200 protein-coding genes, 1 tRNA gene and 4 pseudogenes (2 of these 205 only partly in view) are annotated in these 230,686 nt (G+C 39.3%); 127 read left to right on the top strand and 78 right to left on the bottom strand.

Annotated features, from left to right (window positions below; all coding sequences use genetic code 11):
• The 3 genes from EJ994_RS13405 to EJ994_RS13395 all read left to right on the top strand — a co-directional run.
• On the top strand, nucleotides 1–404 hold the 3' end of the coding sequence (locus tag EJ994_RS13405) for an MBL fold metallo-hydrolase (protein WP_126592948.1). It extends 577 nt beyond the left edge of the window; the window shows 404 of its 981 coding nt (coding positions 578–981); its start codon lies beyond the left edge, outside the window; it ends in the stop codon at nucleotides 402–404.
• Between the two features lie 92 nt (nucleotides 405–496).
• A complete protein-coding gene (locus EJ994_RS13400; protein WP_241240786.1) occupies nucleotides 497–2,632 on the top strand; it encodes a PQQ-binding-like beta-propeller repeat protein in 2,136 nt (711 codons plus the stop codon).
• Nucleotides 2,632–3,843, top strand: coding sequence for a hypothetical protein (locus EJ994_RS13395; RefSeq protein WP_126592946.1), 1,212 nt, complete (start codon nucleotides 2,632–2,634; stop codon nucleotides 3,841–3,843). The genes EJ994_RS13400 and EJ994_RS13395 overlap by 1 nt, the downstream gene beginning before the upstream one ends.
• A gap of 31 nt (nucleotides 3,844–3,874) precedes the next feature.
• Here EJ994_RS13395 and EJ994_RS13390 read toward each other — a convergent pair whose 3' ends face one another.
• On the bottom strand, nucleotides 3,875–5,059 hold the full coding sequence (locus EJ994_RS13390; RefSeq protein WP_126592945.1) for a C40 family peptidase: 1,185 nt from the start codon (nucleotides 5,057–5,059) through the stop codon (nucleotides 3,875–3,877).
• A gap of 129 nt (nucleotides 5,060–5,188) precedes the next feature.
• Here EJ994_RS13390 and dcm point away from each other — a divergent pair, with 129 nt between their 5' ends.
• Both dcm and EJ994_RS13380 read left to right on the top strand, forming a co-directional pair.
• Entirely contained in the window at nucleotides 5,189–6,415 is a 1,227-nt protein-coding gene (gene dcm, locus EJ994_RS13385) for a DNA (cytosine-5-)-methyltransferase (RefSeq protein WP_126592944.1), read from the top strand.
• 39 nt (nucleotides 6,416–6,454) lie between these two features.
• Nucleotides 6,455–7,069: a hypothetical protein gene (locus EJ994_RS13380; RefSeq protein ID WP_126592943.1), complete on the top strand. Its 615-nt coding sequence runs from the start codon at nucleotides 6,455–6,457 to the stop codon at nucleotides 7,067–7,069.
• A gap of 15 nt (nucleotides 7,070–7,084) precedes the next feature.
• On the opposite strand, the gene EJ994_RS13375 is transcribed toward EJ994_RS13380, so the two are convergent.
• A complete protein-coding gene (locus tag EJ994_RS13375) occupies nucleotides 7,085–8,152 on the bottom strand; it encodes a tyrosine-type recombinase/integrase (RefSeq protein WP_126592942.1) in 1,068 nt (355 codons plus the stop codon).
• A 172-nt stretch (nucleotides 8,153–8,324) separates the two neighbouring features.
• On the opposite strand from EJ994_RS13375, the gene EJ994_RS13370 reads away from it, so the two are divergent.
• From EJ994_RS13370 to EJ994_RS13360, 3 genes are all read left to right on the top strand, one after another.
• Nucleotides 8,325–8,852: a hypothetical protein gene (locus EJ994_RS13370; RefSeq protein ID WP_126592941.1), complete on the top strand. Its 528-nt coding sequence runs from the start codon at nucleotides 8,325–8,327 to the stop codon at nucleotides 8,850–8,852.
• 292 nt (nucleotides 8,853–9,144) lie between these two features.
• Nucleotides 9,145–9,687 carry a DUF4304 domain-containing protein gene (locus EJ994_RS13365; RefSeq protein ID WP_126592940.1) on the top strand — a complete coding sequence of 181 codons (543 nt, stop codon included), beginning with the start codon at nucleotides 9,145–9,147 and terminating at the stop codon, nucleotides 9,685–9,687.
• Nucleotides 9,688–9,806: 119 nt separating this feature from the next.
• A complete protein-coding gene (locus EJ994_RS13360; protein WP_126592939.1) occupies nucleotides 9,807–10,676 on the top strand; it encodes a hypothetical protein in 870 nt (289 codons plus the stop codon).
• A 92-nt stretch (nucleotides 10,677–10,768) separates the two neighbouring features.
• Here the strand turns inward: EJ994_RS13360 and EJ994_RS17545 are convergent, their stop codons facing one another.
• From EJ994_RS17545 to EJ994_RS17635, 3 genes and pseudogenes are all read right to left on the bottom strand, one after another.
• On the bottom strand, nucleotides 10,769–11,542 hold the full coding sequence (locus EJ994_RS17545) for a transposase (protein ID WP_241240903.1): 774 nt from the start codon (nucleotides 11,540–11,542) through the stop codon (nucleotides 10,769–10,771).
• 34 nt (nucleotides 11,543–11,576) lie between these two features.
• Complete coding sequence (locus EJ994_RS17640) at nucleotides 11,577–11,984, bottom strand: hypothetical protein (RefSeq protein ID WP_241240912.1); 408 nt, start codon at nucleotides 11,982–11,984, stop codon at nucleotides 11,577–11,579.
• Nucleotides 11,985–12,053: 69 nt separating this feature from the next.
• A pseudogene (locus EJ994_RS17635) lies at nucleotides 12,054–12,365 on the bottom strand (transposase); the annotation flags it as partial.
• Nucleotides 12,366–12,577: 212 nt separating this feature from the next.
• Here EJ994_RS17635 and EJ994_RS13350 point away from each other — a divergent pair.
• The 3 genes from EJ994_RS13350 (at nucleotide 12,578) to EJ994_RS13340 (ending at nucleotide 15,133) form a co-directional block, all read left to right on the top strand.
• Nucleotides 12,578–13,009 (top strand): DUF5713 family protein, encoded by a 432-nt coding sequence (locus tag EJ994_RS13350; protein WP_206507136.1) that lies wholly within the window; start codon nucleotides 12,578–12,580, stop codon nucleotides 13,007–13,009.
• A gap of 222 nt (nucleotides 13,010–13,231) precedes the next feature.
• On the top strand, nucleotides 13,232–14,026 hold the full coding sequence (locus EJ994_RS13345; protein WP_126592938.1) for an abortive infection system antitoxin AbiGi family protein: 795 nt from the start codon (nucleotides 13,232–13,234) through the stop codon (nucleotides 14,024–14,026).
• A gap of 147 nt (nucleotides 14,027–14,173) precedes the next feature.
• Nucleotides 14,174–15,133, top strand: a complete 960-nt coding sequence (locus EJ994_RS13340; RefSeq protein ID WP_126592937.1) for a hypothetical protein — start codon at nucleotides 14,174–14,176, stop codon at nucleotides 15,131–15,133.
• Between the two features lie 92 nt (nucleotides 15,134–15,225).
• Here EJ994_RS13340 and EJ994_RS17535 read toward each other — a convergent pair whose 3' ends face one another.
• From EJ994_RS17535 to EJ994_RS17630, 4 genes and pseudogenes are all read right to left on the bottom strand, one after another.
• Complete coding sequence (locus tag EJ994_RS17535; protein WP_206507134.1) at nucleotides 15,226–16,113, bottom strand: transposase; 888 nt, start codon at nucleotides 16,111–16,113, stop codon at nucleotides 15,226–15,228.
• The gene (locus EJ994_RS17530; protein WP_206507133.1) at nucleotides 16,034–16,822 is read right to left on the bottom strand and encodes a transposase; all 789 of its coding nucleotides are present in this window, start codon (nucleotides 16,820–16,822) and stop codon (nucleotides 16,034–16,036) included. Before EJ994_RS17530 ends, EJ994_RS17535 begins: the two co-directional genes overlap by 80 nt.
• A gap of 332 nt (nucleotides 16,823–17,154) precedes the next feature.
• Nucleotides 17,155–18,174: an IS3 family transposase gene (locus tag EJ994_RS13330; RefSeq protein WP_241240784.1), complete on the bottom strand. Its 1,020-nt coding sequence runs from the start codon at nucleotides 18,172–18,174 to the stop codon at nucleotides 17,155–17,157.
• A pseudogene (locus EJ994_RS17630) lies at nucleotides 18,141–18,293 on the bottom strand (transposase); the annotation flags it as partial. The gene EJ994_RS13330 and the pseudogene EJ994_RS17630, both read right to left, overlap by 34 nt.
• Before the next feature lie 79 nt (nucleotides 18,294–18,372).
• Here EJ994_RS17630 and EJ994_RS13325 point away from each other — a divergent pair.
• The 4 genes from EJ994_RS13325 to EJ994_RS13310 all read left to right on the top strand — a co-directional run bounded on the left by EJ994_RS13325 (nucleotide 18,373) and on the right by EJ994_RS13310 (nucleotide 21,832).
• Nucleotides 18,373–18,963, top strand: coding sequence for a DUF4433 domain-containing protein (locus EJ994_RS13325; protein WP_126592936.1), 591 nt, complete (start codon nucleotides 18,373–18,375; stop codon nucleotides 18,961–18,963).
• Nucleotide 18,964: 1 nt separating this feature from the next.
• Entirely contained in the window at nucleotides 18,965–20,008 is a 1,044-nt protein-coding gene (locus EJ994_RS13320; protein ID WP_126592935.1) for a macro domain-containing protein, read from the top strand.
• A gap of 221 nt (nucleotides 20,009–20,229) precedes the next feature.
• Nucleotides 20,230–20,883 (top strand): hypothetical protein, encoded by a 654-nt coding sequence (locus EJ994_RS13315; protein ID WP_126590688.1) that lies wholly within the window; start codon nucleotides 20,230–20,232, stop codon nucleotides 20,881–20,883.
• Between the two features lie 223 nt (nucleotides 20,884–21,106).
• Nucleotides 21,107–21,832, top strand: coding sequence for a hypothetical protein (locus tag EJ994_RS13310; protein WP_126592934.1), 726 nt, complete (start codon nucleotides 21,107–21,109; stop codon nucleotides 21,830–21,832).
• A 93-nt stretch (nucleotides 21,833–21,925) separates the two neighbouring features.
• Here the strand turns inward: EJ994_RS13310 and EJ994_RS17525 are convergent, their stop codons facing one another.
• Nucleotides 21,926–22,705: a transposase gene (locus tag EJ994_RS17525; RefSeq protein ID WP_241240785.1), complete on the bottom strand. Its 780-nt coding sequence runs from the start codon at nucleotides 22,703–22,705 to the stop codon at nucleotides 21,926–21,928.
• Between the two features lie 28 nt (nucleotides 22,706–22,733).
• On the bottom strand, nucleotides 22,734–23,522 hold the full coding sequence (locus EJ994_RS17520; protein ID WP_206507131.1) for a transposase: 789 nt from the start codon (nucleotides 23,520–23,522) through the stop codon (nucleotides 22,734–22,736).
• Nucleotides 23,523–23,731: 209 nt separating this feature from the next.
• On the opposite strand from EJ994_RS17520, the gene EJ994_RS13300 reads away from it, so the two are divergent.
• The 5 genes and pseudogenes from EJ994_RS13300 to EJ994_RS13285 all read left to right on the top strand — a co-directional run bounded on the left by EJ994_RS13300 (nucleotide 23,732) and on the right by EJ994_RS13285 (nucleotide 27,151).
• Nucleotides 23,732–24,448, top strand: a complete 717-nt coding sequence (locus tag EJ994_RS13300; protein WP_126592933.1) for a hypothetical protein — start codon at nucleotides 23,732–23,734, stop codon at nucleotides 24,446–24,448.
• A gap of 15 nt (nucleotides 24,449–24,463) precedes the next feature.
• A complete protein-coding gene (locus EJ994_RS13295) occupies nucleotides 24,464–24,832 on the top strand; it encodes a hypothetical protein (protein ID WP_126592932.1) in 369 nt (122 codons plus the stop codon).
• Between the two features lie 418 nt (nucleotides 24,833–25,250).
• Nucleotides 25,251–25,403: pseudogene (locus tag EJ994_RS17625) on the top strand (transposase); the annotation flags it as partial.
• Nucleotides 25,370–26,389, top strand: coding sequence for an IS3 family transposase (locus tag EJ994_RS13290; RefSeq protein WP_241240784.1), 1,020 nt, complete (start codon nucleotides 25,370–25,372; stop codon nucleotides 26,387–26,389). The pseudogene EJ994_RS17625 and the gene EJ994_RS13290, both read left to right, overlap by 34 nt.
• 387 nt (nucleotides 26,390–26,776) lie before the next feature.
• Nucleotides 26,777–27,151: a hypothetical protein gene (locus tag EJ994_RS13285; RefSeq protein WP_099573816.1), complete on the top strand. Its 375-nt coding sequence runs from the start codon at nucleotides 26,777–26,779 to the stop codon at nucleotides 27,149–27,151.
• 66 nt (nucleotides 27,152–27,217) lie between these two features.
• On the opposite strand, the gene EJ994_RS13280 is transcribed toward EJ994_RS13285, so the two are convergent.
• The 3 genes from EJ994_RS13280 to EJ994_RS13270 are packed head-to-tail and all read right to left on the bottom strand — an operon-like array spanning nucleotide 27,218 to nucleotide 29,064.
• Nucleotides 27,218–27,661, bottom strand: a complete 444-nt coding sequence (locus EJ994_RS13280; RefSeq protein ID WP_126592931.1) for a GNAT family N-acetyltransferase — start codon at nucleotides 27,659–27,661, stop codon at nucleotides 27,218–27,220.
• Entirely contained in the window at nucleotides 27,661–28,587 is a 927-nt protein-coding gene (locus tag EJ994_RS13275) for a cation diffusion facilitator family transporter (protein WP_410504157.1), read from the bottom strand. Before EJ994_RS13275 ends, EJ994_RS13280 begins: the two co-directional genes overlap by 1 nt.
• Before the next feature lie 45 nt (nucleotides 28,588–28,632).
• The gene (locus EJ994_RS13270) at nucleotides 28,633–29,064 is read right to left on the bottom strand and encodes an RpiB/LacA/LacB family sugar-phosphate isomerase (protein WP_099573819.1); all 432 of its coding nucleotides are present in this window, start codon (nucleotides 29,062–29,064) and stop codon (nucleotides 28,633–28,635) included.
• 633 nt (nucleotides 29,065–29,697) lie between these two features.
• Between EJ994_RS13270 and rnr the strand changes: the two genes are divergently transcribed.
• The 3 genes from rnr (at nucleotide 29,698) to EJ994_RS13255 (ending at nucleotide 33,329) form a co-directional block, all read left to right on the top strand.
• On the top strand, nucleotides 29,698–31,887 hold the full coding sequence (gene rnr / locus EJ994_RS13265; protein WP_126592930.1) for a ribonuclease R: 2,190 nt from the start codon (nucleotides 29,698–29,700) through the stop codon (nucleotides 31,885–31,887).
• A gap of 74 nt (nucleotides 31,888–31,961) precedes the next feature.
• A complete protein-coding gene (locus tag EJ994_RS13260) occupies nucleotides 31,962–32,639 on the top strand; it encodes a head GIN domain-containing protein (RefSeq protein WP_126592929.1) in 678 nt (225 codons plus the stop codon).
• A gap of 6 nt (nucleotides 32,640–32,645) precedes the next feature.
• On the top strand, nucleotides 32,646–33,329 hold the full coding sequence (locus EJ994_RS13255; protein ID WP_126592928.1) for a LysE family translocator: 684 nt from the start codon (nucleotides 32,646–32,648) through the stop codon (nucleotides 33,327–33,329).
• A gap of 46 nt (nucleotides 33,330–33,375) precedes the next feature.
• Here the strand turns inward: EJ994_RS13255 and EJ994_RS13250 are convergent, their stop codons facing one another.
• The 5 genes from EJ994_RS13250 to EJ994_RS13230 form a co-directional block, all read right to left on the bottom strand.
• Nucleotides 33,376–33,885 (bottom strand): OmpH family outer membrane protein, encoded by a 510-nt coding sequence (locus tag EJ994_RS13250; protein WP_126592927.1) that lies wholly within the window; start codon nucleotides 33,883–33,885, stop codon nucleotides 33,376–33,378.
• Nucleotides 33,886–34,126: 241 nt separating this feature from the next.
• Nucleotides 34,127–34,951, bottom strand: coding sequence for a class I SAM-dependent methyltransferase (locus tag EJ994_RS13245; protein ID WP_126592926.1), 825 nt, complete (start codon nucleotides 34,949–34,951; stop codon nucleotides 34,127–34,129).
• 108 nt (nucleotides 34,952–35,059) lie between these two features.
• On the bottom strand, nucleotides 35,060–36,928 hold the full coding sequence (mnmG, locus tag EJ994_RS13240; protein ID WP_126592925.1) for a tRNA uridine-5-carboxymethylaminomethyl(34) synthesis enzyme MnmG: 1,869 nt from the start codon (nucleotides 36,926–36,928) through the stop codon (nucleotides 35,060–35,062).
• Nucleotides 36,929–36,931: 3 nt separating this feature from the next.
• Nucleotides 36,932–37,354, bottom strand: coding sequence for an rRNA maturation RNase YbeY (gene ybeY / locus EJ994_RS13235; protein ID WP_126592924.1), 423 nt, complete (start codon nucleotides 37,352–37,354; stop codon nucleotides 36,932–36,934).
• Complete coding sequence (locus EJ994_RS13230) at nucleotides 37,347–40,817, bottom strand: hypothetical protein (protein WP_126592923.1); 3,471 nt, start codon at nucleotides 40,815–40,817, stop codon at nucleotides 37,347–37,349. Before EJ994_RS13230 ends, ybeY begins: the two co-directional genes overlap by 8 nt.
• 202 nt (nucleotides 40,818–41,019) lie before the next feature.
• On the opposite strand from EJ994_RS13230, the gene gltX reads away from it, so the two are divergent.
• A complete protein-coding gene (gene gltX / locus EJ994_RS13225; protein ID WP_126592922.1) occupies nucleotides 41,020–42,531 on the top strand; it encodes a glutamate--tRNA ligase in 1,512 nt (503 codons plus the stop codon).
• Between the two features lie 25 nt (nucleotides 42,532–42,556).
• On the opposite strand, the gene EJ994_RS13220 is transcribed toward gltX, so the two are convergent.
• Nucleotides 42,557–42,964, bottom strand: a complete 408-nt coding sequence (locus EJ994_RS13220; RefSeq protein ID WP_126592921.1) for an ACT domain-containing protein — start codon at nucleotides 42,962–42,964, stop codon at nucleotides 42,557–42,559.
• Nucleotides 42,965–43,120: 156 nt separating this feature from the next.
• On the opposite strand from EJ994_RS13220, the gene EJ994_RS13215 reads away from it, so the two are divergent.
• Nucleotides 43,121–44,053, top strand: coding sequence for an SPFH domain-containing protein (locus EJ994_RS13215; protein WP_126592920.1), 933 nt, complete (start codon nucleotides 43,121–43,123; stop codon nucleotides 44,051–44,053).
• A gap of 79 nt (nucleotides 44,054–44,132) precedes the next feature.
• On the opposite strand, the gene EJ994_RS13210 is transcribed toward EJ994_RS13215, so the two are convergent.
• The gene (locus EJ994_RS13210) at nucleotides 44,133–45,413 is read right to left on the bottom strand and encodes a POTRA domain-containing protein (RefSeq protein WP_126592919.1); all 1,281 of its coding nucleotides are present in this window, start codon (nucleotides 45,411–45,413) and stop codon (nucleotides 44,133–44,135) included.
• A 192-nt stretch (nucleotides 45,414–45,605) separates the two neighbouring features.
• The gene (locus EJ994_RS13205) at nucleotides 45,606–47,291 is read right to left on the bottom strand and encodes a glutamine--tRNA ligase/YqeY domain fusion protein (protein WP_126592918.1); all 1,686 of its coding nucleotides are present in this window, start codon (nucleotides 47,289–47,291) and stop codon (nucleotides 45,606–45,608) included.
• A 224-nt stretch (nucleotides 47,292–47,515) separates the two neighbouring features.
• On the opposite strand from EJ994_RS13205, the gene EJ994_RS13200 reads away from it, so the two are divergent.
• The 6 genes from EJ994_RS13200 (at nucleotide 47,516) to EJ994_RS13175 (ending at nucleotide 68,753) form a co-directional block, all read left to right on the top strand.
• Nucleotides 47,516–49,762 carry a gliding motility-associated C-terminal domain-containing protein gene (locus EJ994_RS13200; RefSeq protein ID WP_241240783.1) on the top strand — a complete coding sequence of 749 codons (2,247 nt, stop codon included), beginning with the start codon at nucleotides 47,516–47,518 and terminating at the stop codon, nucleotides 49,760–49,762.
• A gap of 7 nt (nucleotides 49,763–49,769) precedes the next feature.
• On the top strand, nucleotides 49,770–52,055 hold the full coding sequence (locus EJ994_RS13195) for a PorP/SprF family type IX secretion system membrane protein (RefSeq protein WP_126592917.1): 2,286 nt from the start codon (nucleotides 49,770–49,772) through the stop codon (nucleotides 52,053–52,055).
• A gap of 428 nt (nucleotides 52,056–52,483) precedes the next feature.
• A complete protein-coding gene (locus EJ994_RS13190) occupies nucleotides 52,484–67,255 on the top strand; it encodes a T9SS type B sorting domain-containing protein (RefSeq protein ID WP_164721466.1) in 14,772 nt (4,923 codons plus the stop codon).
• 18 nt (nucleotides 67,256–67,273) lie between these two features.
• Nucleotides 67,274–68,218 carry a type IX secretion system membrane protein PorP/SprF gene (locus tag EJ994_RS13185; RefSeq protein ID WP_126592915.1) on the top strand — a complete coding sequence of 315 codons (945 nt, stop codon included), beginning with the start codon at nucleotides 67,274–67,276 and terminating at the stop codon, nucleotides 68,216–68,218.
• A 46-nt stretch (nucleotides 68,219–68,264) separates the two neighbouring features.
• Nucleotides 68,265–68,624: a dihydroneopterin aldolase gene (gene folB, locus EJ994_RS13180; protein ID WP_126592914.1), complete on the top strand. Its 360-nt coding sequence runs from the start codon at nucleotides 68,265–68,267 to the stop codon at nucleotides 68,622–68,624.
• A gap of 55 nt (nucleotides 68,625–68,679) precedes the next feature.
• Nucleotides 68,680–68,753 (top strand) — tRNA-Cys (locus tag EJ994_RS13175).
• A 208-nt stretch (nucleotides 68,754–68,961) separates the two neighbouring features.
• Here EJ994_RS13175 and EJ994_RS13170 read toward each other — a convergent pair.
• Together EJ994_RS13170 and holB are read right to left on the bottom strand one after the other, a co-directional pair.
• Entirely contained in the window at nucleotides 68,962–69,357 is a 396-nt protein-coding gene (locus EJ994_RS13170; RefSeq protein ID WP_126592913.1) for a DoxX family protein, read from the bottom strand.
• Nucleotides 69,354–70,517, bottom strand: a complete 1,164-nt coding sequence (gene holB / locus EJ994_RS13165; protein WP_126593726.1) for a DNA polymerase III subunit delta' — start codon at nucleotides 70,515–70,517, stop codon at nucleotides 69,354–69,356. The genes EJ994_RS13170 and holB overlap by 4 nt, the downstream gene beginning before the upstream one ends.
• Before the next feature lie 126 nt (nucleotides 70,518–70,643).
• Here holB and EJ994_RS13160 point away from each other — a divergent pair, with 126 nt between their 5' ends.
• From EJ994_RS13160 to EJ994_RS13150, 3 genes are all read left to right on the top strand, one after another.
• Nucleotides 70,644–71,834: a phosphoglycerate kinase gene (locus EJ994_RS13160; protein WP_126592912.1), complete on the top strand. Its 1,191-nt coding sequence runs from the start codon at nucleotides 70,644–70,646 to the stop codon at nucleotides 71,832–71,834.
• Between the two features lie 119 nt (nucleotides 71,835–71,953).
• Nucleotides 71,954–73,594: a LysM peptidoglycan-binding domain-containing protein gene (locus tag EJ994_RS13155; protein ID WP_241240782.1), complete on the top strand. Its 1,641-nt coding sequence runs from the start codon at nucleotides 71,954–71,956 to the stop codon at nucleotides 73,592–73,594.
• Nucleotides 73,595–73,607: 13 nt separating this feature from the next.
• Nucleotides 73,608–74,597, top strand: coding sequence for a DUF4837 family protein (locus EJ994_RS13150; RefSeq protein WP_126592911.1), 990 nt, complete (start codon nucleotides 73,608–73,610; stop codon nucleotides 74,595–74,597).
• A 68-nt stretch (nucleotides 74,598–74,665) separates the two neighbouring features.
• Here EJ994_RS13150 and EJ994_RS17450 read toward each other — a convergent pair whose 3' ends face one another.
• From EJ994_RS17450 to tatA, 3 genes are all read right to left on the bottom strand, one after another.
• Nucleotides 74,666–74,842 carry a DUF6747 family protein gene (locus EJ994_RS17450; RefSeq protein WP_164721465.1) on the bottom strand — a complete coding sequence of 59 codons (177 nt, stop codon included), beginning with the start codon at nucleotides 74,840–74,842 and terminating at the stop codon, nucleotides 74,666–74,668.
• Nucleotides 74,843–75,184: 342 nt separating this feature from the next.
• A complete protein-coding gene (locus tag EJ994_RS13145) occupies nucleotides 75,185–77,710 on the bottom strand; it encodes an OmpA family protein (protein ID WP_241240781.1) in 2,526 nt (841 codons plus the stop codon).
• A 274-nt stretch (nucleotides 77,711–77,984) separates the two neighbouring features.
• On the bottom strand, nucleotides 77,985–78,170 hold the full coding sequence (gene tatA, locus EJ994_RS13140) for a twin-arginine translocase TatA/TatE family subunit (RefSeq protein WP_126592910.1): 186 nt from the start codon (nucleotides 78,168–78,170) through the stop codon (nucleotides 77,985–77,987).
• Nucleotides 78,171–78,370: 200 nt separating this feature from the next.
• On the opposite strand from tatA, the gene EJ994_RS13135 reads away from it, so the two are divergent.
• The 21 genes from EJ994_RS13135 to purD all read left to right on the top strand — a co-directional run bounded on the left by EJ994_RS13135 (nucleotide 78,371) and on the right by purD (nucleotide 101,573).
• A complete protein-coding gene (locus tag EJ994_RS13135; protein WP_126592909.1) occupies nucleotides 78,371–79,240 on the top strand; it encodes a M23 family metallopeptidase in 870 nt (289 codons plus the stop codon).
• Between the two features lie 6 nt (nucleotides 79,241–79,246).
• A complete protein-coding gene (locus tag EJ994_RS13130; RefSeq protein ID WP_126592908.1) occupies nucleotides 79,247–80,746 on the top strand; it encodes a GH3 auxin-responsive promoter family protein in 1,500 nt (499 codons plus the stop codon).
• Between the two features lie 45 nt (nucleotides 80,747–80,791).
• A complete protein-coding gene (locus EJ994_RS13125) occupies nucleotides 80,792–82,474 on the top strand; it encodes a DUF6909 family protein (RefSeq protein WP_126592907.1) in 1,683 nt (560 codons plus the stop codon).
• A gap of 3 nt (nucleotides 82,475–82,477) precedes the next feature.
• Entirely contained in the window at nucleotides 82,478–83,482 is a 1,005-nt protein-coding gene (locus tag EJ994_RS13120; RefSeq protein ID WP_126592906.1) for a hypothetical protein, read from the top strand.
• 10 nt (nucleotides 83,483–83,492) lie between these two features.
• Nucleotides 83,493–84,539: a dTDP-glucose 4,6-dehydratase gene (gene rfbB, locus EJ994_RS13115; protein ID WP_126592905.1), complete on the top strand. Its 1,047-nt coding sequence runs from the start codon at nucleotides 83,493–83,495 to the stop codon at nucleotides 84,537–84,539.
• Nucleotides 84,540–84,547: 8 nt separating this feature from the next.
• Nucleotides 84,548–85,417: a glucose-1-phosphate thymidylyltransferase RfbA gene (gene rfbA / locus EJ994_RS13110; RefSeq protein ID WP_126592904.1), complete on the top strand. Its 870-nt coding sequence runs from the start codon at nucleotides 84,548–84,550 to the stop codon at nucleotides 85,415–85,417.
• Complete coding sequence (gene rfbC, locus EJ994_RS13105) at nucleotides 85,414–85,959, top strand: dTDP-4-dehydrorhamnose 3,5-epimerase (RefSeq protein ID WP_126592903.1); 546 nt, start codon at nucleotides 85,414–85,416, stop codon at nucleotides 85,957–85,959. The genes rfbA and rfbC overlap by 4 nt, the downstream gene beginning before the upstream one ends.
• The gene (gene rfbD, locus EJ994_RS13100; protein ID WP_126592902.1) at nucleotides 85,956–86,807 is read left to right on the top strand and encodes a dTDP-4-dehydrorhamnose reductase; all 852 of its coding nucleotides are present in this window, start codon (nucleotides 85,956–85,958) and stop codon (nucleotides 86,805–86,807) included. The genes rfbC and rfbD overlap by 4 nt, the downstream gene beginning before the upstream one ends.
• A gap of 89 nt (nucleotides 86,808–86,896) precedes the next feature.
• A complete protein-coding gene (locus EJ994_RS13095) occupies nucleotides 86,897–87,295 on the top strand; it encodes a hypothetical protein (protein ID WP_126592901.1) in 399 nt (132 codons plus the stop codon).
• Nucleotides 87,296–87,318: 23 nt separating this feature from the next.
• The gene (locus EJ994_RS13090) at nucleotides 87,319–88,032 is read left to right on the top strand and encodes a GNAT family N-acetyltransferase (protein ID WP_126592900.1); all 714 of its coding nucleotides are present in this window, start codon (nucleotides 87,319–87,321) and stop codon (nucleotides 88,030–88,032) included.
• Nucleotides 88,019–89,158, top strand: a complete 1,140-nt coding sequence (rffA, locus tag EJ994_RS13085; protein ID WP_126593723.1) for a dTDP-4-amino-4,6-dideoxygalactose transaminase — start codon at nucleotides 88,019–88,021, stop codon at nucleotides 89,156–89,158. The genes EJ994_RS13090 and rffA overlap by 14 nt, the downstream gene beginning before the upstream one ends.
• Complete coding sequence (locus EJ994_RS13080) at nucleotides 89,158–90,321, top strand: TDP-N-acetylfucosamine:lipid II N-acetylfucosaminyltransferase (RefSeq protein WP_126592899.1); 1,164 nt, start codon at nucleotides 89,158–89,160, stop codon at nucleotides 90,319–90,321. The genes rffA and EJ994_RS13080 overlap by 1 nt, the downstream gene beginning before the upstream one ends.
• Nucleotides 90,322–91,605: an MOP flippase family protein gene (locus tag EJ994_RS13075; protein ID WP_126592898.1), complete on the top strand. Its 1,284-nt coding sequence runs from the start codon at nucleotides 90,322–90,324 to the stop codon at nucleotides 91,603–91,605.
• Nucleotides 91,606–91,618: 13 nt separating this feature from the next.
• Complete coding sequence (locus EJ994_RS13070) at nucleotides 91,619–92,851, top strand: hypothetical protein (RefSeq protein WP_126592897.1); 1,233 nt, start codon at nucleotides 91,619–91,621, stop codon at nucleotides 92,849–92,851.
• Nucleotides 92,852–93,060: 209 nt separating this feature from the next.
• A protein-coding gene (locus EJ994_RS13065; protein WP_126592896.1) for an IS3 family transposase occupies nucleotides 93,061–94,190 on the top strand; the annotation gives its coding sequence in 2 pieces (ribosomal slippage) (nucleotides 93,061–93,322 and nucleotides 93,322–94,190; 1,131 coding nt in all).
• Between the two features lie 177 nt (nucleotides 94,191–94,367).
• Nucleotides 94,368–95,531, top strand: a complete 1,164-nt coding sequence (locus EJ994_RS13060) for a hypothetical protein (protein ID WP_126592895.1) — start codon at nucleotides 94,368–94,370, stop codon at nucleotides 95,529–95,531.
• Complete coding sequence (locus EJ994_RS13055; RefSeq protein ID WP_126592894.1) at nucleotides 95,513–96,835, top strand: O-antigen ligase family protein; 1,323 nt, start codon at nucleotides 95,513–95,515, stop codon at nucleotides 96,833–96,835. Before EJ994_RS13060 ends, EJ994_RS13055 begins: the two co-directional genes overlap by 19 nt.
• Nucleotides 96,795–97,787: a DUF1972 domain-containing protein gene (locus EJ994_RS13050; protein ID WP_241240780.1), complete on the top strand. Its 993-nt coding sequence runs from the start codon at nucleotides 96,795–96,797 to the stop codon at nucleotides 97,785–97,787. The genes EJ994_RS13055 and EJ994_RS13050 overlap by 41 nt, the downstream gene beginning before the upstream one ends.
• A 133-nt stretch (nucleotides 97,788–97,920) precedes the next feature.
• Nucleotides 97,921–99,273: an exopolysaccharide biosynthesis polyprenyl glycosylphosphotransferase gene (locus EJ994_RS13045; protein WP_126592893.1), complete on the top strand. Its 1,353-nt coding sequence runs from the start codon at nucleotides 97,921–97,923 to the stop codon at nucleotides 99,271–99,273.
• A gap of 6 nt (nucleotides 99,274–99,279) precedes the next feature.
• Complete coding sequence (locus tag EJ994_RS13040) at nucleotides 99,280–100,254, top strand: UDP-glucuronic acid decarboxylase family protein (RefSeq protein ID WP_126592892.1); 975 nt, start codon at nucleotides 99,280–99,282, stop codon at nucleotides 100,252–100,254.
• A 47-nt stretch (nucleotides 100,255–100,301) separates the two neighbouring features.
• A complete protein-coding gene (gene purD, locus EJ994_RS13035) occupies nucleotides 100,302–101,573 on the top strand; it encodes a phosphoribosylamine--glycine ligase (RefSeq protein ID WP_126592891.1) in 1,272 nt (423 codons plus the stop codon).
• A gap of 130 nt (nucleotides 101,574–101,703) precedes the next feature.
• Here the strand turns inward: purD and EJ994_RS13030 are convergent, their stop codons facing one another.
• Nucleotides 101,704–101,925, bottom strand: coding sequence for a DUF6341 family protein (locus EJ994_RS13030; protein ID WP_099573382.1), 222 nt, complete (start codon nucleotides 101,923–101,925; stop codon nucleotides 101,704–101,706).
• Between the two features lie 40 nt (nucleotides 101,926–101,965).
• Between EJ994_RS13030 and EJ994_RS13025 the strand changes: the two genes are divergently transcribed.
• Genes EJ994_RS13025 through EJ994_RS13015 form a run of 3 tightly spaced genes read left to right on the top strand, consistent with a single transcriptional unit; the run spans nucleotide 101,966 to nucleotide 104,572 of the window.
• Nucleotides 101,966–102,904 (top strand): DUF6427 family protein, encoded by a 939-nt coding sequence (locus tag EJ994_RS13025; RefSeq protein WP_126592890.1) that lies wholly within the window; start codon nucleotides 101,966–101,968, stop codon nucleotides 102,902–102,904.
• A gap of 29 nt (nucleotides 102,905–102,933) precedes the next feature.
• Nucleotides 102,934–103,536 (top strand): DUF4254 domain-containing protein, encoded by a 603-nt coding sequence (locus EJ994_RS13020; RefSeq protein WP_126592889.1) that lies wholly within the window; start codon nucleotides 102,934–102,936, stop codon nucleotides 103,534–103,536.
• The gene (locus tag EJ994_RS13015) at nucleotides 103,523–104,572 is read left to right on the top strand and encodes a glycosyltransferase family 9 protein (RefSeq protein WP_317128088.1); all 1,050 of its coding nucleotides are present in this window, start codon (nucleotides 103,523–103,525) and stop codon (nucleotides 104,570–104,572) included. The genes EJ994_RS13020 and EJ994_RS13015 overlap by 14 nt, the downstream gene beginning before the upstream one ends.
• A 4-nt stretch (nucleotides 104,573–104,576) precedes the next feature.
• Here the strand turns inward: EJ994_RS13015 and EJ994_RS13010 are convergent, their stop codons facing one another.
• A complete protein-coding gene (locus EJ994_RS13010) occupies nucleotides 104,577–105,194 on the bottom strand; it encodes a TetR/AcrR family transcriptional regulator (protein WP_126592888.1) in 618 nt (205 codons plus the stop codon).
• A 304-nt stretch (nucleotides 105,195–105,498) separates the two neighbouring features.
• On the opposite strand from EJ994_RS13010, the gene EJ994_RS13005 reads away from it, so the two are divergent.
• The 3 genes from EJ994_RS13005 (at nucleotide 105,499) to EJ994_RS12995 (ending at nucleotide 107,378) form a co-directional block, all read left to right on the top strand.
• Complete coding sequence (locus EJ994_RS13005; RefSeq protein WP_126592887.1) at nucleotides 105,499–105,927, top strand: hypothetical protein; 429 nt, start codon at nucleotides 105,499–105,501, stop codon at nucleotides 105,925–105,927.
• Nucleotides 105,928–106,383: 456 nt separating this feature from the next.
• Entirely contained in the window at nucleotides 106,384–107,004 is a 621-nt protein-coding gene (locus EJ994_RS13000; RefSeq protein WP_126592886.1) for a Crp/Fnr family transcriptional regulator, read from the top strand.
• 164 nt (nucleotides 107,005–107,168) lie between these two features.
• A complete protein-coding gene (locus EJ994_RS12995; protein ID WP_126592885.1) occupies nucleotides 107,169–107,378 on the top strand; it encodes a DUF2892 domain-containing protein in 210 nt (69 codons plus the stop codon).
• Between the two features lie 101 nt (nucleotides 107,379–107,479).
• Here EJ994_RS12995 and arsS read toward each other — a convergent pair whose 3' ends face one another.
• The 7 genes and pseudogenes from arsS to EJ994_RS12960 form a co-directional block, all read right to left on the bottom strand.
• Complete coding sequence (gene arsS / locus EJ994_RS12990) at nucleotides 107,480–108,535, bottom strand: arsenosugar biosynthesis radical SAM (seleno)protein ArsS (protein ID WP_099573389.1); 1,056 nt, start codon at nucleotides 108,533–108,535, stop codon at nucleotides 107,480–107,482.
• 71 nt (nucleotides 108,536–108,606) lie between these two features.
• Nucleotides 108,607–108,942, bottom strand: coding sequence for an arsenosugar biosynthesis-associated peroxidase-like protein (locus EJ994_RS12985; protein WP_099573502.1), 336 nt, complete (start codon nucleotides 108,940–108,942; stop codon nucleotides 108,607–108,609).
• A gap of 231 nt (nucleotides 108,943–109,173) precedes the next feature.
• Nucleotides 109,174–109,809: pseudogene (locus EJ994_RS12980) on the bottom strand (metallophosphoesterase family protein); the annotation flags it as partial.
• Entirely contained in the window at nucleotides 109,794–111,134 is a 1,341-nt protein-coding gene (locus tag EJ994_RS12975) for a sodium:solute symporter (protein WP_126592884.1), read from the bottom strand. The pseudogene EJ994_RS12980 and the gene EJ994_RS12975, both read right to left, overlap by 16 nt.
• Before the next feature lie 88 nt (nucleotides 111,135–111,222).
• On the bottom strand, nucleotides 111,223–112,659 hold the full coding sequence (locus EJ994_RS12970; RefSeq protein WP_126593721.1) for a SusD/RagB family nutrient-binding outer membrane lipoprotein: 1,437 nt from the start codon (nucleotides 112,657–112,659) through the stop codon (nucleotides 111,223–111,225).
• A gap of 214 nt (nucleotides 112,660–112,873) precedes the next feature.
• Nucleotides 112,874–116,077, bottom strand: a complete 3,204-nt coding sequence (locus tag EJ994_RS12965) for a SusC/RagA family TonB-linked outer membrane protein (RefSeq protein WP_126592883.1) — start codon at nucleotides 116,075–116,077, stop codon at nucleotides 112,874–112,876.
• 58 nt (nucleotides 116,078–116,135) lie between these two features.
• Entirely contained in the window at nucleotides 116,136–116,825 is a 690-nt protein-coding gene (locus EJ994_RS12960; RefSeq protein ID WP_126592882.1) for a DUF2064 domain-containing protein, read from the bottom strand.
• Between the two features lie 367 nt (nucleotides 116,826–117,192).
• Between EJ994_RS12960 and EJ994_RS12955 the strand changes: the two genes are divergently transcribed.
• Entirely contained in the window at nucleotides 117,193–118,707 is a 1,515-nt protein-coding gene (locus EJ994_RS12955) for a Do family serine endopeptidase (RefSeq protein WP_126592881.1), read from the top strand.
• Between the two features lie 68 nt (nucleotides 118,708–118,775).
• Nucleotides 118,776–119,558 (top strand): patatin-like phospholipase family protein, encoded by a 783-nt coding sequence (locus tag EJ994_RS12950; RefSeq protein ID WP_126592880.1) that lies wholly within the window; start codon nucleotides 118,776–118,778, stop codon nucleotides 119,556–119,558.
• 148 nt (nucleotides 119,559–119,706) lie between these two features.
• On the opposite strand, the gene EJ994_RS12945 is transcribed toward EJ994_RS12950, so the two are convergent.
• A complete protein-coding gene (locus tag EJ994_RS12945; protein WP_126592879.1) occupies nucleotides 119,707–120,753 on the bottom strand; it encodes a ferredoxin--NADP reductase in 1,047 nt (348 codons plus the stop codon).
• A gap of 139 nt (nucleotides 120,754–120,892) precedes the next feature.
• On the opposite strand from EJ994_RS12945, the gene EJ994_RS12940 reads away from it, so the two are divergent.
• The 12 genes from EJ994_RS12940 (at nucleotide 120,893) to atpG (ending at nucleotide 132,302) form a co-directional block, all read left to right on the top strand.
• Nucleotides 120,893–122,362 (top strand): DUF5687 family protein, encoded by a 1,470-nt coding sequence (locus tag EJ994_RS12940; RefSeq protein WP_126592878.1) that lies wholly within the window; start codon nucleotides 120,893–120,895, stop codon nucleotides 122,360–122,362.
• 156 nt (nucleotides 122,363–122,518) lie between these two features.
• Nucleotides 122,519–123,214: an ABC transporter ATP-binding protein gene (locus EJ994_RS12935; protein ID WP_126592877.1), complete on the top strand. Its 696-nt coding sequence runs from the start codon at nucleotides 122,519–122,521 to the stop codon at nucleotides 123,212–123,214.
• Between the two features lie 311 nt (nucleotides 123,215–123,525).
• Complete coding sequence (locus tag EJ994_RS12930; protein WP_126592876.1) at nucleotides 123,526–126,081, top strand: tetratricopeptide repeat protein; 2,556 nt, start codon at nucleotides 123,526–123,528, stop codon at nucleotides 126,079–126,081.
• Between the two features lie 4 nt (nucleotides 126,082–126,085).
• Nucleotides 126,086–126,532, top strand: coding sequence for a polymer-forming cytoskeletal protein (locus EJ994_RS12925; protein WP_126592875.1), 447 nt, complete (start codon nucleotides 126,086–126,088; stop codon nucleotides 126,530–126,532).
• Nucleotides 126,510–126,737 (top strand): AtpZ/AtpI family protein, encoded by a 228-nt coding sequence (locus tag EJ994_RS12920; protein WP_126592874.1) that lies wholly within the window; start codon nucleotides 126,510–126,512, stop codon nucleotides 126,735–126,737. The genes EJ994_RS12925 and EJ994_RS12920 overlap by 23 nt, the downstream gene beginning before the upstream one ends.
• The gene (locus EJ994_RS12915) at nucleotides 126,734–127,129 is read left to right on the top strand and encodes a DUF6168 family protein (RefSeq protein WP_126592873.1); all 396 of its coding nucleotides are present in this window, start codon (nucleotides 126,734–126,736) and stop codon (nucleotides 127,127–127,129) included. Before EJ994_RS12920 ends, EJ994_RS12915 begins: the two co-directional genes overlap by 4 nt.
• A gap of 106 nt (nucleotides 127,130–127,235) precedes the next feature.
• Nucleotides 127,236–128,369 carry a F0F1 ATP synthase subunit A gene (atpB, locus tag EJ994_RS12910; RefSeq protein WP_126592872.1) on the top strand — a complete coding sequence of 378 codons (1,134 nt, stop codon included), beginning with the start codon at nucleotides 127,236–127,238 and terminating at the stop codon, nucleotides 128,367–128,369.
• 33 nt (nucleotides 128,370–128,402) lie between these two features.
• Nucleotides 128,403–128,594, top strand: coding sequence for an ATP synthase F0 subunit C (gene atpE / locus EJ994_RS12905; protein WP_164721464.1), 192 nt, complete (start codon nucleotides 128,403–128,405; stop codon nucleotides 128,592–128,594).
• An 80-nt stretch (nucleotides 128,595–128,674) separates the two neighbouring features.
• Nucleotides 128,675–129,175 carry a F0F1 ATP synthase subunit B gene (locus EJ994_RS12900; protein WP_099573403.1) on the top strand — a complete coding sequence of 167 codons (501 nt, stop codon included), beginning with the start codon at nucleotides 128,675–128,677 and terminating at the stop codon, nucleotides 129,173–129,175.
• A 2-nt stretch (nucleotides 129,176–129,177) separates the two neighbouring features.
• Nucleotides 129,178–129,717: an ATP synthase F1 subunit delta gene (gene atpH / locus EJ994_RS12895; protein WP_126592871.1), complete on the top strand. Its 540-nt coding sequence runs from the start codon at nucleotides 129,178–129,180 to the stop codon at nucleotides 129,715–129,717.
• A 62-nt stretch (nucleotides 129,718–129,779) separates the two neighbouring features.
• Nucleotides 129,780–131,357 carry a F0F1 ATP synthase subunit alpha gene (gene atpA, locus EJ994_RS12890; RefSeq protein WP_126592870.1) on the top strand — a complete coding sequence of 526 codons (1,578 nt, stop codon included), beginning with the start codon at nucleotides 129,780–129,782 and terminating at the stop codon, nucleotides 131,355–131,357.
• Between the two features lie 84 nt (nucleotides 131,358–131,441).
• Nucleotides 131,442–132,302, top strand: coding sequence for an ATP synthase F1 subunit gamma (gene atpG / locus EJ994_RS12885; RefSeq protein ID WP_126592869.1), 861 nt, complete (start codon nucleotides 131,442–131,444; stop codon nucleotides 132,300–132,302).
• A gap of 119 nt (nucleotides 132,303–132,421) precedes the next feature.
• On the opposite strand, the gene EJ994_RS12880 is transcribed toward atpG, so the two are convergent.
• Entirely contained in the window at nucleotides 132,422–134,047 is a 1,626-nt protein-coding gene (locus EJ994_RS12880) for a sulfatase (protein ID WP_126592868.1), read from the bottom strand.
• Between the two features lie 110 nt (nucleotides 134,048–134,157).
• Between EJ994_RS12880 and EJ994_RS12875 the strand changes: the two genes are divergently transcribed.
• The 12 genes from EJ994_RS12875 (at nucleotide 134,158) to EJ994_RS12820 (ending at nucleotide 144,988) form a co-directional block, all read left to right on the top strand.
• Nucleotides 134,158–135,393: a TCR/Tet family MFS transporter gene (locus tag EJ994_RS12875; RefSeq protein WP_126592867.1), complete on the top strand. Its 1,236-nt coding sequence runs from the start codon at nucleotides 134,158–134,160 to the stop codon at nucleotides 135,391–135,393.
• Between the two features lie 227 nt (nucleotides 135,394–135,620).
• Nucleotides 135,621–136,466 (top strand): alpha/beta fold hydrolase, encoded by an 846-nt coding sequence (locus EJ994_RS12870; protein ID WP_126592866.1) that lies wholly within the window; start codon nucleotides 135,621–135,623, stop codon nucleotides 136,464–136,466.
• Nucleotides 136,466–136,960, top strand: a complete 495-nt coding sequence (locus EJ994_RS12865; protein ID WP_126592865.1) for an RNA polymerase sigma factor — start codon at nucleotides 136,466–136,468, stop codon at nucleotides 136,958–136,960. The genes EJ994_RS12870 and EJ994_RS12865 overlap by 1 nt, the downstream gene beginning before the upstream one ends.
• Entirely contained in the window at nucleotides 136,953–137,507 is a 555-nt protein-coding gene (locus EJ994_RS12860) for a hypothetical protein (protein WP_126592864.1), read from the top strand. Before EJ994_RS12865 ends, EJ994_RS12860 begins: the two co-directional genes overlap by 8 nt.
• 102 nt (nucleotides 137,508–137,609) lie before the next feature.
• Nucleotides 137,610–138,050: a hypothetical protein gene (locus EJ994_RS12855; RefSeq protein WP_126592863.1), complete on the top strand. Its 441-nt coding sequence runs from the start codon at nucleotides 137,610–137,612 to the stop codon at nucleotides 138,048–138,050.
• 51 nt (nucleotides 138,051–138,101) lie between these two features.
• Nucleotides 138,102–139,562, top strand: a complete 1,461-nt coding sequence (locus EJ994_RS12850; RefSeq protein WP_126592862.1) for a lipopolysaccharide biosynthesis protein — start codon at nucleotides 138,102–138,104, stop codon at nucleotides 139,560–139,562.
• Entirely contained in the window at nucleotides 139,559–139,993 is a 435-nt protein-coding gene (gene dut / locus EJ994_RS12845) for a dUTP diphosphatase (protein WP_099573413.1), read from the top strand. Before EJ994_RS12850 ends, dut begins: the two co-directional genes overlap by 4 nt.
• Before the next feature lie 38 nt (nucleotides 139,994–140,031).
• A complete protein-coding gene (locus EJ994_RS12840) occupies nucleotides 140,032–140,973 on the top strand; it encodes a tetratricopeptide repeat protein (RefSeq protein ID WP_164721463.1) in 942 nt (313 codons plus the stop codon).
• 3 nt (nucleotides 140,974–140,976) lie between these two features.
• Nucleotides 140,977–141,762, top strand: a complete 786-nt coding sequence (locus tag EJ994_RS12835) for a DUF4292 domain-containing protein (RefSeq protein ID WP_126592860.1) — start codon at nucleotides 140,977–140,979, stop codon at nucleotides 141,760–141,762.
• A 40-nt stretch (nucleotides 141,763–141,802) separates the two neighbouring features.
• Entirely contained in the window at nucleotides 141,803–142,993 is a 1,191-nt protein-coding gene (locus EJ994_RS12830) for a murein hydrolase activator EnvC family protein (protein WP_410504180.1), read from the top strand.
• A 191-nt stretch (nucleotides 142,994–143,184) separates the two neighbouring features.
• Complete coding sequence (locus EJ994_RS12825) at nucleotides 143,185–143,733, top strand: lipid-binding SYLF domain-containing protein (protein ID WP_126592858.1); 549 nt, start codon at nucleotides 143,185–143,187, stop codon at nucleotides 143,731–143,733.
• Nucleotides 143,734–144,145: 412 nt separating this feature from the next.
• Complete coding sequence (locus tag EJ994_RS12820) at nucleotides 144,146–144,988, top strand: aldo/keto reductase (RefSeq protein ID WP_126592857.1); 843 nt, start codon at nucleotides 144,146–144,148, stop codon at nucleotides 144,986–144,988.
• A gap of 129 nt (nucleotides 144,989–145,117) precedes the next feature.
• Here the strand turns inward: EJ994_RS12820 and EJ994_RS12815 are convergent, their stop codons facing one another.
• From EJ994_RS12815 to EJ994_RS12805, 3 genes are all read right to left on the bottom strand, one after another.
• A complete protein-coding gene (locus tag EJ994_RS12815; protein ID WP_126592856.1) occupies nucleotides 145,118–145,693 on the bottom strand; it encodes an outer membrane protein in 576 nt (191 codons plus the stop codon).
• 125 nt (nucleotides 145,694–145,818) lie between these two features.
• Nucleotides 145,819–146,334 carry an acyl-CoA thioesterase gene (locus EJ994_RS12810; protein WP_099573506.1) on the bottom strand — a complete coding sequence of 172 codons (516 nt, stop codon included), beginning with the start codon at nucleotides 146,332–146,334 and terminating at the stop codon, nucleotides 145,819–145,821.
• A 116-nt stretch (nucleotides 146,335–146,450) separates the two neighbouring features.
• Complete coding sequence (locus EJ994_RS12805; protein ID WP_126592855.1) at nucleotides 146,451–147,404, bottom strand: SPOR domain-containing protein; 954 nt, start codon at nucleotides 147,402–147,404, stop codon at nucleotides 146,451–146,453.
• A 91-nt stretch (nucleotides 147,405–147,495) separates the two neighbouring features.
• Here EJ994_RS12805 and dprA point away from each other — a divergent pair, with 91 nt between their 5' ends.
• Nucleotides 147,496–148,614 (top strand): DNA-processing protein DprA, encoded by a 1,119-nt coding sequence (gene dprA / locus EJ994_RS12800; protein WP_126592854.1) that lies wholly within the window; start codon nucleotides 147,496–147,498, stop codon nucleotides 148,612–148,614.
• Between the two features lie 214 nt (nucleotides 148,615–148,828).
• Here the strand turns inward: dprA and trpS are convergent, their stop codons facing one another.
• Complete coding sequence (gene trpS / locus EJ994_RS12795; protein ID WP_126592853.1) at nucleotides 148,829–149,797, bottom strand: tryptophan--tRNA ligase; 969 nt, start codon at nucleotides 149,795–149,797, stop codon at nucleotides 148,829–148,831.
• 72 nt (nucleotides 149,798–149,869) lie between these two features.
• On the opposite strand from trpS, the gene EJ994_RS12790 reads away from it, so the two are divergent.
• Nucleotides 149,870–150,622, top strand: a complete 753-nt coding sequence (locus EJ994_RS12790; protein ID WP_126592852.1) for a lysophospholipid acyltransferase family protein — start codon at nucleotides 149,870–149,872, stop codon at nucleotides 150,620–150,622.
• Here EJ994_RS12790 and EJ994_RS12785 read toward each other — a convergent pair.
• The 4 genes from EJ994_RS12785 to recA all read right to left on the bottom strand — a co-directional run bounded on the left by EJ994_RS12785 (nucleotide 150,619) and on the right by recA (nucleotide 154,298).
• Nucleotides 150,619–152,175: an outer membrane beta-barrel protein gene (locus EJ994_RS12785; protein WP_126592851.1), complete on the bottom strand. Its 1,557-nt coding sequence runs from the start codon at nucleotides 152,173–152,175 to the stop codon at nucleotides 150,619–150,621. The two genes, EJ994_RS12790 and EJ994_RS12785, sit on opposite strands and share 4 nt — an antisense overlap.
• 39 nt (nucleotides 152,176–152,214) lie before the next feature.
• Nucleotides 152,215–152,778, bottom strand: a complete 564-nt coding sequence (locus EJ994_RS12780; RefSeq protein ID WP_099573423.1) for an RNA polymerase sigma factor — start codon at nucleotides 152,776–152,778, stop codon at nucleotides 152,215–152,217.
• A 26-nt stretch (nucleotides 152,779–152,804) separates the two neighbouring features.
• Nucleotides 152,805–153,218, bottom strand: a complete 414-nt coding sequence (locus tag EJ994_RS12775; protein ID WP_241240779.1) for a hypothetical protein — start codon at nucleotides 153,216–153,218, stop codon at nucleotides 152,805–152,807.
• Between the two features lie 72 nt (nucleotides 153,219–153,290).
• Nucleotides 153,291–154,298, bottom strand: a complete 1,008-nt coding sequence (recA, locus tag EJ994_RS12770; protein ID WP_126592850.1) for a recombinase RecA — start codon at nucleotides 154,296–154,298, stop codon at nucleotides 153,291–153,293.
• Nucleotides 154,299–154,653: 355 nt separating this feature from the next.
• Here recA and EJ994_RS12765 point away from each other — a divergent pair, with 355 nt between their 5' ends.
• The 10 genes from EJ994_RS12765 (at nucleotide 154,654) to EJ994_RS12725 (ending at nucleotide 164,173) form a co-directional block, all read left to right on the top strand.
• Nucleotides 154,654–155,685, top strand: coding sequence for a rhodanese-related sulfurtransferase (locus EJ994_RS12765; protein WP_126592849.1), 1,032 nt, complete (start codon nucleotides 154,654–154,656; stop codon nucleotides 155,683–155,685).
• 221 nt (nucleotides 155,686–155,906) lie between these two features.
• Complete coding sequence (locus EJ994_RS12760) at nucleotides 155,907–157,091, top strand: stage 0 sporulation family protein (protein WP_126592848.1); 1,185 nt, start codon at nucleotides 155,907–155,909, stop codon at nucleotides 157,089–157,091.
• Nucleotides 157,078–157,563, top strand: coding sequence for a gliding motility lipoprotein GldH (locus EJ994_RS12755; RefSeq protein WP_126592847.1), 486 nt, complete (start codon nucleotides 157,078–157,080; stop codon nucleotides 157,561–157,563). The genes EJ994_RS12760 and EJ994_RS12755 overlap by 14 nt, the downstream gene beginning before the upstream one ends.
• Nucleotides 157,564–157,567: 4 nt before the next feature.
• Nucleotides 157,568–159,910, top strand: a complete 2,343-nt coding sequence (locus EJ994_RS12750; protein WP_126592846.1) for a penicillin-binding protein 1A — start codon at nucleotides 157,568–157,570, stop codon at nucleotides 159,908–159,910.
• Nucleotides 159,911–160,022: 112 nt separating this feature from the next.
• On the top strand, nucleotides 160,023–160,724 hold the full coding sequence (locus EJ994_RS12745) for a CoA transferase subunit A (RefSeq protein WP_126592845.1): 702 nt from the start codon (nucleotides 160,023–160,025) through the stop codon (nucleotides 160,722–160,724).
• Between the two features lie 3 nt (nucleotides 160,725–160,727).
• On the top strand, nucleotides 160,728–161,384 hold the full coding sequence (locus EJ994_RS12740; protein WP_126592844.1) for a CoA transferase subunit B: 657 nt from the start codon (nucleotides 160,728–160,730) through the stop codon (nucleotides 161,382–161,384).
• Between the two features lie 785 nt (nucleotides 161,385–162,169).
• Entirely contained in the window at nucleotides 162,170–162,373 is a 204-nt protein-coding gene (locus EJ994_RS12735) for a hypothetical protein (protein ID WP_126592843.1), read from the top strand.
• Nucleotides 162,374–162,375: 2 nt separating this feature from the next.
• Nucleotides 162,376–162,504: a hypothetical protein gene (locus tag EJ994_RS17730; RefSeq protein ID WP_262707413.1), complete on the top strand. Its 129-nt coding sequence runs from the start codon at nucleotides 162,376–162,378 to the stop codon at nucleotides 162,502–162,504.
• 121 nt (nucleotides 162,505–162,625) lie between these two features.
• Nucleotides 162,626–163,105: a GNAT family N-acetyltransferase gene (locus EJ994_RS12730; RefSeq protein ID WP_241240778.1), complete on the top strand. Its 480-nt coding sequence runs from the start codon at nucleotides 162,626–162,628 to the stop codon at nucleotides 163,103–163,105.
• A 9-nt stretch (nucleotides 163,106–163,114) separates the two neighbouring features.
• Nucleotides 163,115–164,173 (top strand): serine hydrolase domain-containing protein, encoded by a 1,059-nt coding sequence (locus tag EJ994_RS12725; protein WP_317128087.1) that lies wholly within the window; start codon nucleotides 163,115–163,117, stop codon nucleotides 164,171–164,173.
• An 88-nt stretch (nucleotides 164,174–164,261) separates the two neighbouring features.
• Here the strand turns inward: EJ994_RS12725 and EJ994_RS12720 are convergent, their stop codons facing one another.
• The 3 genes from EJ994_RS12720 to EJ994_RS12710 all read right to left on the bottom strand — a co-directional run bounded on the left by EJ994_RS12720 (nucleotide 164,262) and on the right by EJ994_RS12710 (nucleotide 166,665).
• Nucleotides 164,262–165,419 (bottom strand): methionine aminotransferase, encoded by a 1,158-nt coding sequence (locus tag EJ994_RS12720; RefSeq protein ID WP_126592842.1) that lies wholly within the window; start codon nucleotides 165,417–165,419, stop codon nucleotides 164,262–164,264.
• An 87-nt stretch (nucleotides 165,420–165,506) separates the two neighbouring features.
• Nucleotides 165,507–166,052 carry a type 1 glutamine amidotransferase domain-containing protein gene (locus EJ994_RS12715; RefSeq protein WP_126592841.1) on the bottom strand — a complete coding sequence of 182 codons (546 nt, stop codon included), beginning with the start codon at nucleotides 166,050–166,052 and terminating at the stop codon, nucleotides 165,507–165,509.
• 136 nt (nucleotides 166,053–166,188) lie between these two features.
• On the bottom strand, nucleotides 166,189–166,665 hold the full coding sequence (locus EJ994_RS12710; RefSeq protein ID WP_126592840.1) for a very short patch repair endonuclease: 477 nt from the start codon (nucleotides 166,663–166,665) through the stop codon (nucleotides 166,189–166,191).
• Nucleotides 166,666–166,756: 91 nt separating this feature from the next.
• Between EJ994_RS12710 and EJ994_RS12705 the strand changes: the two genes are divergently transcribed.
• A complete protein-coding gene (locus EJ994_RS12705) occupies nucleotides 166,757–168,880 on the top strand; it encodes a P-loop NTPase fold protein (RefSeq protein WP_126592839.1) in 2,124 nt (707 codons plus the stop codon).
• A 69-nt stretch (nucleotides 168,881–168,949) separates the two neighbouring features.
• Here EJ994_RS12705 and EJ994_RS12700 read toward each other — a convergent pair whose 3' ends face one another.
• Genes EJ994_RS12700 through EJ994_RS12690 form a run of 3 tightly spaced genes read right to left on the bottom strand, consistent with a single transcriptional unit; the run spans nucleotide 168,950 to nucleotide 172,377 of the window.
• Nucleotides 168,950–169,696, bottom strand: a complete 747-nt coding sequence (locus tag EJ994_RS12700; RefSeq protein ID WP_126592838.1) for a succinate dehydrogenase/fumarate reductase iron-sulfur subunit — start codon at nucleotides 169,694–169,696, stop codon at nucleotides 168,950–168,952.
• A 6-nt stretch (nucleotides 169,697–169,702) separates the two neighbouring features.
• On the bottom strand, nucleotides 169,703–171,706 hold the full coding sequence (locus tag EJ994_RS12695; RefSeq protein ID WP_126592837.1) for a fumarate reductase/succinate dehydrogenase flavoprotein subunit: 2,004 nt from the start codon (nucleotides 171,704–171,706) through the stop codon (nucleotides 169,703–169,705).
• A gap of 2 nt (nucleotides 171,707–171,708) precedes the next feature.
• Complete coding sequence (locus EJ994_RS12690) at nucleotides 171,709–172,377, bottom strand: succinate dehydrogenase cytochrome b subunit (protein WP_126592836.1); 669 nt, start codon at nucleotides 172,375–172,377, stop codon at nucleotides 171,709–171,711.
• A 208-nt stretch (nucleotides 172,378–172,585) separates the two neighbouring features.
• Here EJ994_RS12690 and EJ994_RS12685 point away from each other — a divergent pair, with 208 nt between their 5' ends.
• Together EJ994_RS12685 and EJ994_RS12680 are read left to right on the top strand one after the other, a co-directional pair.
• Nucleotides 172,586–173,476 carry a RimK family alpha-L-glutamate ligase gene (locus tag EJ994_RS12685; protein ID WP_126592835.1) on the top strand — a complete coding sequence of 297 codons (891 nt, stop codon included), beginning with the start codon at nucleotides 172,586–172,588 and terminating at the stop codon, nucleotides 173,474–173,476.
• Nucleotides 173,454–174,428: a succinylglutamate desuccinylase/aspartoacylase family protein gene (locus EJ994_RS12680; RefSeq protein ID WP_126592834.1), complete on the top strand. Its 975-nt coding sequence runs from the start codon at nucleotides 173,454–173,456 to the stop codon at nucleotides 174,426–174,428. The genes EJ994_RS12685 and EJ994_RS12680 overlap by 23 nt, the downstream gene beginning before the upstream one ends.
• A 31-nt stretch (nucleotides 174,429–174,459) precedes the next feature.
• Here EJ994_RS12680 and EJ994_RS12675 read toward each other — a convergent pair whose 3' ends face one another.
• The 4 genes from EJ994_RS12675 to EJ994_RS12660 all read right to left on the bottom strand — a co-directional run bounded on the left by EJ994_RS12675 (nucleotide 174,460) and on the right by EJ994_RS12660 (nucleotide 179,315).
• Complete coding sequence (locus EJ994_RS12675; protein WP_126592833.1) at nucleotides 174,460–174,885, bottom strand: hypothetical protein; 426 nt, start codon at nucleotides 174,883–174,885, stop codon at nucleotides 174,460–174,462.
• 139 nt (nucleotides 174,886–175,024) lie between these two features.
• On the bottom strand, nucleotides 175,025–175,414 hold the full coding sequence (locus EJ994_RS12670) for a DUF2721 domain-containing protein (protein ID WP_126592832.1): 390 nt from the start codon (nucleotides 175,412–175,414) through the stop codon (nucleotides 175,025–175,027).
• A 61-nt stretch (nucleotides 175,415–175,475) separates the two neighbouring features.
• The gene (locus tag EJ994_RS12665) at nucleotides 175,476–176,441 is read right to left on the bottom strand and encodes a ThuA domain-containing protein (protein WP_126592831.1); all 966 of its coding nucleotides are present in this window, start codon (nucleotides 176,439–176,441) and stop codon (nucleotides 175,476–175,478) included.
• Nucleotides 176,442–176,468: 27 nt separating this feature from the next.
• Nucleotides 176,469–179,315 carry a sialidase family protein gene (locus EJ994_RS12660; protein WP_126592830.1) on the bottom strand — a complete coding sequence of 949 codons (2,847 nt, stop codon included), beginning with the start codon at nucleotides 179,313–179,315 and terminating at the stop codon, nucleotides 176,469–176,471.
• A 179-nt stretch (nucleotides 179,316–179,494) separates the two neighbouring features.
• On the opposite strand from EJ994_RS12660, the gene EJ994_RS12655 reads away from it, so the two are divergent.
• Nucleotides 179,495–179,776 (top strand): hypothetical protein, encoded by a 282-nt coding sequence (locus EJ994_RS12655; RefSeq protein WP_126592829.1) that lies wholly within the window; start codon nucleotides 179,495–179,497, stop codon nucleotides 179,774–179,776.
• A 144-nt stretch (nucleotides 179,777–179,920) separates the two neighbouring features.
• Here EJ994_RS12655 and EJ994_RS12650 read toward each other — a convergent pair whose 3' ends face one another.
• Together EJ994_RS12650 and EJ994_RS12645 are read right to left on the bottom strand one after the other, a co-directional pair.
• Complete coding sequence (locus tag EJ994_RS12650) at nucleotides 179,921–181,630, bottom strand: M28 family peptidase (RefSeq protein ID WP_126592828.1); 1,710 nt, start codon at nucleotides 181,628–181,630, stop codon at nucleotides 179,921–179,923.
• 21 nt (nucleotides 181,631–181,651) lie between these two features.
• Nucleotides 181,652–183,103, bottom strand: a complete 1,452-nt coding sequence (locus tag EJ994_RS12645; protein ID WP_126592827.1) for a M20/M25/M40 family metallo-hydrolase — start codon at nucleotides 183,101–183,103, stop codon at nucleotides 181,652–181,654.
• Between the two features lie 169 nt (nucleotides 183,104–183,272).
• Between EJ994_RS12645 and EJ994_RS12640 the strand changes: the two genes are divergently transcribed.
• Nucleotides 183,273–184,565, top strand: a complete 1,293-nt coding sequence (locus EJ994_RS12640; RefSeq protein WP_126592826.1) for an aminopeptidase P family protein — start codon at nucleotides 183,273–183,275, stop codon at nucleotides 184,563–184,565.
• Between the two features lie 151 nt (nucleotides 184,566–184,716).
• On the opposite strand, the gene EJ994_RS12635 is transcribed toward EJ994_RS12640, so the two are convergent.
• On the bottom strand, nucleotides 184,717–185,070 hold the full coding sequence (locus tag EJ994_RS12635) for a hypothetical protein (RefSeq protein ID WP_126592825.1): 354 nt from the start codon (nucleotides 185,068–185,070) through the stop codon (nucleotides 184,717–184,719).
• A 221-nt stretch (nucleotides 185,071–185,291) separates the two neighbouring features.
• On the opposite strand from EJ994_RS12635, the gene EJ994_RS12630 reads away from it, so the two are divergent.
• Nucleotides 185,292–187,010, top strand: coding sequence for an amidohydrolase (locus EJ994_RS12630; protein ID WP_126592824.1), 1,719 nt, complete (start codon nucleotides 185,292–185,294; stop codon nucleotides 187,008–187,010).
• A gap of 4 nt (nucleotides 187,011–187,014) precedes the next feature.
• Here the strand turns inward: EJ994_RS12630 and brnQ are convergent, their stop codons facing one another.
• Nucleotides 187,015–188,310, bottom strand: a complete 1,296-nt coding sequence (gene brnQ, locus EJ994_RS12625; protein ID WP_126592823.1) for a branched-chain amino acid transport system II carrier protein — start codon at nucleotides 188,308–188,310, stop codon at nucleotides 187,015–187,017.
• 263 nt (nucleotides 188,311–188,573) lie between these two features.
• Between brnQ and EJ994_RS12620 the strand changes: the two genes are divergently transcribed.
• Nucleotides 188,574–188,789, top strand: a complete 216-nt coding sequence (locus tag EJ994_RS12620) for a hypothetical protein (RefSeq protein ID WP_099573510.1) — start codon at nucleotides 188,574–188,576, stop codon at nucleotides 188,787–188,789.
• A 249-nt stretch (nucleotides 188,790–189,038) separates the two neighbouring features.
• Here the strand turns inward: EJ994_RS12620 and thiL are convergent, their stop codons facing one another.
• Together thiL and EJ994_RS12610 are read right to left on the bottom strand one after the other, a co-directional pair.
• A complete protein-coding gene (gene thiL / locus EJ994_RS12615) occupies nucleotides 189,039–190,088 on the bottom strand; it encodes a thiamine-phosphate kinase (RefSeq protein WP_126592822.1) in 1,050 nt (349 codons plus the stop codon).
• 89 nt (nucleotides 190,089–190,177) lie between these two features.
• A complete protein-coding gene (locus EJ994_RS12610; protein ID WP_099573452.1) occupies nucleotides 190,178–191,635 on the bottom strand; it encodes a Gfo/Idh/MocA family protein in 1,458 nt (485 codons plus the stop codon).
• Nucleotides 191,636–191,833: 198 nt separating this feature from the next.
• Here EJ994_RS12610 and EJ994_RS12605 point away from each other — a divergent pair, with 198 nt between their 5' ends.
• The 14 genes from EJ994_RS12605 (at nucleotide 191,834) to EJ994_RS12540 (ending at nucleotide 204,136) form a co-directional block, all read left to right on the top strand.
• Nucleotides 191,834–193,078, top strand: coding sequence for a choice-of-anchor B family protein (locus tag EJ994_RS12605; RefSeq protein ID WP_126593718.1), 1,245 nt, complete (start codon nucleotides 191,834–191,836; stop codon nucleotides 193,076–193,078).
• A gap of 4 nt (nucleotides 193,079–193,082) precedes the next feature.
• A complete protein-coding gene (locus EJ994_RS12600) occupies nucleotides 193,083–194,426 on the top strand; it encodes a hypothetical protein (protein ID WP_126592821.1) in 1,344 nt (447 codons plus the stop codon).
• A 124-nt stretch (nucleotides 194,427–194,550) separates the two neighbouring features.
• Nucleotides 194,551–194,880 carry a HesB/IscA family protein gene (locus tag EJ994_RS12595; protein ID WP_126592820.1) on the top strand — a complete coding sequence of 110 codons (330 nt, stop codon included), beginning with the start codon at nucleotides 194,551–194,553 and terminating at the stop codon, nucleotides 194,878–194,880.
• Between the two features lie 42 nt (nucleotides 194,881–194,922).
• Entirely contained in the window at nucleotides 194,923–195,288 is a 366-nt protein-coding gene (locus EJ994_RS12590; protein WP_126592819.1) for a four helix bundle protein, read from the top strand.
• Between the two features lie 41 nt (nucleotides 195,289–195,329).
• Complete coding sequence (sufB, locus tag EJ994_RS12585; RefSeq protein WP_126592818.1) at nucleotides 195,330–196,775, top strand: Fe-S cluster assembly protein SufB; 1,446 nt, start codon at nucleotides 195,330–195,332, stop codon at nucleotides 196,773–196,775.
• Nucleotides 196,776–196,786: 11 nt separating this feature from the next.
• On the top strand, nucleotides 196,787–197,653 hold the full coding sequence (locus EJ994_RS12580; protein ID WP_126592817.1) for an N-acyl homoserine lactonase family protein: 867 nt from the start codon (nucleotides 196,787–196,789) through the stop codon (nucleotides 197,651–197,653).
• 6 nt (nucleotides 197,654–197,659) lie between these two features.
• Complete coding sequence (gene sufC, locus EJ994_RS12575) at nucleotides 197,660–198,412, top strand: Fe-S cluster assembly ATPase SufC (protein WP_126592816.1); 753 nt, start codon at nucleotides 197,660–197,662, stop codon at nucleotides 198,410–198,412.
• A gap of 40 nt (nucleotides 198,413–198,452) precedes the next feature.
• The gene (gene sufD / locus EJ994_RS12570) at nucleotides 198,453–199,769 is read left to right on the top strand and encodes a Fe-S cluster assembly protein SufD (protein ID WP_126592815.1); all 1,317 of its coding nucleotides are present in this window, start codon (nucleotides 198,453–198,455) and stop codon (nucleotides 199,767–199,769) included.
• Nucleotides 199,770–199,773: 4 nt separating this feature from the next.
• Complete coding sequence (locus tag EJ994_RS12565; RefSeq protein WP_126592814.1) at nucleotides 199,774–200,439, top strand: porin family protein; 666 nt, start codon at nucleotides 199,774–199,776, stop codon at nucleotides 200,437–200,439.
• Nucleotides 200,440–200,527: 88 nt separating this feature from the next.
• Entirely contained in the window at nucleotides 200,528–201,742 is a 1,215-nt protein-coding gene (locus EJ994_RS12560) for an aminotransferase class V-fold PLP-dependent enzyme (RefSeq protein ID WP_126592813.1), read from the top strand.
• 97 nt (nucleotides 201,743–201,839) lie between these two features.
• A complete protein-coding gene (locus EJ994_RS12555) occupies nucleotides 201,840–202,262 on the top strand; it encodes a SufE family protein (protein WP_126592812.1) in 423 nt (140 codons plus the stop codon).
• 2 nt (nucleotides 202,263–202,264) lie between these two features.
• Complete coding sequence (locus EJ994_RS12550) at nucleotides 202,265–202,597, top strand: iron-sulfur cluster assembly protein (protein ID WP_099573465.1); 333 nt, start codon at nucleotides 202,265–202,267, stop codon at nucleotides 202,595–202,597.
• Nucleotides 202,598–202,633: 36 nt separating this feature from the next.
• Complete coding sequence (locus tag EJ994_RS12545; RefSeq protein WP_126592811.1) at nucleotides 202,634–203,140, top strand: DUF2480 family protein; 507 nt, start codon at nucleotides 202,634–202,636, stop codon at nucleotides 203,138–203,140.
• A 69-nt stretch (nucleotides 203,141–203,209) separates the two neighbouring features.
• Complete coding sequence (locus EJ994_RS12540) at nucleotides 203,210–204,136, top strand: DUF3078 domain-containing protein (RefSeq protein WP_126592810.1); 927 nt, start codon at nucleotides 203,210–203,212, stop codon at nucleotides 204,134–204,136.
• A 273-nt stretch (nucleotides 204,137–204,409) separates the two neighbouring features.
• Here the strand turns inward: EJ994_RS12540 and hflX are convergent, their stop codons facing one another.
• Nucleotides 204,410–205,621: a GTPase HflX gene (hflX, locus tag EJ994_RS12535; protein ID WP_099573468.1), complete on the bottom strand. Its 1,212-nt coding sequence runs from the start codon at nucleotides 205,619–205,621 to the stop codon at nucleotides 204,410–204,412.
• Between the two features lie 75 nt (nucleotides 205,622–205,696).
• On the opposite strand from hflX, the gene EJ994_RS12530 reads away from it, so the two are divergent.
• Both EJ994_RS12530 and EJ994_RS12525 read left to right on the top strand, forming a co-directional pair.
• Nucleotides 205,697–206,674: an endonuclease gene (locus EJ994_RS12530; RefSeq protein ID WP_126592809.1), complete on the top strand. Its 978-nt coding sequence runs from the start codon at nucleotides 205,697–205,699 to the stop codon at nucleotides 206,672–206,674.
• Between the two features lie 180 nt (nucleotides 206,675–206,854).
• Nucleotides 206,855–209,065, top strand: a complete 2,211-nt coding sequence (locus tag EJ994_RS12525; protein ID WP_241240776.1) for a S8 family serine peptidase — start codon at nucleotides 206,855–206,857, stop codon at nucleotides 209,063–209,065.
• Nucleotides 209,066–209,142: 77 nt separating this feature from the next.
• Here EJ994_RS12525 and EJ994_RS12520 read toward each other — a convergent pair whose 3' ends face one another.
• Nucleotides 209,143–210,006 (bottom strand): SH3 domain-containing protein, encoded by an 864-nt coding sequence (locus EJ994_RS12520; RefSeq protein WP_164721462.1) that lies wholly within the window; start codon nucleotides 210,004–210,006, stop codon nucleotides 209,143–209,145.
• A 25-nt stretch (nucleotides 210,007–210,031) separates the two neighbouring features.
• A complete protein-coding gene (locus EJ994_RS12515) occupies nucleotides 210,032–210,745 on the bottom strand; it encodes a 3'-5' exonuclease (protein ID WP_126592807.1) in 714 nt (237 codons plus the stop codon).
• 256 nt (nucleotides 210,746–211,001) lie between these two features.
• Between EJ994_RS12515 and EJ994_RS12510 the strand changes: the two genes are divergently transcribed.
• Nucleotides 211,002–212,045 (top strand): hypothetical protein, encoded by a 1,044-nt coding sequence (locus EJ994_RS12510; RefSeq protein WP_126592806.1) that lies wholly within the window; start codon nucleotides 211,002–211,004, stop codon nucleotides 212,043–212,045.
• Between the two features lie 7 nt (nucleotides 212,046–212,052).
• Here the strand turns inward: EJ994_RS12510 and EJ994_RS12505 are convergent, their stop codons facing one another.
• The 6 genes from EJ994_RS12505 to hemB form a co-directional block, all read right to left on the bottom strand.
• The gene (locus EJ994_RS12505; RefSeq protein WP_126592805.1) at nucleotides 212,053–212,409 is read right to left on the bottom strand and encodes a hypothetical protein; all 357 of its coding nucleotides are present in this window, start codon (nucleotides 212,407–212,409) and stop codon (nucleotides 212,053–212,055) included.
• Nucleotides 212,410–214,821 carry a penicillin acylase family protein gene (locus EJ994_RS12500; protein WP_126592804.1) on the bottom strand — a complete coding sequence of 804 codons (2,412 nt, stop codon included), beginning with the start codon at nucleotides 214,819–214,821 and terminating at the stop codon, nucleotides 212,410–212,412.
• A gap of 233 nt (nucleotides 214,822–215,054) precedes the next feature.
• Nucleotides 215,055–215,528 carry a methylated-DNA--[protein]-cysteine S-methyltransferase gene (locus tag EJ994_RS12495; protein WP_126592803.1) on the bottom strand — a complete coding sequence of 158 codons (474 nt, stop codon included), beginning with the start codon at nucleotides 215,526–215,528 and terminating at the stop codon, nucleotides 215,055–215,057.
• Nucleotides 215,529–215,537: 9 nt separating this feature from the next.
• On the bottom strand, nucleotides 215,538–216,668 hold the full coding sequence (locus EJ994_RS12490) for a CNNM domain-containing protein (RefSeq protein WP_126592802.1): 1,131 nt from the start codon (nucleotides 216,666–216,668) through the stop codon (nucleotides 215,538–215,540).
• 50 nt (nucleotides 216,669–216,718) lie between these two features.
• Nucleotides 216,719–218,050 (bottom strand): serine hydrolase domain-containing protein, encoded by a 1,332-nt coding sequence (locus EJ994_RS12485; RefSeq protein WP_126592801.1) that lies wholly within the window; start codon nucleotides 218,048–218,050, stop codon nucleotides 216,719–216,721.
• A gap of 52 nt (nucleotides 218,051–218,102) precedes the next feature.
• Entirely contained in the window at nucleotides 218,103–219,089 is a 987-nt protein-coding gene (hemB, locus tag EJ994_RS12480; RefSeq protein WP_126592800.1) for a porphobilinogen synthase, read from the bottom strand.
• A gap of 197 nt (nucleotides 219,090–219,286) precedes the next feature.
• Between hemB and EJ994_RS12475 the strand changes: the two genes are divergently transcribed.
• The 4 genes from EJ994_RS12475 to EJ994_RS12460 all read left to right on the top strand — a co-directional run bounded on the left by EJ994_RS12475 (nucleotide 219,287) and on the right by EJ994_RS12460 (nucleotide 225,441).
• Nucleotides 219,287–220,162 carry an ABC transporter ATP-binding protein gene (locus EJ994_RS12475; RefSeq protein ID WP_126592799.1) on the top strand — a complete coding sequence of 292 codons (876 nt, stop codon included), beginning with the start codon at nucleotides 219,287–219,289 and terminating at the stop codon, nucleotides 220,160–220,162.
• A 2-nt stretch (nucleotides 220,163–220,164) separates the two neighbouring features.
• Nucleotides 220,165–223,767: an ABC transporter permease/M1 family aminopeptidase gene (locus EJ994_RS12470; protein ID WP_126592798.1), complete on the top strand. Its 3,603-nt coding sequence runs from the start codon at nucleotides 220,165–220,167 to the stop codon at nucleotides 223,765–223,767.
• A 330-nt stretch (nucleotides 223,768–224,097) separates the two neighbouring features.
• Complete coding sequence (locus EJ994_RS12465; protein ID WP_126592797.1) at nucleotides 224,098–224,961, top strand: hypothetical protein; 864 nt, start codon at nucleotides 224,098–224,100, stop codon at nucleotides 224,959–224,961.
• A 3-nt stretch (nucleotides 224,962–224,964) separates the two neighbouring features.
• A complete protein-coding gene (locus EJ994_RS12460; RefSeq protein ID WP_126592796.1) occupies nucleotides 224,965–225,441 on the top strand; it encodes a hypothetical protein in 477 nt (158 codons plus the stop codon).
• A gap of 213 nt (nucleotides 225,442–225,654) precedes the next feature.
• Here the strand turns inward: EJ994_RS12460 and EJ994_RS12455 are convergent, their stop codons facing one another.
• The 7 genes in view from EJ994_RS12455 to EJ994_RS12430 are tightly spaced (at most 23 nt apart) and all read right to left on the bottom strand, a layout consistent with a single transcriptional unit that may run on beyond the window.
• Nucleotides 225,655–226,443 (bottom strand): PhzF family phenazine biosynthesis protein, encoded by a 789-nt coding sequence (locus EJ994_RS12455; RefSeq protein ID WP_126592795.1) that lies wholly within the window; start codon nucleotides 226,441–226,443, stop codon nucleotides 225,655–225,657.
• Between the two features lie 21 nt (nucleotides 226,444–226,464).
• Nucleotides 226,465–226,614 carry a hypothetical protein gene (locus EJ994_RS17445; RefSeq protein ID WP_164721461.1) on the bottom strand — a complete coding sequence of 50 codons (150 nt, stop codon included), beginning with the start codon at nucleotides 226,612–226,614 and terminating at the stop codon, nucleotides 226,465–226,467.
• A 12-nt stretch (nucleotides 226,615–226,626) separates the two neighbouring features.
• A complete protein-coding gene (gene hemF / locus EJ994_RS12450) occupies nucleotides 226,627–227,529 on the bottom strand; it encodes an oxygen-dependent coproporphyrinogen oxidase (RefSeq protein WP_126592794.1) in 903 nt (300 codons plus the stop codon).
• Nucleotides 227,519–228,058, bottom strand: a complete 540-nt coding sequence (locus EJ994_RS12445) for a GNAT family N-acetyltransferase (RefSeq protein WP_126592793.1) — start codon at nucleotides 228,056–228,058, stop codon at nucleotides 227,519–227,521. The genes hemF and EJ994_RS12445 overlap by 11 nt, the downstream gene beginning before the upstream one ends.
• A gap of 2 nt (nucleotides 228,059–228,060) precedes the next feature.
• Nucleotides 228,061–229,410 carry a TrkH family potassium uptake protein gene (locus tag EJ994_RS12440; RefSeq protein WP_126592792.1) on the bottom strand — a complete coding sequence of 450 codons (1,350 nt, stop codon included), beginning with the start codon at nucleotides 229,408–229,410 and terminating at the stop codon, nucleotides 228,061–228,063.
• Between the two features lie 13 nt (nucleotides 229,411–229,423).
• Complete coding sequence (hemE, locus tag EJ994_RS12435) at nucleotides 229,424–230,449, bottom strand: uroporphyrinogen decarboxylase (RefSeq protein ID WP_126592791.1); 1,026 nt, start codon at nucleotides 230,447–230,449, stop codon at nucleotides 229,424–229,426.
• Nucleotides 230,450–230,472: 23 nt separating this feature from the next.
• Nucleotides 230,473–230,686 carry the 3' portion of a four helix bundle protein gene (locus EJ994_RS12430; protein WP_126592790.1) on the bottom strand. It continues 143 nt past the right edge of the window, so only the last 214 of its 357 coding nucleotides appear in the window; its start codon lies beyond the right edge, outside the window; the stop codon is at nucleotides 230,473–230,475.

Genomic DNA, 230,686 nt, shown 5'->3' with positions numbered 1-230,686 from the left:
TGATTCCCTTTACCGTGCCGCACAGAGATGAGTATTCGGAAACCGTGGGATATAGGATAGTTGGCCCTAACAAAACTGCGTTGTTCATCCCGGATATTAATAAATGGTCCGTATGGGAAACGCCAATAGAAAAACTTATCGCTGAGGTAGACTACGCTTTCTTGGATGCCACTTTTTATGATGGAGAAGAAATCAATACCCGTGACATCGCCGAGATTCCACATCCTTTTGTTATTGAAAGTATGGATTTGTTCCGGTCCCTAAGCCCTTCGGATAAAAAGAAAGTGTTCTTTATCCACTTTAACCACACCAATCCGCTGCTGCGAGAAGACAGTCCGCAAACCAAAGAGGTTTTGCAAAGCGGTTTCCAAGTAGCCCGAAAAGGTATGGTCCTGCCGCTATAGTTTATTCGATAATCAAAATGGCAAATGCTCCGACGCTCGTAACAGTCAAGGCAAGGGGAATTTTTCTTATTTTTAGGAAAACACATCCTATCTTGAAACCTTCGTTTAAAAACCTCATCGTTACAGTCTTTTGTTATTTAGGAGTACTGGTCTTGGTGCAAAGTTGTACAAACGAGAACCCGATTACCTCTGATACCGCACATAGCACATGGTCTTCCTATCTTGGCGATGCCGGTAGGAGCCATTATTCTACCTTATCCCAGATTAGCAAAGAAAACCTGGATCAACTTCATGTAGCATGGTCCTATGAAGCTGCCGACTGGGGTCAAATGCAAATGAACCCTATCGTTGTAGATTCTATACTTTATGGAGTTACGGCCGCCCTTAGAATCGTAGCACTCAACGCCACTACGGGCAAAGAAATTTGGCAGTTCGGGGATTCTTTAAAAGTTTGGCATTCTACCAGTAGAGGTGTTTCCTATTGGGAAAAGGATGATGACAAACGCATCTTTGGTACACGTGGATCTACCCTCTTTGCCCTGAACGCGCTTACCGGGGAACCCATTGCCTCCTTTGGGAACAACGGAAAAATAGATATGCGTTCCGGCATGCCCGAAAGTGCAAGGGATAAATTCGTTATCTCCAATACGCCAGGAACCGTTTTTAAGGATTTAATCGTTATGCCCTTGCGAATTTCCGAAGGAATCGCCGCCGCGCCCGGTGATGTAATGGCCTTTAATGTGGTAACGGGTAACTTGGAGTGGGTCTTTCATACCATTCCACATCCGGGAGAAAATGGTTTTGAAACTTGGCAGGATAGTACGGCATATAAAAGCCCGTTGGTCGGTGCGGCCAATAATTGGGCGGGGATGGCGGTCGATGAGGAAGCGGAAATCCTATATGTTCCCACAGGCTCAGCGGCTCCCGATTTTTACGGGGGTGTACGTTTAGGCAGTAATCTTTACGCAAACTCATTGGTAGCCTTGAATGCCAATACGGGAGAACGTTTGTGGCATTTTCAGTTTACGCATCATGATGTTTGGGACAGGGACCCGCCTGCGCCACCCAATCTTTTGATGGTAGAAAGGGATGGCAAAAAAATACCGGCGGTGGCCCAGGTTACTAAACAGGGCTACGTCTATGTGTTTCATAGGATTACGGGAGAACCTTTGTTCGATATTGAAGAAAGACCCATGCCTAAATCCGTTTTAGAAGGCGAGGAAACTTGGCCTACACAGCCCATTCCTGTGCAACCGAAGCCCTTTGCGCGAATGTCGCAGGATTTAACGGGGAACGACATAAGTCCATTTGCAGAGAACCAAGAAGAATTACGCGCTGTTTTAAATACTTCGGATAAGCGACAGTATGCTCCTCCAAGTACTACACCTACATTCTTATTGCCAGGTTATGACGGCGCCGCGGAATGGGGAGGTGCGGCAACAGACCCTGAGGACGGTATTCTATACGTAAATTCCAACGAAATGGCATGGAACTTACAGATGGCCCCTAACTCGGCGGTCACCAGTGGAACACCTCTTGGGGAAGCCACCTATCAAAGAAATTGTATGAGTTGTCATCAGGCGGATAGAAAAGGTGTTGCCGCAAGCGGATTTCCGTCACTCATCGATGTAAACCTCAACAAAAGCAAACGCGAGATTATGAACATCATCACCAACGGTAAAGGGATGATGACCGGTTTTCCTCAACTTACAAAAGAAGAGTTACAGGCTTTAACTCGGTTTTTATTCAATGAAGAAATTAAACATACCGTAGCATCGGAAACAACCGAAACAACGGAGGAAAAGGTATTGTACAAGCATACCGGCTATTCCAAATTCTTGGATAATAACGGGCTGCCTGGAATTAGTCCGCCTTGGGGTACTATGCACGCTATCGATTTAAACACAGGCGATTATTTATGGTCCATTCCCTTTGGAAATACGCCGGAACTAGGCGAGAAAGGTATCGGTACGGGGTCTGAAAATTATGGCGGAGCCGTGGTGACAGCGAACGGTTTATTGTTCATTGGAGCTACCAGGGACGGTTATTTTCGGATTTTCGACAAAGCAAACGGAGCGCTGTTATGGGAGTACAAACTGCCCGCTGCCGCTTTTGCCACTCCTGCCATGTATGAAGTTGATGGAAAACAATACATTGCCATTGCCTGTGGTGGTGAAAAGCTGGGCACTGAAAAAGGAAACCAAATCATTGCCTTTGCCCTAGAATAATGAAAAACATAATACGATCCATTTTCCTTTTGTTAGCTGCCGTAACTTATGGCCAAACTAGCTATACAAAGGGGGAGATTATAGATTCTATTGCCGTAATTGGTGCGGAGAAAGAAACTTTTGCGCTTTACCTGCCTACTATCTTTTCTGCGGAAAAACTAGCGCCTATCGTTATTATATTTGAACCTGCAGGACGGGGCAAGGTAGGACTCTCCCCTTTTATAAAAGCTGCTGAAAAATATGGGCACGTACTGGTATGCTCCAACGATTCCAGAAATGGCCCTTATAATCGTAATTTTGGTATAGCCAACCGACTCTTTACACACCTCTTCAGTCAGTTTACAATTAACCCCGAACAGGTTTTTCTAAGTGGTTTTTCCGGTGGGGCCAGGCTTGCTACCAGCATAGCCTCTCTAAGTAACGAAATTACCGGGGTTATCGGTTGCGGTGCAGGATTATCCATGCAGCCGGGAAACATGCCCTACGACACAAAATTTCTTTACGCAGGAATATGCGGTACCCGTGACATGAATTATATAGAAATGCTAGAACTAATGCCGCTTTTAGAGCGACTAAAGTTCAGCAAAACCTTATTTACTTTTGATGATGGTCATCGTTGGCCCCCAGAGGAAAAGATCGTGGAAGCTTTTGACTGGCTCTATGTTGCGCTTCACAAAAAAGGTACGGTTGCTTTGGATGGTGATACCCTTAAAAACCTATACCTGTCCAATTATGAAAATGCTATGGACAAATTAAAAGGTGAAGATATTCTAGGTGCTGTTGAGGATTTCAATAGAATACGGGAGAGTTTTGGGAGCAGCTATCATCTGGATAGTATTTCCCAAAAACTTATCAAGGTGCGGGGATTGCCGGCCTATAAAAAAGGTCTAAAAGAGAGAAATATGGCACTCGCCATGGAAAGAAAGCTGACCACTCTGTATTTTGAACGGATAAATAGCGAATTTAAAGCTCCTGAAACCGCAGCCATGGGTTGGTGGAGAAAGCAATTAGAAAAACTGAACAAGCAATTTGAGAAAGGAGGCCCTGAAATTAAAAGAATGATACAGCGACTCCGTTTTAAACTTTTCGCGAGCCTTTATGAGCGTACTTCTCCTAGTCTAAACCCTAACGAACAAGAAAAACAGAAAAACTATAGCTTAGCACTCCGGGAACTCATAAGAGAAACCACCCCCGAAGATTATTTGCGCTAGTTAAACCAAAGAACGACGAAAATGAACCGCATCAGTCTTTGAACAGAGGCGTCTGCGCCAAGCGAACCAAGGCGTCATCCTCTTCCCGTAACAGCCTCTTTGTCCTCAAATACCTGTTTCTGTTGTGTGCGTCAAAATTATCAGCCTCGGGGTCCATACTACTTACGCGTACCATATCCGACGCATGAATAAACTCATTGTTTCCAATCCACATTCCTACGTGTACCACTTTCTCTGCCGTAGTATCCGTAGCTCTCCGTCCAAAAAACAATAAATCTCCCCGTTGCAGTGCACTAAAATCCTGAACCGAATCTACGGGCTTTCCGGTATGTACTTGTTGGGAAGCATCTCGTGGAATAACCATGCCATTAAGAAAATACACGGTTTTGGTAAAGCCGCTGCAATCCATTCCTTTGGTAGAGGTACCGCCCCACAAATAGGGAACACCCATGAGCGTTTTAGAAGTAGCCACCAATTTATCGGCATCCGGCACCCTGTCCTTTATCCACCCGAAATAACTTTCGGCTTCATCTGACCGAATCAGGGCAATACGCCCATCAGGATAGGACGCTACAAAATAGTCATCCATTAACTTTACGAATTCAAGTATATTTCCTGCGACCAAATCCGAAATAATTTCCTTCTCGTCTACAGCATTATAGGCATGACCATAGGTTTTGGTATAGACCACCTTGTCCGTAGCTTTCCATTGTGCAAAACGTTCTGTGTTCATTAAGCGAATGCCACCCCTATCTACCCATGACAGATAATTGTCCGGCGTTTGTATGTAATACCAATCTCCCTGTTTTTTGAGCACTTTTACCGGCGTACCCAAGGTAGCCTGTGTAGCCAATTCCGCCGAATGCTTTGGGTTACTCCGTAAGTTTGCGACCGATATATTGATTACGGCCCTTGTGCTATCTCCCAATTCTTTTGACGGAAGTAGACGGATGCTATCCACGAAGGAAATATTCTTGTCCGTTAGGGTATTGGTAAGTGTTTTTACCGCTTCGGGCAAGTTACTTTCGCCTTTTAAAATATACTTATCGTTGTTCTTTATGGCCTCCACGGCGAACAGGGCGACTCTTTTATCTGGAGCTACCTCATTTTTGATAGCTTCTATATGTTCTTGCGCTACATTGTTCTTTTCTGGTTCCGGATTACATCCAAATAGAAAAATTACCGTTAAGAGCAGTGAGACCGATTTATAGTACATGCCGTAAATTTTTAGTAAAAATAAGTAATAGGCCGTTAGCTGCCATTGGTCATAATAATTAGTTTACGGTAGTGCTACCTTAAGATGCTATAGGGGATATGAAACCCAATTTAGCTAAATTAGCGTTCCATGAAAAAATTAAAGGTCATAGAGCTTTTTGCGGGTGTTGGTGGGTTTCGGTTGGGTCTGGAACAAACCGGCGGTTACGAGGTGGTATGGAGCAACCAGTGGGAACCCAGCACCAAAACACAGCATGCGTCCATGGTCTATGAAGCTAGGTTCGGGCCCAAAAACCACAGTAATACGTCTATCGAAGAAGTTCCCACGGACAAAATTCCGGATGCGGATGTTCTGGTAGGCGGTTTTCCCTGCCAAGACTATTCCGTGGCCACTACCTTGCAGAACTCCAAAGGGCTTTTGGGGAAAAAAGGGGTCTTGTGGTGGAGCATACACCGTATCCTGTCCGAGAAAAAACATATGCCTAAATACCTTTTTCTGGAAAATGTAGACCGCCTGCTAAAGTCGCCCTCTAGCCAGCGGGGCAGGGATTTTGCCGTAATGCTGCGGAGTTTGGATAGCTTGGGTTATGCAGTAGAGTGGCGCGTAATCAATGCGGCGGACTATGGTATGCCCCAACGTAGAAGACGTGTCTTTCTGCTGGGTTACTACAAGACCGGTGCGGTTTACGACCGCCTCCAAGAGACGGACCCCAAAGCATGGCTAAGCTCGGAGGGTACCGTTGCCAGCGCTTTTCCTGTTAGTGCAGTTATAGAAGACCAAAAAACCTTTACGCTAGAGCCGGACATGGTACAGCTTTCAGAGCAGTTCAATGCCGGTGAAAAACTATCCCCTTTCCAAAATTCGGGTATCTGCATCAACGGACAGGTCTTTACCGGTAAAACCTTTCCGGAATTTGATGGGGAACATACCGTACTGGCCGATATCTTAACATGTGACCAAGTGCCAACAGAATTTTATATTGCTCCAGAAGACATTGAAAAATGGGCCTATTTAAAAGGGTCCAAAAAAGAAGTGCGTACCGCAAAAAACGGATTCTCCTATAATTACAGCGAAGGGAGTATGCAGTTTCCGGACGCGTTAGACAGGCCATCACGGACCATTATAACGGGAGAGGGGGGTAAAAGCCCTTCACGGTTTAAACATGTGGTGCAAACGTCAAAGGGATTGCGAAGACTAACCCCTTTGGAACTGGAGCGCTCGAACATGTTTCCGGACCATCACACCTGTTTGGAAGGAATTAGTGATGCAAAGCGGGCTTTCTTTATGGGCAATGCCCTTGTGGTAGGGGTCGTGGAACGACTTGGAAAATCGCTCTACGAAAAAATCGTCCAATAGTCTTCATACGATAACAGTCTTTGGCAGGAAACTCAAAACATGGCGTTGAAAAGCACTTTTAAGGCAGATTTAAAAAAGGAACGGCAGTTGTTTCCGCTGCTAGACCGCATGTATACCTTACACCTAAAGCACTACCGCTTTGAGCGTATTTCCGCTTACGACCAGCAATTAAAGGGCATTGATGTTGTTTTTACCCATAAGACCACTGGCGAAAAGTATAGCATTGATGAGAAGGCACAGCTAGATTATATTAACGATGACCTACCCACTTTTGCCTTTGAAATCGAATATCAAAAAAAAGAACTGGTAAGGGAGGGTTGGCTTTTTGATACTGCCAAGAAAACCGATTTCTATGCGCTGGTCACCGCAATTTACGAGGATAGCCCCAATACCTTTACCTCTTGCAAAATTACTTTGGTGAACCGAAAAAAGTTACTTGCTTTCTTAGCATCCAAAGGCATTACAAGGCAGTCATTGGACCAAGTAATAAAAAAGCACCCGGGTAAGAGTGCCAAGCAAACACTAGCGCAACTACATGCTAAAAAGCAAGGCTATCTCTATTTTTCTAATCTGCAGAAAGCGGAAAAGCCCATAAACCTTATCTTAAAACTAGATTTTTTAACGGTCAACGGCATTGCCAAACGATTGGTCTAAACAACACCTTTAATGTTACATGGTATCTAGCGGACTTTGTACTTTAGATAGACTACGCGGAGATACCTTGGTATATACCTGTGTGGTCTTTATGCTATTATGCCCTAACAGCTCTTGAATAAAACGCATATCCGCGCCGGCCTCCAATAAATGTGTTGCATAACTGTGGCGTAGGCCATGAATACCGATTTTTTTACGAATGTTCGCTTTTTTCATGGCGAGCCTAAACATCTGCTGCAAGCTAGATTTTCCATACGGCCCACCATATTGACCTTCTAGAAGGTATGTTTTAGGTTTATAGGTTAAATAGTACTCCCGCAACTTGGGCAGAATAGATTTTGGCAAGGGCAGGTACCTGTCTTTTTTTCCTTTTGCCCCAACTACATGTACCACCATTCTTTTACTGTCTATATGCTCAATTTTTAAATTGACCACTTCAGAAACCCGAAGTCCCATACCGTAACATAGTTGAAGGGCTATTTTATGTTTTAGATTTTGGGTGACATTGAAAAGTTTTTTTACCTCGGTCTTACTCAGCATTTTTGGTAAACTAGCGGCCTTTTTAGGGCGGGGTATATCAAAGAACATCTTTGGTCTATGCAACACCTGTTCAAAATAGAACTTTACAGCGTTGATTTTACCGTTAAGCTTGCGTTCTCCCATTTTTTCTACACGGATACAGTATAAAAAATAATCCTTAAGCCGCTTAGGGTTCAAGTCCTGGACCGGATAATCGTCTAAAAGTTTGAGCAAATGGTAAAACTCCGCTAAATATATGGTAATGGTGCTCTTACTATAGTCTTTAAGTGTTAGCTGCTTATCTAGTGCACGGTAAGCATCCCGGTTTACCTCGTGTAGCCTTAACGCTTTACTTTCTAAGGTGTTCTTTTCCTCTAATTCTAATTCCCTTCTTACCGCTGGTAGATCGGGTAGGTACCATGATTTTTTACTAGCGCTCCATCTAGCGGAGGGAAACCGCTTTTTTAGAGCGAGTTTTAGCGCTGTGTTGAACGGAAATTGTACTAGGATAACATCTTTGCCCTTATGCTCATCGGGTTGTAAGGTATAGTCGGATAACCTCATACATTCATTTTATATAAATCGTGCATTAAATATACTTATAAACTTATATAAAATAACCGTACGTTTATCTTGTATTTGTATATTACTCAAGGGCTATTTGATATATTTTGTACCTTTTGGGAAATTATTAGATATACAGACTTATAAACGAGTTGACGTTAATTTTGAAAAAATGGAAAACAAGACAACAAAATTTATTTTAAAAACCATTTTACTATTCCCAATCGGGTTTGGATTTTGGACTCTTACAAACGGATTTGACCTGAATCAATGGATTATTCCGGTAATTGCAGGATTTGTAGGCTCGTTCGGTATCGTATTTTGGCAACTATTTGATTATGAAAAGTATGACGAAATTGAGTACGTGGACTTTTTGGAATCAAAACATTCTATAATCGTCGAGAACAGTAACGAAAACTGGAATGAAATAAATGAATTGATTAAAAATCCATTTACGAAATTAAAAATTCTTGAGAAAACAGAGAATACTTTGAAAGTTCAAATCGAGCGAAAATTTATGGATTCAATACTCACGGTAAACAAAACTCAAAATTATATAGTAATGGATATTGAGAAAAAATTTCTTGGTTTTTTACCAGATAATGCAGAAAATTATCGGACACTAAGAAAGCTTGCAAAGGAAGTAAAAGCATCTCAGAACCAAAGAAACAAAACGCTTTTGGATAGGAATCGAGCGTAACCGTTGCTCAGATGGACTTCTCATTCGAATGGAAAAGCAAAGCGAAATTCAAGAGAATCAGCTTACTCGAACGGAAAAAACTAACGCCAACAAAGCCTAAACGTAATGCGGACCTTAGAGATAAAACACCAAGGTCTGTGTATATTTATAATGTCGCTAAATCTTATGGATTTAGCTTTGGATAAGAAAAAATAAAACTAAACAATAAGCTTTAGCTTCGTGCACAGACGGAAACGAAAAGTTTCCTTGCCTCCGCACTACGCTTAGCCCAACCGTTGTAGTTAATGTAAAAATGACCAATCAGGAATTCAAAGAAGAGTTAGACCGACTTTTAAAACCTCATGGTTTTAAGAAAAAAGGAAACAAATGGACCGCGGAAACGGAGGAATTGGAAAAAGTAATTTACTTACAAAAATCTGATTATAGCAATCGCTACTATTTGAATTACGGTTATAATTTCAAGGACTTGGATTATAAGGAGGTTAGCATGCATATTTGGAATCGATTGGGTTCCAAAAAACGGAAAGAACGAAAGTTGATTTTCGATACATTGGATTTAACAAACTCAATGGACAAGACCGTTCGTAATCGAAATACTGAGTATTTTGTGAACGATTTATTGCTGCCTGTGATAAATTCTATAAATACAAAGACAGATATAGTAAAACATTTGGAATCACGCAGCCATTTAAATAATGTGTTTTTACCTGTAAAAAAACACTTAAATCTAGAAAACGCAGAAAACACTAACTACAACACAACCTATAAACAATACGGACTTAGGGCTTTATGCAAAGGTTTGTGTAATTTTATGAAGTCCGCAAAATCTTTTTGATTTTGCTTTAAACAAGGAAAAGAAAAAAAAACAAAAAGATTTTGCTATGTGCGTGACAGAAAGCAAACGCTAGTTTGCCCCCGTACTGTTCATAGCTCAACCGTTGTACTTAATTATAAATGAAACTTCAAGAAAAAATAGAAACCGTCGTAAAAACGGAGGAAATTCAAAGCGTATCCATCGATTTAGCCGAATCAGTCGTGGACCTTGCTCTTGATGATGGACTTTTAAGGGACATACCCCTAATAGGCTCCATTGTTGGACTATCAAAAGGGTATTTTACTATTAAAGACAGGTTATTAACTAAAAAACTTCTGTACTTTCTAACCGAACTGCAAACCATTCCATTAGAGGAAAGACAAAAACAAATTAAAAAGATAAACAGTTCGGAGAAATACGAATCAAGTGTTGGAGATAAGTTGCTCTTCGTGATTGACAAAGCCGAAGATTCAAGAATTGCATCGCTTATTGGAAAACTTTTTCGTTTAAACATCTTAAGTAAACTATCCTATAACACATTTATCAGTTGTACTCAAATAATCAATACTTCAAACATAGACCTAATTAGATTTCAATGCGTAACTAACCTTTTACATAAAGTTGAATTTAACGACGTTTCGGAAATCAATCTTCCCCATTACCTATCAGAACTGAATGGACTAAATACTAGTCAACTTCTTATATTGAGATGGGTGGTAATAAGAAATAACGAGACCTCAGATAATTTACGATTGAAGCCTTTCTACAATCTTTTAATGGAAGATTCTGAACTGGAGCAATCGGAAGAGGTTGTAATGTTTAAAAGCAACCTTTTTCAATTAGGTTTTAAGCACATTTTAGACCCAACTTCAGGTCTTAATACGATTCCTGATTTCCCCAAATCCGTAAGTCCTACAGAATATGCTTTTCAACTATTTAATGCTTATGGATTAGAGCAAATTGTTGAAATAGATATTGAGATAATAGATAAACTGTTGCGTAGAAAATAACTAAGTACAACAAAGGTAACCGTTGCACAAGCTTAAATTCTGAATGAAACAGCTCCGTTTAAGCCTTTTTAAGGGGCTTTTTTCATGTCGGCTCAGAAACGGAAGTCCAAATTCCGATGCGTCATGGAAGCTTGAAACAGGTTTTGGAGCACACTTTTGGCCAATGCCTTCAAAGCAAGCCGTCCCGCCCCGCTTTCTGCCAGTTTTCGTTCGAATTTCAGGTACTTCTTCAAATTGTAGGCGATGGCCGAGAGGTGCATCACCTTGTTGGCCTGTGCAAGGCCGATGGTGTTAATCTTGCGCATGCCCATGAACTGGGTCAGGGTACCGAAGACCGGTTCCACGGTACTCTGGCGTTTGCCCTTCATGTACCTCCCCTGTGGACTGTTGACCCTTTCGTTATTACGTTCGTATTCTTCCCGATAATAGGTCACCGAGAACTTCTTCTCCTGTGCACTCTTTCCCAGACACGTGCTACGTATAGGACAATCGGTACAGACATGCTTCCTTGCCCTGTATTCCTTCTTTTTCGTTCCCGTACGGTAGTCCTTGAACATCTTGGTGAAAGGGATCACCTTTCCTTGTGGACACAGATAATGGTCATGTTCCCCGATGTACTCGAACCCATCGGGGCCGCCCTTGTAGGTGCCGTGCGGTGGAATGAAACTCTTTAGCCCCTGCTGTTCCAGAAAGGCATAGTTCTCGCCCGAACTGTAGCCCGTGTCCGCTACGCAGTTTTCAAAAACCATACCCTGTTGCCATAACCTTCTTTGTAAGCGGTGTACGATATCCTGTAGCTGTTGATTGTCCTTTCCGTCCGCATGGTACGCCCTGATATCGGTGATCACGTGGTTCGCCGTGTCCACGCTCAATTGGGAGAGGTAGTTCAGCTTCCGCGCCTTACCGGGCTTTACGCTTATCCTGGCATCGGGATCCGTGGGACTGTCTTGCCTCCGACGAGCGAAGCGAGAGGAAGGCATTGTTGCTCGTGTATTTCGACCCCTTGTTCCCGGCACCGGGACGTTGATCTTGGTCTTTTGCCCATCTCTTGTTACGGCCCTTTATCGCGTCAAGTTCCCTCTTGCTCGCAGTAATACCCCGTTGACCTTCATCCGATTTATCGTTCTTGGATTTACGGTGGGGTCCTTCTCTGTCCATTGAACTGATCGCACGTATCTTTTTCAGATGCTCCTCCAAATCCTCTTCGGGCACCTTCAGCTCCAAGGTATCCATACTTGCGTTCGCCTTTACAGGGGCCGAATCGATCGCCTGCGTATGGCCGCTCACCATACCCCTCTCCACGCACATGGACAGAATATTGGTGAACGCCTCCTCGAAAACGGACTCCGGGAACAGTTGACGGGTCCTGCTTATGGTGCTGTGCCAGGGCAGCTCCTCATCGATGTCATAGCCAATGAAAAATAGGATGTCCAAGCGCATAGAACAATGGTCGATAAGCTTGCGGTCGCTGATGATGTTCTCCAGATAGCCCACCAAACACAGCTTGAAGAAAACCACCGGGTCGATGCTCTTCTGGCCGCTCTCCCCATAATATCCCTTGGTCAACCGATAGAGGAAATCCAGATCGATTGTACCTCTTAAGCGTCTATAAAAATTGTCCTTTGGTATACGTTCGCTGAGCTGGAAGCTCGCGAACAGCTTTTCCTGGTAGTCCTTCTTTCCCTGCATACCTAAAGTTACGATCCATCTCACGATCGGCAATGATTACGACCCGTTTTTTTCCTAACTTGTGCAACAGGCACACCGTGTATAATTCATTGCTAGTACTCGCCTACTTAAGAAAATCCTCGCGGATTTTCTATTCGGTTTGTATTTGCTAAATTAGTTGCTGAAACACGCAACGAAATCATACACAAACACGTTAGAGCAAATTTAAAAAAATGAAAAAAACACTTTACATATTATTAATTCTATTGATTACCGCCTGCAACTTTGGAAAATCACAAAATTCGAATAATGGAATGATTAAACAAACCGAATTGACTAATGTAAAACTAAAAGATTATGGATTTTTAGATTGTATGTATAGAGACTCCTATTTTCCAAAATTTCTCGTGGACAAGTGTAAAAATATACTAGTAAATATGTGTGGGACTATCGAAACGGAAACGCCTGAAAATTTAGAAGAACTCTATAAAATAACACAAAGTGCTACTGATAAATTAAATGATTTGGAAGACGAATTTTTTGAAAATAATAGCGAAATTGAAACTGGAGCAAGAGAATGTTTAGGAGCTAATTTTGCATATATTTCTGAAGCTTATGGATTTGACGCTGATGTAGAAGAGTTAATCGCCACAAGAAACTGGTAAGAAAACTTGCTCTAACACAGCCTAAACGTAATGCGGACTTTAGGTCTAAATCTAAAGGTCTGTGCATATTTATGAAGTCGCTAAATCTTATGGATTTAGCTTTGGACAAGAAAAAATAAAACTAAACAATAAGCTTTAGCTTCGTGCTAAGACGGAAACGAAAAGTTTACTTGTCTCCGCACTACGCTTAGCCCAACCGTTAGCTGTAATTTGAAAAACCATATGGATTATTGGGTAGATACTGATAGAATTTTTGAGCCTGGGGAAAGAGATAGTTTCCCACTTATACATATGACCCAAAATTGGGAAATCTTAGAATTGATTTTAACTGAAGGACTGAAACCAAGTTATTGTAAAGAGAATATAACCAATAACAAAGAAAACAAAGGAGCTTGTTTTCCTATGATTAGCACTTCGAATGTTGACTCTGATTTTGCAATTTCTTATCAAAAATCGTACGGTACTCTAGGTATAATTTTGAGCAAAAAATGGGGGGAAGAAAATGATTTCAATCCTGTTTTATACCTCGAACGAACATCAGATTTGACCAATGATATAATTGGTAATTTCAAAGACATTACCACAACATCTAAAGATGAATTAGAAAATGCCTTGAATGGTGTAAAGATTGACCACAAAAGTTTGCTAACTAAACAGCAAATAAAGATTTTCGCTCACTCAAAAAATTATGATGGAATTTTAGTTCGTAATAATACTTTGATGGCAGAAAAATATCCATATGGTATGGAAAGAGAGTGGCGAAAAATAATTCAACAGGAAAAAGTACCTTACTTTCTTGTTGGTGAGGATATGGACAAAAAAGCAGATTTTAACGAATTGATAAAAGACTTAAGAGTCGATTTTTCAATTGACCATCTACTCGGAGTAATTGTCGAAAGTGATTGGCAAGTCGAAAGGGTAAAAGAAATTATAAATAAAAAATTTAATTTAAAGGAGTTTCCTGAAAGCATAAAAATCAAAATTAATCCAGCTAGACACGTGCCAGATGAAGGATAAAAAACTACAGCTAACAGTGTATAACCGCAATTACGGCGGATTCGACTACGTCCGAATCCACTAGGAATTGCTAAAGTCTGTGCTAAACCGAAAATTAACGCATATTAACCCGTAACTGACTGTTATACGAGACCGTTGTGCACAATTATGACCAAGCCACAAAACATTATAGCCCAAATAAGAATTAACGTTAGAAAGAAACCATGGAAATGTTTAGTTGATGGTTGCGAAACAACTGCGATAAACTCACACTTAATCCAACAGAATGGACTTTTGAGCAATATTGCAACTAATGGTCACTTAATTGAATTAAAACTCATTGACGCCTATAAATGGACTAAAAATCAGCTACCAATTCAATTTAAAAAAGTTGGAATAAAACAAGCACTTTCTCACAAGGTTTTCTGCAATAAACATGATACTAGTATTTTCGAACCTATTGAAAATAATGAGACAGATTTTAAGTCTTATCAGTCATTTTTATTGTTTAGTTATAGAGCTGCCTGTGCAGAAATCAGAAAAAAATTAATAATAATTGAACAACATAATCGCCTAATTAATTCAAGTAATTTATCTGGCAAAATTGACAAAGAAACATTAGCGGGAATAATTCGGGGTAATGAACTTGGAATCAAAGATTTAAGATTTCTTAAAAACGAATTAGAGCAGGAAATAAAAAGTAATTCTGAAAAATTCACCTTTTTCTCATTTAGTTACCCGAAGATTGATTTATATGCTTCAGCACTCTTCAGTACTACGGACATTGGATTTGAAAGAGATGATGAAAATTTGGACGTTCAAAATATCTATGTACATATACTACCATTAGAATCGGAAACTCTAATTCTCATTGGTTATCATAATAGTTATTCTTCAAAAGCAATTGAAAACTATTGTAAATCATGGAAAGGTTTGGACGAAAAAAATTTAGAACAAAAACTAACGAGTTTAATAGTAACGAATATAGAAAACTGGGGGCTTTCTCCTGAATTATATTCCAATCTAAGTAAAAGGAATATTTCAAAATACATCGACACATTCAGAGATAATGCACACTACTTCGGAATCGATAAGCCCGTGGATTTTAATCTGTTTGAAAAAAAATAACTGTGCACAACAAAGGTAACCGTTGCACAAGCTTAAATTCTGAATGAAACAGCTCCGTTTAAGCCTTTTTAAGGGGCTTTTTTCATGTCGGCTCAGAAACGGAAGTCCAAATTCCGATGCGTCATGGAAGCTTGAAACAGGTTTTGGAGCACACTTTTGGCCAATGCCTTCAAAGCAAGCCGTCCCGCCCCGCTTTCTGCCCGTTTTCGTTCGAATTTCAGGTACTTCTTCAAATTATAGGCGATGGCCGAGAGGTGCATCACCTTGTTGGCCTGTGCAAGGCCGATGGTGTTAATCTTGCGCATGCCCATGAACTGGGTCAGGGTACCGAAGACCGGTTCCACGGTACTCTGGCGTTTGCCCTTCATGTACCTCCCCTGTGGACTGTTGACCCTTTCGTTATTACGTTCGTATTCTTCCCGATAATAGGTCACCGAGAACTTCTTCTCCTGTGCACTCTTTCCCAGACACGTGCTACGTATCGGACAATCGGTACAGACATGCTTCCTTGCCCTGTATTCCTTCTTTTTCGTTCCCGTACGGTAGTCCTTGAACATCTTGGTGAAAGGGATCACCTTTCCTTGTGGACACAGATAACGGTCGTGTTCCCCGATGTACTCGAACCCATCGGGACCGCCCTTGTAGGTGCCGTGGGGCGGAATGAAACTCTTCAGTCCCATGGTCTCCAGAAAAGCATAGTTCTCGCCCGAACTGTAGCCCGTGTCCGCTACGCAGTTTTCAAAAACCATACCCTGTTGCCATAACCTTCTTTGTAAGCGGTGTACGATATCCTGTAGCTGTTGATTGTCCTTTCCGTCCGCATGGTACGCCCTGATGTCGGTGATCACATGGTGCGCCGTGTCCACGCTCAATTGGGAGAGGTAGTTCAGCTTCCGCGCCTTACCGGGCTTTACGCTTATCCTGGCATCGGGGTCCGTGGGACTGTCTTGCCTCCGACGAGCGAAGCGAGAGGAAGGCATTGTTGCTCGTGTATTTCGACCCCTTGTTCCCGGCACCGGGACGTTGGTCCTGGTCTTTTGCCCATCTCTTGTTACGGCCCTTTATCGCGTCAAGTTCCCTCTTGCTCGCAGTAATACCCCGTTGACCTTCATCCGATCTATCGTTCTTGGATTTACGGTGGGGTCCTTCTCTGTCCATTGAACTGATCGCACGTATCTTTTTCAGATGCTCCTCCAAATCCTCTTCGGGCACCTTCAGCTCCAAGGTATCCATACTTGCGTTCGCCTTTACAGGGGCCGAATCGATCGCCTGCGTATGGCCGCTCACCATACCCCTCTCCACGCACATGGACAGAATATTGGTGAACGCCTCCTCGAAAACGGACTCCGGGAACAGTTGACGGGTCCTGCTTATGGTGCTGTGCCAGGGCAGCTCCTCATCGATGTCATAGCCAATGAAAAATAGGATGTCCAAGCGCATAGAACAATGGTCGATAAGCTTGCGGTCGCTGATGATGTTCTCCAGATAGCCCACCAAACACAGCTTGAAGAAAACCACCGGGTCGATGCTCTTCTGGCCGCTCTCCCCATAATATCCCTTGGTCAACCGATAGAGGAAATCCAGATCGATTGTACCTCTTAAGCGTCTATAAAAATTGTCCTTTGGTATACGTTCGCTGAGCTGGAAGCTCGCGAACAGCTTTTCCTGGTAGTCCTTCTTTCCCTGCATACCTAAAGTTACGATCCATCTCACGATCGGCAATGATTACGACCCGTTTTTTTCCTAACTTGTGCAACAGGCACAATGGCTATAAGTAATTGCTTGTTATCGCCTACTTCTGAATCCCGAAGCGTCGGGACTCGCTGATTTTCAGCTTAGTGTGTACTTGCTAAATTAGTTGCTGAAACAGGCAACGAAATCATACACAAAACCGTTGTCACACATACTGAAAAATATCCATCTAGCTAGAAAATATTTTTAAAATACTTACCTTGTTCAATAAAGAGAATTTGATTCTGATTAATGGATTTAAATAAGGTATATATGTAGCCTTACCCTTTTTAGGACATCGCTAAATTCATAAAAATATCTTTATCGTTGACCGTTTCGGGGAAGAATTCTTCCCCGAAACGGTCTTTATACTCTCTCGGTGGCATATCTCCCAATGATGAATGTGGGTGCCGCGTATTGTAATCCTTTTTCCATTTATCGGTCAATGTCCTGATCTGGTGCAGGTCGTTGAACCAGTAGGCATCAAGTACGTCCTCCCTGTAAAACCTGTTGAGCCTTTCCATGTAACCGTTCTGCATCGGCTTGCCCGGTTGTATGAACCTTAGTTCCACTCTTTTTCCCTTGCACCACGCCGCCAAGGTCTTCGAGATGAACTCGGGACCGTTGTCACAGCGTATCGTCTTTGGAAGCCCTACTTCCTCTTCCAGATACTCCAAGGTCTCCACGACCTTTCTTGCCGGATAGTTCAGACCTATATCCATGGCCAGTGCCTCACGGTTACAATCGTCCATGACGTTGAACACCCTTACTTTCCTTCCATCGGAGAGAACGTCCGACATGAAGTCCATACTCCATACCTCATTGAGCGCCGTAGGGGCCTCCAATGGGTTCTTTACCCTTGCGGGCAGTCTTTTCTTATGTTTTCTGCGCAGCTTCAGGTTCATCTTCCTGTAAACCCGAAGTACACGTTTCCTGTTCCATTTATGGCCTTCGCGACGAAGCCGTTTATAGTACACCTCGAAACCCCTTGTCGGCAGTTCTTCCGCCAACCTCGATAGCGCGTCGATCACTTCCGTATCGTTCTTTTTGGTATGGTAGTACCACATCGAACGGGCAAGCCCGATCACTTGGCAGGAACGCGATACACGGACCGAATAGGCATCCTGAAGGTACTTGGCACGGTGCTTCTTGTCGGAAGGCCCTAGAACTTTTTTGACAGTACGTCCTTGAGCATGCGCACGTCCAGGCTTACGTCGGCGTACATCTGTTTGAGCTTGCGGTTCTCCTCCTCGAGCTCTTTGAGACGTTTCATGTGCGTGACTTCCATTCCGCCATATTTCTTGCGCCAATAATAAAAGGTGCTCTTGTCGATGCCCAGTTCGCGGGATACATCCCCGACACTACGGCCCTGTTCGTTCTCTTTCAAGGCCTTGATGATCTGGCTCTCGGTAAACTTGCTTTTTTTCATGTGACAGTTAAAATTTAAAGTTAGAAAATTCTAATTTTAAGCTGTCCTATTTTTAGGGAAGGCTACATATATTTATAGAATGACTCACATTGAGAATATTCCGCATATTATTAAAAACGGAATAACTCATAAGAAATCAGAACATTCGAATAAGACTTATAAATCAATCGGAGACAATAGTTTGATTGGCACCAGAGATACATTTGAAATGCCGAATGGAGAACTACTTGGAGATTACATCCCATTTTATTTAGGATTGCGAACACCAATGCTTTATGTCATTCAAAATGGTTATAATGGAGTTACATCCTTACATCCGAGTAAAATTGTTTATTGTGTAAGCAGTATTCAAAGAATAATCGAAAAAGAAATTGACTTTGTTTATACAGATGGACACGCAACTGATAGCTTTACAAAATATTACACTCCTGCTGATATAGATGAAGTTGAAAATCAAGTTGATTTCAATGCCACAAAAGCAAAATTTTGGAAAGATGATAATGACCTTGATTTGAAAAGGAGAAAAGAAGCTGAATTTTTAATCAAACAAAATTTGGGATATAATGATATCTTAGGTTTTGCAGTTTATAATGATGAAGCAAAAAATCAACTCTTAGAATTTGGAATAAATACGAAAAAATTAGCCACCAAACCGTCTCTATACTTTTAATATGATAAAATACGTAACAGGAAATTTATTTGATAGTAAAGCAGAAGCACTTGTTAATACGGTTAATACTGTCGGTGTAATGGGAAAAGGTATCGCATTACAATTCAAGAAGCTATTTCCAAACAATTACAAAATATATAAGGATCTTTGTGATAATAAAGAATTTCACATAGGACAATTATTAGTAGTAAGTGACCAAAATGTAATAACAGGAGAAAAAACAATCATAAATTTTCCAACTAAAAAGCATTGGAAAAGTCCTTCCGAATATGAATTTATTGAAAAAGGATTAGAAGAACTTAAAAAAGTTATTAAAGAGAAGAAGATTCAATCTATTGCCTTACCGCCATTAGGTAGCGGCAATGGAGGACTACAATGGTTTAGGGTAAAGGAAATCATCTCTAACAAGCTTTCAGAGGTTGAGAACTGCCAAGTTATCGTATATGAACCAAATGCAAATGTCAAAGAAGTATTAAACAAAGAACGTGTCAAATTAACACCCGCAAGAGCAATGTTACTCTTTATGTTATTTGAACTAGTGAAAAATGGAGAATTTGTTTCAGAATTTGCTAGTGAAAAACTTTGTTATTTTCTGCAAAGATTCGGAGCACAAGAGCATTTCAAATTAAATTATTCGCCAAATTTCTATGGTCCATATTCTGGAAAGGTAAAACACGTATTGAATTACCTTAATGGAAGTTATGTAATGGGTTATGCGGGAAAAGACAAGAAACCATTTGAACAACTTAACTTACTTGTTGATTCTGAACAAGCAGTTGATGATTACATAAAAAAGAATAAAGAACTTCTGGAAATAGTAATCAATACAAGGGAATTTCTAACTGGCTTCTATTCATCTTTCGGATTAGAATTACTTTCTACAGTAGATTATATCGCTCGAACAAATAAGACTTTAGACAAAGATGAAATAAAGAAAGAACTTAGTAATTGGAGCGACAGAAAAAAAACTCTCTTTTCTGATGATAGATTTGTAGACATATCTATTAATCACTTGAAAAAATCTGACTTGTTAATGGAGGCGTAGAAAAGTACGTGTGACAACAATGGCTATAGCAAATAGGGTGGTAAGTGCTGAATTCATTGGCTCATACGTGTTTGCAAAGTCCGCAAAATCTTTGGGATTTTGCTTTGTCCGAAAAAAAAGAAAAAACAAAACCCAAAGGTTTTGCTAAGTGCTTGGGGGAAAGGTAATCGCTTGTCCCCTGCCCTACTTGCCATAGCCCAACCGTTGCCACCAATTATAAAATGACGAAAAAGGAAATCTACGAAAAAGCAAATAATGTTATTGGAATTGAAGGTATGTCAGGTAATGAACGCCTTTTTACCAGTGGATTAATGGACCTTTTTGATGCATCGAAAAAGAAGGATAAGTACACTGCAAGAATAATTTTAGAAGCACTAAAATTTGATGAACTTTCAATAGGTAGAATGGTTGGATACTCAACTGACTCTCTAAAATATCCAAACCCTTGGGACTTTCCAAATGAAAACTCAAACGGACAAGTGGACGAAAAAAAAGGGACATTAGAGTACACAAACCTTGTGGAAATTGGAATGGGGGCGCCGATTGGAGGAATCTGTAAACTTTCCTCCATTGAATTGGATAATGTTCTTATAGATAAATGGTGCGGAGGGCCAGCTATCTGGACTCGAAACGGATTGAAAGTGGCGATTCCGATTTGGGAAAAGAATTTCTTTCATGGGACATTTCAGAAAATCGTAATTGTAGATTTGAAAAAGCATACATTGACTAAATACAAAAAGAAATTTCGGGTATTAGATTTAAGGTCATTTAGTGGAGATTTTATTGTTGGATTTGATAGTCCGGTTCATAAAATGAAAAAGCTTGAATTTAACTATCTCACAGAGCCGGTTGAAAAGGTGAGGGGGATAAAATAACTGGTGGCAACAATACCTATAGCAAATAGGGCAAAAATGCTATATTTAAAGGCTTGGGCGTGTTTGCTAAGTCCGCCAAATCTTTTGGATTTGGCAATTAAAAAAGAAAAAATAATTACAAAACAAAAAGCTCTGGCTCGCAGACCAGACGGAAACGAAAAGTTTCCTTGCCTGCCCTACTTGCCATAGCCGAACCGTTAGGTGCAATTATAAAAAATAATCAATGTTCCCAGAAAAATTTGGTTTTAATTCTCATTTATACAACTTATGGGAGATTTACGAAGGAATAAAATCATTTTATCCCATCGGAGTTCCTCAAGGAGAAGGCGTGGGAATATTTTTCGAGTATGCTGGACTGAAAAAACTTGAAGAGATAATAGTGGAGAATATTCATGACGAAAAAAACTTTCAAAAACGTTGGACGAATTACACCGATGAGCTGAAAAAATTGATGAAAAAAAATATAATTGGAACTACATATGGGCAAGCACCGAGTTTTAGTTCTTCGATTATCATCGAACAAAATTTAATTGGAACTTGTACCCATTTAAAAGAGTTGCATTTTGCAATAAGCTTTGTAGGGAACTTTTTTACAATTTATGGTTTGGACTCAACGCGAATATTGGATGAAATAGGAGATTATAAAGGGTATCACGCAGCAAATGTTGTTACAGCTTCACCATTTAAGGAGTTTGAAAAAGACTTTATATTACTTGAAAGTAATATCAGAAAAAGATATCCAAATCATAAAATGGTTCCTTATGCGTTCGGACAGCAAGTAATGGACGGACTTCAAGTTAGGTATAGCGATGCAGATGTTTGTACTATTCAAATGGCTTTATTTAACGACATAATTCAACCGAGAAACAATTTCCGATTTACTCAAGGACACGTAGTTGACCATACTAGAGGAGATGTATATTATGGACTTGATGACTGGAAAAAATAACTGCACCTAACACAGGTAACCGTTGCACAAGCCTGTGATTTTCAAAATACAGATTGAATACAAGTCCCTTTAAGGGGCTTTTTTCTTGTCGGCTCAGAAACGGAAGTCCAAATTCCGATGCGTCATGGAAGCTTGAAACAGGTTTTGGAGCACACTTTTGGCCAATGCCTTCAAAGCAAGCTGTCCCGCCCCGCTTTCTGCCCGTTTTCGTTCGAATTTCAGGTACTTCTTCAAATTATAGGCGATGGCCGAAAGGTGCATCACCTTGTTGGCCTGTGCAAGGCCGATGGTATTTATCTTTCGTAGCCCCATGAACTGTGTGAGCGTGCCGAACACGGGCTCGACCGTACTTTGCCGCTTGCCCTTCATGTACCTGCCCTGCGGGCTTTCGACCCTTGCTATGTTCCTTTCGTACTCACCACGGTAATAGGTAACGCTGAACTTCTTCTCCTGTGCACTCTTTCCCAGGCACCGTTCCCGTACGGGGCAGCCCAGACAGACATGTTTCCGCGCACGGTACTCCTTCTTCTTTGTCCTGGTGCGACCGTCAAGGAAAACCTTGGTGAAGGGGATTACCTTTCCTTGTGGACACAGATAATGGTCATGTTCCCCGATATACTCGAACCCATCGGGGCCGCCCTTGTAGGTGCCGTGGGGTGGAATGAAACTCTTTAGCCCCTGCTGTTCCAGAAAGGCATAGTTCTCGCCCGAACTGTAGCCCGTGTCCGCTACGCAGTTTTCAAAAACCATACCCTGTTGCCATAACCTTCTTTGTAAGCGGTGTACGATATCCTGTAGCTGTTGATTGTCCTTTCCGTCCGCATGGTACGCCCTGATGTCGGTGATCACATGGTGCGCGGTATCGACGCTCAATTGGGAGAGGTAGTTCAGCTTCCGCGCCTTACCGGGCTTTACGCTTATCCTGGCATCGGGATCCGTGGGACTGTCTTGCCTCCGACGAGCGAAGCGAGAGGAAGGCATTGTTGCTCGTGTATTTCGACCCCTTGTTCCCGGCACCGGGACGTTGATCTTGGTCTTTTGCCCATCTCTTGTTACGGCCCTTTATCGCGTCAAGTTCCCTCTTGCTCGCAGTAATACCCCGTTGACCTTCATCCGATCTATCGTTCTTGGATTTACGGTGGGGTCCTTCTCTGTCCATTGAACTGATCGCACGTATCTTTTTCAGATGCTCCTCCAAATCCTCTTCGGGCACCTTCAGCTCCAAGGTATCCATACTTGCGTTCGCCTTTACAGGGGCCGAATCGATCGCCTGCGTATGGCCGCTCACCATACCCCTCTCCACGCACATGGACAGAATATTGGTGAACGCCTCCTCGAAAACGGACTCCGGGAACAGTTGACGGGTCCTGCTTATGGTGCTGTGCCAGGGCAGCTCCTCATCGATGTCATAGCCAATGAAAAATAGGATGTCCAAGCGCATAGAACAATGGTCGATAAGCTTGCGGTCGCTGACGATGTTCTCCAGATAGCCCACCAAACACAGCTTGAAGAAAACCACCGGGTCGATGCTCTTCTGGCCGCTCTCCCCATAATATCCCTTGGTCAACCGATAGAGGAAATCCAGATCGATTGTACCTCTTAAGCGTCTATAAAAATTGTCCTTTGGTATACGTTCGCTGAGCTGGAAGCTCGCAAACAGCTTTTCCTGGTAGTCCTTCTTTCCCTGCATACCTAAAGTTACGATCCATCTCACGATCGGCAATGATTACGACCCGTTTTTTTCCTAACTTGTGCAACAGGCACAATGGCTATAAGTAATTGCTTGTTATCGCCTACTTACGAAAGTCCTCGCGGACTTTCTATCTGTGATTTATTTGCTAAATTTAGTGCTTAAACACGCAACGAAATCATACACTAGACCGTTAGGCGCAATTATAAATGAACTACTACTCCTTAAAATTAAGACTTTGGGACACCTCTATTTTAGACGAGCACTCGGATGGGCCAAAAGTATATCCACAAGCCAATGGAGATAGAATATCAAATAACAACGGGTATTTATCAAAAGGAGGGAATTTCGGAAAGATTTTTTTTGAAAACGTGGTAGATAACGCTCCTGTCTTTGATTATTTTCATCTTTACAGTTTGTCTTATCAAAAAGAATATGATTGGATTCTGCTGGATGCGTATTCCTATATTGGACAGAATGTTCCTTCATGCAGAGGTTTTTTAATTTCAGAAAGATTGAAAAATATGCTAGAACAATTTGAAATATCAAAACCCTTCCGCTTTTACAAGAGTAAACTAATGTTCCATGGTAAAAAACTACCATACTATATTTTTCACCTCGCCCAAAATGAATGGAATAATTTAATATTTGAAAGTTCTAAGTATTTTGAATTAAACGAAAATGGAAATCTTACCCAATTATCAGTTTCTGTTAGAAATCGAAAAGAATTTAAATTTCTATTTAAAGAATCTAAAAACAAACAACTGATATGGAAATTAAAATTAAAACAACATTCAGATATATTTTATTTCCCCTTTATTGATAAAGGTGGCTATGTGATTTCTGAAAAATTAAAAAATAGAATTAACGAATTAGGTTTTAAAGGTTTTCAGATAACTAAATTGGATAAAGTTGAATTCTTATGATAAAGTATTCGAAATATGAATAATCGGACTGAAATAACAAAATCAAAGAAATTTACCTCTGGTCCATTCGCAATAACCGACATACATAACGGTGGTAACGTATTTGCAACAATATACTTAGTAGAACTTGAATTTGATAACCAAAATAACGTCGTTTTAAAGACTATCTTGGTTAAGGAGGGGCTCTCTGAATGGAATCAATCAGTTAAAAAACTTGATGTAAAAGGAAAGTGCTTTGAAAACAGCAAACATCTGGAGCTAAAAATGTTTGATATTGAGGGTAATAAGTGTGACGGTTATTTAGAAATAAAAAACGATTACTTATTTGGGGAATTTTATTATGAAAATGAAAAATCGCCAAAATCGTTTGCTTTTAGAGTTTAAAGACCATTTAGCCAGCTTTCTCAGAGTGTTAAATATACTGAGCAGACTATCGGAAAGAATTAGCATCCTAGAAAATAACTGCGCCTAACAAAACCTATAAACAATACGGGCTTAGGGCTTAATCGCAAGGTTTGTGTAGTTTTATGAAGTCCGCAAAATCTTTGGGATTTTGCTTTTTAGCGGGACAAAGAAAAAAAGAAAACCAAAAGATTTCGCTATGTGCGTGGCGGAAAGCAAACGCTAGTTTGTTCCCGTACTGTTCATAGCTCAACCGTTATGTGCAATAACTTCTCTTTACATGTAGCCTTCCCTAAAAATGTAGTCTTACCCGTTTTGTAGCCTTACCCGTTTTGTAGCCTTCCCTAAAAATAGGACAGCTTAAAATTAGAATTTTCTAACTTTAAATTTTAACTGTCACATGAAAAAAAGCAAGTTTACCGAGAGCCAGATCATCAAGGCCTTGAAAGAGAACGAACAGGGCCGTAGTGTCGGGGATGTATCCCGCGAACTGGGCATCGACAAGAGCACCTTTTATTATTGGCGCAAGAAATATGGCGGAATGGAAGTCACGCACATGAAACGTCTCAAAGAGCTCGAGGAGGAGAACCGCAAGCTCAAACAGATGTACGCCGACGTAAGCCTGGACGTGCGCATGCTCAAGGACGTACTGTCAAAAAAGTTCTAGGGCCTTCCGACAAGAAGCACCGTGCCAAGTACCTTCAGGATGCCTATTCGGTCCGTGTATCGCGTTCCTGCCAAGTGATCGGGCTTGCCCGTTCGATGTGGTACTACCATACCAAAAAGAACGATACGGAAGTGATCGACGCGCTATCGAGGTTGGCGGAAGAACTGCCGACAAGGGGTTTCGAGGTGTACTATAAACGGCTTCGTCGCGAAGGCCATAAATGGAACAGGAAACGTGTACTTCGGGTTTACAGGAAGATGAACCTGAAGCTGCGCAGAAAACATAAGAAAAGACTGCCCGCAAGGGTAAAGAACCCATTGGAGGCCCCTACGGCGCTCAATGAGGTATGGAGTATGGACTTCATGTCGGACGTTCTCTCCGATGGAAGGAAAGTAAGGGTGTTCAACGTCATGGACGATTGTAACCGTGAGGCACTGGCCATGGATATAGGTCTGAACTATCCGGCAAGAAAGGTCGTGGAGACCTTGGAGTATCTGGAAGAGGAAGTAGGGCTTCCAAAGACGATACGCTGTGACAACGGTCCCGAGTTCATCTCGAAGACCTTGGCGGCGTGGTGCAAGGGAAAAAGAGTGGAACTAAGGTTCATACAACCGGGCAAGCCGATGCAGAACGGTTACATGGAAAGGCTCAACAGGTTTTACAGGGAGGACGTACTTGATGCCTACTGGTTCAACGACCTGCACCAGATCAGGACATTGACCGATAAATGGAAAAAGGATTACAATACGCGGCACCCACATTCATCATTGGGAGATATGCCACCGAGAGAGTATAAAGACCGTTTCGGGGAAGAATTCTTCCCCGAAACGGTCAACGATAAAGATATTTTTATGAATTTAGCGATGTCCTAAAAAGGGTAAGGCTACAAAACGGGTAAGGCTACAAGTAAGAGAAACCGCTTTAACAAGTATCTGCTTTACGCTATTGACAAGATTGTACTTGTAGTTATCGGTATTATGATTACCCTTCAGATTACTAATCGGAATGGAAAACGAAAAAACTTGGCAGAAGAACAATTGATCTTAAGACAACCATACAACATTTTATTCAAACTCCCGACGCCTTTACCTGATAATCAAGAATGAAAATGCTTCCAAGCTTGGCTCCAAAACTTATGCTATTTTCTTGTCCAAAACCTTACGGCCTAGTCTTACGGTAATCTACATCTAAAAAGTTAAAGCATTGTTAATCAGCGCTTAAAATTTGTGATTGGATGAAATTCCATTATATTATAAGCTATGATAAAATTAGACAAGACAGCTAACGCAGATTTTTTAGAGAAATCCATCAACCATTTAGAAGCCACTGGTTTTGAAAATATCAAGGCAGATTTAGACGGCTATGAAACCCCAAAATCATACACCAGAAAAGGGGCGGACAATAAAATTACCCCAGATATCGTAGCCTTAAAGAATGGTAGAAAATACTTTTTTGATATTAGCCTTAAATCTCAAAAACCAAGATTGTTAAAAACGAAGTGGTTGTTTTTAGATACTTTAAGTAGAATGAAATCTAACAGGTTTAGAATAATTACCACTAGGGGGCACTATAAGTTTACCGATAACATGTTAGAGGATATTAACTTAAGTAATAAACAACTCATTAAGATATAAATCATAGCGCTTTAAAGCGCTATGATTTATAGACTTTATTATAAAATGGCGCTTTGAGCGCCATTTTTAGTTTCTAAGCATAACAATGTGTGGTATGCCATCTTCCAAATATCCCTCTCCATATGCTTTAAAGCCTAGCGAATTATAGAATTTCTTTAAATATGTCTGTGCGGATAGTTTAATGGTATTTTCCTTAAAGACCTCTTCCACGGCTTTAATGGACGCCTCCATGATTACTTTACCATAACCATGTGAACGTTCCTGGTCGCTTACCACTACCCTGCCTATACTTGCCTGTTCAAAGTAATCTCCTGCGGTAAACGCTCGCGTATACGCTACAATTCTGTTATCCTTTTTACCTATAATATGAATCGCCTTTTGGTCTTTACCGTCTAAATCTTGGTAAATACAAGCTTGCTCTACTACAAATACCCGACTTCTTAATTGAAGTAACTGATACAACTCGTCTGTATCTATTTCATTAAAACGCTTTACGGTAATATCTAACATTAGTCCTGTACTATTATTTGTTTACTGTCACATTTCCCAAACTCTGGTTGAATATTCACATGGTTGATTCCATACATATGAAACATTTGTTCCTCTATTAGCTCCAAAATTACATCAAACTCCGACAGTTTAATATCCGCTACAAAATCTATATGTGCTTCTAAATGCACCTCCTCCTCATTAAGTTGCCAAATATGAACATGATGAACATTTTTAACGGATTCTATTTCTTTAATGGTAGTAATGATTTCATCTACTTGTAAACTATTTGGGGTAAAAAGCATGAGAACCCTAGTAGACTGCTTTAATAAATCGTAGCCCATGTAAATTAAATAAAAGGCAATAACCAAAGTTAGTAGTGGGTCTACCCAATAGAACTGATAAAACTTCATTAACAAACCTCCTATGAGTACCGCAACGGAGGCCATCATGTCCGTGAGTAAATGTAGATAGGCAGATTTCATATTCATATTGGTATCCGCATCTCTCTTTAGCAATAAAACACTAATTCCGTTAGCGGCTATTCCCAGTATTGAAAGCCAAATGACCAAATCCGATGTTACTTCTTGCGGGGCAATAAAACGCTCCACCGCTTCTTTAATTAGCACAAGCGCCACTACGATCAGTGTAGCAGAGTTTACAAAAGCGGCTATTATTTCTGCCCTCTTATAACCAAAAGTCTTATTGGTAGAGGCCTTTCTTCTAGAAAGTACGGTAGCTATATAGCTTACGACCAAAGAAAGAACATCACTAAAATTATGCAAGGCATCGGAAAGCAAAGAAAGACTCCCGGAAATTAGGCCCCCTATAACCTGAGATACGGTAATTACCGTATTCAAAACTATGGAAATAATGAGGTTCTTAGCTTTTACCTTAGGATGGGAATGATTATGAGCATGTTTGTGCACCGGATTTAATTTTATCAAAAATAGGAGATTTCTCTGACCGGTCTACATACGTATTCTTTCAAATTAGACACAAGGTATTTTAAGTACCCTACGCTCATGCCTACCGCCCTCAAAATCAGTTTCTAAAAACGTTTTTACCATCTCCAAGGCCTGTGGTAACGAAATATACCTTGCTGGTAAGCTTAAGATATTTGCATCATTGTGTTCTCTCGCCAATTCCACTATTTCTTTTGTCCAACAAAGTGCGCACCTAACTTTTTGATGTTTGTTCGCGGTCATGGAAGCTCCGTTACCGCTACCACAAATAATAATTCCAAAATCCGATTTTTCCGATTCTATATCTTGGGCCACGGGATGAACAAAATCCGGATAATCAACACTATCCGTTCCATCAGTTCCATAATTAAACACTTCTATATTCTTTGATTTTAAGAGTCCAATAATTGCGAGCTTATACTCTGTGCCGGCATGATCGTTACCAATAGATATTTTCATAGTAGGCGAATTACTTGATTATAAAATTAGGTCGGGGAAACCGCTTTACGTATTACAAATGTACAACATACATGGAGTTCACCACAAAAAACATAGCTTACACAACATATTTTGGTTATTCATTTCTATTAGTTGTTCATTAGTGAGTTAAATAGTGGAACAACCGCTTTAAAAAATGTTTACAAAAAACAAGTAAAAAATTTGGTTGTGAAACTCCTTTTTCAATTAGTATCTATTTCATTAATAGCCTAAAAATGATGTTAGAAATAGTCATTAGGTTGTGAAGAAATTTAGACTCCTAGTTAACACTAATTTTTTATAAACTTATGAATAATTAGTTGTTCAAATTGGTTATCAACTTATAATGATAACTCATTCAAATTTCTGATAATCAATATACATTTGTGTTTTTAATATGTGAACAAGTTATGGTATCTCAAAAAGTCAAGAAATACCTGAATAAGTTATCACGTCTATTAACAAACCATTATAATCACCATTTATTTTTTAAAATTTATAAAAGAAATAGTTATTATATAATATATGTTGATAACCTTAGAAAATATGCAAGAGGTTTAAGAATAGAATAGGTAGTGGATTATAATTCGTAATTTTCAAAAAATTAAAATTTTAATGTCGAAGAGAAACAAGAAGGCGAGAAACCATAGAAGAAATGAAATCACAAAAGGCATTTTCACGGTACTGGAAAAAGAACCAAAGAAAAGCTTTAATTATAAGCAGATTGCTGCAAAGATAGGGGTTACAGAGGCCAACGATAGAAATAATCTTATTAAAAGATTAGTTCAGTTAAAGGAAAAGAAGCGCATCATAGAAGTAAGTAGAGGAAATTATCAGGTTCTTGAGGATACAAAAACCTATCACGAAGGAATAGTTGATATTACGGGAAAGGGGAATGCCTATATCGTAATCGAGGGTATGGAAGACGATGTCTTTGTGCCTCAGAATAAACTGAACAAGGCTTTTCATAAAGACCGCGTCGAGGTATATATTTATCCTAGAAGGGACAAGAAGAAATTAGAAGGGGACATTCACAAGGTATTAGAACGTAACAAAACTACATTTGTGGGGATTTTGGATATGCAGAAAACGTTTGCTTTTGTGCGTCCAACGGATTTTAGAATGTATACGGATATTTTTGTTTCCTTGGATAAGATAAAGGATGCTAACGATGGTGATAAAGTTGTGGTCGAAATTACCGACTGGCCGGAAGATGTAGATTCTCCTTATGGACAGGTTACCGAAGTTTTAGGAAAACCAGGAGAACATAATACGGAAATACATTCCATATTAGCGGAATATGGTTTGCCCTACGAATTTCCTACAGAGGTTCAACGTTTTGCGGATAGCTTGGATACGGCTATCAAACCATCGGAAATAAAGAAAAGAAGGGATATGCGAAATGCATTGACCTTTACTATTGATCCAAAGGATGCAAAGGATTTTGACGATGCGTTATCGTTTACTGTTTTGGAAAACGGTAATTATGAAATCGGTGTGCATATTGCAGACGTTTCCCATTATTTAAAGGAAGGCACCGTTTTGGATGATGAAGCCTATGAAAGGGCCACTTCGGTATATTTAGTAGATAGAGTGGTACCAATGTTACCGGAAGTATTATCCAATAATGCCTGTTCCTTAAGACCTAACGAAGAAAAATACACGTTCTCAGCAATTTTTGAATTGGATAAAAAGGCGAAGATTGTAGACCAGTGGTATGGTAGAACGGTAATTAATTCTAATGAGCGTTTCGCTTATGAAGAAGCACAGCATATCATAGAAACTGGTAATGGAAAGATTCCACAGGATATTTCTATACGCGATGGCGCTTATGAGGTAGACAAGGAAGTCGTAACGGCTACTTTAACAATGGATAGATTAGCCAAGATTATGCGTAGTAAACGTATGGATCAAGGAGCAATTTCCTTTGATAAGGTCGAAGTGCGTTTTAATCTGAATAAGGAAAACGAACCAGTGGGCGTATATTTTAAGGAATCTAAGGACGCTAATAAGCTTATAGAGGAGTTTATGTTGCTTGCCAATAGAAAAGTAGCGGAGTTCATTGGTAAACAGAAACCAAAAAAGACTTTTGTTTATCGTGTACATGACGATCCAAATGAAGATAAACTCATGGCTCTAAATGGTTTGATCAAGAGATTTGGTCATAAACTAGATTTTACGGATAAAAAATCCATAAGTTCTTCCTTAAATCAATTATTAGAGGATGTAAAAGGGCAAAAAGAACAGAATTTGGTAGATACTTTAGCCATACGTACCATGAGTAAGGCCATTTATACAGTAGATAATATTGGGCACTATGGTTTAGCCTTTGATTATTATTCGCATTTTACTTCGCCTATTAGAAGATACCCTGATGTTATGGTACATAGGCTGTTACAACATTATTTAGATAATGGAAAATCACCAAAGGCGGAAATTTACGAGCAAAAATGTCAGCATTCTTCCGACATGGAAGGATTGGCTGCCAGCGCAGAAAGAGACTCTATTAAGTACATGCAGATCAAGTTTATGCAAGACCATGATGACAAGGAGTTCGTTGGTGTTATTAGTGGGGTTACGGAATGGGGAATCTATGTTGAAATAATCGAGAATAAATGTGAGGGAATGGTTCGTATCAGGGACATAAAAGGAGATTATTATATCTTTGATGAAAAGGAGTATGCCGTTGTAGGAGAGCGAACTAAGAAGAGTTACCAGCTTGGTGATGAGGTTGTCGTAATGGTGAAGAATACCGATTTAGAAAAACGGCACTTGGATTTTTCGCTAATAGGTAAACATAATTAGGTTTCATAATGGTATGCTATTTGCTAATAGGGAGCTGTAAAATTATCCTTTTGTAGGATACAAATTAATTGATTATGAAGCATGTTGTTTTGTTATTGTGCTGCTTAAACTTACTTTTAGGAAACGGACAGGATAATAAGATTACCAAAAGCTTAAGTAAATTTTCGGAGGTTAAAGGTTTTGACGGATTGTCCATCAACCTTATACGGTCTTCTGAAAACAAGGCGATTATTACTGGTGAAAGTACAGATAAGGTAGCTATTGTAAATAATGATGGAGTACTTAAAATCCGAATGCAAATAGGTAAAATATTCAGTGGATATAAAACGTTTGTAGATTTATATTATACCGATGATATTATGGTCATAGATGTTAACGAAGACGCTAGGATTAATTCAGAGGGCACCATTAAACAAGATGTTATAGAATTGAAAGCCCAAGAAGGTGGTGAATTAACGGTATCAGCGGAGGTAGAACAGATGCTTATTAAGTCTGTTTCGGGTGGCGTTATTGAGACTAACGGATTTTCTGAGTTACAAGATGTTCAAATAAATACAGGTGGCGTATACGAAGGGAAGAATTTTAAAACGAAGTTTTCAACTGTAAATGTCAATGCCGGGTCTAAGGCGGAAATATATGCCAGTGAATATGTGAAGGCTGCCGTAAAGGCGGGTGGAGAGGTTTTGGTTCACGGTAATCCTCCTAAATTGGAAGAAAAAACGGTATTCGGAGGAGTGATAAAAAGAATGTAGTAAAGAATGTTAGAAGATATACAGGCTGCGATTCCTTTAGGCTTTTTATTAAGTTTCATGATCGGTCCTGTGTTTTTTATTCTTTTAGAAACTAGTGCAATCAAAGGTTTTAGAGCAGCATTGAGTTTCGATATTGGTGTTATTATAGCTGATATTATATTTATACTAGCGGCATACTTTAGTAGTTACCAACTGCTAGAAAATTTAAGTAATCAACCTGGTCTATACGTTTTTGGAGGCGTTATTCTTTTAGTATATGGTATCACTATCTTTTTTAAGCAAGGAACTAAGAGACCAATTGATAAACGGTTAAAGGTGAGGAGCAATGATTACTTCAGTTTGTTCTTCAAAGGTTTTTTCTTGAATTTTATTAATATAGGGGTACTTGTATTTTGGTTGGGTATTATCATTATTGTTGGACCAAGTTTAGATAATGAGCCGGTGCGCATACGAGTATTTTTCACCACAATGTTGCTTTCATATTTTATTACAGATATTTTTAAAATACTGTTAGCCAAGCAGTTAAAACGAAAACTTACGAATAATCGGATACATCTTATAAAGAAAGGAATAGGTTTAATTTTGGTAGTATGTGGTATGGTTTTAATAGTTAAAGGATTTCTTCCTAGGGATCGCTTCACAATAGAAAGTGGTCTAGAGAAAATAGAAGGTATCAGGAAGGATGATTAAAAAAGCCGGTCTCAGACCGGCTTGTAATTGATAAATGTAGTATAATCTACTTTTTGTATTTATCGTTGAGTGCTTTTACTATTTCTGAAGTAAGGTCATTGGCTTCGGTACCATAAAGGACACTACCACCATCACCACCGCCAAGTATATAGCTGTAACCATTGGATTTACCGTAGGCTTCGATTTCTCTTTTTACATTTTTTACAACGCTGTCCATTTCAACTTGACCTTCTGCTTGAAGTTGTTGATCTTCTTGCTGAAGTTGTTGACCCATGAATTGACCCTTTTGTTGAAAAACAGCATATTCTTCTTGCGCTTTTTGTTGAGACATGTTTTGTGCTTTAGCTTGAAAGGCTTGTGCTTCTATCTGAAAAGCTTGAGAAATACTATCCCTCTTTTTAGTAAGAGCGTCAGCTTTTACTTTAAATTTTGCTTCAACATCAATTTTCTCTTGGTAATCGTTCATCAACTTTACGTTGTCGACATATCCGATTTTTTCTTGTTTGCATGAGGCTAGAACGGCAAGGCAAGAAATTGTAAACATTAGTTTTTTCATCAGTGCTAAAATTTTAGTTGGGCAAAAATAGCAAAGCTTTTCTTATAGTGGGTATAACTTTGTCTTAAAGTAAGAGCAACAGAATAGTTGAAATAAGTATAATCTATGAAGTTAGAATATAGTATAAGTATTAATGATATTAAAGAACTTAAAAGAGGATAACAGAGAGCTTATCTGAACTTGTTGAAGTATTCTTATATAGGTATTTAATAAAGGGCCGTAGATGGGCTTAAAATAAGTTTTAGTCTTTTTTAAGGATATAAATGAGAGAAGAGTATTGGCCGTTGAATGTGGCTTTGATATTGGAATACAATCCTGTGAAAAAAGCATTCATATACTTCGCTTTACCATGTCTGTATTTTTCAGATAGTAAAGACACATAAAATGAATCGAAATACATGGGTAATGTGTTTTTCAAGGTATATCCTTTAGGTTCAAAAAGAAGAGAAATAGAGGTGCTAGAAAAATGCCAAAGATGTCTGGGAGTATCATATGCAGCCCAATGAGTCTTATATTTTTTTGCGTCATGCGATTTGTAATTGGGCACGGCGATGATGAGATATCCCCCACTCTCCAAGAGATTAGTAATATCAATAATTTGTTGTTCTAGTTTTGGTAGATGTTCTAGGACATGCCATAGCGTGATGACATGTTGCTTGTTTTGAATCTTGGTCAGGGAGGTTTCTAGAGGTATTTTTTTGGAATGTGCTTTGGTCCTTGCCTGTTCATTGGGTTCTACTCCATTCGTTAGCCAGTTTTGTTTGGACGCTTCTAGAAGAAAATCACCTGTGCCGGCACCAATATCTAAAATGGTTTTTTTAGGGACGTCTAGCGTATTTATTAATTGGATTTTTTTCCGAAGACTGTATTTTTTAATATAGTGGTATAGCTTATCGATTAACGTGTCGTTGTCGTCGGTATGAGATATGTAATTGGTGCTTTGGTAATATTTAGATAAATTATTGGGTTGTGGATGTGTAATGAGCATCTCAAATTCTGAATCGTATTTAAGTTCGAATTCTTCTTGAGTTAGAAAGTAATCTTTAGTCTTTAAGTAGGTATACATATTGTATGTCTAGAAGGACCGAAGATAGTAATATCGAAAGTTTTATAAACACAAAAAGCCGTCTTCCAAGAAGACGGCTTTTTAATGTTCCACGTGGAACGATCGTTATTATCTGCCTAGGAAAACGAGAAGCACACTAATATCGCTTGGTGTAACACCGCTAATTCTTGAAGCTTGTGATATGGTGACCGGCTGAATATGCGATAGTTTTTCTCTTGCCTCAAAGGATAAAGATTTTAGTTTGGAGTAATCGAAGTTGGTTGGAATTTTTACAGATTCCAAACGGTGAAGTTTGTCTGCATTTAGTTTCTCCTTAGCGATGTATCCTGCGTATTTGACTTGTACTTCCGTTTGCTCAAGGATTTCCCGGTCCAATTCATTCGTTTCAACAAAATTAGAGACGACATCAAGTTGCAGCATATGCTCCATAGTAACCTTAGGTCTTGAGAAGGCTTTGAACATTTTATCCGATTGTGTTACGGTGTTGGAGTCTACACTTTCTAGGATAGGATTTATATCCTTTGGTAGTACGCTGGTGTCTTTGAAGAATTTTACAAACTGGTTGGACTTATTCAATTTTTCTTCCATTCGAGTAAGACGTTCTTTGGATGCTAATCCTAAATCATACCCTTTGGGAGTAAGTCGTAAATCGGCATTGTCTTGTCGTAATAGGGTTCTGTATTCTGCCCTAGAGGTAAACATGCGGTAAGGTTCTTCTGTTCCTTTTGTGATAAGGTCGTCTATAAGTACACCGATATAAGCCTCGTCTCTTTGGAGAATAAAAGGTTCCTTTTTATTAATTTTTAGATGTGCATTGATACCTGCCATCAGTCCTTGAGATGCAGCCTCTTCATACCCGGTAGTTCCGTTTATCTGTCCGGCGAAGTATAAATTGTCAATCAACTTAGTTTCTAAGGTATGCTTTAATTGTGTTGGGGGAAAGTAGTCATATTCTATGGCGTAACCTGGTCTAAAGAATTTCACCTTTTCGAAACCTACCACGGAACGTAATGCTTTGAACTGAACATCCTCTGGCAGGGATGTTGAAAAACCATTTACGTAGACCTCTACTGTGTTCCATCCTTCTGGCTCAATAAACATTTGATGACTGTCCTTATCTGCAAACCTATTTATTTTGTCTTCAATAGAGGGGCAGTATCTGGGCCCAATACTTTGAATCCTACCATTGAACATAGGGGAACGGTCAAAGCCTTCGCGGAGAAGGTCATGAACCAGTTTGCTGGTATGGGTCATATGACAGTCCCGCTGAACTTTTAAAGTTTCAGTGGGTGTGTAGGAAAACTTTTCAGGAGTGGCATCACCTGGTTGTAGTATCATTTTAGAATAATCTAAGGAGCGTCCGTCTACACGTGGAGGAGTGCCGGTTTTCATACGTCCACTTTCAAAACCAAGGGAAGTGAGTTGTTCGGTAATGCCTGTCGCAGCTTTTTCTCCCGATCGTCCTCCGCCAAACTGTTTTTCGCCAATATGTATCAATCCGTTTAAGAAAGTGCCATTGGTAAGAACCACGGCTTTTCCTTTAATAGGAATTCCTAGAGACGTCTGTACCCCGACAATCTTACCTTTTTCAACTAAAAGACCAGAAACCATTTCCTGATAGAAATCTACGTTGGGGGTATTCTCAAGCGCTAGACGCCATTCCTCAGCGAAGCGCATGCGGTCGTTTTGTGCTCTAGGACTCCACATCGCGGGGCCTTTCGACTTGTTCAACATTTTAAATTGAATCGCGGATTTATCTGTAACAATACCACTGTACCCGCCAAGCGCATCTATCTCTCGTACTATTTGTCCTTTTGCGATGCCGCCCATGGCGGGATTGCAAGACATCTGACCAATAGTCTGTAGGTTCATCGTTACCAATAGGGTTTTTGAACCCATATTCGCAGCTGCGGCAGCTGCCTCTGCGCCAGCATGCCCACCTCCTACTACAATAACGTCGTAATTTTCTCCAAACATAATTTACCGCTGTTCCACGTGGAACAGATTTATTTTTTCTTCTTCCTTTTTTCGCATCATTGCGATATCACTCGCTCCTTTGTCCTTAAAACCCAAAAGATGTAGTATACCGTGTGCCATAACACGAAGCAACTCGTTTTCAAGTGAAACGGCATAGGTTAAACTATTCTCCGCAACACGTTCAATAGAAATGTAGATGTCCCCGGAAACAAATTCATTTTCTGTATAATCGAACGTGATGATGTCCGTATACGTATCATGCTTCAGATATTTCTGATTAATAGCTAGAAGGTAGTCGTCGTCACAAAAAATATAATTCAGTTCCTTTACTACAGTATCCTCAGAATCACAGATGCGATTTATCCAGGCAATATATTTATTTGGGTCTTTTAATGTGAAGTCTAGCTCGTAGTTAAAATTAATCATCGCCTTTAAAATACGCTTTTACCTTGTTCTGAAAATTTTGGCGCAAAGGTAAGGCTTGTCTATTTAAAATTTCTACTTCGTTACGATAATTATCTAATAATGAGGGCTTAGTAGTTATAGGGTTAGCGAAGTCTTTTAAATTAGTATTGCTCTCGCGTTGGGATTTTTGTCCTTGTTTTAGCGCAGCGTTCTCTAATTTCAATAATTCATACTGAATGGTATTTGCTTTGTTGATAGTGCGCTGGGTTATTCCGTTTTCAAGTAGATCATTCTCGAAATCTTCCATCTGACGCACTAACTTTTCGCCTAATTTGCGCTCTCCGGAATTGATCATGTTTTCCAATTGTTGTTCCAGTTCTTGGCGGATACGTTGCTGTTCTTGATAAATCTCATAGATTTCCTGCAACTCCCCTTCAGAAAGACCTTGGTTTCCAGAGCCAGTATTCCCTTGGCCGTTTCCTTGTTCGGGACTTCCCTCACCTTGTCCACCGGCACCTTCACCATCCTTGCCGTCTTGGCCTTTGCCTTGCTGACCGTCTTTACCTTGCTGTCCTTCACCTTTTTCCCCGTTAGCTCCCTCTTGCCCTTGCTCACCTTGTTGTCCTTCACCTTTTTGGCCGCTCTTGCCTTGTTCTCCTGATTTCCCCATTTTTTCTCCAAGCGACTCTTGCCCCTTGATGATATCGGGCAACTGGAAACCTCCCTGACTATCTCCCTGTCCTTTTCCCATTTGCATACTCTGATTCATGTTATCCATGACCTTCGCTAGGAAGTCAGCAAGGCTGTTGGAAGCTGTAAGTACGTATTTCTGGTAAGATACCCCTTGGTATATTTGGCCGTCCGCCATACTTTCCAACGACTTGTCAATGTTGTAGTAGACTTCCGTAATCTGCTCATTAACAAACTCTGACAGCTCTGCTTGACGAAGTGATAGTGCGAATAAACTGTCATCCACATGCTCGAATAACCCCCTCAGTTCGTTTTGATTACGTACGGTTTTAGCGTATTGAGACGCATCTTCTTCTTGCTGCTGACTCAATTGGTCAAATAGCGCTTCTTGCTTAAAGGAGAATATAATTAAGTTATCCAAAATTTGACGCAGCATTTCCGCATCCTCCGCAACGGAAGAACCCCCTCCTCCGCCACTTGAGGAAGAGTCGCTAAGCTCTTCGCTCATTTCTTTCATTTTATCTGACGCTGCCTTTTGGTTTTTTTTAGCCTCGGCCGCTGATTCCTTCTTTTCCTCTGTATTAGCTGAAGGATTTTCATCGTTTTTTTGAATTTCCTCTAAGGCTTTTTCTTGATTTTCCTGGACCCCCTGTTTTTTGTTTTGGTCTATCTGTAGATCAAGCGGTTTTTTTAGATTGGCGTTGTCTTTTTGTAATTCTTCGAGTTCCTGTGCGATTTTGTCAAATTCCTTGTTCAACTCCTCTTGTTCTCGTAGCGCAGTAGCTTCTGTGATGGCCTCTTCTGCTAATTCTTTTTGTTTTTCCGAAAGCTTTTGAAGATCCGTGGCCAATTGAGCGGCTTTTTCAGTTACATAATACCTTTTGGTCAGTTCTAGAAGTTGTTCTAGACTACGTTCGGAATTTTGTTGTTTTTTACCTAACTCTTCTAAACGTTTAACCAATTCTTCCTTGTTGATTTTTTCGGCGACTTTATTGAGTTCCTCAAGGAGCTTCTGATTCTTTTTAGCCTCTATTTCTTGGCGTTCTAGTCGCTCTTGGAGCAGTTGATTCAACTTGTCGTCCTTGTTTCCTTTATTCAAGTTTTCTTTTAATTCCTTGCTGAATTTCTGCATGAGCTCTTCTTGTCGCTCCTGCTTCTGCAAGAAATCCTTTACTTGATTTTGATCATTGAAGTTGAGACTGCTCTTCTCTTTTTGTTCTTTATTGAGTTCCTGAAGGGCATCCTTTTGTTCTTTAGCTTTTTCCAAAGACTTGTCTAAGTTGTTTATCAGTGCCTGTTGAGATTCTAAGTCTTTGTTTTTCAACTGGTTATCATCTAATAGCGTCTTACTAAAGACTTGGCTTTTGGTGGACTTACCGTTATGAATGGCATCATTATCCGTTGCTAAAAAGTAATAGTCGTAATTTTTGCCTGCCTCGATTTGCAATCCGGAAGGATAGGTATAGTAGAATTGGTCAAACCCATTGTTAGGTCTGGAAATGGTGATACTTTTTTGTTCTTTTTCCTTTCCGCGTTCGTAATAAACCAAGTCAACCCGCCTTAATCCGTAATCATCCGTGGCTTCGCCGGAATAATAGGCAATGTTCGGATTTAAGGAATCCAAAACCTGCGTCACTTTAATATTTGGATAGCCGTCCTTGATTATTTTAAAACTGTAATCCAATTTTTCATAATCTGTCCTATTCTCGTTCGATGTGGTTAGTTGATATGGAAAATCACCATATATTCTTTTAGAGAACGTAAAATCGTTGATTTCTCTGCTGAAAGACAAGACGGTGTCCGATGTTATTAAATCAATTTTTTTGGTATGCTGACCCACTATGTTCCAAGTAACCTTAGTGCCTTCTGGTAAAATGGCGTTCCCCGTGCTTTTTAAGGTCTCGCTGTTCTTCTTAAGATAGGAGGGGTAGTCTAGCACCAACTCAAAATCCATTATTGCTGGTGCTTTCAATGCTTCTATAAAATATTCCCTTGAATTCACTTCATTTCCTTTAAAATGGAACGAGCCGGATGCTATTGGGGGAGATAGGGTATATTGATGAATTCCTTTTTCTTCCTGCAGCAGTATTTCTTTTCCGTTGAGGACTAGATAAATGTTCTCCGGTTTAATGTCACCCCTGGTGGTTACCTGGAAAGTAAAGGGCTCATTTTCAATTACCCTTAAGTCGCTGGATAAGAGTTCAAAAGAAAAAGGAGCGGGTGGCTCGTATGCCAAGTCGTAATTAACTACACGTTCATAGGATCCAAAAAATGAGCTCCAATTCCCGGAAAAATAGACCAAACCTGCGATTAGTAAGGGAATTACCGCGTAATTTGCATACTTCAGGGCATCTTTATAGTGAATAGCGCTGGAAAAGGAAATGCTGCTCAATTGATGGGAACGTTGGTCTATACTGGCAAGCAACAACTCAGATTTTTCTTTATTCTCCGCTAAATCCAACAAATTATATAGCTTGTCCCCTACCGTAGTAAAATGTTTGCCAATCATTTCTGCAGCATCCTTTACGGAGATACCGCGTTTTATTTTGAACAGGTAAAAAAGAGGCTTAAGGATATAATTAAAAAGCAGAAAAGATTCTACGACCATAAAAATAAGCAGTAAAATAAAGCGCCCAGTGGAGCTAAGCCATAATAGGTATTCCACTCCCATTACGGCCATAAAGAATAGTAGTCCAAAAGCGCAGAAAAGCAGCACTCCTTTTATTAGTTTTTGGGTATAGTGCTTGCGAATAAATTCGTTCAGCTTAGTTAATATCTTGTTGTACGTCTGCAATTGTATGGATATTTAAAGCCAAGATAGGCGTAATCTAATTTTTTCAATTAGAAAAATTTGTTAAAAGCGATAAGATGAATGGTTTAGCAACCCTCACCCCGCTTTTGGTTATTTTAAAAGAGTATGGTCTTGGCGGTGTCGATTATATAATTTCTCTTGAGAAATGATTCTAGGGATACGCCGCTTTTTATACCTTTGCTCAATGACAAATAAAGTACGAGTGCGTTTTGCGCCAAGCCCTACAGGACCCTTGCATATTGGTGGTGTTCGCACTGCATTGTTCAATTATCTTTTTGCTAAAAAACATAAAGGCGATTTTATTCTCAGAATCGAGGATACGGATCAGAATAGATATGTAGAAGGCGCGGAAGAATATATCGTAGATGCTTTGAACTGGTGCGGAATTCCTTTTGATGAGGGCGTTGGTAAAGAGGGCAATTTTGGACCCTACAGACAAAGCGAAAGAAAGCATTTATATAAGGCCTATGCAGAGGAACTCATTGTAAAGGGCAAAGCGTATTATGCCTTTGATACCGCCGAGAACCTTAATTTTCATCGTAAAGACCATGAATCAAAGGGTAAAACTTTTATTTATAATTGGCATAACAGATTAAAATTGGACAATTCTTTATCAATGATGCCCGAGGCTGTTGAAAAAAGACTCAACTCCGGAGACGATTATGTCATACGATTTTTAACCCCTCCCGACGAAAAACTTCACCTTAAGGACACCATACGTGGAGCTATGGAAATAGACACCAATGTCTTGGATGATAAAGTATTATTTAAAAGTGACGGCATGCCCACGTATCATTTGGCCAATATTGTTGATGACCATTTAATGGAAATTACTCATGTTATACGGGGCGAAGAATGGTTGCCGTCTTTGGCCCTACACCAACAGTTATATGATGCTTTTGAATGGCAGGCCCCGGAATTTGCTCATTTACCCTTAATAATGAAACCTGTAGGAAAGGGAAAACTAAGCAAACGAGATGGTGAGAAAGGGGGCTTTCCGGTATTTCCCCTTTCTTGGAAGGATGCAGCGGGGTATAAAGAAGCGGGATATTTTCCTGAAGCCGTTATTAATTTTTTGGCCTTATTGGGATGGAATCCAGGAACGGAACAGGAACTGTTCAGCCTGGACGAGTTGGTCAAATCCTTCTCTTTAGACCGTGTAAACAAATCTGGAGCGCGGTTTGACCCAGATAAAACCAAATGGTATAATCAACAGTACATGCAGGTTATGCAAAATGCAGATCTCGCAATAGCATTTAAAGAGGAACTTGATACAAAATTAGCATCGGAGCAAGAGGAATATGGCTTGGATTACATAGAAGAAGTAATTTCCTTGATTAAGGAACGTGCCGTTTTCGTTTCGGATTTCTGGGATTTGAGCGACTATTTTTTTCTATCACCAAATGGCTACAACGAGAAAGCGGTCAAGAAGCAATGGAAGGAAGGAACAGGGGCTATAATGGAAGAGCTTGCATTGGTCTTGGAATCCATAGATGATTTCACCGCTCAAGACACCGAGACCATGGTAAAGGCATGGATAACTGAAAAAGAACTTTCATTCGGAAAAGTAATGCCGCCGTTGCGTTTAGTACTGGTCGGAGATATGAAAGGGCCGCATATTTTTGATATTATAGCAATGATTGGTAAGACTGAAACTATTTCTAGAATACGTAAAGCTATAAAATTACTCGGCTAGGAAGCTGGTTTTCGGACTCAAGCCATTACTGTTTATTTTTATTCTCTGCTAGGTTTGATAAAACAGTCATAGCCCTATCGGCATCCTTTTTTGCTACAAAAATGTGATCATGGTAGTAACCCGCGATAACATTACAACTTATCTCGTGTTTCGCCAATTCCGTAGAAAATAATGCCGTTAAACCAACAGCCTCCAAAGAAGAATGCACGGACAGCGTTATCCATGAGGCAATGTAGTCGTAGGATAAACCTAATTCTCGTGCTTTGCCTCTCTCGAGAATTAGCGTAAAACCTTCTTTTTCTTTAAATTGACCTATAGCCTCCCCATTATTGACAATTGAACTGTCCTTTGTCGTGACAAAAACGAACTCGCCCGGGTTAAGAATAGGGGTAAGTTCTTTTTGTAACAACGAGAGATCTTTTTTGCCAGCCATGTATAAAGTTCTTGTCTAAATTCTTCTGTTAATTACGTTAGGCAACATTTGGAAGTAGTATTGCCTGAAGAAACAATGTAACAAATCCCAAGTAAATACGACACATATACGATAGCGATTTCGTAAATTACCAATATTAACTAAAATCAAGATATTATGGGAAACTTCTTTATTATACCAATTGTTATTTTTGTAATCCTAGTGATTATTTCGGGTATTTTTATCGTAAAACAGCAAACAGCTGCTATTGTGGAAACCTTCGGTAAATTCAGTAGTATAAGACATTCTGGACTTCAATTTAAAATTCCCTTTGTACAGCGCATCGCGGGAAGGTTGAGTTTAAAAATTCAACAATTGGATGTCATCATTGAGACTAAAACGTTAGATGATGTTTTTGTACGACTAAAAGTTTCTGTGCAGTACAAGGTAATCAAGGATAAAGTTTACGATGCTTTCTACAAGTTAGACTATCCACACGACCAAATTACTTCATATGTTTTTGATGTCGTACGGGCAGAGGTCCCAAAAATGAAATTGGATGATGTTTTCGTTAAGAAAGATGATATTGCTTTGGCCGTAAAGGCAGAATTGAACGACGCCATGTCAGATTATGGGTTTGATATTATTAAAACCTTAGTTACCGATATTGACCCGGACGCTCAGGTAAAACAGGCCATGAACCGAATTAACGCATCCGAACGTGAAAAGATTGCCGCACAGTTCGAAGGGGATGCCGCAAGAATTCTAATCGTAGAAAAAGCAAAGGCCGAAGCAGAGAGTAAGCGCCTGCAGGGGCAGGGTATTGCAGACCAACGTAGAGAAATTGCCCGTGGCCTAGAGGAATCTGTAGAAGTGTTGAACAAAGTGGGCATTAATAGCCAAGAGGCTTCCGCGCTTATTGTAGTAACACAGCATTATGATACCCTACAAAGCATCGGTGAGGAAACGAACACTAATTTAATTCTATTACCAAATTCTCCACAAGCAGGGAGTGACATGCTAAATAATATGGTGGCTTCCTTCACCGCCAGTAATATGATCGGTGAGTCTATGAAAAAGACCAATGTCCCAAAGAAGAACAAAGAATAGGTAAGCGCATATCAAAAAGAAAGGCCCAATCCATACGGACTGGGCCTTTTTCTATTGGCTAAAAACCGCATTGCGAACCTTAAAAATATTGACCTATTCCAAAAACGAGTCCGTTAGTTGCGTTGTTTCCAATTCCAAAGCCATAATCTAATCGAAAGACCGCATTGAAAATACGCTTGTGAATGAAACGCAGACCTAGGCCAGGATATAATCTTGTAGAAGTACCGTCAAAAAGCTGAGAGAAGTCTTCACCTGCATTTCGCCAGGAGCCCACGTCAACAAAGGCGTTACTCTGTATGACGAACCAACCTTTTTCGTAAAGGGTGTGCCTATATTCCGTATTTAGAACTATTGCAGCCGTTCCACGGTCTACTGTATTCCCTACGCCACGTATATTCAGCTGATTATCCAACGTGAAAGGGGCAAACGGAGAATCCTCATTACCAATCGCTGCAGCCAAGCGTAATCTATTGGCCCAATTGCCGCCTTTGCCAATTTTTTTATAGTAGGTCAGATCATTTCTTAGGGAAATGAAGCTTTGTAAAAATTCTTCTCCTGGGGCATCACCCTGTAGCAGTTGTATGTACTGTCCCGTAAATTCACTTTGCAATCCATCCAGATATTGATATTCGATGTCCAGATCAACGTAGCGATAGGCGGCCCTATAAATAAGTTTATCTGCGTTTAGGTTTAAAGGCCTATTGGGAAGAGGAGGGTCGTTACCTTCAAAACTATAACTTTCCTTAACCAGAATGGCGCCCAGTTCGGCTTCATTGTTAAAATCGAAAGAAAAGAGAAGATTGGCCTCTAAGTTTCTAGAATTAAAGCGATAATTCTTATCTCCCTCTTCGAAAAAAACGGGTTCTTGGGTCGTTACGTCCTGATAGTTTAAGCCAACCCCAAGTTTATCACTAAATAGAAAGGGATGTTCCCAAAAAGCTCCATAAGAGTTAAAGACGTTCTTTTCATAAAAAGCACCTAGTAACTGGTTGTTGCCAAAAAGATTGAACTCAAAGGCCGAAACACGATAAGCGAAGCTGCCATCGTTCGCCGTAGCTATACGCAAGCCCGGAATTAAGGTAAAATTTTCTTCTATAGTATAGGTTAGGTCAGTGCCACTAGGCGTTTCTGCAAAGGTATAACTTGCATTGGCAATACCCGGAAGCCGCTTTAGCCGCTCTACATCCCCAATAATTTTTAAGGTGTCCAAAACCGCCCCTTCTTTGGTCTTGATTAGCCGTTTAAGAAAAGTTTCCTTTGTTCGTTTTAAACCTTCGAAGGTTATTTTGTTAATACTGTTTTCTTGGGCATTGATGATTAATCCAATAAACAAAAGCACAAGGGTCAGGGTCTTTTTCATCGCTTAATTTTGATGATAAGACGAAGGCTCTGCAATTTCCCTACGAAAAACGAGGCTTTTTTTCAATTATTTATGGCGAGCAGCGCAGTGAAGTGAGTTTGGTCGATTGGTAAACACGGTGTAGTCTTGCTCATCTGAAAATAGAACAAGCTAAAATTGAAAGTAATAAAACAATCAGTCTTTTTTGAAGTGCTATCTTTTTTGCTGAATCTTGGCCCAAGAATCACGGAGACCTACTGTTCTGTTGAACACCAATTTTTCAGCAGTGCTGTCAGGATCCACACAAAAATACCCAATACGCTGAAATTGAAAACGGTCCTCTACCTTGGCGTCTTTTAAACTAGGCTCTAAGAAACCGGTTATTACTTTCAAAGAATCCGGATTAACGAACTCCATAAAATCCTTGTCCTTGTGGGTATCGGGGCTTTCATCGGTAAATAAGCGGTCGTAAAGGCGAATTTCCGCCTCTATGGCGTGCTTTATGGATACCCAGTGCAACGTGCCCTTAACGCGTCTTAAACTCTCTTCAGTGCCACTACCGCTCTTACTTTTAGGGTCATAGGTACATTGAACTTCGGTAATATTTCCATCGGAATCTTTGGTGCAACTTTCCGCCTTTATGATGTATCCGTTTTTTAAACGCACTTCTCCCCCTAACTTTAACCGAAAGAATTTCTTGTTGGCCTGTTCTCTAAAATCTGCCTTTTCAATGTAAAGTTCTCCAGAAAAAGGAACCTGTCTTGTTCCTAAAGTTTCATCCTCGGGACTATTCTCTGCTTCCAGCCATTCTTCCCCAGCCTCAGGATAGTTGGTAATAACCAATTTCAATGGGTCTAGAACACCCATTACCCTTGGCGTAATTTTATTTAGATGTTCCCGAATATGAAACTCCAGCAAAGAAACGTCGATTAAATTGTCCCGCTTGGCAATACCTATAGTGTCCGCAAAATTTCTAATGGATTCGGGGGTATAGCCTCTTCTGCGTAAACCGGAGATTGTTGGCATTCTTGGGTCGTCCCAGCCATGTACCACATTTTGTTCTACCAATTGAGCAAGCTTACGCTTACTCACTACCGTATGACTTAGATTTCTACGGGCAAATTCGCGTTGTTTTGGGCGAACTTTATTTTCATCATAGACCTGATCTAAAAACCAATCGTACAACTCGCGATGCATGGCAAACTCTAGCGTACAAAAGGAATGTGATACCTGCTCTATGTAATCGCTCTCCCCGTGGGTCCAGTCGTACATCGGATAAATACACCAATCGGTATTTGTCCTATGATGGCTTTTGTGCAGAATACGGTACATGATAGGATCACGCATTAACATATTTGAGGAGGCCATATCAATTTTTGCGCGAAGCACGTGGGTACCTTCATCGAATTTTCCATCTTTCATCGCTTCGAAAAGCGCTAAATTTTCTTCTATGGGCCTATTTCTGTTCGGGCTATCTGTTCCCGGTTCCGTTGGCGTGCCTTTTTGCGCGGCCATTTCTTCTGAAGATTGGTCATCAACATAGGCCTTACCATCCTTAATGAGCTGTACGGCCCAATCATAGAGTTGTTGAAAGTAATCAGAGGCATACCGTTCGGTATCCCATTGATAGCCCAACCATTCTACGTCCCGTTTAATGGCGTCAACAAATTCTTGTTCCTCTTTTGCCGGGTTGGTATCGTCAAATCGAAGATTAACAGGGGCATCATAGCGAAGACCCAGACCAAAATTTAAACAAATTGAACTCGCATGGCCGATATGCAAATAGCCATTGGGCTCTGGTGGAAACCTAAAACGGAGCTCATTGTTTGAATGGGTTTTACCTAGATCCTCCTCAACGATTTGCTCTATAAAATTCAAAGACTTTGTTGTCTCGCTCATGTCATTATTTTTCAGGCTACAAAAGTAGCAAAAATGCCACAATAGCTAAGTTTAAAATGGATAGACCTTGCATACTTCGCATTTCACAACAGAAAAGCTCACCCCTACAACAATAAGTTCAAAATATCCGTTATAAAGACCATATTTGACGTTGAATGCTAGGGTACACAAGAAAATGACCTCGGAAATTCATAACAAGTAGGGGCCCAAAACTACAGATCATTATGAAAACTAATTTCAAAAAGAACGTTTTAAGCGCAATGGTTTTGCTCTTTAGTTGCCTACAACTAACAGCACAGGCCATTGTAATCAATGCACCTGAACCTGCGGACAATCCTAATCTTGCGGGTAACTCCCCATGGACGGCGATTTGTGCCGGTAACGGGGGATTCAATGAATATTTTGTCAACATTACTTGGGCAGGCACTGCCAACGCCGGTAATGAGTTTATTCTGGAGCTCTCGGATGCCAATGGCAGTTTTGATGCCCCAACCACCTTGAAAACCATAACCGATCAAAATTCCAATTCGGATTTCAATACAGATTTCGCAATTCCCGTTACTACTCGTGGTCAAGGCTACAAGATGAGAGTGCGGAGTACCGATCCCGTAAAACTTGGGGCTGAATCTAACGCCTACAACATGTACTACATGGACGTCACTTCAAATCTCAATATAAGTGAAGCAGGAGATGGAACACCTCCGGGAAGTATTTGTAGTACAAATGCGATTACCCTACAAGTTGATAATATAGCCAACCCTGAAACATATCAATACATATGGTTTAGAAGTGGAACTCAAATTTCTGGTGAAACGGGCCATACGATAAACATTTCCCAAAGCGGAATGTACAACGCGTTTATAGACTACGGACCCATTTGTACCGGGTCCGGTAATACAGATTCTAACATAGTTGATGTTACGATAGGTGCTGGCGGCGCAGGTATCGCGGTTGCACCTCCCTCTAAGACAGCTTTATGCTCAGGAGACACGGAAACTTTGGCTATCAATACTACAGACCCTTCATGGAGCTATCAATGGTATAAGGACGATGTTGCCATAGCTGGGGCCATAGGAACTACGTACACCGTTAATGCGGCAAACGCAGGTTTTGAGGGAGATTATGCTGTTGAGATTTCAGGTTCGGGAATTTGTACCGAACGTTCAGCCGCAATCACGATGACCAATGCGGACAATTTTACGGTAACAAGGGATAATCCGGCGAATGTGGTGGTATTACCGTCTCAAACACAAACGTTGAGCGTTAGCACCGATGCTAGCGGACCAACCTATAAGTGGTTTAGAAATGGTGTAGAACTTACAGGGGAAACAAATAACTCCCTCAATATTACCCAAGAGGGTACTTATTACGCAGAGGTTTCTCAATCAGGAGGCGCCTGTTCCACATCGGTTAGGAACTCAGAGAATACGGTAGCCGTTGCTCCGGATGCTTTTGAGGTAATTGTGGATTATGCGGATGCATACACGTCTTGTGTAAATACCAGTATAATTCTTGATGTAACCACTATTAACGCTGTCGCAGCTGACGGAACCACCACGGATGTGACGGCAGATTTAGAAGATGCCTTTACCTACCAGTGGCTAAGAAATGGGTCAGACCTTACGGGACAAAATGGAAAATCGATAAGCATAGCTTCCAATTCTGAAAATGGGGATTACAGTTTAAATGCCACCATAGATTCCTATAATGAAAACTCTAATGTACTGTCCGTTCAATTATTGACTAGTGAAACCATAGCCATTAGCGCTACAAGCAGTATTTATTGCTCGGCCAGTGATGTTGTGACGATTAGCACATCAACCGACCTTTCTTCGGAAAGCTTTGAATGGCAGTTAGAAGGAGCTACTGTAAATACTACAGACGCGCAATACGATATTAACGCACCCGGAACATACCGACTAGTATTGGATAGGGACGGTTGTCCTCTCATTTCAAATGAAGTAACTGTTTCTCCTTTGGATGAGAACTTAATAACCCTAAATCCCTCTGGAGATATTGTTATACCGGAAGGTACTTCAAGAACGGTTACCGCTAGTGGCGGTACAGCTTACCGATGGATGAATTCTGCAAACGCAGAAATGAGCAACTCCGACAGTGTAACTTTTACAGAACCAGGAACGTATACCTTGGTGGCGTCCATAGATAATTGTGACATCATAAGACAAGTAGAGGTTAGCATTTTAGATACCTTCAAAGTACCTAATGTCATTACGGTAAACGGCGATGGTATCAACGATCAATGGGTTATACCAAACTCCTATTCAAACAAGCCAGATGTGAATGTAATTATTTACAACGAACAGGGAGAGGAAGTTGTAAACGAGTTCGACTATAAGAACAATTGGCCGCAAACGTCCACCGCATTTACCAAACAGAACATGGTATTCTATTATAAGATAAGGAATGCCAGTGAAGTCCTTAAACAGGGAACTATCACAGTAATACGTTAATTTCACCATGCTAAAGAAAAGTGTTTTATATCTACTAGTATTATTGCTCGGCACCGTAAAAGTCGGAGCTCAGGAGGACAACCCTTTTGTGGCTTACGATGTGCCTGCACAAAACCTTTTAAAGTATAACAGGTTCTTAATAAATCCAACGTTCTCAACTGTTCGAGAAGATAAATCCTATGTAAACCTCTTACATAGAAACCAATCGGTACAATTTGATGATAACAACCAAAACTATTTTCTAAGTTACAGTGGTCGTATAAGCGACCGTACTGGTCTTGGACTTAGCTTGTATACGCAACGATTAGGAGCCTTGAGCAACTATGGTGTTTTGGCCAACTATGCATATGGTATAAAGTTGAGCGATAAAAGTAATTTTACCTTTGGAGCAAACCTTTCTTACTACAATAGCGGGTTTGATGAAGGAAGAGCTACTACAGTTGAGGAAGACCCTTTTCTTGCAGGATTACAGGATCAGAATTTATTATCCTTTCAGCCAGGTTTCAATTTATCTTATGGCAAGTTTGATGTGGGTGTATTCGCTGAGAACCTGTTCGATTACAATATAAAGACTAGCGAATCCTTAACGGAATTCAAGGATAAAACGTTTTCGGGACACTTACAATATACCCATCAGTTTGAAAACCAGTCCGGGGTATTACGACAAGGTAGACTAATGCCTTTAGCGAGAGTAAGGAAAGTAGGGGAAGAGGAACTCACCTTAGGAGGTAGTCTAATTTTGGACTTGCCCAAATTGGGTTGGGTACAAGGTGGTTATGATAGTTTTTACGGTGCTTCAGCCGGGGTCGGTTTCAACCTCAACCAAAGAATCTCTTTAGGATATACCATGGAGAAGGGATTGTCTAACAATTTTGACAATTTTGGACTTACACATGAGATATCATTTGCGTATTCTTTTACGCCTAATCTTACGGAAGACCGGGTAATGTTGGAGGATGACACGGACGACCTTGTCGAAAATTCGCTAGAACCCGAAAATTTGGCCTCGTCGGAAGAGATTGCTGAATTGAAAAGAAAATTAGCTGAGAACGATGCCATAATCGAAGAGCTGATGTTTAGACAGGATTCTTTAGAATCAACAAGGCAGCAAGATCTGGAAAGACGATTCAATATGGTCATGCGCATGGTTAGAAACGAAACTAGCGGCGAACGCCCCGATTTAGAAAGAAAGGCCGAAGCACTATTTAAAGGGAACGATGAAAGTAGTATTGCAGCTACAGGAAGAAATAATAGTAATGATGGAGGAGTGTCAAAGAATATCCGCAGGCAAACCCAGAACGATGCCATCGTAAACAATAGCGCAGCCAGAAAAGAGCCCGCTACCGCAGCACCGAAAATTATCCCGAACGTATCTGAGGAAAGTGTGGCTGCTATAGACAAAGTTAGTACATCGGAATCTGAAGAAAAAAATGGGGTGGCTAGGCCCAACAGAAGAACAACCGTTGCGCCAACAGAAATTGTTGCTACCAAAAAAACCGGTCAGGACAAATACAGGGAACCAGCTAGCACATACACCAAAGAAAAAGATGCGATCGCTGTTACTAAACCAAAGGGAAATACTAGTCAACGGTCTGGTACATCATCCATCGTACAAGACAAAGTAAAAAGCAGAAAGTTCAGGGACCTACCTAATGTTAAAGACGGCTATTATGTGGTAGCAAACGTTTATAAGGGAGGGAAATATATGGATAACTTTTTGAACACGCTTAACGACAAAGGTATTGATGCCAATTACATAGACAACCCAAACAACGGCTTAAAGTATGTTTACTTAGAGCGTTATGACACATGGGGCGAAGCCGTGGCGGCCCATGAAAGCCAGTTTAATGGCGCTTACAATGACGCTACGTGGATTATGAACGTAGCCAATAGATATACCAATAGGGAATATGCCGCCAACGTTGACAAACTCAAGGAGAAGTCTTCCAAATACGATACAAGCGTATTACAGAAGAATGTAGTAGCACAGGATAAAGTAGCCGCTAAGGAAATTGACCCTCAAACGTATAAAATAAATGGAATAGGTTCAGGGTATTACATCATTGCTAACGTATTTGCAAACCCGAAAAACGCTAATCGTTTTGTAAAACTCTTAAACTCTTACGGTTTAAATGCAAGTTATTTTATCAACCCGGAGAACAAGTACCGGTACGTTTACTTAAAGCGCCACGATTCTTGGAGCAATGCGCTGATTTCCTATTACTCTAGATTGAACGATGCCTATGATGATAAAATGTGGATTATGCGGGTAAATTCAAATCAAATCGCTTAAAATTCAGCTGAAATTTCACTGTAAATCCCGATGTTTTTCATTGGGATTTTTTCATTTTTATCATCAACATTCGGTCAAATCGTATTTTGAAACTACCCTATTCCAAGTAAAAATAGACCGTTATTTTTAGTTCAAGAAATAGCCCTTTTACCCTTTTTTTATGGTTATTGAAGTATTCATTCTCAGCAAAAATCGTTCATCTGCCTTAAGATGTTGCACATCGATGAATAGCAATAAACAGGGTTCTTGTAGACCGGTTACCTAAGGTAATGCCGCTTTCACAACAATATAGTCCCATACCACAACATTAAATTCTGCACATCGTCACTATAATTCATATTTGTTATTGGAGTACTCTTTTTTTGGCCAATGAACAAGATTGAGCTTTAAGGAGAATAAGTCTACTTGAATAACACCGGATGATTATTATGTTTAATTACCTTCTCAATACTAAAACTGTAGCTACGGTTAGTTCCCGACGAGCTTCCCGTATCTTTTTTTTGACGGCGCTGTTTTGCCTTCTCGCATTCACTGGTTTTGCTCAGGAATATCAATCCTTTACTAGAACCTATCCTTCTGGCGATACTTTTAGATATCAAGCCAATATGAAGGGCGACCTGACTTTTGTGGGCAACAGTATCATGAACAGGGACGGCGGTACCAGTGATACCGAGCCAAATGATGCTTACAACAACCTTAACGACGATAATAGTTTTAACCCTGCAAGTAATCGGGACACTGAAACCGGCGGGTATTACAATTACAATGATTTTAAGAATATGCGTTACATTGATGTAGACAATGATGTAACTACATTTAGTTCTAGTACTGCCAACCTTACCTTCGCAGATGCTTCCTGTAGCCGAATTAGATATGCGGCACTCTATTGGTCCGCAACCTACCCTAGAGACCACACTACTGATGCCTCCGGTACGGCTAGAACACATCCAATTGACCAAGTAAAGCTAATGGTTCCCGGTGGAACCTATGTAGACATTACAGCGGATGAAATCCTTTATGATGGACTTACCAATACGGCCTTGTCCAGTAATGCACCCTACGCTTGTTACGCAGATATTACCGCATTGATAACCGCACAGGCAAATCCAGAAGGCGATTATACCGTAGCAAATATACCGGCCGCTCAAGGTGTGGGATATGATTTAAGTACCGGAACTAGCCATATGCCTGGTGGTAGCGCAGGTGGCTGGACCTTGGTGGTTGCCTACGAAAACCCTAACTTAAGTGGAAAGCTCATAACAACATTTGATGGTTTTGCGCGTGTTACCGGTTCAAATTCTATTACGATCGATTATAACGGCTTTACGACCATTCCAACAGGTCCCGTGAACGCTAATATAGGAGCAGCGGCGTTGGAAGGTGATTTCGCTATTACGGGCGACAGAATGGAAATTAGGGCAGCATTGAATTCAGGTTCCGGTTTCTATAGAATGCGAAACACTGTTAACCCCCAAAATAATTTCTTTAATAGTAATATTACACTGAACGGGGTTGATCTTGTAGGCAGGGTACCCTCTAGTTTAAATACACTTGGTTTTGATGCTGATTTTTTAAACCTGCCTACCAATACCATTCCTAATAATGAAACTGCGGCAACATTTCGTTTTCGTACGAATGGTGATCAATTTTATCCCTTTTTCAACTCCTTTAACATTGAGATTATTGAACCCAACATTGTTCTAGAAAAAAGAGTTGAAGATATTGCGGGTAATGACATTACGGGATTAGGCGTTAACCTTGGTCAAACACTGGATTATGTCCTGTCTTTTGACAACATTGGAAACGATGACGCGGATAATTATACGATAAGAGATATTTTACCCATCAATGTAACCTTGGACGAAGCATATTTCACGACTCCAGGGTCACTGCCAACAGGAGTTACATACACGTATGACCCAGCAACAAGAATAGTTCTTTTTACGATTCCAAATAACTTGGTTACCGATACTAGTCCTGTTTCGTCCATTAGAATGAGGGTGCGAGTGGCAGAAAATTGTTTTGATTTTGTTGATGCTTGTACAGACTTAATACAGAATTTAGCATATTCTACCTATCAAGGTATTGAAAATGACAACCAGATTACAGATGACCCTAGTGTTACGGATTTTGATAATTGTGGCTTTACTACTCCCGGAGCGACCAACTTTCTTTTGGATGATTTATCGGCCTGTAATTTTAGAAGAACCACGCAATTATGTGGAGATAATGTAATACTTGACGCAGGGGATAATTTTGACAATTATGTATGGGTAAGAGATGATAACAACAATGGTGTAATAGATGCCACGGATACCCCTATAAACGATGGTGACCCGGATAATGACCCCAGCACAGTGGTTGTAAACCAAGTAGGAACATATCTGGTAGACAAACAAATAGCAGACCCTTGTAAAGGATTTATGGAAATAATTGATGTTGAGCTTTTTGGTTCAACTCAGACTAATCCTATTCTAGACTATTTCAACGATTTAAATAGCGATGCCAATGCCTCTAACGATATACAGGGGGAAATTGTCGTAGACTGTAATGATGGTACAACACAATTTCCCAAGATATTCTTGTGTGGAACAAACGACAGCCAGCTTTTACAGGTAAATATTAGCGATGCACAAGGCCTTTTTTGGGAACGTCTAGACGAATCTAGCTGTACCGTAGAACCGGAGAACTGTTTGAACAGAAACCTAAGTTGTACTTGGAACCAGGTAGAGACGGGAAGTGATTTTACGGTCGGGACTGAAGGCAAATACAGATTATCCATTACATACCTAAACGGATGCGTAAGCCGCTTTTATTTTGATGTTTTTCAGAACAACCTAGATATAGATTACACCAGTAGAGATGTAGTTTGTAATACCGATGGAAATATTACCATAACAAATCTGGGAAGTGGTTATGGCTATCAATTGGTTGATGTTGCCACGAACACCATAGCGATTCCTTTTAGCGCTAATAACGGACCTAGTTTTGATTTTACCACCAACGGAGCTTTTAGAGTAGAAGTAACGCAATTAGACCCATTTACGGGAGATCCAATTGTTGGCGCATGTGTGTTTAGTACTCCGGATATCGGTATTTTGAACAGGGACATGCAAGTAAACCTGACCACGACGGAAGCTAATTGTAACGCCCAAGGATCAATTCAAATAGACGCTTTAAATGTGTTCCCTAACTATTCTTACGAGCTAAGACTGGATGATGGTACCGCTGCGCCCGTTGCCCCTGCAAACGACCCTTATCAAGGATTACACCCAGGAGGCACTTTTATTGACGATGAAACCGCACAACCTAATAATTCACATACCTTCAATGTAAACGAGGGCGATTATTTTATCATTACAAGATCTGATGATGGATGTATAGATGTGCAATCCATAACCGTTAATCGTATTCCAGACCCAACGGTTTCAGCACTGACCACCGCCAACATAGGCTGTTCGGCAGGTACAATTGAACTTAGTAGAACCGGAGGTCAGGGTAATCCGGACTTCCAGTACGCCATTTGGAGCAAGGACGGAACAGTATTGCACAGCCCAGGAGGTTCGCCAACCGAACAACAAATAGTAGATAATATTGACCCTAATGCCTATCAAACAGAGACAACGTTTACTTTTGGTTGGAGAGATACCGACAACGATTTAATCGACGAATACTTCCTAGGAGAAGACGGAACGTATCAATTTATAGTTTTAGATGCGAATGGATGTTATGGAATTTCGGCTCCGGTTACGATAGCTGATAATGGCGGACTTACCATTGATTCTATTAGCGAAGTGCAGCCATCTTGTTCAGGTGATGCTGATGGAGAATTGACCATCAACATTACAGGCGGAGTAGCCCCTTTTCAATACAGTATCGATAACGGAGCTAATTACCAACCTACCCATAATTTTGTTGGGTTATCCGCTGGAAATTATGATATCCGAGTACTTGACAGTAGCGGGTGTGATATTACGCAACAGTACGTACTGAATCAGCCATTTCCGTTAAGTGCATCGGCAGGAGTATCTAGAGATGCCACTTGTGACCCTAACGGAGGGGAAGTACGTATTACGAATGTGGTTGGAGGTAATGCGCCCTATGAGTATAGTTTTGACGGTGGTAGCACATGGGGAACGTCTTCAATCGCTGTATTGCCTCCTGGAGACTATACAGTCCTGGTAAGGGACAGTGCATGTTCGTTCCCTATGAACGTTACTGTTGAGGATTTACCCACGCCTCCTAATGTGGTCTTGACCCCTGAGGTGAACTACAACTGTGATGGAACGGGTACTATTACGGCTTCGCCGAGTATAAGTGGGTACGATTACAGATATGAGTTAGACGGTGTCCCCAATGCCCCAGACCCTACTAGCAATGTTTTTAATAACGTAGCTCCTGGCACCTATACCGTTACCACTTATTATACCTCCCAGACTCCACCAACTCCTAGTTTGCTTTTATCAGAAGATTTTGGCGTTGGAAATGGCACCATACCAAGTCCGGACACAAGAGGATATGCGTATGAGGACCAGACGACAAGTACAGCTGGTGGCGGAGATACCAATAGAAATATTAACGATTTTCAGTACAGTGTTACCAATCGAATAGTAGCGCCTTTCGGAGCTTGGATAAGCCCTAATGACCACACAAATCCTTCAGATCCAGACGGAAGATTTTTAGTAATCAACGTAGGAACACCAAGTCCAGGACAAATTATTTATACCAAACCTATAAATGATATTATTCCCAATAGACCTTTAAGGATATCACTTCACATTTTTAACCTCGTTGTTTCTACGAGGACTATACTAGATCCGGATTTAACCATTGAAATAGTGGATACCGGAGGAACGGTAATCCAATCCATAAGAACTGGTGATATTGCTAAGAACACAGGCCCTGACGATTGGGTTCTGTTTACGGCGGATTTAGATCCAGGAGCAAACACGAATCTGGATTTCGTTATCAGAACCGAAAAAATAGGGAATAATGGAAACGATTTAGCTTTAGATGACATAGAAATTTTTCAAATACCGGAGGTTTGTGAACTATCTGTTGAAACGCCGGTAACCGTGGCTGCCGGTCAAGTTTTCGGAAGTACTTTGCAAAGTTCTACGAATGCATCCTGTAACGGGTTGAGTGATGGAACAATCACCTTTCAAGTAGCGAATTTTGATTCGGTTGCCGGGTTTGAATATTCTGAGGACGGAGGCACAAATTGGATTTTATCTACAAGTTCACCAGTAACTACAAATGCGGTTTTTGGAGCGGGTAACCAAACGGTTTTAATCAGAAAAGCGAACGAAATTACATGTACTACATCCGTATCCGCATTAATCACGGAGCCAACTGCCGTTGAGGTTAATGCAAATGTTACGACAGCACTAACATGTACGAATGGGGCAACGATTACGGCGAACGCCTCGGGTGGTACAGCTGTTTATAACTATCAACTTGAGAATGTTGGTGGTACACCTGTAGCCTCTTATGATTTTGCTACGAATGGTACTAACCGGGTATTTTCAGGTTTAGCCGATGGCACCTATGTTGTACGCGTTAGGGATGCAAATAATTGTGAGGATGTTATCGATACATCAATAATCATTAATCCATTGAACCCATTAGTGTTCAATGCCGTTCCGATGACTTGTTACGACGGAGGAAACAACGCCACTATTCAAGTAAACGTTACGGATGGTAATGGAGGATATCAATTTAGAATTGATGGAGGACCATGGTTAACGCCTACTCCGGCATCATCAACGACCTACACTTTCCAAAACTTATCAGATGGTTCTTTTGATATAGATGTACGAGACCAAAATGGATGCCCGTTGTCTTTGGCCACACAAACGGTTACAATAGAACCTAATTTAACAGTATCTGCTGTGGCTCCGAACATAGCTGCCTGTGATACATCAGCTGAGGTAACGATTACCGCCAATGGTGGTGACGGGAACTATACCTATGCCATTGTTGCTAGTGGCGCTACCCCTGTCAATGGAGATTTTAGCACAACAAACCCAGTGGCTGGTTTTGCAGCAGGGAATTACGATGTTTATGTAAGAGACAATAGTGGAAACACAGGTTATTGTTCAGAAAGTTTTGCTTTGACAATTACACAGGATGCGCCAATTAACTTTGCCCCAACACCAACTGACGTTACATGCTTTGGAGACAGTAATGGGTCAATAGCCATCTTGGTCAATTCTGGAGGACAAGCTCCGTTTACCTATAGTATTGATAATGGGGTAACGTATGGTACAGGCACCAATTTTCCGAATTTAAGCGCAGGTACGTATCAAGTAAGAGTAAGGGATGCAAACTTATGCGAATCAACGACCATACCTGTTACCGTTAATCAACCAGACCAATTAGTTGCAGAGGCAGTACAAACACAAGACTATACCTGTGCTCAACTTGGCCAAATCACTGTTGGAAGTATTACACCAACGGCGGGTGGCTCTGGGGACTATCAATATCGTTTAAATAGTGGTTCGTGGACAACCACTACTACAGGCGGTCATACGTTCACGGATTTATCCGATGGCACGTATACCATAAGCGTTAGAGACGCCAATGCGATAGGATGTGAAATTACGTTAAGCGATGTTACCATTGCTCCTTTACCAGTAGCGCCTACAGTAGATTATACTGTTGTGTATAATTGCGATGGGACCGGTAATGTAAGTGTTACACCTTTTGATAGTTCGTTCATTTACATTTTAGATGGTGCAGCCCAAGGGCCAGGAGTTTCAGCCAATATTTTCAATACTATTGCAGTAGGAACGCACACGTTAAGGGTTACTTATAGTCCAGATTGCCATGTAGATACCACGGTGATTATTGCAGATGGCAACGCTTTTGAAGCTACCGTCACGGCTTTTGAAAATTTAGATTGTAACGGTGATGCTTCTGGTAGCATTACCATTGATGCCGACAATTACGGAGCTGGTGGTTTTGAATATAGTATAAACGGAGGTGGTTTTGTAGGCCCATTTACAACGGCCCAAACAATCGCCGGACTTAATGCACAAACGCATAATATTGTAGTTCAAGATGTAAATGACCCAACCGGATGTACAGTTTCGCTAAGTCAAGTTTTAACCGAGCCAACGGCACTTGATGTCAGCGCTGCGATAACAACAGATTTTACCTGTAATAATTCGGGAGCAACGATAACAGCGAGTACTACAGGAGGTACACCGGCGTATCAATATCAATTGGAAATCAGTGATGACGCAGACCTTGCCGCGCCTTATGCATCTATTATTTCCGTAGAAAGACCTTATCAGAATTCACCTATCTTCAATAATGTTCCAGTAAGTAACCCAGGGGAGAGCTATGTAGTTCGGGTTAGGGATAGTAATAATTGTGAAGACGTCATAGATAACGCAATCACGGTAGCAGGTCCAGAACTCATTGTGTTTAATGCAGTACCTACCGCATGTTATACTGGTAATAACGACGGATCTATTGTAGTGAACGTTACGGGAGGCAACGGAGGATATCAATTTAGAATAGACGGAGGGCCATGGAGAACACCTGCCATTGCAACGGATGTTACCTATACATTTACAGGATTATCCAACGGTAGTTATGATGTAGAAGTTAGAGATCAGTTTGGATGCCCATTGGCTTCCAATACACAAACAGTTTCCTTAGACCCTAATCTTAACGCAACCATAGATGTCGTGGATATCAGCTCTTGTGCGGATGGTAGTATTACCGTGAACGCGACGGGAGGAGACGGCAATTTTGTATACGCATTCATGCCTACAGGAAACGTTCCTGTCCTTGCGGACTTCGGTGCTTCCAATACGTTTGCCGTTACTACGGGTAACGATGGGGATTACGATGTTTATGTGTGGGACAATAACGGAATAGACCCACATTGTGAATTTACAACCACGGAAACGGTAGCACCGGCGGTTACCTTAGCGTATACAGCCACCCCTACTGCTCCTGAATGTCATGATGGTACAGGTTCCATTGCAGTGAACATTACTGCGGGCGATAATCCTTATACCATTGAAATTATCGATTTGGACAACGGCGGGGCATCCGACCAGACCAATACGAACGTGGTTGCGACTACCCAGAACTATTTTAACCTTGGCACGGGGAACTATACGATTATCGTTACCGATGCAAATGGTTGTGACAGAACAGAAACACCGGTGACCATTACCAATCCCGATGAGCTTACAGCGGATATTATAGGTATTGCACCGGTAAATTGCGACCCTGACCCAAACATGTACGGTTTTGAATTCGACAATTATCCATTGACCTTAGGCACATTAGAATTTAGTGCCGACGGTGGTTCAAACTGGCAATCTAGCGATACGTTCGTCGGAGCTGCATATACATCAGGGACAGAAGTAGAACCATCTATTAGAGTTGTAGGTACTAACTGCCAGACCGATTTGCCAAGGTATACCATCCCTTATCCTTTGGATGACCTCGATATTAGCATCTCTGCTATCATTGTGGATTGTAACGATCTTCAGGTTACGGTTCAAGGTACCGAGGGACTAGCACCTTACGAATACACCTATTCGGAAAACCCTGTTAATTTTAATCCTGCATCTGCAACGTGGCAACCAGGGGGAACGGTCGATTCTGGTGGTAACACCGTGCCAGCAGGAGAAGGAAGCTTTGTGTTTACCGGACTTGTGCCTGGAAGAACTTATGTGTTTTATGTACGTGATTCTAGTCCGTGTGTGAGGCAGAGTTCACAAAACGTAAACACGCTTGCACCACCACCCGTACAGATATCAGCAGATGTAACACCCACTTGTGACGGAGTTACAAACGGACAAGTTACGTATACGGTTACAGAAACAACACTTGGAGAACTTGGCGGTTCTTTTGATTGGGATTTTTATCGCTTGGACGATACACTTCCAATTGGAGCACCAACATTGATAACCTCCGGCACAGAAGGAACCTTTGTTTCAGGGGATTCCTTTACGGTACCAACTCCAGCAAATTTAGGTACGGGGGACTACTTCGTAGAAATAAGAGGAGCCGCACCGAACAATTGTGTTATAGGAAGTGAGAACGTAGAAGTAGAACAACTAGACCCTATAACATTCACCCCTAACGTACTTTCACATATAACCTGTGCCAACCCGGGATTAGTGGAAATCCAGAATCCGCAAGGTGGTGGAGGAACATATACGTATACTCTAAGTAGCACTAATTTTATTTCAGATATCGTTACAACCGATAATCCAGTAGAAGTGCCTATTTCTAATTTAGTTGATGCAACGGCAACACCGTTCAATGTGCTTGTAGAGATTGCTGATCAATATAATTGTCCGGTGACCACGTTACCTTCTCATACCGTGTCCATGGATATTTCACAAAGTCCTACGATTACTAGCGTAACAACGACAAATTGTGCAACACCCTTTGGAATTACCGTGAACGCAAGCGGCGGTAGTGCACCATATCTATATTCCATCGATGGAGGAACAATATATGTTGACAATGGAGGTATGTTCAATAACGTAGCTGTAGGTTCCTACACTATTTCAATTATTGATGCTAATGGTTGTACGGCTTCGGATACTGCAGAAATATACCCTGTATTACAAGCAAGTGCAACAAATACAAAATTATTGGATTGTTCTGTCGTAACAGTGCCAAACCCCTATGGCCCGGATGCTGTAATTACCATTGAAGCTACAGATGGTTCAGGTTCTTATGACTATGAGATTACCGGACCTGAAAACGAAACGAGAACAACCCTGACCTCACCGGAAGAATGGACCACGTCTACACCGGGAACGTATACGGTGTCCGTGTATGATAACAATCGACCATCGTGTCCTGCGAGAACCTTTACCGTTGAAGTCCCAACGAGATTAGAGCCTGTAGTTGATACTATCGATACCACAGATGTAACCTGTAATGGAGATACCGATGGTACAATTACTATTTCTGCTGTTGATAATGCTATTGGGCCATATACTTTTGAGATTACTGACAGAGATGGTAGTAGTGTAAATATTACCCCATCAAGCACAACGAATACCAGCGCAACCTTTACTGGTCTTGCACCTACAACCGGAGCGGGATATATCGTAACCATTACGGCATCTTCTTCCAATAACTGTCCAACAAACAGTGTGGCAATACCTATTGGTGAACCAACTGCCATAGCGGTTACCATGAACATACCTGTAGAGTTCGTTTGTACTACCGGAAATAACGAGAACAATGCAAGTATTTCTGTTCAAAGTGCAACCGGAGGTTCCAATACATTCGTACGTTACCAATTCTTCAATAATTTGGATTTGGTGACACCTGTTCAAGATGGCACTAACGATACCTATATCGAAACCAATGTTCTTGGCGGAGATTACACCATTATTGTTTTTGATGACAACGGTTGCCAAGGGACGGCGTCGGCCAGTATCGCTCCATTCGATGAATTATTGCCGGCTACTATTACAGTAGACCAAACCATATCATGTATTGCAGGTGAGAATATTACCATAAACGCCTTTGGGTCGCTTACGGACTCAAGCACACCGGCAGGCTTGGCAAATTACGAATTTAGACAACTGCCAAGTGGTGTATTCGGAGCATCGAACACCTTTACGAATTTAAGTACGGGAACGCATAATTTTGAAGTGAGAAACGTAAATACCAACTGTATAGTCCCAGTTTCACATACGGTAGGTGAACCCAATAATTTTGAAATAACGTCTACAGTTGTTGATGTTGTTTGTGATGGAACAGATGGCTCGGTGAGTTTTACCATCAACGACCCAATTAACCCATATACCGGAGGATTCTCTTGGCAGATATATAATTCTCAAGGAACCGTTTCCTTAGGAGATGATGTTCTTATTGGCGGTGCCAATGGAGTGTCTGCCAATGTTGGCCCTACAACACCTTTTGCTTTAGGAGAGGGTGAATATAGGGTAGATATTGTCCAAGATAGCAACCCCAATTGTACTACAACAGATTTCTTCGCTATTGCTGGTCCTAACGGTCCCATAACAGGAAATACGCAAGTAGAACCTATTACTTGTGCCTTTAATGATGGCGTAATTGAAATTATCGATGCGCAAGGAGGTTGGGGAACGTACACCTATTTTGTTGCCTTAGCTACAGACCCATCACCGACAGTAGGAAGCTTTGTGAACAACCCAAGATTTACAGGTCTTGCAGGTTCAGCTACGCCCGGAACGGATTATCAGGTCTGGATTAAGGATCAGAACGATTGTATGCAACGATTAACCGATGTAACACTAATAAACCCTGAGCCTATCTCCGCGAACTTACAGGTTAACCAAGGAAATTGTACGGATTTCTCTGGAGAGATTGAGGTAGTAGGAGTTACAGGAGGTCAGGGAAGTAATTACACGTACCAATTATTGCGAAATGGAAGCTTGTTTGGAGCGCCACAGGCGACCACAACGTTTACTGGATTAGGTGCTGGATCTTATGAGGTACAGATAACCGACCAACTTACTTGTGCCGCGACAACATCGGCTGCGATTTTATATGAAGTTATTTCTCCAAGGGCCGATATTGATAAAACAATCGATTGTAATTCTGGAGGAGAAATTACGATAACGCAGACCGGAGGCTCTGGAACATTTAATTATACTGTTACTTTCCCCGATGCTTCTACACCACAACCCGCAGTTTTAGGAAGTGCAACGGCGACGTTCACAAACCTGACTATGGTAGGGGATTATGTATTTACGATTACCGATACAGCAACTGGCCATAACTGTAGTAGCACAATAACACAGCGATTGGAACCCGCTGTTGTACCGAACATTGTTATTGATGACTTTACAGATGTGACGTGTAACGGAGCTGACGATGGTACGATTAGCGTCAACGCTATTCCTGATAATGGAATAGGACCTTACACGTTTATTATTATAGCTGGCCCAGGCAGTAGCGCTACGTTCCCGATAAACGCTTCAAGTAATACGGATGCAACAGCGGTTTTCACTGGTTTGGAAGGTTCCATTGCGGGTATTACCTACACGATAAGAGTAGAATCTCCAAACGGATGTAGCAGAGACATTACACAGACCATTACACAACCTAACGTAGTTTCTAGCTTTACGGCAAACACACAGCAATTTGCATGTACCGTGAGCAATAATGCAAACACGGCAAGTATCTCTGTGGACACTTCAACACTGTCAGGAGGCTCTAACAATTTCGTGAGGTATAGATTTGTAAATACAACTACGGCAACCGTGGTTCAGGATGGTCCAAATGCTGTTTATGTAGAAACTAATTATGCGGGAGGCGATTATGAAATAACAGCTTTTGATGACAATGGATGTGCTAGCCCAGCAGTTAACGCAACTATAGACCAGTTTGTTGAGATTAGTGATCCGGTAATCACGGATATAGCTCCTGTTACTTGTAATCCAGGTAATGACGCTCAAATTCAGGTAAATCTTACGATTAACCCGCCCTTGTCGACACCAAACCTAAACTTTGTGATTAATGGTATCAACGTGACATACACGGACAGTAATAACACGGGTCTCTTCACAGGGCTAGGGGCCGGCAATTATAGCATAAGTATTACCAATTTGGACACAGGATGTACGATTGATACGGTACATACCATTGAAGAACCATTGGAGATGCAGGTGGTTGCCACGAAACTTACGGATGAGGAATGCTTAAATAATGGTATTGATGACGGAAGCTTCAGTGTAAATATCACAGATTACGTGGGGACTTATGATTATCAAGTATTCAATGCGAACAACAATCCTATTGCGGGGCAACTCGGCAGCGGAAATACGAGTACTGCATTACCTCCGATAACAGGTCTTCCAGGCGGCTCTTATTATGTGAGGATTACGCAAACCCAAGCGCCATTCTGTGTTGAAAATTCTAATGTTATTACCATTATAGCTCCTGAAGCTCCAATAAGTGCTGTAATCAGCATAGAATCTAGCGTAAGCTGTTCTAATGACCAAGGTAGTATTCTGGTGAACCCAGAGGGAGGAAACGGACCTTATACCATTACTTTGATAAATACTACGACAGGTCAAGCTCCGAACGTACAAACCAATGTTAGTGCTTTCTTGTTCACCAACTTGTCTGCAGGAGATTTTGATATAGTAGTGGAGGATACCTTTGGATGTATATATACCGACACTGGAAATATTACCCTGATTCGTCCGGATGATATCGTTCCGACCATTTCTGCCAGCACCTTGGTATGTTATGGTGATGATACGGCTTCCATTACAGCTTCGGTCGGGGCTAGGAACGTAACACCTATCTATCAATATCAGTTAAATGTGTATCCAGATATGACCAGCACAACTGCTCAGCCCATATCTGTTCCACAGGCATCTGCGACTTTTGACAATCTGGGCGCAGGATTCTACAGCGTTACGGTTATGGACGACAATAACTGCGCAGCAGAGTCAAATAGAATTCAAATTATTGATCCAACGGAGGTTTCCGCCCAATTGATTAGAACAAGTGCGTTAACCTGTGCCACACAGGCAGAATTGGAGTTGATAGCCACAGGTGGCACAGGCCCCTATACTTTTAGTGTGGACGGAATAACGTTCAGTGCGTTTAATGAAGTAAATGGTCCAAACACCCATGTGTTCTCTAATATAGGTGCAGGAACGTATAGTTATTATGTTCAAGACTCCTTTAATTGTGCCCCCATCGAGTCCAATGAAATCACGGAAGACCCTATTATGCCATTGATTTTGGATGTTGATAGTTCGGCGGCCGTAATTAATTGTACGGGAGAAAGTACGGCCATTATTTATGCAGATGCATCCGGTGGACTAGGAAATTACCAATACGAACTTTATACGGATGTTTCCTTAAGTACTGCTTCAAGAATTGCCGGACCTCAAATGTTTGGTGAATTTACAGGGTTGTCGGCAGGTGTTTATTTTGTGAATGTGACCAGTGAAGATTGTACAGTTTCTGCCGAGCGTGTAGAAATTATTGAACCGGTCCCTTTGAGCTACACTGAAAATATCATAAATGTTAGCTGTGCTGGGGAAGAAGATGGAAGCATTACGGTGACGCTTGCTGGCGGCGCAGGAGGATATCAATATGCAATTTCACCTAACCTAAACCAATTTGATAGTGAAAATACGTTTACGGACTTAGCACCGGGAGACTATACAGTCATTGCACAAGATCAGAACGGATGTTTTGAACAACTACAGTACACGATTACCGAGCCTACGGTACTGCAAATAGACGCCACTATACTTCCAGAGGTATGTGAAGGAAATAGCGATGGTTCAATTACATTGAATATTACAGGCGGAACAGCTCCTTATAGCACAAGTCTAAATTCTAATAGCGATGCGGACTATGTACAGGACAGAACGGTGTTCAATGGTCTGCCAGGGGATAATTATTTGGTTTTCGTAAGGGATGCCAATGGTTGTGAGGCAAATATTGTTGTAGATATTACCCCAGGGGTTAACTTAAACGCTTCCGTTGAACCTATATACGAATGCTCTAGTGACACACCGGACAATTATGTAAACATTACCCTAGAAGACCAAACAATAATAGGGGATGTGTTATATGCGTTAGATTCGACAGACCCCGCAGATATGCAACTCAATCCAGATTTTAGGAATTCCGCTCCGGGAATGCATTATATAGCAATAGCGCACGCCAACGGATGTGTTCAAACCTTTGATTTTGAGATAGAAAACTTTGAGCCACTTACCTTAACATTAGAGCAGAGTGGAATTAATGAAATTACGGCAACTGCAGAAGGAGGAAGAGAAGGATACACCTTCTATTTTGACGATAGGGATAATGGAGACGAAAATACCTTCATTATTAGAAGAACGGATACCTACGTTGTAACTGTGGTGGACGATAACGGATGTGAGGCTCAAGCCAATATTTTTATGGAGTTCATAGACATAGAGATACCAAATTTCTTTACCCCTGACGGTGATGGTCAAAACGACGCTTGGTTACCAAGAAATCAAGAAGCCTTTCCACAGATACTAACCATCATTTTTGATCGTTATGGTAGGGAGGTTTACCGAATGGGCTTAAATGATGCCGGATGGGATGGTCTGTACAACCAAAGCGAACTCCCCACAGGTGATTATTGGTATGTTATAAAGCTTAACGGAGACGAGGACAACAGAGAATTTGTTGGACATTTTACCTTATACAGATAGAACTTAACCTTGAAAATTATGCGAAATAAATTATTGACCTTGGCCTTTTTAATAAGTGCCTTCGCCCTTAAAGGTCAGGAGCTGACAATCCCCCAGTTGTCTCAGTATTTGGCAGATAATCCTTTTGTGATGTCCCCAACATATGCAGGTATTGGCGACCATGTAAAAATTCGTGTTAACGGATTAACGCAATGGGTTGGCATTAAAGATGCTCCGGACACACAGTCTTTGGCGGCTGATATGCGTGTTGGAGAAAAATCAGGGATAGGCGCTTTACTGTACAATGATAGCAATGGAGAAACCAAGCAAAGGGGAGCACGAGTTTCATTTGCACATCACTTAACGTTGGACAGGTATGATGATGAATTTCTATCCTTTGGTATCTCCTACAATTTTAACCAGTTTAGAATAGATATTGAGAATTTTGATGCTTTAGACCCTAGTGTTACAGATGATAGGGCTACTACCAACCATAATTTTGACGTAGGTCTTTTGTATAGGTATGATAAGTTTTACATCAGCGCCAACGCATCAAATTTAATAGATAAGGATTTGACCAAGTTCAACCCTATTTTTGAGCCCAATAGATTACGTAATTATTACCTCTACACGGGATATAGGTATAGCAAGAGCAAGAACAGCAACCTAGAAATAGAACCATCGGTATTTTTTCAACTTTTTGAGAGTGATGGCCGTTCGGTAACCGATTTGAACGTAAAGTTCAGATGGTACGATTTTGAAGATTACTACTATGCCGGTGTAACCTATCGTTTTCTTAATGATCAGATTGGTGACCCTTTATACATTGCCCCTATAGCAGGATTAAAGAAGAGCAATTTTTATTTTGGGTATTCTTATCAAATTATTCTTAACGAATTACTTGGCTATAGCACGGGTACTCACGTGCTAACATTAGGGGTAGATCTCTTCCAAGGAATTAGTAATTGTAGGTGTACGTATTAGGAAATTGTTTCTTTTATCATAAGTTTACGGCTTATAACATCAACAAATGGGAACAGTCCTTGTAGAAAACATAAGAGTTTACGCCTATCACGGTTGCCTACCTCAAGAAACGCGGTTAGGAAGCGATTATCTAGTGAATATCTCAGTGAAAGCGGACTTGTCCAAAGCCGCTGCTACGGATAGTCTTGAAGATACCGTGGATTATGTTCATATAAACCATATCGTAAAAGAGGAAATGGCCATACCTTCCAAACTTTTAGAACATGTAGCTCAAAGAATAAACGGGCGCATATTTAAAGAGCTACCAACTGTTAAAACTTCAAAAGTAGCGGTATCCAAAGTAAACCCTCCTATAAACGGTGATGTTGAAAAAGTTACGGTAACCTTAAAATCAAAAAGAACGTGATTATATATTTTTGAAACCTTGTAATAAGGTACTACCTTTGCAGTCCATAAATCATGGCATCGTGGCCGAGTGGCTAGGCACAGCTCTGCAAAAGCTTGTACAGCGGTTCGAATCCGCTCGATGCCTCCAAGACCTTCCGAAAAGGAAGGTCTTTTGTTTTGGGGTGTTTCGGTACAGCGGTTCCCCCTTGCGTTTGGGGCGCTCGATGCCTGCAAGACCTTCCTTTTTCAGAGGGTTTTCTTTTTACTCGATAATCGAGATTGATAATGTTTCAATATTAGCTTCAAAGAAATGTTTGCTTTCCTTCTAATGCCTCATGGGTTTGTTCCGAGGTCCTTTACTGTAACAGGAAGACCAGGAATATAGCGGGAATAAAATAGACGGCTATGGTTCTGGCACCTTCATAATCTTTAGCTATTCTTTGTCCAAAAAGGAGCATTAATAACGCAAGACAGGATAATATTGCCCCATAAAGCGCCATGACGGTGTTGCCCGTAGTAGCCATTTGGACCAGGCCGATTAAACAAAGAATCCCTGCGACCATTTCGGTAAGCAACACGGTACCAAGAAGTAGGGGGACCATATTTTTTAATGGAGTCTTTGAGAAATGACCCTTGAGCCAACCAAGATTTCCATTCCAATCTATAATTTTATCGATGCCACTTTGTAAAAAAGTAACGATCAAGAATATTAACAGTAAAATTTCAGCAGGATATTCTAAAAATGATTTCATGTCTTTAATTGGTTTGGTTTTTTGTGTAATAGTCGCGTAAGTTTTATGGACAGATCCGTAAAAACTATTTTGGCATTGCCATTTCTTTCAATATGATAAATGGCTTTTTCAAGCTCCTCGGTTATGATAATAATATTGTTCTCATGAACAAAAGGCGCGAATTTTTTTAATTGGAAACCAGCATCGTGAATTTTCATGTATGCGAGTTCTTCTGCCCCGTAGTTGATAAGCATTGCTTGGCGCATTACCGTAATACAATAGTGTAGGAATTTTTTTTGTACCTCTCTTCCAGTTTTTGCAAGTTCTTCACTCCAAAGAATAAGCTCATGTATAGCGCCTTTATTGCCTTTTGCCTTAAATGCAGTACGCACCCATTGAATAAACCATTTCTCGAATACCAAATCCTCCGAATCTTCATTCAGCAAATCAACGGCCTTGTTAAAGTTTCCATTGGCCTCGTGTGCAATGCGGATAGCTTCTTGCTTGTTCGCTCCTTTTTCAATTAGAGCCTTTGTAATGGCATCCTCTGACAAGGGTGGAAAGTGTAGTACTTGGCATCTTGATCGTATCGTTTGTATTATTTGTTCCTCGTCTTCACAAAGCAATAGAAATACCGTTTTTTCAGGAGGTTCTTCAATAAGTTTTAAGAGTTTGTTGGCCGCAGCGTTGTTCATGCGTTCCGCCATCCATATTAACATCACCTTATAACCGCCTTCATAAGACTTTAGGGATAATTTTTTTACAACGTCCAGCGCTTCATCCACCCCAATTTGCCCTTGCTTCTTTTCAATATCTATTAGACGGTACCAGTCAAAAAGATTACCATAAGGTTGTTCGCTTATAAACTGTCTCCATTCCTGCATGTAATGATTGCTCACTGCATGGCTTTTTACTTTGTCTGAATTTGCGACCGGAAAAGCAAAATGAACATCAGGGTGGGAAAGGGAATCGAACTTTAAATTGCAGTTCATGGAACCTTCCGAGTTTTCACCATTTTTATTTCCACAGACGATATACTGGGTGTAGGCCAATGCCATAGGCAGGGTGCCACAGCCTTCTGGACCAACGAATAATTGTGCATGCGGTATTCTTCCCGCATCTGCACTTTGCGCCAAGTGATTCTTTATATGGGATAACCCTAAAATATCTTTGAACAACATAAAGTCAAATATAGTCGTTTTTTGACCCATAAAGGAATTACATTTTTGCTCAAATAATCTTGTGCGGCACTTTATCTCATCCCTAATTAATCTTTACATTTGTGACTTACTAAAAGTAGAAATTTCATGAAACTATTGGACGATTATAATTTTGAAAATAAAAAAGCACTTATCCGAGTCGATTTTAATGTTCCATTAAACGAGGACTTTGAAGTCGCGGACACCAACCGAATCGAGGCTGCTAAACCAACAATTATAAAAGTTTTGGAAGACGGCGGTAGCGCTGTGCTTATGAGCCATTTGGGCAGGCCAAAAGGGGCGCGTAACCCGGACATGTCTTTAAAGCACATTTGCGCCAAGGTTTCTGATATTATCGGTGTTGCTGTGAAATTCGTGGAGGACTGTGTGGGCGATGAAGCCGAAAAAGCGGTTCAAGAATTACAGGATGGCGAAGTACTTTTATTAGAAAACCTTAGATATCATTCAGAAGAGGAAAACGGAGATGAGGCTTTTGCCGAAAAGCTCTCAAAACTGGGCGACATATACGTAAACGATGCTTTTGGAACGGCGCACAGGGCACATGCATCAACCACCATAGTGGCTAAATATTTTGAGGGAGCTAAGTGTTTTGGTTATTTGTTGGCCAAAGAAATAGATGCCATTGAAAAGGTGATGCAGACAGGCGAAAAACCTGTTCTTGCCATCCTGGGTGGTGCAAAGGTATCCTCTAAGATTACCATTATAGAAAATATTCTAGATAAAGTAGACGATTTAATTATTGGTGGTGGCATGACCTATACCTTCATTAAGGCCCAAGGAGGCGAGGTAGGAGATTCCATTTGCGAGGATGATAAGATGGACCTTGCCATGGATATTCTAAAACAGGCAAAAGAAAAAGGAGTTAACGTTCATATTCCGGTAGATGTTTTGGCTGCAGACGATTTTAGCAACGATGCCCAAACACAGGTGGTTGATGTAGATAAAATACCCAACGGCTGGCAAGGTCTTGACGCTGGCCCAAGAACATTAGAGATTTTTAAGAATGTAATCACAAACTCCAAGACTATTCTATGGAACGGTCCGGTCGGAGTTTTTGAAATGGAAAATTTTGCCAAGGGAACTATTTCCGTAGGTAATTTTATTGACCAAGCTACACAAAATGGTGCTTTTTCCCTTGTTGGAGGAGGTGATTCCGTTGCAGCGGTAAAACAATTTGGCTTTGAGGAAAAAGTGAGCTACGTATCTACTGGCGGTGGTGCAATGTTAGAGAGCCTAGAGGGTAAAACCTTACCTGGAATAGCTGCAATATTAGCGTAGTAAGGGCGTTATCGATAAACGGAACATATCGAAATTATCTGCATTTTAAGAGATTAAATTTTATTCTCACAAAAAAATGTACGATTTTCGTTGGTCCCGCTTAGAATATTTCGTCCAATATGAGCAAGTTAAAATTTAATTCTTTCATCTTATTAGGAATGTTATCTGTTGCCTTCTTTACCAATGGGCAAGAAGTAGATTCCGTTGTGCAGTTCAGTAAAACGGGGAATTTAGAAAAATCAATTTCTAAAGACGTGCCCGTCTTAGTTTCTGATTCCATAGTTCAAACACCAAGTTCAAGCGCCGCAAAAGCTGTTCCGGAAGGGAATCTTGTCCTCATGAAACCCAAGGATTCTACTACGTATAATTTGCGTGATATGGAATTGGCCAAAAAATTGGACAGTTTATGGATGAAAGAACTAATGGCCAGCGCTTCACTTTTTGATGAAATTTACGATGAAGTCACTACTTTAGATACCAGTGAAGGGGCGGTATTGGATTTAAATACGGACACTTTGAAACTTCGATTAGAACGGCTTAATCAAAAAACCCCTTTTAATGTTACATATAACCCTTCATTAGAGAGTGTTATAAAATCTTTTCTTACTAGAAAACGTGGACTAATGGAAAAGATGATGACGGTAAGTCAATTCTATTTCCCCCTCTTTGAGCAAGAATTGGACAACCATAATATTCCCCTGGAAATGAAATATTTGTCCATTGTGGAATCCGCATTGAACCCTAAAGCAAGATCACGAGTGGGCGCAACGGGTCTTTGGCAGTTCATGTACGGCACAGGCCGTGAAATGAAGCTAGAAATCAATAGTTACGTAGATGAACGCAGCGACCCTATAAAATCAACAGAAGCCGCCTGTAAGTATTTGAACAGGCTATATACTATTTATGAGGATTGGGATTTGGCATTGGCAGCCTACAATTCTGGACCCGGAAACATTAATAAGGCCATAAGAAGGTCTGGAGGGCATAGAAATTATTGGAACATAAGAAGAAACCTTCCTAGGGAAACGGCGGGGTATGTTCCTGCTTTTTTAGCAACAATGTATATTTTCGAGTATGCTGAAGAACATGGTATTAAAGGAAAGAAAGTAGACCGGCCTTATTTTGAGACGGATACCATTCATGTTAAAAGCTTGATTACGTTCGACCAGATTTCGGAACTCACAGGGATATCCAAGGAAGAACTGAAAATATTGAATCCTTCCTATAAGTTAGATGTTATTCCTTTTCAAAAAAACAAGGAACATGCACTGCGGCTTCCGTTAGCGGAAATGGGGAAGTTTGTAGCCAATGAAGAGGCCATTTATGCCCATGTTGCTAAAGAGCTTAAAAGTAAAGAAAGTCCATTACCGCAATTGGTAAAGCAAGCGGAGGAGAACAGGATCAGATACCGAGTGCGAGATGGTGATTATCTAGGTAAAATAGCCATGAGATACGGAGTAGGGGTAAGCCAGATAAAACGATGGAACGGTCTCAGGGGAAATAATTTAAGAATAGGACAACGGTTGACCATATACCCAAGAAAAAGTGTGGTAGCGGCAATAACACCGAAAAAGACCCCTTCTAGAACAGCTACTTCTAGCAATTCTCGCGTACACGAAGTGAGGAGTGGTGATTCGCTTTGGACCATTTCTAGAAAATATCCTGGAGTTAGTATTGACAATTTACGAGAATGGAACGGTATTAGTGGTAACAATTTAAAACCAGGCACAAAACTTAAATTGTGCGATTGTTCATCGTAAACAGAAATACAAAATGAAAAAATTATTTTTCTTGCCCATTTTCACCTTTTTGCTGTTATCCTCTTGTGAAGAAGGAGAAAAAAAGGATTACTTGCCCAATTCCATAGGCGCTTACAACACCTTAACGGTAGTTATAGACAACGAGTTATGGAATAGCGAGGTGGGGGATAGAATTCGAGAGAATTTTGCTGCTCCCGCACTAGGCCTTACCTGGGACGAAGCCTTATTTAGCATTACCCAAATACCACCGCAAGTATTTTCTGGAGCGGTAAGGAATACAAGGGCCGTTCTTTATGTTATGGAAGACTCCCTGAGCATAGCCCATATGAAAAAGAACATGTACGCTAAGCCACAAAAAGTAGGTGTAATCAAGGGTAGAACCAAGGATGAAATCATTACTAACCTCAACAAAAAGGCACCGGAATTTATCGAGGCTTTTAAGAAATTGGAATTGGATGAGGCTCAAAAGAGGTTCTTAAAATCGCTAAGTAAAGAAAAGGCCCTACAGAACAATTTTGGTGTTGAATTGAACGTACCATCAATTTATAAAGTAGGTCGTGAAGAAAAAGACTTTGTTTGGATAGACCGTCAGATTCAGAAGGGTAACATGAACATTATTGCGTACAGTGTGCCTTGGGATACCTTTAAGAACGATTCTACATTTGTGCAAGATATCGTAAGTATGAGAGATTCCATCGGGAGACTGTTCATACCTGGCGAAGACATTCCCGGAAAGGAAAATTATATGATAACGGAGAAGGCCTTTTCGCCCTATGTTTTCCCTGTAGAAATAGCTGGCAGAAAAGCAGCTGAGGTCAGAGGTATTTGGGAAATGTCCGGATATCCTATGGCAGGCCCTTTTTTAACCTATATCATTAATGATAAACCGAACAACAGAAAATTAGTGCTGGAAGGTTTTACCTTTGCCCCTGCAACGGAGAAGAGAGATTATATGTTTGAACTGGAAGCCATTATGAAAACGGTGCGTTTTACAGAAAAGTAATATTAAGGATATATAAAAAACGCCAGTGAAATTTCACTGGCGTTTTTTGTTCTTATTTGTTTTAACTTTTATAGGTTACTGAAGGAAAATCCGGTAGACACCCTAAAGACAAAAGCATAAATGGCTAGTGCTAAAAGCGCAAAACACAGCCAAGAAAAAACTTTGAAATAATTTTCTAGGATGTAGCTCTTCCAATTTTTAAAAGCCTCAAGATATATTTCTTTTACGAGTATAATTTTTTCCATACCTGAACATTTATAGCTTTCTAAGCTATAAATATCCGATATGTCTTTTGCAATAGCGAATAGACTAGACCAATGGATTATAAAAACTATGAAAGGGAAAAGCGTATTATAAATAATCTACAAGTGGTTGAATTATAGGTTTAACGGTTTTTTTATGGAATATTACAATATACTCAAGTATGTAATAATCTCATTGAGAGTCTAAATGACATAAGTGGAAATTGTTAGGCTTTATTGGATAATCGAGTTCAGAAATGCTCCTAGATAATTTACAAATTGAAACAAAAGCAAAAAGCCATAGACGTGAATCCATGGCTTTCTTCTAGTTTATCTTGGTACTATTTACATTTCTACGATGATAAATTCTGACCTACGGTTTAAGTAGTGGTTCTGTTCAGTACAGGCTACGCTTCCATCACAGCCATTTAAGAGTCTTTCCTCTCCATAACCAGTAGCACTTTGTATACGCTCTGGCGCAATTCCCTTAGAAATAATATAGTCTCTTGTAGACTCGGCTCTTTTACCGGACAGGTATTTGTTATAAACCGCACTACCCCTGGAATCTGTATGGGATTCTACCTTTATGACCATATCAGGATATTCGTTCATTACTTCTACTAACTTATCAAGTTCATTAGCGGCATCAGGCCTTATGTAAGACTTATCAAAATTAAAGTGAATCATTTCTGTCTTAAGCTTGCGTATACCATTCTCAACAGTTATCATTTCTTGAAGCTTTCTTAGCTTAACTTCTACATTTACCGTTGTATTATCCTCTGTAGCGGTTTCCCTTTCATCTTCAAAATAAGTGTCACCACCTGTAGTTCTTAAAGTGTACCTTGTGTTAGAATCTAAATCTTCGAATATGAAACTGCCATCCTCCGCGGTTTCTACCTCCTTGAGCTTAATATTGTTTTCATCCAGTAATTCTACCATGGCCTTAGGCATTAAATCACCCGTAATGAGCTCTGTAACAACCCCAGCAATAGCGTTTTTATTCTCAGGAATTTCTTCTAAAACAAGTCGTTTAAAGGAATAGATGTCATCATCTCCCTTTCCACCATCCCTATTGGAGGCGAAATAGCCTTTTTGAGTCTCCTCATCTACGATATAGGAGAAATCGTCTTTATTGCTATTTATAGGTTTGCCAAGGTTTCGTACTTCAGTAAATCCTTTTTCGGCATCAAAAGAAGCTTCAAAAACGTCCAGTCCTCCCAAACCTGTATGTCCGTCCGATGAGAAATAGAACTTTTTATCATTAATAAAGGGGAACATTTCTTTTTGCTCCGTATTAATTTCTGGACCTAAATTCCGTGGTTCTGAAAACGAGCCATCTTCATTGATATCAACGACAAAAATATCTGTTTCCCCAAGAGATCCAGGCATATCGGATACAAAATACATTTTCTTGCCATCCGAGCTTATAGCTGGGTGCCCAGTAGAATAGGCGTCACTATTAAAGGAAACTTCCGTTGCCTCTAACCATTCACCGTTAACCTTTTTAGAACGATAAATTTTAAGGTGGTTGATACCTTTCTTGTCTCGCTTTAGCTTCTTTCCGTAATTGTTACGCGTAAAATACATGGTCTCATTGTCTGGAGAAAAAGCTACGGAAGCTTCATGATATTTGGTATTGACTTTCTTTGAGAATTTAACGGCGTTCTTCAATTCTTGTGATTCTTCATTTAGCTTAGAAACGTAGAGGTCCAAATAGGGCTGATTATTCCATTTATACCGCCTGGTATTAAAAACGGAGGAGTCCATAGCAGAAGCAAAAACGACATCTTCTCCAAAGAACATAGGAGAAAATTCTGAGTTTTCTGAATTGATTTTTAGATTTTTGATATCAAATTTCTTCTCGGTATTCAGAATATTGTCAAGTTCTATTTCTCTTTGTTTGTTAAAGGCGCTAGCCGGCTCGCTTGAAGCTTTTAATCTTTTATTGTAGAGGCGCATCAATTTCTTTGATCTTGCGTAATTACCCGTTCCTTTTAGCGAATGAGCGTATTTAAAGATATTATCCGCGGACATCTCATCACTGTAGTTCTCATATAGTATATTGTACCATTTGTAAGCCTGCTCCATGTTCGTGTTGAAATAGTGCGCATCTCCAGCTTTTTGTAATACTTGGTATGAATAATTGTCTTGACTTTTATTCAAGGCCATTTCATATAATTTTGCCGCTTCAGCGTACCACATTTTATTGAAATATTCATCGGCACGCTTAACAAGCTTATCCTTATTGGCTGATTTTTCGGAAACTTCTTTTTCTAAAATTATATTTCCAGCAATTTCATTACTTATTTCGTTCTCCAAGACTGGTTGATTGGAACTGTTATTGACGGCCAATGCCCGGTTTGGCTCACTATCATCTATTTTAAGAATCCAGACATTGTCTTTGTAAGTATTATCGAATTTTGAATTAACGTCTTCAATTGCTGGTTGCCAATCGTTGTAACTCTTGAGGTAATAGTAGTAAAGACCCTTGTCTTGAATAAAGATATAACCTGGCTCAAACCCTTTTCTTTTATGTTTTTTTATAGCTCTTTTTAAATTCTTATCAGAACTAAGCACCATGGATATCACATAATATCCATCGGTAGCGTCCTTTAAATTGGAAAATGTGCGCTGCGGAATGTCGTTGGCGTCGGCAGCTCGCAGGAAGGAATCCTCATCTTGTGCTGATTGGTCGGCATCTTCGGTAAAATTATGGTCTATTGTACTAGGAGATTCTTCCTGTACGGATAAATCGTTAAGACCTTGTCCGTTGATGATCAAAGTGAACGCCACAAAGAGAAGCGTTAAAATATTTTTTATAGGGGTATACATCATCTTCATGTTTAGAAGTACATTAAAAGTTGTCTTCATTATGGAGCACCGGCCATTTGTTTGCGGTATCCAAAAACCGAAAATACAAGTTAGGCCTCGACCGATTTATTTTTTGTTGTGAAAGAGCTGGTTTTTGTCGTGTAAACAGCAATCTTGTTTACTTTAGGAAATGGGCAAGCGTTAAAACGTAGTATTGCACACCAGATATTTGGTAATTATTGATGGGTAAGTAAATAGATAGTGATAAAGAAAAAATGAAATAAAAAAAGCGCCAGTTTAATTGGCGCATGATAAATTTAAATTGGGAGAAGGACTACTCTTTCTTGGGTTCTTCTAAATTTTCATCTTCTTTTGAGGCATCTTTGAATTCTTTAATACCGCTTCCTAAACCGCGCATTAATTCGGGGATTTTCTTTCCTCCAAACAACAATAGCACTACGAGAACAACAATTGCTATTTGCCATGGGCCAATAGCCAGAATTATATTAGAAAATGTCATATCAATATCTTTTATAAGAGTAACAAAGGTACTAAAAACTAAAATAGCTTGCTAAGATATTAACGCATCCTGCCATGTATTAATTGTCCGCAAGAGTTTTTGTGCCTTTATTTGCTGATTTTAAGTCGATTACAAAGACAGGTATAGATTTTTGCTGACGAATCAATGCTATTTACCTTGGTAAGTTTATCTTTGTTGTAATGGCTAAAAAAGTAAAAAAGAGAAAGGAAATTAAGCGAAAACTACTTCATAAGTATCGCTTGGTTATTCTTAATGAAAATACTTTTGAGGAAAAGATATCCTTCAAACTAAGCCGGCTCAACGTTTTTGTTACCGGTTCTCTTTTTATGATAGGGCTTATAGGTTTCACCATTTTATTAATAGCCTTTACCCCGCTAAGGGAGTATATCCCTGGCTATTCTTCTACTAGACTTAAGAAACAGGCCACCGAACTTACCTATAAAACAGACTCTTTAGTACGGATTTTGAATTATACCAATAAGTATTTAGATAATATTAGAATGGTATTGAAGGGAGACATCGAAAATAATGAAATTAACAGGGATTCCTTATTCGATCAATTTAAAATAGACCCAACATCCATTGATTTGACACCTACCAAGGAAGATTCGCTCCTAAGGGCTGAGGTAGCTTTGGAGGATAAATACAATTTATTTGAGCGCACAACCGCAAAAAGCATTCTCGTGTTATTTCCGCCGATCACCGGCACTGTTACCATGAATTTTGACGCCCAGAAAAAACATTATGCCGTAGATATTGTTGCCCCTATAGACACGCCAGTAAAGGCTGTTGCTAATGGGACAGTGATTTTTGCGGAATGGACAGCAGATACGGGTTACGTAATTATCCTGGAACATAAAGGCGGTCTTTTAAGTGTGTATAAGCATAATGGGTCATTAGATAAGTTTCAAGGCGCAATAGTCCGCTCTGGTGAAGTTATAGCCTCTGTGGGTAATACGGGTGAACTGACCACCGGACCCCATTTACATTTTGAACTATGGGATAACGGTAACCCGGTGAATCCGTCCGATTTTATAGATTTTAATTAGCACCCCATGTCATTAAAAGGATTAGCCGCTAAGATTTTTGCTTACAAAATTGCACGTAAGACCGCATCATGGTCCAAACGTCCTTTTAAGACCCAGGATAAAGTTTTTGAAGATTTAATAAGAAAGGCGAAGGACACCACTTTTGGCATTGACCACCGTTTCAAGGAAATAAAGAACCATTCAGATTTTATTTCTCGTGTGCCTGTACGAGACTACGAGGAACTTAAACCATACGTAGGCCAAGTCATAGAGGGTAAGGAAAATGTGTTGTGGCCGGGGAAACCTGTATACTTTGCAAAAACTTCTGGCACTACTTCTGGGGCCAAGTACATACCCATTACGGCGTCCTCTATAAAGAATCAGGTAAATGCATCAAGAGACGCTATATTAGGTTATATTCATGAAACGGGTAATACGGGTTTTGTAGACGGTAAAATGATATTCTTGCAGGGCAGTCCTGTCCTACAGGAGAAAAATGGAATTAAGCTAGGGAGGCTTTCTGGAATTTCGGCACATTACGTGCCGAGTTACCTGCAAAAGAATAGACTGCCTTCTTGGGAAACGAATTGCATTGAAGACTGGGAGGAAAAGGTGAACGCGGTCGTGGAGGAAACGGTGGGGCAGAACATGACGGTAATTGCGGGGATTCCCTCATGGGTGCAAATGTACTTTGAAAGACTCAAAGAAAAAACCAATCGGAATATTGGAGATTTGTTCAAAAATTTTGAACTTTTTATTTATGGAGGAGTGAACTATGGTCCTTACAAGAAGAAGTTTGAGGAACTTATAGGAAGGAAAGTGGCGAGCATTGAGCTATTTCCGGCCAGTGAAGGTTTTTTTGCGTATCAGAATTCTCAAAAGGAAAACGGAATGCTTCTGCTTTTGGATTCCGGAATATTTTACGAATTTATAAAGGCAGATACTTTCTTTGAAGAAGACAGGAAACGAATTACGTTGCAAGAGGTGGAGTTGCATATAGATTACGTTATGATTATTTCCACCGATGCAGGTCTGTGGGGGTACAATTTAGGAGATACCATTCGGTTTATTTCTATCGAGCCCTTTAAAATAATAGTATCTGGAAGAATTAAACACTTTATTTCGGCATTTGGGGAACATGTTATAGCCAAAGAAGTGGAGCAGGCAATGCAAGAAGCCATGGATCAAACCGATGCTAAAGTCAATGAATTCACCGTTGCACCCCAAATTACTCCTGCTGAAAATGAGCTGCCCTATCATGAATGGCTCATTGAGTTCGAAAGAAAACCGTCTAACATGAAGGATTTCATTGAAACCTTAGATAAATCGCTTCAACAACAGAATAGTTACTACTATGATTTGATAGCAGGCAACATTCTGCAGACCCTGAAAATCTCCTCGATTAAAAAGAACGGTTTTCAGGAATATATGAGGTCCATTGGAAAACTTGGCGGACAAAATAAAGTACAGCGACTTTCTAACGATAGAAAGGTTGCAGATGTACTATTAGCGCAAAAAGAGAATTAAAGTAAGCGTAATAGATCTTTAATTGTAATTTTGTAGGAAATATTTATGGGAAAAGCAATCACTACCACTAGAGCGCAAGAATCTACAAATGCCATAGAACGTCTTTACGTTACCATGAGACATCTATTCAATAGAGGTTTCTACAAACCGAACGGTGTATCAGGAGAGGCCCTCAAAAACGCCCTGCTGTCCTTACGGCCAGAAATTTATGGCTCAGTAGCGGAGGACAAGGCAGAACTCAATGGTCTTATTTATGTCTTGGAAAGACTTCCAGAAGGAATAGAACAATGTAGGTTTATCAACCTTACATCGGACGAAGGTTTTGGCATATCGCACATAGCACCTATTATTCCACCAAAAAGAAGGCGAAATTGCTATCGAATAGACGATGAGCAAATGAATATCGAAATTACCCGTGGCCGATCGGATATTTATGATATTCTTACGCACTTAACGTTTTTATTCATTGAGTCCGATAAAATATGCAAGCGTGTTCTTATTCCCGAAACGGAAAAGACCATAAGAGATTGGTCAAAACTCGAGAAGACGGTGAGTAAAGATAAAATCACCCAAGAAGAGCGTGAAATAGCACTGATACATACTGCAAATATTTTGGGAAGGTCTTTTGAAGAAATCGTCGAGGTATATGGGAAATTTGCGACCAAGGACAATCCGGAACGTTTTCTTAAGATTGTTTATTGGCTCGGTAAATTGGCGTTAGAAGAAGAAGTTACAGGAGAAAAACGAGCGGTAACTTTTAGTTCGTTGTTACGGGAAAGGCTGGGTCATCATATTCATGGAGAGCGTTGGGCCAATAACATTAAAGAGGCCCTAAAAAAACATGGGTTATTGGGCAGACCGATTCATATAATTTCTGCCAATATGCATAGCGTAATGAATTCATTGTTCGCGAGAAAGGCGCTAGAGGCAGAATTTCCCAACTCCGACTCCTTAGAAATTTATGAAGCTTTAAGTAGTTCTGGCAACACCTCTTTAAGACAAAAAGTTCAAGATGTAGCCGAAAAAAACGGTATGATATCCCTAAAAGACACTTCAGGGACAAATATAGATGTGCAGATTTTTGACCTGGCCAAGTTAACGGAAGATGCATGTTGTTATGATTCTCCTGAGGCCACTGATGCTAAAAAACCTGTTATATTTGTAATGGACTATGCATTTGGTGAGCAAGCTTATGAAACTATTGATGAGTTTTTGAAACCCTTTGGAAACAAAAAGAAGAAGGCTATTTTTTTAAATGTAGATTCCATATCCATCATGGGTAAAGCAGGAATTTTAGAAGGAGGCAAAGGGGATTTAATGATTCCTTCTGCTCATATTTTTGAGGGTACTGCAGATAATTACCCGTTTAAGAACGAGCTTTGCGCAAAGGATTTTGAGGGGTATGATCTAAAGGTTTTTGAGGGTACTATGGTTACAGTATTGGGCACCTCGTTGCAGAACAAGGATATTTTGAAGTTTTTTCATAAGTCAACCTGGAACGTCATTGGACTGGAAATGGAGGGAGTTCACTATCAAAAAGCGATACAGTCGGCATCAAAGATTCGGAAAAGCATTAAAAGCGATGTTAAGGTTAGATATGCTTATTATGCATCGGATAATCCTTTAGAGACCGGAAGCACCTTGGCATCCGGGGGATTAGGAACTACAGGTGTAAAACCGACATACTTGATAACGGATAGAATATTAAAACAGATTTTTAATTCATAGGAAATGGAAGAAAAAAATTCATCAAATCCCTCCAAAAATTCTGATGAGATAGATTTAGGACAATTGTTCCAAATGATAGGGAACGGGTTTAATAAATTGTTCAAAGCGTTTCTTAGGCTTTTTGTGTACTTGAAAAAGAATGCACTTGTCCTTACAGGGCTAGTTGTGGTGGGAGCGGGAATAGGATATGGATTAAACCAAATTGTCTCAAAGAAACTTAAAACCGAGGTCATCGTAAAGCCTCAGACGGACAGTAAAAATTATTTATACGATGTCATCGATGAAATACAAGCCAATATAAAATCCAAAAACACTGCGTTTTTTGAGTCCATAGATATACAAAATATAGACTATAGTGGTTTAGAAGTAACTATCTCTAAGGTAGTCGGAGATTCTAAAAGTGAAAGTGACAAGCAGTATTTAGAACTCCTACAAAGTTTTGACGATACCGAAGCAATTGCAGACATTGTCAGAGCAGAACTTCAAAATAAGAGTTCTTATAATCATAGAATTACATTTTTTTACAAAGATGCTGGATTAGGTGAGGATTTTGCCAAAAAGGTAATGCGGTATATAAATAATAATACTTATTTCAAGGGTCTTCTTGTTATTTATAGAGCTAACGCCAGTTCGAGGATAGAACAGAATATGCGACTATTGAATCAGGTTGACGAAATCATTGCCAATTACTCTAATAAAATAAAACGAACTGATGATTCTCTAGGTAATGATAGAATTATCTTGGATAACCAAGAGACCGTTGATATTACGGGTTTATTCGACCTAAAGAATAGTTTAATCGAGGATATTGAGGCCAAGAAAATAGAGCTTGAGCAACGTACGGAAGCAGTTAAGATAATCAACTTCGGGAAAACACAACAAATTACGAAATCTTTTCTTGGAAAGAATATTGTTTTAGTGCCTCTATTGTTGGTAGGTCTTTACTTTTTGTTCTCGGTAGTAAAATATCTGGACAGAAAATCAAAGGAAATGCTAACGGTTAATTAAATTAAAATACATAATGAAAATACTAATTACGGGCGGTGCAGGTTTTATAGGCTCTCATGTTGTCAGAAAATTTGTGAAAACATATCCAAGTTACACTATATATAATTTAGATGCCTTGACCTATGCTGGTAATCTGGAGAATTTAAAGGATATTGATGCTCTCCCAAACTACGAATTTATTAAAGGGGACATCGCAAATGAGGAATTTATAACCAGACTCTTTAAAGATTATGTATTCGACGGCGTTGTGCATTTGGCCGCTGAATCTCATGTAGACAGGTCCATTAGCGACCCAATGGCCTTTGTTAAAACTAATGTTATAGGGACTGTTAATTTACTAAATGGCTTTAAGAATATTTGGCAAGGGAATTTTAACGATAAAAGATTCTACCATGTTAGCACTGATGAGGTATATGGTAGTCTTGGAGCCGATGGTTTATTTACCGAAACTACTCCTTATGACCCCAATTCCCCATACTCGGCCTCAAAAGCAAGTTCAGACCACTTTGTACGGGCCTATGGAGAGACTTATGGCATGCCATACGTAATTACCAACTGTTCAAATAATTATGGGCCGTATCATTTTCCAGAAAAACTAATTCCTTTATTTATTAATAATATTATTGAAAAAAAGCCGCTTCCGGTTTATGGAGATGGTAAATATACAAGAGATTGGTTATTTGTTGAAGACCATGCTAATGCAATAGATTTAGTTTTTCATAAAGGAAGCAATCATGAAACTTATAACATTGGTGGCTTTAACGAATGGCAAAACATAGATTTGGTAAAATTACTCTGCGATATAATGGATCAAAAATTATCTAGACCTGTTGGCAGTTCTCAAGCATTAATTTCTTATGTAAAGGATAGGCCAGGCCATGACCTTAGATACGCCATTGATGCTTCCAAAATAAACAAAGAATTAGGTTGGAAGCCCTCTGTAACCTTCGAAGAGGGTTTAGATAAGACCGTAGATTGGTATCTTTCTAATGAAGAATGGCTAAACAATGTCACTTCCGGAGATTACCAAGAATACTATAAGAACATGTATAAATAAAATTAAGAATGAAGGGAATAATACTCGCAGGGGGTTCCGGAACAAGATTGCATCCACTTACGCTTTCAGTCAGCAAACAGTTAATGCCGATATATGATAAGCCAATGATATATTACCCGTTATCAACCTTAATATATTCAGGAATAAGGGAAATTCTAATTATATCAACGCCAAAAGACCTTCCCCTTTTTGAAGATTTGTTAGGAGATGGTAAAAAATATGGATGTTCTTTCTCCTATGCGGCCCAAGATGCTCCGAACGGTCTTGCCGAAGCATTTATAATTGGAGAAGAATTTATAGGTGAGGATAAGGTTGCACTGATTTTGGGAGATAACATATTCTATGGCTCCGGATTGGCCAGTTTACTCCAATCCAACAACAATCCAGAAGGGGGCATTATATACGCTTATAGGGTCCATGATCCGGAAAGATATGGAGTTGTCGAGTTTAATGAACAAGGAAAAGCAATAAGCATAGAAGAAAAACCACTAGAACCAAAATCCAATTTTGCGGTTCCAGGGATTTATTTTTATGACAATGATGTGGTTGAAATAGCTAAAAATATACCTCCTAGTTCTAGGGGCGAGTTAGAAATTACAGATGTGAACAAGGTATATTTAGAAAAAGGAAAGTTAAGTGTTAGTATTTTGGATAGAGGCACAGCTTGGTTAGATACGGGAACTTTTCAATCCTTAATGCAAGCTTCTCAATTCGTTGAGGTCATTGAGGAGCGCCAAGGACTCAAAATTGGCGCTATTGAAGCGGCTGCCTATGAAATGGGTTATATTGATAAAAATCAATTCAAAGAATTAGCAAAACCTTTAATGAAAAGTGGATATGGGAAGAACTTATTAGGAATTTTAAACAACAAAACATGACTTTTACTGAAACTAAGCTAAAAGGTTGCTTTGTTTTGGAGCCTAATATTTTCGAAGATGACAGAGGCTATTTTTTCGAGTCTTTTAATAAGACAAGGTTCAATAAAGGAATAGGAACTACTATTGATTTTGTTCAAGACAATCAATCTTTCTCCGCTCAAGGTGTAATCAGAGCTATTCATTATCAAACAGGAGTACATGCCCAAGCAAAATTGGTGCGTGTATTAAGCGGTGCAGTGCTCGATGTAGCCGTAGATTTGAGAAAAGATTCACCAACTTTTGGAGAATATGTGGCTATTGAATTAAATAGCGAAAATAAAAAACAGCTTTTTATACCGAAAGGTTTTGGTCATGGCTTTGCCGTCTTATCAGAGACAGCAGAGTTTTATTATAAATGTGATAATTATTACAACAAGGAGGCGGAAGCAGGTATCTTATATAATGATAAGGAACTAGGTATAGATTGGAAAATCTCAGACAACGAGATTGTTCTGTCCAATAAAGACTTAGAACTTCCATTATTTAAAAATGCAAAACTTTGAAGAATATTTTAGTAACAGGTGCTAAAGGACAGCTAGGAAGTTCCATACAAGAATTAGTCAAAGGTTTAGGGCTTTACCAGTTTGTTTTTACAGATTCCGAGACATTGGATATTACAAATGAAAAGGATATTTCAAACTTTTTTAAAGAGACCAATTTTGATTACTGCATTAATTGTGCAGCCTATACTGCTGTTGACAGAGCAGAAATAGAAACAGAATTATGTTACAAAAGTAATGCAGAGGCAGTTCAAATATTGGCCAAAACCTGTGCTAAGCATAGTTGCATCCTAATACATATTTCAACAGACTTTATATTCGATGGAAAAAAAAACGAGCCCTATATAGAAACTGACCAACCAAACCCCTTGAATGTTTATGGATTGTCCAAATTGAAAGGTGAAAATTACGTTAAAGAATATTTAGATTCGTATTTCATAGTGCGTACCTCTTGGGTATATTCTGAATACGGAAACAACTTTGTAAAAACCATATTGAAATTAGGAGAGCAAATGGAACGGCTTAATGTTATTTCCGATCAATACGGATCCCCAACATACGCAAAGGATTTAGCCGAATTCATTATAGCACTCGTGCATAAAGATTCCAAGGATTTTGGTATTTACCATTTTAGCAACCGAGGAAATATAAGTTGGTATGATTTTGCAAAGGCAATTATAGAGCTTTCAAATATCAATACGACTATTTTGCCCATCGCTTCCAAGGATTATAAAGCAAAAGCATTGAGACCTAAAAATTCTGTAATAAACACAGACAAGGCTCAGAATTTTTTGGAAAAGCCTGTTAAAAACTGGAAACAAAGTTTAGCCAAATGCATAGAAAAACTATAATTGCGAAGGCGCATTTACTGCTATTCTTGAGTTATCTCCTTTTAGGGTGTTATGATAAGGGCTTAACTAATCAAGAAATATCTATAAAATTGACATTCAAAATGTTAGAGGATGATAGGATTAAATTCTATTACATACCTGAACATAAGAACACTTATGATGAAGATAATGTAATTGAAACCAAAATCACGGGATCTTCAAAAATACAAGGTATAAATATAGAGCTTAATCAAATTCCCAAAAAATTCAGGATTGATTTAGGAGAGAGTAAACATGAAACAACTATTTCTATTGCATCTATTATTATCGGTACTATGAATGATAGAATTGAGATTAATGAAAAAACGATTCACCGTTTTTTTTCGCCTAATATTTATGCAATAAAATCAGAGAACGGCTACAAAAGAATAAGTATAGACAATAGATACGACCCCTTCATAGAATCTACGGCACTATTGCATCAAAAAATCAAATTGGAATTCTTTTAATATAATAAAGCTATTTGTTGCTTATGGATGTTGAAATAAAAAAATTACCTTGGGATAGTCTTTTCTTTGGTTATTCGATTGGAAAAGTTTTTTTGGATGATTTTGACGAGCATCTTTTGGCTAAGGTTAAGGTTGACTCCGAACGTTTTAAATTATCATACGTTTTCTCCAATGAAAAAATAGACTATAAAGGTTTTAAACATGTAGACACTAAGATAATTTTCAAAAAGGAAAATTTTCAAATTCCGTTTGAGGTGTCAAAAAGTCTCAGTATAACATCATTTGACAAAGATGTACACGACTCTGTCGAGTTGAAAAATTTAGCTCTACAAAGCGGAAAACATTCAAGATTTTATGTAGACGAGGGCTTTAAAAATGATGAGTATGACAAGTTATATAGTGAATGGTTGTCAAAATCATTGAAAAAAAAACTTGCATTTCAGACCTTAGTTGCGCTGGAAGAAAAGAAAATTATTGGTTTTGTAACAATAGCTAAGGTTAACGATGAAACGGCGGAAATTGGATTATTAGCTGTCGATGCTATGACCAGAGGTAAAGGAGTAGGATCCCAACTGATAAACAAAGCTACTCAACTGATATTAGAACTAGGGTACAACAGTTTTTTAGTTGCAACACAGGAAATTAACATTCCAGCAGTTAAATTGTATAAAAAAGCAGGATTTAAAGAATTAAGTTTACAATATATATATCATATTTGGAATGATGATACCCTTTAATAAACCACACTTAACAGGTAAAGAAGTTGATTATATAGCAGATGCTGTGAGTACAGGTAAAATTTCTGGAAATGGAAAGTATACCTTAAAATGCCATGAATTTTTTGAGAGTAAATTTGGATTCTCGAAATGCCTATTGACAACTTCTTGCACGGACGCATTGGAAATGGCGGCTATTTTAATAGATATTGAGCCTGGTGACGAAGTGATTATGCCTTCCTACACTTTTGTATCCACGGCAAATGCATTTGTATTAAGAGGAGCCAAAATAATCTTCGTTGATAGCCGTAAGGACCATCCCGGAATGGACGAGGACAGTATTCCCGCATTAATTACCACAAAAACAAAGGCTATTGTACCAGTTCATTATGCAGGAGTATCCTGTGATATGGACAAAATAATGAGTATAGCGGAGAAACACGGACTGTATGTAATAGAAGATGCCGCACAAGCGATAGATAGTTACTATACGGGCAGTGATGGACTTAAACGGCCTTTAGGCTCCATTGGACATCTGGCGGCGTTTTCTTTTCACGAAACTAAAAATATTATATCAGGGGAAGGAGGAATGTTGGTGATTAATAATCAAAAATTTGAGCATAGAGCGGAGATAATATGGGAAAAAGGCACGAATAGGTCTTCCTTTTTTAGGGGTGAAGTAGATAAATACGGTTGGGTTGACGTTGGATCATCTTTTTTGCCGTCAGAAATAATCTCGGCCTTTCTGTTTTCTCAATTAGAGAATTTGGTTTCTATTCAAACCAGAAGAATAGAAATTTTTAATCGCTATCGATTGGCTTTGCAAAATTGGGCTAATGAAAATAATATAAGGCTTCCAAATATACCCTCGTATGCTACCAATAATGGTCATATGTTTTATATGGTGTTCCCAAATTTTGAACAACGATCCTTAGTAATAAAAGAACTTAAGGAAAAAGAAATTTTATCCGTGTTCCACTATCTAAGTCTGCATAAAAGTGAATTTTACAAACCTTTTTATAACGGGGAAGAACTCGTTATGAGCGACACATACTCTGAATGTTTATTACGTTTACCTCTGTATTACGACCTCGGCAACGATGAAATTGACTTTATTGTAGAGGCAATTAAAATGGCAGGTCTATAATGGTTCTACATTTTGTCAAAGATGAAAAAGTTACTGATCAGATTATAGAAAATTTTGAGCGGATTAATATTGAAAATTGCTTTCTCGTTTTTAGCGATGATAACTTTAAAGAATACAACTACATAAAATCAAAGTCTAAATCGGTATCTCTTTTTAATCAAGGAGATGACGACATAATGGATATTATTCGTAATAAGAGTCCTAAGGCAATTCTACTTCACTCCTTGCATTTAGAATTCGCAAAAGCCTTACTTTCTATTACAATGGATATTAACATTGCATGGTATACTTGGGGTTTTGACGTTTACGGTCTGCCAAAAATAAAACCATCAACATACGCTCCTTTAACTAATGAATTTTTGTTGCGTGCAGATGCTAAACTTTATTTTGGAAGAATAATTTTAAAGTACCAAACGCTACGAAGATTATATTCTGTATTCAATTCAAAAGAAGAAAGCAGATATGATGTTATTTTTAAGTCAATTGAGAAGATAACTTATTTTGTTACCTATATCGAAGAAGATTATCATTGTTTCTCAGATTCTTACCCCAACAAATTAAGTTATCTATATGCACCTTTCAGTACTATATCACAGTATTTAGCTGGGAGTGGAGACACAAAAGTAAAAGAGGATGCCAAGCATATATTGGTAGGCAACTCCAATACTCCAGAATGCAACCATTTGGACGTTTTTGAAAAGCTTAGTCCCTACATGGAGAGCAATGCTTTGGTTTATGTGCCCTTAAGCTATGGAGGCAATGAAACATATAGAGATATGGTGCTAACCAATGGCCGTCGAAGGTTAGGCCCCTCTTTTTGTGCATTATTGGACTTTATGAGTAGAGAAGATTATATTCAGATGCTTGCCTCATGCTCAACAGGCATATTTTATCACTATAGGCAGCAAGCTATGGGAAATATAATTGCCATGTTATATATGGGTGCTAGAATTTATATGTCCTCTAAAAACCCAGCTTTTTCATTTTTCACTAAAAATGATATTCGGGTATTTGATTTTGATTTGGAATTTCAACACTTTAGGAATACGACGTTAGAGGGACAAATTATTGTTAAAAATAGAACAAACCTTAATACTATTTTTAACGAGAAACAGGTTTTAAAAGACTTAGAAATTTTGGCGAAAACCATATCAAAGCAATAGATGTCGCTAAAAGGACAAGTCGTATTAGGTTTAAAGTGGACAACACTGTCCACACTTGTTGTTGCAGTTGTAGCTGTAATAAAAATCAGCGTTCTAGCAAGATTTCTCGAAAAATCGGATTTTGGTTTAATGGCACTAATTTCTTTTGTTATTGGTTTTACTAATTTATTTTCTGACATGGGACTGTCTACCGCCATACTTCATAAACAAAATATTAGCAAAAAAACATACGCTAGTTTATTTTGGTTTAATCTCGTGTTTTCTGTATTACTTTATTTAGTACTGTTTATATGTAGTCCCATTATTGGAGAATTTTATGAAAATCCTGAACTAGGACATCTAATATCTATATTAGGAATAAATCTGGTGCTATCAGGAATTGGAATTCAGTTTAAAACTATTGAAATTAAGAACCTCTTGTTTAAAAACATAGGTATAGTTGAAATTATAGCTGCTCTCATTTCGTTAGTGGTGGCAATCTATCTTGCAATTAAAAATTATGGAGTATTGTCATTGGTATATTCTGCATTAGTACAATATGTAATCTCTAATCTGCTCTACTTTTGTATTGGTATTAGAAAATATGGATTGCTTTTTCATTTTAATTTCTCGGAAACTATTCCTTTCTTAAAAATAGGGTCGTACCAAGTTGGTGGGCAGGTGGCCAATTATTTTAATAGGGATTTGGACATCTTACTAATAGGAAAATTTTTCAGTCCAGAAATATTAGGAGGGTATAGTTTGGCAAAACAATTAGTCTTTAGACCCGCTCAAGTTATTAATCCTATCTTGGTAAAAGTTGCTTCCCCTACATTAGCTAAATTTCAAGATAATATTCTTGAGCTAAAAAATAATTATTTAAAACTTATACGGATAGTTTCCATGATAAATATACCGGTCTATTTGACAATAATAATCTTTGCTCCAATTGTGGTCCAAATATTTTATGGGTCTGGGTTTGATAATATTGTAAGCATTGTAAGGATTTTATCCATATATATGATATTTAGAGCCTTAGGAAACCCAATAGGGAGTTTGGTCATTGCAACGGGAAGAACAGATTTGGAATTCAAATGGAATATATTGAACTTACTCATTATGCCTGTTTTTATTTATGTAGGTTCCAGTTTTGGAATCAATGGGGTGGCTTTTGCATTAACTACGGCAATGACTTTACTCTTTGTGCCTAATTGGAAATACTTGGTTAATAAAATGACAAATGCTAGTTTGATAGAGTACGTAAGGGCCATAGGCACTTTTAATTGGAAAGACTTAAAAAGATAGGATTTAATTAGCTATGAAAAACTTTAAACAGCTATATCTAATAAGTTTCTATATTATTACTCTAATAACTTTTGTTTTTGGAGGTAGTATTCAATTCTTACTAGGTGTTTCCAACACCATCCTCACTTTTTTTTTGACAGGCTTATTATTTTTTGTCTATATGCTTTATGCAGTTTTTAGGCAAAAAGTGGTATTCAATAGGATAGCAATTACGGCAATAATTTATATTGGGGTAGTGCTCGGCACCGCTGTTTTAAGGCAAAGTCCCATAGTGTTGACCTTAACGTATCTTATATTTCCTTTGTTGCCTTTAGGGGTTTATTTGTTTAGTTATATAAATTATAAGGAAAACTATATTTCCCATAAGAAGATACTAAAAATCTTTTATCAAATAGCTTTATTTCAGCTGCCTATTATGTTGGTGCAGAAGTATTTCTTCTCTTTTTTGATACAATTTAATAATAGCGGTCAAACCATAGAATGGTTTGATTTTATGTTCGGTAGTTTTTTTATTAAGTCAGACCATTCCCTTGGGGTATTCCTATTGCTAATAATCGCTATAATTTTATTTAGGGAAAATAGTGTAAAAGGCATTATTAGATTTCCTAAATTGGCTTTGCTATATCTCGTAGCGACGTTATTTCTAACGGAGTCTAATATTTCCAAGTTGTTTGTGGTGATTCTAATATCCACATTTGTAATTATACCAATTTATAAGAAATATAAGGGGACACTTATTTTTAAGATAAGCGTTCTAGCTTTAACCGGATCAATTATTTTAGCAGGTTATAGTTTAAGAGAAAAGCAGTTTATCCAAAACAAGCTTGGAGGTACTTTGGAAAGGCAATTCTCACTGGAAAGTGCACAGAAATTCTATGAATTGGGTACGGCAAAACGTTTTCAGATTATTCTGGTCGCCGCAAAGAAAATAGAAACTAAATACTTGGGAGATGGACCCTATTCCTATTTTGATATCCGTACAGGAAAGTTTACCCAGACGAGACACTTTACGCAACTCATTTGGACGTATTATGACCTAGGCTTGTTAGGCCTTTTAATAGTTTTGTCCTATATAGTATTTCTTACACGTTATTTGAAAATAGAGCGAGGGATTCCCTATATTTTTGGTTTGGGACTCTTTTTGATATATGCGGTTTACACAACTATATTGTCCGATATTGCAATTATGTTTACTTTGGTTACCCTATTTAATCGTAAGACTATTACAAATAAGACCACAACTTAATTTATTTAAAATTTCCTAACGTATTTAATATTACGCAGACATGGTTTTTAGTTCAACGGTTTTTCTTTTTGTTTTCTTTTTAATTCTGGGTAAATTTCTTGTTGAAGAAAACTGTTCGCAATCTTTTTTTTGAAGCACTTCCCATGTAAGCTTCCCTTAAAACCATACTGTTTAAAAGTAGAATAATAATCTTAATTTTAAACAGTATTATGAGAAAGAGTAAATTTTCACCCACGCAGATTGCAAAGATCTTAGAGGAGTTCGATAATGGTAAAAGTGTCGAACAGATAAGCCGTGAGCACGGCGTCAGTTCGGCCAGTTTTTATAAGTGGCGTTCGCGTTATGCGGGCATGAATTCCAAGGAATTTAAGCGACTTAAGGAACTCGAAGAGGAGAACCGCAAGCTAAAGCAGATGTACGCCAATCTGGCGTTGGACCATCAAATGGCCAAGGAGATCATCGAAAAAAAGCTCTGAAGCCTTGCCGTAAGCGCAGTATTGCCAAAGAACTTATTCATTGCGGTATCAGCAGGGCGTGCCGTGTTCTCAATATGAGTAAGAGCGTCTATTATTATAAACCTTTGTCGAAGGACGATAGTGAGATAGAGGAGGCCTTGCGACAAAAAGCGAAGCAACACTCGGAGGAGGGTTTTTGGAAGGCCTACGACCGTTTGCGCAACGAAGGGAGGCAATGGAACCATAAGCGGGTCCACCGCGTGTATAAGGCGCTTGGACTGTCTTTAAGAAGAAAGGCGAAGAAACGCCTGCCGGCAAGGGTCAAGGAGCCCTTGGAGGTCCCCGGCGAGCTCAACCACACCTGGAGTATGGATTTCGTGACCGATGTCCTTGAGAACAAGAGACGCTTCAGGTCGTTCAACGTTATCGATGATTTCAACCGGGAGGCACTTCATGTAGAAGTGAACTTTTCATTGCCAAGCAATCGTGTGGTCTGGGTGCTGAACTACCTTATCAACAAAAGAGGGAAGCCCAAAAGGATACGAATGGACAATGGGCCGGAGTTCATAGCACGCCTGACCAATGATTGGAGCCAAATGCATGATATCGAGTTCAAATATATCCAACCGGGCAAGCCGACACAGAATGCTTTCGTGGAAAGGTTCAACGGGACCTTTCGAAGAGGCGTTCTGGACAAATACATATTCGAGCACATTGACCAGGTAAGGGAACAAACGCACATCTGGATGAAGGATTACAACCATCACCGACCGCACGATGCACTTGGTAAAATGCCGCCCGTAAAATACGCGGAACTTAATTCTTCCGGGGCTAGCCCCGGAAGAATTAAAAACGATAACTTTAATGGAGTTTTAGAAAAATAAGCAGTTCTACTTGGGGGTAGCTTACACCCACACTTAATAGACATTTACAGAAAAAAGGTTGGGGCACAGAAAAATCTCATAGATTTGTATGAGTCCCATCTTGTGATTCCATGTAGTGTTAAGCGGTACATGCTTACGATGTGGGATTTAACATATATCTAACTTAAACAATTATCAATGGACATAATGGTGATTCCTTTTCATGATTGGAGAAAAAGTGAAAAAGAAGGATTTAGGACAAGAGACGTACATTTTATAAGAGCTTTGGCGAATCATAAGTTTTCTAATAGACTATTGGTCATAAATAGGCCAATTACAAAATTGGAGCTAGTTTATAAGGGCTTTAAAAAGCAACTTAGGGGTAACATAGTTTTAAAAGCGGGTAAATGTACTTTAACTCAAGTAGACACCAACATTTTTGTGGCAGACTATTATTCTCAGGATGTCATAGGTCAGGCTGCTCATAGATTTAAATGGTTTATTAACGCTTATAATGAAGATGGCTACAAAGATTTTATTTATAATGCTTGTAGCTACCTACAATTTGATAATGCCAAGTTACTTACACAAAATATTTTTGCTTATAAATTAGCACTGTCCCTATCTGCGACCAATAAAGTTTTCGATGCGTGGGACAACTTCTTGAAATTTCCTGGTTACTCACATTTAAAGAAGGACCTGCAATTAGGCTACGCAGAAATGTCAAGAGAAATAGCTAGTTGGACCACAAATTCTAACGAGAATATCAATTTTTATAAGCAAAATTTTAAGGTCAAGAATATAGATTTATTAAAGAATGGAGTTAAAACTGATTTTGCAGAAGGTCAATTCATTTTGCCACAGGACTTGCTATCTATTAAAAAACCATGGATAGGTTTTGGAGGCAAAATTTCCTATTTGATGGATTCCGAATTAATCAACTATATATCTGCAGACAATCCAGATTCTTCATTTATTTTCGTTGGCCAAATTTTGGATAAAAGAGTCTATCAAAAAATAATAAAACGCAAGAATGTCTTCTTTTTGGGTGATAAAAAATATGACATGTATGCGAACTATGTAAAAAGTTTCGATATCTGTATCGTGCCCTATAATGTAAAAAATAAACAACATGGTGGAGATTCCATGAAAGCATATGAATATCTTTTAGCCAAAAAAAAAGTCGTGGGTACCAATGGCAACGGTTTGGAAGATTTAAAGGACTATATTTATGTAGAGGACACTCCAGAAAATTTTTCAGCGCAATTAAAAACGTTAGATAATCAAAAGATAGAATTGCCAATAGAACAACATTCGTGGCTTTCAAAAGCGCAAACTTTACTATGTATTTTGGACAAATAAAACATACTATTTATAACAGCCTTAAAAAATACAATAAAAGCGAGCTAGTATTGGCAGCCATGATTTTTGGAATACCTTTCACTATAAATTTTGGTAATGCTTTATTAATTGTAGGAGTTATATTTTCGCTGTACGGGTTTAGGTCTAAATTCGGAGCGTGTCGAAATTCCAGAATCCCTTATTTTTTAATTTTTCCAACTTTACTTTTCCTAATGATCTTGTTAAGTGCAATGTTTAGTAAAGATGTACATGCGGGCTTAGTCCAAGTTGAAAAGAATATCTTGTTTATAATCATACCACTAGCTTTGTATTTGTTAAGTTATAATAGAAAGACAGACTATTCCTTATTGTTTAAGGTTTTTGTTATTGCCAATTTTACAATCACGCTAATATTGATTTTGGCAGGTGTTTTTAGAATCATAGACGGGGAAACGTATGAGGTGCTATTTTTTCATGAACTTGGTTCCATTCTAGACTTGCATCCAGTTTATATTGCTTTAAGCATAAGTATTTCCATGTTTTACATCACACAGTATCACATAGATGATACCATAATACAAAAAAAGAGAGGGCTGTTTGTAATTGCTTTGTTGAGTTACTTCTATATGGTATTGTTCTTGTGTGCTTCAAAATCTGTAATTATAATTTTCACACTTATATATGTGTTTCAGCTTTTCTCCGTCATTCGAAAGCAGAAAATAAAATTGTTTGCTCTTTTGGCGATAACTGCTTTAATGGTAAATTTTTTTAGTTTTTCAATGGTGTCAGATAGATTTATAGAAGGTCTTCATTTCAATATCTTAAAATTTGAACCAACTGAAAAAATTGAAAATGCAAAGGTTTTTACAAATAAGGAAAAGGAAGAAATTAGTGATTTAGAGCTAAGATATATTATGTTTAAAATTGGATTGTTTCACACTATAAAGGAAAATAAGTGGATATGGGGATACGGTATAGGAGATGTACAAGATCATATAGATTTTTATTATATGATATACGGTCTCGCACCTGGCTGGTTTGAAGGTTACAATCTGCACAATCAGTATGTCCAATATTTTGTTAGTTATGGCTTAATGGGGACTATCTTCTTTTTGGTTTATTTAGTATATAGTGTTATTCTTGCATTAAGAACCAATAATAAGCTAGCCCTATTGTTCTTATTTCTAGTTGTATTTATTTTTCTATTTGAATCTCTACTTTCAAGAAATAAGGGTATTGTAATTTTTCTTTTTTTCAACACACTTTTTATAATTCAGTCATTAAATGAAAATAGGGATATTGGGAACCAGAGGAATTCCAAATAATCATGGAGGTTTTGAACAATTTGCGGAGTATTTGTCTAGATATTTGGCAAAGATTGGGCATGAGGTATACGTTTATAATTCTCATTCACATCCTTATCAGGAAAAGATTTGGGAAGGAGTACATATTGTTCATGAACTTGACCCAGAAGATAAAATTGGAACCGCGGGGCAGTTTATTTATGATTTCAATTGTATTCTGGATAGTAGAAAAAGAGATTTTGACGTATTGCTACAACTAGGCTATACCAGTAGTTCAATATGGGCTTGGCTTTTGCCGAAGGAACCTGTGATTATAACAAATATGGACGGCTTAGAGTGGAAAAGAACGAAATATTCCAAATTGGTTAGACTATTTTTAAAAATAGCGGAAAAATTAGCTGTTAGAACCAGTGATTACCTGGTGGCTGACTCTATTGGCATAAAGAAGTACTTAAAAGAAAAGTATAATAGACAAGCAGAGTATATAGCTTATGGTGCAGAAGTTTTTGATGCGCCAAATAGTGAAATTCTGGAAGAATATAATGTCCAAGCGGGTACATATAATATGTTAATCGCCAGATTAGAGCCAGAGAATAATATAGAAATTATTTTAGATGGTGTTGCCAAATGTCAATTAAGACATAAGTTCCTTGTAGTCGGAAAGCATGAAACTAAATTTGGGGAATATCTCAAGGAAAAATTCAAGGATTGGAATCATATTGAATTTTTAGGAGGAATTTATAACTTAGACCATTTGAATAATTTAAGATATTATTCAAATCTATATTTTCACGGTCATTCGGTTGGAGGCACAAACCCTTCACTTCTAGAAGCAATGGCTTCCAGTTGTCTAATTGTTGCAAATGATAACTTATTCAATAAGGGCATACTTGGAGAAGATGCGCTATATTTTAATGATTCAAATGATGTATTAACCAGTCTAAGTAAAGAAAAAAAGACTATAATTATTTAATTGAAAATAATATTATTAAAATAAACAAGGAATTAAATTGGAAGTATATAAACGGTAAGTATGAAGAGTATTTGAGTAATTGTGTTAACCTTAAATAGCAGGTAAATTTTATCGAAGCTAGATATTCCAAACAATGATTTTCAAACAAGGTAGGTATTCCGGTTTTATCACTCCCTTATCCTATATATTGGATCTGCTGGTAATAAATCTATTTACACTTTTTCTACCCATTAATTTTCAGAATCCCGTACTCTTCCATAGCTATATTTCTATTGCATGGATCATACTGTCTTTCAAGAATGAATTTTACGAGGTTTACAGATATTCTAAGGTAGTTGCCATTCTTAGAAAATTGTTTACACAGTTCGTATTTTTCTTCTTGATTCTATACGCCTATATTGGCTTTTTTAAACAGCCTTTAATGAGTAGGCTGGCGTTAGGCAAGTATTTTCTTTTAGTATTTTTGCTCATTGCCGCGCTCAAATTCCTGAATTATATACTTCTTATGCAATACAGAAGTTTATGGAAAGGAAATACTAGAAACGTTGTCGTTATAGGAAAAAGTAAAAAGGCTAACCAGCTTATTGAGGTTTTTGAAGAGCGAAAGGAGTATGGATACATGTTCAAGAGACAATTTTCTCCTCGGGACCAAAACTTTGATTTGATAGCATGTTTCCGATATATAGTGAACAATAATATCGATGAAATATACTGTTCGGTTTCAGAACTTAAGAACGATGAATTATCCGCATTCATCAACTTTGCGGATAATAATTTAAAAACCTTGAAATTCCTGCCAGATAACAAAAACATCTTTTCGAAGAAACTAAAGTTTGAATACTACGATTATCTTCCAATACTCTCCTTAAGGGATATCCCCCTCCATAACTCATTAAACGCATTACTTAAGAGAGGTTTTGATATTCTGTTTTCTTTAGCAGTAATCTTTGGCCTGCTCATATGGTTAGGGCCAATTTTGGCATTGCTGATTAGGTTAGAATCAAAAGGCCCTGTATTTTTTATTCAAAAGCGAACGGGATTCGATAATCGAGAGTTTCAATGTTTCAAATTCCGTTCTATGGGTATGAACGATGCTGCGGATGCTAAACAGGCAGGAAAGAATGACATGCGTGTAACTAAAATTGGTAAATTTATCCGAAAGACAAGTATTGATGAACTCCCCCAGTTTTACAACGTTTTATTTGGCAATATGTCCGTTGTTGGACCCAGGCCTCATATGCTAAAACATACCGATGAGTATGCAAATAGGGTCGATAAGTATATGTTACGACATTTTGTAAAACCCGGAATCACCGGTTTGGCGCAGGTAAGAGGGTATAGGGGAGAAATCGAAAAAGAAAGTGATATACAAAATAGGATTAAGTTCGATATATTTTACGTGGAGAACTGGTCTTTTTTTATGGATTTAAAGATCATTGTGCAAACAGTTATAAATGCAATTTCTGGCGAGGAAAAGGCGTATTAAAGAAGTATGAAGAAAGTTTTAATTACTGGCGCGGCGGGATTCCTAGGTTCTCATTTGTGCGATCGTTTTATAAAAGAAGGTTTTCATGTCATAGGCATGGACAATCTAATTACAGGAGATTTAAAAAACATTGCACACCTTTTTCCATTGGAACAATTTGAGTTTCATCATCATGACGTGTCTACTTTCGTGCACCTAGAAGGGAAATTGGATTATATCTTACATTTTGCTTCTCCCGCTAGCCCTATAGATTATCTAAAGATTCCAATAGAGACCCTAAAAGTCGGTTCTTTGGGAACATTAAACCTATTAGGCCTGGCTAAGCAGAAAAATGCGCGCATATTGGTGGCTTCTACTTCTGAGGTATATGGCGACCCTTTGGTACATCCACAAAACGAGGAATATTACGGTAACGTTAGTCCCGTTGGGCCAAGAGGCGTTTATGATGAGGCAAAACGCTTTATGGAATCCATTACAATGGCTTATCACCGTTATCACGGCTTGGAAACAAGAATAGTACGCATTTTTAACACCTACGGGACCAGAATGCGCTTAAACGACGGAAGGGTGGTACCTGCATTTATGGGGCAGGCATTACGTGGTGAAGATTTGACCGTTTTCGGTGACGGTTCTCAAACCAGGTCTTTTTGTTATATAGATGATCAAGTAGAAGGAATATACCGTTTATTATTTAGTGATTATGCGGAACCGGTAAATATTGGAAATCCGCATGAAACAACCATTAAGGAATTTGCTGAAGAGATAATTGCACTTACTGGGACCGATCAAAAGATTATTTATAAACCCTTACCTAAAGATGATCCCTTGCAAAGGCAACCGGATATCACCAGGGCAAAAGAGATACTCGGATGGGAACCTAAAGTGAGTCGCTCAGAGGGATTAAAAATCGTATATGATTATTTCAAATCGTTGTCTCCTGAGGAGCTGCAACGGAAAGAGCATAGGGATTTCACCTCTTAAGCACCTGAATTTTAGTTCTAACAACCATTTATAGTAATTAGAGAAACATGAAGATTTTAATATTAGGTTCCGGAGGCAGGGAGCACGCATTGGCTTGGAAACTTTCGCAAAGTAACATATTACAACAGTTATTTGTTGCCCCTGGTAACGCGGGAACTTCAAAGCTCGGAAAAAACATACCAATTGGTGTAAACGATTTTGAAGCTATTAAGGAATTTGTTCTTTCCAATGGTGTAAACATGGTGATTGTAGGTCCAGAGGATCCTTTGGTCAATGGCGTCCATGATTTCTTTTTGATGAATGAAGAGTTAAAGAAAATACCGGTGATAGGACCGCAGAAGCACGCAGCTACTTTAGAGGGGAGTAAAGAATTTGCCAAGGAATTTATGATGCGCCACAATATCCCTACGGCGCAGTACAAAAGTTTTACGGCTACTACGATTGATGAAGCTTATTCCTTTATGGAGACCCTTCATCCTCCTTACGTGTTAAAAGCGGATGGACTTGCTGCCGGAAAAGGTGTAGTTATTTTGAATAACATAGAGGACGCCAAGATAGAGCTACAGTCTATGCTATTGGACCAGAAATTTGGCGTCGCCAGCAAAACCGTTGTTATAGAGGAGTTTCTCGACGGTATTGAACTCAGCGTCTTTGTTCTTACAGATGGTGAAAACTATAAGCTGCTACCCACGGCAAAAGACTATAAGCGTATTGGTGAAGGTGACACCGGCCTTAATACAGGCGGTATGGGAGCCATATCACCAGTCCCTTTTGCAGATAACGTGTTAATGACACAGATAGAGGAGCAAATTGTCAAACCTACAGTAGAAGGACTTAAAATTGATGGTCTTCCCTATAAAGGATTTATTTTTATTGGTCTTATCAAGGTTGGTGAAAAAGCCAAGGTAATCGAATATAACGTGAGATTGGGAGATCCAGAGACAGAGGTCGTGATTCCACGGATCAAAAATGATTTGGTTTCCGTATTTCAGGCAGTGGCCAATCAAAGTTTAAATGAGTTAGACCTTCAAATAGATGAACGGACTGCTACCACGGTTATGACCGTCTCTGGCGGCTATCCAGGAAACTATGAAAAAGAAAAAGAAATATCCGGCATCGACGCTATAGAAGATTCATTAGTCTTTCATGCAGGAACAAAACTGATTGGTGAAAAGGTAGTAACGAATGGAGGCCGTGTAATAGCTATAACTTCTTATGGGGACAATTTTAAAGAAGCGCTGAAAACGTCATACAAAAATGTTTCTAAACTATCGTTCGAAGGAATGAATTTTAGAGAAGATATTGGATTTGACCTCTAGTTGTAAATAATCTCAGGAAAAACCCACGAGTAATAGAAAGAAACCCAACGTTTATTTATAAGTAAGCATCGGAGTTAAAGTAATCTCGATTACAGAGTAAACTCAAAAGATGTTTAGATTCTTGGCTATTTTACAAGTAAGAGTGAGAAGTAATGGATTTATCTTCTTCGCCATTATCGTTGTACTTTTTTAATTCTATCATCCAATAAACAAAGGCTACCGAACCTATAATCATAAACAGCCAATTGACGGTATTGGCAACAGTCCAGCTTTCGACAAATCTTAAAAAGTCAAAGGGAGCAAAAAGTACATTAACGAATAAATCCTCAATACCTTCAAAAAATGATTTCATCTTATCCTATATTTACAATGCAAAAATATAAAAATCATACATGATTTCAAGCATTTTTGGAAAAACAAAACCTATCAATTTTATAATCCTCTTAGGTTTTATATTTCTTGTTTACTGGTGTGTGCAATTTTATCTTCTAGAAAATGAATTTTCGAGAGATACAATTCTATTAAAATCAGTGGTCTTGAGCATACTGCTTTTTAGTGTATTCGTCATAGATTTTATAGTGAAACGCAATAAAATTACGGGTCCCAATACGTTTTCAATACTGTTTTATGCGTTACTGTTGATTGTCTTTCCTGAGACCCTTGGCGATAACAATGTTATTTTATGTGCTTTTTTTTTACTATTGGCCACTCGGCGCTTGTTGAGCATAAAATCCTTGAAGGATATTAAGTCTAAAATATTCGACGCAACCTTATGGATACTAATATCCAGTCTTTTTTACGATTGGGCAATTATTTACCTCATACTTGTCTTTGCAGCAATCTATATTTATGACCCTAAGAATATCCGGAATTGGATGGTGGTTATGGCGGCTACATTTTGTTATTTCATCATCTTATTGGGCGTTTTAATTCTAATCGACAAAACCTCTTTTCTCAATTCGCATTATAGTTTTACAATCGCCTATGACAGATTCTATTGGCCAAATTGGGGGTCTAGCATAAGGTTATTACTCTATATTATACTAAACGGCATTTTAGCGTTGTGGGCTTTTTTAAAATTGGGAAAAGCAGGAGCGGGAAAGATTACGGTCATAAGAATTATTGCGCTATCATTTATTCTAGGGCTTATAGTGAATATTCTGGTAGTATCGGATAGCTCCTATGCGCTCATGATTACCTTTTTCCCTTCAGTAATTTTTATAACGAACTATATAGAGACCATCAAGAAATCAAACATTCTGGAAGCAGTGCTAATGATCAGTATTTTTCTTCCTTTGGTGCTTTTCATATCTAGGCTTGCCCTAAAATAATTAAAGTATCTTTGTAAAAAAGAGCGCTTATGTTCAGTGATTTCGCCTTTAAAATATTCGAGGAAAGTATTGAAAAATATCATATCAAGGATGATGTATACCAACCATTTATTAATCCTTATGACAAAGGAAGTATCTCACATTTATTGTATAGGAAAAATTGGATAGATACGGTTCAATGGCATTATGAGGATATCATACGCGACCCTGAAATAGACCCGGCTGCGGCACTTACGCTAAAGCGGAAAATTGATGCCAGCAATCAAGACAGAACAGACTTAGTGGAATACATCGATAGTTATTTCTTAGAAAAATACCGTACGGTAGAAATAAAGAAAACGGCTAGCATTAATACCGAAAGTCCCGCTTGGGCAATAGATCGTTTATCCATTTTGTCCCTTAAAATATATCACATGAGAGAAGAGGCAAACAGAACGGATGCCTCAAAGGATCATTTAGAGAAATGTGAATCTAAACTCAAGGTATTACTAGAGCAGAAGCAGGACCTATCTTCTGCAATAGACCAGTTGCTTTTTGATATCGAATCCGGTGATAAATACATGAAAGTGTATAAACAAATGAAGATGTATAATGATGAGGAACTAAACCCCATCTTACGTGGCCAAAAGTAAACCATCACATTTATTGGTCATCAGACTTTCTGCCATGGGAGATATTGCCATGACCGTGCCCGTTCTATTGGCGCTTACACAACAATATCCGAGTCTTAAGATTACGGTCCTTACTAGAGCTTTTTTTGCACCTATATTTTCTAGTATCTCCAATGTAACCGTTTATTCCGTAGATGTAAAAGGTAAACATAAAGGGTTCTTTGGACTATGGAAGCTTGCTAAAGAATTAAGAACACTTGATATCGACGCGACGGCGGATTTGCATCATGTACTACGAAGCACTATTTTAAAACAATTCCTTAGGTTCAGCGGTATTCCTGTTAAGCAATTGAACAAGGGTAGGTCGGCTAAGAAAGCACTGACCAGAGCTGAAAATAAGACTTTTACGCCCTTAAAGACAACTCATCAACGTTATGCGGAAGTATTTAAAGTTTTAGGCTTTCCCATACAACTTGAAGCTGAACACGTTTTAGAGCCTGTGTTGCTCAGTAAAGAGACGAGGACTACTCTTGGTCTTAGTAAAAAGAAACTTATTGGGATCGCCCCATTTGCGGCCTTTAAAGGGAAAACCTACCCCTTAGAACTTATGGAAAAGGTAATCTATGGATTACAAGACCTTAAGGATTACGAAATGGTATTGTTTGGAGGAGGGGAAAAAGAAAAAGCACAGCTTGAAATATGGGAAAATAAATTTGAGCATTGTATCAGTGCGGTGGGTAAAATTGCCTTTTCGGAGGAACTGATATTGATATCCAACCTTAGTGTAATGTTGTCCATGGACAGTGGTAATGGTCACTTAGCGGCGATGTATAAAGTTCCTACCGTAACACTTTGGGGAGTTACCCATCCTTATGCCGGTTTCTATCCTTTTAATCAAATGGGAAATACTTTAGTATCGGATAGAACTAAATATCCTGAAACACCTACCTCAGTTTACGGAAATAAATTTCCTCCGGGATATGAAAAAGCGATGGAGACCATTGCTCCGGAAAAAATACTTAAAAAGATTCTTGAAATCTTGAACAGAACATCTTAACATGCTATACACTAACAGGCTTCGCTTCTATAGACCTGAAATACTGTCTCAACTGACTCATAAAGCGATATTTTTTTGCACTCGGTGCAACTCCAACCATTAACGTTCTTATCCCAAAGTAAGCACTCATAAGATAGGTGGCCACCGCTTCGCAGTCCACATGTCTGTCTATATATCCATTAAATTTTCCTTTTTGTAGGGTTGAGACCAAGTTCACTTCCCAGATGGAGACAATTTCACTTAAGTGTTTCATGATGGTTTCATTCTTACCCTGAAACTCTGTTAAAAAGTTGCTTAGCATACAGCCAAAATCCGTTTCGTTATGTACTGCTGTTTCTAGTGCTTCCTCAAAACAGTTGGTAATTAAATCCAAGGGATTATCGTACCCTTCAATAGGTTCTATCAAAGTGCTATACACTTTTCTTGCCATTAAGTTTTGTACGATTTGAACGAAGAAGTCCTCTTTGGAATCAAAATGATAGTAAAAAGCACCTTTAGAAAGAGAGAGCTCTTTAAGAATATCGTCAACGCTGGTATTGTAATATCCTTTCTTGTAAAATAATTCAAGCCCTGTAGCCTGCATACGTTGCATGGTCGCCATGCGTTTTAAAGATTTGTTCATGATTTCAAGATTTGGGTTAATCCGACCATAGGGTCTGTACAAAGAACTCGCACATTGCATTTCTAGGGATGATATTTGGACATACGTACGGAAATTATCGGTCAAAGTTCATAATATCGACGTACTACCTAGTTTTCTGAAATATAAACCGACCGCCCGGTCGGTTTAAGTGCTTTCTTTTTAGGATGAAAATCAGCAAGCCAAGCAAAATAAGAGCCACTCATGTTACTTTTAAGTGTTTTTGTGGACAAACAATAGTACTACAGCATATCCAATAGAACATGCGAGGGTAATAATTTAAAAAATGAAGGATATAAGGACCAACTTAAGAATCATGTTCTTAGTAGTTATGTGCTATCTACTGAACAAATATATGTTACGCCCCTTCGTCTTAGATAATGGCCTTGATGGATTTACAAATGTATTTGTCCTATCATTTCCAAATCTTTGTGAGGCCATTTTAGGCACCTTATTGCTAACGAACATAGCTCTTGTTGTAAATACAAAATGGTTTAAGGAGTATAGAATAAAAACGTTTTTTATATATCCTACTGTGGTTTTATTAGCAGCAATCTATGTAATCACTCAAGAACTTAAAATACATAACTTGGGAGGAAGGAACGTTTATGACCTTAATGATGTACTGTTTTCAATTATAGGACTACTTCTTGCCCTCGTATATTTACTCATAAAAAGGCCCCAATATTCGGACAGCGATAACTTTGCTGGTTAAATGAAATTTGACTCTTAATTATAATCAGGAAACCTTCACATTATTTTATTGACAAACTATTTGCTGGCTGCCAATCTTTTACATTTACTAGATTATTTTTTATTCGTTCAGGAAAATAGTATTGGAAGAATTTATTAATCAGATAATTCTTTGCAGTATTGGTAGCTTACCATTAGAAAAGAGTGGAATAAATTTAAACCAATTGTCCATTTTTTTAAATCTAACGGTTAAATAGATTGTATCGAGGCACTTAATAACTAACGCTGTTAGGAGGCATAGTCGCGGTAATAAATAGTAGGAGTTTCAATTGTCGTAAGAAAAAACAATTAATTAGTCCTATGGTTGAAGCTGCTACTGGTGGGGTCTAAACAATGGAACCAACCGTTGTCTAACCCGATTAATTTGTGCGAGTGCATAGAATTATTTTAACTTACTGACAATTAGTGATCGATTTCCATGGAAAAACTAAATGAAAAACTACCTTTTTTAAGCAAGGAAATTATAGATGAGTTTAAACAATATGCTACGGTAAAAGACTTTTCTAAAGGAACTCAAATTCTAAGAGAGGAACAGTATGTAAAAGTGTTGCCCATTGTATTGAAAGGCGTTGTAAAAGTGTTCTCAAACTTTGGTGAAAAAGAATTGCTACTTTATTATATAGAAGCCAGCCAGAGTTGCGTAATGACTTTTTCCGCAGCAATGAGTAATAGCCCAAGTAGAATTTTTGCAACAACGGAAGAAAACGCAAAGATTCTTTTATTACCAACCAAGAACATTTCTGGCTGGTTAAAGAGGTTTCCGGAGTTCAATCAATTATTTTATAATCAATACGATTTAAGATACACGGAACTTTTAAGTACCATTCAGTATATTTTAGTAGATAAGATAGATGTAAGGCTCTATAAGTATTTAGAGCAAAAAGCTACTGTTACCCATCAAGAATATCTGAAAACAACGCATAGTCAAATCGCTACTGAATTAGGTACTGCTAGGGAAGTTATTAGTAGAGCATTAAAAAAGTTAGAGCTTCAAGAAAAAATCATTCAAAATACTCATGGGATTAAAATATACCCTTAGTGACTTTAGTCACTGTATTTTAGTAAGATATACATGATATTTGTTCTAATGAAAAAAAGCAAGATGGTTAAACTTATAGGAGTTTGCGTCACTTGCGCGCTTCTGTTTTATCTATTGTATGTAATCATTGAAAACTATAGTTAAACCTATTAAAACATAGCATTATGAAAAAGAATATGGGAAATACTGACAAAATTATTCGATTTGTATTGGCCGCTATAATCACTGTACTTTATTTTACAGGAACTGTTACTGGAACTTTAGGTATTGTGTTACTTATAGTGGCCGGTGTTTTTATAGTTACAAGTCTTGTTAATTTTTGTCCGTTATATACTTTATTTGGTTTAAAAACTTGTCCTGCGGAAAAACGATAGGTCAAGTAATATTCTAAACTAAAAACCACCCAATGCAGCCATGGGTGGTCTTCAGTTTTCAGAGCAAAGCTTGGCAATAATAAATCGGGGTCAATGCCCCCCTACGCCACCGTCCCTTGACAACTGCTTCCTGCACCTGCGGTACAACCATAACAGTGCTGTGAAATAATGATGTTTCTATCGTTTAGCAAATCTTCATTATAGTCTTTAATGTGCTTTACCTTGCTGGCTACTTTAAGGTCTAACATCTGGTTAAAATCACAATCGTATAACCAACCATCCCAACTAATAGAAATCGTATTGGTACACATTACATTTGCCACAGCAGAGGGGTTATAAGCTTCAACCAAAGCATACATATAGTCCTCATAATTTTCGGAGGCGATTAGGTAGTCTAAGAAACGAGCAATAGGCAAGTTTGTAATGGCAAAGAGGTTATGGAACTGAATGCCAAAATCCTCATCTAAAGCCTTCTTAAAGTCCTTTTCCATGGCCATTTGGTCGCCTGGCAAATAGGCTCCGGATGGGTTATAGACTAAATCCAATCGCAAATCACTACCCGGCATTCCGTATCCACGTGCGTTGAGTTCCTGTAAGGCTTTTATGGACTTATCAAAAACACCGTCTCCGCGTTGCTTATCCGTTTTTCCACGGGTATAATGTGGCATAGAGGAGATGACATGCACATTGTGTTTTTTAAAGAAATCTGGCAGATGGTAGTATTTTTTATTCGCCCTAATAATAGTAAGGTTAGAACGTACAATAAAATCTTTAATCCCGGCTTTTGCAGCTTCTTCTACAAACCATTCAAAATCAGGATTCATTTCTGGTGCACCACCTGTTAAATCCAAGGTGTGCGCCCCTGTATTTTTAATTACCTCAAGACACTGCTTCATAGTTTCGCGGGTCATGATTTCCTTTCGGTCCGGACCAGCATCTACGTGGCAATGTTCACACACTTGGTTGCACATATACCCCACATTAATCTGAAGGATTTCCAACTTTTTAGGACGCAACGGAAAATGCCCTATTTCCCCAATCTTATCTTTAAAGTAAGGGAGTTCTCCATCGGCAAAGATGCCTCCGTTTAAAATATCGAGCTGACGGTTACTTTGTGCAAGCTCGTTTCCTTTTGCTTTTAATGATTTTGTAGCCATTTCTTTTTTGTTGTTTGTTGCTCGTTGTTCGTTGATGGTTGTCAGTAAGTATCCAACAACTATAAACTATTTTACATACTCAATTTATCATACTTATTCATCATCTGAACCCCGTGTACCAAGGTTGCGCCGCTTTCAATCGCCGCACCAACATGTACTGCCTCCATCATCTCTTCTTTGGTAATTCCTTTTTGCAGACCGTCTTTGGTATAGGCATCTATACAGTAAGGACATTTTACAACGTGCGAAACTGCTAGTGCTATTAATGACTTCTCCCTAGCACTTAGTGCGCCTTCTTCAAAAACCTTACCGTAATAGTCAAAAAACTTAGTGCCAAGCTCTTCGCTCCATTCCGTGATTTTTCCAAATTTTCGTAAATCTTTAGGATTGTAGTACGTATCTGCCATTTTTTTCTGTGTTTTAGGTGCTGTATTTTGTTTTCTAGTATCTAAATAAATCGGAATCCCCTGTCCCATTTTTTCCACCTCGGGTAGTATTTCCATATTATCCCAAAGCCCTGAAGATAGCGTATCTGCATATGCTTCGGGGAGGTGGTTTTTATACATTAATTGTTGGGTAGTGTTGTAATCATATTCAAAAGACCGATGAGTATATTTTATTTCGCCCTCTTGAATTTCTAAGAGCATATACCAGACCCGAGTGGTGCCGTCATTTGCTGGCATGCCTATAACCCCGGGGTTAAACCACAACTTTTCTTTTATAGACTGATGAAAAGGAAGTCCGCAATGCCCTGCAATAATTACATCACTTTTGGTGTCATCAAAACATTTTTGCTTGCTGGTATCGGCATTAGATTGAAATATAAATTCTGATGTATTTCCATAATTACCATGAACTACGGTTACTTTTTTTCCTCCAAAATCAAAACTAATGTATTCGGGAATATGGCTAATCCAATCCAATGATTCTTGCGATAAACGTCCTTTGGTATAAGGAAACCATAGTTTAGAAAAACTATCGCAGCGACCACCGGCCTTAAAATCACATCCACAGTCTTCACTGTCGTTAGCCAGCTGCAACTCTACGTTACCAGCGATGCTTAAAGCACCCCAATCTCTAAAGGCCTGCACGGTTTCTTCGGGTTGCGCGCAGTAGCCTGTGATATCGCCCGTAGAAATACAATTCTCCGCAAGGATATCTTCTTCCTTGGCAATGGCAATGAGCCGCTCTAAAGCCTGTAGATTGCTATAGACGCCCCCAAAAAGCAAAAGCTTTCCGGTCTTTGTGCCGATATGTGCTATATCCTTATCCATTTGGGTATAAAGTAAAGTACTATACAACTTAAAATTCCCCAGAAATTGATCCACAGTAAGTCTGCGTATTTTCCTGTTGTGAATATCAGGGATTCTGGGAACCAGCTGAAAATCAGCAAAAATCCGAATAAAATCCCACAAAATACACTTAAGTGAAAACTGATTTTTGGAACACTGTCTCTCCAGAACAAAAACACTGGGGTTAAACCAATGACCATAGTGCCGCTTATGGTGGTGGCAGAAAGTATTTCGGCATCCAAAAATACCGGAATAGTTCCTAAGACGGCAATGGCGACCATTGACCAGCGCCCAAACTTCAGAGAGTTTCCCAAATTTAAATCAATGGCCAATAATTTGGAGAAGGATGAAAAGGTAGAATCCAAAGTAGAGGCCGCTGAGGTAATCATGATAAAATTGATAACCAGTAAAAGTACTACGCCAAAAGCCTTCCCCACTTCTACTGCCGCTTGCCCTTGCATGCCTTGTGCCTGTGCATATATCCCGATTATACTGAACAATACAATACAAATTCCACCTACTACACTTGCCCAAAGAAAACTTTTTAGTGTAATTCTAGGACTACTTAAAAAGCCCCTATCCGTTAAAACAGGGTCATGAAAAGGATAACTGAATGATTGTAAGACTGCTGCAAAAAATAAATTCAAGCCCATATCAAAACACCAAATACCAGATTTTAGTGCCTGTGTTGGCGTGAATTGGTCTTCTGAAGTAAAAATAGCACCCAGAATTACCAAGAGTAAAATACCGAACAAACCCATTTGAAGTACATCGGTAAAAATAGAACTGCTCATCCCGCCTTTTAAAACATAGGCAAGGGTTAATCCTGTGAAAACCAAAATAGACCAGTAATACGGACTAGAACCCATATCGCCGAAATAAGAGCCAATAACCATGGTGTTACTCCATACTTCATTAAAGAGGCGAATGGCAATTAAAATAGAGAACACAGCAACAGCTCCTTTTCCAAATTTGGAAGTCAAAAAATGATGAATACTAGTGTATTTTCCATGGAGACGCATTCTGTAAATGACTACACCTGCAACGGCGAAAGACAAGTAATACGCAGCATAGGCTACTCCGCCCACAATACCATAATCCAATCCTAGGTTTGCTGCGTTAGTGATGCTTTTGGCGAATATCCAAGATATAACCAAACTCCCCATTAACATAAAGGTATTCGGGGTTTTCTTTCTTTGAACCGCTTTAAAAAACTGATTGGTATTTTTAGCTAATGGAGAAAGGAAGAATAGCACCAAACTTGATGTTATCACAAGACCCCATTGCCAAAATTGTATCTCAGTCATTTTTATTATCAATTTTACAACTTTAAAGTCCCCTTAGACATCGACTAAGCTCAGCATCAGGGAACAATGCAATTACACTTTACATAAATTAATTCTCGCTTTGCGAGTCCCACCAAACAGGCGCATTAATACTGTTCCCATCCGTTCTGGCCGCCGCAGCTTCATAATTTACTGCATTCAATGCTTGTTCTTCTGCTGGGTAAGGCATTCGAACAGGAAGCAAATCATTATTTAAACTAGCCGAAATCGTTTTTAATCGTGGAAAGCCTGTCCTTCGGTATTCAATCCACCCTTCATATCCATTGATGATGTTCGCTATCCATTTTTGGGTAATAATGTTTTCTATGGCGTCTCCGTTATTAAATGCACCATCCGTACTTAGATAATTTGTTGGTAATTCCGTATTCCAATAGTCAAAAGCTTGGGTTACTCCAGTTTCGTATAAAGCTTGCGCATCCGCGCTAATAAAACCACGTGCTGCCGCCTCCGCCAATAAAAAGTGAGTTTCCCAACTGGTCATAAAATTTGCATCTAAAGCGCTAGTCGTCTCTCTAAAACTTGTCCCTGCCAAAGAGAAATCGGCTAAGACCACCGCATTTTGCGTGGCATCTACGCCGTTTAATAAACCATTGAATTCTCCAGCATCACTATTGGAGAACGGACGGAAGAGTGTTGAAATTCTTGGGTCGTTCAAATCGGTTAGAATCTCATCCATTGTTTCGGAAAGTACAAAGTTGTTGAAATCTCCAATTCGTAATCGTGCTAAACGAAAGTTATTGGGCTCCCCATCATTAAAATCAAAAGTTGCATTTTGGGTGTTGGCACTTATAAAATCCGCATCATCAAAAAGTGTTTGCAAGGCCGTTGCGTTATCTTGAACATTGGAAGTGCGCATTAAAAATTTAATTTGAAGCGACTTTGCAAAACGTACCCATGCCTGTAGGTCGCCCGCAAAGAGAATATCTCCCTCTAAAGGAATGGTGCCCGTATAAGCTTCAATGGCGGCAATTCCCTTTTCAAGATTATCAAAAATACCATCTTCGGCTAGGTAAATGGTTTCTTGGTTATCGTAAACAGGAGTAACAGTTACGTCTTTACCTTGAAAACCTTCGGAATAAGGCACATCCCCGAACATATCCGTTAAGGCCCCCGCCATATACGCTTTTAAAATGCGAGAAGGCCCTTCATACACCTCAAAGGTGGGGTTCTCTAGAGCCAAACGTAAAATCTCTTCGTTATCCCTAAGATTGGTGTACAAGATAGGCCAGGGATTACCTCCCAATTGAGGCGATTTTAAATCGTGACGGTCAAACAGATTAAAATCTAAGGCCGTTCTGTACTGCCCCAATAAATCGCCTGCGGTAAAACCTTCGTAAGACATCTGCTCCCCATAATCATAAATTACCTGTCTTAGCAGTAAACTAGGTTGTACGGCAACCGGTTGGTTAGGGTTGGTGTTGATTTCTTGGAAGTCTTTGGTGCAGGAGAAGATTAAAAAGAATAACGGCAACATTTTTACAAGCATGAACACCTCCCTCAATCCCTCCTTTTTAGAAGGGAAGGGATTTCGCATTAGTTTCCCCTCTAAAAAGAGGGGAGTAAGGGGTGTGTTGTTTTTGTACGTTACGGTATTATTAAGTATTGTTACCATTCTCAGGACTTGGCCGATCCACCCACTTCTATATAGGGCAGGAAGCTTTTGCATTAGTGTTTTATATATAAATTTCATCATCTTCTAATTAAAAATTAAACCCAGCTTTAAAACCAATACTTCTTGTGGTAGCATAGGACATGTCTTCGATACCACTTACAAATCCTTGCCCTTGAACGGCTAGTTGCTCTGGGTCAAAATGCGGATTTTCGGTGATAGCGAATAAATTTCTACCGATAAGCGATAGTCGCAAACTCGCATCTTGCTGTAAAAACCTCAAATTATCAAAAGTATAGCCAACTGAAAATTGGCGCAGTTTTAAAAACGAAGCGTCATAAGTGTTGTTTTCTTCGTGGTTTCTATCGTAAAACTGTCGGTAAAAACTTTCTGCGGTAACTGCTGTGGTATTCGGCGTAAAAACCGGATTTTCTTCCGTACCTGTATTAACAACACCTTGCGGTACAATACCCTCTTCTGGTCTAAATGCCGTCTCTGCCAATTGACCACCAACATTTCCTAAGGCACGGGTTCTAGAAACAATAATGCCTCCTTGGCGCCAATCTAAAAGAAAGCCTAAATCCCATTTCTTATAGTTGAACTGGTTATTGAAACCTACCATAAAATCAGGATTGGAATTCCCTAGTTTTTGTAAGGTGTTATCTGGAATATATCTGCCTTCATCAGTGAGGATAAAATCGCCATTTTCATTCCGCTGATAGCCTGTACCATATAAATCTCCAATACGGCCACCTTCTTCTACTTGTACAAATACCGTTTGGTTTTGACTGTCGTAGATTCTGGAAAAGGCCAAGGTTAAACGCCCGTCGTCTTGTGGTAAATCTTCTACGGTAGAGCGATTTGTACTAAAGTTTACTGTACTGTTCCATTTAAAATTTTGAGTTACAATCGGCGTTGCACCTAATATGAGCTCCACACCTTTTGAACGTACTTTACCACCGTTAACTACTTGTTGCGTAAATCCTGATGATATACCAATGGGCAGTGATATAATCTGGTCTTTAGTTACTGCATTATAGTAAGAGATATCTAAATTGAGTCTGTCCCCAAAGAATCGGATATCTGCGCCAACTTCAATCGCAGCGGTTTGTTCCGGTCTTAAATTAGGGTTCGCAATAAGGTTCTGGTCACTAAAGGTAGGCTGACCGTTAAAAGGAGTCTGTGCAATAAAAGCTCCGGTAGTCTGGTACGGATTGGTGTCGTTACCCACCTGTGCATAACTGGCACGCAGTTTAGCAAAGGAAATTGCTTGGGGTAACTCCGTTACGTTAGATAAAATAAAACTTGTGGATACCGATGGGTAGAAAAACGACACATTGTCCACAGAAAAAGGCGTTGCCAGGGCACTGGACCAATCGTTACGCCCCGTAATATCTACAAACAAGTAATCTTTGTATCCAAACTTGGCCAAACCGTAAAAACTATTGATACGCTTATTGGATTCAAACTCAAAAACTTCAATCGGTGATGCCGCGTTGCTCAATCTAAAAATCCCCGGTTGCGCTAAACTTGTCGTCTGGGACTGACCCGTGAAGGCTTTTTGGTCCAAACGATTTCCGCCAAGGGAAACATCAACCTTAAAATCGCCAAAGGCATTGTTGTAGTTTAAAAGAAAGTCTGTATTTATTTCTCTGTAAAAAACATCATGTTCTGCATAACCTCCATTGCTAAAACGATTAGAGCTAAAGGCCCTTCTAAATTGGCGTTGTTCGCTAGAATAATCCATTCCAGTGCGTACTGTTGCAGATAGCTTATCGGTGATATCATAAGAAGCAGATATATTACCAAAAACACGATCTCTATTAAAAGAATTTCTGTTTTCTTGAAGTATAAAGAACGGATTATCAAAAAAGGTATAGTTAAAAGAATACTGTTGTAAACCTTCCAGGCCGGGTTGCCAATAATCGCGTAAGCTATCAATATTCAGTGACCGTGGCCCCCATGCTACCAAAGAGTAATTCACGTTCTCGGAACCGTATCCGTTAGAAGGTCTGTTATCACTTTGGGAGTTTACGTAACTTAAGCTAGACCTAATTTGTAGTTTATCGGTTGGGCGAAAGTTTAAACGGGAAGATATAGTCTGTCTGTCTAAATTTACCCCAGGGATGATACTTTCGCTGCGTAAATCGGTAAAAGAAAGTCTAAAATTACCCTTATCAAAGCCCGACGAAATCGCTAGGTTGTTAATAGCTGTTGTTCCAGTTTCGTAAAAATCTCGCAGGTTATTCGGGTTAGAACGAAATTCTGTGGGCGTAATAGGAAGTCCGTTATATACTGAAGTGTCCCCCCCCCGAACTACGGTTCCGTCTGGTAAAGTAACCGGACTATCAAATTGCGGAATTAAATTACCAACGTCTAATCGAGGTCCCCAACTATAGGTAATATTATCGCTGGTTCCACCACCGAGGCCATCTACAAATTCAAAAACCCCTGCTTGGCCTTGCCCAAATTCGTTTTGAAAGTCTGGAAGTTGAAAAGCAGAATCCACAAAGAAACTGGTATTGTAGCTTATGCCCAAACCTTTGCTTTTAGAACCGTCTTTAGTTTCAATAACAATAACGCCGTTTGCAGCTCTTGTACCATAAAGGGCAGCTGCACTGGGCCCTTTTAAAACGGATACTTCGGCAATATCATCAGGATTTACTTCCATGGCACCATTACCAAAATCTACTTCTTGAAATCCCGCTGCAGCTTCATTGGTAAAGTTAAAGACCGAATTGTTGTTTATGGGAACACCGTCCACAATAAACAACGGATTGTTATTAGAAAAAGAGGCCTCCCCACGAATGGTGATTTTTGAGGAAGAACCTACCCCCGTTGCTCCTTGGTTAATCGTTACCCCGGCCAATTTCCCCGCTAGGTTATCTAAAAAATTTACCGCCTTAACTTCTGTAACCCCTTTGGCATCTAAACTTTGCACCACATAACCCAATTCTTTGGTCTCTCGTTTAAGACCAAGGGCTGTGAGTACTACCTCATTTAGTTGTTCAGAAGATTCCTCTAGGGAAACGTTTAGAATTGCAACATTGTTAATGGGAACCGTCCGTGTTTCAAATCCTAAAATTGAAAATTGAAGTGCTCCTAAAAGATTTGGAACTTCCAGGCTATACTTGCCCTCTTCATTTGTTATGGTTCCTTTGTTTGTTCCGCTTAATTGCACGTTTACATAGGGTATGGCAATGCCATTTACATCCGTTACAGTTCCAGAAATGTCCTGTTGTGCTGTGGTAATAGTTGCCATGACCATAGTCATCGCTAACAATAAATACTTCATATAATGCTATAATATTAAATAGTAATTTAGATGGAACCTTCCATCGATTTAAAAAAACTTAAGAATGAAGTAGTAGCGGAGAACCCTTATTGCAAGGTTGCTGAAGAAGAATTTTGTCGTAAGCAGAAGCAACGATTATCGGTAATATCTTTCCCTGTCGTACAAGTGCCCTTAACAATTGTAATACGGTCGTTGAAATCGATTTACAGAATGAAGCAAGACGCTTCACATCCTCAACGGTATCAATATCGCTAAGAAGGGGTAACTGAAACAGAAGGTTGTCCGTTTCGTCCAAAAGGGTAGAAATTCTATTGAACAGGCTAAATCGTTGCCAAGGCAATCTTTTGAAAGTTTCTTGGTCAAAGTTGGCTTTATGTATTCCCATCAAATAAAAGCCACCATCTATGGACGGTCCCAGTACGGTTTTTCCTGTTTGTAAGGCATGGCTTGCCTTAAGCAGATGAGCTGTACTTAGTTGGGGCGTATCGTTGCCAACGGTTATAACATTTTCAAAACCGTTTTCAAAAATGGTCTGTATTGCCTTGGTGAAACGCTCACCGAACGTATGGCCCTTTTGTTCCTTATCAGAAATATGAAAATAGGGAAGCCCTGTTCGTTTTACCTTCCTTAATGTTTCTTGGGTGAGTTTGTTAAATAAAGCTTCTCCTTGTTGTATGGGCTTAAGTGCCATTTCCGTTTTCGCGGAATTGGCAAATACCAGAATAGCAGTTTTATTCAAATTTGTCAAGAAGCTTGTTTTACTTGTCTGGGTAAACTTACGATAAAAAGTTAGCACTGGGTTGGTCGGAATGATTTTTAGACCTTACATCTACTGAAACTTTAACATAATGTCATTTTGACAGCTACAGACCGATTGGTCGGTTTTTAAGATAGCATAACGCACATTTTAGACGTAAAGCGACGGTTAATTCTCCAACAAATAAGATGTAAAACCTAAAAGATACATTTATTGGGTTCAAAAATCGTGATAACAGACCCATCAGTCTAAAAAAAAGTTAAAAAACCGATTGAATTTTAAGATTTTTTAGCGATTTCAGCGCATATTCTGGCATACCATTTGTCTAATTGATGTCGAAAATTTAAAACTTATAATAATGAGACAACAAGCAGATAATGTTAATGGAACAAGAGTTTATCTCTTATCGGCTGTAATAGCCTTAGTAGTAAGCCTTGGGGTTTGGGCGGCTAGCCAAATGTTTAAAGAAACCCCTGTAAATCTAGTTGAAAAAGCAGCGGTACAAGGTAAAAAGGTCCTTTTTACCGCGGATAACGAAGGGAACATAACCCCTTTGGACTTTACAGCAACTACGGATAAGGTGTTAGATGCCGTAGTACATATTAAATCTACTCAAACGAGTTCTTCTTATGGAAATCAGGGTGCAAGGGCGTTGCCGGACCCCTTTAAAGAGTTCTTCGGGGATATGTTCAAAGGGCAGTCTCCACAAAGAATGCCGTCACAACCAAGAATAGGAACAGGTTCTGGGGTAATCATAAATGAAAAAGGCTACATCGTTACCAATAATCATGTCATTGAAAATGCCGATGAGGTGGAGGTTACACTTTATAATAATGAGTCCTATAAAGCTACTGTCATCGGTACCGACCCCACCACGGACCTCGCTTTACTTCAGATAAATGCCGATAATCTTAAAACCATGGCCTTGGTAAATTCTGATGATGTGGAGGTAGGAGAATGGGTGCTTGCCGTAGGAAATCCCATGGGACTTAATTCTACCGTAACGGCCGGAATTGTTAGCGCTAAGGCCAGAAGTATCAATATTAACCGTGAAAAATTCGCTGTAGAAAGCTTTATTCAGACCGATGCCGCAATAAACCCTGGGAATAGCGGTGGTGCACTGGTAAATTTAAACGGTGACCTTATCGGAATAAATACGGCTATTGCCAGTAGTACGGGAGCGTATACGGGATATGGTTTTGCCGTACCTAGTAATATTGTTACAAAAGTCATGGAAGATCTTCTCAAATACGGAACGGTGCAGAGAGGTATGTTAGGGGTCACCATCCGCACTATGGATGGCGCCTTAGCTAAGGAGAAAAAAGTAGATTTTACCAACGGGGTATGGGTAGAACAGGTTGGTGAAGATAGTGCGGCCGACAAGGCTGGAGTGTTACCCGGAGACGTTATTTTAAGTGTAGATGGGGCCAAGACCCTGACCTCTCCTAGATTACAGGAAATTATCGCAGGGAAAAGACCTGGGGATGAGGTGAAATTGCTCGTAAGTAGAAACGGAAAAGAAAAAGATCTAACGGTTATCTTAGAAAATGCCAAAGGGAGTACGGACATTGTAAAAAAGGAGAAAAAGGAAATCTTGAATCTTCTAGGGGCCGATTTTGAAACCTTGGATAAAGAAATGGCCAAGAAGCTCAATGTAGACGGCGGTGTGCGTGTAACCAAACTGTATCCTGGTAAAATACGCAAGGAAACTCAGATGCGAGAAGGTTTTATCATCACACATATCGATGGTAAAAAAGTGAAAAAAGTATCCGATGTGGCGGCCTTGCTGGAAAATAAGAAAGGTGGCGTAATGTTGGAAGGTATCTATGAAGATGGCAGCACCTATTATTATGCCTTTGGTATAGATTCATAACTAGATTTGGTTAATTTTGATGCCGTATAGTGTTTAAGCTGTACGGCATTTTTTATACCAAAACCCTAATGAAAGTTCCACAATTTGAAAATAAGTCGATAGGCCTTGTCCTCTCTGGCGGCGGTGTTCGCGGTATGGCTCACATTGGCGTTATCAAAGCCATGGAAGAGTTTGGTCTGGAGGCCAAAATCATTGCCGGCAGTAGTGTTGGGGCCTTGATTGGGGCTTTGTACGCGAACGGAAATTCGGTTTTGGATATGATGCGTTTTTTTAAGGAGACCCCTCTTTTTAAATACAACTTTTTTGCACTAGCCAAACCGGGATTAATAGATACGGAGCGTTACGTCAATATTTTCAAAGCCTATTTTCCGCACGATAGTTTTGAAGGTCTTCAGAGGGAACTCTATGTCGTGGCTACGAATTTGGAACAAGGAGAGGAAGAGTTCATAACATCGGGCGAACTTATAAAACCTTTACTGGCCTCAGCGGCCCTTCCCCCTGTTTTTAGCCCTGTGACGTATAAAGGAATGTTATATGCGGATGGTGGAATTATGAACAACTTTCCGTCCGAACCCTTGGTGAAGAAAGTAGATTACGTAATCGGAAGTAACGTTTCCATCGTTTCTAAATTGCAGAAAAAGGATTTGAACAATTCCATTCAATTAACCGGCAGGGTTACGGGATTGATGGTCTATGCGATCAATAGGGCCAAAATAGATAAGTGCGACTTAGTATTCGAACCACAAGAACTAGAACACATTGGAATTCTGGATAGAAAAGGCTTAGAAAAAGCCTATGCCATTGGTTATGAAACTGCCGTTAGGGAGTTTGAAAAGAGCCGCGTCCTCTAGCTTGCTCTAAGGGAAAGAATCCGAACTCGGATGGTTGGTTTCTCGTTTCTGATTTCAACTCTGGTAAAAAAAGCATTAATGTGCTGTCTAATCCACAGCAGATATCCCTTTGGGGAATAGGCTCGTGTTGAGCGCAGTCCAAGTAAGGCTATACATCATCATAATCCACCGTTAGGGTAGGTGTCGTAGGATGTGCTTGACAGGTTAGGATAAAGCCATCCGCTATTTCACCATCGGTCAGGATTTGATTTTTAACCATTTCCGCCTTTCCTTCCTTAACTTTAGCGATACAACTACTACAAACCCCACCTTGACAGGAATAAGGGGCATCGATGTTTTCTTTTAACACGGCATCCAAGACCAAAGTGCTCTTATCCATGGTGATTTCAAATTCCTCATCATCAACAATGACTTTGACTGTGGATTTTCCGTCCGGTGCTGCGGGCAGCTCTTCTTTTATTTCTGTGGTGGTGAATAGTTCAAAGTGAATCTTGTCTTTTGGAACCTCATTTTCTACCAAGGTGTCGGTTACCAAATGGATCATTTGTTCCGGACCACATAGATAATAGCCATCAAAATCTAGGTCTTTATGTTTATTCTTTAAAGCGTAGTTTACGGTAGAAGTGTCTATGCGGCCAAATAGGGCCTTATCTTCCTTAGCCTGACTATTGGTAAAGTAAACAAAAAACCTATTGGTATAATCCAGTTCCAGTTTTACTAAATCCGTATAGAACATAGTCTCTTCATAAGACTTATTGCCATATACAAGCACAAATTCGTTTGCCGGATTACTATCTAATACCGTTTTTGCAATGCTCATGATAGGGGTAATACCGCTACCCGCAGCAAATGCAGCAATGTTTTTAACTTCGGAGGATTTGAAGGTGAAACGACCCTCTGGCGGCATCACTTCTAGCACATCGCCAACCTGTAGTTTGGTATTGGCGTAGTCGGAAAAACCACCACGGTCCACTTTTTTTATACCAATGGTAATATCCTCTTTTCTTGGGGAAGAACTTATAGAGTATGCCCTGCGGAGTTCTTTTCCCTTTATTTCTTTCTTTATAGTAATGTACTGTCCTGCGGTAAATGCAAACGATTGAATAAGTTCCTTTGGAATAGCAAAAGTCACCGCTACCGAGCTAGGGGTTAATTTCTTTATCGACTTTACCGTAAGGGCATGAAAATCTGCCATAATCTGTTCTTCTTTCAGTGGAAGGCAAAATTACGAATTGGAAGAGCGATAAAAAATTGCATTTTGAAAAAAATTGACTTCCTTGTAACAAAATTCATTTTTCTATTACCAATGAACAGAACATCATAAACCAACCTTTATGTTTAAAAAATTTGCTGCATTACAATGGAAGTCATTTTTTCGTTCTTCCAATTTCGGGAAGAGCCTTGGCTTAAAAATAGTAATGGGCTTTTTTGGCTTTATCATGCTTCTTTATCTCATTGGTGCCGGCGGAGGAATGTATTTTATTCTACGTAAAATATTTCCGGATCAGAACCCGATGTGGATGATAAGCCAATATTTTATCTACTGGATTCTTATTGAGCTTTTTCTGCGTTATTTCATGCAAAAATTACCGGTGATGGACATTAAACCCTTTTTAACAACGCCGGTTAAGAAAAGTTCTATAGCGCATTATATTCTAGGACGGTCAGGGGCCTCTATTTATAATCTATTATCCCTTTTCTTTTTTGTGCCTTTCGCCATTGTTTTGCTCATTCAAGGATATCCCGCCTTGAATGTGATCCTATGGGTTATTGCCATTATGGCTATTGTATTGTGCGTTAACTACATTAACCTATTAATCAATAAGAATGATAAAGCCCTTATAGTTATCGTAGGTGCTTTGGCCGTTGGTTATGCCTTAGACTATTTTCAGATATTTTCAATTAAAGCATTTTTTGGGCCTATTTTTCATGCTTTGTATGCGTATCCTCTGACCGTATTGGTACCTGTGTTATTAGCGGTACTCATCTATTACATCAATTTTAAATTTTTAAACACTAAAATATATTTGGATGCCAGTTTAAAGGCTAAAAGTACGGTAGCCAACACAAGCGATTTGGCTTGGACTAAAAAGTTTGGGGAGTTGGGCACCTTTTTGCAGTTAGATTTAAAGATGATATGGAGAAATAAAAGAACAAAATCACAAGTGTTCATCTCCTTGCTCTTTGTTTTTTACGGGCTCATATTCTACACACAGGATATTTATTCGGATATGATGCCTATGAAGGCATTTTTAGGCGTATTTATGACCGGTATTTTCCTTAGTAATTTTGGGCAGTTCATTCCAGCGTGGGACAGCAGTTATTATTCCATGATGATGTCTCAAAATATTCCATTACGAAAATATTTGGAGTCTAAAGCAATGTTGATTTCCGTTAGTGTGGTGGTTATGTTCTTACTTACCATACCCTACGTTTACTTTGGTTGGGAGGCTCTGGCTATTAACTTGGCCTGCGCATTGTACAATCTCGGAGTAAATATACCGGCCATTTTATTTTTTGGCTCCTTTAACAAAAAGCGCATCGAATTGGATCAGAGTCCGTTCGGGAATATGCAGGGCACCAGTGCAACGCAGTTTTTGGTGATGCTCCCAGTTTTAGTAGTTCCTATAGTACTATTTTCTATTTTTTATTATGTTATTTCCTTTGAGGCCGCGGTGATTGTTTTATCCGTACTGGGTATTATTGGTTTTGCCATGAAGAACTATTTATTGAATTTGGTGACAGAGCAGTATAGAAAAAAGAAGTACGGGATGATTGCCGGATTTAAAGAGAAAGCTAGTTGATTTTAAGAGACAAGAGACAAGAGACAAGAGACAAGAGACAAGAGACAAGAGACAAGAGACAAGAGACAGCAGGTCGGCCATTGGCTAACCACTTAAATACGATAGAACAAGCATAACCCTACAACGGATAACAAGCATGCAAAAACTAATGACTTTATGATAACAACAGAAAACTTAACAAAAAAGTACGGGAAACAGACTGTTCTAAACATTGATCATCTAGAAATTCCAAAGGGTCAAAGTTTTGGCCTTGTCGGAAACAATGGTGCCGGTAAGACTACTTTTTTTAGTTTGCTTCTGGATTTAATTCAGCCAACATCGGGACATATATTAAATAACGAGGTACAGGTAAACACTAGTGAGGACTGGAAACCATTTACCTCCTCCTTTATTGATGAAACATTCTTAATCGGATATTTAACCCCGGAAGAATATTTTTATTTTATCGGAGATCTTAGGGGAGCCAATAAGGCAGATGTTGATGCCTTGCTGGCGCAGTTCGATGATTTTTTTCACGGCGAAATACTTGGACAAAAGAAATATCTAAGAGATTTGTCCAAAGGGAATCAGAAGAAGGCGGGTATAGTGGCCTCTTTTATTGGAAACCCTGAAGTCGTAATTTTAGATGAACCTTTCGCAAACTTGGACCCCACCACCCAAATACGCTTAAAAAGCATTATTAAAGACCTTGCGGCAAAGGATAATGTTACTGTTTTGGTTTCCAGCCATGATTTAATTCATGTTACGGAAGTCTGTGAACGCATCGTTGTTTTAAACAAAGGAGAAGTGGTTAAAGATATTCAGACCTCTGCAGAAACTTTAAAGGAATTAGAGGCATTTTTTGCCGGGTAATCCCATATGAAGGTTTCGAAACTGTATTTCATCGATTAGGATAGAAAAATAGTAAAACCGACTATCTAGTCGGTTTTTTAATTTCCCAAATATTGCTCCTATCATCAAATTGCCGTTTTACAGTGAAAATCATCGATAAATTGAACCTACAACGTGAATTGAACACTTCAATAAATCACTAAGAGACCGATTAGTTTGTTTTAATGCATCTTCCAGAACCAATCTATGGCAAGAAATTTATCCTTTTGTCGATGAACTACATAATAATATGGCCGTTTTTAAGTTAACCATACATACGTATACACTTAATTTTGAAGCTTCAACATCAATTCATATCCACTGTACTTTTAGGGACACTGCTCTTTAGTGGCTGTTCCACAAAAAAAGACGCCTTTCTTAATAGAAATTGGCATGCTTTAAACACCAAATATAATACGCTGTACAATGGTAATATTGCCTTTGAGGAAGGTAGAAACACCCTTAACGATACCTATCGCGACGACTATTGGGAAATTCTGCCCATTGAACGGCTAGAGGTTTCCGGTGAGGTAAAACTAGATTCGGAGGACAATAACCCCAACTTCATCATTGCCGAGGAAAAAGCCACAAAGGCCATACAACGCCATAGCATGGATATCAAAGACCGTGAGCGTAACCCTCAGACAGATGAGGCATTCCTGCTATTAGGAAAAGCACGGTATTTTGATGAACGGTATATCCCTGCGCTTGAATCGTTTAATTATATTTTAAAAAAATACACGGAAAGCGACAAACTTAACGAGGCCACGATCTGGCGGGAGAAAGTAAATATCCGCCTACAGAACGAGGAATTGGCCATTAAGAATCTAAAGCGTCTGGAGAAGTTCGAGACACTTAAAGACCAAGAATATGCAGATGCCCGCTCCATGTTGGCCCAGGCCTATATTAATCTCAACGCTCCGGATACGGCAATACAGCATTTAAAAGTAGCATCGTACTACACTAAGAAGAATCCGGAAAAGGGCAGGTACTATTACATCATTGGTCAGCTTTACAATCAATTGGGCTATAAGGATAGTGCCAACTACGCTTTTGATAAGGTTATTGACCTGAACAGGAAATCACCGCGGGTGTATATGATCAATGCAGAAATCCAAAAAATACGGAATACGGAGATTACCGCTGAAAATCAACTGGAGGTTTTGGAATACTTAACCGATTTGGAAGAGAACCGGGAAAACAGACCGTTTTTAGACAAGATTTTTAGACAGGTGGCCGAGTTTCATTTGGAGCAAGGTTCCGATAGTCTGGCTATTGTTTATTTCAATAAGTCGTTACGAGCTACTCAAAACCAACCTAAATTAAATGCCTTGAACTATGAGAACCTAGGGGCCTATAATTTTGACCAGAATGAATATAAGATTGCGGGCGCGTATTATGATAGCGTGCTGACCAATCTTGACGAAAACACAAGAAAATACAGGGCCATCAAGAAGAAACTGGACAACCTGGAAGACGTTATAAAATATGAGGATATTGTGCAATACACTGATAGTGTCATCACAGTTTTTGAATTGCCCATAGATGATAGAATAGCTTATTTTGAAGACCATATTGCAGCATTAAAAGCAGCCAAGGAAGCCGCGCAGAAAAAAGAAAAGGATAAGATTACCGAAGGCTTCGCAGCTTTCTCTAAAAGTAAAGGAGGTAAGGAGAACAAAGGGAAATTCTACTTCTATAACATCACTAGTTTAGGATACGGACAGAACGATTTTAAGAATAAATGGGGTAATCGGGAACTAGCGGATGATTGGCGTTGGTCTAACAAAACAGTTTCAAATAATACCACTACTAACGATAATACCGTTGCAGGTGTTCCGGTTGCAGAGGCTGAGGTTTCTGAGGACGAAAAATTTTCTTTGGACTATTACATGGATAAAGTGCCTACGGAAATAGCTGTTGTAGATAGCCTTAGGGCAGAACGAAACTTTGCTAATTACCAATTAGGACTTATCTATAAAGAGAAATTCAAAGAGAATATTCTGGCCGTTGGAAAGTTGGAGAGCGTTCTGGCATCCAATCCGGAAGAACGCTTGATCCTCCCTTCCAAGTATAACCTATATAAAATTTATGAGGAAGAGGGTAGTGCTTTGCAGGCAGAAATGAAGGCGGACATTATCGCTAACCATGGCGACTCTAGATATGCAGAAATACTATTAAACCCACAGGCGGTACTATCGGATGCGTCGGACAGCCCAGAAAAGCGTTATGAAGGTCTGTTCAAACTATACCAACAGCAAGATTTTCTAAAGGTCATTACCGCTACGGAGGAGAACATCAATCGTTTTACCGGAGATCCCATCGTGCCTAAGTTTGAAATGCTAAAGGCCAACGCAATAGGCAGGCTACAAGGTTTCGAGGATTTCAAGGAGGCCTTGAACTATGTTGCGTTAACGTATCCCAACAATCCAGAAGGAAAAAAAGCGGAACAAATGATAGCCGAACAACTTCCTAAGTTAGAACCGAAAGACTTTTCTCCGGAAACGGACTCCAAGGGTACGGCCAACTGGAAAGTTATTTTCCCTTTCAAGAGAAGTAATAACGAGAAGGCCTTGAAATTAATGAAGATTTTAGAAAAATCGATAGCAGATTTAAGATATAAGAATATCGTTTCAAAGGATATTTACAATTTGGAAGATCAATTTGTAGTTGTGCATGGCTTTAAGAACAAGGACTTTGCGCTCGGTTATGCAGAGCTATTAAAAAACAATAAGGATTATAAGGTGGCTGATGAGAATTTTGTAATTTTATCTGATAACTACAAGATTATTCAAGTACACAAAAATTTAGAAGCTTACAGAAATACACTTTTAACCCCAAAACCATGAACACATGTTTTCAGATAAACAAAAACCTAGAGCTATGAACGAAATAGGAGGACAACCCAATAGAATTGAAAAGAACACTAAAATAAAAGGAGACATCGTTTCCGAAGCAGATTTTAGGATAGACGGCAAATTAGACGGTAACGTAAAGACCTCTGGAAAAGTGGTCATCGGTAAAGATGGCTATATCCACGGAAAAGTAGAATGTGTAAATGCAGATATTGAAGGAAGTTTCAACGGTGAACTTTTAGTCTCTGACCTACTTTCTTTAAAATCTTCTGCTGTTATAGAAGGAACCGTAACTGTTAGTAAGCTAGCTGTAGAACCTGGCGCCACCTTCAACGCTTCATGTAGCATGAAAGGTAAAGGAGGTATAGGCTCACCTTCTGGAAGCTTTAAGTCTTCCATGAGCGGTAACTCTAGCAATAAAAATGAACCAGCAAAAGCTTCCTAAGAAAAACAACCTTAAAAATATCGCAGTACTGTCCGGTATTGCTTTTGAAATGGGAGCCATAATATTTTTGGCAGCCAAAGGAGGTATTTGGTTGGATGAATATTACGGAAATGAAAAACGAATTTGCACAGCGATTGCCACACTTCTAGGTGTGGCAATTTCTCTTTGGGTAGTACTGAAGCAACTTAAAAATATAAAATATTGAAGACGCGACTATACCCCATCGTCCAATTTCTTCTCTTTCTAAGCGCCCTTTTGACCCTTTCCTTTTTAATCCATACGTATGTATGGGCCTCTATGGGATTACTTAAATACGGTAATCTTATCGTGAAATCGTACTTGGTAAACGCCTTTTTAGCAGCGGCCATTTACATTTTACTCTACATATTTCAAAAACGGCTAAAGAATCAAATAGGCTTTTTGTTTATGGGAGGTAGTTTTTTAAAGTTCATATTTTTCTTCATTATTTTTTATCCCGTTTATAGTGCCGATGATACTATGGACAAAGTGGAGTTTTCCGCGTTTTTCGTGCCCTATGCAGCATCCCTAATTATTGAGACGGTTTTTATGGCTAAAATGCTTAAAAAAATGGATTAAAGCGTTCTTGACTTCTTACTTGCAAATAAAGTCTCATTTGCTTTTTTCTTTTTGCCATAATGACGTACATTTGCACCGATTTTTAGAGACCGATATTTTGAGCAATATGCGAAAAACATTTTTTTTCAAAGTTCTAGTAGCCATAGCTTTACTTCTTAGCTCCAATATTTTTGCCTTCGAGACCAAAGGGTCTACCGATGAGCCAAAGCAGGACCTAAAAACGGAGATAAAGGAATATATTCAGCATCACCTTCAGGATTCACATGATTTTTCATTGTATTCTTATACCGATGAAAGTGGCGAACATCACTATGTTGGTGCTCCGCTTCCCGTTATTCTATGGGATAACGGTCTTAAAGTTTTCTCTTCATCAAAATTCCATCATGGTGAAACACTCGCCGAGGTAGACGGCAACTACTATAAGTTATATCATAGTAAAATTTATAAGACAGATGCAGACGGTACAATAACGTATGATGAAGATCAGCATCCAACAAACGTAAAGCCAATAGATTTTTCTATAACCAAGAGTGTGGTAATGATACTTATTACGTGTTTATTAATGTTTTGGTTGTTCACAAGTCTGGCAAAATCCTATGCAAAGAATGGCAGTGTACCAACGGGTGTCGGAAGGTTCTTCGAACCTATTGTCATTTATATCAGGGACGATATCGCCAAGCCAAATATTGGTGAAAAGAAATATGCGAAGTACATGCCTTATTTACTTACCGTCTTCTTTTTTATATGGTTCTTGAACATTTTTGGACTTACTCCGCTAGGAGTTAACGTCACAGGAAACATTGCCGTGACGGTGGCTTTGGCTCTTATTACATTTTTATTGACCAATCTAACCGGAACAAAAGATTATTGGAAGCACATTTTTGACCCATTAGGAGATACCATGCCGTGGTACGGTAAAATCCTTATTTATATTATCCTTGTGCCAATTGAGGTTTTAGGAATTTTCATTAAGCCATTTGCTTTGTTGATACGTTTGTATGCGAATATGCAGGCAGGACATATCGTTTTAATGAGCTTAATAGGGTTAATGTTTATTTTCAAGAGTTGGTTAGGAAGTCCCTTATCATTTGGGTTGGCGTTTGCAATATCGCTTATTGAAATATTAGTGGCTGTATTACAAGCATATATTTTCACTATGCTATCGGCCTTGTATTTTGGTTTTGCTGCAGAAGAGCATGACCATAGGCATGATGATGAGCCAGAGTTGGCACATTTATAGAATTGAATTTTTAATTTTTAAACTAGATATATTATGGAAATTCCAGCAATTGTAGGTGCAGGTTTAGCGGTTATCGGAGTAGGTATGGGAATTGGTAGAATCGGTGGTTCTGCCATGGATGCTATCGCTCGTCAGCCAGAAGCTTATGGTAAGATTCAAACAGCTATGTTGATTGCAGCAGCACTTATTGAAGGGATTGGTTTCGCTGCAATTTTTGCATCCTAACAAATCTAAAGTTCATTGACCGTAACGGTTGGTTGCGGTCAATGTTTCTTAAAAATTAAAACACATACAACTTATTTATCATGGAAAAATTATTGAACGAATTTTCTTTAGGCTTGTTTTTTTGGCAAACATTACTGTTTGTAGGCTTGCTGTTGTTGTTGCGTAAATTTGCTTGGAAACCCATACTTAATGCGGTAAATGAACGTGAGAACGGTATAAAAGATGCATTGGCAGCCGCTGAGAACGCGAAGAAAGAAATGCAGAACGTAACGGCGGATAGTGAAAATCTTTTAAAAGAGGCTCGTGCAGAACGGGAAGCTTTGCTGAAGGAGGCGCGTGAAATAAGAGAAAAGATGGTTGCAGATTCCAAAGAACAGGCAAAGATTGAAGGTGATAAAATGATACAGCAGGCCAAGGCAACCATTGAGAGCGAAAAGAAAGCTGCTGTAGCCGATATAAAGACTCAAGTAGCCGAACTTTCAGTTTCTATTGCGGAGAAGGTAATCAAATCGGAATTATCAGGTAAGGACAAGCAGTTGAAGCTAGTAGATGAAATGTTGGGCGATATCAAATTGAATTAAGAATGAGCGAATCTAGAGCAGCCATACGTTATGCAAAAGCAATCTTGGATTTGGCAGTAGACAATAAAGCTACTGATGTCGTTGAAAAAGATATGCGTGCAGTTGTGGCGACAGTTTCTGAAAGTAAGGAGTTAAGAGATATGTTGGCCAGTCCGGTTATTTCTAGTACCTCTAAAAAAGAAGCCCTTCATAAAATTTTTAAGGGAAGCAATGCCATTTCAGAAGGTTTAATTACAATGTTAGTGGATAATAAACGGGTGGCTATGCTAAACGAGGTTGCCTTAAAATACATTATCCTTAATGAACAACTAAAAGGAAAAGATGTAGCCTTCGTTACTACTGCAGTTCCTATGAACGCTACTTTGGAAAAGAAAATCTTAAAGCAAGTGACCTCTATTACCGGAAAAGAAGTAACTATCGAAAACAAAGTTGATGAAAGTATCATCGGCGGGTTCGTATTACGTGTTGGAGATTTGCAGTATGATGCTAGTATCGCGAACAAACTGAATAATATTAAAAGAGAATTTACAAACAGTCTATAAATAACTTTTATTAGGCGCTAACGTTTTACGTTTTACGTCTTTTATCTTATATCTATAAAAACATGGCAGGAGTAAAAGCCGCTGAAGTTTCAGCAATTTTAAAACAACAATTATCAGGTTTTGATGCAACCGCTACTTTAGATGAAGTAGGAACCGTATTGCAAGTAGGTGATGGTATCGCCAGAGTCTACGGTTTGGCAAATGCACAATATGGTGAATTAGTTGAATTCGAAGGTGGTTTGGAAGGAATCGTTCTAAACTTGGAAGAAGATAATGTTGGGGTTGTACTATTAGGTCCATCCAAAGCTATTGGTGAAGGAGCTACCGTAAAACGTACCCAACGTATCGCATCTATCAATGTTGGGGAAGGAATTGTTGGCCGTGTGGTAAATACATTAGGAACTCCTATCGATGGTAAAGGACCTATTTCCGGTAAAACGTATGAAATGCCACTGGAACGTAAGGCACCAGGGGTTATTTTCCGTGAACCAGTAACAGAGCCATTGCAGTCAGGTATCAAGGCAATTGACGCCATGATTCCTGTAGGTAGAGGACAAAGAGAATTGGTTATTGGTGACCGCCAGACCGGTAAGACTACGGTTTGTATCGATACCATTTTGAACCAAAAAGAATTTTATGATGCAGGGGAACCGGTTTATTGTATTTATGTGGCTATTGGCCAAAAAGCATCTACCGTTGCAGGGATTGCCCAAGTATTGGAGGACAAAGGTGCAATGGCGTATACAACTATTGTAGCTGCTAACGCTTCTGACCCAGCGCCAATGCAGGTTTATGCTCCTTTTGCAGGGGCCTCTATTGGAGAATATTTCAGGGATACAGGTCGTCCTGCATTGATTATATATGATGATTTATCCAAACAGGCAGTTGCTTACCGTGAAGTTTCTTTGTTATTAAGAAGACCACCGGGACGTGAGGCTTATCCTGGGGATGTTTTCTACCTGCATTCTAGATTATTGGAGCGTGCCGCAAAAGTGATCAACAATGATGCGATTGCCAAGGAGATGAACGATTTACCAGACGTGCTTAAACCAATAGTAAAAGGTGGTGGTTCATTAACCGCACTTCCTATTATTGAAACGCAGGCGGGTGACGTATCAGCTTATATTCCAACTAACGTGATTTCAATTACGGACGGACAGATATTCTTGGAGCAAGATTTATTCAACCAAGGTGTGCGTCCGGCTATTAACGTAGGTATTTCCGTATCACGTGTTGGAGGTAATGCGCAGATAAAATCCATGAAAAAGGTAGCAGGTACCTTAAAACTAGATCAAGCTCAGTTCCGTGAACTGGAAGCTTTTGCAAAGTTTGGTTCTGATTTGGATGCCGCTACACTGAACGTCATTGAAAAAGGACGTAGAAACGTTGAAATCCTTAAGCAAGCACAGAACGATCCATTTACCGTAGAAGACCAAGTTGCTATTATCTATGCAGGTTCAAAAAACTTACTTAGAGACGTACCTGTTGAAAAGGTGAAAGAATTTGAGCGAGATTTCATAGAGTTCTTAAACGCTAAACACAGAGATGTTTTAGATACGTTAAAAGCAGGAAAACTTACGGATGAGGTAACTGAGACGTTGACCGCTGTTTGTAAAGATTTGTCTGCAAAATATAACTAGTCAATAGAAATAAGTACTAAGTAGTCAGTATTAAGAACCGAATAAGTCTTAATTACTAATTACTAACGACTAAATACTAGAAAAATGGCCAATTTAAAGGAGATACGTAATAGGATAGCATCAGTTTCATCAACTATGCAGATTACCAGTGCCATGAAAATGGTTTCTGCTGCAAAATTGAAAAAAGCGCAAGATGCCATTACGGCCATGAGACCTTATGCGGATAAGCTTACGGAATTATTGCAAAGCCTAAGTGCAAGTCTGGATGCTGACTCCGGAAGTAAGTATTCTGATAATCGCTCCGTGAACAAGGTATTAGTGGTAGGTATTACGTCAAACAGAGGGTTGTGTGGCGCTTTTAATACCAATATACTTAAACAATGTTCTTATTTGGCAGAGGAAGCGCATGCCGGTAAACAAGTAGATTTTGTCGCTATCGGAAAGAAAGCGAACGACTTTTTAGGCAAGAAATATACTGTTATTGCAAACCATAGCGATATATATGACGACCTAACCTTTGATCGCAGCGCTGCTATTGCCGAAAGCTTAATGGAGCAGTTCACGAATGGTTCTTATGACCGTATTGAAATTGTTTACAATAAGTTTAAAAATGCCGCAACCCAGATTATCATGACAGAGCAATTTTTACCAATTGTTCCTATTGAAGGAGAGGAGAACGCAAGTGCGGATTATATTTTTGAACCATCCAAAGAGGAAATCGTAGAACAATTGATTCCAAAATCCTTAAAGACACAGTTATATAAGGGAATAAGAGATTCTTTTGCTAGTGAACATGGTGCGCGTATGACAGCAATGCACAAAGCGACCGATAATGCCACCGAACTCAGAAATCAATTAAAACTTACCTACAACAAGGCAAGACAGGCTGCAATTACAAATGAAATTTTGGAAATCGTTGGTGGAGCCGAAGCGTTGAATAACTAAATGCAGAAAATTTTGTTAAAGTCATTGGTCAGGCAGCAATGTCTCCTACAATACTAAAGAAAATAAAACCTCACAGAAACGTGAGGTTTTTTGCTTTCATTACTATTTATAGTGGGCGCTTACTTCATATTGCGCTCCAAGTCTAAATCAATATATTTTTGATTAAGTTCATCCGAGTCTCCGTAGTGTTTACGTAAATCTTCTAACTTCAACTTTAGTTCTGCAACTACGTTAGCGTACGCAGGATCGTTATAAACATTGTTTATTTCATTTGGGTCTTTCTTGCGGTCATATAACTCCCACTCATCAACATCATAATAAAAATGGACTAATTTATGATCAATGGTAACTATACCATAATGCCTTTTTACCTGATGTACTGCGGGATATTCGTAATAATGGTAGTATACTGCATCTCTGGTCCAATTGGTATCATTAGAGGTCAATAGGGGCATTAAACTTTCACCCTGCATATCATTTGGAGCTTCAATTTGTGCCGCTTCTAACATGGTCTGTGCAAAGTCAAGGTTTTGTACCATTTCCTCATTGGTAATACCGGGCTTTATTTTATTAGGCCACCGAATGAGCAGAGGTGTTTTAAAGGACTCATCGTAGATAAATCGCTTATCGAACCAGCCGTGTTCGCCTAAGTAAAAGCCCTGATCAGAGGTATAGATAACCATTGTATTATCCGATAGTCCATTGACATCCAAATAATCCAACACTCTTCCCACATTGTCGTCTACTGAAGAAATACAGGCCAGATAATCTTGCATGTACCTCTGGTATTTCCAACGCATTTTCTCCTCATCGTTCATTTGGGGCCAATTGGTTTCAAAGTCCTTATTGATTTTATCTAAAATTGGCTCGTACAACGCTTTTTGGGCGTCTGTTGCTCTATTGGTATAGGGGTTGTCAAAGGCACCTTCAAATTCTGGGACAACAGGTTCTGGCTGCATCTTTTCGGTAAGGTCAGGGCGAATCTTACTATCGTGATTGTACATCATATGACGCAGTAAATTCATCTCTGCGGTTTTCGCAGCTGTACCTCTATTACTATAATCGTCGAACAATGTTGCAGGCTCTGGAAATGTCTTGCCATAAAATTCTTGGAACTTTTCTGGACTGGGCCACCACGGTCGATGTGGTGCTTTGTGCAGGTACATGAGCATAAAGGGTTTTTCGGGATTTCTTTTCTTATCTAACCAGTTTATGGTAATATCGGTTATAATATCGGTAACGTAACCTGTTATGGTAGTGTCTCCATGGGGAGTATTAAAATCGGGATTGATATAATTACCTTGGCCGGGTAAGATCATGAAGTCATCTACCCCTTTTGGATTATTGCCAAAATGCAGTTTTCCAAACATGGCGGTTTCATAACCTGCCTTTTGGAAGATTTGGGGAAACGTTACCTGCGTGGTATCAAAAGGTCGCCGATTATCTGTCTTTCCGTTTATATGATTGTGTTTGCCCGTAAGAATTGTTGCTCTAGAAGGGGCACAGATGGAGTTCGTAACGCTGGCATTGGTAAACTTGATACCTCCTTTTGCAATTCTATCAATATTGGGGGTCTCAATTAGTCTGGAACTGTAGGCACTAATGGCTTGGTACGCGTGGTCATCTGACATGATGAAAATAATGTTCGGTTTTTTGGCCACCTTTTTTTCAACTTCTTTGTGTTGACATGAAACAGTCAGTAGTAAGGCTAGAAGAGGTACTGTCGTAAAGTGTAGTTTTTTCATCTTTTGTTTTTTAAAAGAATAGGCGTTCAAGTGGAATATACTAAAAATTGTAACCTTTCATCTTCAGATTCCTTTCTAGGATTATTTTTTTGCCGATTTTTGCCCTATCCATGAAATCAAAGAAAACAGCGCTACTCTTTATTTTTATCACCATTCTTGTAGACGTTATAGGCATAGGAATAATTCTGCCCATAATTCCGGATTTGATAATGGAATTAACAGGTGAGGGTACCGCCATGGCCGTTATCTACGGAATGTGGCTAACTACCGCTTTTGCTGGAATGCAATTTTTGTTCTCACCCGTTCTTGGGGAAATTTCCGATAGATTCGGAAGACGACCTATTCTTTTAATAGCACTTTTAGGATTAAGTATAGACTATTTAATACATGCCTGGGCGCCCACTATTACTTGGTTATTTCTAGGAAGGTTCCTTGCGGGAATTACCGGCGCAAGTTTCACAGTTGCATCGGCTTACATTGCAGATATCAGTACCAAGGAAGAAAAGGCCAAGAATTTTGGTCTCATCGGGGCAGCTTTTGGATTGGGATTTATCATTGGACCGGGAATTGGTGGTTTTTTTGGGGAATTAGACATTAGGCTGCCTTTCTATATTGCAGCGGGACTAACCTTTGCGAATTTTCTTTTTGGATGGTTTTTTGTTCCAGAATCGTTAACGCTAGAGAATAGAAGGCCTATAAATGTATTAAAGATGATTCCTGGGGTTTCCTTAGTGAGCCTTAGGAACTATAAAGGGGTGCTACTTTTAATATTTGCTTTCTTCCTAGCAAATCTTGCAGGTCAGGCGCTACCTTCTACATGGTCGTATTATGGTATTGAACGATATGACTGGAGCCCAAGGGAAATAGGGATTTCTCTCATGGTAGTTGGGCTTCTGGTAGCTATAGCCCAAGGATTTTTAGTGGGAGTACTTGTGAAAAAATTTGGGAAAAGAACCGTTGTTATATCAGGTTTCCTATTATGGACAGTTGGGATGTTTCTCTTCTCTCTAGCGTCCGCACCTTGGATGTTGTACGCCTTTTTAATTCCGTATGCTCTGGGAGGTGTCGCCGGACCTACCGTTCAAGGAGTTATATCCAATCAAGTTTCTGAAAAGGAGCAGGGCAATCTACAGGGAGCCATTACAGGCCTAATAAGTGTAACGGCCATATTGGGTCAACTGATTTTCTCACCTGTTTTCTATTATTTCATTCGTCCTGAAAGCGATATTTATTATCCGGGAGCTTCTTATACCTTAGCTGCCCTTTTCTTGTTCATTGCCTTTTTATTTGCCTCTCTAGCCATGAAACGCATGGACCTCTCGGACGAAATAACGGAAGTAGCTTAGTATTCTCCTTCAACTTCATCGGTTTTAAAGCGGGTCGTTTACTCGATAATCAAGATTTACTATGCCCCGATGCCGGCTTTGAAATAATTGTTGGTTTTGCCTCAAATGTCTCATGGGCTTGACCTGAAGTTACTTACCGAATAAAGTTTTTTTGATTTCTGGACATTTTAAATGTAACATTTCTAAGAATTGTCATCTAAAGGGAAAATCATTTAAAAATATATATTATGAAAACAATTCGAAGAATACTTACGTTAAGCATTTTACTGATCACATTATGCGGTACCGCACAGCAATACCCTTTTGAAGTAGAGGTAAAAGGTAAAGGTCAGCCTATATTACTTTTTCCAGGATTTACGTGCACAGGAGAAGTGTGGGAAGCTACGGTGGCAGCGCTTTCTAAAGATTACGAATGCCATGTTTTTACCTTTGCTGGCTTTGGAGAGGTTCCTGTAGTTGAAAAACCTTGGTTCCCAAAAATAAAGGAAGGCGTAGAAAGTTATATTAAAAATCAAAATCTTAAAAATGTAGTTGTTCTGGGACATAGTCTCGGCGGAACCTTAGGCCTCTGGTTGGCTACCGAAAATGACCACGCCCTTTCAAAACTTATTATTATAGATGCACTACCTGCGACCGGGGCGCTTATGATACCTAACTATGACAGTGAAGCCCTCGCCTACGAAAGTCCTTGGAACAAACAAATGCTTTCCATGGAGGCTAAGGCATTTGAAGCAATGGCAGAGCAAATGGCTTCCGGAATGACCCTAAACAAGGAGAAACAGGTCCTTGTCAAGAATTGGATGCTAAAGGCAGATAGGGAAACCTATGTTTATGGGTATACCGATTTATTAAAGCTCGATTTAAGAGCCGATATTGTCAAAATAAATATTCCGGTCACCATTTTGGCCGCAACGGAACCCTACGGCCTAGAAATGGCCAAAAGCACCTACGCTAAACAATACGCTAATCTGGAAGACTATGATTTAGAATTTGCGGAAGGAACTGCACATTTTGTCATGTATGACAATCCTAGTTGGTTTCAAGAAAAATTGTTTCATAGCTTAGAGAACTAATGACCCCATCAGAAGAAAGATATAAGGAGATTTATAGGGATAATTACCCTAAGGTGATGCGGTTGTGTATGGGATACGTTTCTGGAGACCAGGCCTTGGCGAAAGATGTAGCTCAGGATGTATTCATTAAAATTTGGGAGAACTTGGAACAGTTTCGTAATGAAAGTGGTATTGGAACCTGGATTTATAGAATCACAGTAAATACCTGCCTTACGCAACTCAGGAAGCAGAAAAAGCATCGAACTAACTACGATATAAAAGATATTCCTGAACACCATGAGGCCTATTCGGGAGAGGAAAAGCATCAAATGTTAGTGCAGTTATATGGATGTATCAATACCTTATCTGAAACCAACAAGGCCATTATTTTATTGGAGCTCGAGGGTTTGCCACAAAAAGAGATTTCTGAAATCATAGGAATAAAACACGAAGCAATCCGCACACGAATACATCGGATCAAAAGTCAATTAACAAAATGCGTAAACAATGAATAATTTTGAGAAGTTACAATCAAATTGGAAAAATCAGCCAGGGGCTGAAGCCACGGAGCAAGGATTTAAAGAGTTGTTACAAGGAATAAAAAGAGTAAAGGATAAGCAAAAAATTACGAACGTGATCCTTGCCATTACAGCGATAATATTAGTATTCTTTTTTATCTATATCTCCGGATATGAAAACAATCAAGTCATTTTAGGCCTGGCCCTAATGGTAGGTACACTGTTGATTCGTATGTTACTGGAAGTTTTAAGTATAAAACAACTAGGAAAATTGAATACCCTTTCAAATTACAACGACTATAAGAATGCCCTTGTTAGTTATTATAAACGCAGGAAAAATGTTCATTTTATATGGACACCCGCAATTGTTCTGGGGTATGTTGTTGGGTTTCTAATACTCTTGCCACTTTTTAAAGCTAATTTGTCTTCTGGATTTTATACGTACATAATAATATCCGGTCTAGTATCATTAATTGTTTTGGGTATTTTCATTGCCAAGCAAATACAAAAAGAAATGCAAGAAATAAAGCGGTTGCAACAATAGTCTCTTTTAATCGTACTATTGGCATCACTTTTGGTTTTATGGTAAGTGACTGAAATTAACACATATTCGCATATCTTTACAAAAACCAAATAAGACATGTACATGGGACGTTTTAAATATATAATCTGCATTATGCTCTTGGGACTTTTTAGCTGTTCTTCACAAAAAAAATTACAAACGGAAATTCCGTTTGAATTAGGGAATGCGTCCTGCCAGGTATATAGTGGTGGTTTGGAAAGTAGTGGAAGCGGTATTGCGGTTAAAATTCCGGTTACTATGGATAATGCAAGTGATGTAGTAATGAAAGAAATTTTCTTCAGGGGTAAGCAAGCTCAAGTGACCATGGAACAAGTCGACGGTGCAAATTACGCTATGGCCAAAATACCGAATTCTAAAGGGGGGTCGGCTGAAACTACAGCTTTGGAATTAGGGGCTACCGATGCGGTTCTCAGTTATATTGAAAATGGTAAGTTAAAATACACCAAGATAACAGGGATAAAAGAAAAACAACCCCTATTATACAAGGGGAAACCAAAAAACTAACTTTGTTTAACCACCGTAATTGGGTACTTTTGAGGCCTTAATGTTAGGTGTTTGAATCCGCTGAAAAAACTTTTTAAGCAAACGGCCATTTATGGCTTGGCAACCGTTTTACCTAGGATGCTATCATTTTTGCTAGTGCCCATCTATACCTCCGTAATGCCTCCTGGTACTTACGGTGATGTCACCTTAATTTTTTCATGGTTCGCCATTTTAAATGTTTTCTTGGCCTATGGAATGGAAACTGCCTTTTTTCGCTTTTATAAGGAAGCGGAAAACAGGGCAAACGTGATATCCACCTCGCTACTCTCTTTAGGAGCTTCTACACTGCTGTTCGTATTGGTTGGCCTCATCTTTAAGGGAAGCATTGCCAGGGCATTGAATATAGATACGGAATACATGAATTTTGTTCTGGGTATCTTGGCTTTAGATGCTTTGGTAATTATACCATTTGCATTACTGAGGGCTAATGAAAAGCCCATGCGTTATGCAGTAATCAAAATTCTGAACGTAGCGATTAATTTAGGTCTGAATCTCTTTTTCTTAATTCTGCTGCCTAAAATAGCTAAGGGAGAAACTTCGAGTATTTTCAGCGGAATCTACGTTCCAAATTTCGAAATCTCTTATATCCTAGTCTCCAATCTTATTGCTAGCGCCATCACCTTGCTATTAATGCTGGGTGTTTATAAAAGACCTTCTTACCGCTTTGACATGAATTTGTGGCGAAGAATGCTCACCTATGCCATGCCGGTTATGGTGGCGGGTATTGCATTTACCATAAATGAGGTTTTTGACCGATATTTATTATCAGAATTGCTTCCGGCGGATATTGCTAAAAGTGAAATGGGGAAGTACTCTGCCTGCTATAAATTAGCGCTTTTCATGACCCTGTTCGCCACGGCTTTTAGAATGGGAATAGAGCCTTTTTTCTTTAGTCATTCCGAAACTAAAAATCCGCAGAAGGCCTATGCTCAGATTACAAATTATTTTGTGGTATTGGGAAGTATTATTCTATTGACGGTTGTCGTTTTTGCCGATGTTTTAAAGCGGTTGATCGTGCTAGACGAATCCTATTGGGATGCCATGCCCATTGTGCCGCTAATAGTACTGGCAAGTTTCTTCTTAGGTATTTATCACAACCTATCCGTATGGTATAAAGTTACGGACAGAACAAAATTCGGAGCTTATATTTCTATGATCGGTGCGGTGCTTACCATCATTATCAATTTTGTCTTTATTCCTTATTTTGGTTATATGGCTTCTGCGGTAGCTACACTGACGGCGTACGGAACAATGATGTTGTTGTCCTTTTATTTTGGACGCATGTATTATCCTATACCCTATAATTTCAGAAAAATTATCTTTTATTTAGGAATCTCCATCTTGTTTTCTATCCTATCATTTTACATTTTTGATAGAAACCTTTTCGTGGGAATAAGCTTATTGCTCATTTTCCTTGGCCTAACGTATAGACTGGAAGGAGAAAACCTCAAAAAAATAATTATAAAGAAATGAATATAAAAATCATTAATAAATCGGACCACGCTTTGCCACATTACGAAACCAATGCTTCGGCCGGTATGGATTTAAGAGCAAGTATTCAGGAACCCGTTGTTTTGCGGCCTATGGAGCGCACAATTATAAAAACAGGCCTTTTTATGGAACTCCCAATCGGTTTTGAAGCACAAGTAAGACCTAGAAGTGGTTTGGCAGCTAAAAAGGGGATTACGGTATTGAATGCCCCTGGCACGATTGATGCTGACTATAGGGGCGAGGTCGGGGTAATCCTTATAAATCTTTCCAATGAGGCTTTTACCATTGAAAATGGAGAACGTATTGCACAAATGGTCATCGCAAAACATGAGCGTGCAACTTGGGAACAAGTAGAGGAGTTGTCAAGTACGGTTAGAGGAGAAGGTGGTTTTGGTAGTACTGGGGTGAAGTAAAAGCCCCCTAACCCCAAAGGGGGAATTTGTGTTGAGTTATGAAAAATGAATGTATTTTTTTGTTGCTTTTTTTAGGAACAAATTTTGTTCCAGCTCTTTCTTATGCCCAAGAAGAAAATGGAATTAGGGTAGAAGAAAGTGCAGAAGTGTTTTTAGAGGACTATTCCGATGATTTTCAAGAAAACTTCTTTGAGGCATTAAAACAGAAAGGAATTCAGAATTACGACAGGGCCATTAATTTTTTGCTCGAATGCAAACGATTACAACCAGAAAACAAGGTGGTTGCCTATGAACTTGCAAAGAGCTATCATTTAGATAAAAAAAATATACTTGCACAGGAATATGCAATTGAGGCCTTGAACAGTGAGCCTGAAAACTATTGGTATTTGCACACTTTAAATACCATAGTGGGGAAACAAGGAAATACTATGAGTTCCTTAGAAAATCTAATTCCGTACAATAATGCGGTGCTCAAGGAAAATCTTGCTCAAATCTATTTCAAGGATGGCAAATTAGAAGCTGCGCTTGCGGTTCTAAAAACACTTGAAAGCTCAAAGAACAGGATGGCCCTTGAACAAAAAATAAACGACTCCCTTCAAAATAAAGACGCAAACAAACAAACGGTTTCCTATACGGCAACGGTAAGAAACAATACGCCCAACAGCATAGAAAATTATAAAATGAGAATAAAGGGGCTGATGAAAATGAACGGCGGCAACTTAGGTCTAGTGCAATTAACCGAGGAAGCTTTAGAAAGCTACCCTTCTCAACCCTATTTTTATTACGCCAGCGGATATGCGCTGAACAGAAACAAAAAGCACAGGGATGCCATTGAGGTATTGGAAGCAGCTTTGGATTATTTGATTAACGATATTGCCTTGGCCAATAAAATTTACAAGGAACTGTCAGATGCCTATAGTGCTATAAGCAATCCATCAAAGGCAAATATGTACCTTAGTAAGATTAAACCCGGATTTTAAATTATGAGAGGGAAAATAAATACATACCTGAAACCTTTCCTTTATAGTATTCTTACGCTTTTCGTTTTGTCTTGCAAAAGCACAAAATTGGTGTCGGATGGTACGGTAGATGAGCGTTTGTCGTCCAAGGCAATCATAAGGGCCCATTATCAAAACCAGCCCACATTTAAAACCTTAAGCGGAAAGGTCAAAATCGATTATACCGATGGTGAGGACGCGCAGAGTTTTTCCGTAAGCCTTCGCTTGGAAAAGGATAAAGCTATTTGGATGAGCGCTCCCCTGGGCATCGTTAAGGCCTACATTACCCCAAATAAAGTCTCTTTTTATAACAAATTACAGAATGAGTATTTTGATGGGGATTTTTCCTATTTAAGTGACCTACTTGGAACGGAAGTAGATTTTAAGATTGTGCAGAACTTACTCTTGGGACAAGCCCTGTTAGATTTAAGGGAGAAAAAATATGAAGCTTCTATAACCGGGGAGCACTACAGACTTGTTCCAAGGTCTAACGAGGTACTTTACAAAATACTTTTTGAAATAGAGCCCAAAAACTTTAAAATGGCCTCCCAGCAACTTTCGCAGCCCTTAAAGAAACGTTTGCTAGAAATCAAATATGAGAATTACCAGCGTATTGGTGATGAGGTATTGCCCAACACCATTAACATCAATGCCGTCGAGAAGAATACGGAGAATAGGATTCAGTTGGAGTATCGAAATTTAGAGTTGAACAGGACCTTGAATTTTCCCTATAAAATTCCCAAGGGATACGAAGAAATAGTACTGGAGTAAGATGTATTTTAAAGCGGTAACATTTAAGATAGTTCTTTTTATGCTGGTCGTGCTGACCCAGGATTTATATGCGCAAACCAGCGAACAGAAAGCCTTAGAAGAGAAGCGAGAGCAGCTTCAAAATGAAATCCGGGATATCAATCGCCTACTTTTTGCCGAAAAGAAGGAAAAAGGAAATGTTTTGGACCAAATGGAAGCCTTGGATAAAAAAATTACCGTAAGGCAGCAATTGATTCGTGTTACCAACCAACAATCTAACCTACTGAACAGACAGATCAACACCAACATCAGGAATATTGGTAAGCTGAAGAGCGAATTACAAGAGATAAAAGACCAATACGCTAAAATGATACAGAAGTCGTATCAGAATAAATCCAAACAGAACAGGTTAATGTTCCTATTGTCCTCGGAAAGCTTTTTTCAAGCATTTAAGCGCTTACAGTATATGAAGCAGTATACGGATTATAGAAAGGAGCAGGGAGCTCAGATTATTGCAAAAACGGACGAGCTAACACGACTGAACAGTGACCTTAATGAAGAACGAAAAGTAAAAGAAGTATTATTGGCACAGAATAGAAAGGCCAAAAATAAGCTCTTTGGAGAAATACAGGAGCAAAAAGCACTTTTAGGAACTATACGCAAGAACGAAAGTAAATATAGTAGTGCCATTAACAAGAAAAAACGGGAAGCCCGAAAAATAGACCAACAGATTGAAAAGCTTATTCGAAGCGCCATAGCTGCCTCTAACAAGAAGTCCGGAAAGAAGAATACAAGTGCTAGTAAGTTTGCACTTACTCCTGAGGCTACGTTAATCGCCAAGAACTTTTCCTCTAACAAGGGCAAGCTTATTTGGCCAGTGGAGAAAGGAATAAAAAGTCAGGGTTTTGGTATTTATAAAGACGCCGTATATCCCGGCATTAAGCACCAGAGCAACGGGGTAATTATTGCCACCGACCCCGGTGTCAAGGCGCGAGCAATTTTTGAAGGGGAGGTCATTGCTATTTTAGCCGTTCCGGGTGGAAATAAAGGGGTGCAGATTAAACATGGTAATTTTATCAGCACCTATTATAATTTGGCAGAACTTTATGTAAAAAAAGGGGATAAAGTGGGGATTAAAGAAGAATTGGGTACTATATACACCAACAAAACTAACGGACAAACACGCTTAAAATTTTATTTATATCAAGATACCTCCAGACTGAACCCTGAGGAGTGGGTGTACCGATTGTAAACTATTTCTGCTCTTAATTTTACATCAATAATTTTAGGTTATCCCCTTCAAATTAACTTAGTTCCTTTCTTCTTCAATTTGAATCAACAACTATTTTAAATGAGTTAAATGACTACTGCTCATCGTTTTAATTTTGAAATGAAAGGATTTTCCTTTTGTAAAATGAAGTTGAAACATAAAAAATTTAGGAAATGAAAAAGTTAAAAATGTTTGCTTTGATATTGTTCGCAATAACGGCAACAAACATCAATGCACAAACGGAAGAAGAAAGAGATTTGATAGCGGATGCTGAAAAAGCGAAGGCCAGCCTTGTTGCGGCGAATGAAAAGATTACTGATTTTTTTGATTCTTCTTATGGATACGTAATTTTCCCGAATGTAGGTAAAGGCGGGTTGATTATTGGTGGAGCCTCTGGAAACGGAATCTTATACCAAGGCGGTAAAAGTGTAGGAACCGTTAATCTTAAAAAATTAAATGTAGGCTTACAGGCCGGAGGGCAATCGGTTATCGAGGCAATTTTCTTTGAGAATGAAACCTCATTTAATGAATTTAAAAGCGATAACTACGAATTTGACGCTGGAGTATCAGCTGTAGTCCTAAAATCAGGTAAAGCCTTAAAAGCAAAGTATGAAGATGGTGTTGCCGTATTTGCTTTACCAAAAGCAGGATTGATGGCAGATGTAACCGTTGGTGGACAACGTTTTGAATATGAAGCTTTTGAAACAGACTCCGAAAAATAGGAACCGATGAAAAAAAGGGTAAAGAAAAACTATAATATATTAGTAGTTACACTACTCATGGTATTTATTGTAAGCGCCCTTTTAGTAAATTTGTAGTAAAGTAAAAGCCCCGTAAAGGGGCTTTTTTATACCTCTACAATTATTCTATAATTGATAGATTTACGAGTTGCTTCACTGCTTTAAGATAAATCGTAATTTGCCTGCTCTTAGAATGCAATTTGCTTAAATGTTTCCAAACAGCTGAGCGGACTACTTTAGGATTGTGTCTTGTTAAAGTTTGGCAGCCATAAAAAGGGACCTAGCTTTACTCTGAAAGTATTATTTTTTATATTTCATGTTCTTGACTCATAAACAGTACTAGTCTAAGAATAGCAGAAGTAGGAGATTAAGTATATTAACTGTAAAAGAATAGATGAATACAAATACAATAACAGATATCAAAGGAACTTTCACGCTACAGAATGGCGTGGCAATGCCTTACCTTGGTTTGGGTACTTACCAAGCCGATAACGAGCAAGAGGTGGTCGATTCGGTTAAAGACGCATTGGAAATAGGGTATCGGCATATAGATACGGCATCGGTATATAAAAATGAAGAGGGCGTTGGTAAAGGTATTAAGGAAAGTGCTGTAGCTAGGGAAGAAATTTTCGTTGTTAGTAAAGTGTGGAACGCAGACCAAGGTTATGATAGTACCATAAAGGCTTTTACGGATAGTTTGGAACGATTGCAATTGGATTATTTAGACCTTTATCTTATCCATTGGCCCGTAGCAGGTAAATTCAAGGACACGTGGAAAGCTTTGGAACATTTATATACCGAGAAGAAGGTAAGGGCAATTGGCGTAAGCAATTTTTTGCAGCATCATCTAGAAGAGGTGTTGAGCGATTGTAAGGTGATACCTATGGTAAACCAAATGGAATTTCACCCCTATGTAGTACAGCAGGATTTAATCGATTTCTGCAATAAAAATATCATTCAGTATGAAGCGTGGTCGCCCTTTATGCAGGGTAAGGTTTTTGACTTGGATATCTGCAAGGAATTGGCGGATAAGTACAACAAATCCATAGCTCAGGTGATACTGCGTTGGAACCTTCAGAAGGGAGTGGTGACCATTCCAAAATCAGTCCACAAAAATCGTATTGCTTCCAACGCTGCTATTTTTGACTTTGAACTTTCCGAGGAAGATGTAACGTACTTAGATAGTTTGGACAGAGGAGAACGTATTGGACCACACCCGGACTATTTCGATTTTTAATTTAATTATTCATAAACAAAGATTATAAACGCGTGGTTTTATTATAATCACTTTAAAAGCTGTTTAAGAAAGGCTCTGTATTCTTATATTCAAATTAAATATGTTCCATTAAAGAAAGATAAAGTACTATTATAGCTTGTAACTTAACCCAATGGCTAGGATATTTATATTTGTGTTAAATGGTGAGCGGGATAGCCTACCAGTTTCATAAAGCTTGGTAAAATCATATTCAAATTTTAAAAATACTCTATTGCTGATTTGATAAGCCACGCCAAGACCTAGATTAAGTCCACCCCTTGAAGTATTCGATTCTATTTCTTCACCAGTTGAAAAATCAATTACATTACTAAAGGTTAAAAGGGTATAACCCAACCTTGCAATAGGACGAAATTTTTGGAGACCATTAATTTTGAATTCTCCATAAATGCTTGGCTGAAATGAGATTACGGTAATATCAATTTCCGAAAAACCACCTTTATTTGAATCTCTGAAAATTGACGTGTTGAAATTTACACCGAAATCCGCTATAGTAGTATTGATAAAACTATAACTTAATCCTAAATCTATAATGCCATTATAATTTACACCAATAAAATTATTGTCAATAAGAACAGGGTAATTTACTTCAATACCAAATTTCTCATTTTGAGAAAATAATTTTGAAGTTACTATAATGAGTAAAGCAAAAATTATTATTTTTTTCATTAATTAAGGCGATGAATGTTTAATAAACAACGTTTCTGGTTTAAGAATAGTATTCATCGAGAAAATCAAGTCTTTTCTAATTTTTTTAGAGCTCGTGGAATTTTCCCCCTTTGGGGGCTAGGGGGCTAGGGGGCTATAAACAAAGCACGTAATTCTGTGGCTTCGTTAGGTTTCATTTTTCCGGCAAGTACAAGGCTTAATTGCTTCCTTCTTAATGCTCCTGCAAAACGCTCTTTTTCCAAATCGGTATCCGGAGACAGTTGCGGTACTTCTGTGGGCTTACCAGTCTCGTCGACAGCCACAAAAGTATAAATGGCTTCGTTCGCTTTAGTACGCTCGCCGCTGAAGCGATCTTCCATCCAAACATCAATATAAACCTCCATTGAGGTCCTAAAAGAACGGGAAACGGCAGCTTCCACGGTAACTACGCTACCTACGGGCACTGCCCTGTTAAAAGCAACGTGATTCACAGAAGCCGTAACGGTAATACGACGACTGTGTCTTCTAGCGGCAATACTTGCAGCGCGATCCATACGTGCCAAAAGTTCCCCCCCGAACAGATTGTTCAGTGGATTGGTCTCACTGGGGAGCACCATATCGGTCATTGTAGTTCTAGAATCTGAAGGTGTTTTAGCTTCCATTGCATTAAATTTTTCCATACAAAGATACGTGTCAAAAAAAGATTTTTGGGCGGTATTCGGTAAAAGAAAAAAGCAGGTAGAATTTCAAAATATTCTCCTTGGGACGGTAGCTGGCCCTACTTTTCAGAAAGTAACCAAGCGTCCGAGGATTGCGTTCGCTTAATTTTCCTTAATGCGCTCAAAGCCTCCTGCGCATTTTCGTAACGGTCGTAGGTCACCATGTGAAGACCATAGGCATTGGTTCCATAGTATGCGGCCTTATAGCCTTTTTGTTGTAGTGTGGCTATTTTTCTGTCAGCATTTGCCTTAACACGGAAAGCTCCGGCAACAATATGATGACGTGCCGTATTGTTTTCTGCGTTAGAAACGGCATCTACATTTACGGTAGGTAATTCTAAGGGCGCAGTATTGAAAAAAGTAGCCTCTTGTATCTGCCGGGTCACTTCTTTTTGAGCGTCTTGCCTAACTAACCGCTCGTTAACCATGCCTTTTTCATAGGCACGGTATCCCGTAAGACCTGTAGACAAGGCCAAGAGTAAAATTGCCGCATATTTTAAATAGGGCCGGAAAGATGTGGTTTCTCGTTTTTCAGGACTTATGATAAACGGAATGTCCTCTTCCAAAGCGATAATTTCCTCTTTTAAAACTTCGCGTGTTACGGGAATTGAATTAAAAGATGATAGGCCAAAGGAAGATGTCAAATAATTAACCTCTGATGAAGGTTGAAATTGTACCTTATTTTCTGCGCCGGCCCATAACAGACCAATTTTTGACAAGCTTAATTTTTCACCTTCTGTTAATTTCTGGCTCCATTTTTTAGTAATCCCTTCAATTTGTGAAAGTGCATCCTCAAAAGTAATTTTTTCCGATTGTGCTATATGGGAGACCAAAAGGCCATCATTGGTAATCAACTGCTCGTTGAACGCAATAGATTTTGAAGGGGCAAAAAAGGTGTTTGTAGTATCATTGATGCGTGCAGCTATCTTTTGTGTAAGGAAAGCCCCAAAATTTGGGACCACCACACAATTGTACCTGTATAGCAAGTCGCTGATATAGTGTTCTAGTACCATATAAGGCAAATATCAAAAAAAAATAGGGGCATAGAAACTCATAGGATAACTTTTTATTAACATTAATTTTTGTAGTATTTTGTGGGCTGTCATGATAAATTTCCAACATACTCCGGCTGAGTTGATTGCAATTTTAAGATTGCAACATGTTCCTAATATTGGAGATGTAATCGCTAAAAAGTTAATTGCACATTGTGGTAGTCCAGCGGCAATTTTTGAGGCTAAACGGAATCAACTACTCAAAATTGATGGTATTGGTACCCAGACCATAAAGCATTTGTTCGACGCGGCACACTTAGAAGCTGCGGAAAAAGAGTATGCATATTGTGATACGAATGCTATAGAAGCCACCTATTTTAAGGACGATGACTATCCAGATTATTTAAAGCATTGTATCGATAGTCCCATTCTTTTGTTCAAAAAAGGGAAAATAGCTTTGGAACAACGAAAAGTGATCAGTGTTGTTGGTACGCGGAATATTACGAGTTACGGAACGGCTTTTTGCGAACAGTTCATTGCGGACATTGCGCCCCTTAACCCTATTATAGTAAGCGGATTTGCCTATGGAGTGGATATCTGTGTTCAGCGAGAGGCTATGAAACACGGGTTGCAGACTATAGGCTGTTTAGCACATGGATTAAATCAAATATACCCTAAAGTGCATGCCAAATACCAGACAGAGGTTTGTGCCAATGGTGGTTTTTATACTGAATTTTGGAGTACAAGTAATCCGGAACGTGAGAATTTTCTAAAACGAAACCGGGTTATAGCCGGAATGAGTGAGGCTACGATAGTGGTAGAATCTGCCGAGAAAGGGGGTAGCTTGGTCACTGCCGATATTGCGAACAGTTACAACAGGGATGTTTTTGCAGTACCCGGAAGAGCTTCGGACAAATACAGTTTAGGTTGCAATAACCTGATTAAAAAACAGCAGGCCCATATGTTGACATCTGCGGCGGACCTCATTTACTTATTGGATTGGGATTTGGAGGAAAAGGAAACGAAAACGGTACAAAAGCAATTATTCGTAACCTTGGACGACCTAGAACAAACGATGTACGACTATCTACAAAATAATGGCAAGCAACTTTTGGACACTATCGCTTTAGAGTGTAAGCTGCCCATTTTTAAGACTTCATCTACCTTGTTGACCATGGAAATGAAGGGCGTTATTCGTCCGTTACCAGGAAAATTATTCGAAGCAATTTAATTATTTACAAACCGATTAGTTTACCAAAGAGAAAACAACTTTCGAATTAGATGATATATTGGCACCTGTCGTTAAAACAAGGCCTTTGAACCCTAGAGGGCTGCTATTCCTGTGTAGTGTATTGTTAAAGAACCGACTAATAGGTCGGATCCTTAATTTTTCTCAAAATATTGGACTTAATTAATCCCCCTGCTTTGGATAGGCTAGAAGAGGCCTAATACCCTAACTTTTCCCTCACTCTTTGCAAAACGCCATCGGCTACTTTCTTGGCCTTTTCAGCACCAAGGGCGAGTGCCTCATCTACTTCGTTGAGGTTGTTCATATAATATTCAAACTTTTCACGGGGTTCTTCAAACTTGTTCAAAATAACCTCGTAGAGCGCCTGTTTTGCATGGCCGTAACCGTAATTTCCTGCCAAATAGTTAGCGCTCATCTCCTCTATTTGAGGTTGGGAAGCCAGTATTTTATAAAGAGCGAACACATTATCCGTAGTAGGATCTTTGGGGTCTTCCATAGGCGTACTATCGGTCTGAATACCCATAATCTGCTTACGGAGTTTTTTATCCGTTTGAAAAAGATTAATCAGATTGCCCTTGCTCTTGCTCATCTTGGCCCCATCCGTTCCGGGAACATACATGGTTTCTTCTTGAACTTTTGCATCGGGTAGTATAAAGGTTTCGCCTAGTTGCGCATGAAAACGAGAGGCAACGTCCCGAGTCATCTCCAAGTGTTGTAATTGGTCTTTCCCTACTGGAACGATGTTGGCATCGTACAGCAAAATATCCGCTGCCATGAGCATAGGATAACCAAAGAGTCCGGCATTTACATCTTCCAAGCGATCAGCTTTGTCCTTAAAGGAATGTGCCAGTGTTAATCTTTGGTAAGGAAAGAAACAGCTGAGATACCAAGCCAGTTCTGTTACTTGAGGCACATCGCTTTGTCTATAGAATACGGTTTCTTCTATATCGAGACCAAAGGCAAGCCAAGTAGCTGCCGTAGCATAGGTATTGTTCCGTAATTCAGTACCATTCTTTATTTGCGTGAGCGAATGCATATCCGCTATAAAGAGAAAAGATTCGTTCTTGGGGTTCTGTGCCATTTGTATGGCGGGAATAATAGCGCCGAGGATATTGCCTAGATGAGGTGTTCCCGTACTCTGTATTCCCGTTAAAATTCTTGCCATTGCTGTCGTATTCTAAGCGAGTAAAGATAAAACAAATCAAAAAATAAGAACCGAAATAACTATTTTTGATTTATGCTCAAAATGGTTCAGCGTATAGGCCAGACTTTTTACCGTATTTGGTTCTATATCATGGTGGCTATCCCAATATTCATTTTCTTTCCCTTTCTGCTAGTTTCTGTTTCTAGGGAAGCTTGGTATCCACAGTTCTTTTGGTTGGCGCGTAATCTTTGGGCAAAACCAATACTTTATGGCATGGGATGCCCTCCGAGCGTTACCTTTGAACAACCTATTTTAAAAGGGCAGAGCTACATGTTGGTCGCGAACCATACCAGTATGTTGGATATAATGCTCATGCTCTACGTTAGTAAAAACCCCTTTGTGTTCGTTGGCAAGAAAGAACTGGTGAAAATACCTGTTTTTGGATTTTTTTATAAACGGGTATGTATCATGGTAGATAGAGAGGATACGCAAAGCAGGACCGGCGTTTATAGAAGGGCTCAAAGACGCCTGCAACAGGGTCTGAGCATCTGTATTTTTCCCGAGGGCGGCGTGCCGGAAGAGACCGTGGTTTTGGACTCCTTTAAAGACGGCGCTTTTAAAATGGCCATAGCACATAAAATACCTATAGTTCCCATTACTTTTTACGATAACAAAAAACGATTTTCGTTCACCTTTTTTAGTGGAGGTCCGGGAAGGACTAGGGCCAAGGTGCACGAATTTTTTGAAACGGGTATTTTGGGAGCAGAGGACAAGTCTACCCTTAGAGAAGAAGTGCGTGAAGTTATTTTGGCCGATTTAAAACTGTACAATGCTTGTACTATTTAAAATCTAAAGCTAAGCCCGCTGTATATACCTAAGGAATAGGGGTTAAAAGTACCATCTGTCTCAGAGAATGTATTCAGTTGATATTTAAACACAGGCTCTAAGTTGAATTGTACTTTAGGCGAGAATTTATAATTTACCCCGAGACCCACATTAGCACTAAAATTTAGGTCGTTTACATTATTGGCCTCACCCATTTCCGTCGTTAGACCTCCAGATGTAAGGGCTACGGAGTTGTCTATCAAGAACAAGGAGCTAATTCCGCCGATAAGATTTACCCCGAACTTATTGTCCACAAGGGCATAATTGAGTTCTACCGGAACCTCAACATATCCTAATTGTTGGGACATTACCCCGTCTCTTTCCGGGTTTTCAGCCGACACATCTATAGCTTCGTTACTAACGACAGCATTTGCGTTCCCACCTTTTCTACTAGATACCACCAGATTTTTTGAGGTTGCAGAATAATCAATATTGTCAATTTGCCCATTGGTAGAAGCTACTAAGGAAGAGGAGAATGCAACATCGTTCGTATCATAGCCATAATCTACCTTATGCACTCCCGATTTAACGGTGAGCTTAGGACTTATCTCGTAGGCAACGGACAATCCATAGCTAAGATTGATATTCCCCGATTTAGAATTGGGAATGAATATGGAATGTACAGAAGAGCCTTCCCCGATCGCATTAAAATAAACGGGAGCTACACTAGGGCCAGCGGACCATTTTTTGGCATTACCTTCAGCAACCACTACGGCCTCTTGTTCCTCGATTTCTTCGAAGATGGATTTTTTCTTAGGGTCTTCAATTATTTCCTCGGTTTCTTTCTCGTCATCTGCATTTGCAGCTAGAGCTGTTTCAGGATTACCGGTAGTAGTAGTTTCTAAACTCCTATCTTTTGGAGAAACATTAGTATTTGATAGTTCCTCCTGCAGCACCTTCTCCTTTGTAGTACGATTAGATTGCGCAATTTCAGTCTCATTGGCAAATACGTCATTCGTAAAATTTGAGTCCTTATTTTGTTCTTTTTTACTCTTTTTGACCGGACTCTTTTCTTTTGTTTGCGCTACGGTTTCTTCGTTAGAATTCCAATTGTCCGTAGCTATCTTAGATTTTTGCTTTGACATATTTTGGTCGCTATCGGATTTACTCTCTTTAGCTTTAGGCGTATTGGCCAATTGTATCACATTTTCCCCAGGATTATGTTCCATTTCTTCTTTGGAAGTAATGGCTGTAGTATCTACAATACGAGTATTGAAATCTGCTTTTTTGGTTCCTGTAGAATCAATAGCGTTTGTATTTATCTCAGGCACATTATGTTCTACGTCCGTTATTATTTCTTCTGTTGTATTGTTTTCCGCAAATGGATTGAACAGTACAAACCCAATTAACAAAGCTGCGGCGATACCGCCTAGTTGCCACCACAACGGCAGCAGACGTTTTTCCTTCTTTTTGTTCAATGACGCCTCAATGGATTTCCAGACATGTTCGTCGGGAACTTCCTTGAAGTCCAAGAATGTATCTTGGAATAGTTCGTCTAATTTCTTTTTGCCCATCTCTTTAAGACTTTAATTTTTTATTTTGACTCTTTTGAATCATATATAGCTTCCCAATAGTATTACCATCCCGATAATTGATTGAGAAATTTTGTTTTCTATTTTCTCTTTTAAGAGCATTCGTGCCCTAGCAAGATTAGATTTTGATGTTCCGGTGCTGGTACCCAGCAACTCACCTATTTCTTTATGTGTGTACCCATCAAGTACGTATAAATTAAAAGTTGTTCTGTATTTATTGGGAAGCTCCCTTATATATTCCAACAAGGTCTGTAATCCAATATCCTCAAAAGAGGAATCCACGGTTACTTCTTCTTCCGTATTTTCATGCACAACATTTAAAGGTTCTTCCTTTCTGTATTTCTGTAATACGGTGTTTACTGTAATTCTTTTCATCCAGCCTTCAAAAGACCCTTTGGACTTATACTGCTCAATTTTATCATAAATGGTCATAAAACTATCATGCAAGCTGTCTTCCGCTTCGGTCTTGTTCTTGGAATATTTAAGACAGATACCAAAGAGAACGGCGGAATATTTTCTATATAGCTGCGCCTGCGCCTTTCGGTCGCCCTTTTTACAGTTATGTATGAGCTGTTCTAGACTCACTAAGATTGGTTGGATTAAGTTGGTTTTTAATTTACGGGTACAATTATTTCAAGGAATTCAGCTTCCCCATCACTATTTTCTCCTTGAAAAAATTTAAAGGTATACGGTTGGTTGTAGATGACCGTAAAATTAAAAAATGCCTCTTCTGTTGTAACTATCTGTGTGCATGCCTCTATGTCCGTTCTAACAGAACCTATGGCAACGATATTTCTTGTAGTGGTATCTTCGTCACTTACATCGAAACCCTCATAAGCGGTACAACCGTCAGGCAGGTTATAGGTAACGTTTATTTGATAGGTCTGATTTAGTTCAAACGATTCCGGAACATCGGCACTGATTATTTGTAATGCCGTAAAATGAAAATTTGGACCATCATCGTTGGAGCAACCACACAGCAATAAAGTAAAACATACCACCAGGAAAATAACTTTTCTTCCCATTACGATAATTTCTTTTCTTTAAAGATGAAAATCTACCCTAAAGGTTGCGTAAACCTTGTAAAAAATGATGTATTAGGAGTTAATGGTATTAATGGCCTCCCTAATTTTTACATCTAATTCCTCAAAAAGTTCAGGATTGTCTAGCAACAATGACTTTACGGCGTCCCTACCTTGACCTAATTTTGTGTCTCCATAGCTGAACCATGAACCACTTTTTTTGATGATTTCATACTGAACACCCAAGTCTATGATTTCTCCTACTTTCGATATTCCTTCGCCATACATGATATCAAACTCGGTGGTTCGGAAAGGAGGCGCAACTTTGTTCTTTACGACCTTTACCCTTGTTTTGTTTCCTTGAATATTACCATCCGTATCCTTTATCTGGGTGGATCTTCTAATATCCAATCGAACGGATGCGTAGAATTTAAGGGCATTACCGCCAGTAGTAGTTTCTGGATTACCGAACATAACACCAATTTTTTCTCTCAACTGGTTAATGAATATAACGGTACAATGCGTTTTGCTGATGGAACCCGTTAATTTCCTCAAGGCTTGCGACATTAAACGGGCGTGTAAGCCCATTTTTGAATCGCCCATTTCTCCTTCAATCTCACTTTTTGGTGTAAGAGCGGCAACGGAATCTATTACTACAATGTCAATAGCTCCGGAGCGAATTAGATTGTCCGCAATTTCCAAACCTTGCTCCCCATTATCCGGTTGGGAAATAATTAAGTTATCAATGTCTACCCCTAATTTTTCGGCATAAAAACGGTCAAAAGCATGTTCCGCATCTATAAAAGCGGCAATGCCACCGTTTTTCTGAGCCTCAGCTATAGCATGTAGTGTTAATGTAGTTTTACCAGATGATTCCGGACCGTATATTTCAATAACTCTTCCACGCGGATATCCACCTACTCCCAAGGCAATATCCAACCCTAAAGAACCTGAAGGTATCACCTCAACATCCGCAACCACGCTATCTCCCATTTTCATGACAGCACCCTTACCATAGGTCTTGTCCATTTTATCCAGCGTTAGTTTAAGGGCTTTTAATTTTGCATCTTTCTCGGAACTCATCTTTTCAATTTTAGGGTAGCTAAATTAACACTTCTTTTTTGAAAAGAATAATATAGCGTGCTATTACGCAACCATTTTCTATAATTGTTATCTTATTTAAAAAGTCTGTTGGTTATTTGGTTATAATCCGTTGTTTTTAGTGTCAACGGAGATTGGTGGCTATCTCCTTTTATCATTTTCAAAGAATGCTATGAAGAAGAGAAATGGAATAGCCGAATAAAGAGTCTTGAGTAATCAAGGCTCTTTTTGTTTTTAATAAGCCTTTTTTTAAAAGCTGCGCTTGGACTAAGAAAAACCGATTTTTGTACCTTTGCCAACTTAAAAATCATTCTTTAACTTAAATAATTGGTATAGCATGCAACTGTACAATACTTTAAGTGCTAAGGAAAGAGCATCTTTAATTGAACAGGCCGGAAAAGAACGCCTTACCATCTCTTTCTATAAATATGCACACATAGCCAACACGGCATTATTCCGGAATTATCTTTTTATTCATTGGAACGAGTTAGAAGTTCTCGGGCGCATTTATATTGCGCACGAAGGTATAAACGCACAACTTTCTGTGCCAGCCGAGAATTTTGATGCGTTCAAATCCCATTTGGACAGTATTTCTTTCTTGAAAAATGTTCGTTTGAACATTGCCATTGAACAGGATAATATGTCCTTTTTAAAATTGAAGGTGAAAGTGCGTCATAAAATTGTTGCGGACGGTCTTAATGATGCTGCTTTCGACGTTACCAATAAAGGGATTCATGTAGATGCCAAACGTTTTAATGAACTCATTGAGGACCCTGATACGGTTTTGGTAGATATGCGCAACCATTATGAAAGTGAAATAGGCCATTTTAAGAATGCGATAACCCCGGACGTGGATACTTTTCGTGATTCATTGGATATTATTGAGAAAGATTTAGCGGACCATAAGGAAGATAAAAAATTAGTAATGTATTGCACGGGTGGCATACGTTGCGAAAAAGCAAGTGCGTATTACAAGCACAAAGGATTTCAACAGGTGTATCAATTAGAGGGTGGTATCATTGAATATACGCGGCAGGTAAAAAACCAAAATCTAGAGAATAAATTCCGGGGTAAAAATTTTGTGTTCGATCATAGGAGAGGAGAGCGTATCAGTGATGATGTCATAGCACAATGCCACCAGTGCGGGGAACCTTGCGACGAGCATGTGAACTGCGCAAATGAGGCATGTCACTTACTGTTCATTCAGTGCTCGTCGTGCGCCGAAAAAATGAATCAGTGCTGTTCGGACGACTGTAAAGAGGTTCACGAGCTACCTTTTGAAGAGCAGAAAGCTCTGAGAAAAGGAAAAACGGTCAGCAATAAGATTTTTAAAAAAGGGCGCTCCGAAGTATTAAAGTTTAAAAAGTAGTACTTACGCTTCGGTTCCTGAGAGCACTTTTTTTATAGCCCAACTTTGGGCTATTACTTTTGATCATCAAAAAAGTCATATAAGGATTACCTCATTCTTGACGGGGAGCACTCTGGTGTCGTACTTTACATCGGATTAAAAAAACACTATCTTTACCATTAAGTTTTTATGAACCTTTTTTGGCGGAATTAGACTGTTCCTGTCAAATCAATATATAAAATATGGGTTGTAGTAGTTGTTCTACCGGCAAGGATGGACAACCAAAGGGATGCAAGAATAATGGTACTTGCGGTACAGATGGTTGCAATAAATTAACAGTTTTTGATTGGCTTTCCAATATGGCGTTACCCAATGGAGAGAAGCCTTTTGAGTTCGTTGAGATAAGATTTAAAAATAGCAGAAAAGGGTTCTATAAGAACACAGAAAACCTTTCACTTTCTATTGGCGATATTGTCGCTACACAGGCCCAATCGGGTCATGACATAGGTATGGTTACCTTGACCGGAGAGTTGGTGCGCGTTCAGATGAAGCGCAAGAAAGAAGATTATAAATCCGAAGATTTTGCCAAGGTTTACAGAAAAGCTTCCCAAAAAGATATTGATATTTGGCAGAAATGTAGGGACCGGGAAGAAGAGATAAAGAAAAGGGCCAGGGAAATAGCCATCATATTGAAATTACAGATGAAAATCTCTGATGTAGAGTTTCAGGGTGACGGTTCCAAGGCTACATTCTACTACACCGCAGAGGAGCGTGTTGATTTTCGTCAGCTTATAAAGGACATGGCCAAAGCATTTGGTATTCGCATTGAAATGCGCCAAATAGGATACCGGCAAGAGGCACAACGTCTTGGCGGAATCGGTTCTTGTGGCAGGGAATTATGTTGCTCTACTTGGCTAACGGATTTTAGGTCCGTGAGTACTTCTGCTGCCCGTTATCAGCAACTTTCCTTAAATCCTCAAAAACTGGCCGGTCAATGTGGAAAGTTAAAATGTTGCTTAAACTATGAGCTCGATGCTTACTTGGATGCATTGAAAGACTTTCCGTCTCAGGACACCAAACTATTTACCGAGAAAGGGCTTGCCTTTTGCCAAAAAACGGATATTTTTAAGGAAATGTTGTGGTTTTCCTATAAGGACGAACCTGCGAACTGGCATGTGCTTTCCAAAGACCAGACCAATGAAATTCTCGAAAAGAACAGGAAAAAGGAAAAAGTAGCCAGTCTAGAACTGTATGCCTTGGAAAATAGTGTAGAGGAAAAGGTCGTTTTTGAAAATGTGGTAGGGCAAGATAGTCTCACAAGGTTCGACAGGCCTAAAGGAAAGAGCAACAGGAACAACAGAAATAAAAATAGGAACCGTAAAAAGAACAACAATAGAAAAAGAAATCAAAAAAATGCGAAGCATTAGTTGTCTGCTAATTTTCACGATCATCATAGCTTCCTGTAATACCAACGTAGCCCATACAGAATACAAGAGCATAAACGGCGCTGTTTGGAACAGGGACAATGTTGTTCAATTTTCTTTCCCTGAATTAGATACGGTCCAGAATCATCATATGTTCATCAATGTGAGGAACGATGAAAATTTCCCCTACAGCAACCTTTTTCTGATTACAGCTTTAACCACACCGAACGGAGAGGTGTTGCAGGACACTTTAGAATATAAAATGGCCCTGCCGGACGGAACGTGGCTAGGGAAGGGAAACGGAAGCATCAAGGAAAATAAACTTTGGTACAAGGAAAACATCGTTTTCCCCGCCAAGGGCGTATATAATTTAGAGATATCCCACGCTATGCGAAAAAATGGTACTGTTTCCGGTATTATAGCACTGGAAGGTATCACGGATGTAGGTATAGAAATAACAAAGAGTAACCCCTAAGCTAATGGCAAAAGTCGCTAAAAAGAAAGAGTCTCAGGGCTTTTTTAAGTTTATCAAATGGTTTTGGATTTTATTTATTTCAGGTATAGCTTTCGTTGCATTAATATTTCTTTCTGCTTCGTGGGGCCTGTTCGGAGAATTACCACCCTATGAGTATCTAGAAAATCCGCAAACAAATTTAGCCTCTCAAATACTCTCTTCGGACAATAAGTTATTAGGTAAATTTTATCTAGATGATAACCGTACGGATGTTAAATACGAAGATCTCCCAGAAAATCTGGTGAACACCTTAATTGCTAGCGAGGACATTCGTTTTCGGGACCATTCGGGAATAGATGCCCGAGGAACTTTAAGGGCCGCATTTTTTCTTGGTAAAAGAGGAGGTGCAAGTACTATTTCCCAACAATTGGCACGTCAACTCTTTGTAGGCGTACGGTCCAGAAATAAATTCGAGACCATTCAGCAGAAAATAAAGGAATGGGTTTTAGCGATCAGGCTAGAACGTAGCTATACCAAGGAGGAAATCATTGCCATGTATCTTAATATTTACGATTTTGGTAATAACGCCGATGGTATTCGTTCTGCTTCACGAATCTATTTTGGTAAGGAACCAAAAGATTTAAAAATGGAGGAGTCTGCCATGTTAGTGGGAATGCTTCAAAATTCTTCCCTGTACAATCCTTTGCGACGGGAGGAGCTCACACAGAAAAAGAGAAACATTGTTTTAGGACAGTTGGCCAGGTATGAGTTTATATCCGAGAAGGAAAGAGACTCCCTCCGGGGCTTGGAAATGAACATTAATTATAATCCAGAGAACCATAGAGAAGGTCTGGCTACCTATTTCAGAATGTATTTGCAACGGTTCATGAAAGACTGGATTGAAAAAAATCCAAAACCGGCTCTTGAAGGGGAACGGGACAGGTACAATCTTTACTTAGATGGACTTAAGATTTATACGACCATAGATTCTAAAATGCAGGCGAATGCCGAGGAGGCCGTGTCCCAACATATGGAGCGCTTACAAGCAGAATTTTTCGTTCAAAACACAAAGAAGCGGAACCCAACTACTCCTTTTTTAGACTTAACCGATGATGAAACCGACCGTATTATGGAACGGGCTATAAAAACATCGGAACGTTGGAGAAAAATGAAAGAAGCTGGGAAATCTGAAAAAGAGATACGAGATTCTTTTACCAAGAAGACGGAAATGACCGTATTTGATTGGAAGAGCGATACCAAGGAAAAAGATACCGTTTTAACCCCTTTGGATTCTATACGTTACTACAAGACTTTTCTTAGAGCGGCAATGATGTCCATGGAGCCACAGACCGGCCACGTTAAGGCTTGGGTAGGAGGCATAAATTATAAGCATTTTCAATATGATAATGTGATTCAAGGTTCTAGACAGGCTGGGTCTACGTTTAAACCGTTCGTTTATGCTGCGGCCATTGACCAATTACGTTTATCTCCCTGTGAGACACTGCCAGACACGCAATACTGTATAGAAGCTGGCAAACACGGTAATATGGAACCGTGGTGCCCTAGGAATTCGGACTTTAAATATTCGGGTAGGGATATGACCCTGAAATATGCCTTGGCTAATTCAGTAAATACGGTTACTGCCCAGTTAATAGATAAGGTAGGGCCTAAGTCCGTAGTTTCTATCGTAAAAAATTTAGGTTTCACCAATGAAATATTACCTGTACCCGCTATTGCCTTGGGAACAGAATTGGTTAACGTATACGAAATGGTTGGGGCCTATGGCGCTTTTGCCAACCAAGGAGTTTATGTGAAACCGGTAATGGTAACGCGTATAGAGGACAAGAACGGAACTGTGCTGTACGAGTACGTTCCAGAAACAAAGGACGTGCTCAGTAAAGAAGTATCCTATGCCATGGTAGACTTAATGAAAGGTGTTACTCAGGGAGGTTCTGGAACGAGATTACGACATAGTTACAATAAGAATAATTCAGTCTATAAAGAGATTATAACAGGATACCCTTATGAGCTTACGAACCCGATTGCCGGTAAAACGGGGACTACCCAAAACAACAGTGATGGTTGGTTTATGGGAATGGTACCCAATTTGGTAACGGGTGTTTGGGTAGGTGGTGAGGAACGTTCCGTACACTTTAAAAATATTCTATACGGTCAAGGCGCATCAATGGCCTTACCCATTTGGGGATTATATATGAAGAAGAATTATGCAAATGAGGAATTAGGGATATCAAAGGGCGATTTTGAGAAACCGGATAACATGTCGATAATTACGGATTGTGAAAAGTTTGTGGAAAACCAGAAACAGGACATTGAGCTAGAAGATGATCTAGAGGATTTAGATTTTTAAAAAACCATAGGTTTCTTATTTTAATAGAATAGACCCTGCACAATGCAGGGTCTTTTTTTTACGTGAGATTTCATTTAAAAGCAGTAATTTAGAAGGAGATAAATCTATAATTATGATAAACAAAACTGTACCTAATATTGAGAAAGCGCTAGAGGGCGTAAAGGACGGTATGACGTTTATGCTTGGAGGATTCGGGTTGTGTGGTATCCCTGAAAATGCGATAGGGCAACTGGTTAAAATGGGGATTAAGGACATTGTATGCATATCTAACAACGCAGGGGTAGATGATTTTGGCTTAGGTCTTTTATTGCAGCAAAAGCAGATAAAAAAAATGATTTCTTCCTATGTGGGAGAAAACGATGAGTTCGAAAGACAAATGCTTAGTGGCGAGTTAGAGGTAGAGTTAACACCTCAGGGCACCCTAGCTGAGAAATGTAGGGCTGCACAAGGAGGTTTTCCAGCATTTTTTACACCTGCAGGATACGGAACGGAGGTTGCAGAAGGGAAGGAAACCAGAGAATTTAACGGAAAAATGTATGTGCTTGAGGAGGCTTTTAAGGCCGACTTTTCGTTCGTTAAGGCCTGGAAAGGGGATGAGGCCGGTAACCTTATATTTAAAGGAACTGCTAGAAACTTTAACCCGGCCATGTGTGGGGCCGCTGAAATTACAGTAGCGGAAGTAGAGCAACTGGTTCCTGCCGGAGCATTGAATCCCAATGAAATACATGTTCCAGGTATTTTTGTTCAGCGTATTTTACAGGGAACGTCTTACGAGAAAAGAATTGAACAGCGAACCATAAGACAAAGAGCATAGACTATGTTAGATAAGAATGGAATTGCGAAACGTATCGCCAAAGAAGTAAGAGATGGGTATTATGTAAATCTTGGTATAGGCATCCCTACTTTGGTCGCGAATTTTGTGAGGGACGATATTAGTGTAGAGTTCCAAAGCGAGAACGGCGTATTGGGTATGGGGCCATTCCCATATGAGGGCGAAGAAGATGCGGATGTCATTAATGCAGGTAAACAAACCATAACCACACTTCCTGGCGCCTCTTTTTTTGATTCGGCTACAAGCTTTAATATGATTCGGGGTCAACACGTAGACTTAACTATTTTAGGAGCTATGGAAGTCTCTGAGCAAGGAGATATCGCCAATTGGAAAATACCTGGGAAAATGGTGAAAGGCATGGGAGGGGCAATGGATTTGGTAGCTTCTGCTGAAAATATCATTGTGGCTATGATGCATACTAACAGAGCGGGTGAGTCTAAATTGCTTAAAAGATGTTCGCTTCCTTTAACGGGAGTTGCCTGTGTTAAGAAAATCGTGACGAACTTGGCAGTATTAGAGGTTGCCCCAAAAGGCTTTTTGCTTTTAGAACATGCCCCTGGCGTTAGCATAGAGCAGATTAAGGCCGCGACCGAAGGAAACTTGCAGGTAGCGGACAACGTGAAGGAGATGCAATTAGATTGAATATAGTATGCATTTTATCGATGAAAGGAAACGGTTCGTTTTTTTCACAACATTTTAGAATGCGTTCACAACAATAATGCTGAAAAAACGAATTATCGACGTTATATTTATCGTGTAGAAAAATAATAACCGACAATAAAAAAATAAATTTTACCCAAATGAATTCCCAAACGAACCACATTGCACCAGAAGAGAAAGTACAAGTTTACAGAAATGATTTTTTCAGCGGAATTGTACAATTGACCAAAAAATTATTTATGTTATAGATTCTTTAAAAGAATAGATTATAAAAGAGCGACTCCCCCAAGTCGCTCTTTTTTTATTCTTTAATTTTTGAAACGGGGATATCTTAAGTGCTTTTTGAAGCTTTATACGACGTAGAAATTTCTTGAATCTCCGCATAAAACGAAAAAATTCATATGAATAGATAACCTAATTAAAATAATTTTGTATTTCAACGATAAAAAATGTCATTTCAACGATTATATTTTTATATTCGTTCAGTTGACAACAAAAAATGAGCATTTCGCCACATTAATTATTTTTGTAAGAAAATTCCTTCATATATTTGTATTGTAATTAAAGTGAATCCCAAATCGCTTTTAAAAACTTAACCTAAAATGAAGACTTTTTTCAAATGTTTAGTAGTATGCGTTCTTTTCACATCATGTTCAAAAATAGAGATAAATAATGACCCCGTAATTGGTATTTGGCAACATAATGTCAAAACCGCCACCAATAGTAACAAAATGACCGTAGACAAGGAAGAGTGAATTTTTAATGATGTGTATCTAGGAAGGTTTCATGGATATAATGGTGAAGAGGTGACCTTCTTAACAGATTTTAGATGGACGGTAGAAGATGATATATACACCATTTCTTACCCTGGGACCGATTTCCCGGACGATAAGGTAAAGATGGTAGCTAGTGAAAATGGAACATACTTGGTAAGAGTTACCGGAAGTAACTTCGCCTCAAAACAAAATTAATAATGAAATACCTACTAATTATGCAAACCCCAACGAATCAAAAAACAGTAGCCATAGAAGAACCAACTATGCATATCGGAGAATTTCTGAAAGGAATCTTTAAACTGACTAAGAAGTTGTTTATGATATAAATAATGTAACATCAAAATTCCCCCGTAGAGGAGCAAATTTATTTGCTCCTTTTTTTATTTTAGTAGTGTGATGGTTACCTATAAAAAATGCCAAAAAGAAGAATTGGAAATCTTGGTTAAGATGGCAAAAAAGACGTTTTCTGAAGCTTTCGCAGCAGATAACGACCCAGAGGATTTTGAGAACTATATGAAAGTGGCTTTTAGTAATGAAAGGCTCATGGCAGAATTTCAAAATCCAAATACTACATTTTATTTCGCCTACCTAAAGAAGGTTAGAATTGGGTATTTCAAGTTGAATACTAATGATGCCCAGTCTGATTTGAAACTGGAGGAAAGTATGGAATTGGAACGCATCTATGTGGTGCGCGAATATCAGGGCAATGGATATGGAGCAATGATCCTTAATAAGGCAAAACAGTTAATGGCCGAAGCCGGTAAATCCTTTTTATGGCTAGGTGTCTGGGAAAGAAATATAAAGGCGATTAAATTTTACGAAAAACATGGCTTTAAGAAGTTCGGGACGCATCCTTATTTTATTGGTTCGGATAAACAAACGGATTGGTTAATGCGTTTTGATTTGATTAACTTAAGGACCTCATAAAGACTTACCATGAAATACCTCATTCTATTTACACTACTACTTTTTGGAGCAACCGCAATAACGGCACAAGAATACTATTTTCCGGATAAAAATTTGGCTTGGGAACAAAAGGACCCGAAAGCGTTTAAAGTGGACGGTTCCAAACTTAATGAGGCTGTATCGTTTGCGGAGTCTAACGAATACTCCGGTTCGCGAGATTTACGTATCGCTATTCTTAAGGGTTTTGAACGAGAACCTTATCATAAGATTTTGGGTCCTACGAAAAAAAGAGGCGGACCTGCGGGAATGATCCTTAAAAACGGATATGTTATTGCCCAGTGGGGAGATACCAAAAGGGTAGACATGACCTTTAGTGTCACCAAGAGTTTTTTGAGTACTATGGCAGGCTTGGCGGTTGATAAAGGAATCATTTCCAATACCAATGATAAAGTTGGAGGTTATATTTGGGATGGAACCTTTGATGGTGCCCATAACTCAAAGATTACCTGGGAGCATTTACTACAGCAAAATTCAGCTTGGTGGGGAGCGCTTTGGGGAGCTAAGGATTGGGCCGACCGACCACCAAAGGAGGGTAATGTAGATGATTGGAAATTTGCACTTCCCAAAGAACCGGGAACCGTAATGGAATATAACGATGTTCGAGTCAATGTTTTGGCATATGCCCTTACTCATGTGTGGCGTAAGCCCATGCCACAGGTTCTCAAGGAAAATATTATGGACCATATCGGTGCTTCTTCAACTTGGCGGTGGTACGGTTATGACCATGCTTGGACAGAAATCGATGGAATAAACATGAAATCCGTAACGGGTGGCGGTCATTCTGGCGCAGGCCTATTCATAAATACCGAAGACATGGCCCGTTTTGGACTTTTGTTCTTGAACAATGGCAAATGGAAAAATCAATCCATAATTAGCAACGAGTGGATTGAACAGGCCATTACGCCTCCGCCCCAAACCCCAATTATGGCTATATGTGGTGGCTTAATAAAAAAGGGGATAGGCACTGGGAAGGTCTTTCGGAAAACATCTATTACGCTGCAGGATTTGGCGGGAATTTTATCGTCGTAGACCGGGACAATGATTTGGTCGTGGTTACCCGATGGTTAGAGCCTAGTAAAATAGGAGCATTCATGACCAAGGTAAATGCCGCAATGCCTTAAAGTCGGTTAAGAACGGTCAAGGCTTTAGTCAGGGTTTCTGGCTTTTTGGCAAAACAGAACCGTAGTACCTTGTCGTCCCTATTGTCCACATTAAAGGACGAAATAGGAATGCTGGCTATTTTATAGTCCGTGATTAACCTTTTAGCAAAATCCTCGTCCGCTTCATCTGTGATTTGACTATAATCCAATAATTGAAAATAAGTGCCCATGGTCGGTTTAAAAAGAAACTTGGAACTGGTTACACCCTTTAAAAAGAAATCTCTCTTTTGCTGATAAAAAGCATTCAGGTCTGTGTAATGAATTTTATGTTTTAGATATTTGGCCATGGCACGTTGGGTAGGATGGTCTACACTGAATACGTTAAACTGATGTACTTTTCTAAACTCTTTCATTAAAGGGGCTGGAGCTGCGCAATAGCCCATTTTCCATCCGGTGACATGAAAAGTTTTTCCAAAGGAAGCACAAATAAAACTGCGCGAAGCCAAACCCTCAAACCTTGCAACGCTTTCATGCTCAGCACCATCAAAGATGATGTGCTCATATACCTCATCACTAATTAAGATAATATCGGTATCACGCAACAAGGCTTGTAATTGCAGCATATCCGCTTTCGAAAATATACGACCACTAGGATTGTGCGGTGTGTTAATAACTACCATTTTGGTTTTGGACGTAAGCAATGCTTTAAAGGCGACCCAATCTACCGCATATTCTGGAGCTTTAAGTTCTAGGTGTATGGGAATACCTCCATTGAGTTCAATAGCCGGTTCATAACAATCATAGGCCGGTTTTAAGACGATTACTTCATCACCTTGGTTTATGAATGCCGTTATAGCCGTAAAAATAGCCTGTGTAGCACCAACGGTTACCGTAATTTCTGATTCGGGATGGTAGTAAGCCTCGTGTAAGCTATCCATCTTTTGGGAGATAACCTCGCGCAATCCAAAATAGCCTGGCATTGGGGCGTATTGGTTATGCCCATCTTGCATGGCTTGCGCCACCAATTGCATGAGTTCTTGGTCGGCCTTGAAATTTGGAAAGCCTTGGGATAGGTCAATGGCATCATGCTTTCTTGCTAAGTTACCCACCGTTGTAAAAATGGTGGTTTCAACCTTAGGCAATTTAGAATTGAATTGTAATTTATTGGTTTGCACAGTTTAAAATTAAGGAAATAAGTACTGTTTGGGACATAAAAAAACCCGATGTTTCCATCGGGCTTCAATAATCATAAAGTCAGAAGACTACGCATGTTGTTCTTCGTGCTTTCCTTCTTTTATCTCTTCAATCAACTTTGAATTGAAAGCTGGTAAATCGTTCGGATTTCTGCTGGTTACGAATCCTTCGTCTACAACTACCTCTTGGTCTATCCACTTTGCCCCAGCATTTACTAAGTCGTCCTTAATAGAACTGAACGATGTCATTTTTCTTCCCTTGACCACGTCTGCACTAATTAAAATTTGCGGAGCGTGACAGATGGCCGCAACCGGTTTCTTCATTTTAAAGAAATCCCTCACGAATAGTAGGGCTTCGTCGTTCCTTCTCAGTTTATCCGGATTAATCACTCCGCCCGGTAAGACTAGGGCATTATAATCTTCTGCTTTAACGTCATTCAATGTTTTGTCTACCTTGTAGGTATCGGACCAGTTTCCATTTGCCCATCCTTTGATTTCTTCGTTTTCCGGGCTTACGATATCTACCTGAAATCCGGCATTTTCCATCGCTTCTTTGGGTGATTTTAATTCACTTTCTTCAAATCCATTTGTTGCTAAAATTGCAATCCTCTTCATTTGTTATTGTTTTAAGGTTAATAATTAATTTCATCTTTAATTTAATAAACAGAAGTTGAAAAATCCGTTAAAGCCTTTATAAATTAGGACTTTCAAAGGTTAAAGGTTTCCTAATTGAGTTTTATGGCATAAAAAATTATCGCGTATGCATGGAATTTAGGTGGACGATTACCTTTTGAAGACAAGCCCCTATATCTTTTTTAATCTCTGATTCCCAAAACCGGAAAACGGTGTACCCTTTTTCCGCTAGGGCTAGATTTACTTCTTTATCACGCTGTATGTTGCGTTCAAATTTGGCAACCCAAAATGCGCTGTTGGTTTTAATTTTAGGCTTTCTTAGCTCCCAATCCTTTCCATGCCAATAATCACCATCAATAAAGATTACTGTTTTATATTTGGGTAGTGCAATGTCCGGTTTTCCTATAAGCTTTTTGTAGTCAATCCTATAGCGATAACCTGCCGCGTAGAGCGCTTTCCTAAATGCAAGTTCCGGCTTGGTGTTCTTGCCTCTAATTTTGCTCATTATTTTAGAGCGTTGAGGTGTCGTATAAAAGCCGGATTCCTCATTAAAACGAGGTACCTTGATACGTTCTTCAGCGTATGGTTTGGACATGTTTTAAGGTATTAATTTTATTTCGGTTTTAAGTTTAAGACCAAGAATTTTTAGATAACTAATTGTTAACTTAGATTAAACTTATTGTTGGATGGAGATTATAAAGGATACCCCAATTTTATTTGAAAAAGATGACTTATTTAATTTTCAATTTTTTGCAAAAAAAGTTCAACGCATTATCCAGACTACGAATGTTTTTGAAGAATCATTATCAATAGGGATTTATGGTAAGTGGGGCGAAGGAAAGACCTCCTTTTTAAATTTATTAGAGAAAAATATAGATGTATTTGAAAAGAATGATGATGAACTGGGAGTAATGAAATATCACTTTAATCCTTGGAGATATGGTTCGGAAGAAGAAATTTTATTTGATTTTTACGAGGGTCTTAGTACTAGGCTTTTCTTTTCAACAAACGAATCTCTTGAAAAAGCCGGTAAATTAATTAGAAAATACGGAAGGTATTTAAAGGCGGTAAAACTATCTGTATCCACAGGTGTCCCAAAAGTTTTCGGAACTAAGGTTACATTTGAACCTTATGAAATCTTAAAGACTTTAGGAGATGACTTGGAAAGCCCTAGACTTTCCTTAGAAGAGATAAAAATCAAAATAAATGAAGCTTTAGTTAGTGCTAAATTCAAGATAATAGTATTTATTGATGATGTTGATAGGCTAGATAAGGATGAAATATATACAATTCTTAAGATTATCAAGTTAAATGGAAATTTTAAGAATTTAATTTATTTAATCACTATGGACAACGAACAGGTCGCAAAGGCAATTAATCACAGATATGGAACCGAGGTTGAGGATGGTAGGCTTTTTCTAGATAAAATTATAAATATACCCATTACGTTGCCAAAAGCAGAGGAAGCTGATTTAAAAAGATTTTTAAGTTCGAAGATTGTAATTCTAACTAAGAATCTGGGTTATGAGTTAGATGAAGTTAAAAAGGAGGAATTAGGGGAAATCATTTCCGAATATAAGCCATACTTATTTAAAAGTCCAAGGGAAGTTATAAGAGTAATGAACTCTTTTTTCTTCTCCGCTTTTGCTATTGGGAAAGAAGTAAATCTTAGTGATTTGTTTTGGATTGAATATTTAAAAATTAAATATCCTAAATGCTATAATGAAATTAAGTCATACCACCCAAATGACCCAATGACTGCATTGCAGCAGCAGATCACTTTCAATGATTCTTATGGTGCTAATGTGAGTAGCTCTTTAAATGGATTTAGAGAGAATCTGTCGAATAATTATGAGATGACAATGCCTATTATTTCAAGGTTATTTCCTTTGTTGCAAGCTGCGGTTTTCCAAACTAAAAAAAGTCCTGAACTTTATAACAAGGAGTTAAGAATCAATCATATTAACCATTTTGATAAGTATTTTTCGTACCATGTAAAGGGTAAAATTTCAGAATTACTCATTGAAAATTTTTTGGTTAATGTCAATCTTGGTAATACCGATGAAGCAAATTCTATGCTTGTAAATTTTTTTGAAACCTACGAACTACATAAAGTAACTTATAGGTTGTTAAATTTGGTTGAAGGATTTAATGATATAGAAAACAGAAATCTATTTTTTAAATATATTTTTAAGTTTAGAAACAAAATACCGCATGAGCAAAAGGATATGTTTGGAAAAAACACTAAACTAGAGATTATAGAAAGGATTGCACAAGAATTAAATACTAATAACCCACAAAACAACGAAGAGATTGTTTTGGAATTAGCAGAGTTGCTAAACTATTCTGAATTATGCTATTTTATCAGAGGGTTTAAATATCAGGATTTTGAATTAAAGTTAAAGGTATTGTTGATTGAGAAGGTAAAGTCACTAATGAATCACCCGTTTTATAAGGAATCAAAAAACCCTGTCAATAAAATGGTAATGAGTGTCTGGTTGCATCATAAACCACAGGAATTCAAGGATTATCTTGAAAATTACACGGTTAGTAAAAATTGTACTGGGAAGTTAATTCAGAATTTTTGCACTTATTGGAATAATAAATTTTTTGGGGCGTTGTCCCTTGATAATTTTAATTATATAAATGAATTATTAGACGTAGTCTGGGTCTATAGTAAGGTTAAAAAGTTTTATCCTGAATTAATTAATATGAATATTAAATCTTTTGATTATAATGGTAAGAAATCAATGACTGTCGAGGATAATGTCAAGCAATTCATTTACCATTACCGAAATAATATCAAATAAATATGACAAAATTAAAAAATCCCACATGATGAGGTGTGGGATTTTAAAATAATTTTGAACGGGATTGAATTAACCTTTGATGCTAGCGCTTAAATATTCGCGGTTCATACGTGCAATGTTTTCTAAGGATATTCCCTTAGGACATTCCACTTCACATGCACCGGTATTGGTACAATTGCCGAAACCTTCCAAATCCATTTGGCGCACCATATTCTGGACACGGTCTACGGCCTCTACTTTTCCTTGAGGTAATAGTGCGTATTGAGATACTTTAGCAGAGGTAAAGAGCATAGCGCTAGCATTTTTACAAGCTGCTACGCAAGCACCACAGCCAATACATGCTGCGGCATAGAATGCATCATCTGCATCGTGCTTATCTATAGGAATGGAGTTGGCATCCTGCGTGTTTCCAGAAGTATTTACCGATATATAGCCACCAGCTTGTTGAATCCTATCAAAAGCGGTACGGTCTACGATTAAATCCTTAATCACTGGAAATGCCTTTGCCCTGAACGGTTCAATAGTTATCGTATCACCATCATTAAATTTACGCATGTGCAATTGGCAGGTAGTGATTAGCCGGTCCGGGCCGTGGGGCTCGCCATTGATCTGTAAAGAACAGGAGCCACAAATCCCTTCACGACAGTCGTGGTCAAATTCCACAGGTTCTTCACCTTTGTTTATAAGGTCTTCATTAAGAACATCCATCATTTCCAAAAAGGACATATCTCCATCTATACCATCAATGGTATAATCCATCATTTTTCCTTTGGAACTAGCATCTTTTTGACGCCATATTTTCAATGTTAATTTCATAGCATTTTATTTATAGGAACGCGTCTTCAACTCAATATTTTCGTACTTCAACTCTTCCTTGTGGAGTACTGCATCTTTAGGCTCGCCTTTGTATTCCCAAGCGGAGACAAACTTGAAGTTTTTATCGTCTCTCAAGGCTTCGCCCTCTGGTGTTTGGTATTCTTCCCTAAAGTGGCCTCCACAAGATTCGTTACGTGTTAGCGCATCCTTGGCGAACAACTCCCCTAATTCTAGGAAATCTGCCACACGACCGGCCTTCTCTAGCTCTTGATTTTTACTATCTGCCGTTCCTGGAACACGAACGTTTTCCCAGAAATCTTTACGCAAAGCGGAAATCTCGTCAATGGCTTCTTGAAGTTCTTTGGCATTACGGGACATACCGCATTTGTTCCACATGATCTTACCTAATATTTTATGGTAATAATCTACAGAGTGGGTGCCTTTGCCGTTCATTAGTTTCTCCATTCTATCGCGAACTTCTTTTTCCGCAGCATCAAACTCTGGGGAATCAGTGGGTATTTTACCAGTTCTAATATCGTTCGAAAGGTAATCCCCAATAGTGTAGGGCAGTACAAAATAACCATCGGCAAGTCCTTGCATTAAGGCAGAAGCTCCCAATCGGTTCGCTCCATGATCACTAAAATTAGCTTCACCAGCTGCATAACAACCTTCTACGGTAGTCTGTAAATTATAATCTACCCATAGTCCACCCATGGTGTAATGCACAGCAGGATAAATCATCATAGGAGTTTTGTACGGGTTTTCATCTACGATTTTCTCGTACATCTGAAAAAGGTTTCCATACTTAGCTTCTATAACCTCTTCGCCTAAAGCTCTAATGGTTTTGTCATCGGCATCTTTCATTCCTGAGGTCAATGCCTTTTCTTTACCGTAACGCATTATAGCGGCGTCAAAATCTAAATAAACGGCTTCGCCTGTTTTATTTACACCAAATCCAGCATCACAACGTTCTTTTGCCGCTCTTGAGGCAACATCCCTTGGCACTAAGTTTCCAAAAGCAGGATAACGTCTTTCCAAGTAGTAATCTCTATCTTCTTCTTTAAGCTGTGTGGGCTTTAATTTTCCTTCACGAATGGCTACGGCATCTTCTTTTCTTGCCGGAACCCAAATTCGTCCGTCGTTTCGTAAAGATTCCGACATCAATGTCAACTTAGATTGATGATCTCCGGAAACTGGTATACAAGTAGGATGTATCTGCGTATAGCAAGGATTTGCAAAATAAGCGCCTCTACGGTGTGCTCTCCACGCAGCCATTACGTTACTTCCCATGGCATTGGTGGAAAGGAAAAATACATTCCCATAACCCCCGGTCGCTAAAACGACCGCGTGTGCTGAATGTCTTTCAATTTCTCCGGTCACTAGGTTACGTGCAATAATTCCTCGAGCTTTACCATCTACCTTTACCAAATCCATCATTTCATGACGGTTAAAAGGCTGAATTTTACCTCTATTGATCTGACGGTTCATAGCGGAGTATGCTCCCAAAAGTAATTGCTGTCCTGTCTGCCCTTTTGCATAGAAGGTTCTAGAGACCAGAACACCACCAAAAGAACGGTTATCTAATAGTCCACCATATTCTCGCGCAAAAGGAACTCCCTGTGCTACACATTGGTCAATGATCTGTCCGGATACTTCTGCTAAACGATATACGTTAGCTTCGCGCGAACGGTAATCTCCTCCTTTTACCGTGTCATAGAATAAACGGTAATTGCTATCGCCATCTCCTTGGTAATTCTTAGCGGCATTGATACCTCCTTGAGCGGCGATGGAGTGCGCTCTTCTTGGAGAATCTTGATAGCAGAATGTTTTTACGTTGTAACCCAGTTCCGCTAAAGTTGCTGCTGCGGAACCTCCTGCCAATCCGGTGCCTACCACGATAATATCTATATTACGCTTGTTGGCCGGATTTACCAGGTCAATTTCATTTTTATGTTTTGTCCATTTATCGGCCAGTGGCCCAGAAGGAACATTAGAATCCAATATGCCCATATTTAATGTGTTATTGGGTTAAGATGATGATATATGGCAATGAATGCAAAGCCCAAAGGAATTGCGATGGCATATATTTTCGTGAATGTTTGTATTGCAGGAGAGTATTTATTGTTTACCCCCATGGTTTGAAAAGAAGATGCAAAACCATGCAGTAAATGTAGTGCCAAAAGTCCAAAAGAAATTACATATAGAATGGTCCTTACTAAAGGCTCAAATTTTTCTACCGTTTCGGCATAATACCTCGTTGGGTCCTCAGGATTATTCTCTATGTATTTGTATGCCATCTCGTGCACCCAAAAATCATACATGTGTAATCCTAAAAAGGCCAAGACTACGAGACCTGTGATAATCATGTTTCTCGAAATCCAAGAAGCATTTGCACTACCATTATATTTTGCATACTTCACTGAGCGTGCCTGGTTATTTTTAATTTCTAAGGCAATTCCCATCACAAAATGTACAATGACCCCCGCAATTAAAATGGGCTGCAAAATGTACTGCACTAAGGGATTATAACCCATGAAATGTGACCACGTGTTGAAAGTATCCGGTGCAATTACAGAGGTAATATTGATGACGAAGTGTTGTCCAAGAAAGAAAACAAGAAAAAGACCAGAAAGCGCCATCACTACTTTTCGGGCTATTGAAGATTTTAACAATCCACTCATTTGTTGATTTTTTAGCTTAACAAATTTAAGGTACGGGCAAGTTATTAACAAGTTTTCAAGGGGTTTAGTATATTATTTAGACCCATTTTAATCATATGTAAAACCCTGTTTAGAATTTAAAGGGTAAAAAGCTTATTTTAGGAGCTTTCATTAAACAGAGTAGATGAATTGTAAGGCGCACTTATTTAACGAGGAAAGCAATCTATAGATGGATATTGCCCTACTTTCTGTTAGTATGAATGTCTATTCCACAAAAAGGATCGCTGAAGAAGCTCAGAAATCCGGTCACTATATTGAACTTATAGACCATACCAAATGTTCCGTGAAATTGGGCAACGACCAGCCCAGAATTTATCACAGGGAAGAAGATATTACCGATGAGTTTGACGCTATAATCCCAAGAATTGGCACTAAAGTTACCCGACACGGGGTGGCAATAGTAAAACAGTTTGAAATGAACGGGGTCTTTAGTACAGCACGATCTTTAAGCATTGCTAGGGCCAGAAACAAGGTGAGAACCCTTCAAATAATGGCAAGAAAGGGAATACCTATTCCCGAAACGCTATTTTCTATTAATTCGGATAATATCAAGGAACAGATCGAAATTCTTGGAGGAGCTCCTGTAATTATCAAAATACAGGAAGGAACGCAAGGGCTAGGGGTCATTTTGGCAGAAACTAAAAAATCCGCAAAATCTATCATCGATACGTTCTATAAAATGGATACCAGTATTCTAATGCAGGAATATGTCGCCGAAAGTAATGGCGAGGATATTCGCATTATTGTTGTTGGGGATAAGATTATAGCGAGCATGAAAAGAACCAGCGAATTGGACGAGTTCCGTTCCAACGTTCACAGGGGAGGTAGCATGGCAAAGGTGAAGTTAACGGCAAAGGAAGAGTACATGGCCTTGAATGCATCCAAATACTTAGGCTTGGGCGTTGCAGGGGTAGATTTAATACGGTCAAAAAAAGGACCACTTTTGATTGAGGTAAACGCTTCTCCCGGGCTTCAGGGAATTGAAGCTACCACTGGTATCAATGTTGCTCAAAAAATCATAAAATTTGTAGAGAGAAATGGACTTCGCAAAAGAAAATAGGACAATCATAATTGGCGGGGAACGTGTAGCTCCTGGTGAGAACAAACTTTTGAAAATTAGTATTGACCGTCTACCTACAGGAACGCTCATAGACATTCCCGTTTATGTGTTCAACTCAAAAAACCCAGGCCCTACCTTGCTTGTACAAGCTGGCTTGCATGGCGATGAAATCAACGGTATAGAAATCGTAAGAAGAATGTTGGCCGATAAATTATATACCATTGACAAAGGTGCTATTGTAGCGGTGCCTATCCTGAATATTTTTGGATTTATTCATTTTTCAAGGGATGTACCGGACGGGAAAGATGTTAATCGTAGTTTTCCGGGAACCCGAAAAGGTTCCATGGCCAGTAGAATTGCCTATCATTATCTTAACGAGATCATGCATCAAATAGATGTGGCAATCGATTTACATACGGGCGGTAACCAGCGGCATAATTTTCCGCAGATTCGCTACACTCATGAAGATGGTTTAAGTGCCAAGTTGGCCTCTATCTTTAATGCACCCTTTACGTTCTCTTCTAAATTGATAAAGGGTTCTTTTCGTAATGCAGCCTATTTAATGAACAAGCCTACAATCGTCTTCGAAGCTGGTGAAAGTATGCGTTTCGACGATTTTTCCATTGCTGCCGGGATTGATGGTATTTTAAGAATCCTAAGATATTTTGATATGGTAAAGAAGTCTAACGAGGATTATGGTGGCTTGAAGAAAACCATATATTTAGGCAAGCGCAGATGGCTCAGAGCCCCTACCGCGGGAATGTTCATACCTAAGGTGCTGAACGGTACTCAAATGCAAAAGGGGGCCATTTTAGGTTTGGTATCGGATATTTACGGAAAGAAGACCAAACTCATAAAGGCCCCTGATGACGGCTACATCATTTGTATTAATCACCAAGCCGTGGTCAATCAAGGAGACGCACTGTTTCATGTAGGAGTTGCCCTAGTATAAAGATGGTTTGGAAAGTAGTGATATGATCTATTTAAACAGTAGCCCTGTTTTCTTCAATTTTAGCAAGACTAAAATCAATTGCTTGTTGCAGGTCTGTAAATTGATGAATGGAATTTTGAAAAAACATACGTTCAAGAACTAAACTGGTAAAACTTCCTTGCGTACTACCTACTACGGAATAGAAACTTAATCGATTTCTGTTATTGTAGAATTTAATCCAATCCGTAGGGGATACCGTATAACTGTTAATTCTATTGGATATAGAGGCAATTGGAGCGTTTTCACCAAAAATTTCCTGTGCCGCTATAACCGCTTTTTCGGCCATGTTCCAATCAAAAATCACCCCTTCTTTTATTTCCGAAATAACTAGACCATCGAAGTAATAAAAAATACCAAAATCGAATTCCCTGACTTCTCTGATATTTTTAAAAAATGGAAGTTCCCGTACACGTTTCATCACAAAAGCTATAGTTTTGGGATAGAAGATAAAGATAGCAATATAATTGATTATCTATGGAAAGTAAAATAAGACTTTAAAAATTGAAGTTTCTGACAAATTAACGTTAAAACGTTACAGTTGTCCCGTATGTAGGGATTTAAGCCTCCATGTTTTTCAATTGTATTTCCAATGCCTTTGTAGACAGTTGAACTTCAATCAACGATAATATCAATGAGAGTATAAGAGCAATGAGGCTAATTCCAAAGATAACATCGGCCCAAAAATTGAATTCCATATAAATAAGCGACATGGTAATTACGGCCAGTAAAAAGCTAAAGATTGCCGTAGCCTGCATGCTTTTTATAATGCCTAGCCTTTTACGTAGTTGGTTTATTTGTTGTTCTAACGGGCCAGAAGAACTTTCTTGATACTTTTCATAAAGCTGTCTGATCAACGCGGCAATGGCCAAATAGCGTGCATTATAAGCAAGCATGGTCAAAGAAATGGCCGGAAATAGTAAAGCGGGTATGCTTAATGTTAACTGCATAAGTGATAAATTCATGTTATTCTTAATACGGTCAAAATATCGTATGAACCGTTGCGTAGTTTTAGTTATTCGGAAATGTTCTAGAGCTTACCTTATCTGCGGTTGGAAAATCTTTTGGAATCTCTTGAGTAACTTTTCCTGTGGCCGCCCATTCCGCACCACGAAGCATGGTAGTAATGAATCCGACACAGGCAACGGAATAATCCGCATGCCCCATGATATTATGAAAAATACGTCCCTTCCCATAGGTCAAGGTCATAAGTGCAGGTTCGTGCCTACCAGTACCTTTATTATTAGGGTCTGCGTACGCCGTTGCCAAAACCTCCATGTTTTCCGCAGGTCCTCGCAAGCTATTATATAACTCATCTTTGGTATGTAACCATACTTCTGGCATTCCCTTGGTAATTGGATGTTCGCTATTTCGTAACTGCACTTGATATTCGCTTTGGGGTCCATGGGCACCCGCCGGACCTGGACTTAAATCTCTTCTTAGTTCTCCATTGTCATCATAATAGACATATGGACCGTCTTTTTCGGTGCGATCTCCCCAGCCACCAAGGCCTATCATTTTATTATACGCTTCCCATTTTGGAAAAGAATTGTCCGCAGCATGAAAAACAACCAACCCGCCACCATTCTCCATGTACTTTTCCAAGGAGCGCTTGGTTTCTTCTGGCCATTCCGCCGCATTCCACCCAAAATTGTTAATGACTACGTCATATTTAGAGAAATCTGGCGCAAAGTTTGGGTCAGATTTGGGTTTTTCCAACGGGGTCGTTTTTTTCTCTACAGGATATTTAGAAAGAAATTCTTCTCCTTTCCAAGTATATGCAGAACGATAAATATCAACAGTAAACAAACCACTTTCTTTCAGATGAATAGCAAGCATATGCGTTGTCTTTGGCCATTGCGCGTGGTTGTTCTGACCGTCAACAATCAAAACTTTTATGGGTTCCTTACTTTTTGCACAGGAAATATGTGCTTGCGAAAAACTTATGGCGAAAACTAGAATTATAATACGTTTCATAAGGTTATTGATTTATAAAGGATTCCATTATTCGATCGTAAACTTTTTGGACTCTTTAGTGCCGTTCCCAGACAGCTCCACCATATAGGTGCCGGTCGGTAAGTATGTCTTTCCGTTTTTAGCTATGGGTAAATCCGTTTTGTGTTTTTTTAGATAGTTTAACTTTCCGGCTTTGGAGAAGGCAACATCATACGATAGGATATTCAGTCCCTTGTCTGCCACAATTTCTGCCGCGCTTACCTCAATAGCATCGGCTGAGGTGATTATGGCTTGGTAAGTATCTGCTGCTGAACTATAGAAAGTAATATCGATACCTGGCGTGTTTGGTTTGGACCAAGAACTCCAAGCATTGCCCCAATTCTTATTATGCTTAAGGGTGTCCAAATCAAAAACATAAAGACCTTTATTCATTATTTCGGGAGTCATACGTTGTAGCCTGGCGATATCTGCCTTATAAATACTACGGCCATGGGTACCAACCAACAGATGTTTTGCCCTTGGCTGAATGACTAAATCATGTACCGCAACATTAGGCATTCCGTTTTGAAAAACTTCCCAAGTATTACCTCGATCAAAAGAAACATACAATCCGTTATCAGCTCCTACGTATAGGATATTTTCGTTTTCGGAATCCTCGAGTATAACATTAAGGGGTGATTTTGGGATGTTGTTGCTCAAAGATTTCCAAGTAGCGCCATAATCTTCACTTACCAGTAAATAGGCATTAAAATCGTCCCATCTGTAACCGTTCAAGGTAACATAAACTCGTTCTTTCTTATGTTTTGATGCAAGAACTCTGCTGACCCATAGGTTTTTTGGAAAGGAATCTGAGATTATAGTCCAAGTGCCTCCTCCGTTTTGGGTAAGCTGCACTATACCATCATCACTTCCTGTATAGATTTGCCCAAATTTAAATGGAGACTCTGCAATCGTTGTTAGTGTACCATAGGCTACATTTCCTTCTCTACCGCCTTGGGTAAGGTCGGGCGAAATCGTTTCCCAGTTGTCACCTTGATTGAGGGAACGGTGTAATTTATTACCTCCTATATATAGAATATCTTGATTGTGAGGGGATAATAAAATGGGGGTCTGCCAATTGAACCGATACGGTGTTTCCCCCAATTCATGTTTGGGTTGTATGTAGGTTCTCTTATCATTGGTAAGGTCTAACCTAAAATAGTTTCCAAATTGAAATCCTGTATAAACAATATCCGAGTTCCTACTATCTATTTGTACCTGCATACCATCCCCGCCTAAGATGGATTCCCAAGGGTATTGACCACTTTGGTGCCAAGCACTGTTTTCCTCTGCGTTATGCGGGCCTCTCCAAACGCCATTGTCTTGAAGTCCTCCGTAGACATTGTAGGGTTCCTCATTGTCAACGTTTATGGCATAAAACTGACCTACAGTAGGTGCATTGTTCTTTATCCAGTTCTGACCATCATCATAACTGATATTAACACCACCATCGTTTCCATTGATTATGTGGCCCGGTCTTTTTGCATTCACCCAAATTGCATGATGATCCGCATGGACATTATCCCCGTTTATGGAAGCGTATGTTTTACCACCGTCTTCGGATTTTATTATCGGAACACCGGCCAGATAAATTTTATCAGCGTTATTGGGGTCTATTGCTATTTGAGCAAAGTAATATCCGTAACTGTAGAAGAGGTCATCGATGTAATTTTCGTTTTGTTTGGACCACGTCTTGCCACCATTATCGCTCTTGTAGACCTCGGCGCCTATAACGGGGGTGTCAAACAACAAAGAATTGGCATTTTCTAAATATTTGGCCAAATCAACAGGCTTCACGGCTCCGCTGCGAACCATTTGTTTAATATTGTCCGCTCGGTATTTTTCTTGAAAATTATTGGTTTTCAGAAATGTATTCAGTTTTTTGTCCGATAGGTTCAAAAACGCCTCGGAAGTCATTGTTTTAAAATCATCCTTGACCAACCCTGATAATTTCTTTTCTTTTCCTTTTTCCTTGGGTCTCCTGAACTGATTATCGTGTACTGCAAATACCGTGTTTTCATCAAAAATGGCCAATCCTATTCTACCAACTCCATTTCCCGTAGGGAAACCACTGTCTGCATTAGAGACTTTTACCCACGTAGCTCCGGCATCCATACTCTTATAAATTCCGGAATTAGGGCCATTACCGTCAAAGTTCCATGCTTTCCTATCCTTTTCCCAAGCTGCGGCATATTGAATATTGAAATTTTCAGGGGCAAAGGCTACGTCTATGATTCCAGTTTCATCATTGATATAAAGTGTTTTTTTCCAAGTTTTTCCACCATCCACGGTTTTAAAAATGCCTCTTTCTTGATTCGCAGAGTAGAGATGACCGGTTACACCGACTACAACCTCGTTGGGATTATTAGGGTTAATAATTATCCTGCCAATATGATGGGAGTCCGCTAAACCTATATTTTTCCATGTTTTGCCACTGTCCTCGGATTTTAAGATACCAATACCGGCATAGGAAGATCTCGAGGAATTATTCTCTCCTGTTCCCAGGTAGATGGTTCCGCTTGGCCAATGAACAGCCACGGCACCTACATTTTGTGTATCCGTCTCATCAAGAAGAGGGGTAAAGGTAATTCCATTATTATTTGTATGCCAAAGACCTCCAGAGGCATAACCCACATAGAATTCTATGGTGTTTTCAGGATTTACAGCAATATCCACAACACGGCCGCTCATCACTGAGGGACCAATGTTTTTTAGAGGGATATTCTTGACCAATGATTGTTCTGCTAATTTCGCTTTATAAGCAAAGGCCTCAAGATTAATTTCCTTAGCGGTCGGTGTAATTTGCGCTGTACTAAGGGCGACATTTAATACTACTAAAAGGGTTAAATATTTCATTCTGGTTTATTACAGATTCCATCAGGGAAGTTAGTAATAAGTTTTAGCCACCCCAAAAAAATAATTTGTAAGAAAACATCTTTTAAGTGATACAAATTTTTTAATTAAAATCACAATAAATTGTTTAATATCAAAAAATATTGTTAATTTATTGACATATAACCAATAAGTAACATAAAATGGAAGAGTATTTACCGTTGATCATTCAATTAATCTCTGGTGCGGTCGGAGGAAACGTTGCAGGGAAATTATTGCCAAAACTTAATCTAGGTACCTTAGGAAACAGTATTTCGGGTATTCTTGGAGGCGGATTAGGAGGCTATTTACTGGGTATGCTGGGTCTGGGAACGGACGGCGGCATGGATATTTCCGGTATTCTTGGAAGTGTAGCCGGCGGGGGCGTTGGTGGTGGTGTCATTATGGCCATTATCGGGGCAATCAAGGGCGCAATGTCTAAGTAAGCCATCTCTGGGCAGACCCATTGCACATTCTTAATGAAATGAATATTTAATTTCGAGGCGAGATTAGGGTTATCAAACTCTTTGGCGGCCTCAATAAGGTAAATTAACCAACTTAAAACCAAGGGACTCTAAAGGGGTCCCTTTTTATTGCCTTAATTTTCCCTTTTGTTTTTGAACTAAAGACTTTAAATTTTGCTGCGCCGCTTCAATAGCAGTATTTAAGCTTTCATCGGAACCAGTATGCAAATCCCTTACCGTTTCCATAGTTTTATGATACCAATCTTCCCAAGCACTCAGTATTTTTATTTGTTCTTTGAAATTGGAATTTTTGGCCATTGCCGCCTTGCTCAGTTCAAATTCTATCGCTAGCCTGTTTGTTGCGGCGATTTCTATATTCTTTAGAACGGCTAGTGCTGTAGATTTATCTGCATTCAATAAGGTAAGAGCGCTTGCTATTGCTGCTGTTCCAACATTTTTAAGCGTCTCTTTGGAAACCTTGTCCAAACGATCATTATCCGTGTGATAAAATTGATCCGTGAAGTGCCAAAGTAATAGTCCAGGAATATCGGCATCTAGAAATGGTATATGGTCACTACCGCCTTCAAAAGGATTGGTATTTACTTCCCAATTCGCATATGCCCCTTGTTTTTCAAAATTATTGATAATAAAATCGTTAAGGTAATGTGGTTTCATTTCGGCTAGGGATAAAACTTCGCCGCCCCATTCTGAATGTTTGTCATTACCCCTAGTCCAAATAGCACTTGGGTCGGGCATTTTTTCAATTAAGAACGAACCTCCCGTTAGAGCCGTGTTTTCTCCTACCATATCCAGACTTATACCCCATTTGATACCCGTAGCTCTTTTTTTATCCTCTAGGATATATCGTCGGGTAGAAATAATTTCATCTCCCCATAAGAAGGTCATGGTGCGACCAAGGTCTATTTTTTTCTCTTGAAACAGTTTTGCCGCCAAGGTGGCCATTTCTAACTGTACCCCAACACCGGTAGCATTATCGTTGGCGCCCGGTTCCTGAATGTGTGCGCTAAAAACCAGGCGTTCATCGGGTTGGGTTTTGCCTTTGATGTTAGCTACTACGGTCAGTTCTTCAGAGGGATAGATTTTGGTTTGTATGACCACTTTAGCCCTAGTGCTTCCTTTTTCTAATTTCGTTTTTAATCTTTGGTTGGCCGCATGGGACAAAGCAATGCCCCAAAGTTTTGTTTTCTTTTGGTTCGGCAGACTCCTAAACTGAATGGAGGTCGTGTTTTTTTCTGGCTGTAGATAGGATGGGTTATTATAGGTTACTATTCCCAATGCGCCTTCGGCAACCATCTTTTCATAAAATTTACCCGCGCGGGACTCGGTATAGACAATTTTCCCTTTGATGCTGCTCTTGGTATCGGTGTCTAAATTCACTATTTCAGCAGTAACCCCTTCTTTTGGAGTAGAAGCAGAATTGAGATAGGTCATATTTCTATTGGTGGAGGAAAGGAGTAAGGGGTCCTTTTCCCCTTCAATATGGAGCGATGCCGAAACCGGTTCCCAAGTAGGGTTTGCCATGGCACGCTTTTCTATTCTGTAGGTGAGACGTTCCGTATCCGTTGCTTTATTTTCTAGAACATATCCTGATTTTTCTAAATGTTCTGCAATCCAATATACACTTTTATTAAAACCGGTATTGCCCGCCACCCGCCAGTATTGTTCTACAAAAGCAGTGGTTTCATAAGCCAGTTCTCCGTTGAACTCTGGACGAATTATTTTAAAATAGTCATCGGAAGTCGGTTGAGGAACCTGCTCTTGGGAACAGCCAAGGGTTAAAATCAAAAAACAGAGAAAAAATAGCTGCTTTTTCATATTATTTATTTTGTTAAGGGTTTACTCTTCCCATTTCCAATCGCCTCCAATCATTAGTTTTTCCTTCAAGTTATTGTCTATCATGAACTGCTTGGTTGTCTCGCTATCCATTTTAGTTGCAGGAAGTTTGGGCGCATCAGCAAGTGCGTACAACATCATGGTTCCAAAGCGTGAGGTGTTGGTTACATGGGTTTCATTAACTAGATTAAAGTCGTCACAATCGGAATGGTAGCAACCATAAATGGAACGGTCTAGATTACTATGAACCGATAGGATAGGAACACCTTCTAACATAAATGGCTGATGATCACTGTGCAATCCGGAACGATTGGAAAAGGTATTCTGATAAATGGTATCCTGTTGCTGTATGGCGGCCCCTAAATCTTTAAAAAATGCTTCATCCTCTAGTTTCCCCCCGGCATTCATGCCAATGGGATTTCCGGACATATCCAGGTTCATCATATATTTTATCTGCTCAATGGTATTATTTTTAATTGCTTCTTCCACGAGATAGGTAGACCCTAACAAACCTTGTTCTTCTCCCATGAACATGATGAATTTTACCGTCCTTTTAGGGTTCAGATTATTCGCCTTAAATGCCCTGGCAATATCCAGAACGGCAAAAGCACCGATACCGTTGTCTATGGCTCCCGTTGCCAAATCCCAAGAATCCAAATGCCCGCCGATGACAATTTCTTCTTCAGGTATTTCACTACCTTTTAAAGTTGCTACTACGTTCCTAGCTTTTATAATATCACTTTTATTGGTCATTTGAATATGCGCCGATATACTTTTATCCTTCAACTTTTCTTTTAAGGCCATACCATCTTCCATGCCAATGCATACCGCAGGAATGGGGATAAGTGCTCCCGTAACGGAAGCCGTTCCCGTTAGTAGCACTCCATTGGGCACTTGATTAATAATGATAACACCTCTCGCCCCATATTTCATAGCTAAAGAAGTTTTTTCGCTACGGTGCAGGTTGGTTAACCCCTCGGGGCTTCCTTCTAAAATATTAATATATATCAAGGATATTTTTCCTTTTACCGCTTCGGGGTCCGCTAAATAATCGGCCTCCAGTCCGTTGCCCATATCTACAATCTCGGCAGTAACCTCCGCTTTAATGGGAGAGTGTCCTAAGGTGACCACTTTAACAGGCGCTCCGTCTATTTCCAAAGCCACGGATTCCCTTGCCCAAGCCTCCACTTCAAAGGTTTGGTAGGCCACATCGTCAAAACCATACTCCTTGAATTTATTAAAAGTGTATTCTTCGGCTTTAGCCCCGTTTTCGGAACCCGTAAGTCTATGACCAATGGTTTCTGTAGCTTCCTTTAGCGTACTGTACACTTTTGCATTCTGTTTTATTTCAGTATCGATACGAGCAAAAAGTTCCGCTTGCGTTTCTTCTTTTTTTGTTTCGCCACAGGCGCTAAGAATACATGCGCATAGGATCAGGAGTGCCGTTTGTTTCATAAATGTGTGCTTTTTTTAAGATTGAAAAGTTCTAGTGAATGTCAGGATACTAAGATAGGCAAATCGGTAGAAGTGACCACTTCAATTTTATCGTGAAACCATTATTTCTTACCGCCTAAAATGATAAAGCAGTACTTAATTCTTAAATTTAGCATCAAACTGAATATTCATGAAATACGACCAAATCCCTAATTCACTTTTTATAAAGAACCGGAAGAAGTTCACGGCGCAAATGCGTCCAAAAAGCATAGCCGTTTTTAATTCCAACGATATCTATCCCATCAGTGCGGACAGCACCATGCCTTTTGAGCAACATCGGGATATTTTTTATCTAAGTGGAGCGGACCAAGAAGAAACGATTCTGCTACTGTTCCCGGATGCCATGGATAAAAAACACCGGGAAATACTCTTTGTTCGAGAAACAAACGAGCACATTGCCATTTGGGAAGGCGCAAAACTTACTAAGGAACAAGCGACTAAAGTATCTGGCATTGAAACGATTTATTGGCTATCTGATTTTGACAAGGTGTTTTTTGATTTGATGACGGAGGCAGAAACCATTTATTTTAACACCAACGAGCATTACCGCCAGGCAGTGGAAACACAGACCAGGGAAGACCGGTTTATTATAGATTGTAAAAAGAAATTCCCAGCACATACCGTCGCGAAAAGCAATCCCATTTTGCAAAAAATCAGAGGGGTAAAAGAGCCGGAGGAAATTGCTATGATGTTAACGGCCTGTTCCATTACGGAAAAAGGTTTCCGTAGATTGCTGGGATTCATAAGGCCAGGCGTTTGGGAATATGAAATCGAGGCGGAACTGTTGCACGAATTTATCCGAAACCGCTCTAAGGGATTTGCCTATTCGCCTATTATTGCCTCGGGGAACAATGCTAACGTGTTACATTATTTGGAGAACAATCAACAATGCCAATCTGGAGACCTTATTCTTATGGATGTAGCTGCAGAATATGCCAATTACTCAAGTGATCTAACACGTACCATTCCGGTAAACGGCAAATTCTCCAAACGTCAGAAAGAAGTATATAACGCGGTACTCCGCGTAAAGAATGAGGCGACTAAAATGCTGATACCCGGAACCATTTGGGCAGAATACCACAAAGAATGCGGAAAACTAATGACTTCGGAATTACTTGGTTTAGGTTTGTTGGATAAGGGAGATGTTCAAAATGAAGACCCCAATTGGCCTGCCTATAAAAAATACTTTATGCATGGAACCAGTCATCATATTGGTTTAAACACCCATGATTATGGCGAGTTAAAAACGCCAATGGAGGCGAATATGGTCTTTACGGTAGAGCCTGGAATTTATATTCCGGCAGAAAAGATGGGGGTTCGTTTGGAAGATGATGTGGTTATCCAAGAAAAAGGAGAACCCATTAACCTTATGGCTACCATTCCCATTGAAGTGGAGGAGATTGAGGAATTAATGGCGGATTAGTATACCATCATCAAGAAGTCATTTGGATTGTTTTATAGAAAGAACACGACTCTTTCGCACTATGATGTTCTCACGTTCATTGTATGCAGATGCTAAGAAATAAGAAAAGCGGCAATACTGCCGCTTTTCAACTAAAACACAACACCACAACCTAATTCTTTTTCATACCCTTTTCGTTCATCTTTTCTTTTTTAGCCATTTCTTCTTCCTTCATCATTTCTTTCTTTTTCATTTTAGATTTGTTGGCCATAGCCTCTTTTTTTTCCATGGTTACAGCTTCCTCTTTTTTCATCATAGCTTCTTTTTTCCTCTTTTCCTCTTTGGACATTGTCTCTGCCTTCATTGCTTTCTTCTTAGCTATTTTAGCCATTTTGTCTTTTTCTGTGATCTCTTTTTTCATCATTTTCTCCTCTTTGGCCATTTCTTTTTTCTCCATTTTATCTTGTGCGTTTGCCGAGAACGAAAATGCTATGGTCAAGACTACTAATGCGATTAACTTTTTCATGATTTTTATATTTTAAGTTTATAAATTATTACAAACCAAATGTAGTGGGCACTTCTGTAGATGTTGTAACAGAAGGATAAACTTTTAGAATTTTATCGTGATACTTTAATGATATTCTTAACGTGTTTCACAAGACTGACCCAATCCACAAGAAGTCAAGAGAAATTTATTGACCAATGAAAACTTATATCGTAAATTCAAGTTTTTAAAAACCATACCCGATGCGAATTCAAAATGTAACTGTAATTAGTCTTTTTCTTTTAATACTATCGGCCTGTAACGGCCCAAAAAACGAAACGGCTACCTTACTCATCTACGGTGGACCTATCTATACTGTGGACACGACCCAAACGCAGGTTGAAGCAGTTGCAACTAAGGGAGATAAAATTTTATTTGCGGGGACACTTGATGAAGCTGAGGTCTATAAAGATGAAAAAACGCAACTTATTGATTTAAAGGGCAAAACTATGACGCCCGGACTAATTGAAGGACATGGGCATTTTATGGGGCTAGGTTACAATGAACTGAATCTTGATTTGATGCACACGAAAAGCTATCAAGAGATAGTAGATGCCGTAGCCGAAAAGGTGAAAACGGCCGCTCCAGGAGAATGGATTATAGGTAGGGGCTGGCATCAAAGTAAATGGGATAAAATGCCCGAGGTAACCGTCAACGGATTTCAAACCCATGATTTACTCAGTGCCGTATCTCCAGACAACCCGGTATATCTTAAACACGCTAGTGGGCATGCCAGCTTTGCAAATGCAAAAGCCATGGAAATAGCAGGGTTACAAGTACTGTCGAAAGAAGGTATAGATAAGTTTAAAGTTGAAGGTGGAGAGGTAATGCGTGATGAGTTAGGAAGACCTACGGGGATTTTTAACGAAAGGGCCATGACGATTATTACAGAACATATCCCGGAAACCACAGCGGAAAAGGATAAAAAAGCTTTTGAATTGGCCGTGGCCGCTTGTCAAAGAAATGGAATTACTGGTTTCCACGATGCGGGAATAGGGAAAGAGACCATTGCTTTATATGAGCAAATGAAGGCCGAGGATAAAATGAAACTCAGAATCTATGCCATGCTTACAGGTTGGGATAAAGAATTGTTAGGAGAATGGTATGAAAAAGGACCCATGATAGATCCAGAACATTTGGTTACTATACGTTCCGTAAAACTAAACTGTGACGGTGCATTGGGTTCCCGTGGGGCATGGCTTTTAGAACCTTATACGGACAGACCGGGCCATTTTGGACACGAAACACTTCCTATGGAATTTGTAAAGGAAACCGCTTTGAACGGACTTCGAAATGGCTTTCAGGTTTGCGCCCACGCTATTGGCGATAGGGCCAATAGAGAAATACTGAATCGGTATGAAGCGGCTTTTACTGAATTACCCGATACGACCAAAGACCATAGATTCCGTATTGAACATGCCCAACACTTGCATCCGGATGATATACCACGTTTTGCAGAATTACAGGTAATTCCTGCGATGCAAGCCGTACATATGTCGTCCGATAGACCTTGGGCCATAGACCGCCTTGGAGAAAAACGCATTAAGGAAGGCGCCTATATGTGGCAAACTTTATTGCAAAGTGGCATTCCTATTGTTAACGGAACGGATGTGCCTGTAGAACCTTTAAATCCTATAGCCAGTCTGTACGCCAGCGTAAGTCGTAAAACTTTAAAAGGTACACCCGAAGGGGGTTATGAACCTGAACAAAAAATGACAAGAGCCCAGGCTTTACGGTCGTATACCTTGGACGCTGCCTACGGTGCTTTTGAGGAGGATATTAAAGGGTCGATTACGGCGGGCAAGTTGGCAGATTTCACTATTTATAACCAAGATCTTATGACCGTCGCCGAGGATAAGTTTTTGAATACCGAAGTAGTGATGACCATTTTTAATGGAGAAGTGGTCTATAAGAAGGAGTAATGGATTATATAGTCCTTTTGGCATTACTTATCAAATTCATAATAATAAAAACTGTTACAGCGGGTAATACCCATCCTAGGCTAAAGGTGCTCAAGGGAATATAGTCTTGGAGGTTTGAAACCGCTTCTGCGAGGCCAATCGTGGCTAAAAAATCTGGAATGCTAAAAATCATAGTCGTAATCACTACAGCTTTGAATACTTTGGCAGATGCTAATTTCTCGGGCAGAACATTCAGTAGTATCAGTATGATAGTAATAGGATAGATGAACATTAAAGCGGGAATGGCAATGACAACGATAGCGTGAAAATTTAACTGACCTATCAACACCCCGATACAACAAGCCACTATTCCCGTGATAATATAGGCCTTTTGTGACCCCTTGAAGAGTCCCTTAAAATAGTCCGCAGTACCTGTAACGATGCCAACAGCAGTAGTAAAACAAGCGAGTGCAATTAGCATACTCAAGACCTTGTTTCCAAAAGCTCCTAACGAAGCAATGCTAATTCCACGAAGGAGATTGGCCCGTTGCATATCGTTGCTTAGGGCATTATCAATTTGAATATCAGAACCAAAAAAAGAACCTACAGAAATTAAACCTGCATATATTAGAAGCAACCCCAAACCGGCAATAAAACCAGATTTACGTATCATTTCCTTTTTTGCCTCAAAGGAAGTTAGTCCCTTTAGATTCAATGATATAATAACTACAGCTCCAACGACTACGGCACCGATGGCATCAAAAGTTTGATAACCTTCTAGAATTCCGCTGACCACGGGAGCATCAAAAGAAGATACGTTCATTAGTCCATCAGAAGTGAACAAACCGATTCCTATTACGCCGAAAAGCATAATAACAATAAGAGGTGTTAAGAACTTACCGATGAAATTCAATATTTTAGAACGGTTCAGAACAAATACCAGAACCAGAGCAAAATAAATGCCGCTGGTCAATAACGGACTCGTACCAAACACGGGATGTATGGCCATTTCATGTGTTGCAGAGGCCGTTCTTGGAGAAGGTATGGTAATAGAAATAAGATAAACGATAATGCAATAAACCGTACTGAATGTGGGAGACACTTTTTTTCCAAAGTCGTACATCGTGCCTTGCAGTCTGGCGTGTGCCAAAATTCCAAGAATAGGAATAACCACTGCCGTTATCATAAAACCAAAGGTTACCCACATCCAATCTTCTCCTGCATTATAACCTAAAAGCGGAGGCAGTAGGAGGTTACCCGCCCCAAAAAAAAGGGAGAATAAGGCAAAAGCTGTGACTAGGGTTTCTTTGGTGTTGGTCATGTTAAACAAATAAGCGGAAAGATAAATGAAAAATAAGAAATACGATTTTTAAAAATGGCTTACCTCTGTTTTTTAAAGGTTAACCACAAAAATTGTCTACATCACAACAAATTATAGTTCAGATGATTAAAAAGATATACTTTAGAAAAGTAATTAAGAACCCAGTTGTTCTTTAAATTAGAATCATCAAAAACAGTAATAGAAAACCCTAGCATTTATCGATTCCCCAAATCGTACCTATGCACCTAAAAAAACCCTACAACATGAAAAAAATATTCTGTAATATTTTTGGCCACCACTACTCAGTTTCTAAGAAAGTTACTTCCCATATTAAAGAATACAAATGCATACATTGCAGTAAGCAAGTTACTACCGATGTTAGTGGTAACCTATCTATTCTTACTCCTGAACTTCAGGATATCAACAGAACTTTAGAACATATTTATCAAAGAAGACATAACGCACAACAAGTAGCGTAATCGTTTTATTTTTCAATGCCATAAATTCCACTCCCATGGCTGGTTATGGAATTTACTAACTATTCCTGGAAACAAAGTAAGCACCTTTTGTCTTAACTGTCGTACGCCCCACAACGGTAAGTAGAGATTGCTCTTTTTTCCAGGATTTTTATTTGATAATCGCAATTTATAATGCGCCGATGCTTAGGTGGAAGCAGAAGTTGGCGTTCCATCCAATGTCTCGTAGGCACACCTCGGGGTTATTTACTTTTAAGAATTATCGAACGAATTCCATCCTTGAGCCGTCAACGGAATTTTAGTTTCCGCCCTCGTAATTAAATTAGCACCTTGATCAGCGTTGGTCATATGACCGATTACCGTTAAGTTCGGATTTCCTTTTATTTTGTCAAAGTCGGATTGGTCAATGGTAAATAAGAGTTCATAATCTTCACCTCCACTTAAGGCTACCATGGTACTGTCCATATGAAACTCTTCACAGCTGGATATTACCGTTGGGTCCAAGGGAATTTTATCTTCATATAGATTACAACCTACCGTACTGTTCTTGCAGAGATGTAAAATCTCAGAAGAAAGACCATCGCTGATATCAATCATGGAAGTAGGAAGCACATCTAATTTTTGAAGTAGCGTTATCATATCCTTGCGTGCCTCTGGTTTTAATTGGCGTTCTATGATGTAGGAATAGGGGTCTAAATCTGGCTGACTGTTGGGATTTACTTTGAATACCTCTTTCTCCCGCTCTAAAACCTGAAGCCCCATATAGGCACCGCCTAGATCACCGGTTACTACCAGTAAGTCGTTTGCTTTGGCTCCCGAACGGTACGTAATGTCCTTCTCTTCTGCTTCACCGATTGCGGTAACACTAAGTAGCATTCCTGTTTTGGAAGATGTGGTATCGCCACCTATTAAATCAACACCATAGGTTTTGCATGCCAGGCGTATTCCTGCATAAAGTTCTTCCAACGCCTCTAAAGGAAACCGATTAGAAACCGCAAGGGAAACCGTTATTTGTGTGGCCATGGCATTCATGGCATAAATGTCCGACAGGTTGACCATGACGGCCTTGTAACCCAAATGCTTCAAGGGCATATAACTGAGGTCAAAATGAATGCCCTCTATTAATAGATCTGTTGAGACAACGGTTTTTTTTGAATTGAAATCCAATACGGCCGCATCATCTCCAATAGCCTTTATTGTGGATTTATGATGAACAGGATAGTCTTTTGTAAGATGTGCTATCAAACCAAATTCCCCTAATTTTTCCAATGATGTTTTTTCCCTATTCTTATCTTCTATCATATTGCAAAAATAAGCACTAAACTTAAATTCAAAGTATTAAAAAACTGAAGCTTTGGGCTTCAGTTTTTTAAATGACATAGGGGATATCCTTATCCTAATGTATAACCATTCCTGTAATTTCGTTTCACGAATTTATTGGCAGGTTCAAAATTAGTTACTTTCATGTTTTCGGCATCCCACCGTAAACGTTTTCTTCCGTAGTACTGTTTGCCGCCTCCCCAGAAACTTTTGTTTTCTGCTGCGGGATCTACCTCAAAATAGGATTTAAGGGCCAAGTTTCCAATTAGGATACTTTCTGTAAACGGTCCTGCATAATCAAAAGAAGAACTTGTTTCAGCATTGCCATAACCGGCCATACAAGCATTTACCCATTGTAAATAGTGTCCCTCTGGAACACGGGCTATCGTTTCCTCTACCTCGAACTGTTCATTAAGTGATAAGGGTAACAACCTTGGATTGGCTCCGTAACAGTCCGCCATTAGCTTTCCTTTATCTCCAATGAATAGCACACCGCCATCCCAGTTGCCCAAAGCTTCGTCATCTCCTAATTCCTCTGGTCTTTCAGGTAAAAGTCCACCGTCCATCCAAGATACTTTTATAGTGCCCTTCCCATCCGTTCTGGGATAGCTTAGGTGTATTTTGCTGGAGTTCGGAAAGCTTTTTGGATAATCCTTATATTGAAAATTACCGCTAAAAGAATCAGAGACGCTGCACTCAACAGCGTTTGGATATAAAATTGGGAGTATTCTATAAACGGGATCCATAATATGACAGGCCATATCCCCGAGGGCACCTGTTCCAAAATCTGACCATCCTCTCCAATCAAAAGGGAGATACGCATTATTATAATCGCGCATTTCAGCAGTACCCAACCAAAGATCCCAATTGAGGCCTTTTGGTATTTTATCTTTTTTTACAGGAGTTTGCAGGGCTTGTGGCCAAATAGCTCTGTTGGTCCAGCATTTTACCGTATGTACATCCCCTATAATTCCGGTATCATAAATTTCTTTCATTTTTCTTACGCCATCACCAGAACCTCCCTGGTTACCCATTTGCGTAACTACTTTAAATTCTTTGGCTGCTTCGGTCAACATTCTAGCCTCCCAAATATCATGGGTCAGTGGCTTTTGCACATAAACGTGTTTGCCCATTTGCATGGCTTTATACGCTGCAACGGCGTGGTTGTGATCCGGAGTAGAAACCGAGACGGCATCGATATTGTCTCTCTCCTTGTCCAACATTTTCCTAAAATCATTGTAGTAGCTAGCTTTTGGAAATGCTTCCCGTGATTTTACCGCTTGTCTATCATCTACATCACATAACGCCACAATATTTACATTGGGACTTTCTGCGAAAGAAGCAATATCACTGTGGCCCTTTCCTCCGGCGCCAATACCGGCAATGTTCAACATATCACTTGGGGCAACATACCCTTGTCCGCCTAAGACATGTCTTGGTACGATCATAAAACCTGCGGCGGCAGCGGTAGTTTTCTTTACAAAGGACCTTCTGGAGGTATTTTTTAAAATGAAATTTTTGTTAGACATAGAAGAATTAAATTAAAGTTGTTCGTTTAGGGGCATTAAGATAATCTAAATAACTTGAACTCTAAGAGCATGTGTTAGAGATATTTTAGTTCTGGTGATACTTTAACCCTGCATTATAAAAGGGTTTTCATAATTTTCGTGATGAATTAGAAGAGATTTTATCTCGTATCTTTACGTAAGGGTACAATTATTGATATGATGAGTCACATGAAACTACTACGACTTTTTTCTTTGCTATTGGTTATTTCTTCTTGTTCCGTAAATGAAGTGCTTGATGATCTTGAAGTAATCGAGAATCCTGAAATTCCAGAAGCTACTATGAACGAAACGCCGTGCGAAAATGGTATGGCCGGTGATTTTCCTTGTAGCGGATATGATCTAGTGGGAAGAATACCGATAAGCACCTTTCAAGCGCAATCCGGTAATGATATTTGGGGGTGGACAGATACTACCACCGGTAAGGAATACGCACTTATGGGATTGGATAATGGCATAGCTTTCATAGATGTCTCTGATTCGGAATACTTAGTTTATTTAGGGAAGTTGCCTACGGCCACCTCTTCAAGTTCTTGGAGAGACATCAAAGTATATCAAGACCATGCTTATATCGTGGCAGAGGCAAATAATCATGGGGTTCAGGTTTTTGATTTAACAAGATTAAGAAATGTAGCAAATGCTCCGCAGACTTTTTCGGAGGACGGTAGATATACCGCTATTGGTAATGCCCATAATATCGTAATTAATGAAGAGAGCGGTTTTGCTTACCCTGTTGGTACGGATCGCAATGATGTTTTTAATGGTGGTGTTCACTTCTTAGATTTGCAAAACCCTAAGGTGCCTATTGCTGCAGGTGGATGGGGCGAAAACGGTTATACCCATGATGCACAGGTGGTCACTTATACGGGACCGGATGCGGACTATGCGGGTACCGAAATTTTTGTGGGAGCTAATGAAGACCAAGTAGTGGTGGTAGATGTATCAAATAAAAATAATCCTATGGAACTTGCTACCTTACCTTATCCCAATATTGGGTATACCCATCAGGGATGGTTTACGGAGGATCAGCGCTATTTTATCCTAGGCGACGAGCTGGATGAGGTGAATTCTGGCTTTAGATCTAGAACGCTTGTTTTTGATATGACCGATTTGGACAATCCCGTGTTACACGATACCTATCTTGGTCCTACAAGCGCTATTGACCATAACGGCTATGTTTTAGGGAATGAGTTTTTCCTTGCAAATTATACCGCCGGAGTCCGCGTTTTGGATATTTCACAGATTGAAGGGAAGAATATTTCTGAAATAGGTTTTTTTGACACCTATCCTAGTGACGACAATACCCTATTTGACGGGGTTTGGAGTGTGTATCCTTACTTTGAAAGTGGAAAAATATTGGTAAGTGATATTAATGGCGGTTTCTTTATAATTAAAAAATCCAACTAAGACCATGAAAAAACTTCTCCTTGTTTTTATGGTGTTTGCCGTATTTTCTTGCTCAAGAGAAGAGGCAAATATAGATTTTGATCTGCCGGCTAACCAGTTCTTTGGAGAATTGGAGTGGATAAAAAGTTTTGGAGGAACAGGTGAAGAAACAGCGCAGGCTGTAATAGAAACAGCAGACGGCGGGTATGCAATTCTAGGTTATACCAATAGTACTGACGGAGATATTCAAAATAAATCATTGAACGTTAACGATTATTGGCTTTTAAAACTGGATGCAGACGGCAATTTACAATGGAACAAGACCTATGGGGGTAGTAAGGATGACAGGGGGCAAAGCTTGGTACAGACGCTTGATGGTGGTTATGCTCTAACGGGTTATGCTATGAGCGATGATGGAGACGGTTCTGTTAATAATGGATTTCACGATAATTGGGTATTAAAATTAGATGCTTCGGGGACTATAGAATGGGAGAAGAGTTTTGGTTTTTCCGGTCACGATCATTCCTACGATATTTTACAAACTACCGATGGCGGCTATTTCTTTACGGGCTTTTTAGATATTACCTCTGCTAGAGCGGACGGAAATACAGAGAAGTCAGGGACATTGACCAGACATGGTGTAGGTGAATTTTGGGGAACCAGAATTAATAAAATAGGAGACGTGGAATGGCGGGGTTATTTTGGAGGAACTAACAATGATAGGGCACATGGTGTTGTGCAATCCGAAGATCTTGGTTTTGTAATGGCCGGTTTTTCCGAGAGCAATGATTTTGATATCAGCAATACGCAGGGAAGTTATGATTTTTGGCTAGTAAAGGTAGATGATAAAGGGAATATGCTATGGGAACGTTCTTTTGGAGGTTCCGGAATAGAAATTGCCTATGATATTGCTAAAACCGATGATAACGCATATGTTGTTGTTGGCAATACTTTTAGTACTGACGGGGATATTTCAGCAACCAAAGGGGAATCGGATATTTGGCTTATTAAAGTTGATGATGCTGGGCGTTTAATTTGGGAAAAATCTTTTGGTGGTTCCCAGTTTGATGCCGCTCAGGCCGTTACCCCAAGTAAAAATGGAGGATTTTTTGTAATTGGGAATTCTAAAAGTTCCGATGCGGACACTACTGAAAACGCAGGTGAAAACGATATTTGGATAATAAAAATCGACGCTGAAGGCAATCTCGTCTGGCAAAAATCTTTTGGTGGCGACAATATCGATTTTGGATTTGATATTGTGGAAAACTCAGATGGCAGTGTACTATTGGTCGGTGAAACTTCAAGCACAAACTTTCCTTCCTTGACAACAAAGGGTAAATCGGACCTTGTAGTGATTAAAGTGAAATAGCACTTCAAATGATATGGATAGAAAAACCCTATCCCGATATACGTTATAATAATGTTAGGTTTTGTAATAAAAACGTACTTATGACTTATATTTGTAAACTATTTAGACCAAATCCAATTAAGAAATGATTCAAGTATCGGAAACGGCAAAATTGAAGGTCATCAACCTCATGACAGAAGAAGGTTTTGACGCAACTAAAGATTACGTTCGCGTAGGTGTAAAGAGTGGTGGATGCAGTGGATTGTCCTACGAACTGGACTTTGATGATAAAATGGCAGAAACCGATAAGGTTTTTGAAGATAACGATGTACGTATCATCGTAGATAAAAAGAGCTTTTTATATCTCGTAGGAACGGTGTTGGAGTATTCCGGTGGTTTGAACGGTAAAGGATTTGTTTTTAACAACCCCAATGCACAGCGAACTTGCGGTTGTGGAGAGAGTTTTTCATTGTAGGGAAGTTAAAAAGAGAAGGAGTTAAAAAATAGTAAAGGTAGAATGTATAAGTCGTTTGAAGATTTAGATGTTTATCAAGCGGCAATAGTTTTTACAGGTAAGGTTTATGTGTTGCTTAAAAAGCAACCGTTAAAAAGTGATTTTGCAATGGTTGACCAAATAAGGCGAGCAACCATTTCAATTTCGAATAATATAGCGGAAGGATTTGAAAGAGAAACAGACAAAGAATTAATACGATATCTTTATTTTTCTAAGGGTTCAGCTGGCGAAGTAAGGAGTCTTTTCAATGTAATGTTGGAGATTAATTATTTTGAAAAAGAAGAATTAAAAGAATATAAGAACGAGGTTTTGAATATTTCAAAACAACTTGCTAATTACATCAAGTTTGTTAAAAAGAGAATGGTATAATTTTTACTCTTTCCCTTTTTAACTTCTTAATTAGAAAAGACATGGCATATACTGAAGAGGAGTTAAAGAAAGAACTGGAAACCAAAGAATACGAATATGGTTTCTACACAGATTTAAAGTCAGATACCTTTCCGAAAGGTTTGAGTGAAGATATTGTTCGTGCTATATCCAAAAAGAAAAACGAACCGGAGTGGATGACAGAATGGCGACTAGATGCATACCGTATCTGGGAAGGCATGGAAGAACCCGAGTGGGCCAACGTACGTTATGAAAAACCGGATTTTCAGGCTATAAGCTATTATTCCGCTCCCAAAAAAGCGGACCCTAATAAAACTCTGGACGATGTAGACCCTGAGCTGTTGGCCATGTACAAGAAATTAGGAATTTCCGTAGATGAGCAAAAGAAGTTACAGAACGTTGCGGTAGACATTGTGGTAGATTCGGTCTCAGTAGCAACTACATTTCAAAAAACATTAGCTGAAAAGGGTATTATTTTCATGCCTATTTCGGAAGCCATACAAGAGCACCCAGAACTGGTTAAAAAATACATGGGTACGGTTGTTCCCAAAAAAGATAATTTTTATGCTGCTTTAAATTCTGCCGTTTTCACCGATGGGTCTTTCTGTTATATTCCTAAAGGCGTAAGATGCCCCATGGAATTATCTACCTATTTTAGAATTAACGAAGGTGGTACCGGTCAGTTTGAGCGTACTTTGGTCATCGCAGATGAAAGTAGTTATGTCAGTTATTTGGAGGGTTGTACGGCACCATCCCGTGATGAGAATCAACTGCATGCTGCGGTAGTGGAGCTTATTGCGCTAGATGATGCGGAAATCAAATATTCTACGGTACAGAACTGGTTTCCAGGAAATGCCGAAGGAAAAGGGGGTGTCTACAATTTCGTAACAAAGCGCGGTATCTGTGAGAACAACGCTAAAATTTCTTGGACACAGGTAGAAACAGGTTCTGCGGTAACATGGAAATACCCTTCCTGTATTTTAAAAGGGAATAATGCCGTTGGAGAATTTTATTCCATTGCCGTAACCAATAATTACCAGCAAGCGGACACTGGGACTAAAATGATCCACTTAGGAAAAAACACAAAAAGTACCATTATATCAAAAGGTATTTCTGCCGGAAAATCTCAAAATAGTTATAGAGGTTTGGTGCAGATCGGTTCTAGGGCAGAAAACGCCCGTAATTTTTCACAGTGCGATTCGCTTCTAATGGGTAATGAATGTGGCGCACACACCTTCCCATACATTGAAGCTAAGAACAAGTCGGCCCAAATAGAACATGAGGCTACGACAAGTAAAATTGGTGAAGACCAAATTTTTTATTGCAATCAGAGAGGAATCGATACTGAAAAAGCTATAGCGCTTATTGTGAACGGATTTAGTAAGGAGGTATTGAACAAACTTCCTATGGAGTTTGCCGTAGAGGCCCAAAAATTATTGGAGATCAGTTTAGAAGGTTCTGTAGGGTAATTAATTTGAAAATGAAAAAAGCACTAGTTATACTTGCGATATCTTTTACTTTTTTTTCTTGTAAAGAGGTAAAAAAGGAAGAAAGGAAAGCTGAAATAGTAAAACCCGAACTGAAGCTCTACACTTTTAGCGGTGGAACCGTAATGGTTAATAATCTGGAGTTATTTTCTCAAGATACTACGTACCAAGGTCAGACCAAAGAATTTGCGGATCCATTTTATGTTATTAGCCATCCTCAGGGAAATCTAATGTGGGACGCAGGCTTGCCAGAAATGTTAGTTCCCATGCCAGAACCCTATACAGATCCAAGCGGTGCTTTTACCGTATCTAGAAAGGATTCGGTCGTGAATCAATTGAAAACAATAGGTATGACACCGGATGATATCACGTACCTAGGACTATCCCACACCCATTTTGATCATAGTGGTCACGCCAATGCCATTAGTAATGCCACTTGGCTGGTTCAAGGTTCAGAGTATGATATGATTACAAGTGAAGAAATCAGGAATAGCGAGAATGCAGGACTGTATGAGGCCATTAAAGAACTCAAAAACGTTAAAAAACTAAATGGAGATTTTGATGTATTTGGGGACGGTAGCGTTATTATTAAATCCATGCCAGGTCATACACCAGGGCATCAGGTTTTATTTTTGGATATGCCAGAGAATGGTCCCACATTGTTGACTGGAGATTTATATCACTTATATGAAAATAGGGAACACAAGAGGGTTCCAAGTTTTAACTTCGATGTAGAGCAAACCCTATCCAGTATGGATGCGTTTGAAGCTTTAGCGAAGGAGAAAAATGCGAAAGTATACTTACAGCATCAAAAAGAAGATTTTAATAAAATGCCTAAGGCACCAAAATATTTAAACTAGTAGCTAATGTTGACGATTAAAGATTTACATGCTCAAGTAGAGGATAAAGAGATTTTAAAAGGAATAAACCTAGAAGTTAAAGCGGGTGAAGTACACGCAATAATGGGTCCCAACGGTTCTGGAAAAAGTACGTTGGCTTCTGTTATCGCAGGGAAAGAAGAATTTGAGGTAACTCAAGGTTCTGTTTCATTGAACGGTGAGGATTTGGAAGATGTTGCTCCGGAAGAAAGAGCACATAAGGGCGTGTTTCTTTCGTTTCAATATCCTGTGGAAATTCCGGGCGTGTCCGTAACAAACTTCATGAAGACGGCCATTAACGAGTCTAGAAAGGCAAGAGGCCTGGAAGATATGCCGGCCAATGAGATGTTAAAGCTAATTCGTGAGAAATCAGAGTTGTTAGAGATAGACAGAAAGTTTCTTTCACGTTCTTTAAACCAAGGTTTTTCCGGAGGAGAGAAAAAAAGAAACGAAATTTTTCAAATGGCAATGTTAGAACCTAAGGTGGCCATCTTGGACGAAACGGATTCCGGTTTGGACATAGACGCTCTAAGAATTGTGGCGAACGGGGTGAATAAATTAAAGAGTAAGGATAACGCGGTAATCGTTATTACACACTATCAAAGACTTTTAGATTATATAGTTCCTGATTTTGTTCACGTACTACATAACGGTAAAATTGTAAAATCTGGAGGTAAGGAATTGGCACTGGAACTAGAGGAGAAAGGATACGATTGGATTAAGCAAGAGGCTGCCGTTTAGGGGTAACCCGTGATTTTTCTGCAAATTGAAAATTAAAAAAATGGATTTAAAAGATAAATTAATTTCTTCTTTTATGGCCTTTGAGAACAATGTGGACGTAGAACATCCTGTTCACGATGTGCGTACGGAAGCCATAAAGAATTTTGAAGCAAAGGGGTTTCCGAACAAGAAGGAAGAAGCCTGGAAATATACTTCGTTGAACAGTCTCCAGAAAATAGATTTCAGCATTTTTCCTAAACAGGACAACGCACTTGAATATAAGGATGTCAAAAAATATTTTATCCATGATATAGATACCTACAAAATTGTCTTTATTGATGGAGTTTATAGTTCGCACTTATCCGAAACTACACACGATGGGGTAGATATCTGTTTAATGAGTTCGGCCTTGACCAAACCCATGTACAAACAGATTATAGATGTATACTTTAATAAGGTCGCCTCAAAAGACGAGTCCTTAACAACGTTAAATACGGCTTTCAGTAGAGAGGGAGCTTACATCTATATTCCAAAGAATAAGATGCCAAAAAAACCGGTGGAGATTTTAAACTTTGCCACAGGGAACGAGGCATCGCTAATGCTGCAACCAAGAAACCTTGTTATTGTAGAGGAGAATGCGGAAGTTCAGATTATAGAACGTCATCAAAGTCTTACTTCTAACGAAGTGCTTACCAATGCCGTTACAGAGATTTATGCTGCGGAAAATGCGATAATAGACTACTATAAAATCCAAAATGACGCTGCTAAGGCTTCTTTGATAGATAATACTTATATCAATCAAAAGAGTAAAAGTAATGTGAGCGTACATACCTTTTCTTTTGGCGGTAAACTAACACGTAACAATCTTAATTTCTTTCAAAATGGCGAGTACATGGACTCTACCATGAAGGGAGTTACCATATTGGGAGACAAACAACATGTGGACCATCATACTTTGGTGCATCATATTGAACCTAATTGTGAAAGTCATCAAGATTATAAAGGAATTTATGGCGATAGTTCTACCGGGGTTTTTAACGGTAAAATCATTGTAGACAAGATAGCGCAGAAGACCAACGCCTTTCAACAAAATAACAATATCCTTGTTAGTGATAAGGCAACGATCAATACGAAACCGCAATTAGAAATTTTTGCGGATGATGTAAAATGTTCCCACGGTTGTACAATTGGTCAATTAGATGAAGATGCGCTTTTTTACATGCAAACAAGGGGTATTCCTAAGAAGGAGGCACGCGCACTTTTAATGTACGCTTTTGCCAACAATGTTTTGGAAAGTGTTCGTATTCCTGAACTTAAAGCTAGAATCAATAAACTAATTGCCAAGAAATTAGGGGTTAATCTAGGATTTGACTTATAGGTTTATGTACAAAATTGATAATAATAGAAAAAGAGCTATGATTGTCATAGCTCTTTTTTCGTTTTTGGTTTATGATGGTAATGCCCAGGAGACCACTTTTGGATTAAAGGGCGGGCTAAATTATTCCTCCGTTGTTGGGGATTTAACGGACGGTATAAAATTTCGTTTCTCAGGTCATGGAGGACTCTTTTTGGAAATAGCTTTTTCCGAGAAGTTTCAGTTGCAGCCAGAACTCCTATATTCTTCTCAAGGGTTTCAATTTAGTACGGATTTAGCTTCTATTCAAAATGGAGGTTCTACGGGCGAAGAAAATGATTTTAGAACCAATGTGCAGTTGAACTACTTAACTATTCCATTATTAGGGAAATTTGCATTGAACGATAGGTATGCCTTGGAATTTGGGCCACAATTCGGGTTTTTGCTCAACCAAGTAACCAAAATCAAGAATTTGGACGAGCAAGATGGTACTAATACTAATGAAAGAAGCTCCGTCTCAGGAGATTTTCAGTTGGATTACGGTGTTGCTGCGGGAGTGGCTATGCGTATAAACGATAACATTTCGTTAGCGCCTAGATTTTATATTGGCATTAGAAATCGGCTGAACGGATTACCCAATGCTCAGAACTACAATGTTGCACTACAGTTTTCTGCGAATTATAGTTTTCGCTGATATACGTAATCATATTACTTTAATTTGGCCCTGTGATGTAAGTAGATATGGAACCTAGTCGGTATCTTTGTATTTCAATAAAAGTGCTATGTTGAACGTAACGAAAATTCGAAAAGATTTCCCCATTTTAGAACGTGAGGTCAATGGTAAACCACTGGTTTATTTAGATAATGCGGCTACCTCACAGACCCCACAACAGGTGATAGCTACAATAGTGGACTACTACCAGAATTACAACGCTAACATACATAGGGGTGTTCATGCACTATCGCAAGAGGCTACCGATAAATACGAGCAAGCACGTATAAAGATTCAAAAACATTTTAATGCGGCTAAAACGCATGAAATTATCTTTACCTCTGGCACTACCCATAGTATTAACATCGTTGCGAACGGTTTTTCTTCCCTGATTGGAAAAGGAGATGAAATCCTTGTCTCCGCAATGGAACACCACTCTAATATCGTACCCTGGCAAATGCTATGCGAACGTACAGGGGCAACACTAAGAGTTATTCCTATGAATCAAGATGGAGAGCTTTTAATGGAGGTGTATGATGATTTACTTTCCAAAAAAACAAAGCTGGTATTCTGTAATCACATTTCAAACGCGTTAGGAACTATTAACCCTATTGTAGAAATAATAAACAAAGCCCATGCAGTGGGTGCAGCTGTGCTAATAGATGGGGCCCAAGCAGCACCGCATTTAGTGGCAGACGTTCAAAAACTGGATGTGGATTTCTATACGGTTTCCGCACATAAAATATGTGGACCCACAGGAGTTGGTATGTTATATGGCAAAGAAGAATGGCTTAGCAAACTACCACCTTACCAAGGAGGTGGCGAAATGATTGCAGAAGTTACTTTTGAGAAAACTACCTATGCGGACTTGCCTCATAAATTTGAAGCAGGTACACCGAATATTTGTGGTGGTATAGCCTTTGGCGCAGCCTTGGACTATATGAACGCGATTGGTTTTGATGCCATAGCAGCTTACGAAAATGATTTGTTAGCGTATGCCACTGCCGCATTGCTAGAAATAGAGGGGCTCAAAATTTACGGAACCGCAAAAAATAAGACCTCTGTTATTTCTTTTAATATTGAGGGTTTGCATCCCTATGATATAGGAAGTATTTTGGATAAACTGGGGGTTGCCGTGAGAACAGGACATCACTGTGCACAACCCATTATGGATTTTTACGGAATTCCGGGTACTGTAAGGGCCAGCTTTAGCTTTTATAATACCAGAGAAGAGGTAGATGTTCTGGTCAATAGTGTTAGACTAGCAAAGAATATGTTGCTTTAAACATAGGAGTTATGGTTTTCTTAAACTATTGATAACCACCGATTGTTATTGTATTTTTGCAAAAAATTATATCCTTTTAGGGAGATAAATTGGGCTTATGAATATCAAGGAGATACAAGATGAAATAGTAGATGAATTTTCGATGTTCGAAGATTGGATGCAGCGCTATGAATATATGATAGAGTTGGGAAAATCCCTGCCCTTAATTGAAGATGAATTTAAGACGGATGATAATATCATCAAAGGTTGTCAAAGTAAAGTCTGGGTACATGCTACCTTAGAGGAGAATAAATTGATTTTTACTGCCGACAGCGATGCGATAATCACCAAAGGAATTATTGCTATTTTAATACGGGCATTCAGCAATCAAAAGCCAAAGGACATTATTGACGCCGATACCGAATTTATTGATGAAATAGGGCTTAAGGAACACTTATCACCTACAAGGGCAAATGGTCTTGTGAGCATGATAAAACAGATTAAATTATATGCGGTGGCATATCAAACACAAATAAACTAAAGATGAGCGAAGATAATATAGCAGAAGATAGTGCAGTCTTAGGTGATAAAATCGTTAGAGTATTGAAAACGATTTATGACCCTGAAATTCCCGTAGATATTTATGAGCTAGGGCTTATTTATGATGTTCTGGTCAACGAAGATACAGAGGTTAAGATTTTGATGACCTTAACTTCACCTAATTGTCCTGTTGCAGAAACATTGCCTGTAGAGGTAGAAGAAAAGGTAAAATCTATAAATGAAATTAAGGATGCGGAGGTAGAAATTACCTTTGATCCACCTTGGACCCAAGATTTAATGAGCGAAGAGGCTAAATTGGAACTGGGAATGCTCTAATACAGCTTAATCGGTATAAATTTTTTAGTTGTAACCATGCCTGATGAAATTATAAATAAGGTTTCCCTAAGCAAGCTCGTAACATTTGACCTTGAAGATTATTATCCAAAAGGGGAGCGTATCGTTTTAGATATAAAAGATTGGCTTTTTGAGGGCTTTATCTTGAAAGAAAAAGAATTTAGGCATCATATCAAGGCGCATAATTGGGAACAGTATAAGGGTGCATATGTAGCGTTAACCTGTTCCACGGATGCCATAATTCCTGGATGGGCTTATATGCTGATTACTACAAAACTTCAGCCTTTTGCAGTCAGAACGGTTTTAGGAAACCTTGAAGATTTGGAGACGTCAATATACCAATCTATCATAGAGAACATACCTGTTTCTGACTTCAAGGATAAACCTGTAATCATAAAGGGCTGTAGTAACAAACCTGTCCCTCCCAATGCATATCTAATCCTAACGGCGAAATTATTGCCAGTAGTAAAGTCGGTCATGTATGGTGAAGCCTGTTCCTCCGTACCCTTGTATAAAAGAAAATAATACCACTTTTTTTTAGATTGAAATGTGACTATTCTTACATTTGCGTTTCTAAAAAATAAACACGAAATCATGAAAAACATTTTACTAACAACGGCGCTACTGTTTGCATGCGCTTTAGGTTTCTCACAAACCGAAGAAGAATTAAAGGCCCAAATGGCCCCTAAAACAGATTCTATTGCTGCCATACAGGGAAGGGTAGATGCTATTCAAGCACAGATTGATGCACTTCCTGGATGGAAAAAAGGAGCGTTTGGTACCATTGGTGCTAACTTAAGCAGCTTTAATAACTGGTATGCGCAAGGGTCACCGAACAACTCCTCTGGTAACATTGGTGTTACGGTAAATGGTTTTGCCAACCTGAATCAAGAGAAATTTTTCTGGAGAAATTCTGCGAACATTAACCTTGGATGGGTAAAATTTGACGATAAAGATGATCCGGCTGACGACGATAGTTTTAGACAAGCAGCGGACGTATTTACGATTACTTCACTTTACGGTCGTAAAATCAGCGAAAAATTCGCCATCTCTGGATTAGGAGAATATAGGACTACGATTCTGGATAATTTCAATGATCCTGGCTACTTGGATTTAGGTGTTGGTGCTACGTGGACTCCGATAACGGATTTAGTGGTAGTCATTCACCCCTTAAACTACAACTTTGTATTTAGCAACAACGATGCTGTTTTTGAATCTTCTTTAGGAGCCAAGATAGTTGCGGATTACACTAGAAAAATTGGAGCGGTTAACTTTAAGACCAACTTATCCATGTTCCAGAGTTATAAGAGCGGAGACCTATCTAACTATACGTGGATAAACTCTTTTGGATATACCCTATGGAACGGCATTGGACTTGGTTTTGAGTTCGGTCTAAGAAACAATAAACAAGAAGCATTGAATTTTGCTTTGAACCAAACACCTGCAACGGCTACATCTTTTGAAGATGTTGAAAACGATTTACAGACCTATATTTTATTTGGTTTAAACTATGCCTTCTAGGCAGCACTAAGAACGAAACATCATAAAAAAAGCCCTCCTTTTTGGAGGGCTTTTCAGGTTAAGTAGTTATCGTAAAATTTGGGATTTTACTTTCTAGCTATGTAAGTTCTATTCTTGATTTGGGGTCAACACTATCACTTAAACACAGTGTAAATTTATGGCAAGTTTACAGTTTCACAAGATTTATGTTGTGAACGTATCTTATAATGTTGTGAAAAATATCAATGGAAGTAATTGATCGATGAACTACATCATACGATGTATACTTTGCACTTAATACTCATCTAAATGTTCTGGATAAAGGAAATTATTGTAAGGAAAACGCGTCACATGAATGTCTCTTACCTCATCATAAACCCTCTTCCTAAATTCGTCAAGGTTTTCTTTATTAAGGGCGGATATGAACAAGGCACGATCGCCCACTTTTTCCATCCATGTACTTTTCCAGTCGGCAATGGTAAAATGTTTGGAAGTGCGTTCGGTGACTAAATCGTCTTCCTCTATTACTTCATTCTCGTGTTGGTCAATTTTATTAAAAACCATTATGGTTCTTTTGTCGGCACTTTTTATCTCGTCTAAAATTTGATGAACAGAATCTATGTGTTCTTCGAATTGGGGATGAGAAATATCCACAACGTGTAATAACAGGTCAGCCTCGCGTACCTCATCCAAAGTACTCTTAAAACTCTCTACCAACTGGGTCGGAAGCTTTCTAATGAACCCCACCGTATCACTCAATAGAAAAGGAAGATTACCAATGACTACTTTACGAACGGTCGTGTCCAAAGTGGCAAAGAGTTTGTTCTCTGCAAAAACATCACTTTTACTGATAACGTTCATTAAGGTAGATTTGCCTACATTAGTGTAGCCTACCAAGGCAACCCTAACCAAAGCTCCTCTATTACCCCGCTGGGTTTCCATTTGCTTATCGATCTTAAGAAGTTTCTTTTTAAGTAAGGTTATACGATCTCTTACTATACGCCTATCCGTTTCTATTTCCGTTTCCCCGGGACCACGCATACCGATACCACCTTTTTGTCGCTCTAGGTGTGTCCATAAACCGGTTAGCCGGGGCAGCAGATACTCGTATTGGGCTAGCTCTACTTGCGTACGGGCATAACTGGTCTGTGCGCGCTGAGCAAAAATATCTAGGATAAGACTGGTACGGTCAATAATCTTGCAGCGAAGCTGTTTTTCTATATTTCGCTGTTGTGCAGGTGTAAGTTCGTCATCAAAAATAACAGAGCCTATTTCATTCTCTTCAACAAATTTTTCCACCTCTAACATTTTACCGCTTCCGATAAGTGTTTTTGGATTGGGCACATCCATTCGTTGTATAAAGCGTTTTAAAACTTCTCCGCCAGCAGTGTAGGTCAAAAATTCAAGCTCGTCCAAGTATTCTGTAACCTTTTCCTCATTCTGTTCCCTGTTCAGGATACCAATGAGTACTGTTTTTTCGTAGGTATTGGTTTTCTTTTCTAACATATATATTTAAAGTGCAAAATTAAGAAAAAGGGACCAAGCTATTTTAGTAATTTTATTGACCCAATTAAACACCCTATGCGATTTTCCCTTTTTAAAAAAAGAAAAAGTAAACATCTCTGTACGCTGGCATTTTATAATCTTGAAAACTTATTCGATGCCGAGGATAATGACCATACTTTAGACGAAGATTTTACTCCAGAGGGTTTTAAAAAATGGACACCCAAAAGATACCAACAAAAACTGGGTAAGCTAGCTAAAACCATTTTTGAAATAGGAAAAGGCTGCAATACGCATCCCCCGGTATTGATCGGGGTGGCTGAAGCGGAGAACAAGTCGGTGTTACAAGATCTTATTAAAAAGGATTCATTAGCAAGCATTCCTTACGATATTGTCCACTATGAATCCCCCGACGAGAGAGGTATAGATACTGCGCTTATTTTTCATCAGAAGTATTTTAAAATCCTGAATACAGCACCGTTACCATTGATCATAAAAAATCTGGATGGTGCCCGAGATACCACAAGAGATATACTATATGTACATGGGCAATTGAATGGGGAAGAAATTCATGTATTCGTAAACCATTGGCCCTCTAGGAGAGACGGAAGCGATTCTACGGAATATAAAAGAATCATTGCCGCGGAAGTAATTTTAAAGAAGATGGCGTCAATCGAGGAAAACCATAGTAATCCTAATTACATCATTATGGGAGATTTTAATGATGACCCTCATTCAGCCAGTATACAAAAATTGCTAGCTAATAGTGCGCTCTATAACCCTATGGAGAAATTACATGCTCCTAAAATAAGGGGAAGCGCCAATTATAAGAAAAGTTGGAGCCTTTTTGATCAAATTATTTTATCACACAATTTTTTTAACTACCAAAAGGGTTCGCATAGCTTTGATAGGGCCAATATTTATGATGATGCGTCCTTAAAGGAGTATAAGGGGAAATATAAAGGGAGCCCATTTAGAACCTACGCCGGGAGTAAATATTTGGGCGGTTATAGCGATCATTTTCCTGTTTACATTATTCTGAAATATAATAAGTAAAGCTTTTTTAGCAAATACTAATTGTAAGAATAATCTTATAAACAACAAAAAATAGCACTTTCACAACAGGAAAGGATATCATCCTATGTATTTCATCGAATAAATCTATTTTTTGAATTAATTATCTAGTGTTGTAAAATATATTTGTAGTCCAAATCTTACATTTATAACCTACGACCTATGAACTACCAAATACCTGAGAGCAAAATGTATACATCGATTAGTATCATTTTGCTCTTTATTTTAATTTGTCCATTAGCTTTTGGCCAGTCCGAAAAATTAAAGTCCCTTATTGATAAGGAATATGATTTCTCCAAGATAGGGGCAATGCACGTAGATCTAGAATTTGATTTTGAAGATAATAGGAAAAAAACGTTGGCGCTTGCCAAGATAAACAACTGGAAAGTTAAAGAAGTACTTGCCGATGGTAAAAAAATAGAATTACAAGAAGTGGGTACCGATGGTAGCCCTATTTTTTACGAAACCTATGCTGAGGATGCAAGTCAGACTTCAAGAGCGTCTACGTTACATACAAACGGTTTGTTGGAACTGGATTTGGATGGAGCAGGAATGCAGGTAGGGGTTTGGGATTCTGGTGTTGCGCTTACAACGCATCAAGAATATGATATCCGAGCTACTGTAGCCGATGGAAGCAACGAGATAGATGCACACGCTACTATGGTAACTGGTAGCATTATTTCATCTGGAATAAAGAAAGAAGCCAAAGGGGTTGCCCATGCCGCAAATGTACTTTCACACGATTGGACAAGAGATAAAATAGAGGTGACAGAGGCAGCAGCTAACGGTCTATTACTTTCTAATCACTCTTATGGTATCAAAACCGATAGAGTGCCGGACTGGTATTTTGGCTCCTATATCAAGGTTTCCCAGGATTGGGACAGGATAATGTATAACGCTCCCTATTATTTAATGGTTACTGCCGCAGGTAATGCTCAGAACAGGAGAGATAACGATGCTCCCATCTTTGGAACGAGTAGTGACGGTTTTGATCTGATGTTGGGTTTTACCATAGCTAAGAACGGACTTACGATAGCCGGTGCAAATACTAAGGTAGATAGAAAAGGAAACCTCAAGGAAGCTGAGGTATCCCCATACAGTAGCTTTGGCCCTGTGGATGATGGAAGGATCAAACCAGATTTAGCGGGCGATGGATCTTCTATCGTGTCTACGTACGCAACGAGTAATACAAGCTATAATGCCTCCTCTGGAACGTCAATGGCCACTCCGGGTGTTACAGGGGCGTTATTGTTGTTACAACAGTATAACGAACAATTGTACGGTTCTTATCTAAAAGCGGCGACCTTAAAAGGATTGGCTTTGCATACGGCGGATGATGTAGCCCAGGCCGGACCTGATTATAAAATGGGATGGGGCATTATGAACGCTAAAAAAGCTGCCGAAGCACTTATAAACAAAGACTATACGACTCATATTTCTGAAGAGAACCTAGAGGACGGTGCCACCTTTACCTTTACCGTAACGGCAAATGGAAATGAAACCTTAGCTGCTTCTATTTCTTGGACCGACCCAGAATCGGAATACATCAATAGAGGAGTAGTAAACGATAAAAGGATTGCACTGGTGAATGACTTGGACGTAAGGATTACCCAAGATGGAAAAACTTTTTTTCCCTGGAAACTAAATCCAATTGATCCTAAGGCAGGTGCAAAACAAGGCGATAACCTTGTAGACCCTTTTGAAAGAATAGATATCCCAAATGCAAAAGGTACGTATACGATTACCGTATCCCATAAGGGCGCACTAAAGAATAATGCTCAGGATTTTTCGCTATTAATTTCAGGCGCTAAAATGAACCATTGTAGTATTGCCACCCCGGATGGTCTTGCTTTGGATGCGGCCTCGACGAATGAGATAACAACATCATGGAACGGTACTTTGGATGCACTGTATGAAGTACAATATAAAAATGAAAATGAGGACCAATGGATTACGGAATACGTGACCAACGATTCTTTTGTACTGAAAGATCTACTAGTCAATGAAAACTACATCCTACGGGTACGCACATTTTGTTCTCAAAACATTGCATCAGAATATACTGATGAGTATCGTTTTACGTTCTTAGGTGAATCGACGGTAGTGGGTCCACTAGATTTCAATGAAACGTTCAATAAAGACGCAGAAGTTAATTTTTCAGTCTATCCCAACCCAGCGGCAAATGAGATCAGGTTAAATACAGAGGTAGCCGATACGGCCATGTATAGCATCGTATCTTCCTCCGGAATTGAACTCAAAACAGGGTCTGCAAAGAATGCTCAAATCAATGTGGCAGATTTGGCCACAGGATTGTACATTATACAAGTTCAGGATTTGGGAAGTAAAAAAAGTGCTAAATTTTTTAAATATTAAAGAAAGGTAGTTCCCCCAAAGTAAAATTACTACTCAATATAGGCCTTTCAGTTTGTTATATTGGAAGGCTTATTACTTTAACAACCCATGGGAATATTAAAAACAATTAGCTTTTCGTTAGTCACTTTATTTTTGTCAGTCAAAATTAATTTTAAAAAAATTCTACTCATTGATACGTCAATAGGATAGTCGTTTACATCTTTTACATTCATTAATAAATCTAACCAGTGTTCTTGACAATTGTTTTTTACCGCTAGTTTAAGTTCTGCCATATCAACAGGTATAAATTTTTGCCAATCTTCTGGAGCGTATGTAGTGGTCATGAATGAATTACTTCCTTCTTGGAGTTTTAGTTTTTGCCATGGTGAGTCATAGTGCTTCCATTCCGTTAAGTCACAGTGTGGTCCTTCGTTCATAATAGTTATACTATTTTCAAAACGCTGGTATACCTCTATTTTTTCATAGTCGTGATTTTTTAAGTAAAACTTTTTACCTTCTGGGGACTCCCCCAATTCTACTGAAACTTGAGCACGATCTTTATGAACTTTTGCCAGCTCTTCTTTTGTATCCCAAACAACGATTTCGTCCATTTGAAAAACGAAATCATTAAAAACAAGCTGAATTCGTTGTGGTGGAGCATCTTCTTTAAGATACCCATCGAATACATAGCCTTTCTTTTTGGGATAGGATTGACCAAGGTCTTCAATTTCTACCCAAACACCATTAATTGTCTCGCCATCATCTAAAATACTTAAGGGAAAGTTGGTTCGTTGAACGATGCGGACTGACGCTCCATAATCTAGTTTTCCTGTCTTATCTCCCTTTCTTGTAGGCTCTTTTCTAATAATAAGTCCATTATCTGCATGTACGTAAAGAATTTCTTGCGCGCTTACTTGAAAAGCGAGACAAAATATTAATACCAGACCTATTTGTTTAACCATGGGATGTTTTTTAAATAGAACGCCATTATACGTTTTTAATTTCATTATCATTTAATACAGGGTCATTTCTCATTTTCAAGAATACCTGTGCGGTGGTAACTACGTCTAGCTCGCAATAGTTTACTATGCGGTCAATATCCTTCTCTTCATAAAAGACGTCGCGCACCATACTACCGTCTATATCTTCCTTTGGTGACGGGATTCCCAGAATATGGGCCATAAGTTTTAGAGAAGTATAGTGTTTGTAATCACCGAACTTCCAAAGTTCCATGGTGTCCAAATGTGGTACTTCCCATGGTTTTTTTCCGAACAAATCCAGTTTGTAGGGTAATGATATACCGTGGATAATCATTCTTCTTGCGATATAGGGGAAATCAAATTCTTTTCCATTATGTGCACATAGCAAGTGTTTCGGTTGATTAAAATGACTGTTTAAGAGGTTTTTAAATTCCTTCAGTAATTTTACCTCACCACCTTGAAAACTGGTTACCCGAAACGTTTTGGAATCACCGTTTAAACTAAAATAACCTACAGAAATACATACTATTGTTCCAAACTCTGCCCAGATACCCGCACGATCGTAAAATTCTTCGGGGGTGTAATCGTCTTTTCTTTGGTAGCGCGATTTTTGGTCCCAGAGTTCTTTTTTAGCGTCATCCAAATCTTCAAAATTTTCCTTTTCGGGAACGGTTTCAATATCCAGAAATAAGATATTTTCCAAGTTAATCTTTTGTAACATGGCATTAAATTTATGGTTAGTGCTATTAAATTAATGCATTAATTTAATAAGATCGTCAACTTAGCCTTCGAATAATATTGTATCTTCCTCGTTGACAAAAATTTTTGCTATGAAATTGAGTCCGGTTCGCACATCTAATTAGGTATGCGAAATTGACTTGTTTGCATGGTACAAAACCATCTATGACATGCGTAATTTCTATTTAGTTTTCTTCTTTTGCTGTCTTTTCTTGTTGAGTTGCTCAAAAGAAGACGATATGGCAACCGTCGAGGTTGAAGAAAGAATTAGTTTTGAACTAATTGGAGTCAACCGGGATGCTGTTTTTCAATATCGCCACGACGGAACGCTAGACAGCACGGTTGAAACCAACCTTACCAACGAAATTGGGGTTAACACCAACTACTTGACCTTAAGGCAGAGTGGTTCAACGCTCTCCTTTTATTCATTCGATTCCGGAAAATTCTCTTTGTTCCAAAAAAATGTGGACACTGACGAAGTTCAAGTCTACAACGATTTTTATACAAATACCTCGGCCCGATCTATTGTTTGGGGAACAAATAATGATACCTCCGTGTTCTTCGGGTTCTACAACCCGCAAGGAACAACGAACCTTGCTATTCGTAATATTACTTTAAACACATTAGAGGGCACCGACCTTTCGCTAGAATTTAACATCAATACACTTTATCCTCCTTTGTACCATAACGGCAAGTTGTTCGTTACCTACAGAACCAACGCTTTGGAATACAAGATAGGCGTCTACGAAACGGAAACAAATGTCATACAGCAGACCTTGTCCTTTGGCAACGATGCTCCAAGTATTTTAATCGACGATAATGGCGATTTGGCGGTCTTTAAATTTTCTTCTGAGGCAAACACCACGTTGGACATTTTAGATTTTAATACTTTAGACAGGGTTCAAGAATTTTCGCCTACCTTAAGCCAACGTTTTAATCCGGGACCCATCAACGCAAAACTTATCGATAATAAATTTTATTATGAGTTTGAGTATTCACAGCCTTTTAGCATAGAGCGGGGACCTGCTATCTATGATTTGGCCACCAGCACCAATAGTATCATTGATTTGCCTAATCTAATAAGCGAAGTAGAGATAGCAAATGACATTTCTATCAACATTTTTAGTCAACAGTACAATGCTAAGGAAAGGTTTTTCCTAGTGTCCTACAGCGAGTTTACGAACGATAGTCAATTACGAGGAGGGGCAATGGTAATTTCTGATGAAGGTAAACTACTAGAGAACGTAGAGTTGAATTTTGTACCCGTGTATTTTATAGAGTAGGCAAATCTTATTTCTTTCTCAACAGTAGTTGACATTGTTTGCCAAAAATTGCAGCTATCCCGGCCGCTAAACCACCAACTACGGCTGTAACCAAAATCAAAAGGTACGGGCTACCTTTCAATGGTAATAGTACAGCTATTTTCTTTGAAAGGATAAAACTATTCTCACTTGCCAAAAGGTATGCGTAAATACCCCAGAACAATGAAATGGCAAGGAAAGGTATTAGAAATACGCTAATACCTTTTAGAGGTAATCGGAACGCCGTGATAAACGCGGCCAACATTACCGACCACCACGGTAGGAAAAACGAAAAAGCCAAGGCTAGAACAAGTGTTACAGCAAAATTTATTTTTTTGGAGTTCATTTAGTTTGGTGTTAAGGTTTGCGTAGCAATTACGGCATCGGTCTCTGTATCGTTCTGTAGGTAATGGAGACTATGATATTCGCCTGCCGCCCATACATCTATAAAATCATCATAGAACTTACTACCTGGATTCCCGGATTGCCCACCTGGATAGATGCCCAAAGCTTTTGGAGGCGAACTCATCTCTACGATCATACGCCAAGAAGGTCCGTGCCTTTCGGAAGTTGCATTTACAATATTTCTGCCTCCCCCAATCGGGAGATTGGTTCTGGAGAAAGCGGGTAGACCTTGCAACAGATGCCCTACGCTAGTGCTTTTATAGTTGCGCCAATTGTACTCACCATTTTCTGATTTCCACTCCGTTAGGGATTTTACCGCTTCCTTAAAGCTTAAAAGGAACAGATCTTTCGCATGCTCTGTTTCCGGAGTCGCTACTATATCCATGAACGGATCTTCTCCCATAGTCTTAAGCATATGTATGGTTTGATAGGTAAACGGAGCGTCCAACGCCACGTCTTCCACGCTAAACTCGTCCCAAACCATAGTATAGAGTTTACCCCACCAATTCCTCCAAATACTTGGCCCTAGTGCCTCGGTATCGTTATAAAAATTCCAGTTTTTCAATTGTTCTAAAACAGTTATCTCTTCAGCGTTAAGCATATTGGTATCCATGTTTTCCAAAGCATACGGAATAAGTTCTGCAGCCTTTAGGTTATAATTATTGTTGTGCAGGTCCTTGAAATCTTGAATGGAAAAAGTTTCTTTACTTCGAAAAAATTCATTGATCACCCTATTCCTATAGGTTTCATAACCGTCATTAAAGACATAATAGGGATACGTTTGCTCTACGGGATGCTGGTTGGCAGAACTTACAAATCCTCTTTCCGGGTTTTTGGTATGGGCATTAAAGGGTTGGGGAATAAAGCTTTGCCAATCATTTTCAGGGTTGCTACCGTCCATCAAGAATTTTCCTTGTCCCTTCCATTTGTTCGGAAATTTTCCTTGTATCCAAAGGGCAATATCACCTTGGGTAGAAGCGAATACAAAATTTTGGGCGGGAGCACTATAATGCGTCAATGCCGCAGCATATTCTTCATAATTATGTGCTTTGTTCAAGGCTAAGAAGGTTTTTTGGTTGTTTCCACCAATATGTCCTATCCATTTCATAGCATAGCCTGCACGTCCATTATCTCCTTTGAAATTAATGTCATACGCTACAGGGCCATGATGCGTGTAGCGTACCGAATCCTTAAAAGGTTCCTTACCTTTTATCTTAATTTCTTCTACTCTGATGTTGACCTCTTTCCATGCCTCTCCATACTTGTAATGAGTACGCTTATCGTCTTTAAATTCAATTTTATACCAATCCAATACGTCTCTCGTGGCGTTGGTTTCTCCCCAAGAAATATGATTGTTGAATCCTGAGATAACGCCCAAGGCTCCGGGTAGGGTGGCCCCAAAGGCATTATGTTCTGGTGTACTTAGTTGCATTACGAACCAAATGGACGGTAGATTTAGCCCTAGATGAGGGTCATTGGCCAAAATAGGGTTCCCAGAATAGGATTTTCGACCCGAAACGGCCCAATTGTTACTGCCGTTATCAGGGTGTGGTTTGTCCATAGTACTAGTAATGGTATCCAAGGGCAATTCACTTTCCGGTGTTTTTGTCATAGGCACATCGATGTGACTCCAGTCTGTTTCTTTTGGAATTACAGGGTCGTTGACCTCAAAAAAATCGGGGAACAGCAAATCAAAACGTTCTTTTCCGAATAAACGTAAGGCATTGGTATTTTCTAAATCCGAGTCAAACCCTGATAAATCCTTTGTCATATACATTAACAAAAGGGCTGTTTTTTTAACCGTCCATGGTTCCGGAACATAATCCAATAATTTATATTCAACCGGGAAGTCTTTGGGCTGTAGTTGGTTGATATAGTTGTTTACACCCTCCGCATAAGCCTTTATATAAGCTGCCGTTTCCGGGTCTTCTTTCATCTTTATTATGGCTTGTTCCGCCCCAAAACCCATACCTCTTCTACGTTCTTGCCTATCGTAATCAAGAGCAGCATCGCCAATTATCTCAGATAAACGCCCAGCAGCTGCATAGGTCTGAAATTCCATCTGCCAAAGGCGATGTTTAGCGGTAATGTAGCCTTGCGCTTTATAGAGATCGGTATCGTTTTGTGCAAAAATATGTGGTATCAGTTGTGCGTCGTAATGCACGGTCACTTTCTCCTTTAGACCTTTTATTTCTATGGTCCCCGTAATGGCATCGTCTTTTTCGTTCTGCCATATTCCGGTATACGGATTAAGAAACTTTCCAATCGGTGGTGCCGGGCCAATCTTGGTATTTAGACCGTAAAAAACGGCAGCGGTGAGCATAAGAGAAACTAGAAATTTGAAATATTTCATTTTGGAGAGCGAATTAGTCCCATGAAAATAGGCAATTATTGCGAACTATTTCTTTGTAAAGGTAATACTGAAAATTTTCAGGGAATAGACTCCCCGGTTTGTTTTACACCTAAGTCCTTAACTTATAATTCTAATTTGTTGCGTTAACACGGACAAAAATTGGGATGAAGTGTAGTAGGGCGTACGTTTGTTAGCTACCTAATGTGAAAAACCGACCAGATAGTCTCCAAAAATTAGAATAACGATTGTTGTTTCACCGGACTTTCGTGCTCTAAAAGCCATTTTTTGCGATGCAGACCACCAGCATATCCCGTTAATGAACCATCGCTTCCTATTACCCTATGACAAGGAACTATGATCCATAAGGGATTTTTGCCATTGGCCGCCGCAACGGCTCGTATGGCTTTTACATCACCCAAGGTTTTAGCGAGTTCCAGGTAAGAAACCGTTTTACCGTATGGAATCTCTGCCAAGGCTTTCCAAACACGTTTCTGAAAATCGGTACCGACGGGATTTAACGTTAAATCAAAGTGTTGGCGTTTTCCGTCGAAATATTCTTTAAGCTGATAAGCGGCATCCTCTAAACATGCAGGGATAACGGTTGTTAGGGCTTCTTCGGAATTAAGAACGGAAATGGCTACTAGGCCATTGGTATCGCCTTTTAATTTGGTGACACCTAACGGACTTTGGATAAAGGCTTGTTCCATTAGTTGCGGTTATTCCCCTTTCGGAGTTTCAGGAGTTTGCTCTATAACACCCGCTTGCTTGGCCCTACTTTGCCAATTCTTACGCGCTAAGAGCTGTAAGTCCGCCACATTATCACTTTCGTCCATAATCTCCAGTCCTAAAAGGGTCTCTATAACATCTTCCATGGTTACAAGACCGGCAACAGAACCGTATTCGTCAACGACCAAGGCAATATGCTCTCTTTTGGCGATAAGGATATCGAATAATTTGGGAATAGGGGTACTTCTTCTCGTAACTAGAATATCCCTTCTAATTTCACCAAGGGGCAACTCACCGTTCTTATTGATAATTTCTTCGTAGACATTATCTTTTAGCACAAAACCGGTGATATTATCCATCTTTTCCTGAAACACAGGAATACGAGAATATCTTAACTTAGGATTTTCTTCAAAAAAGGTCTGAATGGATTTCTCTTCCGAGGCAATTTTCATCACGGCCCTTGGGGTCATTACATCCTTCACCAATACCTCGTCAAAACGCAGAAGATTCTTAATAATGGTGGATTCGGATTTTTCAAAGACACCTTCTTCGTGGGCCATATCCGTCATTACCGTAAAATCCTCTCTGCTCAGTACACTACCGTGATGTCCTTTGCCACCTACGAGACGGGTGAATAATTGCAACAGCCAAAGAAGTCCGGTATATTTAAGGCCAAGTACCATAATATTCAACGCTTTGGCGGTAAAGTTAGATAGCTGCCTCCAGTATGTCGCACCAATGGTCTTAGGTATGATTTCGGAAGCCACTAGGATTAAAATGGTCATAATGGTAGAGACCACCCCGACCATAAGGTCCTCCGAAAACTCAATTCCGAATATAGCCCTTTTTTCAGTGCCATATAGCTCTGCATAAGCCACTTTTGCCTGTACACCTACGAGTATGGCTCCTACCGTATGTGCTATGGTATTAAGGGTCAGTATGGCAATAAGAGGCTTGTCCACATCCTTCTTTAGTTCTTCTAAAGTAGTGGCATATGACTTGCCTTCCCTTTTTTTAACATTGATGAAGGTTGGTGTAATACTTAGTAGAACGGCTTCCAATATGGAGCACAGAAAGGAAAAAAAGATTGAAATAACAGCATAGAATACCAGTAGTCCCATAGGTTCATTTTCTGGGACTAAGATACCAATAAAATAGGTATGTGTCTTGCTTAATTTGAGTTAGCGAGTACATTATAGAAGACTTGCTGTATTGCGGGGCGAATATTGAGCTCGTACAATTTTCTGTGATTACGCGAAGGGTACACTCTGTTGGACAAGAAAATATATACCAATTGGTTTGAAGGGTCTGCCCATACGAAAGTACCTGTAAATCCGCTATGTCCAAAACTTTCAGGACTTACCTGAGGTGCGGGATAGGCTTCAGAAAAGGGAAGCGAAGCATTACCTAAGAGTGGCTTGTCAAAACCTAATCCTCTTCTATTTTCATTATCCGGATATTGTTCCTTGGTAAATTCTTTGACGATTTTCTCTGGCAGTATTCTTTCGCCATCATACACTCCATAATCCAAGTACAGTTGCATCATCTTTGCCAGGTCGTTTGCTGTACCAAAAAGTCCGGCATTACCGGAAACACCACCCAGCAGCGCGGCATTTTCATCATGTACCCAGCCCTTGGTCACGGTATGGCGAAAAAGCGTATCTACCTCGGTAGGGACTATCCTATTTGAAAGTCCCTTGGACATGGGTAAAAACCCTAAAGTTTTTGCGCCTATAGGGGCATAGAAATGTTTTGTCACGTAGTCTTCGTAGGAGATACCCGTTAATTGTTGGATCAATTCAGGAAAAATAAGGAATGTCAAACCCGAATAGACATATTTCTTTTCGGAAGATACCTCGGACCTGTTTATGATACGGGACATTTTTCGTTTGAACCTATCCTTAACATAGATTCCATCGTAAGCTTCCTTTTCAAACCGCTTCTTCCGCTCTTTTTTTACAAAGCGATTCTTGGGTTTGCCATTTTTATTTAAAACACGATTCAGAAAAACGATATAAGGCTTTAAACCGGCCTGATGGGCCAAAATTTCCCGAAGCGTGATGTTTTTCTTGTTCTTTACGCCCCGCCACGGTTTCCAATAGGTACTAAAAGGCGCATCTAAATCTAATTTGCCCTCAGCTACCAACTTCATCAACGCTGGTAGCGGACCAAGAATTTTTGTGACCGATGCCAAATCGTAAAGATCATTTAAAGCAACGGGCTGAATACTGTCATAGGTATGAAATCCATAAGCTTTGTGGAAGATGATTTTCCCTTTTTCGGCAACAAGTACTTGTGCTCCTGGGAAAGCTTCATTTTTTATACCGTTCGTTATTATGGAATCGACCTTCGGGTTTACCGAAAGTAAATCTACTTCTGATAAAAGCGATACATCTTGTGTATGCGTTCTTGGCAGTGCAATTTTATCAGGTATGATTTCTTGTGAAAGGACAGCTTCCAATGGAAGCACGCAGCATAATAAAATGAGAAGCTTTCTTTTCATATTGAATTTTTCTTCACCTTAACGGAAGCCTTATTAGAAGAGCGTTACCTTTCTACATCAGCCGAACAGCGTCCTTAGCAAAATAACTGGCTATAATATTGGCCCCAGCACGTTTTATGGCAATGAGTTGTTCCATCATTACGGCATCATGATCTAACCAGCCTTTTTCCGCTGCGGCTTTGACCATGGCGTACTCCCCTGAAACTTGGTATACGGCTACGGGAACCTCTACTTCATTCTTTATTTCCCTAACAATATCCAGATAGCAAAGTCCAGGTTTTACCATAACGATATCCGCACCTTCATCAATATCCTGTTGGGTTTCCGAAATGGCCTCAAACCGGTTGGCGGAATCCATCTGATACGATTTTTTATCCTTGGGAACGTTTTTAATGTCCACCGGTGCAGAATCCAAAGCATCACGAAAAGGACCGTAAAAAGCACTAGCGTATTTTGCACTATAACTCATGATTCCTGTGTTGCTATGCCCTTCGTCTTCCAAAGCTTCCCTGATACTAAGAATGCGACCATCCATCATATCACTGGGAGCTACAAAATCGGCTCCGGCATTGGCATGCGAAACGCTCATCTCTGCCAACACTTCTACAGTTTCATCATTGAGTATTTGTCCATCTGCCACAATACCATCATGCCCGTAAGAAGAATACGGGTCAAGGGCAACATCGGTCATCACCAACATATCCGGACAAACATTCTTCACCGTTTTTATGGCCAATTGCATTAAACCATTATCATTTAACGCTTCTGAACCGGCATTGTCCTTTAAATTATCGGGAACTTTTACAAAAAGGAGGACAGCACAAAGCCCCATGTTCCATAATTCTTTTACTTCTTTTTCCAGGTTATCCAAACTAAGTCTGTAATAATTGGGCATGGAAGCTATTTCTTCTTTAACACCTTTGCCTTCAACAACAAAAAGCGGTACCAAAAAGTCGCTTGGTGTAATAATGGTTTCACGAACCAAATGTCTTATGGCTTCTGAACTTCTAAGTCTTCTATTTCTTATGAGTGGATACACAGTTTATTGTTCTAGGATTGTACAAACTATTTTTAAAAAAAATGAATCTTTCACAAATATAAGGTAAGCCTGTCATTCTATGAGCGGATAGTCTTTTTCTTATAATTTGAATCCTTGCTAAAATAGTTGAGATTGTAACAAATTGAATATCTTCCATACTTATTCCTTAAAATTGTAAACCAACCAAAACATAGCATATGCTCTCTATCTCCAATTTGAATAAAACGTATCCTAACGGAACACAGGCCTTAAACGATGTAAATCTTGAAATTGGAACGGGTATGTTCGGCCTTTTGGGCCCTAATGGCGCCGGAAAATCTACTTTGATGCGTACCATTGCAACCCTACAATTGGCCGATAGCGGAACCATAACCTTTAATGATACGGATGTTTTTGGGGCTCCTGACGAACTTCGCAAGGTTTTGGGGTATTTACCACAGGATTTTGGAGTGTATCCAAAGGTATCTGCCGAAATGATGCTGAACCATATCGCCAAGATTAAGGGGATTCAGCATAAGAACGACCGCAAGGCGTATGTTTCCGATTTATTGAACAAGGTGAACTTATTTAAGTTCCGTAAGCGTAATCTTGGGGATTATTCCGGTGGAATGCGCCAACGTTTTGGAATTGCACAAGCCCTGATCGGCAACCCAAAGTTGATTATTGTAGATGAGCCCACTGCTGGTTTGGACCCTCTAGAGCGTAACCGATTTCATAATTTGCTAAGTGAGCTCGGAGAGGATGCGGTAGTAATTCTATCTACCCATATTGTTGATGATGTAGTTAACCTGTGTACCAATATGGCCGTATTTAACGAGGGCAGAGTGGTGGTCCAAGGACATCCACAGGAATTATCCAACACCTTGAATAATAAGGTGTATCGAAAAAAAATCGCTAAAGAGGAGATAGATTTATACCAGTCGGAATATACAGTACTTTCCACCTATCTCAGAAGCGGAAATCTAAACGTAAATATTTATCATGATACGGATCCCGGTGACGGATTTGAATTGGTGAACAACAATCTGGAAGATTTTTATTTCTATAGTATCAATCAACCTCAAACCGTATAATCATGAAAGAGATTTTCTTGTTTGAGTTGAAATACCGACTCCGAAGACCGGCTACCTACATCTATATTTTTATCATGTTCCTGATGCCGTTTTTATTGGCGGTGTTTGAAAAATCCGTCACGGCACAGTATACCAATAGTCCTGACGCCATAGTAGGTGTTCTTGGGGGAATGAGCATTTTGGCTCTATTCTTTTACGCCGCTATTATGGGTGTTCCGGTATTCAGGGACGAGGAGCATAGGACTGCGGAAACTTATTTTACGTATCCTGTTTCTGAAAAAAACTATATCCTAGGACGGTTTTGGGGAAGCTTTGCCATTGTAACGCTTATGAACTTGGGTGCAGTGGTGGGCGCCATGATAGGTTTTGGGCTCGGTGCTTTTCTAGATAGACCGGATTATGGAACCTATACCGATTTTAATTTCTGGTCCTACTTTTTACCGTTTGTTTATTTATTGACGTTCAACGCCTTTTTTATCGGGAGTTTGTTCTTTAGTCTTATGACCTTCTTTAAACGGATGCCTGTCCTCTATTTGGGAGGTATTGTCCTTTTTCTGGCGACCATTATTTCAGGTGAACTATTGTCCAGTTTAGATACGGAATGGCTTAGTGTTTATGTAGATCCTTTCGGAAACAGGGCATATGGTTATATCACCAAGTATTGGTCCGTTAATGAATTGAACACCACACAACTTTCCTTTTCGGGAAAATTTATGTTGAATCGTTTATTTTGGTTAGGAATAGCCCTAGTGATATTTCTGTTTACGCTTTTCAAATTTTCGTACAAAGGGTTTTTGGCATCCAAAAAGAAAAAATCCGTTAAGGAAGATAAAGCAATTTATGAGCCAAGCGGAATTTCGGCCATTGCCCAGAGTTTCACAAAAAAGGCACAGTGGGGAAATCTATGGTCGCTTAGTAAAATAGAATTTTTATCTATTGTAAAGGAATCTGTCTTTTTGGTATTGATAGTCATAGGTATTCTTATCGCTAGTTTCGTGGCTTATCAATCCAATCAAATCTACGGTACGCCGTCCTTGCCTCTAACACGCTATATGGTGGCGCAAATAGCAGGAGGAATATCGTTGTTTTCTGTAATTATCCTAATTATTTATGCTGGTGAAGCGGTACATAGAACCCGTAAAAACAAAACGTTCGAGTTTTATGATGCGCTGCCGGTGAGTAACAATACCCTATATCTTTCCAAAATTATTTCGCTCGTTGGGGTTGCCGTAGTACTGACCTTATTAGGAATACTAGTTGGTATAATATACCAAACGGTTAATGGTTATTTCAGGTATGAACTAGGTATGTATTTCACCTATAATTTTGCCAAAATATTTCCTGCCTATTTAATGACCTTATTGCTGGCCTTCTTTATCCATGTCTTGGTGAACAATAAATTTTTGGGTCATTTCATCGTTATCGCCATCTATATTGGACTCCCCCTACTTTTAAGTTTGGCCTTTAAAACCAACAACCCCTTGTTGATATTCAGTGATACCACCGGAAGTTTTTTAAGCGATTTAAATGGTTTTGGCCATTACCTATATGGAGAATTTTGGTTGAATCTGTATTGGGTTTTGTTTACTTGTGTTTTTGCTGCAATTGGAAAAATATTCTGGAACAGAGGATTCTTTTCTTCCGCTAAAGAGCGTTTAAAATTGGCCAAGAGTAGGTTTAAGGGTAGCACTGTTGCCTATACCTTGTTCTTTTTGCTGGCTTTTGTCTCCGTAGCCGCATATAGCTATTACAATATAAAGGTATTGAATCAGTTAGAAGATGGTGATTATGGGGAAAGGGTAAATGCCGATGCAGAGAAAGCCTATGGGAAGTACATAGGCAAACCTCACATTCAAGTAATTGATCTAAAGGCCAATATTGATATTTATCCAGAGGAGCGTAAAGCTGATGCTCAAGGAATTTTTAAGATTATAAATCCGTCGGACCAACCCATCGATACGGTATTGATGGAAATTAAGTTCCCTATCGCGGACACTAAAATTAGTAAGGTTGTGTACAATGGTACCGAAATCAAGCCATTTTTAAACGATAGTGTTTATCGTCTTTTTATTTATAAGTTGCCAAAACCCCTACAAGCAAAGGATACGGCAAATTTAGTTATTGAAACCAAGGTACGTACGCATGGATTTTCCAATGATACCGAAACCGCTATTTTAGGAAACGGAACGTTTTTCAGGGATGCCATTTTCCCTACGTTTCACTACGACCGTGCTTTGAGCGATAATGGCGTTCGTAAAAAGTATGGTCTGGAAGAGTTGGATTTTCTATTTCCACCACGGACGGATAGTTTGGCACTTAAAAGGAACCTATTTAACGAGGATGCCGACTATATGAATTTTGAAGCTACCGTTAGTACATCTAGCGATCAAATTGCAATTGCGCCAGGTACGCTTATAAAAAAGTGGAACGAAGGAGACCGAAGTTATTACAATTACAAACTAGAGGACAAGACCGACTATTTCTTCAATTTTGTTAGTGCTAAGTATGAGGTAAAGAAAGACAAATGGACAGCGCCGAGCGGAAAAAAAGTGGATATTGAGATATATCACCACCCGGAGCATAACAAGAACTTGGACTATTTTATAAAGGGAATCAAAATATCATTGGACTATAACTCCAAAAATTATATGGAGTACCCCTATTCGGTCATACGTATTATCGAATTTCCAGCATACTCCAACTTTGCGCAATCATTTGCTACGACCATACCCTATTCCGAGGATTTTGGCTTTGTGGCCGATTTTTCCAAGGCCGAAGATTACAATTATGCATTTCGCGTAACATCGCATGAAGTAGCGCACCAATGGTGGGGTCATATCGTAACACCGAGCAAAACTTCTGGCGCCAATATTATTTCCGAAACCTTGGCCGAGTATGTGTCACTTATGACGATGAAGCAGGAGTATGGAGAGCACGGTATAAAATCCTTTTTAAAGAATTCGCTGGACGAATATTTATCTAGCAGACAATTTAGTTTTAAACCGGAACGCTCGTTAATAGACGTAGAGACCGGTCAGTATATTTGGTACGAGAAAGGCTCCATGATTATGTATGATTTGCAAGACGTTATTGGTGAGGCCACTGTAAATAAAGGACTTCGCAATTTCTTGAACGAGTTTAAATATTTTAAAAAAGGCTATTATGCATCGTCTGAAGATTTGTACAAAGCACTTTATGAAGTAACTCCGGACTCTTTAAAATATAAAGTGGACGACGGATTTAAGGAAATTGTACTCTATGAGAACAGGGTCATGGACGCCAAGACAAAAGCGCTAGATAACAACAAATGGGAAACTACGTTTACCGTAAATTCCAAGAAGATTTATTATGACGATTCCGGAAAGGAAAAGTTGGTAGATGACAAAAAGAATTTGGTAGATATCGGTCTTTTTGGAGAAGATGTGACTAACGAGGACGGTGTCACTATAAAAAACCCGCTTTCGATGGATTTAAAATGGCTTTCTCCGGGCGATAATACATTTACCATAATAACGGACGAAAAGCCTTTAAAGGCAGGTATTGACCCCTACAATAAGCTTATTGACCGCAATTCTGATGACAACTTAAAAGCTATTGAAGAGTAATGGCCTTAGCATAAACCTAGTGGGTGATGTTATATCATCCACTAACTATCAAAGAAAAATGAGCATATAATCAACACCGACTTCATAGAAAATGATAATGGAAAATGGGTTATTGGCGATGATTTATGGGAAGGAATTCCTGATACAGGTATCGTTCATTTGGTTCTATTAAGAGGTAATGTAGACTTATCCGAAATTGATGGAGAATTAAGCAAATTTTTCGCTGAAACGCATGCTATGGTATCAATTATACTTATTCGTGATATGGATTCAGTAATACAATAAACTTAATTACCCTTCCTGATTTTTAAAATTGGGAAGGGTTCTACTATGAAAAAATTATTAATTTTTTTGTTTCTTTTTACTTATGCTTATTCGCTTGACGGGCAAACCAATAATACTAAAGAAGGATTCTATAATATCGGATTTGGTGCCATATTTGGTGGATTTGGTGCGGTTATTAATAAGAAAAAAGACCAAAAGGTATTGGATGTATTCGTTAAAGGCATGGGGCAAGGCGCCTTGGGCGGCTACCTTATATTTGAGAGTAAAAGATTGATCGGGAGGTTTGGCAAAACTCAAAATTACTCCTATGTATGGCCTTCTCGATTAATTAATAGTGCAGGAAATTCAATAATTGAGAATGCTGCCAGTAACCGAAACTTTTGGGAACGTTGGCATTTAAATATTGGTTTTAATAGAATCGAAATACTGACTACTGAGAAGCTTAAATTAAGATATAAGTTTATGCCATTTTCGTTTGGCACATTCGTTAGAAATTATTCCAAGGGTAGGATGGATATCTCTAAAACATTGAAGACAGGTATTTTTGTTTTCAATAGCTCTGAGAATGTTTCTGTGGACGGTTACAGTAATATTCTTTTAGATGGCTCAACATTTGGTAATTCAATAGTTTTATATGGTAATCCCATTTCTGACAAGGAAGATATTTTAGCGCATGAAATAATCCATGTTTATCAAAACGAAAGTTTTGTTGTATTTAATCCCTATCTCGAAAGACCTATCGAAAACTTGATACCAAAAAAGGTGGTTGCTACTAAGTTTTGGTCTCATATTTATTTAGATTTTAACACTATTTATTTTAATGGCGCATATCAAATCGACGCTACATTCAACGATGATTATTTTAAACGCTTTTTTGAACAAGAGGCGTATTTTTACCAAAAAAAATAGATTATGAAAAATATATTCATTTTAATGGTGTCCTTATTCTTATGTTGTTGCGATAGAGAGGGACCCGAACCATCTGATGAAGGAAAAATAATAGGAACCTGGGAAAATGGTTTTGAATCTAGTATAAATCTAGACGGATCTTTTATCGACAGCATAAGGCCTTGTAGGAACATTCCTTTTGTCATATTCCGTTCGGATAGTTCACTTTTCTACCAACTAAGAAAATCGGGTGGTCCACAGCTCTGTTTGCCAGACACTACTTTTGCGGCTAATGGTTCGTGGGAGAGATTGAGAAATGAAAAATATCGTTTCTTTTTAAAGAATAATACCCTAGGTGAACCGGACACTATTATAGAGCCAGTTCGTATTTACTTTACTTCTGAGGCCGATATAATGAAAATTCAATTTGAACCAGTAGTGGATAATGGGATAGATAAACCCTTCTATTTTGAAACTACTTTTTTTAGAAAAAATGAATAGTTGTCACTGTTATTTAACCTTAATCGTCACTTTATTAATCGATTTTTCAATCCTTCTTATATGCAATGTGCCTTGTTATGTGATTAAGAAATAAGGAACATTTTCTTAAAAAGGTTCTATGCCCCATATACCACCCAATTTATTTTATGGATGAACATCGTTACTATAGGCAACATTAATTCTACCAAATCCTATTAACCTACTCTAGTTTTTTTACACGTGAATCTCCCCGACCATATAACAAACTGCCTTGCCCGTGATTTTTACACGGTCGCCAAGATATTCGCAGCTTAATGCTCCTCCACGTTGTGAAAGTTGTTGAGCGTTCATCTTTGTCTTATTCAATGTTGATGACCAATAGGGTATCAGGGATGTATGTGCCGAACCGGTAACGGGATCTTCTGGAATACCGCATTGTGGCGCAAAAAATCGGGATGCAAAATCTACTTCTTTCCCGACCGAGGTAACGATAACCCCACGGCAATCAAGCTGGTTTAAAAGATGAAAGTCGGGTGATATTTTTTCTATGACTTCTTGGGATTCAAAGACCAAAAGGAAGTCCGTCTTTCCTTTAAACGTTTGGAGCGGAACCTTTCCGATGGCGTGGTTGATGTCTTCTTGATTTTTTTCGGCGAACAACTCATCCGTAGGAAAATCTAGCGTCATGCTCCCATCCAAGTTCCTATCAACCAAAAGTTCACCACTTCTTGGAGAAATAAACCGTAGAGTATTTTCTTTGATTCCATAGTAGTTAAATAGCACAAAAGCGGTTGCCAAAGTTGCATGTCCGCATAAATCTACTTCTAGCTCGGGAGTAAACCATCGAAGTTCATAATAATCGACCTTAGAAACGGCGAAGGCGGTTTCCGCTAAATTATTTTCAGCGGCAATGTTCTGCATTACATCATCGGGAAGCCATTCTTGTAAAAGACATACGGCTGCCGGGTTACCACCAAAAACAGTATCGGTAAAAGCGTCTATCTGGTAGATTTTTTGTTTCATATCCGTGAAGCTTTCTTTAAATTATTCACTTTCTTTGGCTTTTGTAATGATCGCCTTTAAACGTTCTTTTCTCAATGCGACTTCTTTTTTAAGTTTATTCTTTTTTTGGGTCATTAATTTGGAATGTTTGGCTTTATTGACCGTATTTTTTGCTTTTCCTTTCTTTCCCATACCATAAGAGTTTTATACCCAATCTTTGGGTTTTTTCAATACTTTTAAAAGCCGTGCTTCTTCACTCCCATCTTCGGGTGTATGATCATAGTGCCATTGTACGTGCGGAGGTAGACTCATCAAAATACTTTCAATTCGGCCATTGGTCTTTAAGCCAAATAGGGTGCCTTTGTCATGTACTAAATTAAACTCCACATACCTGCCCCTTCTAATTTCTTGCCAGTCGCGTTGGGTCTTAGTATAAGCCAGGTCCTTTCTTGTTTCGACTATGGGCACATAACCTTGTAGAAAACTATTGCCGACTTCCGTTACAAAATTATACCAATCGGTCATTGTTGTTTCCGCTGTTGCTTTGCAATAATCAAAGAACAATCCACCTATGCCTCTGGCCTCGTTTCTATGGGTATTCCAGAAATATTCATCGCAACGCTTCTTATACGTTGTGTAGAATTCAGGGTGGTGTTTGTCACAAGCCTCCTTGCAGGTTTTATGAAAATGTACGGCATCTTCGTCGAATAGGTAATATGGTGTGAGATCTTGTCCGCCACCGAACCATTGGTCAACTATATTACCCTCCTTGTCATACATTTCAAAATAGCGCCAGTTGGCATGTACCGTGGGTACCATTGGGTTTTTGGGGTGCAGTACTAAACTTAACCCACAGGCAAAGAAATCGGCATCCGTTACCCCAAAATAGGTCTGCATACTTTTGGGTAACTCCCCATGTACCCCAGAGATATTTACGCCTCCCTTCTCAAATACCTTACCGTTTGCAATTACGCGGGTTCTGCCGCCGCCACCTTCTGGTCGTTTCCAAAGGTCTTCTTTAAAGGTAGCTTCACCATCAATAGCTTCTAATTTGGAAGTAATCGTGTCTTGTAGTTTTTCTATGTAGGCGTAGAATTTATCTTTCATAGTGTAATTCATAAAGTTCCATGTCCAAAGCACTTTCATTAGGTGGCGTAAAGGCCTTTACCAAGGTCTTGCTCCAAATATACCCACACTTTTCCGCAACGCGAATGCTTCCTTTGTTGGATTTATTTACAATTATTTGAAGTGTTTTTAAGCCAAATTCTTTACAAGCGTAGTCAGAAAGCTTTTGAACGCTTTGTGTTGTATATCCTCGTCCTTCATACTGATAACCTATGCAATAGGCCAATTCTGCCCGTTTTTTGTCCCAGTCCACGTCTTTTATATAAACTAGGCCTATTATGGTGCTGTGCTCAGCTTCCTTTAAAACAAAGAGAAATTCCTCTCTTCTATGGAATTGACGTACTTTTTGCTGTACAAAATAGTTGGAGAGGTCCGGGGTGAGGTTCTGTTGAAGCGTTTCTGGGAAAAAGCGACGGAATCTTTCCGAATTTATCGTCATAAGGTCACAGATACGCCAGGCATGTTTTTCATGTATGGCCTCTATAATATAGTCGGATAAATCAAAAATCATAATTAAACGGCAATATCGTCAGTAGGGATGCTTGTATCTCCCGTATGTTGTTTTGCCCAAATGGCTAGACCAAAGGTAAGTACGCCCAATCTACCGATAAACATGGTTATGATGATAGTTATTTTGCCTACCACGGATAAATCCCCAGTGATACCGGTACTTAAACCTACCGTTCCTAGTGCGGATGCCACTTCAAACAAAATTCGTTCAAACTTAAAGTCTTCGGAAAAAGTTAAGATAAAAGTGCCCAAGGCTATAATGGAGGTGTAAAAAATAAAGGAGGAGGTAGCAATATAAAGTCTTTCGTAGGGTATGATTCTACCCAGAAAAGTAATCCGCTTACTGTTCGTTAACCTACTTTTCATGATGGCAAGAACGGCCGTTAGCGTCGTAATTTTCATCCCACCTGCGGTACCGGAGGGTGATGCCCCTATGTACATTAGAAATATGGTGACCAACAGCATAGGGAGCATAAAAGCTCCAAAATCTACGGTGTTAAAACCTACGGTGGTCATTGCGGTCATGCTCTGAAAGAAAGCGGCTAGAAAACGCTCGCTGCCCTCTAAATTACTTATGGCAGGTTCATAGGTATAGAAAAAAATAAACCCAAATGAAAGTAATATCAAAAAGCCGTAAGAAACTATTTTGGTTGTAAAGCTAAGGTTATGCTTTTTCTTGCGGAGTAAGAGTACAAAGTCGGTAACAACGATGAACCCTAAAGAACCGGCAATGGCCAAAATGGAAATGGTCGTATTAATTAGAACATTCCCTGAATAATCGGCAAAACCAGAATTGAAAAGGCTAAAACCTGCCGTACAGAAGGCACTGATGCTATGAAAAATAGCTGACCATAATGCCTCTAAAACGGGCATTCCCTCCCTGCTGAACGCGATATAGAACAATATGGCTCCTAACACCTCCATGACTAAGGTAAAAACAACGACCGATTTCAAAAAATCACTTATCTTAATCGTAACGGGTAGCGTAAATTCTGTTTTAAGTAGTGTTTGATGCCAATGGGTAATTTTTTTGGTCGTGGACAAAATCATAAAGGTGGTAAACGTAAGGTAACCGATACCGCCAAGCTGAAACAATACCACTACAACCAGTTGTCCAAAGAAGTTATAGGAATCGAATACGGAGACTGTGACGAGACCTGTCGTAGAGACGGCTGAGGTTGCAATGAATAAATTATCCAATAAGGATACACTGGTTTTTTGCAACCAAGGAAGGGAGAGCAGAACCGCTCCTATGAGTACATAGCTTAAAAACCCATAAAAAAGGTTTTGTTGAGGGGTTAAGCCTAGTTTAAAACGAAGGTATTTCCCCGACAAGGTTTTAAGTAAACTCATAGGATTGCTTAGCTCATGGTTTATATTCTTTTACGGCATCTATGAACGCTTTTGCATTTTCTACCGGAACGTTAGGTAGAATACCATGACCAAGATTTACAATATATTGGTCTTTTCCAAATTCATTGATCATTTGCGTTACCATTTTCTTTATTTGCGCAGGGGGCGATAACAACCTTGCGGGGTCAAAATTGCCTTGTAGTGTAATCTTGCCGCCAGAAAGATATCTGGCATTTCTAGCGGAACAGGTCCAATCTACACCAAGTGCAGATGCACCAGATTTGGCCATTTCGCCTAAAGCGAACCAACAGCCTTTTCCGAATACGATGACCGGTGCTTCATCTTTTAAGGCATCAATTATTTGTTGTATGTATTGCCAAGAAAACTCTTGATAATCAACAGGAGAAAGCATACCGCCCCAAGAATCGAATACTTGTACGGCATTAACACCTGCCTTTACCTTCGCCTTTAAATAGGCAATAGTAGTATCCGTTATTTTTTGCAATAGTTCATGAGCCACTACGGGTTGCGTAAAACATAGTTCTTTGGCTTTGTCAAAAGTCTTACTTCCTTGCCCTTGAACGCAGTAACAGAGTATGGTCCACGGAGAACCTGCAAAACCAATTAAAGGTACTTCATCGTTTAATTTTTCCTTGGTCGCCTTTATGGCTTGCATTACATAATCCAATGTTTCATTAACATTTGGCACAATGACGCTATCTAGGTCCTTTTGTGAACGGATGGGATTTGGCAGATAAGGCCCAAAATTTGGCTTCATTTCTACTTCAATATTCATGGCCTGTGGAATCACAAGAATGTCACTGAAGAGTATTGCCGCGTCCATGCCGTATCTCCGAATGGGTTGTACAGTGATTTCCGAGGCTAATTCCGGGGTCTGGCAACGGGTAAAGAAATCATATTTATGCTTAATTTCCATGAACTCGGGCAGATACCTGCCTGCTTGGCGCATCATCCAAACTGGTGGTCTTTCAACGGTTTCGCCTTTCAAGGCTTTTAGGAACATGTCGTTTTTTATCATAATCGGCTCTTAGCTATTAGATTTTAGCTATTTTTTATTTTTTGAATTAGACTATTTATCATTTTTGCTTCTTTTTCGATAAGACTAAAAGTAACATCTAACGCAATAGGATTGATTAATTTAAGTTCGTTTGCTATTATAAGCTGTGTTTCTAGTTCGAAAAGAGACCCCATTGCAATTTCTAAAAAACGCTTGAATTCAATTTGACTATTTCTACTGCATCCTTCAGCCACATTT

It is taken from the genome of Maribacter sp. MJ134, from assembly GCF_003970695.1.
Classification (GTDB): Bacteria; Bacteroidota; Bacteroidia; order Flavobacteriales; family Flavobacteriaceae; genus Maribacter.
This window is presented reverse-complemented; position numbering and strand designations above follow the sequence as displayed.

What these genes read in the sequence shown, in the direction of transcription:
- EJ994_RS12965 (WP_126592883.1), bottom strand. Translation starts at nt 116,077, where the DNA reads ATGAAGTATTTATTGTTAGCGATGACTATGGTCATGGCAACTATTACC.
- EJ994_RS12470 (WP_126592798.1), top strand. Translation starts at nt 220,165, where the DNA reads ATGAAAGAGATTTTCTTGTTTGAGTTGAAATACCGACTCCGAAGACCG.
- EJ994_RS12650 (WP_126592828.1), bottom strand. Translation starts at nt 181,630, where the DNA reads ATGAAAAAGCAGCTATTTTTTCTCTGTTTTTTGATTTTAACCCTTGGC.
- EJ994_RS12985 (WP_099573502.1), bottom strand. Translation starts at nt 108,942, where the DNA reads ATGGCAGATACGTACTACAATCCTAAAGATTTACGAAAATTTGGAAAA.
- EJ994_RS12515 (WP_126592807.1), bottom strand. Translation starts at nt 210,745, where the DNA reads ATGTTACAAAAGATTAACTTGGAAAATATCTTATTTCTGGATATTGAA.
- EJ994_RS12645 (WP_126592827.1), bottom strand. Translation starts at nt 183,103, where the DNA reads ATGAAACAAACGGCACTCCTGATCCTATGCGCATGTATTCTTAGCGCC.
- EJ994_RS12935 (WP_126592877.1), top strand. Translation starts at nt 122,519, where the DNA reads ATGATAACAACAGAAAACTTAACAAAAAAGTACGGGAAACAGACTGTT.
- EJ994_RS12740 (WP_126592844.1), top strand. Translation starts at nt 160,728, where the DNA reads ATGTTAGATAAGAATGGAATTGCGAAACGTATCGCCAAAGAAGTAAGA.
- hemF (WP_126592794.1), bottom strand. Translation starts at nt 227,529, where the DNA reads ATGAAAGATAAATTCTACGCCTACATAGAAAAACTACAAGACACGATT.
- EJ994_RS12790 (WP_126592852.1), top strand. Translation starts at nt 149,870, where the DNA reads ATGCTCAAAATGGTTCAGCGTATAGGCCAGACTTTTTACCGTATTTGG.
- EJ994_RS12590 (WP_126592819.1), top strand. Translation starts at nt 194,923, where the DNA reads ATGTATAAGTCGTTTGAAGATTTAGATGTTTATCAAGCGGCAATAGTT.
- EJ994_RS13210 (WP_126592919.1), bottom strand. Translation starts at nt 45,413, where the DNA reads ATGAAAAAGACCCTGACCCTTGTGCTTTTGTTTATTGGATTAATCATC.
- sufB (WP_126592818.1), top strand. Translation starts at nt 195,330, where the DNA reads ATGGCATATACTGAAGAGGAGTTAAAGAAAGAACTGGAAACCAAAGAA.
- EJ994_RS12925 (WP_126592875.1), top strand. Translation starts at nt 126,086, where the DNA reads ATGTTTTCAGATAAACAAAAACCTAGAGCTATGAACGAAATAGGAGGA.
- dut (WP_099573413.1), top strand. Translation starts at nt 139,559, where the DNA reads ATGAATATAAAAATCATTAATAAATCGGACCACGCTTTGCCACATTAC.
- recA (WP_126592850.1), bottom strand. Translation starts at nt 154,298, where the DNA reads ATGAGTTCCGAGAAAGATGCAAAATTAAAAGCCCTTAAACTAACGCTG.
- EJ994_RS12900 (WP_099573403.1), top strand. Translation starts at nt 128,675, where the DNA reads ATGGAAAAATTATTGAACGAATTTTCTTTAGGCTTGTTTTTTTGGCAA.
- rffA (WP_126593723.1), top strand. Translation starts at nt 88,019, where the DNA reads ATGATACCCTTTAATAAACCACACTTAACAGGTAAAGAAGTTGATTAT.
- dprA (WP_126592854.1), top strand. Translation starts at nt 147,496, where the DNA reads ATGATAAATTTCCAACATACTCCGGCTGAGTTGATTGCAATTTTAAGA.
- EJ994_RS12835 (WP_126592860.1), top strand. Translation starts at nt 140,977, where the DNA reads ATGAGAGGGAAAATAAATACATACCTGAAACCTTTCCTTTATAGTATT.
- EJ994_RS12565 (WP_126592814.1), top strand. Translation starts at nt 199,774, where the DNA reads ATGTACAAAATTGATAATAATAGAAAAAGAGCTATGATTGTCATAGCT.
- EJ994_RS12920 (WP_126592874.1), top strand. Translation starts at nt 126,510, where the DNA reads ATGAACCAGCAAAAGCTTCCTAAGAAAAACAACCTTAAAAATATCGCA.
- EJ994_RS13360 (WP_126592939.1), top strand. Translation starts at nt 9,807, where the DNA reads ATGAAACTTCAAGAAAAAATAGAAACCGTCGTAAAAACGGAGGAAATT.
- EJ994_RS13375 (WP_126592942.1), bottom strand. Translation starts at nt 8,152, where the DNA reads ATGAGGTTATCCGACTATACCTTACAACCCGATGAGCATAAGGGCAAA.
- EJ994_RS13390 (WP_126592945.1), bottom strand. Translation starts at nt 5,059, where the DNA reads ATGTACTATAAATCGGTCTCACTGCTCTTAACGGTAATTTTTCTATTT.
- atpB (WP_126592872.1), top strand. Translation starts at nt 127,236, where the DNA reads ATGCGAAAAACATTTTTTTTCAAAGTTCTAGTAGCCATAGCTTTACTT.
- EJ994_RS13270 (WP_099573819.1), bottom strand. Translation starts at nt 29,064, where the DNA reads ATGAAAATATCTATTGGTAACGATCATGCCGGCACAGAGTATAAGCTC.
- EJ994_RS13150 (WP_126592911.1), top strand. Translation starts at nt 73,608, where the DNA reads ATGAAAAAATTATTTTTCTTGCCCATTTTCACCTTTTTGCTGTTATCC.
- EJ994_RS12760 (WP_126592848.1), top strand. Translation starts at nt 155,907, where the DNA reads ATGGGTTGTAGTAGTTGTTCTACCGGCAAGGATGGACAACCAAAGGGA.
- EJ994_RS12725 (WP_317128087.1), top strand. Translation starts at nt 163,115, where the DNA reads ATGAAATACCTCATTCTATTTACACTACTACTTTTTGGAGCAACCGCA.
- EJ994_RS13155 (WP_241240782.1), top strand. Translation starts at nt 71,954, where the DNA reads ATGAGCAAGTTAAAATTTAATTCTTTCATCTTATTAGGAATGTTATCT.
- EJ994_RS13000 (WP_126592886.1), top strand. Translation starts at nt 106,384, where the DNA reads ATGGAAAAACTAAATGAAAAACTACCTTTTTTAAGCAAGGAAATTATA.
- sufC (WP_126592816.1), top strand. Translation starts at nt 197,660, where the DNA reads ATGTTGACGATTAAAGATTTACATGCTCAAGTAGAGGATAAAGAGATT.
- EJ994_RS13195 (WP_126592917.1), top strand. Translation starts at nt 49,770, where the DNA reads ATGCTAAAGAAAAGTGTTTTATATCTACTAGTATTATTGCTCGGCACC.
- EJ994_RS17535 (WP_206507134.1), bottom strand. Translation starts at nt 16,113, where the DNA reads ATGCCTTCCTCTCGCTTCGCTCGTCGGAGGCAAGACAGTCCCACGGAC.
- EJ994_RS13395 (WP_126592946.1), top strand. Translation starts at nt 2,632, where the DNA reads ATGAAAAACATAATACGATCCATTTTCCTTTTGTTAGCTGCCGTAACT.
- EJ994_RS13365 (WP_126592940.1), top strand. Translation starts at nt 9,145, where the DNA reads ATGACCAATCAGGAATTCAAAGAAGAGTTAGACCGACTTTTAAAACCT.
- EJ994_RS13030 (WP_099573382.1), bottom strand. Translation starts at nt 101,925, where the DNA reads ATGAAATCATTTTTTGAAGGTATTGAGGATTTATTCGTTAATGTACTT.
- EJ994_RS13125 (WP_126592907.1), top strand. Translation starts at nt 80,792, where the DNA reads ATGGGAAAAGCAATCACTACCACTAGAGCGCAAGAATCTACAAATGCC.
- mnmG (WP_126592925.1), bottom strand. Translation starts at nt 36,928, where the DNA reads ATGTTTGGAGAAAATTACGACGTTATTGTAGTAGGAGGTGGGCATGCT.
- EJ994_RS12755 (WP_126592847.1), top strand. Translation starts at nt 157,078, where the DNA reads ATGCGAAGCATTAGTTGTCTGCTAATTTTCACGATCATCATAGCTTCC.
- EJ994_RS13205 (WP_126592918.1), bottom strand. Translation starts at nt 47,291, where the DNA reads ATGAGCGAGACAACAAAGTCTTTGAATTTTATAGAGCAAATCGTTGAG.
- EJ994_RS12485 (WP_126592801.1), bottom strand. Translation starts at nt 218,050, where the DNA reads ATGAAAAGAAAGCTTCTCATTTTATTATGCTGCGTGCTTCCATTGGAA.
- EJ994_RS12530 (WP_126592809.1), top strand. Translation starts at nt 205,697, where the DNA reads ATGCGATTTTCCCTTTTTAAAAAAAGAAAAAGTAAACATCTCTGTACG.
- EJ994_RS13370 (WP_126592941.1), top strand. Translation starts at nt 8,325, where the DNA reads ATGGAAAACAAGACAACAAAATTTATTTTAAAAACCATTTTACTATTC.
- EJ994_RS13185 (WP_126592915.1), top strand. Translation starts at nt 67,274, where the DNA reads ATGCGAAATAAATTATTGACCTTGGCCTTTTTAATAAGTGCCTTCGCC.
- EJ994_RS12455 (WP_126592795.1), bottom strand. Translation starts at nt 226,443, where the DNA reads ATGAAACAAAAAATCTACCAGATAGACGCTTTTACCGATACTGTTTTT.
- atpE (WP_164721464.1), top strand. Translation starts at nt 128,403, where the DNA reads ATGGAAATTCCAGCAATTGTAGGTGCAGGTTTAGCGGTTATCGGAGTA.
- EJ994_RS12655 (WP_126592829.1), top strand. Translation starts at nt 179,495, where the DNA reads ATGGAAGAGTATTTACCGTTGATCATTCAATTAATCTCTGGTGCGGTC.
- EJ994_RS12540 (WP_126592810.1), top strand. Translation starts at nt 203,210, where the DNA reads ATGAAAAACATTTTACTAACAACGGCGCTACTGTTTGCATGCGCTTTA.
- rfbA (WP_126592904.1), top strand. Translation starts at nt 84,548, where the DNA reads ATGAAGGGAATAATACTCGCAGGGGGTTCCGGAACAAGATTGCATCCA.
- EJ994_RS13070 (WP_126592897.1), top strand. Translation starts at nt 91,619, where the DNA reads ATGAAAAACTTTAAACAGCTATATCTAATAAGTTTCTATATTATTACT.
- EJ994_RS13320 (WP_126592935.1), top strand. Translation starts at nt 18,965, where the DNA reads ATGATAAAATACGTAACAGGAAATTTATTTGATAGTAAAGCAGAAGCA.
- EJ994_RS13340 (WP_126592937.1), top strand. Translation starts at nt 14,174, where the DNA reads ATGACCAAGCCACAAAACATTATAGCCCAAATAAGAATTAACGTTAGA.
- EJ994_RS13220 (WP_126592921.1), bottom strand. Translation starts at nt 42,964, where the DNA reads ATGGCTGGCAAAAAAGATCTCTCGTTGTTACAAAAAGAACTTACCCCT.
- EJ994_RS12580 (WP_126592817.1), top strand. Translation starts at nt 196,787, where the DNA reads ATGAAAAAAGCACTAGTTATACTTGCGATATCTTTTACTTTTTTTTCT.
- EJ994_RS12680 (WP_126592834.1), top strand. Translation starts at nt 173,454, where the DNA reads ATGGACTTCGCAAAAGAAAATAGGACAATCATAATTGGCGGGGAACGT.
- EJ994_RS12875 (WP_126592867.1), top strand. Translation starts at nt 134,158, where the DNA reads ATGAAATCAAAGAAAACAGCGCTACTCTTTATTTTTATCACCATTCTT.
- EJ994_RS12805 (WP_126592855.1), bottom strand. Translation starts at nt 147,404, where the DNA reads ATGGTACTAGAACACTATATCAGCGACTTGCTATACAGGTACAATTGT.
- EJ994_RS17530 (WP_206507133.1), bottom strand. Translation starts at nt 16,822, where the DNA reads ATGCAGGGAAAGAAGGACTACCAGGAAAAGCTGTTCGCGAGCTTCCAG.
- trpS (WP_126592853.1), bottom strand. Translation starts at nt 149,797, where the DNA reads ATGGCAAGAATTTTAACGGGAATACAGAGTACGGGAACACCTCATCTA.
- EJ994_RS12940 (WP_126592878.1), top strand. Translation starts at nt 120,893, where the DNA reads ATGTTTAAAAAATTTGCTGCATTACAATGGAAGTCATTTTTTCGTTCT.
- EJ994_RS13130 (WP_126592908.1), top strand. Translation starts at nt 79,247, where the DNA reads ATGTCATTAAAAGGATTAGCCGCTAAGATTTTTGCTTACAAAATTGCA.
- EJ994_RS12870 (WP_126592866.1), top strand. Translation starts at nt 135,621, where the DNA reads ATGAAAACAATTCGAAGAATACTTACGTTAAGCATTTTACTGATCACA.
- EJ994_RS13045 (WP_126592893.1), top strand. Translation starts at nt 97,921, where the DNA reads ATGATTTTCAAACAAGGTAGGTATTCCGGTTTTATCACTCCCTTATCC.
- EJ994_RS12635 (WP_126592825.1), bottom strand. Translation starts at nt 185,070, where the DNA reads ATGAAAAAGTTAATCGCATTAGTAGTCTTGACCATAGCATTTTCGTTC.
- EJ994_RS12860 (WP_126592864.1), top strand. Translation starts at nt 136,953, where the DNA reads ATGAATAATTTTGAGAAGTTACAATCAAATTGGAAAAATCAGCCAGGG.
- EJ994_RS13090 (WP_126592900.1), top strand. Translation starts at nt 87,319, where the DNA reads ATGGATGTTGAAATAAAAAAATTACCTTGGGATAGTCTTTTCTTTGGT.
- EJ994_RS12815 (WP_126592856.1), bottom strand. Translation starts at nt 145,693, where the DNA reads ATGAAAAAAATAATAATTTTTGCTTTACTCATTATAGTAACTTCAAAA.
- EJ994_RS13300 (WP_126592933.1), top strand. Translation starts at nt 23,732, where the DNA reads ATGAACTACTACTCCTTAAAATTAAGACTTTGGGACACCTCTATTTTA.
- tatA (WP_126592910.1), bottom strand. Translation starts at nt 78,170, where the DNA reads ATGACATTTTCTAATATAATTCTGGCTATTGGCCCATGGCAAATAGCA.
- EJ994_RS12945 (WP_126592879.1), bottom strand. Translation starts at nt 120,753, where the DNA reads ATGGCAGATTTTCATGCCCTTACGGTAAAGTCGATAAAGAAATTAACC.
- EJ994_RS12550 (WP_099573465.1), top strand. Translation starts at nt 202,265, where the DNA reads ATGAGCGAAGATAATATAGCAGAAGATAGTGCAGTCTTAGGTGATAAA.
- EJ994_RS13255 (WP_126592928.1), top strand. Translation starts at nt 32,646, where the DNA reads ATGTTAGAAGATATACAGGCTGCGATTCCTTTAGGCTTTTTATTAAGT.
- EJ994_RS12705 (WP_126592839.1), top strand. Translation starts at nt 166,757, where the DNA reads ATGGAGATTATAAAGGATACCCCAATTTTATTTGAAAAAGATGACTTA.
- EJ994_RS12665 (WP_126592831.1), bottom strand. Translation starts at nt 176,441, where the DNA reads ATGAAACGTATTATAATTCTAGTTTTCGCCATAAGTTTTTCGCAAGCA.
- EJ994_RS13075 (WP_126592898.1), top strand. Translation starts at nt 90,322, where the DNA reads ATGTCGCTAAAAGGACAAGTCGTATTAGGTTTAAAGTGGACAACACTG.
- EJ994_RS12660 (WP_126592830.1), bottom strand. Translation starts at nt 179,315, where the DNA reads ATGAAATATTTAACCCTTTTAGTAGTATTAAATGTCGCCCTTAGTACA.
- EJ994_RS12820 (WP_126592857.1), top strand. Translation starts at nt 144,146, where the DNA reads ATGAATACAAATACAATAACAGATATCAAAGGAACTTTCACGCTACAG.
- EJ994_RS12785 (WP_126592851.1), bottom strand. Translation starts at nt 152,175, where the DNA reads ATGGGCAAAAAGAAATTAGACGAACTATTCCAAGATACATTCTTGGAC.
- thiL (WP_126592822.1), bottom strand. Translation starts at nt 190,088, where the DNA reads ATGATAGAAGATAAGAATAGGGAAAAAACATCATTGGAAAAATTAGGG.
- EJ994_RS12730 (WP_241240778.1), top strand. Translation starts at nt 162,626, where the DNA reads ATGGCAAAAAAGACGTTTTCTGAAGCTTTCGCAGCAGATAACGACCCA.
- EJ994_RS12465 (WP_126592797.1), top strand. Translation starts at nt 224,098, where the DNA reads ATGAAAAAATTATTAATTTTTTTGTTTCTTTTTACTTATGCTTATTCG.
- EJ994_RS17450 (WP_164721465.1), bottom strand. Translation starts at nt 74,842, where the DNA reads ATGGAAAAAATTATACTCGTAAAAGAAATATATCTTGAGGCTTTTAAA.
- holB (WP_126593726.1), bottom strand. Translation starts at nt 70,517, where the DNA reads ATGTTGTTCAAAGATATTTTAGGGTTATCCCATATAAAGAATCACTTG.
- rnr (WP_126592930.1), top strand. Translation starts at nt 29,698, where the DNA reads ATGTCGAAGAGAAACAAGAAGGCGAGAAACCATAGAAGAAATGAAATC.
- hemE (WP_126592791.1), bottom strand. Translation starts at nt 230,449, where the DNA reads ATGATAAAAAACGACATGTTCCTAAAAGCCTTGAAAGGCGAAACCGTT.
- EJ994_RS12460 (WP_126592796.1), top strand. Translation starts at nt 224,965, where the DNA reads ATGAAAAATATATTCATTTTAATGGTGTCCTTATTCTTATGTTGTTGC.
- EJ994_RS12825 (WP_126592858.1), top strand. Translation starts at nt 143,185, where the DNA reads ATGAAAAAGTTAAAAATGTTTGCTTTGATATTGTTCGCAATAACGGCA.
- EJ994_RS12630 (WP_126592824.1), top strand. Translation starts at nt 185,292, where the DNA reads ATGCGAATTCAAAATGTAACTGTAATTAGTCTTTTTCTTTTAATACTA.
- EJ994_RS13250 (WP_126592927.1), bottom strand. Translation starts at nt 33,885, where the DNA reads ATGAAAAAACTAATGTTTACAATTTCTTGCCTTGCCGTTCTAGCCTCA.
- EJ994_RS12745 (WP_126592845.1), top strand. Translation starts at nt 160,023, where the DNA reads ATGATAAACAAAACTGTACCTAATATTGAGAAAGCGCTAGAGGGCGTA.
- EJ994_RS13310 (WP_126592934.1), top strand. Translation starts at nt 21,107, where the DNA reads ATGTTCCCAGAAAAATTTGGTTTTAATTCTCATTTATACAACTTATGG.
- EJ994_RS12500 (WP_126592804.1), bottom strand. Translation starts at nt 214,821, where the DNA reads ATGAAATATTTCAAATTTCTAGTTTCTCTTATGCTCACCGCTGCCGTT.
- brnQ (WP_126592823.1), bottom strand. Translation starts at nt 188,310, where the DNA reads ATGACCAACACCAAAGAAACCCTAGTCACAGCTTTTGCCTTATTCTCC.
- ybeY (WP_126592924.1), bottom strand. Translation starts at nt 37,354, where the DNA reads ATGATTAATTTTAACTACGAGCTAGACTTCACATTAAAAGACCCAAAT.
- folB (WP_126592914.1), top strand. Translation starts at nt 68,265, where the DNA reads ATGGGAACAGTCCTTGTAGAAAACATAAGAGTTTACGCCTATCACGGT.
- atpG (WP_126592869.1), top strand. Translation starts at nt 131,442, where the DNA reads ATGGCCAATTTAAAGGAGATACGTAATAGGATAGCATCAGTTTCATCA.
- EJ994_RS12560 (WP_126592813.1), top strand. Translation starts at nt 200,528, where the DNA reads ATGTTGAACGTAACGAAAATTCGAAAAGATTTCCCCATTTTAGAACGT.
- EJ994_RS13285 (WP_099573816.1), top strand. Translation starts at nt 26,777, where the DNA reads ATGATAAAATTAGACAAGACAGCTAACGCAGATTTTTTAGAGAAATCC.
- EJ994_RS12525 (WP_241240776.1), top strand. Translation starts at nt 206,855, where the DNA reads ATGAACTACCAAATACCTGAGAGCAAAATGTATACATCGATTAGTATC.
- EJ994_RS12675 (WP_126592833.1), bottom strand. Translation starts at nt 174,885, where the DNA reads ATGAAACGTGTACGGGAACTTCCATTTTTTAAAAATATCAGAGAAGTC.
- EJ994_RS12865 (WP_126592865.1), top strand. Translation starts at nt 136,466, where the DNA reads ATGACCCCATCAGAAGAAAGATATAAGGAGATTTATAGGGATAATTAC.
- EJ994_RS12700 (WP_126592838.1), bottom strand. Translation starts at nt 169,696, where the DNA reads ATGAAATTAACATTGAAAATATGGCGTCAAAAAGATGCTAGTTCCAAA.
- dcm (WP_126592944.1), top strand. Translation starts at nt 5,189, where the DNA reads ATGAAAAAATTAAAGGTCATAGAGCTTTTTGCGGGTGTTGGTGGGTTT.
- EJ994_RS13135 (WP_126592909.1), top strand. Translation starts at nt 78,371, where the DNA reads ATGGCTAAAAAAGTAAAAAAGAGAAAGGAAATTAAGCGAAAACTACTT.
- EJ994_RS12520 (WP_164721462.1), bottom strand. Translation starts at nt 210,006, where the DNA reads ATGGTTAAACAAATAGGTCTGGTATTAATATTTTGTCTCGCTTTTCAA.
- EJ994_RS12970 (WP_126593721.1), bottom strand. Translation starts at nt 112,659, where the DNA reads ATGCTTGTAAAAATGTTGCCGTTATTCTTTTTAATCTTCTCCTGCACC.
- EJ994_RS12750 (WP_126592846.1), top strand. Translation starts at nt 157,568, where the DNA reads ATGGCAAAAGTCGCTAAAAAGAAAGAGTCTCAGGGCTTTTTTAAGTTT.
- EJ994_RS13005 (WP_126592887.1), top strand. Translation starts at nt 105,499, where the DNA reads ATGAAGGATATAAGGACCAACTTAAGAATCATGTTCTTAGTAGTTATG.
- rfbC (WP_126592903.1), top strand. Translation starts at nt 85,414, where the DNA reads ATGACTTTTACTGAAACTAAGCTAAAAGGTTGCTTTGTTTTGGAGCCT.
- EJ994_RS13145 (WP_241240781.1), bottom strand. Translation starts at nt 77,710, where the DNA reads ATGAAGACAACTTTTAATGTACTTCTAAACATGAAGATGATGTATACC.
- purD (WP_126592891.1), top strand. Translation starts at nt 100,302, where the DNA reads ATGAAGATTTTAATATTAGGTTCCGGAGGCAGGGAGCACGCATTGGCT.
- EJ994_RS13020 (WP_126592889.1), top strand. Translation starts at nt 102,934, where the DNA reads ATGTTCAGTGATTTCGCCTTTAAAATATTCGAGGAAAGTATTGAAAAA.
- arsS (WP_099573389.1), bottom strand. Translation starts at nt 108,535, where the DNA reads ATGGCTACAAAATCATTAAAAGCAAAAGGAAACGAGCTTGCACAAAGT.
- EJ994_RS12610 (WP_099573452.1), bottom strand. Translation starts at nt 191,635, where the DNA reads ATGTCTAACAAAAATTTCATTTTAAAAAATACCTCCAGAAGGTCCTTT.
- EJ994_RS12840 (WP_164721463.1), top strand. Translation starts at nt 140,032, where the DNA reads ATGAAAAATGAATGTATTTTTTTGTTGCTTTTTTTAGGAACAAATTTT.
- EJ994_RS13010 (WP_126592888.1), bottom strand. Translation starts at nt 105,194, where the DNA reads ATGAACAAATCTTTAAAACGCATGGCGACCATGCAACGTATGCAGGCT.
- EJ994_RS12670 (WP_126592832.1), bottom strand. Translation starts at nt 175,414, where the DNA reads ATGCAGTTAACATTAAGCATACCCGCTTTACTATTTCCGGCCATTTCT.
- EJ994_RS12995 (WP_126592885.1), top strand. Translation starts at nt 107,169, where the DNA reads ATGAAAAAGAATATGGGAAATACTGACAAAATTATTCGATTTGTATTG.
- EJ994_RS13080 (WP_126592899.1), top strand. Translation starts at nt 89,158, where the DNA reads ATGGTTCTACATTTTGTCAAAGATGAAAAAGTTACTGATCAGATTATA.
- EJ994_RS12545 (WP_126592811.1), top strand. Translation starts at nt 202,634, where the DNA reads ATGCCTGATGAAATTATAAATAAGGTTTCCCTAAGCAAGCTCGTAACA.
- gltX (WP_126592922.1), top strand. Translation starts at nt 41,020, where the DNA reads ATGACAAATAAAGTACGAGTGCGTTTTGCGCCAAGCCCTACAGGACCC.
- EJ994_RS13055 (WP_126592894.1), top strand. Translation starts at nt 95,513, where the DNA reads ATGTATTTTGGACAAATAAAACATACTATTTATAACAGCCTTAAAAAA.
- EJ994_RS12955 (WP_126592881.1), top strand. Translation starts at nt 117,193, where the DNA reads ATGAGACAACAAGCAGATAATGTTAATGGAACAAGAGTTTATCTCTTA.
- EJ994_RS12685 (WP_126592835.1), top strand. Translation starts at nt 172,586, where the DNA reads ATGGATATTGCCCTACTTTCTGTTAGTATGAATGTCTATTCCACAAAA.
- EJ994_RS13245 (WP_126592926.1), bottom strand. Translation starts at nt 34,951, where the DNA reads ATGTATACCTACTTAAAGACTAAAGATTACTTTCTAACTCAAGAAGAA.
- EJ994_RS12710 (WP_126592840.1), bottom strand. Translation starts at nt 166,665, where the DNA reads ATGTCCAAACCATACGCTGAAGAACGTATCAAGGTACCTCGTTTTAAT.
- EJ994_RS12975 (WP_126592884.1), bottom strand. Translation starts at nt 111,134, where the DNA reads ATGACTGAGATACAATTTTGGCAATGGGGTCTTGTGATAACATCAAGT.
- EJ994_RS12620 (WP_099573510.1), top strand. Translation starts at nt 188,574, where the DNA reads ATGAAAAAAATATTCTGTAATATTTTTGGCCACCACTACTCAGTTTCT.
- EJ994_RS13260 (WP_126592929.1), top strand. Translation starts at nt 31,962, where the DNA reads ATGAAGCATGTTGTTTTGTTATTGTGCTGCTTAAACTTACTTTTAGGA.
- EJ994_RS17640 (WP_241240912.1), bottom strand. Translation starts at nt 11,984, where the DNA reads ATGTGCGTGGAGAGGGGTATGGTGAGCGGCCATACGCAGGCGATCGAT.
- EJ994_RS13120 (WP_126592906.1), top strand. Translation starts at nt 82,478, where the DNA reads ATGGAAGAAAAAAATTCATCAAATCCCTCCAAAAATTCTGATGAGATA.
- EJ994_RS12830 (WP_410504180.1), top strand. Translation starts at nt 141,803, where the DNA reads ATGCTGGTCGTGCTGACCCAGGATTTATATGCGCAAACCAGCGAACAG.
- EJ994_RS13380 (WP_126592943.1), top strand. Translation starts at nt 6,455, where the DNA reads ATGGCGTTGAAAAGCACTTTTAAGGCAGATTTAAAAAAGGAACGGCAG.
- EJ994_RS13345 (WP_126592938.1), top strand. Translation starts at nt 13,232, where the DNA reads ATGGATTATTGGGTAGATACTGATAGAATTTTTGAGCCTGGGGAAAGA.
- EJ994_RS17520 (WP_206507131.1), bottom strand. Translation starts at nt 23,522, where the DNA reads ATGCAGGGAAAGAAGGACTACCAGGAAAAGCTGTTTGCGAGCTTCCAG.
- EJ994_RS12690 (WP_126592836.1), bottom strand. Translation starts at nt 172,377, where the DNA reads ATGAGTGGATTGTTAAAATCTTCAATAGCCCGAAAAGTAGTGATGGCG.
- EJ994_RS17445 (WP_164721461.1), bottom strand. Translation starts at nt 226,614, where the DNA reads ATGGGAAAGAAAGGAAAAGCAAAAAATACGGTCAATAAAGCCAAACAT.
- sufD (WP_126592815.1), top strand. Translation starts at nt 198,453, where the DNA reads ATGGATTTAAAAGATAAATTAATTTCTTCTTTTATGGCCTTTGAGAAC.
- EJ994_RS13295 (WP_126592932.1), top strand. Translation starts at nt 24,464, where the DNA reads ATGAATAATCGGACTGAAATAACAAAATCAAAGAAATTTACCTCTGGT.
- EJ994_RS12595 (WP_126592820.1), top strand. Translation starts at nt 194,551, where the DNA reads ATGATTCAAGTATCGGAAACGGCAAAATTGAAGGTCATCAACCTCATG.
- EJ994_RS12855 (WP_126592863.1), top strand. Translation starts at nt 137,610, where the DNA reads ATGGGACGTTTTAAATATATAATCTGCATTATGCTCTTGGGACTTTTT.
- EJ994_RS13160 (WP_126592912.1), top strand. Translation starts at nt 70,644, where the DNA reads ATGAAACTATTGGACGATTATAATTTTGAAAATAAAAAAGCACTTATC.
- atpA (WP_126592870.1), top strand. Translation starts at nt 129,780, where the DNA reads ATGGCAGGAGTAAAAGCCGCTGAAGTTTCAGCAATTTTAAAACAACAA.
- EJ994_RS12605 (WP_126593718.1), top strand. Translation starts at nt 191,834, where the DNA reads ATGAGTCACATGAAACTACTACGACTTTTTTCTTTGCTATTGGTTATT.
- hflX (WP_099573468.1), bottom strand. Translation starts at nt 205,621, where the DNA reads ATGTTAGAAAAGAAAACCAATACCTACGAAAAAACAGTACTCATTGGT.
- EJ994_RS13325 (WP_126592936.1), top strand. Translation starts at nt 18,373, where the DNA reads ATGACTCACATTGAGAATATTCCGCATATTATTAAAAACGGAATAACT.
- EJ994_RS12765 (WP_126592849.1), top strand. Translation starts at nt 154,654, where the DNA reads ATGCAACTGTACAATACTTTAAGTGCTAAGGAAAGAGCATCTTTAATT.
- EJ994_RS13025 (WP_126592890.1), top strand. Translation starts at nt 101,966, where the DNA reads ATGATTTCAAGCATTTTTGGAAAAACAAAACCTATCAATTTTATAATC.
- EJ994_RS13190 (WP_164721466.1), top strand. Translation starts at nt 52,484, where the DNA reads ATGTTTAATTACCTTCTCAATACTAAAACTGTAGCTACGGTTAGTTCC.
- EJ994_RS13060 (WP_126592895.1), top strand. Translation starts at nt 94,368, where the DNA reads ATGGACATAATGGTGATTCCTTTTCATGATTGGAGAAAAAGTGAAAAA.
- EJ994_RS12715 (WP_126592841.1), bottom strand. Translation starts at nt 166,052, where the DNA reads ATGAAGAGGATTGCAATTTTAGCAACAAATGGATTTGAAGAAAGTGAA.
- EJ994_RS13040 (WP_126592892.1), top strand. Translation starts at nt 99,280, where the DNA reads ATGAAGAAAGTTTTAATTACTGGCGCGGCGGGATTCCTAGGTTCTCAT.
- EJ994_RS13215 (WP_126592920.1), top strand. Translation starts at nt 43,121, where the DNA reads ATGGGAAACTTCTTTATTATACCAATTGTTATTTTTGTAATCCTAGTG.
- EJ994_RS12880 (WP_126592868.1), bottom strand. Translation starts at nt 134,047, where the DNA reads ATGAAAAAACTACACTTTACGACAGTACCTCTTCTAGCCTTACTACTG.
- EJ994_RS13050 (WP_241240780.1), top strand. Translation starts at nt 96,795, where the DNA reads ATGAAAATAGGGATATTGGGAACCAGAGGAATTCCAAATAATCATGGA.
- EJ994_RS12505 (WP_126592805.1), bottom strand. Translation starts at nt 212,409, where the DNA reads ATGAACTCCAAAAAAATAAATTTTGCTGTAACACTTGTTCTAGCCTTG.
- EJ994_RS17730 (WP_262707413.1), top strand. Translation starts at nt 162,376, where the DNA reads ATGAAATACCTACTAATTATGCAAACCCCAACGAATCAAAAAACAGTA.
- EJ994_RS12475 (WP_126592799.1), top strand. Translation starts at nt 219,287, where the DNA reads ATGCTCTCTATCTCCAATTTGAATAAAACGTATCCTAACGGAACACAG.
- EJ994_RS12600 (WP_126592821.1), top strand. Translation starts at nt 193,083, where the DNA reads ATGAAAAAACTTCTCCTTGTTTTTATGGTGTTTGCCGTATTTTCTTGC.
- EJ994_RS13350 (WP_206507136.1), top strand. Translation starts at nt 12,578, where the DNA reads ATGAAAAAAACACTTTACATATTATTAATTCTATTGATTACCGCCTGC.
- EJ994_RS12640 (WP_126592826.1), top strand. Translation starts at nt 183,273, where the DNA reads ATGAAATACGACCAAATCCCTAATTCACTTTTTATAAAGAACCGGAAG.
- EJ994_RS12810 (WP_099573506.1), bottom strand. Translation starts at nt 146,334, where the DNA reads ATGGAAGCTAAAACACCTTCAGATTCTAGAACTACAATGACCGATATG.
- EJ994_RS12445 (WP_126592793.1), bottom strand. Translation starts at nt 228,058, where the DNA reads ATGATTTTTGATTTATCCGACTATATTATAGAGGCCATACATGAAAAA.
- EJ994_RS13280 (WP_126592931.1), bottom strand. Translation starts at nt 27,661, where the DNA reads ATGTTAGATATTACCGTAAAGCGTTTTAATGAAATAGATACAGACGAG.
- EJ994_RS13315 (WP_126590688.1), top strand. Translation starts at nt 20,230, where the DNA reads ATGACGAAAAAGGAAATCTACGAAAAAGCAAATAATGTTATTGGAATT.
- EJ994_RS12775 (WP_241240779.1), bottom strand. Translation starts at nt 153,218, where the DNA reads ATGGGAAGAAAAGTTATTTTCCTGGTGGTATGTTTTACTTTATTGCTG.
- EJ994_RS13200 (WP_241240783.1), top strand. Translation starts at nt 47,516, where the DNA reads ATGAAAACTAATTTCAAAAAGAACGTTTTAAGCGCAATGGTTTTGCTC.
- EJ994_RS12440 (WP_126592792.1), bottom strand. Translation starts at nt 229,410, where the DNA reads ATGAGTTTACTTAAAACCTTGTCGGGGAAATACCTTCGTTTTAAACTA.
- EJ994_RS12495 (WP_126592803.1), bottom strand. Translation starts at nt 215,528, where the DNA reads ATGGAACAAGCCTTTATCCAAAGTCCGTTAGGTGTCACCAAATTAAAA.
- EJ994_RS13170 (WP_126592913.1), bottom strand. Translation starts at nt 69,357, where the DNA reads ATGAAATCATTTTTAGAATATCCTGCTGAAATTTTACTGTTAATATTC.
- EJ994_RS12490 (WP_126592802.1), bottom strand. Translation starts at nt 216,668, where the DNA reads ATGGGACTACTGGTATTCTATGCTGTTATTTCAATCTTTTTTTCCTTT.
- atpH (WP_126592871.1), top strand. Translation starts at nt 129,178, where the DNA reads ATGAGCGAATCTAGAGCAGCCATACGTTATGCAAAAGCAATCTTGGAT.
- EJ994_RS12950 (WP_126592880.1), top strand. Translation starts at nt 118,776, where the DNA reads ATGAAAGTTCCACAATTTGAAAATAAGTCGATAGGCCTTGTCCTCTCT.
- EJ994_RS12510 (WP_126592806.1), top strand. Translation starts at nt 211,002, where the DNA reads ATGGCAACCGTCGAGGTTGAAGAAAGAATTAGTTTTGAACTAATTGGA.
- EJ994_RS12555 (WP_126592812.1), top strand. Translation starts at nt 201,840, where the DNA reads ATGAATATCAAGGAGATACAAGATGAAATAGTAGATGAATTTTCGATG.
- EJ994_RS12695 (WP_126592837.1), bottom strand. Translation starts at nt 171,706, where the DNA reads ATGGGCATATTGGATTCTAATGTTCCTTCTGGGCCACTGGCCGATAAA.